This is a genomic window from Streptomyces sp. TP-A0356, assembly GCF_001417775.1.
GTDB lineage: Bacteria > Actinomycetota > Actinomycetes > Streptomycetales > Streptomycetaceae > Streptomyces.
On sequence record NZ_BBZJ01000028.1, the window covers coordinates 55,552 to 284,302 of the forward strand.

General features: G+C 71.5%; 182 protein-coding genes, 6 pseudogenes and 1 riboswitch (1 of these 189 cut by a window edge). Of the genes and pseudogenes, 95 read left to right on the forward strand and 93 right to left on the reverse strand.

The genetic code is table 11. The features are described from left to right. From ASC56_RS29345 to ASC56_RS29375, 7 genes are all read left to right on the forward strand, one after another. On the forward strand, nt 1-351 hold the 3' end of the coding sequence (locus ASC56_RS29345) for an MCE family protein (protein WP_055494597.1). 924 nt of this gene lie to the left of the window's left edge; the window shows 351 of its 1,275 coding nt (coding positions 925-1,275); its start codon lies off the left edge, out of view; the stop codon is at nt 349-351. After that, nucleotides 324-836: a hypothetical protein gene (locus tag ASC56_RS29350; protein WP_055494598.1), complete on the forward strand. Its 513-nt coding sequence runs from the start codon at nt 324-326 to the stop codon at nt 834-836. The genes ASC56_RS29345 and ASC56_RS29350 overlap by 28 nt, the downstream gene beginning before the upstream one ends. Nucleotides 837-886: 50 nt before the next feature. Next, nucleotides 887-1,765, forward strand: coding sequence for a hypothetical protein (locus ASC56_RS29355; RefSeq protein WP_107309375.1), 879 nt, complete (start codon nt 887-889; stop codon nt 1,763-1,765). A gap of 185 nt (nt 1,766-1,950) precedes the next feature. Then, complete coding sequence (locus ASC56_RS29360; protein WP_055494599.1) at nt 1,951-2,781, forward strand: TIM barrel protein; 831 nt, start codon at nt 1,951-1,953, stop codon at nt 2,779-2,781. Between the two features lie 39 nt (nt 2,782-2,820). Continuing rightward, complete coding sequence (locus ASC56_RS29365; protein WP_055494600.1) at nt 2,821-3,723, forward strand: 2-hydroxy-3-oxopropionate reductase; 903 nt, start codon at nt 2,821-2,823, stop codon at nt 3,721-3,723. 195 nt (nt 3,724-3,918) lie between these two features. Beyond that, nucleotides 3,919-5,382, forward strand: coding sequence for a catalase (locus tag ASC56_RS29370; protein ID WP_055494601.1), 1,464 nt, complete (start codon nt 3,919-3,921; stop codon nt 5,380-5,382). Nucleotides 5,383-5,809: 427 nt separating this feature from the next. Then, the gene (locus ASC56_RS29375; protein WP_055494602.1) at nt 5,810-6,046 is read left to right on the forward strand and encodes a hypothetical protein; all 237 of its coding nucleotides are present in this window, start codon (nt 5,810-5,812) and stop codon (nt 6,044-6,046) included. Nucleotides 6,047-6,227: 181 nt separating this feature from the next. Here ASC56_RS29375 and ASC56_RS29380 read toward each other — a convergent pair whose 3' ends face one another. Both ASC56_RS29380 and gcl read right to left on the reverse strand, forming a co-directional pair. Further along, complete coding sequence (locus ASC56_RS29380) at nt 6,228-7,079, reverse strand: alpha/beta fold hydrolase (protein WP_055494603.1); 852 nt, start codon at nt 7,077-7,079, stop codon at nt 6,228-6,230. A gap of 105 nt (nt 7,080-7,184) precedes the next feature. Next, a complete protein-coding gene (gene gcl / locus ASC56_RS29385) occupies nt 7,185-8,969 on the reverse strand; it encodes a glyoxylate carboligase (protein WP_055494604.1) in 1,785 nt (594 codons plus the stop codon). Nucleotides 8,970-9,215: 246 nt separating this feature from the next. On the opposite strand from gcl, the gene ASC56_RS29390 reads away from it, so the two are divergent. After that, entirely contained in the window at nt 9,216-9,974 is a 759-nt protein-coding gene (locus ASC56_RS29390; protein ID WP_055494605.1) for a hypothetical protein, read from the forward strand. A gap of 13 nt (nt 9,975-9,987) precedes the next feature. On the opposite strand, the gene ASC56_RS29395 is transcribed toward ASC56_RS29390, so the two are convergent. Both ASC56_RS29395 and ASC56_RS29400 read right to left on the reverse strand, forming a co-directional pair. Continuing rightward, complete coding sequence (locus ASC56_RS29395; RefSeq protein WP_055494606.1) at nt 9,988-11,601, reverse strand: AMP-binding protein; 1,614 nt, start codon at nt 11,599-11,601, stop codon at nt 9,988-9,990. Then, the gene (locus ASC56_RS29400; protein ID WP_055494607.1) at nt 11,598-13,277 is read right to left on the reverse strand and encodes an AMP-binding protein; all 1,680 of its coding nucleotides are present in this window, start codon (nt 13,275-13,277) and stop codon (nt 11,598-11,600) included. The genes ASC56_RS29395 and ASC56_RS29400 overlap by 4 nt, the downstream gene beginning before the upstream one ends. Before the next feature lie 101 nt (nt 13,278-13,378). Between ASC56_RS29400 and ASC56_RS29405 the strand changes: the two genes are divergently transcribed. The 4 genes from ASC56_RS29405 to ASC56_RS29420 all read left to right on the forward strand — a co-directional run bounded on the left by ASC56_RS29405 (nt 13,379) and on the right by ASC56_RS29420 (nt 19,198). Then, the gene (locus tag ASC56_RS29405) at nt 13,379-14,215 is read left to right on the forward strand and encodes a LuxR C-terminal-related transcriptional regulator (protein ID WP_055494608.1); all 837 of its coding nucleotides are present in this window, start codon (nt 13,379-13,381) and stop codon (nt 14,213-14,215) included. 221 nt (nt 14,216-14,436) lie between these two features. Then, a complete protein-coding gene (locus tag ASC56_RS29410) occupies nt 14,437-17,286 on the forward strand; it encodes a helix-turn-helix transcriptional regulator (RefSeq protein WP_234377107.1) in 2,850 nt (949 codons plus the stop codon). A gap of 215 nt (nt 17,287-17,501) precedes the next feature. Further along, entirely contained in the window at nt 17,502-18,293 is a 792-nt protein-coding gene (locus ASC56_RS29415) for a trypsin-like serine protease (protein WP_055494609.1), read from the forward strand. A gap of 257 nt (nt 18,294-18,550) precedes the next feature. Further along, nucleotides 18,551-19,198 (forward strand): LysE family translocator, encoded by a 648-nt coding sequence (locus ASC56_RS29420; RefSeq protein WP_055494760.1) that lies wholly within the window; start codon nt 18,551-18,553, stop codon nt 19,196-19,198. A gap of 4 nt (nt 19,199-19,202) precedes the next feature. Here the strand turns inward: ASC56_RS29420 and ASC56_RS29425 are convergent, their stop codons facing one another. From ASC56_RS29425 to ASC56_RS29460, 8 genes are all read right to left on the reverse strand, one after another. Further along, nucleotides 19,203-20,339 carry a winged helix DNA-binding domain-containing protein gene (locus tag ASC56_RS29425; RefSeq protein ID WP_055494610.1) on the reverse strand — a complete coding sequence of 379 codons (1,137 nt, stop codon included), beginning with the start codon at nt 20,337-20,339 and terminating at the stop codon, nt 19,203-19,205. 270 nt (nt 20,340-20,609) lie between these two features. Then, entirely contained in the window at nt 20,610-21,455 is an 846-nt protein-coding gene (locus tag ASC56_RS29430; RefSeq protein ID WP_055494611.1) for an RNA polymerase sigma factor SigF, read from the reverse strand. A gap of 207 nt (nt 21,456-21,662) precedes the next feature. Continuing rightward, the gene (locus ASC56_RS29435; RefSeq protein WP_055494612.1) at nt 21,663-22,886 is read right to left on the reverse strand and encodes a cytochrome P450; all 1,224 of its coding nucleotides are present in this window, start codon (nt 22,884-22,886) and stop codon (nt 21,663-21,665) included. Between the two features lie 243 nt (nt 22,887-23,129). Then, a complete protein-coding gene (locus ASC56_RS29440) occupies nt 23,130-24,281 on the reverse strand; it encodes an XdhC/CoxI family protein (RefSeq protein ID WP_055494613.1) in 1,152 nt (383 codons plus the stop codon). Nucleotides 24,282-24,329: 48 nt separating this feature from the next. Beyond that, on the reverse strand, nt 24,330-25,787 hold the full coding sequence (locus tag ASC56_RS29445; RefSeq protein ID WP_055494614.1) for an NCS2 family permease: 1,458 nt from the start codon (nt 25,785-25,787) through the stop codon (nt 24,330-24,332). Nucleotides 25,788-25,945: 158 nt separating this feature from the next. After that, nucleotides 25,946-28,324 carry a xanthine dehydrogenase family protein molybdopterin-binding subunit gene (locus ASC56_RS29450; protein WP_055494615.1) on the reverse strand — a complete coding sequence of 793 codons (2,379 nt, stop codon included), beginning with the start codon at nt 28,322-28,324 and terminating at the stop codon, nt 25,946-25,948. A gap of 2 nt (nt 28,325-28,326) precedes the next feature. Next, entirely contained in the window at nt 28,327-28,899 is a 573-nt protein-coding gene (locus tag ASC56_RS29455) for a (2Fe-2S)-binding protein (RefSeq protein WP_055494616.1), read from the reverse strand. Then, entirely contained in the window at nt 28,899-29,789 is an 891-nt protein-coding gene (locus ASC56_RS29460; protein ID WP_055494617.1) for a xanthine dehydrogenase family protein subunit M, read from the reverse strand. Before ASC56_RS29460 ends, ASC56_RS29455 begins: the two co-directional genes overlap by 1 nt. Nucleotides 29,790-30,231: 442 nt before the next feature. On the opposite strand from ASC56_RS29460, the gene ASC56_RS29465 reads away from it, so the two are divergent. Further along, nucleotides 30,232-31,896: a PucR family transcriptional regulator ligand-binding domain-containing protein gene (locus tag ASC56_RS29465; RefSeq protein WP_055494618.1), complete on the forward strand. Its 1,665-nt coding sequence runs from the start codon at nt 30,232-30,234 to the stop codon at nt 31,894-31,896. 151 nt (nt 31,897-32,047) lie between these two features. Further along, the gene (locus ASC56_RS29470) at nt 32,048-32,836 is read left to right on the forward strand and encodes a hypothetical protein (protein WP_055494619.1); all 789 of its coding nucleotides are present in this window, start codon (nt 32,048-32,050) and stop codon (nt 32,834-32,836) included. A gap of 60 nt (nt 32,837-32,896) precedes the next feature. On the opposite strand, the gene ASC56_RS29475 is transcribed toward ASC56_RS29470, so the two are convergent. After that, the gene (locus ASC56_RS29475; RefSeq protein ID WP_371330310.1) at nt 32,897-33,760 is read right to left on the reverse strand and encodes a GntR family transcriptional regulator; all 864 of its coding nucleotides are present in this window, start codon (nt 33,758-33,760) and stop codon (nt 32,897-32,899) included. Between the two features lie 165 nt (nt 33,761-33,925). Here ASC56_RS29475 and ASC56_RS29480 point away from each other — a divergent pair. Then, nucleotides 33,926-34,600 (forward strand): annotated as a pseudogene (locus ASC56_RS29480) ((2Fe-2S)-binding protein). A 313-nt stretch (nt 34,601-34,913) separates the two neighbouring features. Further along, entirely contained in the window at nt 34,914-35,954 is a 1,041-nt protein-coding gene (locus ASC56_RS29485; RefSeq protein ID WP_055494620.1) for a DUF2637 domain-containing protein, read from the forward strand. Between the two features lie 58 nt (nt 35,955-36,012). On the opposite strand, the gene ASC56_RS29490 is transcribed toward ASC56_RS29485, so the two are convergent. Beyond that, a complete protein-coding gene (locus ASC56_RS29490) occupies nt 36,013-36,495 on the reverse strand; it encodes an ATP-binding protein (RefSeq protein ID WP_079102779.1) in 483 nt (160 codons plus the stop codon). 276 nt (nt 36,496-36,771) lie between these two features. Between ASC56_RS29490 and ASC56_RS29495 the strand changes: the two genes are divergently transcribed. Beyond that, nucleotides 36,772-37,431, forward strand: a complete 660-nt coding sequence (locus tag ASC56_RS29495) for a hypothetical protein (protein ID WP_055494622.1) — start codon at nt 36,772-36,774, stop codon at nt 37,429-37,431. 76 nt (nt 37,432-37,507) lie between these two features. Here ASC56_RS29495 and ASC56_RS29500 read toward each other — a convergent pair whose 3' ends face one another. Continuing rightward, on the reverse strand, nt 37,508-39,250 hold the full coding sequence (locus ASC56_RS29500) for a pyruvate dehydrogenase (RefSeq protein ID WP_055494623.1): 1,743 nt from the start codon (nt 39,248-39,250) through the stop codon (nt 37,508-37,510). A gap of 53 nt (nt 39,251-39,303) precedes the next feature. Then, nucleotides 39,304-41,139, reverse strand: coding sequence for a PP2C family serine/threonine-protein phosphatase (locus tag ASC56_RS29505; RefSeq protein WP_055494624.1), 1,836 nt, complete (start codon nt 41,137-41,139; stop codon nt 39,304-39,306). 433 nt (nt 41,140-41,572) lie between these two features. Here ASC56_RS29505 and ASC56_RS29510 point away from each other — a divergent pair, with 433 nt between their 5' ends. Continuing rightward, complete coding sequence (locus ASC56_RS29510) at nt 41,573-42,553, forward strand: LuxR family transcriptional regulator (RefSeq protein WP_055494625.1); 981 nt, start codon at nt 41,573-41,575, stop codon at nt 42,551-42,553. A 124-nt stretch (nt 42,554-42,677) separates the two neighbouring features. Here ASC56_RS29510 and ASC56_RS29515 read toward each other — a convergent pair whose 3' ends face one another. Next, complete coding sequence (locus tag ASC56_RS29515; RefSeq protein ID WP_055494626.1) at nt 42,678-43,907, reverse strand: SGNH/GDSL hydrolase family protein; 1,230 nt, start codon at nt 43,905-43,907, stop codon at nt 42,678-42,680. A gap of 248 nt (nt 43,908-44,155) precedes the next feature. Between ASC56_RS29515 and ASC56_RS29520 the strand changes: the two genes are divergently transcribed. Further along, nucleotides 44,156-44,536: a PPOX class F420-dependent oxidoreductase gene (locus ASC56_RS29520; protein ID WP_055494627.1), complete on the forward strand. Its 381-nt coding sequence runs from the start codon at nt 44,156-44,158 to the stop codon at nt 44,534-44,536. Here ASC56_RS29520 and ASC56_RS29525 read toward each other — a convergent pair. From ASC56_RS29525 to ASC56_RS29545, 5 genes are all read right to left on the reverse strand, one after another. Continuing rightward, a complete protein-coding gene (locus ASC56_RS29525; RefSeq protein WP_055494628.1) occupies nt 44,533-45,027 on the reverse strand; it encodes a methylated-DNA--[protein]-cysteine S-methyltransferase in 495 nt (164 codons plus the stop codon). The genes ASC56_RS29520 and ASC56_RS29525 overlap by 4 nt on opposite strands. Before the next feature lie 2 nt (nt 45,028-45,029). Further along, nucleotides 45,030-46,529 carry a DNA-3-methyladenine glycosylase 2 family protein gene (locus ASC56_RS29530; RefSeq protein WP_055494629.1) on the reverse strand — a complete coding sequence of 500 codons (1,500 nt, stop codon included), beginning with the start codon at nt 46,527-46,529 and terminating at the stop codon, nt 45,030-45,032. A gap of 34 nt (nt 46,530-46,563) precedes the next feature. Further along, nucleotides 46,564-47,658 carry a ribosome small subunit-dependent GTPase A gene (rsgA, locus tag ASC56_RS29535; protein WP_055494630.1) on the reverse strand — a complete coding sequence of 365 codons (1,095 nt, stop codon included), beginning with the start codon at nt 47,656-47,658 and terminating at the stop codon, nt 46,564-46,566. Nucleotides 47,659-47,982: 324 nt separating this feature from the next. After that, nucleotides 47,983-49,485, reverse strand: a complete 1,503-nt coding sequence (locus tag ASC56_RS29540; RefSeq protein WP_055494631.1) for a cellulose-binding domain-containing protein — start codon at nt 49,483-49,485, stop codon at nt 47,983-47,985. 216 nt (nt 49,486-49,701) lie between these two features. Then, entirely contained in the window at nt 49,702-51,033 is a 1,332-nt protein-coding gene (locus tag ASC56_RS29545) for a radical SAM protein (RefSeq protein WP_055494632.1), read from the reverse strand. Between the two features lie 185 nt (nt 51,034-51,218). On the opposite strand from ASC56_RS29545, the gene ASC56_RS29550 reads away from it, so the two are divergent. The 6 genes and pseudogenes from ASC56_RS29550 to ASC56_RS29575 all read left to right on the forward strand — a co-directional run bounded on the left by ASC56_RS29550 (nt 51,219) and on the right by ASC56_RS29575 (nt 59,215). Beyond that, entirely contained in the window at nt 51,219-52,478 is a 1,260-nt protein-coding gene (locus tag ASC56_RS29550) for an FAD-binding protein (protein WP_055494633.1), read from the forward strand. A 77-nt stretch (nt 52,479-52,555) separates the two neighbouring features. Further along, nucleotides 52,556-53,866, forward strand: a complete 1,311-nt coding sequence (locus tag ASC56_RS29555; protein ID WP_199836093.1) for an ROK family transcriptional regulator — start codon at nt 52,556-52,558, stop codon at nt 53,864-53,866. 5 nt (nt 53,867-53,871) lie between these two features. Next, nucleotides 53,872-54,138: pseudogene (locus ASC56_RS29560) on the forward strand (ABC transporter permease subunit); the annotation flags it as partial. 12 nt (nt 54,139-54,150) lie between these two features. Beyond that, entirely contained in the window at nt 54,151-57,021 is a 2,871-nt protein-coding gene (locus tag ASC56_RS29565) for a glycoside hydrolase family 2 TIM barrel-domain containing protein (RefSeq protein WP_055494635.1), read from the forward strand. A 189-nt stretch (nt 57,022-57,210) separates the two neighbouring features. Beyond that, entirely contained in the window at nt 57,211-57,783 is a 573-nt protein-coding gene (locus ASC56_RS29570; RefSeq protein ID WP_055494636.1) for a TetR/AcrR family transcriptional regulator, read from the forward strand. 436 nt (nt 57,784-58,219) lie between these two features. Further along, nucleotides 58,220-59,215 carry a phosphatidylserine/phosphatidylglycerophosphate/cardiolipin synthase family protein gene (locus ASC56_RS29575; protein WP_055494637.1) on the forward strand — a complete coding sequence of 332 codons (996 nt, stop codon included), beginning with the start codon at nt 58,220-58,222 and terminating at the stop codon, nt 59,213-59,215. A 122-nt stretch (nt 59,216-59,337) separates the two neighbouring features. Here the strand turns inward: ASC56_RS29575 and ASC56_RS40745 are convergent, their stop codons facing one another. Beyond that, nucleotides 59,338-59,502, reverse strand: a complete 165-nt coding sequence (locus ASC56_RS40745) for a hypothetical protein (RefSeq protein WP_159039721.1) — start codon at nt 59,500-59,502, stop codon at nt 59,338-59,340. A 1-nt stretch (nt 59,503) separates the two neighbouring features. After that, nucleotides 59,504-60,076 (reverse strand): annotated as a pseudogene (locus ASC56_RS37310) (family 43 glycosylhydrolase). A 442-nt stretch (nt 60,077-60,518) separates the two neighbouring features. Between ASC56_RS37310 and ASC56_RS29585 the strand changes: the two are divergent. The 3 genes from ASC56_RS29585 (at nt 60,519) to mmuM (ending at nt 68,720) form a co-directional block, all read left to right on the forward strand. After that, nucleotides 60,519-64,799: a HAMP domain-containing protein gene (locus tag ASC56_RS29585; RefSeq protein ID WP_199836094.1), complete on the forward strand. Its 4,281-nt coding sequence runs from the start codon at nt 60,519-60,521 to the stop codon at nt 64,797-64,799. A 463-nt stretch (nt 64,800-65,262) separates the two neighbouring features. Further along, nucleotides 65,263-67,701, forward strand: coding sequence for a SpoIIE family protein phosphatase (locus ASC56_RS29590; protein WP_199836104.1), 2,439 nt, complete (start codon nt 65,263-65,265; stop codon nt 67,699-67,701). Between the two features lie 80 nt (nt 67,702-67,781). Continuing rightward, nucleotides 67,782-68,720, forward strand: coding sequence for a homocysteine S-methyltransferase (gene mmuM / locus ASC56_RS29595; RefSeq protein ID WP_055494640.1), 939 nt, complete (start codon nt 67,782-67,784; stop codon nt 68,718-68,720). 110 nt (nt 68,721-68,830) lie between these two features. On the opposite strand, the gene ASC56_RS29600 is transcribed toward mmuM, so the two are convergent. Then, nucleotides 68,831-70,450: a carboxylesterase/lipase family protein gene (locus ASC56_RS29600; protein WP_199836095.1), complete on the reverse strand. Its 1,620-nt coding sequence runs from the start codon at nt 70,448-70,450 to the stop codon at nt 68,831-68,833. 105 nt (nt 70,451-70,555) lie between these two features. Next, the gene (locus ASC56_RS29605; RefSeq protein WP_055494641.1) at nt 70,556-71,206 is read right to left on the reverse strand and encodes a ThuA domain-containing protein; all 651 of its coding nucleotides are present in this window, start codon (nt 71,204-71,206) and stop codon (nt 70,556-70,558) included. A 152-nt stretch (nt 71,207-71,358) separates the two neighbouring features. Here ASC56_RS29605 and ASC56_RS29610 point away from each other — a divergent pair, with 152 nt between their 5' ends. Then, a complete protein-coding gene (locus tag ASC56_RS29610) occupies nt 71,359-71,754 on the forward strand; it encodes a VOC family protein (RefSeq protein ID WP_055494765.1) in 396 nt (131 codons plus the stop codon). Nucleotides 71,755-71,788: 34 nt separating this feature from the next. On the opposite strand, the gene ASC56_RS29615 is transcribed toward ASC56_RS29610, so the two are convergent. Next, nucleotides 71,789-72,502, reverse strand: a complete 714-nt coding sequence (locus ASC56_RS29615) for a helix-turn-helix transcriptional regulator (RefSeq protein ID WP_055494766.1) — start codon at nt 72,500-72,502, stop codon at nt 71,789-71,791. Between the two features lie 65 nt (nt 72,503-72,567). Further along, complete coding sequence (locus ASC56_RS29620; RefSeq protein ID WP_055494642.1) at nt 72,568-73,752, reverse strand: YihY/virulence factor BrkB family protein; 1,185 nt, start codon at nt 73,750-73,752, stop codon at nt 72,568-72,570. A gap of 122 nt (nt 73,753-73,874) precedes the next feature. On the opposite strand from ASC56_RS29620, the gene ASC56_RS29625 reads away from it, so the two are divergent. The 15 genes from ASC56_RS29625 (at nt 73,875) to ASC56_RS29695 (ending at nt 89,077) form a co-directional block, all read left to right on the forward strand. Next, nucleotides 73,875-75,506, forward strand: a complete 1,632-nt coding sequence (locus tag ASC56_RS29625; RefSeq protein ID WP_055494643.1) for an acyl-CoA dehydrogenase family protein — start codon at nt 73,875-73,877, stop codon at nt 75,504-75,506. A 410-nt stretch (nt 75,507-75,916) separates the two neighbouring features. Beyond that, entirely contained in the window at nt 75,917-77,332 is a 1,416-nt protein-coding gene (locus tag ASC56_RS29630; protein ID WP_234377108.1) for a GAF domain-containing protein, read from the forward strand. A gap of 148 nt (nt 77,333-77,480) precedes the next feature. After that, a complete protein-coding gene (locus ASC56_RS29635) occupies nt 77,481-78,869 on the forward strand; it encodes a hypothetical protein (RefSeq protein WP_055494644.1) in 1,389 nt (462 codons plus the stop codon). A gap of 81 nt (nt 78,870-78,950) precedes the next feature. Further along, nucleotides 78,951-79,523 (forward strand): GNAT family N-acetyltransferase, encoded by a 573-nt coding sequence (locus ASC56_RS29640; RefSeq protein WP_055494645.1) that lies wholly within the window; start codon nt 78,951-78,953, stop codon nt 79,521-79,523. Nucleotides 79,524-79,650: 127 nt separating this feature from the next. After that, complete coding sequence (locus tag ASC56_RS43225; protein WP_309486338.1) at nt 79,651-79,734, forward strand: putative leader peptide; 84 nt, start codon at nt 79,651-79,653, stop codon at nt 79,732-79,734. 122 nt (nt 79,735-79,856) lie between these two features. Further along, nucleotides 79,857-81,548: a nitrite/sulfite reductase gene (locus ASC56_RS29645; RefSeq protein ID WP_055494646.1), complete on the forward strand. Its 1,692-nt coding sequence runs from the start codon at nt 79,857-79,859 to the stop codon at nt 81,546-81,548. Further along, nucleotides 81,545-81,724: a hypothetical protein gene (locus ASC56_RS29650; protein WP_055494647.1), complete on the forward strand. Its 180-nt coding sequence runs from the start codon at nt 81,545-81,547 to the stop codon at nt 81,722-81,724. Before ASC56_RS29645 ends, ASC56_RS29650 begins: the two co-directional genes overlap by 4 nt. Then, nucleotides 81,721-82,431 carry a phosphoadenylyl-sulfate reductase gene (locus tag ASC56_RS29655; protein ID WP_055494648.1) on the forward strand — a complete coding sequence of 237 codons (711 nt, stop codon included), beginning with the start codon at nt 81,721-81,723 and terminating at the stop codon, nt 82,429-82,431. Before ASC56_RS29650 ends, ASC56_RS29655 begins: the two co-directional genes overlap by 4 nt. A 26-nt stretch (nt 82,432-82,457) precedes the next feature. Further along, entirely contained in the window at nt 82,458-82,994 is a 537-nt protein-coding gene (gene cysC / locus ASC56_RS29660; protein ID WP_055494649.1) for an adenylyl-sulfate kinase, read from the forward strand. Next, nucleotides 82,991-83,926, forward strand: coding sequence for a sulfate adenylyltransferase subunit CysD (cysD, locus tag ASC56_RS29665; protein ID WP_055494650.1), 936 nt, complete (start codon nt 82,991-82,993; stop codon nt 83,924-83,926). The genes cysC and cysD overlap by 4 nt, the downstream gene beginning before the upstream one ends. 2 nt (nt 83,927-83,928) lie before the next feature. Further along, the gene (locus ASC56_RS29670; RefSeq protein ID WP_055494651.1) at nt 83,929-85,254 is read left to right on the forward strand and encodes a sulfate adenylyltransferase subunit 1; all 1,326 of its coding nucleotides are present in this window, start codon (nt 83,929-83,931) and stop codon (nt 85,252-85,254) included. Between the two features lie 232 nt (nt 85,255-85,486). Next, a complete protein-coding gene (locus ASC56_RS29680; protein ID WP_055494653.1) occupies nt 85,487-86,635 on the forward strand; it encodes an ABC transporter substrate-binding protein in 1,149 nt (382 codons plus the stop codon). Between the two features lie 35 nt (nt 86,636-86,670). Continuing rightward, complete coding sequence (locus ASC56_RS29685; protein WP_055494654.1) at nt 86,671-87,450, forward strand: ABC transporter ATP-binding protein; 780 nt, start codon at nt 86,671-86,673, stop codon at nt 87,448-87,450. Further along, nucleotides 87,437-88,321 (forward strand): ABC transporter permease, encoded by an 885-nt coding sequence (locus ASC56_RS29690; protein ID WP_055494655.1) that lies wholly within the window; start codon nt 87,437-87,439, stop codon nt 88,319-88,321. Before ASC56_RS29685 ends, ASC56_RS29690 begins: the two co-directional genes overlap by 14 nt. A 6-nt stretch (nt 88,322-88,327) precedes the next feature. Further along, nucleotides 88,328-89,077, forward strand: coding sequence for a sirohydrochlorin chelatase (locus tag ASC56_RS29695; protein ID WP_055494656.1), 750 nt, complete (start codon nt 88,328-88,330; stop codon nt 89,075-89,077). 87 nt (nt 89,078-89,164) lie between these two features. Here ASC56_RS29695 and ASC56_RS29700 read toward each other — a convergent pair whose 3' ends face one another. The 4 genes from ASC56_RS29700 to ASC56_RS29715 all read right to left on the reverse strand — a co-directional run bounded on the left by ASC56_RS29700 (nt 89,165) and on the right by ASC56_RS29715 (nt 92,205). Next, nucleotides 89,165-89,782, reverse strand: coding sequence for a DsbA family protein (locus ASC56_RS29700; protein WP_055494767.1), 618 nt, complete (start codon nt 89,780-89,782; stop codon nt 89,165-89,167). Nucleotides 89,783-89,837: 55 nt separating this feature from the next. After that, complete coding sequence (locus tag ASC56_RS29705) at nt 89,838-90,446, reverse strand: TIGR03086 family metal-binding protein (protein WP_055494657.1); 609 nt, start codon at nt 90,444-90,446, stop codon at nt 89,838-89,840. Between the two features lie 9 nt (nt 90,447-90,455). Further along, nucleotides 90,456-91,514 carry a ketopantoate reductase family protein gene (locus ASC56_RS29710; RefSeq protein ID WP_055494658.1) on the reverse strand — a complete coding sequence of 353 codons (1,059 nt, stop codon included), beginning with the start codon at nt 91,512-91,514 and terminating at the stop codon, nt 90,456-90,458. A gap of 142 nt (nt 91,515-91,656) precedes the next feature. Further along, nucleotides 91,657-92,205: a DUF1697 domain-containing protein gene (locus ASC56_RS29715; protein WP_055494659.1), complete on the reverse strand. Its 549-nt coding sequence runs from the start codon at nt 92,203-92,205 to the stop codon at nt 91,657-91,659. A 280-nt stretch (nt 92,206-92,485) separates the two neighbouring features. On the opposite strand from ASC56_RS29715, the gene ASC56_RS29720 reads away from it, so the two are divergent. Together ASC56_RS29720 and ASC56_RS29725 are read left to right on the forward strand one after the other, a co-directional pair. After that, a complete protein-coding gene (locus ASC56_RS29720) occupies nt 92,486-94,759 on the forward strand; it encodes an MMPL family transporter (RefSeq protein WP_055494660.1) in 2,274 nt (757 codons plus the stop codon). A gap of 141 nt (nt 94,760-94,900) precedes the next feature. Further along, on the forward strand, nt 94,901-95,767 hold the full coding sequence (locus ASC56_RS29725; protein WP_055494661.1) for a phosphotransferase enzyme family protein: 867 nt from the start codon (nt 94,901-94,903) through the stop codon (nt 95,765-95,767). A 36-nt stretch (nt 95,768-95,803) separates the two neighbouring features. Here the strand turns inward: ASC56_RS29725 and ASC56_RS29730 are convergent, their stop codons facing one another. The 3 genes and pseudogenes from ASC56_RS29730 to ASC56_RS38535 form a co-directional block, all read right to left on the reverse strand. After that, nucleotides 95,804-96,526: a 3'-5' exonuclease gene (locus ASC56_RS29730; protein ID WP_055494662.1), complete on the reverse strand. Its 723-nt coding sequence runs from the start codon at nt 96,524-96,526 to the stop codon at nt 95,804-95,806. 100 nt (nt 96,527-96,626) lie between these two features. Continuing rightward, nucleotides 96,627-97,865 carry an SAV2148 family HEPN domain-containing protein gene (locus ASC56_RS29735; protein WP_055494663.1) on the reverse strand — a complete coding sequence of 413 codons (1,239 nt, stop codon included), beginning with the start codon at nt 97,863-97,865 and terminating at the stop codon, nt 96,627-96,629. A gap of 127 nt (nt 97,866-97,992) precedes the next feature. After that, nucleotides 97,993-98,329 (reverse strand): annotated as a pseudogene (locus ASC56_RS38535) (copper amine oxidase); the annotation flags it as partial. A gap of 256 nt (nt 98,330-98,585) precedes the next feature. Here ASC56_RS38535 and glgX point away from each other — a divergent pair. Then, nucleotides 98,586-100,694: a glycogen debranching protein GlgX gene (gene glgX, locus ASC56_RS29740; protein WP_055494664.1), complete on the forward strand. Its 2,109-nt coding sequence runs from the start codon at nt 98,586-98,588 to the stop codon at nt 100,692-100,694. Nucleotides 100,695-100,753: 59 nt separating this feature from the next. Next, nucleotides 100,754-103,123 (forward strand): malto-oligosyltrehalose synthase, encoded by a 2,370-nt coding sequence (treY, locus tag ASC56_RS29745; protein WP_055494665.1) that lies wholly within the window; start codon nt 100,754-100,756, stop codon nt 103,121-103,123. A gap of 85 nt (nt 103,124-103,208) precedes the next feature. Here the strand turns inward: treY and ASC56_RS29750 are convergent, their stop codons facing one another. The 3 genes from ASC56_RS29750 to ASC56_RS29760 all read right to left on the reverse strand — a co-directional run bounded on the left by ASC56_RS29750 (nt 103,209) and on the right by ASC56_RS29760 (nt 105,711). Next, on the reverse strand, nt 103,209-103,652 hold the full coding sequence (locus ASC56_RS29750; RefSeq protein ID WP_055494666.1) for an SSI family serine proteinase inhibitor: 444 nt from the start codon (nt 103,650-103,652) through the stop codon (nt 103,209-103,211). After that, complete coding sequence (locus tag ASC56_RS29755; RefSeq protein ID WP_055494667.1) at nt 103,649-104,974, reverse strand: M14 family zinc carboxypeptidase; 1,326 nt, start codon at nt 104,972-104,974, stop codon at nt 103,649-103,651. Before ASC56_RS29755 ends, ASC56_RS29750 begins: the two co-directional genes overlap by 4 nt. A 185-nt stretch (nt 104,975-105,159) precedes the next feature. Next, the gene (locus tag ASC56_RS29760; protein WP_055494668.1) at nt 105,160-105,711 is read right to left on the reverse strand and encodes a DUF1707 and FHA domain-containing protein; all 552 of its coding nucleotides are present in this window, start codon (nt 105,709-105,711) and stop codon (nt 105,160-105,162) included. 173 nt (nt 105,712-105,884) lie between these two features. Between ASC56_RS29760 and treZ the strand changes: the two genes are divergently transcribed. Next, on the forward strand, nt 105,885-107,630 hold the full coding sequence (treZ, locus tag ASC56_RS29765) for a malto-oligosyltrehalose trehalohydrolase (protein ID WP_055494669.1): 1,746 nt from the start codon (nt 105,885-105,887) through the stop codon (nt 107,628-107,630). Between the two features lie 53 nt (nt 107,631-107,683). Here treZ and ASC56_RS29770 read toward each other — a convergent pair whose 3' ends face one another. The 3 genes from ASC56_RS29770 to ASC56_RS29780 form a co-directional block, all read right to left on the reverse strand. Continuing rightward, nucleotides 107,684-108,607, reverse strand: a complete 924-nt coding sequence (locus ASC56_RS29770; protein ID WP_055494670.1) for an aminoglycoside phosphotransferase family protein — start codon at nt 108,605-108,607, stop codon at nt 107,684-107,686. Between the two features lie 101 nt (nt 108,608-108,708). Beyond that, nucleotides 108,709-109,854 carry an aminopeptidase P family protein gene (locus ASC56_RS29775; RefSeq protein WP_055494671.1) on the reverse strand — a complete coding sequence of 382 codons (1,146 nt, stop codon included), beginning with the start codon at nt 109,852-109,854 and terminating at the stop codon, nt 108,709-108,711. Nucleotides 109,855-110,142: 288 nt separating this feature from the next. Next, complete coding sequence (locus ASC56_RS29780) at nt 110,143-111,024, reverse strand: LysR family transcriptional regulator (protein WP_055494768.1); 882 nt, start codon at nt 111,022-111,024, stop codon at nt 110,143-110,145. A gap of 95 nt (nt 111,025-111,119) precedes the next feature. On the opposite strand from ASC56_RS29780, the gene ASC56_RS29785 reads away from it, so the two are divergent. Further along, nucleotides 111,120-111,857 (forward strand): gamma-glutamyl-gamma-aminobutyrate hydrolase family protein, encoded by a 738-nt coding sequence (locus ASC56_RS29785; protein ID WP_055494672.1) that lies wholly within the window; start codon nt 111,120-111,122, stop codon nt 111,855-111,857. Between the two features lie 38 nt (nt 111,858-111,895). Here ASC56_RS29785 and cyc2 read toward each other — a convergent pair whose 3' ends face one another. The 3 genes from cyc2 to ASC56_RS29800 all read right to left on the reverse strand — a co-directional run bounded on the left by cyc2 (nt 111,896) and on the right by ASC56_RS29800 (nt 115,991). Continuing rightward, nucleotides 111,896-114,067, reverse strand: coding sequence for a germacradienol/geosmin synthase Cyc2 (gene cyc2 / locus ASC56_RS29790; protein ID WP_055494673.1), 2,172 nt, complete (start codon nt 114,065-114,067; stop codon nt 111,896-111,898). A 207-nt stretch (nt 114,068-114,274) separates the two neighbouring features. After that, nucleotides 114,275-115,423 carry a damage-control phosphatase ARMT1 family protein gene (locus ASC56_RS29795; RefSeq protein WP_055494674.1) on the reverse strand — a complete coding sequence of 383 codons (1,149 nt, stop codon included), beginning with the start codon at nt 115,421-115,423 and terminating at the stop codon, nt 114,275-114,277. Continuing rightward, a complete protein-coding gene (locus ASC56_RS29800; protein WP_055494675.1) occupies nt 115,416-115,991 on the reverse strand; it encodes a hypothetical protein in 576 nt (191 codons plus the stop codon). Before ASC56_RS29800 ends, ASC56_RS29795 begins: the two co-directional genes overlap by 8 nt. 206 nt (nt 115,992-116,197) lie before the next feature. Here ASC56_RS29800 and ASC56_RS29805 point away from each other — a divergent pair, with 206 nt between their 5' ends. Then, nucleotides 116,198-117,085 carry a lytic polysaccharide monooxygenase gene (locus ASC56_RS29805; protein WP_055494676.1) on the forward strand — a complete coding sequence of 296 codons (888 nt, stop codon included), beginning with the start codon at nt 116,198-116,200 and terminating at the stop codon, nt 117,083-117,085. A gap of 50 nt (nt 117,086-117,135) precedes the next feature. Here the strand turns inward: ASC56_RS29805 and ASC56_RS29810 are convergent, their stop codons facing one another. Both ASC56_RS29810 and ASC56_RS29815 read right to left on the reverse strand, forming a co-directional pair. Further along, nucleotides 117,136-118,956 carry a hypothetical protein gene (locus tag ASC56_RS29810; protein WP_159039722.1) on the reverse strand — a complete coding sequence of 607 codons (1,821 nt, stop codon included), beginning with the start codon at nt 118,954-118,956 and terminating at the stop codon, nt 117,136-117,138. Nucleotides 118,957-119,320: 364 nt separating this feature from the next. Continuing rightward, the gene (locus ASC56_RS29815; protein ID WP_055494678.1) at nt 119,321-119,986 is read right to left on the reverse strand and encodes a hypothetical protein; all 666 of its coding nucleotides are present in this window, start codon (nt 119,984-119,986) and stop codon (nt 119,321-119,323) included. A gap of 625 nt (nt 119,987-120,611) precedes the next feature. Here ASC56_RS29815 and ASC56_RS29820 point away from each other — a divergent pair. After that, nucleotides 120,612-121,292, forward strand: a complete 681-nt coding sequence (locus tag ASC56_RS29820) for a DUF6230 family protein (RefSeq protein ID WP_055494679.1) — start codon at nt 120,612-120,614, stop codon at nt 121,290-121,292. Continuing rightward, entirely contained in the window at nt 121,289-121,708 is a 420-nt protein-coding gene (locus ASC56_RS29825) for a DUF6114 domain-containing protein (RefSeq protein ID WP_107309377.1), read from the forward strand. The genes ASC56_RS29820 and ASC56_RS29825 overlap by 4 nt, the downstream gene beginning before the upstream one ends. Before the next feature lie 88 nt (nt 121,709-121,796). Here ASC56_RS29825 and ASC56_RS29830 read toward each other — a convergent pair whose 3' ends face one another. The 6 genes from ASC56_RS29830 to ASC56_RS29855 all read right to left on the reverse strand — a co-directional run bounded on the left by ASC56_RS29830 (nt 121,797) and on the right by ASC56_RS29855 (nt 127,519). Next, complete coding sequence (locus ASC56_RS29830; protein WP_055494769.1) at nt 121,797-122,597, reverse strand: VOC family protein; 801 nt, start codon at nt 122,595-122,597, stop codon at nt 121,797-121,799. Between the two features lie 251 nt (nt 122,598-122,848). After that, complete coding sequence (locus ASC56_RS29835; protein WP_063785024.1) at nt 122,849-123,259, reverse strand: hypothetical protein; 411 nt, start codon at nt 123,257-123,259, stop codon at nt 122,849-122,851. A 603-nt stretch (nt 123,260-123,862) separates the two neighbouring features. Beyond that, nucleotides 123,863-124,801: an ABC transporter substrate-binding protein gene (locus ASC56_RS29840; protein ID WP_199836097.1), complete on the reverse strand. Its 939-nt coding sequence runs from the start codon at nt 124,799-124,801 to the stop codon at nt 123,863-123,865. Nucleotides 124,802-125,013: 212 nt separating this feature from the next. Beyond that, a complete protein-coding gene (locus ASC56_RS29845) occupies nt 125,014-125,682 on the reverse strand; it encodes an ABC transporter permease (RefSeq protein ID WP_055494682.1) in 669 nt (222 codons plus the stop codon). Next, nucleotides 125,679-126,392 (reverse strand): ABC transporter permease, encoded by a 714-nt coding sequence (locus tag ASC56_RS29850; protein WP_055494683.1) that lies wholly within the window; start codon nt 126,390-126,392, stop codon nt 125,679-125,681. Before ASC56_RS29850 ends, ASC56_RS29845 begins: the two co-directional genes overlap by 4 nt. Next, nucleotides 126,389-127,519, reverse strand: coding sequence for an ABC transporter ATP-binding protein (locus ASC56_RS29855; RefSeq protein ID WP_055494684.1), 1,131 nt, complete (start codon nt 127,517-127,519; stop codon nt 126,389-126,391). Before ASC56_RS29855 ends, ASC56_RS29850 begins: the two co-directional genes overlap by 4 nt. Nucleotides 127,520-127,832: 313 nt before the next feature. On the opposite strand from ASC56_RS29855, the pseudogene ASC56_RS42210 reads away from it, so the two are divergent. Next, nucleotides 127,833-128,127 (forward strand): annotated as a pseudogene (locus tag ASC56_RS42210) (LuxR C-terminal-related transcriptional regulator); the annotation flags it as partial. Between the two features lie 6 nt (nt 128,128-128,133). On the opposite strand, the gene sbnA reads toward ASC56_RS42210, so the two are convergent. The 9 genes from sbnA to ASC56_RS40750 form a co-directional block, all read right to left on the reverse strand. Continuing rightward, entirely contained in the window at nt 128,134-129,174 is a 1,041-nt protein-coding gene (sbnA, locus tag ASC56_RS29860; RefSeq protein ID WP_055494685.1) for a 2,3-diaminopropionate biosynthesis protein SbnA, read from the reverse strand. A 37-nt stretch (nt 129,175-129,211) separates the two neighbouring features. Then, nucleotides 129,212-130,282 carry a 2,3-diaminopropionate biosynthesis protein SbnB gene (gene sbnB, locus ASC56_RS29865; RefSeq protein ID WP_055494686.1) on the reverse strand — a complete coding sequence of 357 codons (1,071 nt, stop codon included), beginning with the start codon at nt 130,280-130,282 and terminating at the stop codon, nt 129,212-129,214. Then, a complete protein-coding gene (locus tag ASC56_RS29870) occupies nt 130,279-131,283 on the reverse strand; it encodes a TauD/TfdA family dioxygenase (protein WP_055494687.1) in 1,005 nt (334 codons plus the stop codon). The genes sbnB and ASC56_RS29870 overlap by 4 nt, the downstream gene beginning before the upstream one ends. A 26-nt stretch (nt 131,284-131,309) precedes the next feature. After that, nucleotides 131,310-134,567, reverse strand: coding sequence for an amino acid adenylation domain-containing protein (locus tag ASC56_RS29875; RefSeq protein WP_055494770.1), 3,258 nt, complete (start codon nt 134,565-134,567; stop codon nt 131,310-131,312). Further along, nucleotides 134,567-137,173, reverse strand: a complete 2,607-nt coding sequence (locus tag ASC56_RS29880; protein WP_055494688.1) for a Pls/PosA family non-ribosomal peptide synthetase — start codon at nt 137,171-137,173, stop codon at nt 134,567-134,569. Before ASC56_RS29880 ends, ASC56_RS29875 begins: the two co-directional genes overlap by 1 nt. Before the next feature lie 267 nt (nt 137,174-137,440). Beyond that, entirely contained in the window at nt 137,441-137,848 is a 408-nt protein-coding gene (msrB, locus tag ASC56_RS29885) for a peptide-methionine (R)-S-oxide reductase MsrB (protein WP_055494689.1), read from the reverse strand. A 13-nt stretch (nt 137,849-137,861) separates the two neighbouring features. Then, a complete protein-coding gene (gene murC, locus ASC56_RS29890) occupies nt 137,862-139,247 on the reverse strand; it encodes a UDP-N-acetylmuramate--L-alanine ligase (RefSeq protein WP_055494690.1) in 1,386 nt (461 codons plus the stop codon). 205 nt (nt 139,248-139,452) lie between these two features. Continuing rightward, nucleotides 139,453-139,926, reverse strand: coding sequence for an indole-3-glycerol phosphate synthase (locus ASC56_RS29895; RefSeq protein WP_199836098.1), 474 nt, complete (start codon nt 139,924-139,926; stop codon nt 139,453-139,455). A gap of 232 nt (nt 139,927-140,158) precedes the next feature. Then, on the reverse strand, nt 140,159-141,067 hold the full coding sequence (locus ASC56_RS40750; RefSeq protein ID WP_079102792.1) for a pyrimidine reductase family protein: 909 nt from the start codon (nt 141,065-141,067) through the stop codon (nt 140,159-140,161). On the opposite strand from ASC56_RS40750, the gene zapE reads away from it, so the two are divergent. The 5 genes from zapE (at nt 141,066) to ASC56_RS29925 (ending at nt 146,192) form a co-directional block, all read left to right on the forward strand. Beyond that, complete coding sequence (zapE, locus tag ASC56_RS29905; protein ID WP_199836099.1) at nt 141,066-142,205, forward strand: cell division protein ZapE; 1,140 nt, start codon at nt 141,066-141,068, stop codon at nt 142,203-142,205. The two genes, ASC56_RS40750 and zapE, sit on opposite strands and share 2 nt — an antisense overlap. Before the next feature lie 161 nt (nt 142,206-142,366). Next, nucleotides 142,367-142,765: a hypothetical protein gene (locus ASC56_RS29910; protein ID WP_055494692.1), complete on the forward strand. Its 399-nt coding sequence runs from the start codon at nt 142,367-142,369 to the stop codon at nt 142,763-142,765. A gap of 149 nt (nt 142,766-142,914) precedes the next feature. Next, nucleotides 142,915-143,496, forward strand: coding sequence for a carbonic anhydrase (locus tag ASC56_RS29915; protein WP_055494693.1), 582 nt, complete (start codon nt 142,915-142,917; stop codon nt 143,494-143,496). 8 nt (nt 143,497-143,504) lie between these two features. Beyond that, nucleotides 143,505-144,971: a SulP family inorganic anion transporter gene (locus ASC56_RS29920; protein WP_055494773.1), complete on the forward strand. Its 1,467-nt coding sequence runs from the start codon at nt 143,505-143,507 to the stop codon at nt 144,969-144,971. 177 nt (nt 144,972-145,148) lie between these two features. Then, nucleotides 145,149-146,192, forward strand: a complete 1,044-nt coding sequence (locus ASC56_RS29925) for a slipin family protein (protein WP_055494694.1) — start codon at nt 145,149-145,151, stop codon at nt 146,190-146,192. Here ASC56_RS29925 and ASC56_RS43230 read toward each other — a convergent pair. Continuing rightward, nucleotides 146,176-146,448: pseudogene (locus tag ASC56_RS43230) on the reverse strand (hypothetical protein); the annotation flags it as partial. The gene ASC56_RS29925 and the pseudogene ASC56_RS43230 sit on opposite strands and share 17 nt — an antisense overlap. A 123-nt stretch (nt 146,449-146,571) precedes the next feature. Here ASC56_RS43230 and ASC56_RS29930 point away from each other — a divergent pair. From ASC56_RS29930 to ASC56_RS29980, 12 genes are all read left to right on the forward strand, one after another. Next, the gene (locus ASC56_RS29930) at nt 146,572-147,432 is read left to right on the forward strand and encodes a polysaccharide deacetylase family protein (RefSeq protein WP_055494695.1); all 861 of its coding nucleotides are present in this window, start codon (nt 146,572-146,574) and stop codon (nt 147,430-147,432) included. 39 nt (nt 147,433-147,471) lie between these two features. Next, nucleotides 147,472-147,648: a hypothetical protein gene (locus ASC56_RS41315; protein WP_199836100.1), complete on the forward strand. Its 177-nt coding sequence runs from the start codon at nt 147,472-147,474 to the stop codon at nt 147,646-147,648. 403 nt (nt 147,649-148,051) lie between these two features. Beyond that, nucleotides 148,052-149,236 (forward strand): ATP-binding protein, encoded by a 1,185-nt coding sequence (locus tag ASC56_RS29935; protein ID WP_055494696.1) that lies wholly within the window; start codon nt 148,052-148,054, stop codon nt 149,234-149,236. Beyond that, on the forward strand, nt 149,233-149,634 hold the full coding sequence (locus tag ASC56_RS29940) for a roadblock/LC7 domain-containing protein (protein ID WP_055494697.1): 402 nt from the start codon (nt 149,233-149,235) through the stop codon (nt 149,632-149,634). Before ASC56_RS29935 ends, ASC56_RS29940 begins: the two co-directional genes overlap by 4 nt. Then, nucleotides 149,631-150,005 carry a DUF742 domain-containing protein gene (locus ASC56_RS29945; RefSeq protein WP_055494698.1) on the forward strand — a complete coding sequence of 125 codons (375 nt, stop codon included), beginning with the start codon at nt 149,631-149,633 and terminating at the stop codon, nt 150,003-150,005. The genes ASC56_RS29940 and ASC56_RS29945 overlap by 4 nt, the downstream gene beginning before the upstream one ends. Then, complete coding sequence (locus ASC56_RS29950) at nt 149,980-150,570, forward strand: ATP/GTP-binding protein (protein WP_055494699.1); 591 nt, start codon at nt 149,980-149,982, stop codon at nt 150,568-150,570. The genes ASC56_RS29945 and ASC56_RS29950 overlap by 26 nt, the downstream gene beginning before the upstream one ends. Nucleotides 150,571-150,629: 59 nt before the next feature. Beyond that, nucleotides 150,630-152,003, forward strand: coding sequence for a cytochrome P450 (locus ASC56_RS29955; RefSeq protein ID WP_234377109.1), 1,374 nt, complete (start codon nt 150,630-150,632; stop codon nt 152,001-152,003). 102 nt (nt 152,004-152,105) lie between these two features. After that, nucleotides 152,106-153,368 carry a cytochrome P450 gene (locus ASC56_RS29960; RefSeq protein WP_055494701.1) on the forward strand — a complete coding sequence of 421 codons (1,263 nt, stop codon included), beginning with the start codon at nt 152,106-152,108 and terminating at the stop codon, nt 153,366-153,368. Further along, nucleotides 153,365-154,180, forward strand: a complete 816-nt coding sequence (locus ASC56_RS29965) for an enoyl-CoA hydratase/isomerase family protein (RefSeq protein WP_055494702.1) — start codon at nt 153,365-153,367, stop codon at nt 154,178-154,180. Before ASC56_RS29960 ends, ASC56_RS29965 begins: the two co-directional genes overlap by 4 nt. 81 nt (nt 154,181-154,261) lie before the next feature. Continuing rightward, on the forward strand, nt 154,262-155,011 hold the full coding sequence (locus ASC56_RS29970; RefSeq protein WP_055494703.1) for an aminoacyl-tRNA hydrolase: 750 nt from the start codon (nt 154,262-154,264) through the stop codon (nt 155,009-155,011). Between the two features lie 12 nt (nt 155,012-155,023). Next, nucleotides 155,024-155,287 carry a hypothetical protein gene (locus ASC56_RS29975; protein ID WP_055494704.1) on the forward strand — a complete coding sequence of 88 codons (264 nt, stop codon included), beginning with the start codon at nt 155,024-155,026 and terminating at the stop codon, nt 155,285-155,287. Between the two features lie 13 nt (nt 155,288-155,300). Further along, nucleotides 155,301-155,594 carry a hypothetical protein gene (locus tag ASC56_RS29980; RefSeq protein WP_055494705.1) on the forward strand — a complete coding sequence of 98 codons (294 nt, stop codon included), beginning with the start codon at nt 155,301-155,303 and terminating at the stop codon, nt 155,592-155,594. Here ASC56_RS29980 and ASC56_RS29985 read toward each other — a convergent pair. Beyond that, entirely contained in the window at nt 155,557-156,564 is a 1,008-nt protein-coding gene (locus tag ASC56_RS29985; protein WP_063785025.1) for a glycoside hydrolase family 16 protein, read from the reverse strand. The two genes, ASC56_RS29980 and ASC56_RS29985, sit on opposite strands and share 38 nt — an antisense overlap. Nucleotides 156,565-156,867: 303 nt before the next feature. Here ASC56_RS29985 and ASC56_RS29990 point away from each other — a divergent pair, with 303 nt between their 5' ends. The 4 genes from ASC56_RS29990 (at nt 156,868) to ASC56_RS30005 (ending at nt 161,914) form a co-directional block, all read left to right on the forward strand. Continuing rightward, complete coding sequence (locus ASC56_RS29990; protein ID WP_055494706.1) at nt 156,868-157,656, forward strand: DUF4142 domain-containing protein; 789 nt, start codon at nt 156,868-156,870, stop codon at nt 157,654-157,656. A gap of 159 nt (nt 157,657-157,815) precedes the next feature. Beyond that, nucleotides 157,816-159,144: a DUF692 domain-containing protein gene (locus ASC56_RS29995; protein WP_055494707.1), complete on the forward strand. Its 1,329-nt coding sequence runs from the start codon at nt 157,816-157,818 to the stop codon at nt 159,142-159,144. 268 nt (nt 159,145-159,412) lie between these two features. Beyond that, nucleotides 159,413-160,174, forward strand: a complete 762-nt coding sequence (locus ASC56_RS30000) for a DUF4142 domain-containing protein (protein WP_055494708.1) — start codon at nt 159,413-159,415, stop codon at nt 160,172-160,174. Between the two features lie 105 nt (nt 160,175-160,279). Continuing rightward, nucleotides 160,280-161,914, forward strand: a complete 1,635-nt coding sequence (locus tag ASC56_RS30005) for an alpha/beta hydrolase (RefSeq protein WP_079102785.1) — start codon at nt 160,280-160,282, stop codon at nt 161,912-161,914. Between the two features lie 13 nt (nt 161,915-161,927). Here the strand turns inward: ASC56_RS30005 and hemQ are convergent, their stop codons facing one another. Both hemQ and hemG read right to left on the reverse strand, forming a co-directional pair. After that, nucleotides 161,928-162,659 (reverse strand): hydrogen peroxide-dependent heme synthase, encoded by a 732-nt coding sequence (gene hemQ, locus ASC56_RS30010; RefSeq protein ID WP_055494709.1) that lies wholly within the window; start codon nt 162,657-162,659, stop codon nt 161,928-161,930. A 4-nt stretch (nt 162,660-162,663) separates the two neighbouring features. Continuing rightward, complete coding sequence (hemG, locus tag ASC56_RS30015) at nt 162,664-164,121, reverse strand: protoporphyrinogen oxidase (RefSeq protein ID WP_055494710.1); 1,458 nt, start codon at nt 164,119-164,121, stop codon at nt 162,664-162,666. A gap of 159 nt (nt 164,122-164,280) precedes the next feature. Here hemG and ASC56_RS30020 point away from each other — a divergent pair, with 159 nt between their 5' ends. Together ASC56_RS30020 and ASC56_RS30025 are read left to right on the forward strand one after the other, a co-directional pair. Further along, complete coding sequence (locus ASC56_RS30020) at nt 164,281-165,243, forward strand: DUF4349 domain-containing protein (RefSeq protein WP_055494774.1); 963 nt, start codon at nt 164,281-164,283, stop codon at nt 165,241-165,243. 27 nt (nt 165,244-165,270) lie between these two features. Next, nucleotides 165,271-166,671, forward strand: a complete 1,401-nt coding sequence (locus ASC56_RS30025; protein WP_055494711.1) for an FAD-dependent oxidoreductase — start codon at nt 165,271-165,273, stop codon at nt 166,669-166,671. 37 nt (nt 166,672-166,708) lie between these two features. On the opposite strand, the gene ASC56_RS30030 is transcribed toward ASC56_RS30025, so the two are convergent. Next, nucleotides 166,709-167,062, reverse strand: a complete 354-nt coding sequence (locus ASC56_RS30030) for a hypothetical protein (protein ID WP_055494712.1) — start codon at nt 167,060-167,062, stop codon at nt 166,709-166,711. 125 nt (nt 167,063-167,187) lie between these two features. Between ASC56_RS30030 and ASC56_RS30035 the strand changes: the two genes are divergently transcribed. After that, nucleotides 167,188-168,012, forward strand: coding sequence for a rhomboid family intramembrane serine protease (locus ASC56_RS30035; protein ID WP_055494713.1), 825 nt, complete (start codon nt 167,188-167,190; stop codon nt 168,010-168,012). Nucleotides 168,013-168,018: 6 nt separating this feature from the next. On the opposite strand, the gene hemE is transcribed toward ASC56_RS30035, so the two are convergent. Further along, the gene (hemE, locus tag ASC56_RS30040; RefSeq protein WP_055494714.1) at nt 168,019-169,086 is read right to left on the reverse strand and encodes a uroporphyrinogen decarboxylase; all 1,068 of its coding nucleotides are present in this window, start codon (nt 169,084-169,086) and stop codon (nt 168,019-168,021) included. A 323-nt stretch (nt 169,087-169,409) separates the two neighbouring features. On the opposite strand from hemE, the gene ASC56_RS30045 reads away from it, so the two are divergent. The 6 genes from ASC56_RS30045 (at nt 169,410) to ASC56_RS30070 (ending at nt 176,649) form a co-directional block, all read left to right on the forward strand. Then, on the forward strand, nt 169,410-170,036 hold the full coding sequence (locus tag ASC56_RS30045) for a DUF3000 domain-containing protein (protein ID WP_055494715.1): 627 nt from the start codon (nt 169,410-169,412) through the stop codon (nt 170,034-170,036). A 290-nt stretch (nt 170,037-170,326) separates the two neighbouring features. Further along, entirely contained in the window at nt 170,327-170,989 is a 663-nt protein-coding gene (locus ASC56_RS30050) for a response regulator transcription factor (protein ID WP_003993737.1), read from the forward strand. Between the two features lie 213 nt (nt 170,990-171,202). Further along, nucleotides 171,203-172,480 (forward strand): ribonuclease D, encoded by a 1,278-nt coding sequence (locus ASC56_RS30055; protein ID WP_079102786.1) that lies wholly within the window; start codon nt 171,203-171,205, stop codon nt 172,478-172,480. 259 nt (nt 172,481-172,739) lie between these two features. After that, nucleotides 172,740-173,957, forward strand: coding sequence for an acetyl-CoA C-acyltransferase (locus ASC56_RS30060; RefSeq protein ID WP_055494717.1), 1,218 nt, complete (start codon nt 172,740-172,742; stop codon nt 173,955-173,957). Continuing rightward, on the forward strand, nt 173,954-176,083 hold the full coding sequence (locus ASC56_RS30065) for a 3-hydroxyacyl-CoA dehydrogenase NAD-binding domain-containing protein (protein ID WP_055494718.1): 2,130 nt from the start codon (nt 173,954-173,956) through the stop codon (nt 176,081-176,083). The genes ASC56_RS30060 and ASC56_RS30065 overlap by 4 nt, the downstream gene beginning before the upstream one ends. A 164-nt stretch (nt 176,084-176,247) precedes the next feature. Further along, entirely contained in the window at nt 176,248-176,649 is a 402-nt protein-coding gene (locus ASC56_RS30070) for a hypothetical protein (RefSeq protein WP_055494719.1), read from the forward strand. A 228-nt stretch (nt 176,650-176,877) separates the two neighbouring features. Here ASC56_RS30070 and ASC56_RS30075 read toward each other — a convergent pair whose 3' ends face one another. From ASC56_RS30075 to ngcE, 9 genes are all read right to left on the reverse strand, one after another. Beyond that, complete coding sequence (locus ASC56_RS30075) at nt 176,878-178,371, reverse strand: amino acid permease (protein ID WP_055494720.1); 1,494 nt, start codon at nt 178,369-178,371, stop codon at nt 176,878-176,880. Nucleotides 178,372-178,518: 147 nt separating this feature from the next. Beyond that, nucleotides 178,519-180,453, reverse strand: coding sequence for a 1-deoxy-D-xylulose-5-phosphate synthase (gene dxs, locus ASC56_RS30080; RefSeq protein ID WP_055494721.1), 1,935 nt, complete (start codon nt 180,451-180,453; stop codon nt 178,519-178,521). Between the two features lie 276 nt (nt 180,454-180,729). Next, the gene (locus ASC56_RS30085) at nt 180,730-182,022 is read right to left on the reverse strand and encodes a sugar ABC transporter permease (protein WP_055494722.1); all 1,293 of its coding nucleotides are present in this window, start codon (nt 182,020-182,022) and stop codon (nt 180,730-180,732) included. Next, a complete protein-coding gene (locus ASC56_RS30090; RefSeq protein WP_055494723.1) occupies nt 182,019-182,810 on the reverse strand; it encodes an ATP-binding cassette domain-containing protein in 792 nt (263 codons plus the stop codon). The genes ASC56_RS30085 and ASC56_RS30090 overlap by 4 nt, the downstream gene beginning before the upstream one ends. Before the next feature lie 179 nt (nt 182,811-182,989). Further along, nucleotides 182,990-184,093 carry a substrate-binding domain-containing protein gene (locus tag ASC56_RS30095; RefSeq protein ID WP_055494724.1) on the reverse strand — a complete coding sequence of 368 codons (1,104 nt, stop codon included), beginning with the start codon at nt 184,091-184,093 and terminating at the stop codon, nt 182,990-182,992. A gap of 133 nt (nt 184,094-184,226) precedes the next feature. Beyond that, nucleotides 184,227-185,426: an ROK family transcriptional regulator gene (locus ASC56_RS30100; protein ID WP_055494725.1), complete on the reverse strand. Its 1,200-nt coding sequence runs from the start codon at nt 185,424-185,426 to the stop codon at nt 184,227-184,229. Nucleotides 185,427-185,688: 262 nt separating this feature from the next. Next, the gene (locus tag ASC56_RS30105) at nt 185,689-186,612 is read right to left on the reverse strand and encodes a carbohydrate ABC transporter permease (protein ID WP_055494726.1); all 924 of its coding nucleotides are present in this window, start codon (nt 186,610-186,612) and stop codon (nt 185,689-185,691) included. A gap of 2 nt (nt 186,613-186,614) precedes the next feature. Beyond that, nucleotides 186,615-187,541 carry a carbohydrate ABC transporter permease gene (locus ASC56_RS30110; RefSeq protein WP_055494727.1) on the reverse strand — a complete coding sequence of 309 codons (927 nt, stop codon included), beginning with the start codon at nt 187,539-187,541 and terminating at the stop codon, nt 186,615-186,617. A gap of 76 nt (nt 187,542-187,617) precedes the next feature. Further along, the gene (gene ngcE, locus ASC56_RS30115; protein ID WP_055494728.1) at nt 187,618-189,069 is read right to left on the reverse strand and encodes an N-acetylglucosamine/diacetylchitobiose ABC transporter substrate-binding protein; all 1,452 of its coding nucleotides are present in this window, start codon (nt 189,067-189,069) and stop codon (nt 187,618-187,620) included. Between the two features lie 457 nt (nt 189,070-189,526). Here ngcE and ASC56_RS30120 point away from each other — a divergent pair, with 457 nt between their 5' ends. Continuing rightward, nucleotides 189,527-193,330, forward strand: coding sequence for a GH92 family glycosyl hydrolase (locus ASC56_RS30120; RefSeq protein WP_199836101.1), 3,804 nt, complete (start codon nt 189,527-189,529; stop codon nt 193,328-193,330). A 70-nt stretch (nt 193,331-193,400) separates the two neighbouring features. Here the strand turns inward: ASC56_RS30120 and ASC56_RS30125 are convergent, their stop codons facing one another. After that, nucleotides 193,401-196,679 (reverse strand): GH92 family glycosyl hydrolase, encoded by a 3,279-nt coding sequence (locus tag ASC56_RS30125; RefSeq protein ID WP_055494729.1) that lies wholly within the window; start codon nt 196,677-196,679, stop codon nt 193,401-193,403. Nucleotides 196,680-197,257: 578 nt separating this feature from the next. Between ASC56_RS30125 and ASC56_RS30130 the strand changes: the two genes are divergently transcribed. After that, complete coding sequence (locus ASC56_RS30130) at nt 197,258-197,623, forward strand: hypothetical protein (RefSeq protein WP_055494730.1); 366 nt, start codon at nt 197,258-197,260, stop codon at nt 197,621-197,623. A 130-nt stretch (nt 197,624-197,753) separates the two neighbouring features. On the opposite strand, the gene acnA is transcribed toward ASC56_RS30130, so the two are convergent. Then, nucleotides 197,754-200,471, reverse strand: a complete 2,718-nt coding sequence (gene acnA, locus ASC56_RS30135; RefSeq protein ID WP_055494776.1) for an aconitate hydratase AcnA — start codon at nt 200,469-200,471, stop codon at nt 197,754-197,756. Between the two features lie 555 nt (nt 200,472-201,026). Between acnA and ASC56_RS30140 the strand changes: the two genes are divergently transcribed. The 3 genes from ASC56_RS30140 (at nt 201,027) to ASC56_RS30150 (ending at nt 203,283) form a co-directional block, all read left to right on the forward strand. Continuing rightward, entirely contained in the window at nt 201,027-201,407 is a 381-nt protein-coding gene (locus tag ASC56_RS30140) for a DUF2267 domain-containing protein (RefSeq protein ID WP_055494731.1), read from the forward strand. Between the two features lie 93 nt (nt 201,408-201,500). Continuing rightward, nucleotides 201,501-201,689 (forward strand): DUF4236 domain-containing protein, encoded by a 189-nt coding sequence (locus ASC56_RS30145; protein ID WP_055494732.1) that lies wholly within the window; start codon nt 201,501-201,503, stop codon nt 201,687-201,689. A 64-nt stretch (nt 201,690-201,753) separates the two neighbouring features. Further along, on the forward strand, nt 201,754-203,283 hold the full coding sequence (locus tag ASC56_RS30150; protein WP_055494733.1) for a UDP-N-acetylglucosamine 1-carboxyvinyltransferase: 1,530 nt from the start codon (nt 201,754-201,756) through the stop codon (nt 203,281-203,283). Nucleotides 203,284-203,442: 159 nt separating this feature from the next. On the opposite strand, the gene ASC56_RS30155 is transcribed toward ASC56_RS30150, so the two are convergent. Together ASC56_RS30155 and ASC56_RS30160 are read right to left on the reverse strand one after the other, a co-directional pair. Continuing rightward, nucleotides 203,443-203,868 carry a RidA family protein gene (locus ASC56_RS30155; RefSeq protein ID WP_234377111.1) on the reverse strand — a complete coding sequence of 142 codons (426 nt, stop codon included), beginning with the start codon at nt 203,866-203,868 and terminating at the stop codon, nt 203,443-203,445. Further along, nucleotides 203,865-205,037: an acyl-CoA dehydrogenase family protein gene (locus tag ASC56_RS30160; RefSeq protein WP_055494734.1), complete on the reverse strand. Its 1,173-nt coding sequence runs from the start codon at nt 205,035-205,037 to the stop codon at nt 203,865-203,867. Before ASC56_RS30160 ends, ASC56_RS30155 begins: the two co-directional genes overlap by 4 nt. A gap of 135 nt (nt 205,038-205,172) precedes the next feature. On the opposite strand from ASC56_RS30160, the gene ASC56_RS30165 reads away from it, so the two are divergent. Both ASC56_RS30165 and ASC56_RS30170 read left to right on the forward strand, forming a co-directional pair. Continuing rightward, nucleotides 205,173-206,990, forward strand: a complete 1,818-nt coding sequence (locus ASC56_RS30165; RefSeq protein WP_079102787.1) for an AMP-binding protein — start codon at nt 205,173-205,175, stop codon at nt 206,988-206,990. A gap of 15 nt (nt 206,991-207,005) precedes the next feature. Continuing rightward, nucleotides 207,006-207,818 (forward strand): PaaX family transcriptional regulator C-terminal domain-containing protein, encoded by an 813-nt coding sequence (locus tag ASC56_RS30170; RefSeq protein ID WP_055494735.1) that lies wholly within the window; start codon nt 207,006-207,008, stop codon nt 207,816-207,818. 5 nt (nt 207,819-207,823) lie between these two features. Here the strand turns inward: ASC56_RS30170 and ASC56_RS30175 are convergent, their stop codons facing one another. Continuing rightward, nucleotides 207,824-210,127, reverse strand: a complete 2,304-nt coding sequence (locus ASC56_RS30175; protein ID WP_055494778.1) for a bifunctional salicylyl-CoA 5-hydroxylase/oxidoreductase — start codon at nt 210,125-210,127, stop codon at nt 207,824-207,826. A gap of 2 nt (nt 210,128-210,129) precedes the next feature. Then, a complete protein-coding gene (locus ASC56_RS30180; RefSeq protein ID WP_055494736.1) occupies nt 210,130-210,957 on the reverse strand; it encodes an enoyl-CoA hydratase family protein in 828 nt (275 codons plus the stop codon). A 427-nt stretch (nt 210,958-211,384) separates the two neighbouring features. Between ASC56_RS30180 and ASC56_RS30185 the strand changes: the two genes are divergently transcribed. Then, nucleotides 211,385-211,867, forward strand: coding sequence for an ATP-binding protein (locus ASC56_RS30185; RefSeq protein WP_055494737.1), 483 nt, complete (start codon nt 211,385-211,387; stop codon nt 211,865-211,867). Here the strand turns inward: ASC56_RS30185 and ASC56_RS30190 are convergent. From ASC56_RS30190 to ASC56_RS30215, 6 genes are all read right to left on the reverse strand, one after another. Beyond that, the gene (locus tag ASC56_RS30190) at nt 211,827-213,281 is read right to left on the reverse strand and encodes an amino acid permease (RefSeq protein ID WP_055494738.1); all 1,455 of its coding nucleotides are present in this window, start codon (nt 213,279-213,281) and stop codon (nt 211,827-211,829) included. The two genes, ASC56_RS30185 and ASC56_RS30190, sit on opposite strands and share 41 nt — an antisense overlap. A 135-nt stretch (nt 213,282-213,416) precedes the next feature. Further along, nucleotides 213,417-214,424, reverse strand: coding sequence for an ornithine carbamoyltransferase (gene argF / locus ASC56_RS30195; protein ID WP_055494739.1), 1,008 nt, complete (start codon nt 214,422-214,424; stop codon nt 213,417-213,419). A gap of 111 nt (nt 214,425-214,535) precedes the next feature. Beyond that, nucleotides 214,536-215,765, reverse strand: a complete 1,230-nt coding sequence (locus tag ASC56_RS30200; RefSeq protein WP_055494740.1) for an arginine deiminase — start codon at nt 215,763-215,765, stop codon at nt 214,536-214,538. 139 nt (nt 215,766-215,904) lie between these two features. Continuing rightward, nucleotides 215,905-216,381 carry a M55 family metallopeptidase gene (locus tag ASC56_RS30205; protein ID WP_371330312.1) on the reverse strand — a complete coding sequence of 159 codons (477 nt, stop codon included), beginning with the start codon at nt 216,379-216,381 and terminating at the stop codon, nt 215,905-215,907. Nucleotides 216,382-216,385: 4 nt separating this feature from the next. Beyond that, on the reverse strand, nt 216,386-218,944 hold the full coding sequence (locus tag ASC56_RS30210; protein ID WP_055494742.1) for a polynucleotide kinase-phosphatase: 2,559 nt from the start codon (nt 218,942-218,944) through the stop codon (nt 216,386-216,388). Further along, entirely contained in the window at nt 218,941-220,524 is a 1,584-nt protein-coding gene (locus ASC56_RS30215; RefSeq protein WP_079102788.1) for a 3' terminal RNA ribose 2'-O-methyltransferase Hen1, read from the reverse strand. The genes ASC56_RS30210 and ASC56_RS30215 overlap by 4 nt, the downstream gene beginning before the upstream one ends. A 138-nt stretch (nt 220,525-220,662) precedes the next feature. Between ASC56_RS30215 and ASC56_RS30220 the strand changes: the two genes are divergently transcribed. Then, the gene (locus ASC56_RS30220) at nt 220,663-221,586 is read left to right on the forward strand and encodes an LLM class F420-dependent oxidoreductase (protein ID WP_055494743.1); all 924 of its coding nucleotides are present in this window, start codon (nt 220,663-220,665) and stop codon (nt 221,584-221,586) included. A gap of 79 nt (nt 221,587-221,665) precedes the next feature. Here the strand turns inward: ASC56_RS30220 and ASC56_RS30225 are convergent, their stop codons facing one another. The 4 genes from ASC56_RS30225 to ASC56_RS30240 all read right to left on the reverse strand — a co-directional run bounded on the left by ASC56_RS30225 (nt 221,666) and on the right by ASC56_RS30240 (nt 224,406). Continuing rightward, entirely contained in the window at nt 221,666-222,142 is a 477-nt protein-coding gene (locus ASC56_RS30225; RefSeq protein ID WP_055494744.1) for a DUF6099 family protein, read from the reverse strand. A gap of 238 nt (nt 222,143-222,380) precedes the next feature. Further along, nucleotides 222,381-222,734 (reverse strand): nucleotide pyrophosphohydrolase, encoded by a 354-nt coding sequence (locus tag ASC56_RS30230; protein WP_055494745.1) that lies wholly within the window; start codon nt 222,732-222,734, stop codon nt 222,381-222,383. Continuing rightward, entirely contained in the window at nt 222,731-223,900 is a 1,170-nt protein-coding gene (locus ASC56_RS30235; protein WP_055494746.1) for an AAA family ATPase, read from the reverse strand. The genes ASC56_RS30230 and ASC56_RS30235 overlap by 4 nt, the downstream gene beginning before the upstream one ends. Before the next feature lie 89 nt (nt 223,901-223,989). Then, nucleotides 223,990-224,406 (reverse strand): cell division protein SepF, encoded by a 417-nt coding sequence (locus tag ASC56_RS30240; protein WP_079102789.1) that lies wholly within the window; start codon nt 224,404-224,406, stop codon nt 223,990-223,992. Between the two features lie 490 nt (nt 224,407-224,896). On the opposite strand from ASC56_RS30240, the gene ASC56_RS30245 reads away from it, so the two are divergent. After that, nucleotides 224,897-226,507 carry a hypothetical protein gene (locus ASC56_RS30245; RefSeq protein WP_199836102.1) on the forward strand — a complete coding sequence of 537 codons (1,611 nt, stop codon included), beginning with the start codon at nt 224,897-224,899 and terminating at the stop codon, nt 226,505-226,507. Between the two features lie 19 nt (nt 226,508-226,526). On the opposite strand, the gene ASC56_RS30250 is transcribed toward ASC56_RS30245, so the two are convergent. Beyond that, a complete protein-coding gene (locus tag ASC56_RS30250) occupies nt 226,527-226,874 on the reverse strand; it encodes a metalloregulator ArsR/SmtB family transcription factor (protein WP_055494749.1) in 348 nt (115 codons plus the stop codon). A gap of 91 nt (nt 226,875-226,965) precedes the next feature. After that, nucleotides 226,966-227,172, forward strand: a riboswitch (cobalamin riboswitch). Nucleotides 227,173-227,199: 27 nt separating this feature from the next. Between ASC56_RS30250 and ASC56_RS30255 the strand changes: the two genes are divergently transcribed. Beyond that, on the forward strand, nt 227,200-228,288 hold the full coding sequence (locus ASC56_RS30255; protein WP_234377113.1) for a HoxN/HupN/NixA family nickel/cobalt transporter: 1,089 nt from the start codon (nt 227,200-227,202) through the stop codon (nt 228,286-228,288). Nucleotides 228,289-228,751 lie beyond the last annotated feature (463 nt).

The window sequence follows — 228,751 nt, forward strand, 5'->3', positions numbered from 1 at the left end:
ACCCACTTCGGGCTCGTCGTGAACGCGGGCGATCCGCCGCCGTGCACCCAGGGGTACGGGACCCGGCGGCGCGATCCCGCCGACACGAGCACGCGTCCGGCGAACACCGGCGCGCGCTGCACGGCACCGCGCGGCAGCGGCACCTCGGTGCGCGGCGCACAGAACGCCCCCGGCGCGTCGGCCGGTTCGGGTGGCGGCCGGCAGGCCGCGTACGTCGCCCCGTACGACCCGGAGACCGGCTCCGCCACCGGCCCGGACGGAGCGCCCGTCGAGATCGGCTCGACGGGCGGCGAACAGACCGTGTTCGGAAAGGAGTCGTGGCAATGGCTGCTCGTCGGTCCGATGGCATGAACGAGGGGCGCCGCCGGGCGCTGTCCGCGGCGCTGGTCGCCGCGACGCTGCTGACGACGGCGCTGTCGGTGTGGCTGGGTGTGCGGCTGTCCGAGCAGCGCGCGGACGACCTGCGCCGGCAGGACATCCTGGCGGCGGCCCGCCAGTCGGCGCTGAACTTCACCTCCCTCGACTACCGGCACTACGGCCAGGACAGCGGCAACGTGCTGAAGGGCGCCACCGGCGACTTCAAGAAGGAGTTCGCCGCGCAGACCGCGGAGTTGACGAAGCTCGTCGCCAGGAACAAGTCAGTGTCCGAGGGGCAGGTCCTCGAAGCGGGCATCGTGCGCTCCGACGCGCGCTCGGCCCAGGTCCTGGTCGTCGCCGACAGCAAGGTGACGAACACCGCGGTGCCCGAGGGCCAGGCGCGCACCTACCGGCTGCAGCTGGACCTGGTGCGCGAGCAGGGCCGCTGGCTGACCTCCGGCGTCGAGTTCGTGGGCTGACCGCGTCCCGTGGCGCACCACAGGCCCCACAGGCACCACCAGTGAGGAGAATGACCGTGGCGAACCCGACCACCCGAGTCCGCGGCGCGGGATCCCCCGGCCGCCGCACCATGACCGCGGCCGCCCGTGCGGCGGCCAAGCGCGCCGGACGGACGGCGCGCCCGGAGCACGAAGAGCGCCCGGAGCGCGAGGACCTCCTGGAACGCGAGGAACGCGAGGAACGCCAGGGTCGCGAGGACCTCCTGGAACGCGAGGAGCGTGGCGACCGCCCAGTGGAAGGGTCCGCTGGGGCGGCATCCCCGCCGGCCGAGGAGCGGCACTCCGGGCCCACTGTGCTCATCGAGGCTCCGGGCGACGGCTGGGACGACCCACCGGAGCCCACCCAGCAGGAGCCGCAGGAGCCGGAGGTGGCCGCGCCCGCACGGCGGCCCCGATGGAGGCTGCTCACCGCGGCGCTCGGTGTCCTGCTCGTGGCGGGCCTGATCACCGTCGCCGTGCTCGGGTGGCGCTACCAGGAGGGGCAGCGGGCGGAAGGGGCGCGCGCACAGGCCCTCGCGGCCGCGCAGCAGGCGGCGCCGGTGGTGCTGTCGTACGACTACCGGCATCTGGAGCGGGACTTCGCACGGGCCCGCACCTGTCTGACCGGCGCCTTCCGCGACCAGTACCTGAAGACCACCGGGACGGTGGTCGGACCGACCGCGGCGAAGTACCACGGCGTGGTGACGGCGACGGTGGCCGCGCCCCCGGGCGGCGCCCCGGCGGCCTCCGTGGTGTCGGCCGCACCGGACAGGGTCACCGTGCTGCTGTTCGTCAACCAGGTCACCCGGAGCACCCAGGTGACGGGGTCCCGCGTGGACCTCAACCGTGTGCGGATGACGCTGACCCGAACCTCCGCGGGCTGGAAGGTGAGCGCCCTGGACGCGCTCTGAACGGTGCCGGGAGGTCTCCGGCAGCAGCTCCCGACACGTGCCCCCGCGCAGCCCGCGCGGGGGCACTTCTGCGTCCGCGCTCTTGACAGTCACGCCTGACCACAGGCAGTCTTCCATTAAGCAGAAATCAACTTCCGCAATATGGAATTGCGGCCGATCGCCGAGAGGGAAGGGAGCGCGGCCCGATGGGATTCGCAGACCAGCGCTTCACCGTCAACCTGTCGATCCTGTTCACGGAACTCCCGCTGCTGGAGCGCCCCGCGGCCGCCGCCGCGGCGGGCTTCAGCGCGGTCGAGCTGTGGTGGCCCTGGGTCGACTCCCCCACCCCCGAGCGTTCCCGGCTCGACGCCCTGAAGAGGGCGATCGAGGACGCGAGCGTGCGGCTCACGGGCCTCAACTTCTACGCCGGACAGCTCCCCGGCCCGGACCGCGGCGCCCTGTCGGTCCCCGGCGAGGAGTCGGAGAGGTTCCGCGCCAACGTCGAGGTGACCGCGGACTTCGCCCGATCCCTCGGCTGCACGGCACTCAACGCGCTGTACGGCAACCGCGTCGACGGCGTCGACCCGGCCGAGCAGGACGCGCTCGCCCTGGAGAACCTGGTCATCGCGGCCCGCGCGGCCGACCGGATCGGCGCGGTCCTGCTGATCGAGGCGCTGAACAGGCCCGAGTCGCCGCTGTACCCGCTGGTCTCGGCCCCGGCCGCCGTCGGGATCGTCGACGGCGTCAACGAGGCCACCGGGCTCGGCAACGCGCGGTTCCTGATGGACCTGTACCACCTGTCCATGAACGGCGAGGACCTGCCGTCGGTGATCGAGCGGTACACGGCGAAGACCGGTCACGTGCAGATCGCCGACAACCCGGGCCGCGGCGCCCCCGGCACGGGTTCGCTCCCACTGGAGGACCTCCTCGGCCGGCTGCGGAAGGCGGGTTACGAGGGCCGGGTCGGCCTGGAGTACAAGCCGGGCGACCGCCCGAGCGCGGAGGCCTTCGCATGGCTCCCGCGCGAAGCGCGCTGAACTCCCCGACACTGCAGATCAGTCAGAGAGGCACCCCCAATGAGCAACACGCTCCCGACCCGCCCGGCGATCGCCTGGATCGGCCTCGGCATCATGGGCTCCCCCATGTCCGAGAACCTGATCAAGGCGGGTTACGACGTCACCGGCCACACCCTGGAGCAGGAGAAGCTGGACCGCCTGGCCGCCGCCGGGGGGACCGCGGCCGGTTCGATCGCCGAGGCCGTCCGCGACGCCGACGTGATCATCACCATGGTGCCGGCGTCGCCGCAGGTCGAGGCGATCGCGTACGGCCCGGACGGCATCCTGGAGAACGCGAAGTCCGGCGCCCTGCTGATCGACATGTCCTCGATCACCCCGCAGACCTCGATCGACCTGGCCGCAGCCGCCAAGGACAAGGGCATCCGCGTCCTCGACGCCCCCGTCTCCGGCGGTGAGGCCGGTGCCGTCGAGGCAGTGCTGTCGATCATGGTGGGTGGCGAGCAGGCCGACTTCGACGCGGCCAGGCCGCTCTTCGAGGCGCTGGGCAGGACGATCGTGCTGTGCGGTCCGCACGGCTCCGGCCAGACCGTGAAGGCCGCCAACCAGCTGATCGTCGCCGTGAACATCCAGGCGTGCGCCGAGGCCGTGGTCTTCCTGGAGAAGTCGGGCGTCGACCTGACGGCCGCCCTGGACGTCCTGAACGGGGGCCTGGCGGGCTCGACCGTACTGACCCGGAAGAAGGACAACTTCCTCTCCCGCGACTTCAAGCCGGGCTTCCGCATCGATCTGCACCACAAGGACATGGGCATCGTCACCGAGGCGGCCCGTACCGTCGGCGCGGCCCTTCCCGTGGGGGCCGTGGTGGCCCAGCTGGTCGCGAGCCTGCGCGCCCAGGGCGACGGCGGCCTGGACCACTCGGCGCTGCTGAGGGCCGTGGAGCGCCTCTCCGGCGCGTCGGTTTGACGCCAGTACCCCCAAGCACCCGCAAGTACCCCCAGTACCCCGGGCGGCGCCGCCGCCGACACCTGTCCTGTCGCGCCCAGGCGGTGGCGCCGCCCGGAACCGACTTCAACAATCTGTTGACGCTCGGATCGCCCCAATCCTAGGCTCCATCAAGCGGAAGCAGGTTTCCGCTGTCCCTCGTACGGAAGGTCCACGATGTCGAAGCGTGTGCTCACGACTGAGGCCGGCGCCCCGGTCGCCGACAACCAGAACTCCGCGTCCGCCGGCGTCGGCGGCCCGCTCCTGCTCCAGGACCAGCACCTGCTGGAGAAGCTGGCGCGCTTCAACCGTGAGCGCATCCCGGAGCGCGTGGTGCACGCCCGCGGCTCCGGCGCGTACGGCCACTTCGAGGTGACCGACGACGTCACCGGTTTCACCCACGCCGACTTCCTGAGCACCATCGGCAAACGCACCGAGGTGTTCGTGCGCTTCTCCACCGTGGCGGACTCGCTGGGCGGCGCGGACGCGGTACGCGACCCGCGCGGCTTCGCGGTCAAGTTCTATACGGGAGAGGGAAATTACGACCTCGTCGGGAATAACACCCCGGTCTTCTTCATCAAGGACCCGATCAAGTTCCCGGACTTCATCCACTCGCAGAAGCGCGACCCGTTCACCGGCAAGCAGGAGCCGGACAACGTCTGGGACTTCTGGGCGCACTCCCCCGAGGCCACGCACCAGGTGACCTGGCTGATGGGCGACCGCGGCATCCCGGCGTCGTACCGCCACATGAACGGCTACGGCTCACACACCTACCAGTGGACGAACGAGGACGGCGAGGCCTACTTCGTCAAGTACCACTTCAAGACGAACCAGGGCATCCGCAGCCTGTCCACCGAGCAGGCCCAGGAGATCGCGGGCAAGGACCCCAACTCCCACCAGACCGACCTGCTCCAGGCGATCGAGCGCGGGGTGCACCCGTCCTGGACCCTCTACGTCCAGCTCATGCCGGCGGCCGAGGCGGCGGACTACCGCTTCAACCCCTTCGACCTCACCAAGGTCTGGCCGCACAAGGACTACCCGCTGCAGCGCGTGGGCCGCCTGGTCCTCGACCGCAACCCGGACAACGTCTTCGCCGAGGTCGAGCAGGCCGCGTTCTCCCCGAACAACTTCGTCCCGGGCATCGGCCCGTCGCCGGACAAGATGCTCCAGGGCCGCCTGTTCGCCTACGCGGACGCCCACCGCTACCGCCTGGGCGTCAACCACACCCAGCTCGCGGTGAACGCCCCGAAGGCCGTTCCCGGCGGTGCGCACAACTACGGCCGCGACGGCCTCATGGCGGCCAACCCGCAGGGCCGCCACGCCAGGAACTACGAGCCGAACTCCTACGACGGTCCGGTGGAGAGCGGCCGCCCGCTGTCCGCCCCGCTGGCGGTCACCGGGCACACGGGAACCCACGCCGCGCCCCTGCACACCAAGGACGACGACTTCTTCCAGGCGGGCGAGCTCTACCGCCTGATGTCGCGGGAGGAGAAGCAGCGCCTGGTCGCCACCATCGCCGGCGGTCTCGCGCAGGTCTCCCGCGACGACGTCATCGAGAAGAACCTGGCCCACTTCCACGCCGCCGACCCGGACTACGGCAGGCGGGTGGAGGAGGCGGTCCGCGCCCTGCGCGAGGACTGAACCGCCGGACCGCGTCCGCGCCCTGACGGAAGGTCAGGTGCCGGGCGCGCAGCAGCCCGCCGCCGCCGAGCGACCCGGATGAGGGGTGGTCGCCCGGTACGGCGGGCAGGGCGAGGACCGCGGCGGGAGCCCCCTGTTCGAGCGGAGTCGAGAACCAGGGGAGTGCGAGCCAGTGCGGTGGTGAAGGTTCCGGAGCCTTCCTCTCGACCTGAGGGAGGAAGCCCCGGAACCGTCGCACCCGCCGCGGTCCCGTCCCACGCCCACGTCATGAACCCCGTCCGGCGGCGCGAATGTCCTGTCGCGCCCAGCCTCGCGCCGTCGGACGGCCATCACGCGCACACCCCGAGCGCCGGATGCGGACCGTCCAGCATCCGGCGCTCCCGCGTTTCCGGGTGCGCACGCGGCCCCCCGGCAGGAGCCTTGAGGCATGGAACAGTCAACGAAGTATCCGCGCATCGTGGTGCATCCCCCGGCCCTGGACGGCTCGCGGCGGGTCACCTCGGGCGATCAGACCCTCGGGATCGCCAGCCACCTGGACGACGTCATCGAGATCCTGCGCATGGCCGATCTGGACCGGATCGAGGTCGAGCAGAGCGACCTCATCGAGTGGCAGGGCGGCGGCCCCGACGACTGGCCGGGACTGTCGGAGCTGGAGACCGAGTGAGGCCGCTTGCACATGTGTGCGTACGCCGCCTACGCAACCCTCAAATGAACCTCTGAACACCGGCAGGGAGGCTTCAACTCCCCCGGCCCATGGGCACATTCTCGGCAGACGGGGCCCGCCGGCACGGGGGCGGCGGGCCCCGGCACGGGGGCGAGGGTCGGGGCCCGGGCGCAATCGGGGGTCAGCCCGGGCCCAGCGAGCGGGACGTGGGGGCGGTGTCCCCCAGGAACGGCAGGGTGTGCCGCAGGAAGAGGTCCGGGCGCTCGTTGTACGGCTCATGGGCCGTGGGAAGCCGCACGGCGGCCGTGTGGGCGGGCAGGGCCCGTCGCGCGCGGCGGCCGTCCAACGCGGCCGGCACGACCGGGTCGCGGCTGCCCCACAGGAGCAGGATCGGGACGTCCAGGGCCGAGGGGTCCTGCAGGCCGAACTCCGGGGCCGCGAAACCCCGCCACAGCGCGCAGTGGACCAGCAGCCGGTCCGGCTGACGCGGCAGCCGCCGGGCCCGCTCGTACGTCGCCCGCGCGCTCGGCGTGCGCAGGGCGCCCAGATACGCGCGGGCCAGCGGAACCACCAGCCGGCGGGCACGGTCCGGGCGTCCCATCACCTCGTGGCAGAACCAGCGCGTCAGCGCGTTGCGGGGCGTGAAGCCCGCCGGGTCGACCAGGACCAGCGCGGTGACCGACCCCGCGTGGCGGCCCTCGGCCAGGCGGCAGGCCACATAGCCGCCGACACTGTTGCCGAGCAGGGCGAGGCGGTGCACACCGTGGTCGGACGCCAGCGCGTCCAGGACCGCCTCCGCCGCCTCCACCAGCCCTTCCGGGGTGACCCCTTGGGGGTTGGGCGCCGTCGACTCGCCGTAGCCCGGCCAGTCGAGCACGAAGGTGCGGTGGCGGTCCGCGAGGGCGGGCAGGACGGCGTCGTAGTCCCGGCCGTCGCCGGGGTTGGCGTGCAGGAGCAGCAGCGCGGGGGCCTCGGGGGCGCCGTACGCGCGTATTGCGATGTCGCCGAATGGGGTGGGCACGGTGATCCGCATGCGGGGAGCATGCCGGAGTGCGTCCACGCGCGCGAACAGCGCCCTGGGAAACGCGCGAAGAGCGGCCCGTCCCCCCGGACGGGCCGCCCCTGCCGAACGCGGGCGTCAGAGCTTCAGCGTCCTGATCGAGGTCGGGGCATGGCCCGGTTCGGTCGCGATCTCCTCGAACTCGACGACGTTGCCGATGTCGTTGGTCGTCGACATGGAGATGTTGGTGACGCGTTCCAGGACGGCCTCGACGACGACCGGCACCCGGTGCTCCGCGGCGAGCTTCTTGGCCTGCTCGAAGGCGGTGCCCAGTTCGTTGGGGTCGGTGACCCGGATCGCCTTGCAGCCGAGCCCCTCGGCGACCTTCACATGGTCGACGCCGTAGACGCCGAGCTCGGGAGAGTTGATGTTCTCGAACTCCAGCTTGACCTGGAAGTCGATGTCGAACGCCCGCTGCGCCTGGCGGATCAGGCCCAGGTAGGCGTTGTTCACCAGGACGTGGACGTAGGGGATCCGGTGCTGGGCGCCGACGGCCAGTTCCTCGATCATGAACTGGAAGTCGTAGTCGCCGGAGAGGGCGACGACGGACGCCTCCGGGTCGGCCTTGGCGACGCCGAGCGCGGCCGGGACGGTCCAGCCGAGGGGGCCCGCCTGACCGCAGTTGATCCAGTGACGGGGCCTGAAGACGTGCAGCATCTGGGCGCCGGCGATCTGCGAGAGGCCGATGGTGGACACGTACCGGGTCTCGGGGCCGAAGGCCTTGTTCATCTCCTCGTACACGCGCTGCGGCTTGATCGGGATGTCGTCGAAGTGGGTACGGCGCTGGAGACGCGCCTTCTTCTCCTGTGCGGCGGCGGTCCAGTCCGAGCGGTCGGGCAGGCCGCCCGCCGCCTTCGACTCCCTTGCCACCTCGACGAACAGTTCCAGAGCCGCCTTCGCGTCGGAGGCGATGCCGTAGTCGGGGGCGAAGATCCTGCCGATCTGGGTGGGCTCGATGTCGACGTGCACGAACCTGCGGCCCGTCGTGTAGACGTCGAGGCGCCCGGTGTGCCGGTTGGCCCAGCGGTTGCCGATGCCGAGCACGAAGTCGGACTCCAGGAAGGTCGCGTTGCCGTAGCGGTGCGAGGTCTGCAGGCCGACCATGCCGGCGTTCAGCTCGTGGTCGTCGGGGATGACGCCCCAGCCCATCAGAGTGGGGACGACCGGAGTGCCCGTCAGTTCGGCGAATTCCACGAGGAGTTCGGCGGCGTCGGCGTTGATGACACCGCCGCCGGCCACGATCAGCGGGCGCTGGGAGGCGTTGAGGAGGGCGATCGCCTTCTCGGCCTGGGCGCGGGTGGCGGCCGGCTTGTACACCGGCAGCGGATGGTACGTCTCCGGGTCGAACTCGATCTCGGTGAGCTGGACGTCGACCGGCAGGTCGACGAGCACCGGTCCGGGACGGCCCGAGCGCATCAGATGGAAGGCCTGCTGGAAGACGCCGGGAACCTGGGCGGCCTCCAGCACGGTGACCGCCATCTTCGTGACCGGCTTGGCGATCGACGCGATGTCGACGGCCTGGAAGTCCTCCTTGTGGATCACCGCGGTCGGGGCCTGGCCGGTGATGCACAGGATCGGGATCGAGTCTCCGGTCGCGGAGTAGAGCCCGGTGATCATGTCGGTGCCCGCCGGGCCGGAGGTGCCGATGCACACGCCGATGTTGCCGGGCCCCGTTCGGGTGTAGCCCTCCGCCATGTGGGAGGCGCCCTCGACATGGCGGGCGAGGGTGTGGTGGATCCCGCCGGACGCCTTCAGTGCCGCGTAGAAGGGGTTGATCGCCGCGCCCGGGACACCGAACGCGTCGCTGACGCCCTCGCGCTTGAGGATCTCGACTGCCGCGCGGGCAGCGGTCATACGAGCCATTGAGTACTCCTGCTTCGGCTGTCGGACTCGCGCTCCCGTCGCGCCCCGCGGTGAGCACTTCTCTCTTTGCTTCCGCGATACGGAAACTAGATTCTGCTATCTGGAAGCCAGAGTAGGTGGGGTGGTCGAAGGGCGTCAAGAGAGGAGGAACGGGGGTGGCACGCGATGGCCCGAGCGAAGGACAGGCGGGGGTCTGCGGGAGCACGATGGGACCGCTGTCCCCGACGTGATGGGGTGGAGGGGGTCATGTCCGAGAGCGTGGCGGTGCGCTGCCCGGTCTGCCGGCGCGAACATCTCTACGCGGCGCCGTCCTACCCGTGCGTGTGCGGGGCCCCCGTCGTCCCGCCGCTGGACCGGCTGCGCGAACCCTCCGTCGTCACCCACCGCACCTGGGACGACGCGTGGGTCACGGTGGACTGCGAGGTCTGCCGCCGCGCGTGCCAGTGGCCGCACCCGGAGCTGGGCTGCACATGCGGAACGATCCTTCGGATCCCGGTGCAGGGGGCACCGAGCCCCCTGAGCGACGCGGCCCCGGGGGACCCGGACGACGCTCCCGACGTGCCGCCGCCGCTGCCTGTGCGCGACGAGGACCACGGCTCCCCCGGAGCCGACCGGACGTCACCGGGCACGGACTTCCAGCCCGTCACGATCCGCACCACGCGGGACGCCGTCACCGCGGCGGCTCTCTATCTGCGCCGGCTCGGCTACCACGACATACGGCGCGCCGGCCGACGGCCGCCGAACGGGATGGGGCTCGCGGCGCACGGGATCCTGGCACAGGTGGACCCGAGCGTGCGCCCGGCCTCGGTGCGGGACGTGGAGTGTCTGTGGCTCACCGCCATGTCGGAGTCCGCCCGGTCCGTCTACTTCTCGCTCGCGGGCTACGCCGACGACGCCCGCGCCGTCGCGGACCGCCTCGGCGTCCCGCTCTTCGTCCTCGATCTCACCGGCACGCCCCGGCCGGTGAACAGCCCCGCCGACGAACTCGCCGCCGGCCTGGCCTGAACACCCTCTCCCCTCAAGCTCGTTCCGCGTACGTCTCCCGCAGCTCGATCTTCCGCACCTTTCCCGAGACGGTCATCGGGAAGGAGTCGAGGATCCGCAGCCTGCTGGGGATCTTGTAGTGCGCGAGCCGCCCCGCGCAGAAGGCCCGCAGCTCCTCCAGCGTGAGCGGATCGGCAGGATCGAGCGGGATCACGCAGGCGAGGACCTCCTCGCCGTACCGCTCGTGGGGGATGCCGACCACCTGGACGTCGGCGATCTTCGGATGCGCGTACAGGAACTCCTCGATCTCCCGCGGGTAGATGTTCTCGCCCCCACGGATGATCATGTCCTTGATACGGCCGACGATCTCCACGTACCCGTCCTCGCGCATCATCGCCAGGTCGCCGGTGTGCATCCAGCGGCCGGGGTCGACGGCCTCGGCGGTCTTATCGGGCTCGTTCCAGTAGCCGAGCATCACGCTGTAGCCCCGGGTGCACAGCTCGCCCGCCGAGCCGCGCGGCAGGGTCACGCCGGTCGCCGGGTCGACGACCTTGACCTCGATGTGCGGCAGCACCCGGCCGACGGTTCCGGTGCGGTGCTCCAGGTCGTCGTCCATCCGCGTCTGCAGCGAGACCGGCGAGGTCTCCGTCATGCCGTAACAGATGGACACCTCCTCCATGTGCATCTCGGCGACCACGCGCTTCATCACCTCGACCGGGCACGGCGAGCCCGCCATGATGCCGGTCCGCAGGGAGGAGAGGTCGTACGTCGCGAAGTCGGGCAGGTTCAGCTCGGCGATGAACATCGTCGGTACGCCGTACAGGGAGGTACAGCGCTCCTGCTGCACCGCCTCCAGGGTCGCCCTCGGCTCGAAGGACGGGGCGGGGATGACGATGCAGGCGCCATGGGACGTGGCTCCCAGGTTCCCCATGACCATGCCGAAGCAGTGATAGAACGGCACGGGCAGACAGACCCGGTCCTGCTCGCTGTAGCCGACCGTACGGCCCACCCAGTAGCCGTTGTTCAGGATGTTGTGGTGCGAGAGCGTGGCGCCCTTGGGGAACCCGGTGGTGCCGGAGGTGTACTGGATGTTGACCGGGTCGTCGCAGCTCAGTTCGGCGGCCACGGCGGTCAGCCGCTCGGGCGGCACCGAGGCCGCCCCCGCCGTGAGCGCGTCCCAGCTCGGGTCGCCGATGTACACCGTCTCCCGCAACTCCGGGCAGCCGCCGCGAACTTGGTTCACCAGGGTGCGGTAGTCGCTCGTCCTGTGGGCGAGTGAGGCGATCAGGAGCGAGACACCGGCCTGCTTCAGCACGTACTCCAGCTCGTGGGCGCGGTAGGCGGGGTTGATGTTCACCATGATCGCGCCGATCCGCGCGGTGGCGTACTGGGTCAGCACCCATTCGGGGCAGTTGACGGCCCAGATGCCGACCCGGTCGCCCTTGCGCACCCCCTTGGCGAGCAGGCCGAGCGCCACCTCGTCGACGGCGGCGCCGAACTCGACGTAGGTCCAGCGGCGTCCGGAGGGCACGTCCACCAGGGCGTCCCGGTCGGGGTACGCGGCGATCGCGCGGTAGAGGTTGGCGCCGATGGTGTCGCCGAGCAACGGCGTGGTGCTGGTCCCGTGCGTGTACGACAGTCCGGTCACCGGAAGTCCTCCTCGCGGTACTCGTTCTGCGAGCCCGCGGCCGTCGCCTCGCGCAGCTCGATCCGGCGGATCTTGCCGGAGACGGTCTTGGGCAGCGCGCCGAACTCCAGGCGCCGGATGCGCTTGTAGGGGGCGAGGACGTTCCGCGAGTGCTCGAAGAGGACCTTCGCGGTGTCCCGGCCCGGCTCCCAGCCCGCCGCGAGCACGATGTAGGCCTTCGGGACGGCCAGGCGTACCTCGTCCGGCGCGGGTACCACGGCGGCCTCGGCCACCGCCTCGTGTTCGAGCAGCGCGCTCTCCAGCTCGAAGGGGGAGATCTTGTAGTCGGACGCCTTGAAGACGTCGTCAGCGCGCCCGATATAGGTGACATACCCGTCTTCGTCCCGAGAGCCAATGTCCCCGGTCCGGTAGTAGCCGCCCGCCATGGCCTCCGCCGTGCGGTCGGCGTCGCCGTGGTAGCCGGTCATCACACCGACCGGCCGCGCGGACAGGTCGAGCGCGATCTCGCCCTCGCGCACACCCGGCGCCCCGCTCACCGGGTCGAGCAGTTCGACGCGGAAGCCGGGGCTGGGGCGGCCCATCGAGCCGGTCTTCAGTGGCTGGCCTGGGCTGTTGGAGACCTGCACGGCCGTCTCCGTCTGACCGAAGCCGTCCCGGATGGTCACGCCCCAGGCCCGCCGCACCTGCTCGATGACCTCGGGGTTGAGCGGTTCACCTGCGGCGACCGCCTCGCGCGGCGGAGTGCGCAGCTGGGCGAGGTCGGCCTGGATGAGCATCCGCCACACGGTCGGCGGCGCGCAGAAGGTGGTCACGCCCGCACGGTCCATCTCGGCCAGCAGCCGGGGAGCGTCGAAGCGGGTGTAGTTGTGCAGGAAGACGGTCGCCTCCGCGTTCCAGGGGGCGAACAGGTTCGACCAGGCGTGCTTGGCCCAGCCCGGCGAGGAGATGTTCAGGTGCACGTCACCGGGCTTGAGACCGATCCAGTACATCGTCGCCAGATGGCCGATCGGATACGACACGTGGGTGTGCTCGACCAGCTTGGGGCGGGCGGTGGTGCCCGAGGTGAAGTACAGCATCAACGGGTCGTCCGCATGGGTGGGCCCGTCCGGCACGAAGCCCTGGTCGGCCTCGTACGCGTCCTCGTACGTCCGCCAGCCCTCGGGCGCGCCCCCGACCGCGATCCGGGTGTAGTCGCCCGGCACCTCGCCGAACTTGGCGGTGTCCTCGGCGCGCACGACGACGTGCCGGACCCGGCCGCGTCCGACCCGGTCGCGCAGGTCGGCGGGACCGAGCAGCGGGGTGGCCGGGATGACGACCGCGCGCAGCTTCATCGCGGCCAGCGCGGTCTCCCACAGCTCCGGCTGGTTGCCGAGCATGACCAGGATGCGGTCCTCGGCGCGTACACCCCACTCACGCAGCCGGTTGGCGACCCGATCGGAGCGCAGGGCGAGGTCGCCGAAGGACAGACGGGTCTCGCCGCCGTCCTCCTCGACGATGTGCAGCGCGGTACGGTCGTTGCCCCGCGCGATGACGTCGAACCAGTCGAGCGCCCAGTTGAAGCACGCCGGACGCGGCCAGCGGAAGCCCTCGTACGCCGTGGCGTAGTCCTCCCGGTGCTCCAGCAGGAAGTCCCGCGCGGTCCGGAACGCCTCCGTCGCGTCGATGTTCGCCGTCATGTGTCCTCCTCATTGCCGGACAGCCACCTAACATCGTGTAATCCGTGATGCAGGTCTCACCACCCCCGAACGGGGGTGCGCCGCGATGAAGGGGCGGGCACGTGGCAGCTGACGCAGCCGAGGCGGTGGAGGTGCGCGGCGCACTGGTGCGGTTGCGGCGCGCCACGGGGCTGCCGGTCGCCTTCGGCGGCCTCGTGGAGTCCGGGCGGCCGCAGGTACGGATCAGCGAACTCAGCGGCAACGCGACGGCGGCCCTCAGCTCGCTCGCCGTCGTCTCCGGCAACGGCCTGGGCGGCAAGGTGGTCGCGTTGGCCCGGCCGTGCGCGGTCACCGACTACTCGGCGTCCCGGCAGATCAGCCATGAGTACGACGTGGCGGTGGCGATGGAGGGCCTGCGGTCCGTGCTGGCGGTGCCGGTCGTCGTACGCCGTCGGGTGCGCGGTGTGCTCTACGGTGCCCTGCGGACGGCCCAGCCGCTGGGCGACCGCACGCTGAACGCGGCCGTGGAGGCGGCCCGGGACGTGGAGCAGGCACTGGTCGCACGGGACGAGGCACGTGCCCTGCTGACGACCGTACGGGAGCCCGCGGCACCGTCGGGCGCGGCCTGGGAGCAGGTGCGCGAGGCGCATGGCGCGCTGCGGGCGCTGGTCCAGCGGGTCGAGGACCCGGCGCTGCGGGACGAACTCCTCCAGGTGTGCGGGCGGCTGGCGGGCGCGGCCTTGCCCGCCGACCCGGCCCGGACCTCGGATCTGTCCCCGCGGGAGGTGGACGTCCTGGCGTGCGTGGCGGTGGGCTCGACCAACGCGGCGGCGGCGGACCGGCTGGGGCTGCGCCCGGAGACCGTGAAGGGATATCTGCGGTCGGCGATGCGGAAGTTGGGCGCGCACACCAGGTGGGAGGCGGTGGTCGCGGCGCGGCGGGCCGGCGTCCTGCCGTAGGTCCCGCGGGCTCGGTGGCGCCGCAGCGCACGCGGTCCGGGCGGATCAGCACCCTCGCGCCCTCTGTGCACTCCCCCTGATTGTCGCCGCTCCATTCACGCGGCACTCCGGTGAATTCCACTGTGCCGCCACCTCTTTGTTATTTCCCTCACCACCCGTCCGTCCGAATTTCAAAGACCGGATGCCTAACATTGGCCAGGACACGACACACGGAGGGAGCGGTGACCGTGCGACGGGACTTCAAGGAGCCTGCGAGACCCCGCCCCGACCTGGTCATCGGCCGGGAGGAGCTGTTCGCGGGAGCGCGCGAGCAGCTCGTCGGCGGGGGAAGTGTGCTGGTGCACGGCCCGGCCGGAATAGGAAAGTCGACCGTCCTGCGCGCGCTGGCCGCTGAATACGGCGAAGCGGTGCGCACCGTGTTGCGCTGCTCGGCGACCGAGTCCGAATCGCATCTGCCCTTCCTGGCTCTGGCCGACCTGCTCGGTCTCGTCGTGGACGAGGTCGCCGACGGGCTGCCCGCCCCGCAGCGCACCGCCCTGGAGTCCGCGCTCACCGGCCGCGGCGAGTCCACGCTCCAGCGGGACGGACTCGCGTTGCGGCTGGCAGTGCTGTCGACTCTCCGCGCGCTCGCGGCCCGCGGCCCCGTACTGATCGTCGCCGACGACCTCCAGTGGCTGGATCCGGCCAGCGCCGAACTCCTCGGCTTCGCCGCACGACGCCTCGGCGGCACCCCCGTCCAGATGCTGTGCGCGGTCCGCACCCACACCGAGCCGCAGGGCCAGGAGCACGACCGCTATCTGAGGGCGTCCCCGCCGGACACGCTCGCGGTCCGGGTCAGCCCGCTCGCGCGCGAACAGGTCGCCGAGCTCCTCGACCACCGCGGCTACACCGGCCTGCCCCGCTCCACCGTCCGCGACATCCACCGCACCAGCGGCGGCAACCCCCTGTTCGCGCTGGAACTCGGCCGTGCCCTCGCCGAGAGCACGACACCGCCGAGCCCCGGGGAGCCGCTGCCCGTGCCGACCTCGCTGCGCGCCCTGGTGCTCAACCGGCTGGAGGCACTGTCCACCGAGGCGCGCCGCACCCTGCTCGTGGCGAGCGCCGGGGCACGGCCCACGCTGGCCCTGCTGCACGCGGCCGGCCGGGAGAACGCGGACGCGGAGACCGCTCAGGCCGCCGCGCTCGGGCTGCTGGTGACGGAGCGGGACGCGCCGGGCGTACGGTTCGCGCATCCGCTGATATCGGCCGCGCTGTACGCGCAGGCCGGCGCGCAGGAGCGACGGGCCGTGCACGCCGCGCTGTCGTCGGCGGCCTCCGACCCGATCGAGCGAGCGCGGCACCTCGCGCTGGCGACCACCGGTGCGGACCCGCGGGTCGCCGCGCGGCTCGGCGAGGCCGCGGCCGTCGCCCGGGACCGGGGCGCGCCGTCGGTGGCGGCGGGACTCGGGCTGCTCGCGGCCCGGCACACCCCGGCGGACGCGGCCCCAGGTCCGCACGCACGGCGGCTGCAGGCGGCCGAGGACGCGCTGACCGCGGGGGAGACGGACTTCGCCCGGGACATCGCCCATGAGGTGCTGGCGCACGCGAGCGAGCCGGCGGAGCGGGTGCGGGCGTGGATGGTGGTGATCGACGCCGCCGGACACGCCATGGCGGAGGTCGACTCGGTCTTCCCGCAGGCGCTGGCGGACGCGGGCGACGATCCACGGCTGCTCACCCTCGTGCACTACCAGCTCGCCTGGCGGGCGCTGCTCGTGGAGGGCGACTTCGACCGGGCCCGGGAGGAGGGGGCGCTCGCCGCGGACCTCGCGGCCCGGGCGGGTGACCGGCGCAACGAGCTGCTGGCGCTGGCCTTCCAGGCCCAGGCGGAGACGCTGATGGGGCATCCGGACGCGCCCGCGACCATCAAGCGGGCGCTGAAGGAGCCGCAGGACCCGCGGGTGGCGTGCGACCACAACGGTGCGGGAGCCGTTCGGTTCCGCTGGCTGATCATGAGCGACCAGCTGACCGAGGCACGCAAGACGATCAGCGCGCTGCTGCGCGAGGTGCGACGGCGCGGGATGGTCGAGGCCGAGGTGCACTTCCTGCGCGGGCTCGCCGAGACCGAACTGCGGGCCGGGCACTGCGGGCGGGCGCTGGACCTGGCGCGCGACAGCCTCCGGCTGGCCCGGGACACCGGGATCGGAGAGGCCGCGAGCGCCATGCTCACGTCGCTCGCGGAGGCCGCGGGCGGTGAGGTGGACCAGGCGCTGACGCTGGCCCGGGAGGCCGTGGCACGCGCCGAGGAGGACGGCGACGTGCTCTATCTGTCCCGGGCGCTGGCCGCCCTGGGGCACGCCCGGCTGGTCGCCGGGGACGCCGCGGGGACGGTGGGATCGCTGCGCCGGGTACGGGAGTTGGAGGAGGGCCTCGGGATCACCGACCCGGCCCGGGGACGCTGGCAGGGCGACCTCGCCGAGGCGCTGGTGCGCATCGGGGAACCGGCCGAGGCGCAGGACGTCATAGACGCCACACGCACCAGGGCGCTCCGGCTCGGCCGGGAGAGCGTGCTGGCGGTGCTGGACCGGGCGGAGGCGCTGGTTCGGGCGACACGGGGCGAGACCGACGCCGCCGAACGGCAGTTGACGTCGGCCCAGGACCGGCTGGCCGAACTGGGCTACGGCCTGGAGGAGGCGCGGGCGGCGTACGCGCTGGCGGGTCTGCGCGCCGGGCGGCCGGGACCGCGGTCGTACGACGAGGCGGCGGCGGGGAGGCCGGGACCGCGGTCGTACGACGAGGCGGCCCGGCTCTTCCGCCGCTGCCGCGCGATGCCGTGGCTGCGGCAGGTGGAGACGGCCACGGTCACGGGCTTCGCGCAGCCGCCCCTGGCCACGGCGGCCCTCGACACCCTCGCCGCGACGGAGCGGCAGGTCGCCGCCCTCGTCATGGAGGGCGCGACGAACCGGGAGATCGCCGCGCGTCTCTTCATCAGCGTGAAGACGGTGGAGGCGACGCTGACCCGGGTGTACCGCAAGCTCGGCATCCGCTCCCGTGTGGACATCGTGCGGCTGGCGGCCGGGCACCGCTCGGCCTGATCAGGGGTGCGCGACAGCCCGGTCCGCGGGTTTACGCGCGCAGACCGAGGGTTATCCCTGCCCAACTCCCTTAGGGGGTTCCCTCATTGGGAGGGGACCGCCGCTGCTTCTAGCGTAAGGGCGTGCCGCTCGCCCGGGCACCGGGGGTCAGTCCCAGGGCCCCCGCTGCACACCCCGCCCGCGCGCCCCCCACCGGCAACCCCTTGAGGAGACTCATGTTCGGGCTCGACCGCGCCAAGAAGGCCGCCGCTGCCGCCATGGCGACGGCCGCGGCCGCCACCACCGCGCTGTTGTGCGCCCCCAGTGCCGTCGCCGCGCCCCAGCCGATCGTCGGCGGGACGACGACCACGACGACCGCGTACCCGTTCATGATGCAGATCACGGACGCCTCCGGCAGCCAGTTCTGCGGCGGCACCCTGGTCGCCGCCAAGAAGGTCGTCACCGCCGCGCACTGCATGGTCGGCGAGACCACCGGCAGCGTCCGCGTGGTCGGCGGCCGGACCTACCTCAACGGCACGAACGGCACGGTCAGCGGAGTCAGCAGGATCTGGATCGATCCCAGCTACACGGACGCCACCAACGGCGACGACGTGGCCGTGCTGACCCTGTCGACCTCGATGCCGTACACCCCGGCGTCCTACGTCTCGTCCTCCCGGACGAGCGTGTACGCGGCCGGCACCACCGCCCGGATCGTCGGCTGGGGCACCACCTCCGCGAACGGCAGCTCCTCCAACCAGCTGCGGACCGCGACCGTGCCGATCGTGTCCGACACCAGCTGCAAGAGCTCCTACGGCTCCCAATTCGTCCAGAGTGACATGGTGTGCGCCGGATACTCCTCCGGCGGCGTGGACACCTGCCAGGGCGACAGCGGCGGTCCCCTGCTCATCGGGGGCGTCCTGGCAGGCATCACTTCTTGGGGCAACGGCTGCGCCGAGGCCGGTTACCCGGGTGTCCACACCCGGCTGACCACCTTCTCCAGCCTGGTGACCGCTCAGGTCAACTCATAGCCCCGGCGAACTCCTGAGTACGCCTCAGGTAGATACCAGGGGGCGTTGCGGGCCTCCACGAGCGGCCCGCAACGCCCCCTCTCCACTTCGCACGCGCCGCGAGCCGCTCCCCCGAACCGGCCTGGGTCCGGCGGCCCTCGGGGCCGCTCGATCGGGTGGAGTTCCTCCCCGACGGTCACGGAACAGCTCAGCTGCCGCAGTTCCATGGCCCCGACTCCAGGGTCCTGTTTCCATGGACCCCGAGGGGAGTGATGGGCATGGTGTCCACGGACCGTTTCCTGGCCTTCGCCGCGATGTCGCTGCTCGTGATCGTGATCCCGGGCCCGAGCGTGCTGTTCGTCATCGGCCGTGCCCTTGCGCACGGCCGCCGCACGGCCGTGGCGACCGCGCTCGGCAATGTCTTCGGCTCGTATCTGCTGGTGGTGGCGGTCGCGGTCGGGATCGGCTCGCTGGTCGAGCGGTCGGTCACCGTCTACCTGACGGTGAAGCTGGCGGGCGCGGCGTATCTGGTCTTCCTGGGCGTACAGGCGTTCCGGCACCGGAAGGAGCTGAAGGCGTCGGCGATCAGGACGCGGCCGACGGGTCCCGCACGCGGTGACCTGCGCACGGTCCTGGACGGCGTCCTGGTCGGGTTCACCAACCCGAAGGGCGTCGTGTTCTTCGCCGCCGTGCTCCCCCAGTTCGTGGACCACTCCGCGGGCCATGTGCCGCTGCAGATGCTCCTGCTGGGCCTGGTCCCGATCTCCATCAGCCTGGTCACGGACACCGTGTGGGGGCTGACCGCGTCCGCGGCCCGCGCCTGGTTCGCCGGCTCGGACCGCCGGCTGTCGCTGATCGGTGGTGCGGGCGGCTGCACGATGATCGGGCTGGGGGTGACGGTGGCGGTGACGGGGCGGGCCGACTGAGACGTCACCCTCGTACGACGGTCCCGAACCGGATGTCGCAGGCGGTTCCCGGATGCATGACCGCGAGCATCCGTTCTCCTTCCTCGGTCACCTCTTTGCGCCGGCCCGTGGTGAGTGTGCCGAAGGGCTCGATGACGAGCGTGCGCTCCTCCAGCGTCCACACGCCCGCCAGGAAGCCGTCGACGAGGAGCGTGCGGTAGGCCTGGTTGCCCGCCCAGCTACGGCCCTTGAGGTCGGCAGGCACCACGCGGGTGCGGTCGGCGTGCGAGAGAAGCAGGTTGTCGAACTCGGGCAGGAAGCGCGGCGGGGCGGGGGTGTCCGGGTCGGGCCGGGGCGCGTCGGGAAGGTCGAACAGTTCGACGCCGTTCGCATCGCGGAAGGTGACGAGCCGCGGGCGCAGGCGTTCGAAGGTCGCGCGCAGACGGGTCAGACCGGCCCAGGTCTGCATGTCCTTGACGGATGCCGGCCCGAACGCGGCGAGGTAGCGCAGGACGGTGGCGTCCGGGGCGGGGGCCGGCTCCGCGGGGCGGCCGAGCCAGTGCTCGGCGGTGGTGAGCGCGACCTGGCCGCTCCTGCCCCACAGGCCGCGCGGGGTGACCTGCACGAGCGGCAGCAGGCAACGGGCGGCGAGGGCGAGTGCCTGGGGGTCGGCGCCCGGCCACTCGGCGAGCAGCGCCTCACGCAACTGCTTCATGGTGCGCGGTTCCGCCTCGACCAGTTCGCGGGCGAGCGCGGCGAGCCGGTCCAGGTCCACCCCGGCGAGCCCCTTGCGGAAGAGGCCGAGTTCGCGGTCGCGCGCGGGCTGCACCAGCGGGCGCAGGGTGAGGCAGTCCTCGGCGGTGTGGGTGTGGATGGTGGAGCGCATGGTGACGATGCGGACCACCTCCCGGTCGGCCATGAGCCGCGAGAGATCCGTCGGCGCGAAGCCCTCCAGACGGGCGGCGAGCGCGTAGTAGGGAGGCCGGACGTTCTGGGCCTGGAGCCCGAGGAGGTGTCGGACGGCCGCCTTCGCGGACAGCGTCGAGCGGCGCAGCAGGAGCTGACGGTCGAGGGTGGCGCGATTGAGGGCGCGGGGGTTCAGGACGGGGGCCGTCGCCGTCGTCCCGGCCGGCTTCCGTGTCGCGGGGCTCGTCTTCGTCATGCCGTGCACGCTAACCGGGCTTGCGGACAGCCACGGTCCGCAACTGACACCGGCACGGCCGCCGTGGCGAGACCGGCGGGCATGCCGCACGGCCTGATGGCGGGCTTGGCCGGCCCAGCGCTCGCCGGGTCCTTCGGCCTCGCGCCCGGCGACACCCTCCTCCGCTGCACCGACGGACCGGCCGAGGCCCGCACCGGGCCCTGCCCAAGGTGACCGTCCCGCAAGGACCTTCACCGTCCAGGGCAGGGCGTTCCGGGTGTTTCGGGCCGTTCAGTGTGTGGAGAGCATGCCTTCGCGCAGGCGCGCGAGGGTGCGGGAGAGCAGGCGGGAGACATGCATCTGGGAGATGCCGAGGCGTTCGCCGATCTGGGCCTGGGTGAGCTCCTCGACGAACCGCCAGTGGATGATCTGCCGGTCCCGCTCGTCGAGGTCGGCGATCATCGGTGCCAGGGCGTGGAAGTCCTCCACCAGCTCAAGGGCGGCGTCGTCGGTGCCGATGAAGTCGGCCAGCACGGTCTCGCCCTCCTCGCTGCTGTTGATGGCGGCGTCCAGGGACGAGGAGTTGTAGCCGTTGGAGGCCAGCCTGGCCTCGATCACCTCCTCCTCGGACAGGCACATCAGCTCGGCCAGCTCCTTGACCGTGGGCGTACGTCCCAGGCGGCCGCCGAGCTCCTCGGTGGCGCGGGCGAGCTGCACCCGGGCTTCCTGCAGGCGCCGCGGTACATGCACGGCCCAGGAGGTGTCACGGAAGAACCGCTTGATCTCGCCGACGATGTAGGGCACGGCGAACGAGGTGAACTCCACCTCCCGTGAGAGCTCGAACCGGTCGATCGCCTTGATCAGGCCGATCATGCCGACCTGGACGATGTCCTCCATCTCCTCCGGCCCTCGGCTGCGGAACCGCGCAGCCGCGAAGCGGACCAGGGACATGTTCATCTCGATCAGCGTGTTGCGTGCGTACTGGAACTCGGGCGTGCCCTCCTCCAGCACCGTCAACCGGTCGAAGAACTGCTTCGACAGCTCTCGGGCGTCCCTCGGTGCGACCGTGGACGGATCGGCGACCTCCGGCAACTCGGTCACACCCGTGTCCACCTTCGCCATCGCCATGGCCGTCATCGCGTTCCCCTCCCAAAAGTAGCGGGCCACCGTCTCGGCCCCTGTGGGCCGATGACGCGTCTACCCCCACTCCGGACGACCATGCGCGGGAACCCACGAGGTGGCGCTTCTCGGCCAGGGTGAGGGGTCGTCGACGCTCTCAAGGAGCGCCGGCACCGGGCAGGGCCGAGCCCGGCACCGTGTACCGGCCCTGACACCGCACCGGGCTCAGCGCAGCCGCACCGGGATCTCCCGGTAGCCGTACGCGATGAACGACTGGACCTGCTCGACCGGGCCGTCGGGGCTCAGCCCGGGGAAGCGGCCGAAGAGCGCGGGCAGGGCGATCTGGGCCTCCAGGCGGGCCAGCGGGGCGCCGACGCAGTAGTGGACGCCGTGTCCGAAGGCGAGGTGTTCCTTGTCTGCACGGGTGACGTCGAAGCGGCCCGCGCTCTCGCCGTGCCGGAGCGGGTCGAGTCCGGCCGCCAGGTACGTCGCGAAGATGGCGTCGCCACGGGCGATCAGGGTCCCGTCCGGGAGCGTGATGTCCTCGACGGCGTACCGCAGCGGCAGGTTCGCGATCGAAGGGGCCCAGCGCAGGGTCTCCTCGATGACCTCGCTCCAGTCCACTTCGCCCGCGCGGACGCGGGCGAGCTGGTCGGGGTGGCCGAGCAGCGCGTGGACCGCGTTGCCGATCAGATTGACCGTGGTCTCATGACCGGCGCCGATGACCAGCAGAAGCGTGTCGATCAGCTCGATCTCGCTCAGGCGGGAGCCCTCCTCGTCCCGAGCGGCGATGAGGGCGCTTATCATGTCGTCCCCGGGCCGCCGCCGCTTGTCGGCGACCAGTCCGGCGAGCAGCGCGTGCACCTCGTGCCAGGTGGCCATGGCCTGCTCGGGCGTCACGGTGGTGGAGACGTTGGCCTCGATCAGACGCGCCAGGTCGGCCTGCCGGTCCTCGGGGAGCCCGAACATCTCGCAGATCAGCCGCATCGGCAGTGGATGCGCGTAGGCGGCACGTAAGTCGGCCCGGCCGTCGGGCAGTTCGGCCATACGGTCGAGGAGCTCCGTGGCGATCTCCACGATGCGCGGCCGCAGCGCGTCCGTACGGCGTTTGGTGAACGCCGGCGCGACCAGCTTGCGCAGCCGCCGGTGGTCGCTGCCGTAGGCGGTGAACATGTTGCTCACCCCGACCCAGGAGTTGATCCAGGTATCGCGGTACTCGCCGGCGATCCAGGCCGGCCAGTGCAGTCGGGGGTTCTTGGAGACGCGTTCGTCGGCCAGGAGTTGCTTGAGGACGTCGTACCGCGTGGGTGCCCAGGCCCTGATGCCGGCGGGCAGTTCGACGAGGGCGGCGGCTCCCCGCTCGCGCAACAGGGCGGCCTCGCCGTGGAGGTCGGCGCCCGCGGGGTCGATGACGTACGGCTTGTCCTGCACGAGAGCTCCTGTCGTCATGGATCACCACCTGGCTGCGGTGTGGGCGACCCCGGGGCGTCACCAGGCTAGGGCGCCGCGGTGGCGAGGGCGGTGTCGGCCGCCCGATCACCACCCCCGCGAGAGGCGGGGCGGAGCCACGAGCACCGGAGACCGAGCTGCCGGGGGACGCCGGGTTCGTCGAGGTCGCCCGGCTCGTGCGCGCGGCCGATGAGCGGGAGAACACCCCACAGGCGTGTCTCCTCGCCCGCAGGGCCGCCCGACTCAGGCGACCGACCCGATCCGCCCGGCCGTGCGCGGTGTCGCGTCGTGGTGGATCGGGGTGTGGGCACCGGTGAGGGGGACGCCAGTGCCGCCACGACGGCCCGCGACGATCTCCGAGGCGATGGACAGGGCGGTCTCCTCGGGCGTACGGGCGCCGAGGTCGAGGCCGATGGGGGACCTCAGGCGCGCCAGCTCCAACTCGGTGACACCGGCTTCGCGCAGGCGCTCGTTGCGGTCCAGGTGGGTGCGGCGCGAGCCCATCGCGCCGACGTAGGCGACCGGAAGCCTGAGCGCCAGCCGCAGCAGCGGTATGTCGAACTTGGCGTCGTGGGTGAGCACGCACAGCACCGTGCGGCCGTCGACCTCCGTGCGCTCCAGGTATCGGTGCGGCCACTCCACGACGATGTCGTCGGCCTCCGGGAAGCGGGCGCGGGTGGCGAAGACGGGGCGCGCGTCACAGACCGTGACGTGGTGACCGAGGAACTTGCCGATGCGGACCAGCGCGGAGGCGAAGTCGATCGCGCCGAACACGATCATCCGCGGCGGGGGGACGGACGACTCGACCAGGACCGTGAGCGGGGCTCCGCAGCGTGAGCCCCGCTCGCCGATCTCCAGGGTGCCGGTGCGGCCCGCGTCCAGGAAGGCGCCCGCCTCGGCGGCCACCGTGCGGTCCAGTTCGGGGTGGGCGCCGAAGCCGCCCTCGTACCCGCCGTCGGGACGTACGAGCAGTGCCCGGCCCAGCAGTTCGGCCGGCCCCGTCACGATCCGTGCGACCGCCCCGGGTGACCCGGATGCCGCGGCGGCCAGCGCGGACGCGAGCACCGGACGGGCGGGGTCGGCCGCCCGGACCGGGGTGACGAGGATGTCGATCACGCCGCCACAGGTCAGACCGACGGCGAAGGCGTCCTCGTCGCTGTACCCGAAGCGCTCCAGGACGGTTTCGCCGTCCTGGAGTGCCTGTTGGCACAGGTCGTACACGGCTCCCTCCACACAGCCGCCGGAGACCGAGCCGATCGCCGTGCCGTCGGCGTCCACCGCGAGGGCGGCGCCGGGCATGCGGGGGGCGCTGCCGCCGACCGCCACCACGGTGGCGACGGCGAAGTCGCGTCCCTGCTCGACCCACCGGTGCAGCTCGTCGGCGATGTCCAGCATCTCTCGGTCTCCTTAACGGCTGGTGCGGTCAGGACTGTCTAGGGCGCTCTAGTGGGCGCCCAGCCAGCTCTCGATCGGGTTGAGGGCGAAGTAGACCAGGAAGATCACCGCCAGGCCCCACATGAAGGCGCCGATCTCGCGTGCCTTGCCCTGGGCGGCCTTGATGGCGACGTACGAGACGACACCCGCGGCGACACCGGTGGTGATGGTGTACGTGAACGGCATGAGGACCACGGTCAGGAAGACCGGGATCGCGGTGGCGCGGTCGGCCCAGTCCACATGACGGGCGTTCATCAGCATCAGCGCGCCGATGACGACCAGGGCGGCCGAGGCCACCTCCTGGGGGACGATCGCCGTCAGCGGGGTGAAGAACAGGCAGGCCGCGAAGAACAGGCCGGTGACGACGGAGGCGAGCCCGGTGCGCGCGCCCTCGCCCACGCCGGTCGCCGACTCGATGAAGACGGTCTGGCCGGAGCCGCCCGCCACACCGCCGATCGCACCGCCCGCGCCGTCGATGAACAGCGCCTTGGACAGGCCGGGCATCCGGCCCTTGTCGTCGGCGAGCCCGGCCTCGGTGCCGACGCCGATGATGGTGGCCATCGCGTCGAAGAAGCCGGCGAGCACGAGCGTGAAGACGATCATGCCGACGGTCATGACGCCGACCTTGCCCCAACCGCCGAACTCGACGTGTCCGAAGAGCGAGAAGTCGGGCATCGAGACCGCGCTGCCGTGCAGTTCGGGGGCACCGCTCGCCCAGGCGCCGGCCTTGATCACCCCGGCGGCGTTGAGGACCGCGGCGACGACCGTGCCACTGACGATGCCGATCAGGATGGCGCCGGGGACGTCACGGGCCTGGAGCATGAAGATCAGCAGCAGGGTGCCGGCGAAGAGGAGGACGGGCCAGCCGGTGAGCTGTCCCGCGGGGCCGAGGCTGACCGGGGTGGCCTTGCCCTGGTGCACGAAGCCGGACTTGTAGAAGCCGATGAGGGCGATGAACAGGCCTATGCCCATGGTGATCCCGTGCTTGAGCGCCAACGGGATCGCGTTCATGATCATCTCGCGCAGGCCGGTGACGACCAGGAGCATGATGACCACGCCGTACAGCACGCACATGCCCATGGCCTGCGGCCAGGTCATCTGCGGGGCGACCTGGGAGGACAGGACCCCGGAGACGGACAGTCCGGCGGCGAGGGCGAGCGGCACCTTGCCGACGAAACCCATCAGCAGCGTGGTGCAGGCCGCCGCGAACGCGGTGGCGGTGATCAGGGCCTTCTGGCCGAGCGTGTCCCCGGCCGCGTCCTTGCCGGACAGGATCACGGGGTTGAGCAGCAGGATGTACGCCATCGCCATGAAGGTGGTGACGCCGCCGCGCACCTCACGCGCGACCGTGGATTCCCGCTGGGATATGTGGAAGTACCGGTCGAGCCAGGACCGGCCGGCCGGGACGCGGGTTCCCGCACCCGCGTCCTCGGCGACGGATCTGGGCTCCACTGACTGCTGGGTCATGGTGCCATCTCCCAAGGTTCATAGGGGCACCCGCGCTTTGCCTTCGGCGACTTCGCGGGATTTGGGATCTGCACGACCCGGGGGACGGCCCGAGACGAACATCGGGGGGTCCGGGGGACGGAGCCCCCGGAGTGGTTCACCTGCTCAACCCCGGAGGGTCACGTGCCCGTGAGGTGTTCGGGCCGTACCGGCGTCCTGTCGAGCTCCAGGCCCGTGGCGTTGCGGATCGCCGCGAGGACGGCCGGAGTCGAGGACAGGGTGGGGGCCTCGCCGATGCCGCGCAGCCCGTACGGTGCGTGCTCGTCGGCGAGTTCGAGCACGTCGACGGGGATGGTCGGCGTGTCGAGGATGGTGGGGATCAGATAGTCCGTGAAGGAGGGGTTCTTCACCTTCGCCGTCTTCGGGTCGACGACGATCTCCTCCATGACCGCGATGCCCAGGCCCTGGGTGGTACCGCCCTGGATCTGGCCCACGACGGACAGCGGGTTGAGGGCCTTGCCGACGTCCTGGGCGCAGGCCAGTTCGATGACCTTGACCAGGCCCAGCTCGGTGTCGACCTCGACGACGGCGCGGTGCGCGGCGAAGGAGTACTGGACGTGACCGTTGCCCTGGCCGGTGCGCAGGTCGAAGGGTTCGGTCGGCCGGTGCCGCCACTGCGCCTCGACCTCGACGGCCTCGTCACCGAGGACGTCCACCAGGTCGGCGAGCACCTCGCCGGCGTCGGTGACCACCTTGCCGCCCTCCAGGAGCAGCTCGGCGGTGGCCCAGGCGGGGTGGTAGGAGCCGAACGTGCGGCGCCCCACCTCCAGCACCCGCTCACGCACCAGCTCGCACGCGTTCTTCACGGCGCCGCCGGTGACGTACGTCTGGCGCGAGGCCGAGGTCGAACCGGCGCTGCCCACCTGGGTGTCCGCCGGGTGGATCGTCACCTGGGTGACGCCCAGCTCGGTACGGGCGATCTGCGCGTGGACGGTGACACCGCCCTGGCCGACCTCCGCCATGGCCGTGTGCACGGTGGCGACGGGCTCGCCCGCGATGACCTCCATGCGCACCTTGGCGGTGGAGTAGTCGTCGAAGCCCTCGGAGAAGCCGACGTTCTTGATGCCGACGGCGTAACCCACACCCCGTACGACGCCTTCGCCGTGCGTGGTGTTGGACAGACCGCCCGGCAGCTGCCGTACGTCCGCGCCCTCGGAGCTCTCCCACTGGCGCTCCGGCGGCATGGGCATCGCCTTGACCCGGCGCAGGAGTTCGGCGACGGGGGCCGGGGAGTCGACCGGCTGGCCGGTCGGCATGATCGTGCCCTGTTCCATGGCGTTGAGCTGCCGGAAGTCCACGGGGTCCATGCCGAGTTCCTTGGCCACCTTGTCCATCTGCGCCTCGTAGGCGAAGCACGCCTGGACCGCGCCGAAGCCGCGCATGGCGCCGCAGGGCGGGTTGTTGGTGTAGAGGGCGATGGCCTCGATGTCGACGTCGTCCACGACGTACGGGCCGATGCCCAGCGAGGAGGCGTTGCCGACGACCGCCGGGGAGGCGGAGGCGTAGGCGCCGCCGTCCAGGACGATACGGCACGTCACATGGGTCAACTTGCCGTCGTGCGTGGCCCCGTGCTCGTAGTACAGCTTCGCGGGGTGGCGGTGGACATGGCCGAAGAAGGACTCGAAGCGGTTGTAGACGATCTTGACCGGCTTGCCGGTGCGCAGCGCCAGCAGGCAGGCGTGGATCTGCATGGACAGGTCCTCGCGGCCGCCGAACGCGCCACCGACGCCGGCCAGCGTCATCCGCACCTTCTCCGGCGGCAGGCCGAGGACCGGCGCGATCTGCCGCAGGTCGGAGTGGAGCCACTGGGTGGCGACGTAGAGGTCGACGCCGCCGTCCTCCGCGGGGACCGCCAGACCGGACTCCGGGCCGAGGAAGGCCTGGTCCTGCATGCCGAAGTGGTACTCGCCCCTGACGATGACGTCGGCCCGGCGGCGGGCCTCCGCCACGTCGCCGCGGACGATCGGCTGGCGATGGACGATGTTCGGGTGGGGGACGTGGCCGATGTGGTGGTCGGTGCGGTTCTCGTGGACGAGGACCGCGTCCGGGGCGGTCGCGGACGCCTCGTCGGTGACGACCGGGAGTTCCCGGTACTCGACCTTGATCTTGGCGGCGGCGCGCCGCGCGGTCTCCGGGTGGTCGGCGGCGACGATCGCGACCGGCTCGCCGTGGTGGCGCACCTTGCCGTGGGCGAGGACCGGGGTGTCCTGTATCTCCAGGCCGTAGTTCTTCACGTCGGTGGGCAGGTCGTCGTACGTCATGACGGCGTGGACGCCCGGTGTCGCGAGGGCCTCGGCGGTGTCGATGGACACGATCTCGGCGTGCGCGACCGTGGAGCGGAGGATCTGACCCCACAGCATGTCCTCGTGCCACATGTCGGACGAGTACGCGAACTCGCCGGTGACCTTGAGGGTGCCGTCCGGGCGGAGCGTGGACTCGCCGATGCCGCCCCTGGTCTGCGAGCCCTGTGTGATCTTCGTGGGAGCACCGTTGGGCATGCTCAGACCTCCTCGGACTGCCGGGCGGCCGCCAATCGGACCGCGTCCATGATCTTCTCGTAGCCGGTGCATCGGCACAGGTTGCCCGAGAGGGCCTCGCGGATGTCCGCGTCGGTCGGGTTCGGGTTGCGCTCCAGCATCTCGTCGGCCGCGACCAGCAGGCCCGGGGTGCAGAAGCCGCACTGGACGGCGCCGGCATCGATGAACGCCTGCTGGATCGGGGAGAGTTCCACGCCCTCGCCGGTCTGGGAATCGGTGCCCTCGGCCTCCCAGCGCTTGGTCCCGTCGAGGGACGTGCCGCACGCGCCGGTCCCGCAGGAGCGCTGCTTCGCGTAGTCCGCCAGGCCCTCCACGGTGACGACCTCGCGGCCCTCCACCTGGCCTGCGGCGACCAGGCAGGAGCACACCGGCACGCCGTCCAGGCGGACCGTGCAGGAGCCGCATTCGCCCTGCTCGCAGGCGTTCTTGGAGCCCGGGAGGCCCAGGCGCTCACGCAGCACGTACAGCAGGGACTCGCCCTCCCACACGTCGTCGGCTTCCTGGGGACGTCCGTTGACAGTGAAGTTGACGCGCATTACGCGGCTCCCTCCGAGGCGCGGTGGGCGCCGCGGTACGACTCCCAGGTCCAGGTCAGCGTGCGGCGGGCCATGACACCGACCGCGTGCCGGCGGTAGCTCGCGGTGCCCCGGACGTCGTCGATCGGGTTGCAGGCCCCGGAGCACAGGTCGGCGAACTGCTTGGCGACCGAGGGGGTGATGATCTTGCCGTTGTCCCAGAAGCCGCCCTCGTCGAGCGCCGCGTTCAGGAACTCCTCGGCGGCCTTGGCGCGGACGGGGGTGGGCGCGGCCGAGCCGATGCCGGTGCGGACCGTGCGGGTCTCGGGGTGCAGGGCGAGGCCGAAGGCGCACACGGCGATCACCATGGCGTTGCGGGTGCCGACCTTCGAGTACTGCTGGGGGCCGTCGGCCTTCTTGATGTGGACGGCCCGGATCAGCTCGTCGGGGGCGAGGGCGTTGCGCTTGACGCCGGTGTAGAACTCGTCGATCGGGATGCGGCGGGAACCGCGCACGGACTCGGCCTCGACCTCGGCGCCCGCCGCGAGGAGGGCGGGGTGGGCGTCCCCGGCCGGGGAGGCCGTGCCGAGGTTGCCCCCGACGCCGCCGCGGTTGCGGATCTGCGGGGAGGCGACCGTGTGGGAGGCGAGGGCGAGACCCGGCAGCTCGGTCCGCAGATGCTCCATGATCCCGGTGTACGGCACCGAGGCCCCGAGCCGCACGCTGTCCTCGCCGACCTCCCACTCGTAGAGCTCGCCGATGCGCCCCAGGTCCATCAGGTACTCGGGCCGCCGGTGGTCGAAGTTGATCTCGACCATCACATCGGTGCCACCCGCAATCGGCACGGCGGTGGGGTGCTCTGCCTTGGCGGCGAGCGCCTCCTCCCAGCTTGCGGGGCGAAGGAAGTCCATGACCGGCTCTCTTCTTCGTCTCGTGGGTCGTACGGATCGAGCCAGATTCTGGTGCGGCCGGCCCGGCTCGTTCATGTGCTGTTCACGCGGAGTGGAGTCAGTACACCGTCCCGCCCTCTGCCCGGGTCAGTCACCGAAACCATGAAGGAGTTGGCTGGTGAGGGCCCCCATCTTGTAGATTCATATGAACGGAGGCCATCAGTAACCTCGCCGGTTTCCTCTGGAAACACAGCACACGGCCGGGGGACACCGCGAGGTCAGCTTCCAAAGGCCCAGGACAACGCCCTGGGTCCCGCCCTCGGAGGCCGAGAACACCCTCCTGCGGACGCCGTGGGCGCGCTCCGGACGGGGGACGAACCTCCTCTCGGAGTCCGAGGACCCGGCCGCCGGGCCCTCACCCCTGACCGAACATAGATTTCTGGACAAGAACGGCGGCGACGACATGCGGCTGCGCGCACTGCTGAACACCGACGCGCTGGGGTTGCGGCTGCTCGGCGGTGAGGACGAGCTGGACCGCACCGTCCGCGGTGTGATGACCACGGACCTCAAGGACCCCAGCCGCTATCTCTCCGGTGGTGAACTGGTCCTCACGGGCCTGGCCTGGCGGCACGACGCGGCCGACTCCGAGCCCTTCGTCCGCATTCTCGCAGGGGCGGGCGTCGCCGCGCTCGCCGCGGGCGAGGCCGAGCTCGGCGACATCCCGGACGACCTCGTCGTGGCCTGCGCCCGGCACCGCCTGCCGCTGTTCGCCGTCCACGAGTCGGTGGCGTTCGCCACGATCACCGAGCACGTGGTGCGGCAGGTCTCCGGGGAGCGGGCCGGGGACCTGGCGGCCGTCGTGGACCGGCATCGGCGCATGATGACCTCGGGCCCGGCGGGCGGCGGCCCGGACGTGGTCCTGGACCTGCTCGGGTCCGATCTGGACCTGCGCGCCTGGGTCCTCTCCCCCACCGGCCGTCCCATCGCGGGACCGGCGCCGGGACTGCCCGCGGACGTGTGCGCCGGGCTGGCCTCCGGGCATCTGGCGGCGGCGCGCACCGGCCGCCGCGGACCGCACCGGGTGACGGTCGACGCGACCACCTACTCGCTCTTCCCGATCCGCAGCAGCGGCCGTTCGGGCGGCGCCTCGCGGGACGTGCGCGAGACCGTGCTGTCCGACTGGCTGCTCGCCGTCGAGGCGGACGCCGCGGACTGGCCCGAGGAGCGCCTCGACCTGCTCCAGGGCGTCACCCAGCTGATCGCCGTGGAGCGGGACCGGCGGGACGCGGCGCGCACCGTACGGCGGCGGCTGGCCCAGGAGGTCCTGGAGCTGGTGCAGACGGGGGCCGCGCCCGCCGAGATCGCGGCCCGGCTGCGGGTCGCCGCACCCGTGCTGCTGCCCGGCCTCGGGGCGGCCCCGCACTGGCAGGTGGTCGTGGCCCGGGTCGAGTGGGACGGCGGAGAGATCGAGGGCGGCCCGGTCGCCCAGTCGCTCCTGGAGGAGATCCTCGTCGACCCCCTGGCGACCGGTCCGGAGCACTCCGACCGTATCGCCGTGGCCCATACGGGTGACGAGGCCATCGCGCTCGTCCCGCTTCCGGCGGTCTCCTCGGAGCGCGACGGTTTCGAGTCCGGCATCCTGGCCGACGCCCTCCTGGAGGCCGTACGGGACCCGCTGTCCGCCGGGCTCGACGGCGACGGGCGCATCACGCTGGGTGTCAGCGCCGCGGTGCACTCGGCCGAAGGGCTGCGCGGCGCCCTGGAGGAGGCGCGGCACGCCCGCCGGGTCGCCGCCGCGCGCCCCGGGCGGGTCTGCGCGGCCGGCCACCAGGAACTGGCCTCCCACGTGCTGCTGCTGCCGTTCGTCCCGGACGACGTGCGCCGCGCCTTCACGGCCCGGCTCCTGGATCCGCTGCGCGACTACGACCGCAGGCACCGCGCCGAGCTGATCCCGACCCTGGAGGCGTTCCTGGAGTGCGACGGCTCCTGGACCCGCTGCGCCACCCGGCTGCACCTGCACGTCAACACGCTGCGGTACCGCGTCGGGCGTATCGAGCAGTTGACGAGCCGGGACCTCTCGCGGCTGGAGGACAAGCTCGACTTCTTCCTGGCGTTGCGCATGAGCTGAGGTCATGGTGCCGTGGGCACGGCGGCACCACCGGCCGCCGCTGTCCCACGACTTTGTGAAATCCTTCACCCAGCCCCTTGGCCCGGTGCCGCGATTGGTGCTGGAATGCCGCCACCACTCAAAGCTCGATGGCGCGCTCGGGGAGGGCAACGTGGCGCATACCGCCATGTCTGGTACCGGAACGACCGCAGGTGACGATCCACTCCAGACCGCGGTATGGCGGCTGCGCTCGCGCGCCTGCTGGACCGACGCGGCGGCTCTCCTGCAACCGGGGACCGCGCAGGCCTCGCTCCAGCGGGCCTCGCTGCTCGTCGAGCGGTGCCTGTACACGGAGCAGGGCTGGGAGGAGGCCGAGGACGCGCTGCGCACGGCCGAGGCGCAGGCCCACAGCGACGAGGAGCGGGGCGCCGCGGCCTGTGAGCGCGGGCAACTGGCGTACGCCTCCACGCTGCACGGCGTACGGGACCGGGCGGACGAGGCACGCGCCGCGCTCGGCAGGGCCGCCGCGCTGATCCCGCCGGGCGCCGCGGGGCGGGCGCTGCTGGACTTCCGGCGGGGGCTCATCGCCGAGAACCTCGCCCGCTCCCCGCAGGCGGCCCTCGCCGCCCACCGGCGCGCCCACGCGGGCGCGTCCGCGCACGGCGACGCGCTGCTGCTCTCCTTCACCTGGCGCCACCTGGCCGGCCTGGCGCTGCGCGAGGGGGAAGTGGCCGAGGCGCGGCACGGGTTCGCCGAGTCGCTGCGGATCCGCGAGGAACTGGGCTATCTCGTCGGTACGGCTCCGGCGCTGGCGTCGCTCGCGGACACCGAGCCCGAGCCGGAGGCGTCCCGGCTGCGGGCGGAGGCGGGCCGTCTGTTCCGCCTCCTGGGCGGCGTACCGACATGGCTGGCCCGGCAGCTGGCGCCGGTGACACCCGCGCCCGGGCAGGCGGCTTCGTAAGAGCTCCGAACAGAATGGGCGCCCGGCTCTCGGCGTATGCCCGCGGACGCGGGAGGGGGGTCAGACCGCCCCCGCGAAATGCTCCCGCACCAGGGACTGCACCACCGCCAGGTCCTGGGCGACCAGCGCGTCCAGCAGGGCCGTGTGTTCGGCCGCGTCGGCGACCAGGTCGGCGCGGCCGCGGGTGGCGGGGCCGCCGACGAGCGGCCACTGGGCGCGGCGGTGCAAGTCCTCCGCGAGCCGCACCAGCTGCTCGTTGCCCGCGAGGGTGAGCACCGCGCGGTGGAAGGCCCGGTCGGATTCGGTGTACGTCGCCCGGCACCCGGAGGACGCGGCCCGGACGGTCGCGTCGGCCAGCGGGCGCAGTTCCGTCCAGCGTTCGACAGGCACCGTGCGGGCGAGCCGCAGCATCACCGGGACCTCGATCAGTGCCCGGATCTCGGCGAGTTCGGCCAGTTCGCGGGCGCCGCGCACGGCGACGCGGAAGCCCCGGTTGGGCACGACCTCGACGGCTCCCTCCAGGGCGAGCTGCTGCATGGCCTCGCGTACGGGGGTCGCGGACACCCCGAAGCGCTCGCCGAGCGCGGGTCCCGAGTAGACCTCGCCGGGCGTGAGCTCCCCCGCGACCAGGGCGGTGCGCAGGGCGTCGAGGATCTGCCGGCGGACGGAGGCCCGCTGCACGACGGGGCGCCCGCCCTCCGTGACCGCCGGCTCCCCGTCGAGCGGCTCCTGCACCGCGGGCGGGCGTGGGATCGACGGCTCACTGTGGGTGTGCTCACCACGCGTAGAGCCCGCGGCGGAGCCCCGCTCGCGCATCTCGTCCCCCGGCGGCAGCTGCGGCGGCACCCGGGGGGCCTCCGAACCGAAGTCCACGGCCGCCGTCTCGGTGCAGCCCTCAGCGCGGCGGCAACGGGCCTGCTCCACGGGCTCCTCCTCCGGTCCTGGCGGTACTGGGCAGTATGCGGGTCGCTCATGACGGTTGTTACCGCTCGTAAAGCACCTTAGGCACCTTACGCTCCGGTTCACGCACCGATCATCTCGGCTAAGGCAAGCCTGCCCTATGAGCCATGGCTGAACGGCGGTCTCCGCATGCCCCTCCCCGCCTCGCCCCCGTCCGCCGTCGCGGAAGCGTACGCCCGGCTCACCGAGGCGTTCCCGGGACCGACGGTCAGGGAACACCGGTACGCATGGCCGGCCTGTCTGCTGATCACCGTCCCGTGGTTCCTGCGGCGCGGGTGCTGCGGCTCCCCGTGGAGCACGTCGCGTTCCACCGCACCCTCGGGCGGATGGCGGTGCGGATCGCCGCGTTCACCTGCCTGCCCCCCGGGGGATCCGGCGGCCTCCCTGCCCGGCGCCCGGGTCGTGGCGGACGAGGAGGCGTTGCGGAACGAGGCGCGGGCGGCCGTGGCCGAGCACCTGGGTTCCGCTCCTCGCGGGCTTCGGGCCACGTACGCGGCGGCGCGGCCGGGCCCTGTGGGGCATGGCGACGGACGAGGCCGTCGAGGGACTGCGGTACGTCGCCCATCCGCTCGGCGAGGAGCGATGCGCGAGCCGGAGCTGCCGCTGCCGGGCGCCATGAAGCCGTACGCCGGTGCGGCGGCGTTCCGCGAACCGACCGGCCCGGGCGGCGAGTCGCCGCCCACTCGCGACCGGGCGAGCTGCTGCCTGTTCTACCCGCTGCGCCCCGAGGGCGCGTGCGCCACCTGCCCGGGCACCTGCGACGCCGACCGACTCGCCAAGCCGACGGCGGCCACGGGCGGTTGAGGGGGCCTCAGGCACCCCTGCGCCCCGTCCCGCGCCGCATACCGTAAGATCCACCCCGAACAAGGCCCCCACAGGGGTTACAGGCGTTTCACAACTTCCTCACTCGCCGCAGGAACTTTCCGTGGAACCACCCGTACGGGTAGTCTTGTTCGAACTCAACTCCCGCCCCTCAAGCGGCAGTTCGAGCAGAACGCCGCCCTGGGCATCCCCTTGCACTTCCTTGGCGGCCTCTTGCCCCGAAACCCCCTGAGGGCCGGCGGGATTGGGCCACTATGGCGGGCGTTACGCCCTATCCCAATGCAAGGGACCCCAGATGAGACTGACCGACATATCGCTGAACTGGCTGCTTCCGGGCGCCGTACTACTCCTGGGCATGCTGGTGGCGGTGGCGGTGCTCGCGCGCGGCAAGCGGTCCAGGGAGAGCACGGGTGCCGAGGACTCGTGGGAGCGCAGCGAGGAACGCCGCAGGCGCAAGGAGGCAATCTACGGCACGGCCTCCTACGCACTCCTCTTCTGCTGTGCGGCCGTGGCCGCGGCGCTCTCCTTCCACGGCCTGGTGGGCTTCGGCGAGCAGAACCTGAACCTCACCGGCGGATGGCAGTACCTGGTCCCGTTCGGGCTCGACGGCGCGGCGATGTTCTGCTCCGTGCTCGCGGTGCGCGAGGCCAGCCACGGCGACGCGGCGCTCGGCTCCCGGATCCTGGTGTGGACGTTCTCGGCCGCCGCCGCCTGGTTCAACTGGGTGCACGCGCCCAGGGGCCTGGGCCACGCCGGGGCACCGCAGTTCTTCGCGGGCATGTCGCTGTCGGCCGCGGTCCTCTTCGACCGCGCACTCAAGCAGACCCGCCGCGCCGCACTGCGCGAGCAGGGTCTGGTGCCGCGCCCGCTGCCGCAGATCCGCGTCGTCCGCTGGCTGCGGGCGCCCCGCGAGACGTACAAGGCCTGGTCGCTGATGCTTCTGGAGGGCGTGCGCAGCCTGGACGAGGCCGTCGAGGAGGTCCGCGAGGACCGGCGTCACAAGGACCAGAACAAGGCGCGGCGCCGCGAGCAGCAGCGGGTCGAGCGGGCACAGCTCAAGGCGCTCAGCCGCGGCCACCGCTCGCTGACCGGCGGCAACGGCGGACGCCATGTCGAGGTGCAGACCGTGGAGCGCGCGTCCGCTCCGGTCTCCCAGGAGCCTGCCATACCCGCGGCGGAACTGCCCGTGCGTACCCGCCCCTCGCTCCAGCCCGTCCGGAACTCTTCCGCCGACCCGATCACGGTCGACCTCACGGCGGAGGACGACACCATGGCTCTGCCCCGGCTCGACTCCCTGGAGCGCAAGCTCAAGGATCTTGAACAGCAGTTCGGCTGAGACCGGACACCTTCACGGGGAGGGGGCGCGGCACGATGCCGCGCCCCCTCCCCGTGTGTCAGGCCGCTTCCGCGTCCAGTTCGAACCACACCGACTTGCCGACGCCGTGCGTCCGTACGCCCCAGGCGTCCGCGAGGGACTGAACGAGGATCAGACCCCGGCCGTGCGTGCCGTCGTCGGTGTCCGGCATCCGCAGCCTGGGCCTGCGTCCCACGAAATCCCTTACCTCCACGCGGAGCCCACCCGGTGAGACGGTAGCCGTCAGCACCGCGTCGTGGTCCGTGTGGACGAGCGCGTTGGTGACCAGCTCACTGGTGAGCAGTTCGGCTATCTCGGACCGTCCCGGCCTCCCCCAGTGCGTCAGCAGCTCCCGCAGCGCCCTGCGCGCCTCGGGCACCGCCCGTAGATCCGCCCGTCCGAGCCTGCGCCTGAGCTGCGGGCCCCCCGGCCGGAGTGTCGTACCGTCGGTCGTTTCCTCCGCCTTCTTCACCGAGGAGGCCCCGATGACCGCGGGACCGCCTCCTCGTGCTCGCCTCTTCATGACCCCCGCCCGTACGTGGATGCCGAGTCCCCTCCTGCTCCGACACGTTCAGGGGAATCCATGCCCCATTGGGAGTGCGGCAGTCATGTCGAACCGTCAACCACCGAACCATGGGCCCGATCCAGCCCGAATGACGGAACGTCAGGCCACGATCGTTAGGCCAATCGAATTGTTCGTCATATTTTCAGTATGTCCGACATGACACACATCGAGATCATATGTACGTTCAATCACGCATCGGCTAACAGCCGACGTCTCTCAGACAGGAGAACTGATATGGCAACGCGTTCCACCGCTGTTACCGCCGGGCTCGCGGCGGCCGCGGCCCTGGTGGCCACGGGTATCACCTACGCCTCAGCCGCCTCCGAGCCCGCCCAGGCGAGTGCGGTCTCCCCGGCCGCCGTCGCCCCGGCGGCCGGCGGGCCCGCCGTCACCCCCCAGGGCAGCAACGGCAACGGCAACGGCAACAACAACGGCAACAACAACGGCAACAACAACGGCAACTACAACGAGAGCAAGGGCAACGAGGGTCGGGAGCACGAAGGTCGGGAGCACGAGGAGGAGCACCACTTCCGTCGCCACCACGAGGAGGAGGACAGAATCCACGTCAACGAGCGGGACTACGCCGCCGAACCGGGCGGCTGCATCACCGTCGTCAGCGGCCTGGGCGCCAACAGCCTGAACGTCCGCAACGACAGCCACAAGACCGTCGAGGTCTTCAACGGTGCCACCTGCGACAACGGGGCTCCCATCGCCACCGTCGGCCCGCACAGCTCCAGCAACGGGCTCTTCCCCCGCCACGTCCGTGGTGGTGTGAAGGTCAAGCACGGCGTGGTGGGCAGCTTCCGCGTGGTGCGTCACCACGAGTTCGAGGAGCACGAGGAGCACGGTGAGCGCGGTGACCGCGATGAGCGCGGTGACCGCGACCGTAAGTGATCCAGACACCCGCATGACACCTAGAGAACGAGAACCCCGGCCCGCCGGAATCGGGCCGGGGTTCCGGTCTGGGGCGCTAGGGCCGGGGCACGTTGCGCAGGTTGGAGCGGGCCATCTGCAGCATGCGGCCGACGCCTCCGTCCAGCACGATCTTCGAGGCGGAGAGCGCGAAGCCCGTCACCATCTCCGCGCTGATCTTGGGCGGGATGGACAGGGCGTGCGGATCGGTGACGACGTCGACCAGGGCAGGCCCCGGGTGCCGGAAGGCGTCCTTCAGGGCGCCCGCGAGCTGCTTGGGCTTCTCCACCCGGATGCCGTACGCCCCGCACGCGCGGGCCACGGCCGCGAAGTCCGGGTTCTTGGTGGCCGTGCCGTACGAGGGCAGTCCGGCGACCATCATCTCCAGCTCCACCATGCTGAGGGAGGAGTTGTTGAACAGCACCACCTTCACCGGAAGGTCGTACTGCACCAGGGTCAGGAAGTCCCCCATCAGCATGGAGAACCCGCCGTCGCCGGACATCGACACGACCTGCCGTCCACGGTCGACGAACTGGGCGCCGATCGCCATCGGCAGCGCGTTCGCCATCGAGCCGTGGGAGAACGAACCGATGATGCGGCGGCGGCCGTTGGGCGAGATGTAGCGGGCGGCCCATACGTTGCACATCCCGGTGTCGACCGTGAAGACCGCGTCCTCGTCGGCGAGCTCGTCCAGGACCGATGCCACGTACTCGGGGTGGATCGGAACGTGCTTGTCGACCTTGCGCGTGTACGCCTTCACCACGCCTTCCAGCGCGTCGGCGTGTTTCTTCAGCATCCTTTCCAGGAAGCGGCGGTTCTCCTTGGGCCGCACCCGGGGGATGAGACTGTGCAGGGTCTCCTTGACGTCGCCCCACACCGCGAGGTCCAGCTTGGAGCGGCGGCCCAGGTTCTCCGGGCGTATGTCCACCTGGGCGATCGCCACGTCGTCCGGAAGGAAGGCGTTGTACGGGAAGTCGGTGCCCAGCAGGATCAGCAGGTCGCACTCGTGGGTGGCCTCGTATGCGGCGCCGTAGCCGAGCAGGCCGCTCATGCCGACGTCGTACGGGTTGTCGTACTGGATCCACTCCTTGCCCCGCAGGGCGTGCCCCACCGGGGACTTGATCTTCCCTGCCAGCTCCATGACCTCGGCGTGGGCGCCCGCCGTGCCGCTGCCGCAGAAGAGGGTGACCTTCTCCGCCGCGTCGATCATCGCCACGAGCTTGTCGATCTCGGCGTCACCCGGGCGGACGGTGGGTCGCGAGGTGACCAGGGCGGTCTGGGCCGGCTTGTCGGGGGCGGGCTGGTCGGCGATGTCACCCGGGAGCGCGACGACGCTCACCCCGCTTCGGCCTATCGCGTTCTGGATGGCCGTCTGCAGCAGGCGGGGCATCTGCTTCGGGTTGGATATGAGCTCGCAGTAGTGGCTGCACTCGCGGAACAGCTGGTCGGGGTGGGTCTCCTGGAAGTAGCCGAGGCCGATCTCGCTGGAGGGTATGTGCGAGGCGAGGGCGAGCACCGGGGCCATCGAGCGGTGGGCGTCGTACAGGCCGTTGACGAGATGGAGGTGGCCCGGACCGCAGGAGCCCGCGCAGGCGGTCAGCCTCCCGGTTATCTGCGCCTCGGCGCCCGCGGCGAAGGCGGCGGTCTCCTCGTGCCGCACATGCACCCAGTCGATGGCGGAGTTGCGGCGGACGGCGTCCACGATCGGGTTGAGGCTGTCGCCGACCACCCCGTAGAGGCGTTTGACTCCCGCGCGGGCAAGGATGTCGACGAACTGATCGGCGACGTTCTGCTTGGCCATGGATCATGCACCCCTTCGGTCTGCCTGAATCCATCAATCCACAGCCGCCGCGATCACGCCTCCCAAACAGCGGCCGCCGTGCGGTCGTCGGCGTAGCCCTTCACCCTCACCAGGGTGTCCGCGAGGAAGGCGGCCAGACCCGGCGGTTCGCCCCCCGACCAGCGGGCCGTCAGGTGCTCCGCGAGCTCCGGTTCGCCCCGCAGCGGGTCGGCGAGGCCGCTGGAGCACAGCAGCAGCATGTCACCCGGGCGGGCGATGGACGTGCGGAACCGGAAGGGGTCGCGGGGCGGTTCGGGCGCCGGCTCGTAGGGGCTCGGGGGCGTCGTGATGCCCAGGTCCATGGTCAGCCGGTCGCCCTCGGGGGTCTCGGACGGCAACGACCCGAAACCGACCACCGGCTCCCCGGCCGCCTCGGCGACCTGCGGCTCGATGTCCTGCCAGTCGCCGTCCCGCAGCCGGAAGAGCCCTCCTGGGCCCACACCGAAGAAGACACGCGTACGGCAGGCGGGGTCGGCCGGCAGCAGCAGACAGCGCAGCGAGGCGGTGTACTCCTCGGGCCCGACACCCTGCTCGGCCGCGCTGGCGCGGAGCTTGCCGAGGCTGCGGTCGGTGAGCCGGTGCAGACCCGACTTCAGGTCGCCGCGCCGGGCGGCCCGGATGTCCTCGCCGAGGCGGACGTGACTGCGCCCGACGGACCGTCCGATCCAGTGACACGCCTCCGCGGCGGCCCGGTGCGCCCCGGGCGTGGCCCGTGCGCCCGTGGCCACGACGACGAGGACGAGCGCCTGGTCGCCGGTGCCGAAGCGGGCGGTGAGCAGGGCGTCCCGGCGCGGCTCGCCCCGGTAGCGGCCCGAGTCTCCGCGCACCGAGGCCGCGCGCAGGGTGCAGGCCCCGTAGCGCGCCCCGTCCAGCACGGTGTCGGGGACCAGGTCGTCGAGGTCGTCGGGATCCGCGAGCGGGAGGGCGGTCGGCTCGGAGTGGTAGGTGGGGGGTCCGGATCCCACATGGGCGACCGGAGGCGGGGTGCGCGGGACGGTGAGCCGGGGCGGCACGGCAGCTGAGGCTTCAGGGGCCGAGGAGGCCGGTGGTCCGTCGCCGGGCGGCGAGGGCGGGGCGTGGGGAGCGAGCCCCCGCGGGGCGGCCTCGAACGGAGGCACCGGGGGCGGCGAGGGCATCGCGGCCGGGCGGGGCGTCGGGGGATGGGAGGCATCGGCCCCGGGGCGGTCCGTGGGGTGAGCCGGGCGGTCCGTGGGGTGAGCCGCGTCGGGCGGAGGGCGGTCGGGGAGCGGCGGCAGGTCCGCCGGAGGGCGGGGTGCGCCGGCCGGGACGGGGGGCGCGGTGGCGGGCGGGTGGACGGGTGGGAGCGGGGTGGGCGACGGGTCCGCCGCGGCGCCGCTGCGCGGCGGCTCCGCGTGGAAGCCCGGAGGCTTCGGTCCGGGCGGGAAGGTCAGGGGGCCCGACGGCCGGGTGGACGGGGGTTCCCAGGGCGCGGGCCCCCGGGGAGCTCCCTCGGGCCGCAGGTCGCCGGGCCCGGCGGCGGCCCCCGTCTCGGCGCCCGTCTCCGGCCTGAAGGCGTCCGCGTACGCCCCTCCGACCCCTCCGTCCCCTCCGGCCCCTTCGAGAGGAGCGGATCCGCTGCCCTGCGGCGCGCTGCCGACGTCCGGCTCCGCGCCCCGTTGCTCCGGGACGAGCGGCGGGGCCTCGGCGCGGGGCGGCGCCCCGGCTCCCTCCCCGGCGGTCGACCGGCCCACCGTCCCCGACGCTGAGGCGAAGCGGTCGTCGAGGGTGTCGGCCGCGGGGGCCGGACCGGTGTCCCCGGTCGAGTCGTCGTACAACTGCCCCCACCAGTCGTCCTCGTGACCGGTCGGCTTCTCCCCCTGCTGACTCATGCCCCCAATTGTCCACCGCGCGGGGCGTATCGAAACGGGGCATCCGGAAATTCCGGCCAGCCGACCGGCTGCCCGACGGCGTGTCGGACGCCACCTCGAACGGCGATACGAAACCGGCCACGGCGAGGCGGACCGCCGGACGATCCCACCCCCCACAGGGGAACCGCCCGGCGGTGCCGAGGTGACGGAGCCCGGCACGCCTCCGGCGCTCCGTCACGTTCTTATGGGCCGCGTCGGCCCCGACGTCCGCATCCGCGCAGGCCGATCGGGCCCCGGACGGGCATTCCCGGACAGCGTGTGGTGCCTCGGTGGCGTCACCTTGGCAGAGAGACGAGGGGTACGGCGATGATGTGCCGAGGCGGGTTTGCGCCGTGGCCGTTTCCCGCCACGGCCCGCACCATGAGGTCTTGTCTTCGGGGAGGGACAACGGCTGATGCTGGCAGCGATAGGGCTGGACGAGACGCACGAGTCGGCATACCGGGCACTGGTGTCCGTGGGCGCCGCCGACGTGCCCGATCTCGCGCGGCGGCTGACACTCGGCGAGCACGCCACCGAGCGCGCCCTGCGCCGGCTGGAGCGGCACGGACTCGCGGCCCAGTCGTCGGCACGGCCCGGCCGCTGGGTCGCGGCACCGCCCGGGGTGGCGCTCGGCGCGCTGCTCGCCCAGCAGCGGCACGAGTTGGAGAAGGCCGAGCTGGCGGCCGCCCTGCTCGCCGAGGAGTACCGGGCGGCGGCCGCCGAACCCGCGGTGCACGACCTTGTCGAGGTGGTCACCGGCGCGGACGCGGTCACCCAGCGCTTCCTGCAGCTCCAGCTCGGAGCGACCGAGGAGGTGTGCGCCCTGGTCACCGGCCATCCGGTCGTCGTGACCGGCATGGAGAACGACGCGGAGGAACAGGCGGCCAGCCGCGGCGTCCGCTACCGGGTGGTGGTCGAACGGGCGGTGCTCGACCGGCCCGACGGCATCACCGAGCTGACCGCCGCGCTCGACCGCGACGAACAGGTGCGGGTCGCGGACACGGTGCCGACCAAGCTGGTGGTCGCCGACCGGTCGCTCGCCATGGTGCCGCTCACCTCGCACACCGCGGAGCCGGCCGCGCTCGTCGTGCACGCGAGCGGACTCCTGCAGCTGCTGTCCGGTCTCTTCGAGTCGGTGTGGCGGGACGCTCTGCCCCTGCGGCTCGGGGCGTCCGGCGTCATCGAGCAGGGACCCGACGGTCCCGACAGCACCGATCTGGAAGTCCTGTCCCTGTTGCTCGCCGGGCTGACCGACGCGAGCGTCGCCAAACAGCTGGACCTGGGCCTGAGGACCGTACAGCGCCGGGTGAAGCGGCTGATGGAGCTGACCGGTGTGACGACCCGCCTGCAGCTGGGCTGGCACGCGTACGAACGGGGCTGGGTGGCGCGGCACTGACCTGCGCCGCGGCGCCCTGGGTCGGGCGGCTCCGGCGTGCCCGCGGAGCTGTTCACCTGTCTGCCGATCGCCGGGGCGTGGCCGGGCGCGGTGATGTGGGCCCGACGGGTCCGCCAGGCGCCCGTCAGCCGGTGAGTTCCTCCAGGTCGATGGTGTCGGCGAGCGCCTTCATGCCCGCGTCGTTGAAGTGGAGGTGGTCGCCCGGGTCATAGGCCGGCTGAATGCGGTCGGGCCGGCCCGGGTCGCGCACGGCCGCGTCGAAGTCCGCGACCCCGTCGAAGAGTCCACTGCGGATGAGACCGTTGACCTCGTGCCGCAGTCCCTCGCGGGCCGGAGTCCAGCTCGGATGACCGCCGAACGGGGTGAGGGTGGCGCCGATGACGCGGACGCCGTGGGCATGGGCGCGGGCCACGATCAGGCGGTACGCGCGCACGAGGGCGCCCGGGTCGGTCTGCGGTGGAGAGCCCTTCAGGTCGTTGACGCCCTCCAGGACGATCGCCGTGCGTACTCCGGCACGGGAGAGGACGTCGGCGTCGAGGCGGGCCAGGGCGCTCGGGCCCACGCCGTCGCGCAGCAGCCGGTTGCCGGAGATCCCGGCGTTCAGGATGCCGGGCCGCCGGTCCGGGGACAGGGCGCGCAGGCGCAGCGAAAGGAGGTCGGGCCAGCGGCGGTTGGCGCCGTACGAGGATCCGGTGCCGTCGGTGAGGGAGTCGCCGAGCGCGACGACACTGCCCGCGACGGCCTGCCGCAGCACGTCGACACCGGTGACGTAGAACCAGTGGGAGACCCTGGTCGAGTAGGCGGCTCCGCCGGTGTCGGCGGCGCGGTTGCCGTGACTGGCCAGGAAGTTGGCCCCCAGGGCATCACGGTGGTAGGTCGCCGGGCCGGAGTCGGTGGGGGTGTGCACGGTCACGAGGAGGTTGGCGTCGGCCGGGACCCGGAGGCGGACGGGGTCGGTGACGCGGTCCTGCCCCACCGGGACGGTCACGGAGGTCGCACCGGAGAAGGTGGCGGTCCGCAGGGAGCCCGGCACGGCGTCGGGGCCGGGCGCGTTCGGGCGCTGCAACGCCACGGTGACGGCGTCCAGCCGGAGCGGGGCGGTGCCGAGGCGGTTGGAGACGCGGATACGGGCCGCGCCGCCGCCGACGCTGGTGTGCACGACGTTGCGGATCGAGGCACCGGGCAGGGCGGGGGCGGTTCCGGAAGGGGCGGCCTCCCAGGTGCCGGTCCAGTGCGGGGCCGTCTCGGGCCAGGTGGAGGCGCCCGGGAAGGTGGCCGCGGTCGACGCGACGGTGAGCACCAGGACGGCGAGGCAGCGGCGCCGTGCTCCGGTCGCGCGGGCCAGTTGGATCATACGGACGCGCCCTTTCCTCGCCGACGGCCCCGGGCGCGGGGCCGGGAAGCGCTCGATGTCTTCCCGGGACACGCCGACCGCTTAACACCCCGTCACACCGTTGGACGCACGGTGAGCGCCCGGCCGTCGGAGAACGTCCCGGGCCGTCGCGGCCCGGCCGGGCGGGCCAGGCGAGCCGACGGCCCGGGGCCCCGACCTGGTGCGAGGAACCCCTGCGACGCGGGCCCCGGGGGTGCTTGGCTGCCGTCATGACCGAATTCAGCGAGGCCGAGCGCGTGTATCTGCGCTCGCAGCGACTCGGACGACTGGCCACCGTCGATCCGCACGGACAGCCCCAGGCCAACCCGGTCGGCTTCTTCCTCCAGGAGGACGGGACGATCCTGATCGGCGGACTGGCCATGGGCTCCACCAAGAAATGGCGGAACCTGCAGAAGAACCCGAAAGTGGCGCTCGTCGTCGACGACATCGTGAGCCTGAGCCCCTGGCGGGTGCGCGGTGTCGACATCCGCGGGGAGGCCGAACTCCTCACCGGGCCCCATGGGTTGGGCGCACACTTCAGCGAGGAGGTGATCCGCGTCCGGCCGCGGCGGATCCACAGTTGGGGTCTGACCGGTGAGCGAGCGCCCTAGAGCGCACCCTCCATCGTGAGCAGCCGCAGCTTGCGGTCGAGGCCGCCCGCGTAACCGGTGAGGGTGCCGTTCGCGCCGATCACGCGGTGGCAGGGACGGACGATGAGCAGCGGATTGGCGCCGATCGCTCCGCCGATGGCGCGGACGGCGACCCGGGGCGCACCGATCAGTCCCGCGATCGCGCCGTACGTCGTGGTCGCGCCGTACGGCACGGAGTCGAGCGCGGCCCAGACCCGCTCGCGGAACTCGGAGCCGTCCGTGCGCAACTCCAGCCGGAACTCCTTGAGTTCACCGGCGAAGTACGCGACGAGCTGCCGCTCGGCCTCGCGGAAGAGGGTGGGCGTGTGCCGCCACTCCGGCCGGAGGGTGCGTCCGCCCTTCTGGCCGGGCACGGACAGCGAGGTGAGGGCGCCGGACGCGTCGGCGGTGAGCAGAAGCGGGCCGACGGGGCTGTCGAGGGTGGTGTAGTGGACACCGTCGTACTGGGCCATGGTCAGTGGTGTTCCTGTTCTTCCGGAATCGGTTCGCCCGCGGTCCGCAGGTGCTGGAGGGCGTACGAGCGCCACGGGCGCCAGGTGTCGGGGACGTCCGCGCCCGGCGGCGCCACGTCGGGGTCCCCGAGGGCGCGGGTGCGGATGGCGGCGACGGTGCACGGGTCCATGCCCGGCAGGGCGAGCAGCATGTGCTGGACGGCATCACGGTCGGCGCCGGCGTCCAGGCGGAGGGTGCCGTCGGCGAGCGCGCAGGTGAGGGCGGCGAGCGTGGTGTGGGGTCCGGTCTCCTCCGCCGCGGCGAGCGCGGCCGGTTCGGGGAAGAGATGGGTGAGGGTGCCGCACGGGGAGTCGAGTGCCTTCCCGTACCGCTGGACGAGTTCCCCGGCTCGTCCTCGCCCGGCCAGTGCGCGCACGGCGAACTCCTCCGGGTCGGCCGCGCCCGGCGAGCGCAGGCCGGGGCGGGCGGCGACCAGCGGGGCGAGCCGGGGGTCGGCGCCGAGCCGCTCGTCGACGGCGTAGGGATCGGCGTCGAGGTCGAACAGCCGCCGCAGCCGCTGGACGGCGGTGGTCAGGTCGCGGGGGTCGGTGAGACGGAGCCGGGCGTCGAGCCAGCCGCCGGGATGGGCGGCCCGGTGCGAGCGGGCCGGGCCGCGAGGTGCCGGGCCGCCGTGCCGTTCGTCGACGGCGACGACGGCGGTGCCGTAGGGCAGCCGGAGCGTACGGCGGTAGGTACGGCGCCCTCGGGGGCCGTCCACCTCCTCGATGCCGGGGATCGCCTCATGGGCGAGCAGGTCGAAGACGGCGGTGGACTGGTACGGGCCGCGGTGGGCGAGCCGCAGCGGTATCCCGGCGGACGGGGCGGCCACCCGGCGGACGGCCCGTCCGTCGTGGGATCCCGCGGCGCGCAGCTCGCTCGGCGTCGCGGCGTACACCGCCCTGACCGTGTCGTTGAACTGGCGCACGCTGGCGAAGCCGGCCGAGAAGGCGATCTCCGTGACCGGGAGCGCTGTGGTCTGCAGCAGGACGCGCGCGGTGTGGGCGCGCTGGGCGCGGGCGAGCGCGACGGGTCCGGCGCCCACCTCCGCGGTGAGCTGCCGCTGCACCTGGCGGGCGCTGTACCCGAGGCGCAGGGCGAGACCGCCGACGCCCTCGCGGTCGACGACGCCGTCCTTGATCAGACGCATGGCACGCCCCACGACGTCGGCGCGCACGTTCCACTCCGCGGAGCCGGGCACCGCGTCCGGACGGCACCGCCGGCAGGCCCGAAATCCGGCGCTCTGCGCGGCGGCGGCCGTCGGGTAGAACCGAACGTTCCGCCGCTTCGGCGTCACGGCGGGGCAGCTGGGGCGGCAGTAGATCCCGGTGGTCTCGACGGCGAAGAAGAACTCCCCGTCGAACCGGGCGTCCCGGCTGCACACCGCCTGGTACCTGCTGTCCTCGTAGATCACGCCTTCCAGTCTCCGCCGCTCCCGGGGGTGGGGCTGGCGGATTTCGGACATGACGTTGAGCACTCCCGCCGACGGCCCACCACCGTCACCGGCCCCGCTTCGCCTCCATCGCCGCCTTCCCCTGCGCCCCCTTCCGCTTCCACTCCCGTCGCAGCTCCGCCCGCGCCCGTGCATCGGACTTGGCGACGATCCACTGGTTCTCCCTGATCAGCTTCCGGTAGCTGTCCAGGCGTCGCTCGGTCAGCTCGCCTCCCGCGACCGCCCTGAGCACCGCGCACCCCGGTTCCGTGAGGTGTGCGCAGTCGTGGAAACGACAGTGGGCGGCCAGTTCCTCGATCTCGGGGAACGCCTGGCCCACCCCGCTCTCGGCATCCCAGAGCCCGACCCCGCGCAGCCCGGGTGTGTCGATGAGGACACCGCCGTCCGGCATGGCGAGCAGATTGCGCGTGGTCGTGGTGTGCCGGCCCTTGCCGTCCATGTCGCGCGTGGCCTGCACGGTCATGACGTCCTCGCCGAGCAGCGCGTTCGCGAGAGTGGACTTCCCCGCGCCGGACTGCCCGAGCAGCACGGACGTCCCGCCGGACAGGACCGCGGCCAGGACGTCGAGGCCCGCTCCCCGCTGTGAGCTGACCGGCAGCACCGGCACCCCTGGCGCGGTCGTCTCCACGTCCTGGACGAGGTGGGCGAGCGTCACCGGGTCCGGCACCAGGTCGGCCTTGGTGAGCACCACGACCGGCTGCGCCCCGGACTCCCAGGCCAGCGCGAGGAAGCGTTCGACGCGGCCGAGGTCCAGCTCCACGGCGAGGGAGACGGCGACGACGGCGTGGTCGACGTTGGCCGCGAGGATCTGCCCCTGGGACCGCTTGGAGGAGGTGGAACGGACGAAAGCGGTACGGCGTGGCAGATACGTCCGTACGTAGCGGGGGTGGCCCGCGGGTTCGACGGCGACCCAGTCGCCGGTGCACACGACGTGCAGCGGGTCGTGCGGGGTGACGAAGGCGGTGTCGGCGCGCAGCAGCCCGTCGGCGGTGACCACGTCGCACTGGCCGCGGTCGACCCGTACGACCCGGCCGGCGACCAGTCCTTCGGCCTCGTACGGGGCGAACGCGTCCGCCCATGCGTCGTCCCAGCCGTAGGGGACGAGGGCGGAGGAAGCAGGGTACGCGGAGGTGGAAGTCAAGGGAGACCCTTCACAAGGGCGGTCCCGGCGGGCGCGCACGGCGCGTCTTCGGATGAGGTGTCAGCCGGTGACCACGGAGGTGGATGTGATGAATTCCTGAATGCGGGCAGCGCCCGTCGCAAGGACAGCCATCGGTCACACCTCCCGTTCTCCACTCGGCACACGGCGGCAGCAGAGAGCCACCGCGAGAAGCACGCCTCACCTTAGAGACACCCCTGTCCGGACGCCACCGGATTTACCGTCAGCGTGGGGTGTCTCTGCGGAGGATCTGGTCGAGGCCGACCGCGACGACGACGAGGGACCCGGTCTCGACTCTCCCCCGCTTCAGCCCGCCGTCGAGCAGCCGGCTCCGTTCACCGTGAAGGCGCGCGGTCGCGAGTTGCCACCGTGCCAGGAGGCGATGAAGCCGACGGCGAAGGTGCCGTTCGCGGCGACCTTCTTGTTGTAGTCGGCGGCCCTCGCGGTGACCTTGGGGCCGTCCTGGACGTAGGTGCCGTCCCACATCTGGGTGATGTGCTGGCCGTCCTGGAAGGTCCAGCCGATGCGCCAGTCGTCGAGCGCCCTGGTCGAGGTGACGGTGACCGTGGCCTGGAAGCCCTCCGGCCACTCGTCGACCACGTGGTACTTCACTCGGCAGGTCGACGGCCTGTCCTCGGCGGAGTGGGAGGCGGTCGGCGAGTCCTCCACCGGGCTGGTCGACTTGCCCTGCGGTTCCGTGTCGGAGTCCCCCCTGCTCGTCGCGGTCGGGCTTCCCGACCCGGCCGGGCGCGAGGTCGAGGAGGCGCCGTTGGCGCCGTTGGCCGAGGACGAACCGACGTACGTCACGGACGGTGCCGGGGCGACGACCGACCGGCGGTCGGCCGAGTCGGCGCCCGCGGTCTTCTGTCCGCCGGAGTCGCCGAGCTGCATCAGTGGGACCGTCAGCGCCAGCGCGGAGACGACGACGGCCGCGGCGAGGATCCCGGCGCGGCCGATCCGGGGCCGAGTCGCGGCGCCCGCGGCGATGCCCCGGTCCGTGCCCGCGTCCGCACGCCCGCCGGTCAGCCCGGCTTCGGCCGCCCGGCGCCGGCGCTCCAGATAGGCGAGCCCACCCCAGCCGATCACCCCGCTCGCCAGCGCGGCGGGCGTCCCGCCGCCGTGCAGCCGCAGGCACGCCGCGGCCTCCGCGCACTCCATGCAGGTGGCGAGGTGTCGCGAGAGGTCCTCCGGAGTCTCGGCGCCGGGCGAGCGGGTGACCGCGTCGAGGAGCCGGGCGTATCGGCGGCAGACCGCGTCCATGGGCGTGTCGAGGTGGTTGCGCTGGCAAAGGCCCCGGAACAGCGCGCGCACCTGGGCGAGTTCCTCCGCGGCGGCCGTGGGGTCCAGACCGAGTCGGCGGGCCACGTCGGGCAGGGGCAGCGCCTCCACCTCCGCCAGCCACAGCAGCGCCGCGTCCGGCTCCTGCATGTCCTTCAGACCGCGCAGGGCAAGCGGCCGCTGCAGGGGCGGTCCGGTGTACCGTGCGGCCTTGCCGGAGCTGAGCCACAGCCGCAGCTCGGGGGCGAGCCGATGCCCCTTGCCCTCGGCCTCCCACGCCTCGGCGGTGGTGCGGACGGCGGTCAGCAGCAGGGGGATCCGGGGCAGCCGCGGAGTGCGGCGGCCGGTGGCCTTCGCCCGGGCGTCGGCGGCGCGGGCCTCCTGGATGCCGTGGGTGAAGGCCTCGGCGGCCAGTTGCCTGCCGTCGGCCGAACCGGTGGTGCACAGATCGGCGTACGACAGAACCGCGTCCCAGCACTCCGAGAACAGCGCGGCCTCGGCGGCGTCCTGAGGGGTCGGCAGGTCGGGCATCGGGGGCTCCTGCATCAACTGCTTCCGCAAGCAAAGCCAACTCACCTGAGATACAGGGCAGTTGGGGGTCATCTCACGACTGGCCCAGAGCCTTTCACGGTTCCCACACAACTGACAAGCGGCGTATTCAATTGCCGTGACGAGTGGTTGCGCTCTGTTGAGTTGTACGGATCGCGGCCCCACTCCGTCTCACGGCTGGGGCACACGATTTCCCCGTTACGCGTGCGACGGCTCGGTGGCCCCTTCCACGGCGGGGAGGCTGTCCATGAAGGAGCTGACGGAGAACACCGCACGACCGGGGCCGGGCGGCCCGTAGCCGGGCGGCGAGGCGAGACCGAAGTCGTCCATCGTGGCGCGGTAGGCCTCCAGCAGACGGATGTGGTACTCCAGCGGCGCACCCTGCGGGTTGGCCTTGCCGAGCGGGGTCGTCGGCTCCGGGCACCAGGTCGTGAAGCGGGGCGTGATGCCGTGCGACATGAAGAAGCGCAGGCCCTCCGTGGTCGAGGCGATCGCCTCGTCGACCGTGGTGAAGCCGAAGGGCTCGGCCATCTCGACGCCCGCGACGAAGTTGGGGATCACGTTGCGGGCACCGAAGACGTCCGCCGAGTCGAGGATGCGCCGGTGCCACTCGTCACGCCCCACGTACCGCTCCTTGCCGGGGCAGTACAGCTCGAACAGGCGCCGGTCCCACACCTCGTAGTTGGGGTGGTAGATCTGCACGCCGTAGTCCTTGAACCGCCGCACGTCGTCCTTGGGCAGCGCCTGCGCGACGACCTTGCCGATCCAGCGGCCCGGGAAGCGCTCCTCGATGGCCTTGGCGTAGTGCCCGTAGAAGTCGGCCTCGTCACGGCCCGCCACCTTGGACGTGATCGCGCCGCCGGTGAGTGTGTAGGCGGTGGACGCCTTCGCGGTGTCGTACCGGTCGATGATCTCCAGCGCCTCCAGGACCTCCTCGACGTCCTTCACGCCGGTGTAGGGCCGCCCGGCCGCCTTGTGCTGGCGCCAGTTGTGGTTGATGTCGCAGTACTGGCACTCCTCCTTGGCGCCGAAGTACTGGCAGACACGGAAGACGGTGAGGTAGATCAGATAGCCCCACTGGATGGTCGGGGCCACCTCCATCACGGACTTCCCGTTGGAGAGGGTGTGCCGGTAGTACTCGGGCATGGGCGGTACACCGACGTCGGCGATCCGCCGCCCGTCGAGGTAGAGCCCGAGCAGCCCCTCCTCGTCGGCGGCCACGCGGTACGGGGAGGACGGGTTGACCCGTACGGAGACGACCGTCCGCCGCAGGTCGTACGGGCCGCCGGTGAGGATGATCTCCTCGGGCGGGCGCCGCAGCGCCGCCTCGCCCAGCTCGGGCAGGGTGCCGTGGTCGAAGGAGAAGATGAAGTACGACTTCGGTTTGACCTCGCCGTCCTCGTTGTCCGAGAGTGCGGACGCGTCGAAGGCCACACCCCCGCGAAGCAGATCCTCCTTGAAGACGGCTTCCCTCGGTACGTGCGGGAATCGCCCCATCAGATCCTCGACCAGTGCGGTGCGGCTGCCCATCCCGTATCTCCTCCCGGCTCAGGCGTTCGACTCCTCACGGTATGCCCCCGCCCGTACGTCAGCCCTGCCGGGTCCTTCCGCGCCGCGCGATGTGCGCCGCGACACAGAGGCCCGGCGGGCGCGATCGGCGAGGTAGGTTCCCCGGTGGGTTCGTGGCTCTCGACGCCACGGGGAGGGACGACGGGATGACCGAGACCGTGACCAACTGGGCGGGCAACATCACGTACGCCGCCAAGGAGCTGCACCGCCCCCGCTCGCTCGACGCGCTGCGCTCGCTCGTCGCGGACAGCGCGCATGTGCGGGTGCTCGGCAGCGGGCACTCCTTCAACGAGATCGCCGAACCGGGCACCGAAGGAGTTCTGCTCTCGCTGGCCGCGCTGCCGGCCGAGGTGGACGTGGACACGGCCGCCCGCACGGTTCGGGTCGGCGGTGGCGTACGGTACGCCGAACTCGCCCGCGTGGCACACCAGCACGGGCTCGCCCTGCACAACATGGCCTCTCTTCCGCACATTTCGGTGGCGGGCTCGGTGGCGACCGGCACGCACGGCTCGGGCGTCGCCAACGGCTCGCTCGCCTCTGCCGTCCGTGAGGTGGAGCTGGTCACGGCGGACGGGTCGACGCTGCGGATCGCCCGGGGCGAGGGCCGCTTCGACGGCGCCGTGACGGCGCTCGGCGCGCTCGGCGTGGTCACCGCGCTCACCCTCGACCTGGAACCCGCCTTCGCGGTCGAGCAGCATGTGTTCACCGAACTCGCCCTGGACGGGCTGGACTTCGAGGCCGTGTCGGCGACGGCGTACAGCGTGAGCCTGTTCACCGACTGGCGCGCACCGGGTTTCCGGCAGGTGTGGCTGAAGCGGCGCACCGACCAGCCGCTGCCGGGGTTCCCCTGGGCCGCGCCCGCCACCGAGGCGATGCACCCCGTGCCGGGCATGCCCGCGGTCAACTGCACTCCGCAGTTGGGCGTCCCGGGCCCCTGGCACGAGCGGCTTCCGCACTTCCGGGCGGAGTTCACGCCGAGCAGCGGCGCCGAGCTGCAGTCGGAGTATCTGCTGCCGCGGCCGTACGCCCTCGACGCGCTGGGCGCCCTCGACACGGTTCGTACGACGGTGGCGCCCGTACTGCAGACCTGTGAGGTACGGACGGTCGCCGCCGACACGCAGTGGCTGAGCCCCGCGTACGGACGGGACACCGTGGCGCTGCACTTCACCTGGGTCCAGGACACGGCGGCCGTGCTGCCCGTGGTAGGGCGGGTCGAGGAGGTACTCGACGCGTTCGGGGCACGGCCACACTGGGGGAAGGTGTTCACCGTACCGGCGGACGTCCTGCGCGAGCGCTACCCACGACTCGGCGAGTTCGCGGCACTGGCGGCCGAGCTGGATCCGGCGGGGAAGTTCCGGAACGGGTTCGTACGGGACGCCCTGGGCCTCACTGACCGGACTTCATAGACCCCCTTTCCTAAGCCCTTGTAGAAACCCCGTCCAGGCCATAGGCTCACGCCGCGCCGGGGCCGCCAGGCCTCGCCATGGCCTGGGAGGACAGAGGCACCGTGCCGGTGAAGCGCACGTCACGCGACATTCGCACCGCGAACCGTTACGAGGTGCTGCGCCAGATCATCGCCCGCTCGCCCACGTCCCGGCAGGAACTGGCGGCCGCGACCGGGCTGAGCCTGGCCACCGTCGCCACGCTCGTCGGCGAGCTGCTCGACCTCGGCATGCTGACCGAGGTCGGCTTCGAGGACTCGGCCGGCGGCCGGCCCCGCGGTCTGGTCGCCGTCAACGCGTCGGGGGGCGCGTTGATCGGCGTCGACATCGCGGAGACGTACGTCCGTGTCGAGCTGTTCGACCTCGCGCTGAACATGCTCTCCCGCGCCGACGAGGACATGCGCCCCGGCGAGAACCGCCCCGAACAGGTCGTCGCCCATGTGGCCGCGGCCGTCGGCTCGGTGGTCACCCAGGCCGGCGTGGAGGGCGCCCGGGTCATGGGCGTCGGGGTCAGCGTGCCCGGCCAGGTCGACCGCGACCGGGGTGTCTCGGAGTACGCCCCGAACTGGGACTGGCACGACGTGCCGCTGCTCGACCTGCTCGCCGAGCACATCGCCTACCCCCTGCACCTGGACAACCCGCTGCGCGCCTGCGCGGTCGCCGAGCTGTGGTTCGGCGCGGCCCGCGGGCGCGGGGACGCCGTGGTCGTCAATCTGGGCACGGGGGTCGGAGCCGGGCTCGCACTGGGCGGCGGGCTGCACCGCGGTGTCAGCAACAGCGCCGGTGAATGGGGCCATACGACGCTGGTGCTGGACGGGCGGCTGTGCCACTGCGGCAACCACGGCTGTGTGGAGACATACGTCGGGGCGCCCGGCATCATGCTCAATCTGCGGGAGCTCAGCCCGCGCAGCACCCTGCTGCACCCGGAGGACCAGACCGCCACGATCAACGCCCTCGCCCGCGGGGTCGCCGCGCAGGACCCGGTCGCGCTCAAGGTCGTCCAGGACACCGCACGTTACCTCGGCGCCGCGATCGCGGACCTGGTCAACCTGCTCAACCCCGAAGTGGTCGTACTCAGCAGCTGGGTCGCGGCCACGCTCGGCGAGGCGCTGCTGGGCGAGGTGCGCGAGGCCGTCGGCCGGCACGCGCTGAGGCGGCCGTTCGCCGCCACCGAGATCGTCCTGTCCCCCATTCCCACCGACCCGGTGTGCCTCGGAGCCGCGACCTTCGCCCTGGAGGGCGCGCTCCAGTCGGTCAACCACCGGGGCGCGCCGGAGGCGCCCCGCGGAGGACAAGCACAGCCCGCCAAACGCACCACCCCCGCAAGGAGCCGTACCGCACCGCCTTCATGACGGGGCCCTGTTCGCTGAACTTCTTCGCCGCCATCGCCACGATCACCTTCATCAGCGGCTGGAACGCCTTCCTGTGGCCACTCGTCATCGGCCAGGACCCCGGCGCCTGGACCGTCCAGGTGGCGCTGTCCTCGTACATGACCGACCAGACCGTCAACTACCACCTGATCTTCATGGCCACCGCCATCTCGATCCTGCCCCTGGTCCTCGTGTTCCTCTTCCTCCAGCGGTGGCTGGTGCAGGGGGTCGCACAGACCGGCATCAAGGGCTGAGCTAGGAGACCGATGTCTTTCCACACCCCTACGGCCATCGACTACGTCGAGGACGTCGCCCCCGGCAGCGGGGCCCTGCCGCCGCGCGCCTGGTACGCGTCCTCGGACGCTGCATCCCTCTCTCTGAACGGCAGTTGGCGCTTCAGGCTGTCGCCGACGGCCGACGCCGAGGACGACTCGTTCGCCGAGCCCGGATACGACGCGGGGAGCTGGGCGGAGCTCTCGGTCCCCGGTCACTGGGTCCTCCAGGGCAGTGGCCTCTTCGGCTCCCCCATCTACACCAACCACCTCTACCCCTTCCCGGTCGACCCGCCGCGCGTGCCCACCGAGAACCCGACCGGTGACCATCTGCGCGTCTTCGACCTGCCGTCCGACTGGCCGTCGGACGGCGGGGCGGTGCTGCGCTTCGACGGCGTCGAGTCCTGCGCCCGCGTATGGCTCAACGGCACGGACCTCGGCGAGTTCAAGGGCTCACGGCTGCCGCACGAGTTCGCGGTCGGGCATCTGCTCAAGGAGGGCGGCAACGTCCTCGCGGTGCGGGTCCACCAGTGGTCCGCGGGCTCCTATCTGGAGGACCAGGACCAGTGGTGGCTGCCCGGCATCTTCCGGGACGTCACGCTGCTGCACCGCCCGGCGGGCAGCGTCCTCGACTTCTTCGTGCACGCCTCCTACGACCATGTGACCGGCGAAGGCACGCTGAAGGTCGACTCGGACGTGGACGGCCGGGTCATCGTGCCCGCCCTCGACATCGATGCCGCCACCGGCGAGCCCGTGACCGTACCCGTCGAGCCGTGGACCGCGGAGACCCCCAGGCTGTACGACGGCGTGCTGGCCACCGAGGGCGAGCGCGTACCGCTCCGGATCGGCTTCCGCACGGTCGTTGTGGAAGACGGCCTGATCAAGGTCAATGGGAAGCCGGTCCTGTTCAAGGGCGTCAACCGGCACGAGTGGCACCCGCAGAAGGGCCGCGCCCTGGACCTGGAGACCATGCGCGAGGACGTGCTGCTGATGAAGCGGCACAACGTCAACGCGGTGCGCACCTCGCACTACCCGCCGCACCCTGCCTTCCTCGACCTGTGCGACGCATACGGGCTCTGGGTCATCGACGAGTGCGACCTGGAGACCCACGGCTTCGTGGAGCAGGCCTGGCGCGACAACCCGGTCGACGACGACCGCTGGACCCCGGCGCTCCTCGACCGCGCCGCGCGCATGGTCGAGCGGGACAAGAACCACCCCTCGGTGGTCATCTGGTCCCTGGGCAACGAGGCCGGCACCGGCCGCGGCCTGACGGCCATGGCGGAGTGGATCCACGACCGGGACACGGCACGGCTCGTGCACTACGAAGGTGACGTCAACTGCCGTGACACGGACGTGTACTCGCGGATGTACGCCTTCCACGACGAGGTCGAGCGGATCGGCCAGGGCCTGGACGGCGGCCCCCACAGGCGCCGCGAACTCCCTTTCATCCTGTGCGAGTACGGTCACGCCATGGGCAACGGCCCCGGAGGCATCGCCGACTACCAGCGGCTCTTCGAGGCGTACGACCGGCTCCAGGGCGGGTTCGTCTGGGAGTGGATCGACCACGGCGTCAAGGACGCACGGTACGGCTTCGCCTACGGCGGCGACTTCGGTGAGGAGCTGCACGACGGGAACTTCGTCTGCGACGGACTGCTGTTCCCCGACCGGCGGCCGTCACCGGGTCTGGCCGAGTACAAGAAGGTGATCGAGCCGGTCCGGATCGACGGCGACAGCGGGAACGGAACCGTACGGATCCGCAACGCGTACGACTTCGCCGATCTGTCCGCACTCGCCTTCGAATGGTCCTACCAGGTCGACGGCGACACGGCCGAGTCGGGCACGCTGTCGGTGCCGGCGCTCGCGCCGGGCGAGTCGGCGGAGGTCGAACTGCCGCAGCCGCCCGACGTCCGGGGCGGGGAGACGCAGTTGACGGTACGGGCGTTGCTGGCGTCCCAGACCGCGTGGGGGCCGAAGGGCCACCAGGTGGCGTGGGGCCAGATCCAGGTGTCCGGGCGTCCTCCGGTGCGGCTCGGCCGGAGTGAGACCCCCGTCCCCGGCGATGGCCGGATCACGCTCGGCCCCGCATCCTTCGACGCCCGCACGGGTGCGCTGAGGACCATCGGCGGCGTGGAGGTGACCGGCCCACGTCTGGATGTGTGGCGGGCGCCCACCGACAACGACGACGGCGCGGAGTGGCAGACGGACATCCGCTACGGCCTGCTGTGGCGCAAGCTCGGCCTGCACCGCATGCGCCACCGCCTGGACGCGGTGGAGCCGGGCGATGACGCGCTGACCGTACGGGCCCGGGTGGCGCCCGCCGCCCGGGAGGTGGGCCTCGCCACCGTGTACCGCTGGACGTCGGACGGCGAGCGGCTGCGGCTGACGGTGTCCGTGGCGCCGGAGGGCGACTGGACGGTGCCGCTGCCCCGGCTCGGGATCCGGTTCGGACTGTCCGGTTCGGCCGACCGCGTGAGGTGGTTCGGCGGCGGCCCCGGCGAGGCGTACCCGGACACCAGGGCGGCGTCCGAGGTGGGCCGCTGGGAGTCCACGGTCGACCAGCTTCAGACGCCGTACGTGCGCCCGCAGGAGAACGGTGCCCGCGCGGACGTCCGCTGGGCCGAGATCGGCGGCCTCAGGATCGAGGGCGAACCGGAGTTCTGGTTCAGCGCGCGGCGCTGGACGAACGAGCAGCTGGATGCCGCCCGGCACCTCACCGACCTCACGCCCGGCGACACGGTATGGGTCAACCTCGACCACGGCATGCACGGAATCGGCTCGCAGTCGTGCGGTCCGGGCCCGCTGCCGCAGTACTTCCTGCGGGCCGAGCCCGCCGAGTTCTCCTTCGTCTTCTCGGTCATCAGCTGACCGGCTGACCTACACGGTGAGATCGCCCGCCGCCGGCCGACACGGGGGCCGCAAGACGGCGTGCGAGAACTGTCGGCGCCGGGCAGGGCCGAGGGCCTCGATCCGAACGCGTGGCACCGTCCCGCACCCCCGACCACTTGCCTACATGGGCTAGGCTCCCACCTTGGATTCCAAGGTAGGGAGCGCCCCATGGCCCGTGCCGGACTCACCGTCGAGCGGGTCGTCGCGACGGCGGCCGATCTCGCGGACGAGGTCGGCTTCGAGCACGTCACCGTCTCCGCCCTGGCCCGTCGCTTCGGTGTGAAGGACGCCAGCCTGTACTCGCACGTCAAGAACCTGCGGGAACTGCGCACCCGGATCGCCCTGCTGGCGGGCGAGGAGATGATCGAGCACATCGCGGCGGCGGTTGCCGGGCGGGCCGGCAAGGACGCGCTGGTCGCGTTCGCGGGCGCCTACCGGGAGTACGCGCTGCGGCATCCTGGGCGCTACGCGGCGACCCAGATCCGGCTCGACCAGCCCCTCGTCGCCGAGTCCCGCGCCCTGCGCCGCACCGCCGAGATCACCTACGGCATGCTCCGCGCCTACGGCCTGGAGGAACCCGACCTCACCGATGCCGTCCGTCTGCTGCGCAGCACGTTCCACGGCTACTGCGCCCTGGAGGCCGTCGGCGGCTTCGGCGCGCCCCGGGACGTACAGGCGTCCTGGGACAAGGCCGTCGACGCCCTGCATGTGGCTCTTGGGCACTGGCCCCGGGGGCAGTGAGGGTGATGAGTCGGCGTACGACACGCGAGCCCCACCCCGCACGAGGCGGAGTGGGGCTCATGTCCGAGCGCCGGGCAGGCCTTGCACCTGCATCTTCCCGCAGGAAGCGGGACGTCTTTCCTTGGACCACCAACGCACAGCCAGGTGCCGGGAGTTCCGGCGACCAGCTCGTGATCAAGCATAGCGCACTCCCGGCACCGGAATCGAACGTCGGTCGGCCCCTGATCAGTTGACGCAGGGCACCCCTCCGGCTTTCACCGCCACGGTCTCCCCGACCGGCACGGATTCACCGACACGTCATGTCCATGTTCTGAGCACGTCGAACGGATTCCGTCGCGCTCCCTGAGGATCGCCGCGGTACCGCCGTTCCGCCCAGGTCAACGTCCGCCACGACAGTGGCCGATGTTGCGCGCCACGTCGCTCACGGGAGACACGCATGCTCCGTACCGTCGCTCGCCGCGCCGCGCTCGCCTTCGTGGCCTGCGCCACCGCGTCCGTCACCGTCCTGGCCGCCGGGCCCGCGCAGGGGGCGGGCAACTACTCGCTGCTGGTCTTCCCCGACCAGGGCCACACCGCGGTCTACGACTTCATCAACTCCGCCACGCGCTCGGTCGACGTCACCCTGTACGAACTGCGCGACACCACCGCCGTCAACGACCTCGTCAACCGCAAGAAGGCCGGCGTCGCCGTCCGGGTCATCCTCGACGCGGCCCACACCTCGGTGAACGGCTCCGCATACAACACCCTCAAGGCGGCCGGGGTCGGCGTCACCTACTCCTCGTCGGCCTTCGTCTACACACACCAGAAGTCGATCACGGTCGACGGCGCCAAGTCCCTCATCATGACCGGGAACCTGGACTCCACGTATTACACCAACGACCGCGACTACGGGGTCTTCGACGCCGACGCCGCCGATGTCGCGGCGATCGAGCAGGTCTTCAACGCCGACTACGCCAAGACCTCGATCACCCCTTCCGACGGGGACAACCTGGTCTGGTCCCCCACGGACGCCCAGAACCGGCTGCTCGCCCTGATCAACGGCGCCCAGCACACCCTGGACGTCGAGCAGTTGGAGTTCGGTGACACCGCTCTGGTCAACGCCGTCGTCGCCGCCGCGAAGCGCGGTGTGGCCGTGCGGGTCGTCGGCATGAACCCGAGCAGCTACCAGAGCCAGTTCAGGTCGGTGGTCTCCGCCGGCGGCAAGGTGGTCACCTACAACGGCCAGACCGGCCTGTACGTGCACGCCAAGGCGATCGTCGCCGACTACGGCACCGCGACGGCGAAGGTCTTCGCCGGGTCGGAGAACTTCTCGGACAACTCCCTGAACCACAACCGCGAGCTGGGCCTGATCGTCAACGATGTCGATGTCCTGAACGGCATCGAGAAGACCTTCGCCTCCGACTTCGCCGGAGGCACGGTGTTCAGCGGCTGACCCCCGGTCCGGTGGCGGACGGCACAGGCCTGGGGCGCCCCGGTTCCGGTCGGGACGCCCCAGGGGCTTGTGAGCCGGGGGTGCGCCCCGGTGTGCTCACCCCGCGCGGGAGGGGTCCGTGGTCAACGTGAAGGACCCTCCGGTATCAGATCTTCCGCCACCGGGGCGTCGCGCACCAGACCCGCGTACGCCGTCGCGCCATGGACGGACGTATGGGGACCGGCGATGGCGAGGGCGCCGCACAGGGCCCGGCACAGGGCGAGGAGGATCGCGTACGCGCGTCTCATGTCACGCCCCTTCGGTCACGGTGTCGGCGACCGGGACGCCGAAGTCCGGGGTGCCGTCCGGCTTCCAGCCGAACTTCTGGATGCGGGTGTGGCGGTTGGGGTCGTTCAGGGGGTCGCCGGTGATCTGCTTGTACTGGCGGGCGTGATAGACGAGTACGTCGGTGCGGCCGTCCTCGGCGACGGTGAAGCAGTTGTGGCCGGGGCCGTACTGGTGTGTGGTGTCGCTGCTGGTGAAGACGGGCGTCGGGGACTTGGACCAGTTCGCGGGGTCCATGAGGTCGCCGTTCGCGTCGGCGGTCTGTGCGCACCCATGGCGCCGGTCGCGTGCTTGGTCCAGATCACCGATTCGGCGGCCGTGGCGAGGCCGCCGAGGGTGCGCGAGCGACGCAGGATGATCCGGTCGTACTCGGGGACGGTGGCCGTGAAGTAGTGGAAGCCGTCGGTGTGACGGTGGATGTGCGGGTCTGCGCGCTGACGGACGAGCGGGTTCGCATACGGGGGTGCCCGCGGCAAGGGCGCCCTTCGGCATCAGTCTGCGGCTGGGGACCAGGGGCAGGTCGTCGTCACGGCTCATGCGGACTGCCTCTCGGGAGTGGGGACCACCGGGGAGCGTTCGATATTTCGTACGACATCTGTCATTACGAACATCGAGAAGGTAAGGGCCCGCCTCCGGGAGGTCAACGGGTCGGACGAGGCAAGACGGAAGCCGCTCACGGAGGCGGACACGACCGCTCGGGACCAGGAGCCGTCGGGGTGGGGCGAGTTCGGTGCGAACCCCGCTCCGCACCACGCGTGCACGTCGGCAGGCACCCCCGCATCCGCCGGCCAGGGGAGCCATGATCGTTGCGCGACGCTTTGGTTGTCACACGACAACTGAGTTAGTCTGCGACGTATTTTCTCATCCGGCAGATACGTGAACTGCGGAAATGAGGGGAAATGGGCGGCGCTGTCAACCGGCCCGGCGCGGTTCCGAGTGCTCGGCGCGGGGACTCCTGGGGAGCGGAACGAGGATGCGCATGACCAGCAAGACGACCGAGACCGCCGAGCGGGCTCCGGGCGAGCAGGAGCTGCTTCAGCTGCTCGCCGGGCTGACCGCCGTGCGGGACGGCGACTTCGGCACCCGGCTGCCGGCCGATGGGGAGGGCCTGCTCGGCGACATCGCCACCGTCTTCAACGGCATGGTGGACCAACTGTCCGTCTTCACCTCCGAGGTGACGCGCGTGGCGCGTGAGGTGGGCACCGAGGGCACGCTGGGGGGTCAGGCGGAGGTACCGGGGGTCTCCGGCACCTGGGCCGATCTGACCGATTCGGTCAACGCCATGGCGGGCAATCTGACCACCCAGGTCCGCGACATCGCCCAGGTGGCGACGGCGGTGGCCAAGGGCGATCTGTCGCAGAAGATCGACGTGCCCGCGCGCGGCGAGATCCTGCAGCTCAAGGAGACCGTCAATACGATGGTCGACCAGCTCTCCGCCTTCGCCGACGAGGTCACCCGCGTCGCCCGCGAGGTCGGCAGTGAGGGGCGGCTCGGCGGCCAGGCCCAGGTGCCCGGTGTCGGCGGCGTATGGCGCGACCTCACCGACTCCGTCAACTTCATGGCGGGCAACCTCACCGCACAGGTCCGCAACGTCGCCCAGGTGACGACCGCGGTGGCCCAGGGCGACCTCTCCCAGAAGATCACCGTCGACGCCCGGGGCGAGATCCTCGAACTCAAGAACACCATCAACACGATGGTCGACCAGCTCTCCGCCTTCGCCGACGAGGTCACCCGCGTCGCCCGCGAGGTCGGCACCGAAGGGCGGCTCGGCGGCCAGGCGGACGTCAAGGGTGTGAAGGGCACCTGGCGCGACCTCACCGACTCCGTCAACTTCATGGGGGGCAACCTCACCGCACAGGTCCGCAACGTCGCCCAGGTGGCCACCGCGGTGGCCCAGGGCGACCTCTCCCAGAAGATCACCGTCGACGCCCGGGGCGAGATCCTCGAACTCAAGAACACCATCAACACGATGGTCGACCAGCTCTCCGCCTTCGCCGACGAGGTCACCCGCGTGGCGCGGGAGGTCGGCACCGAGGGCAATCTCGGCGGCCAGGCCATCGTCCGGGGCGTCTCGGGGACCTGGAAGGACCTGACGGACAACGTCAATGTGATGGCGTCGAACCTGACCGGCCAGGTCCGCTCGATCGCCCAGGTCGCCACGGCGGTGGCACGCGGTGACCTGTCCCAGAAGATCACGATCGAGGCGAGGGGCGAGGTCGCGGCCCTGGCGGACGTCATCAACACGATGGTCGACACGCTGTCCGCCTTCGCCGACGAGGTCACCCGCGTCGCCCGCGAGGTCGGCACCGAGGGGCGGCTCGGCGGCCAGGCGCACGTGCCGAACGTGGCGGGTACATGGAAGGACCTCACGGACAACGTCAACTCGATGGCCAACAACCTCACCGGCCAGGTGCGCAACATCGCGCTGGTGACGACCGCGGTGGCCAACGGTGACCTGTCGAAGAAGATCGACGTCGACGCCCGCGGCGAGATCCTGGAACTCAAGACCACCATCAACACGATGGTCGACCAGCTCTCGTCGTTCGCCGCCGAGGTCACCCGCGTGGCGCGGGAGGTCGGCAGCGAGGGACGGCTCGGCGGCCAGGCCGAGGTGGAGGGCGTCTCCGGCACCTGGAAGCGGCTGACGGAGAACGTCAACGAACTGGCCGGGAACCTCACCCGGCAGGTCCGCGCGATCGCCGAGGTCGCGAGCGCCGTCGCCGAGGGCGACCTGACCCGCTCGATCACCGTGGAGGCGTCGGGCGAGGTCGCCGAGCTCAAGGACAACATCAACTCCATGGTCGAGTCCCTGCGCGAGACCACGCGGGCCAACCAGGAGCAGGACTGGCTGAAGACCAACCTCGCCCGGATCTCCAGCCTGATGCAGGGCCACCGAGACCTGCCCGTCGTGGCCGAGCTGATCATGGACGAGCTCGCGCCCCTGGTGTCGGCCCAGTACGGCGCCTTCTATCTCGCGGAGGACACCGAGCGCGGGCCCGAGCTGCGGCTGGTGGGCTCGTACGGATACCCCGACGACGACGAGCGGCCCACCCGCATCCCCGTCGGCCGCTCGCTGGTCGGCCAGGCCGCGCGCAACCGCCGCGTCATCAGCGTGGAGGAGCTGCCGCCGGGCTACGTGACGATCTCCTCGGGGCTCGGCCACATGGTGCCGAGCGCCCTGACCGTGCTGCCCATCGTGGTCGAGGACCAGGTCCTCGGCGTCATCGAGCTGGGCTCCGTCACCCGCTTCACCCAGATCCACCAGGACTTCCTGGGCCAGCTGATGCCGACCATCGGCGTCAACCTCAACACCATCGTGGCCAACGCCCGTACGGACGAGCTGCTGGAGGAGTCCCAGCGGCTGACGGCCGAACTGCAGGAGCGCTCCGCCGAGTTGCAGGTCCAGCAGGACGAACTGCAGCGCTCCAACGCCGAGCTGGAGGACAAGGCCTCCCTGCTCGCCTCGCAGAACCGCGACATCGAGGCCAAGAACCTGCAGATCGAGCAGGCGCGGCAGGAACTGGAGACCCGTGCCCAGGAGCTGGCGCTGGCCTCCAAGTACAAGTCCGAGTTCCTGGCGAACATGAGCCACGAGCTGCGCACTCCGCTGAACAGCCTGCTGATCCTGGCCCAGCTCCTGGCGCAGAACCCGTCGCGCAATCTCACCCCGAAGCAGGTCGAGTACGCGGGGATCATCCACTCCGCGGGCTCGGACCTGCTCCAGCTGATCAACGACATCCTCGATCTGTCGAAGGTCGAGGCGGGCAAGATGGACGTCAGCCCCGAGCGGGTCCCGCTGCGGCAGCTGCTGGAGTACGTCGAGGCGACGTTCCGGCCGATGACGACGCAGAAGAGCCTGGAATTCACGGTGACCACGGCCCCGGGCGCCCCGGCCGACCTGCTCACCGACGACTCCCGGCTGCGTCAGATCCTGCGCAACCTGCTGTCGAACGCGGTCAAGTTCACCGAGCAGGGAAGCGTCGAGCTGCGCATCGAACCGGCCGCCGACCGGGAGGCGCCCGAGGGGGTCGTGCGCGGCGGCACCGTCGTGGCCTTCCGCGTGAAGGACACCGGCATCGGCATCCCGCAGCAGCAGCTGGAGACGATCTTCGGCGCGTTCCAGCAGGCGGACGGGACGACGAGCCGCAAGTACGGCGGCACCGGCCTCGGTCTGTCGATCACCCGGGAGATCGCCCATCTGCTCGGCGGCGCCGTCACGGTCGAGAGCACGCCCGGTCAGGGCAGCACGTTCACGCTCTACCTGCCTGTGGCGCGCCCGGACTTCGAGGAGTCGCTGGACGGCGGCGGCCGGCCGGCGGAGCAGCCTCCGGCCGTGATCCGCTCCGAGGTCGTACCGGCACCGCGTGCGGATTCCGTGCCCCTGGCGCTGCCCGGGCAGCGCAGGCGCAGACTGCTGGTCGTCGAGGAGCGCCCGCGTGGTCTGCTGACCCTCGTCGCGGAGAGCGCGGTCGCGGACATCGCGCACGACCACGACGGCGGCGATCCGCGCGGGGCGATCGACATCGTCACCGCCGTCGGGGCGCAGGAGGCGGCGAGCGCGCTGGCCGCCGAACCCTGCCACTGCGTCGTCCTGGATCTCGGCATGCCCGAGGACGAGGCGTCGCGCTTCCTGGGGGCCATGCAGGGCGACTCCGCGCTGGCGAGCGTTCCCGTGCTCGTCCACAGCGGACATCGCGTGGATCTGGCGCAGGAGCAGGACCTGCGGGCCCGCTCGGGAGGCCGGCCGCTGGACTTCCTGTCCAGCCTGGACGAGCTGCGCGAGCACATCGCCCTGCACCTGTCCGCCGAGGAGCCCGGTGACGTGCTGTCCCTGGTGCGCGTGGAGGAGTCGCAGCACTCGGCCGCGCAGCCCGTCGACGACACCTTCCTCGGCCGTACCGTGCTCGTCGTGGACGACGACGCGCGCAACCTCTTCGCGCTCAGCGGGATCCTGGAGCTGCACGGCTTCCGAGTGCTGCACGCGGACAACGGCCGCAAGGGCATCGAGACGCTGCTCGGCCATCCCGACGTCGCGGTGGTCCTGATGGACGTGATGATGCCGGAGATGGACGGCTACACGGCCACGGCCGAGATCCGCAAGATGCCCCAGTACGCGGATCTGCCCATCATCGCCGTCACCGCGAAGGCGATGCCGGGAGACCAGGAGAAGAGCCTCGCGTCGGGTGCGAACGACTATGTCACCAAGCCCGTCGACACCAACGATCTGATCGCCTGCGTCCGACGCTGGCTGCCCGCCTGAGGGGTGGGACACCCGCCGTGCGCACCAGTCGAACCGGCGCCGACCGGCGCCCTCCGTGTGGCGTCCCCGGACGTCCCAGCCGAGGAACAGGCCAACCGTGAGCAACCGCAAGCAACCGCCCGAGCAGCTCGGCGCCGGCGCGACGGGCGCCGAGCGGACCGGCGCGGACCCGGCAGCCACCGAGCCGGTCGGCGTGAATCCGACGGCCGCCGATCCGGACTCCGCGGACCCGGCAGCCGCCGACCCGGACTCCATGGACCCGACGGCCCCCGATCCGGGCTCCATGCATCCGACGGCCCCCGACCCGGACCCCATGGACCCGACGGCCCCCGACCCGGATCCCATGGACCCGACGGCCCCCGACCCGGGCTCCATGCACCCGGCGGCCCCCGACCCGGGCTCCATGCACCCGGCGGCCCCCGACCCGGGCTCCATGCACCCGACGGCCCCCGACCCGGGCTCCATGCACCCGACGGCCCCCGATCCCGGCTCCGTGGACCCGGCGGGCGCCGAGGTCGCCGGTGGTGCGGCGCATCCGACGGCGTCTCGTGTCGGCAGGCTGGCGGCGACCGTGGAGCGGCTGCGCCGCGAGGTGCGGGCGGCCCAGGCCGAGGCGGACGGGCGCGCCCTGATCGAACTCGCCAAGGGCATCCTGGTCGAGCGGCTGAGGTGTGGGCCGGCACAGGCGGCCCGGCAGCTCGCCGAGCTGACCGAGCAGGCAGGCGCGACACCGCTCGAATTCGCCGTCGAGGTGATCAACCAGGCCTCGCGTGACCGGCTCTCGGAGGTGACCACCGCCTTCCTGAACCTCGCGGTGGCTCCCGACGAGAAGGAGGACTCCCCCTCGCCGGCCGGTCCGCCCGACCGCCACTCCTGCGCCGTACGGCTGCGGGCCGCCGAGAGCGGAGCGCTCGCCGCCGACGACACACAGGCCGTCGCCGACTCCCTGCTGGAGCACGCGCTGACCCCGCTCGGCGCGGTCGCCGTGGCCATCTGGGCCGCGGGATCCGACGGCTCCCTCACGCTGGCGGGCAGTGCCGGGTTCTCGTCGGCGGAGGCCGGACGCTGGCGGTACGTCCCCCCGGGCGTGGCGACCGTGGCGCGCCGCGGTCTCGCCGAACGCGCGGGGCAATGGATCGGCTCCCTGTCCGAGACCGGTCTGCCCACCATCGGCCAGCACCACCACCCGGACGGCGGCAGGGTCGCCCTGCCGGCCGGTACCGGCGGGCGCATCCACGGAGTTCTGGAGATCGCCTGGCCGACGCCGCTGGATCCGCAGCCGCCACAGATCGTCCGCCAGGTCGAGGCCCTGGCCGAGCTGTGCGCCCACACACTGGAGACCGACGCGCTCCTGCGCCCCGACGGTGACCATCGGCCCCGGGTCCTTCCGGACGTCGCGGAGCTGATGGACCTGGCCGACGGGCTGCACGACCCGGCCCTGGTGCTCGTACCGCACCTGGACGGCAACGGCGACCTGGTCGACTTCCGCATCCACCACGTCAACAGCCGCTTCCTCGACCCGGCCGGCCGGCCGCGAGGCGTCGTCAACGGCTCCCTGCTGCTGGAGGCGTACCCGATGGCCGCCGCCGAGAGCGAGCTGTTCGACCGGATAGAGCGCGTCTACGCCACGGGCGAACCCTTCCGTGCCCACCGTATGAGGCTCACCGCCCTGGTGGACGACGTACCACTGGCCGCGGTGGCCGACATCAACGTCAGCAGGCACGCCAACAGCCTGCTGCTCATCTGGCGCATCGAGGACGAGACGGCCCGCCTCGCCAGCCTGCTGCAGCACGCCCAGCGCCTCGGCCGCATCGGCGGCTTCGAGGAGAACCTGCTCACCGGCGAGATCACCTGGAACGGCCAGCTGTTCAGCCTCTACGGCAAGCCGCCGTCGAGCACCCCGGTACCGCTGGAGGAGCTGCCCGCCCACGCCCACCCGGACGACGCCGTCGCCATCGGCAGGTTCCTGCGCACCCTGCTCCACCACCGGCGGCCCGCGTCCACGGCCTTCCGGCTGCAGCGCCCCGACGGGGTGACCCGTCACATCCGCGTGGCGGCCGAACCCGTGCTCGACGCCGGTGGCCGGCTGTTCGTCGTACGCGGCGCCTACCAGGACATCTCCGCCCAGCACTGGACGGAGGTCGCGCTCGCCGCCACCCGTGACCAGCTGGCCCACACCGAGCAGCAGGCCACCGAACGCAACCGGCTCACCCTCCAGCTGCAGCACGCCATCATGCCCCCGGCGCAGGCCCCGTTGGAGGCTCCCGGCCTGCAGGTGGCGGTGCGCTACCGGCCCGCGGAGACCGAACAGCTGGTCGGCGGCGACTGGTACGACGCGGTCGTCCTGCCGTCCCGGCTGGTACTGCTGTGCGTGGGCGACGTCGCGGGGCACGGTATCGAGGCGGCCACCAGCATGGTCGTCCTGCGCAACGCGCTGCGGGGACTCGCCGTGACGGGCGCGGGGCCCGGCCAGTTGCTGTCGTGGCTCAACATGGTGGCGCACCATCTGACCGGCTCCGTCACCGCCACCGCGGTCTGCGGCCTGTACGACCCGCGCCACCACACCCTGCGCTGGGCGAGGGCGGGCCATCTGCCGCCCGTCCTGGTGCGGGGCGACGAGGCCGCGCCGCTGCCCCTGGCCAAGGGGATGCTGCTGGGCGCCGTGCCCGAGGCGACGTACGAGGAGCACGAGCTCCAACTCGCCGTGGACGACACGCTGCTGATGTACACGGACGGCCTGATCGAGCGCCGTGACCGTTCCCTGGAGGAGTCCCTCGCCCATCTGCTGACCACCGCGCGCACGGTGCCTCCGACCCTGGACCAGCAGTTGGACCGGCTGCTCACCTACAGCAGGTCGGACACGGACGACGACACCTGCATCGTCGGCATCCGTGTCGCCTAGGGCCCTTCCGACGGCCGGGCACCTGCCCAGGTACTGGACGTCCTCGGGCGTCCAGTACCTGGTTCGACTAGCGTCGTGACATGACCAGCGACACCACTCCCACCCTCGCCGAGGCGCTCGCCGAAGGAACCGTCGTGCTCGACGGCGGTATGTCGAACCAGCTGGAGGCGGCCGGGCACGACCTGAGCGACGAGCTGTGGTCGGCGCGGCTGCTCGCGGAGCGTCCGGAGGCGATCATCGAGGCGCACCTCGCGTACTTCGAGGCGGGCGCCGACGTGGCGATCACGTCCAGCTACCAGGCGACGTTCGAGGGCTTCGCCAAGCGGGGCACGGGTCATGAGCGGGCCGCGCGGCTCCTGGCCCTGAGCGTCGAGCTGGCCCGTGCGGCGGCGACGCGGGCGCGGGCCAGGGGAGTCACGCGGCCCCTGTGGGTGGCCGCGTCCGTCGGTCCCTACGGGGCGATGCTCGCGGACGGTTCGGAGTACCGGGGCCGTTACGGCCTCACGGTCGCCGAGCTGGAGGCCTTCCACCGCCCGCGCCTTGAGGTGCTGGCGGCGGCCGGCCCCGATGTGCTGGCCCTGGAGACGGTGCCCGACGCGGACGAGGCCCAGGCCCTGCTGCGGGCGGTGCGAGGGCTCGGTGTGCCCGCCTGGCTGTCGTACACGGTCTCCGGTGACCGCACGCGCGCCGGGCAGCCGCTGGAGGAGGCGTTCGCGCCGGCCGCCGACGCGGACGAGGTGATCGCGGTGGGCGTGAACTGCTGCGCGCCGGAGGATGTGGACGGCGCGGTCGAGGCCGCCGCCCGGGTGACGGGCAAGCCGGTGGTGGTCTACCCGAACAGCGGCGAGACCTGGGATGCCCGGGCCCGCGCCTGGGACGGCCGCACCACGTTCACCACGGCCCGGGTGAACGGCTGGCGCGACGCCGGGGCACGGCTGATCGGGGGCTGCTGCCGAGTGGGTCCGGCGGCGATCGCATCGATCGCCGGCACGCTGGGGGCGCCTGCGGCATCCGTCTGAACGGTCGGGCCGGTGCACGGGAGCGTCCGCCCGGGCAGTGTGACCGGAGCCCGGCATCCGCCCGCACACGGGAGCCGATGCTCCGCGGTCCGACGGGGCGCCAGGTGGCTTCACCCCGTGTCGGTGCGGCGGGTGCCTCCGGGGCGCCGCAGGCGTCGTACCGCCGACTGTGACAACGCACCGCGCAGGAGGGAGCCGTTCCCGGCGGCCGGTGCGTGGGCCGGCTCGGGCGGGACGGACGCGGCCTCCCACAGCGCCATCTCCGTGTCGCGGGGGCCGTGCACCACCGGGTCCCCGTCGCCGCCGAAGACGCGTACCGGATGCGTGGCGTCCCAGACGGGCCAGCCGGGGTCGCCGTCCACCGCGAAGCGCACCCATGCCGTGTGCATGTCGCGGGCGAGTGCGCGGGGCGCGTCGGGGCCGGCCAGTTTCGCCGACTCCGGCACTCCGGCGCTGTCGAAGACGAAGCCCAGTTCCAGGGCATGGCAGGCACCGAGGCCGGGAACGCCGGAGCGCCAGGCGAACTCGTAGACGTACGAGGGCGCTTGGCCCACGCGGGAGTCGGCGAGCCGGTGCAGCGGATACCGGAGCAGGTGGTCCGTGACCATCTGGCCCACCAGGTCGGAGACGGGGGCGTCCGGGTGGGCCGTCCGGTAGCCGCGGGGCACTTCGGGGCCGCAGTGGCAGCGTGCCATCGCCCCGGCCAGGGCGACCGCGCCCAGCCTGTCGATGCGCTCGACGAGCCCGGTGGGCACGAGCCACAGCCGGTACTCCTCGCTGGTCCACCCCATCAGCAGGGGTACGTCCCGGGCGGCGCCGTCGAGCAGGGCCTCCAGCGGGTCGAGCGGCACGAGGTCGCCGTCGACGACGATCCCGAACGCGGGCCCGCCGAGGATCGGGCTGGCCCGGCGGCCCACCTCCGCCTGGATCTCGGCCAGGAGCGTGCGGTCCACCGCGGCGAACGCGGCCGCCGTCGCCGGCACCTTCAGCCGGGTCGCCATGCGCCGCACCAGGCGCCGCACCCTGTCCCGTTCCGTGGACTCGGGCGGGCCGCTCTGCAGCACCGCCCGGTGGAACAGCCCCCGGGCGCGCGGACTCGCCAGCAGGGCGCCGATGCTGATCGCCCCCGCGGACTCACCGAAGACGGTCACCCGGTCCGGGTCGCCCCCGAACGCGGCGATGGCCTCGTGCACCCACTCCAGCGCGGCGAGCTGGTCACGCAGCCCGGGGTTGGGCGGGGCGTCCGGGAAGAGGCCGTATCCCTCCACGCCCAGGCGGTAGTTGAAGGAGACGAGGAGGACGCCGTCGCGGGCGAAGGAGCTGCCGTCGTAGACGGGCACGGCGGAGGAGCCGCGGGTCAGGGCACCACCGTGGATCCACACCAGGACCGGGAGCCGGGCGCCGGCACCGAGCTCGGGCGTCCACAGGTTGAGGTTGAGGCAGTCCTCCCCGCCCACCACCGGGTCGGAGAGATAGCGGGCGAAGGCCTCCGAGTACGGCGGCTTGGGCGGAGTCGGCCCGAAGGCGCCCGCGTCCCGCACCCCGTCCCAGGGTTCGGGCGGGACGGGCGGGCGGAAGCGGTGCGGGCCGAACGGCGGGGCGGCGAAGGGGATGCCGCGGAAGACGGCGACCCCTCGCTCGTAGCGTCCGCGCACGGCTCCGTAGGGGGTGCGGACCACGGGGTCCGACGCGTCGGCGGGTTTCACGCTCGCCTCGTCCGCACGGTCCATACGGCCCTCTCCTCACCACTGGGGACTGCCCACTCACCGCATCACATCACTACCCCGGCCCGCCCCGGACCCGACGCAGCCGCTGTCGCAGACGGCGGCACCGCGCTACACCTGCCGAGCGGCCCAGCGGATGCCGCCGAGGAGATGGGCGCGGAAGCCGGGGTCCTCGTAGGCCTCGGCGGCGTGCCCGAACGCGGTGTAGAAGACCCGCCCGGCACCTTCCTCACGGCACCACACCAGCGGGTGGTCCTCTCCCATCCCGCCGCCCTCGTAGGAGGATTCGTCCGCGGAGACGAGCACGCGCACCCCTCGGGGGGCGGCCAGGAAGTCGTACCACTCGTCCGTGAACTCCCATACGGCGGGCAGGTGCCCGGTCGCCGGATGGCCGCGGTCCTCGACGAGCGCCCTGCCCGGCTGGTACGCGGGGTGGCGCGCGAACCGGGCCCCCAGCAGCTCGCCGTAGTAGGGCCAGTCGTACTCGGTGCAGGCGGCCGCGTGCACACCCACGAAGCCGCCGCGTTGCGTGTACGCCATCAGTCGGGCGCGCCCCGCGGGGGTCAGGACCTCGCCGCTGGTGGAGTGGAAGACGACCGCCGCGTAGCGGTCGAGATCGGCCTCGAAGGCGTTCGGGTCCTCCGTCGCGTCGACGTCGAAGCCGTGCCCGGCCCCCAGGCCGCGCACGGCGGCGACGGCGGCCGGGATCGAGTCGTGCCGGTAGCCGGTGGTGCGGGTGAACACGAGAACGCGGAAGGCCATGGCGTCGAGCCTAGGGTCACGGCGGGTCGGCCCCCAGGGCAGGACGAAGCCGAAGGTTTCGGACCGGCGGGCCTTCGGGTCTCACGGCCCCGGTCGTGGCCGTGTCCGATTCCTTCAAGACCCGCTGCCCGTCGGCCGCCTACGGTGGCCGTATGACTCCACGATTCGATGTGATCGGCCTCGTCGTGTCCGACCTGGCCGCGTCCCTCGCCTTCTACCGCCGCCTGGGGCTCGTCTTCCCCGAGGGCGCCGAGGAACAGCCGCACGTCGAGACCGGGCTCCCCGGTGGGCTGCGGCTCGCCCTGGACACCGAGGACACCATCCGCTCCTTCCACCCGGGTTGGCGGCCACCGGCGGGCGGCGGGCGGGTCTCGCTCGCCTTCCGCTGCGACTCCCCCGCCGAGGTGGACAGCGTGTACGAGGACCTGGTGGGCGCCGGGTACCACGGCGCGCTCAAGCCGTGGGACGCCGTGTGGGGGATGCGGTACGCCGTCGTGCACGACCCTGACGGCAACGGCGTCGACCTGTTCGCGGACCTGGGTGCCTAGGGCCCTGAGGGATCTCCGCGGCGTGACAAGTGCCCTAGCCGAGCGCCAGTAGCTCACCCAGCGGCATCCCCGCCAGTTCCCGTACGTCCCGGGCGAGATGGGACTGGTCGGCGAAGCCCGCGCGGGCCGCCGTCTGCGCGAACGGCACGCCGGACCGAGCCATCGCGAGCGCCCGTTGCAGACGCAGCACTCGGGCCAGCGTCTTCGGTCCGTAGCCGAAGGCGGTGAGGGAGCGGCGGTGCAGCCGGCGTGCGCCCAGCCCCAGTTCGTCGGCGGTGGCGGCCACCGTACGGCCCGCGTCGAGCGCCGCGACCAGCGCGGCGAACAGCGGGTCGGGGGCCGGTGCCCTCGCGGCCCGTGCCAGCGCGATCTCCTCGAGCGCGGTCGCGGGATCGGCGGCGGCGTCCACACGGCCGGTCAGCCGGCGCACCTCCCCGGCGGGCCACAGGTCGGCCAACTCCACGCGCCGGTTGCGCAGTTCGTACGCCGGAACGCCCAGGAAGGCGGGAGCGGTGCCGGGCTGGAAGCGGATGCCGGCCCAGCGCCTGGGCGGACCGGAGGCGTGGTGTGCGTGGGTGTCGGGACCGGCGACCAGCAGCCGGCCCTCGGTCCACAGCAGGTCCATGCAGCCGTCGGGCAGCACCGGCCACCCGGCGGTGGACGGCGTGTTGGTCCACACGACCGCCCCCGCGAGCCGGGACGCCCGCTCCGCGTACCCGTGAACCGCGAAGCCTCCGCCGACAGCCACGTACGCCAGGCTACGCCGCACCCGGTCACGCCAACGCAGCACCCGGCCGAGGACCGGCCCCCGGCTCAGCCCTGCGTCCCCTGCCCCTTCAGCGGCGGCTGAGGGGCGCTGCGCGCATGCGTGCGCAGTCGGGACGTGACGTCCTCCGGAGGCAGGAAGCGGGACCAGCGCTCCGGGAACTCGGACGGCATGTCCGGGTCGTCGAGGTCGTCGAGGTCGTCCGGGTCGTCGGGGTCGTCGGGGTCGGCCGAGTGGGCCGCGGCGGCGCGGGCCACGTACTGCGCGGCCTGTTCCTGCCGCAGCCGCTCGTTCGCCGCGCGGGCCGCCGCCGTCGCCGCGGCGGGCCACACCCGGTCGATCGCGGCGTTGACGGCCGCGCCCACCAGGACCGCGAAGGCGGACACGCCGATCCACAGCAGCACGGCCACGGGCGCGGCCAGCGAACCGTAGATCGTCGGACCCTCGACGGTGTGCGTCAGGTAGATCCGCAGCAGGAAGCTCCCCAGCACCCACATCGCCAGGGCCACCAGGGCCCCCGGCACGTCTTCCACCCACGGCGAGCGCACCGGCACGGACACGTGGTAGAGGGTGGTGAGGAACACGACCGACAGGATGATGACCACCGGCCAGTACAGGACCTGCACCACCGTCGTCGACCACGGCACGATGTTCACCACCGCGTCCGGCCCCGCCACCATCAGCGGCAGCGCCACCGAGCCGATCAGCAGCGCCACGATGAAGAGCACGAACGCGAGCAGCCGCGTCCTGACGATCCCCCGGGTGCCGTCGAGTCCGTACATCACCGTGATCGTGTCGACGAAGACGTTCACCGCCCGCGACCCCGACCACAGGGCGAACAGGAAGCCGATGGAGATGACGTCGGGGCGGCCGGCCTTCAGCACGTCGTGCAGGATCGGCTGGGCGATCTCCTTGACGCCCCGGTCGGACAGGACCGTGCGGGACGCCACCAGGATGTTGTTCTGCACGCTCTGGATCGTGTCGGTGCCGGTCCAGTGGTCGACGTACCCGAGCAGTCCGATCAGGCACAGCAGCAGCGGCGGCACGGAGAGCAGGGTGAAGAACGCAGCCTCCGCGGCCAGCCCCAGGATCCGGTACTCCATGCACGAGTCGACGATGTCCTTCAGCAGCAGCCAGGCCATCCTGCGCTTGGAGACGTTCCGGTAGAGGGCACGCGCCCGGTGGAGCCGGCCGGACGGTCGCTCGGGGGATTCACTTGCTGCTGACTGCACGCGCTAACGGTATCCGCCGCACGAGCCCGTGCTCATCCCTGGTGGGGCGGGCCCCGCAGGGCGTGCCGCCACGCTCGGCGATACGGGTGACCCACGGCGTACCGCAGGGTAGGTTCGCTCTCATGGCAGCCACGCACACCGTGACCAACCAGGCTCCGCCGCTGGTCGGATATGACGTGTTCACCGCCGACCGTGCCCTCGTGGAGGCCGTCGAGCGGCATCTGGACCCCGCTCTCCTGGACGAGGTCCGTGACGAACTGTCGGGCTTCGGGCGGAGTGCCGGTTCCGCGCAGGTGCAGGAGTGGGGGACCCTGGCCAACGAGCACCCGCCCAAGCTCAGGACCCACGACCGCTACGGCAACCGCATCGACGAGGTCGAGTTCCACCCGGCGTGGCACCGGCTGCTGGGCAAGGGCGTCGCCGCCGGGCTGACCGCGGCCTGGACGCGCCCGGGCGGACATCTGCGGCGCGCTGCCGCGTTCATGGTCTGGACACAGGCCGAGGCGGGCAACGGCTGTCCGCTGTCGATGACCCACGCCGCGGTGCCCGCCCTGCGCACGGACCCCGCGCTCGCCACCGAGTGGGAGCCCCGGCTGACCTCCATGATCTACGACCGGGACCTGCGCCCCGCCGCACAGAAGGCCGGTGTGCTGTTCGGCATGGGGATGACCGAGAAGCAGGGCGGCAGTGACGTACGCGCCAACACGACCACGGCCCGGCCGCTGGCCGAGGACGGGACGTACGAGCTGAAGGGCCACAAGTGGTTCTGCTCGGCGCCCATGTCGGACGGGTTCCTGGTGCTGGCGCAGGCGCCGGACGGGCTGACCTGCTTCCTCCTGCCGCGGGTGCTGGAGGACGGCACGCGGAACGTGTTCATGATCCAGCGGCTGAAGGACAAGCTCGGCAACCGGTCCAACGCCTCCAGCGAGGTCGAGTTCGACGGCACCTGGGCGCGCCGGGTCGGTGACGAGGGGCGCGGGGTGCGCACCATCATCGAGATGGTCGCGGCCACCCGGCTCGACTGCGTGCTCGGCTCGGCGGCGCTGATGCGGCAGGCGGTGGCGCAGGCGATCCACCACTGCGGCCATCGGGAGGCGTTCGGCGGCAGGCTCATCGACAAGCCGCTGATGCGCAACGTGTTGGCCGATCTGGCCCTGGAGTCGGAGGCGGCGACCACGCTGGCCATGCGGCTCGCGGCTGCCTACGACGACGGGAGCGAGCAGGAGCGGGCGTTTCTGCGGCTCGCGGTGCCGGCCGCCAAGTACTGGGTGACCAAGCGGTGCACGCCGATGGTGGCGGAGGCGCTGGAGTGCCTGGGCGGCAACGGCTATGTCGAGGAGTGGGGCATGGCCCGGGTGCTGCGCGAGTCGCCGCTCAACTCCATCTGGGAGGGCGCGGGCAATGTCCAGGCGCTCGACGTGCTGCGCGCGCTCCAGCGGGAACCGGGGGCGCTCAACGCCTACCTCCAGGAGGTCGGCCGGGCGCGGGGCGCCGACCACCGCCTGGACGGCGCCATCAAGAACCTGCTCGCCGAACTCGCCGATCTGGAGGGCATCGAGGCACGGGCACGCCGCGTGGTGGAGCGGATCGCGCTGGTGCTCCAGGGTTCGCTGCTCGTGCGGTACGCGCCGCCGGAGGTCGCCGACGCCTTCTGTGGCTCCCGCCTCGGCGGCGACTGGGGTTCGGCCTTCGGCACCCTGCCGCACAGCCTGGATCTGGCCATGCTGGTGGAGCGGGCCCGGCCGGTCGCCTGACGCCGTTCGGACATACGACACCACGGGCGTCCCGGGCCCGTGGGGCACGCGCGCGAGGCGGGCCGGCAGGCAGCGGGTGCCGCGCAGGGCAGGCGTCGCGGGGGTGGTGCTGCGCCGACACGGCACCACCCCCGCTCTCCCCGCCCCGTTCAAGGAGCGCAGAGGCCGCCGGAGCGGCATTGCACAAGTTTCAATCACCACTTGACCGGCCGCCAGGGTTGCAGGAGGTTGCAACTTGCTGCTCGCTGTTGCCGGATTGCACCCCTCCGTCACGGACAGACGGCAGTATGAGGGCCAGCGTCAGCAGGGGCCGGGCTCTCCTGGCCGAAAACGGCTGACGGTCACCGGCACGTGAGCCGTGGGGGCTGAGGCGCCCCGGAGGGCGAGCGAGCCGAAGGAAGCGACAGGCCTTGGGGGAGGTTCCAGTGGCGCACTCGGCCAAGGACGTCGCGCGGCTCGCCACCTTGGACGCCGCGCGGGCGGCCCGGCTGCTCAGCGAGGTGCGCAGCGCCACCCTGGCGGGACGGCGCGCCCCGGTTCCGCCGCGCCCGGTGATCGAGGCGTCGTGGGGCCGCATGCTGCGCAGCGGCGTCGATCCGGACCATGACTTCCGGGCCGATCTGCTCGGCCGCGACGAGATCGAGCGGCGCCGCCGTGAGTCCCCGCTGCGGCATGTGCTGCCGGTGCTGCGTGAGGGCCTGCTGTCGGTGGCGGACGTGGCGCAGCACATCATGGTCGTCGCCGACGCGGACGGGCGGGTGTTGTGGCGGGAGGGCAGCTCCTCGGTGCTGCGCAAGGCGGACGGGCTGGGGTTCGAACTCGGCGCGGACTGGGGTGAGGCGGTGGTCGGCACCAACGGCGTGGGCACCCCGGCGGTGACCCGGCGCCCCGTGCAGGTCTTCGCGTCCGAGCACTTCGTGCGCTCCCACGCCTCCTGGACGTGCACGGGCGCCCCGGTCACGGACCCGCGCGACGGCCGGCTGATCGGCGTCGTGGACGTCAGCGGGCCGCTGGAGACGATGCATCCGGCGACGCTCGCATGGGTGGGAGCGGTGGCCAAGCTGGCCGAGGCACGGCTGCGCGAGGTGCATCTGGCCTCGCTGGAGCGGCTGCGGGCGGTGGCGGCGCCGCTACTCGCCGGGCTGGGCGAACGGGCGCTGGCCGTGGACCGGGACGGCTGGACGGCGGCGGTGACCGGGATGCCGTACACCGACCGGGTGGCCCTGCCCACCTCGCTCTCGCCCGGCCCGGGTCTGCTTCCGGCGCTGGGTCCCTGCACGGTGGAGCCGCTGCCGGGGGGCTGGCTGATCCGCGTCGCGGACGCGCCCGCGCCGGCGCGCACCACGCGCATCGTCGTGGACGTCGCGCACCCGCGCCGCTGGTGGGTGACGGTGTCGGGCGACACCGGTTCCTGGACCCATGAACTCAGCCCCCGGCACGCCGAGTTGCTCTACCTGCTGGCCCGCCACCGCTCGGGCCGCACGGCCTCGGCCCTGGCGGCCGACGTGTTCGGCGACCCGGCCCGCACGGTCACGGTCCGCGCCGAGATGTCCCGCGTCCGGCGGTACCTGGGGGCCTTCCTGGAACACCGGCCGTATCGTTTTTGCGAGTCGGCGGAGGTGGAACTCCTGCCCCCCACCGACCTGGCCGATCTCCTGCCCCACTCGGTGGCACCGGGGGTGGTGCGGGCGCGGCGTGCGTCCTGGGGCGGCGTCCACGAACAGGAACCGGCCCCCGCTCCGACACCCCGCCCCCAGATGGTCCTCCCACTCGTCCCCCGTCGCGACCACCGCGCCCTACGGCCCCCCGGCCCCCCGGCCCACTAGCCCCCACGGTGGGGATAACCCGCCTTTTCCCGGGTCTTCGGCCGGTGCCGGAACCGTCTGCCGTAGCATCCCTCTCACAGGCCGCCCCACCGCTCCCCCGGTCAACGTCAGGATCACGAGGAGCAGTTGGCCCCCGCCGGGAGGTTGTATGAAGCACCGTGGCAGGCACCGTCGCAGGCGTAGAGGTCGTGCGCTGCGGGCCACGCTGGCCGGGACCGCGCTGGCGCTCACCGCCGCCGCCACGCTGATCAGCACCTCGCAGGCCGCGGGCGGGGACAACCCCGGCGGTCTGTCCCGGGTCACCGCCGTGGCCGAGACCACGAAGCTCCGCCTCCACGAGAACCTCATCGACCGCGGCACCCTGGACACGCTCAGCCGGGCGATGGGCGGCACCGTGCGGGTCCAGGACGTCCTCGCGTCCGCCGACCACACCATGCGCGACCGGTCCGCGTGCGACGCCGCCGAGACGGCCGCGCTGCCGGTGAAACCGGCGGCCACGCGCGCGTACTGCTGGGAGCGCGGCGACGCCACGACCACCGAGTGGCTGCCCCGGTCCGTCACCACCTCGGGGGACGCCGACAACGGCGGCCGCTGGGGCTCCGACCGGGTCGTCCTGTCCGGCTGGACCCACGACGACCGCGGCACCGGCGCCCCGGCCGCCGACCGGGGCCTCGCGAGGATCGCCTTCATCGACGCCAACGACCCGGGCCGTCTCGCCTACCGCTGGATCCTGCTCGTCGCCCCGAGCTCCGGCGGCACCAACTTCGCCGCCGTCCGCAGCGGTCTGTCCGGTATGGTCTGGTACCAGGACAAGCTGTTCGTCACCGCCCGCGACTCCCTGCTGGTCTTCGACCTGCACCGCCTTCTGAAGGCCAACGTGGACAGCACCGCGATCGGCCGGGTGCCGGGCGGCTACGCCGCACACGGCTACCAGTACGTGCTGCCGACGGTCGGTTCCTACCGTCTGTCCGGCGGCAGTTGTTCGGCCGCCGACGACCGCGCGGCCCCCTGCTTCTCCGCCCTCTCGCTGGACCGCACCTCGACCCCGGACAGCCTGGTGGCGAGCGAGTGGTTCCACCCCGGCGACACCGGCCGTCCTGCCCGCGTATGGCGCTACGTGTTCAGCACCGTGCCCGGCCGCGGCGGACTGCTCGCCACGGACGCGCGCGGCGACGTCCGGGCGAGCGAGGCGTACGAGACGGAGGCGTCCGGGGTGCAGGGCGTCCTCTCGCACCGGCGGAGCGGCGCGGCGGAGACCGACTGGTACGTCGACCACGCCCCCACCGTCGACGGCCGACACGGCACGCTCTGGCGGCAGACCACCTCCGGAGCGAAGGCGGCCACGTGCGCGGCCGACGAGACCCAGGCGTGCTGGGGACGGCACACCGCGTCCCTGTCGTACTGGCGGGAGACGGGCGAGCTGTGGACGCTGACGGAGGGCGCCGCGAGCGGCGACGGGGCACGGGCGGCCGGACCGGCGGGGGGCCGGGTGCTGTACGCGGTGCCGCTGAACGCGGTGGACGACGCGCTGGAGTAGCCGCGGCGATCGCGTCCGTGCCCGGCCGACGGCGTCGGGGCACCTTTGTGGTGCCGCGCGGCCCCATGATTCCCTGGCCGCATGACTACCCTCACCGTGACCACCTGGTCCCTGGAGCAGACGTCCCCGACCGACCTGCGCCCCGCGACGGCACCCGAGGGCGATGTCCGTGTCGTCCGCGCGGAGGTGCCGTCGCCCGAGTTCGGCCGCTTCCTGTACGCGTCGGTCGGCGGGGACATCCGCTGGACCGACCGGCTGGGCTGGACGTACGCACGGTGGCGGGAGTACCTGGCCCGGCCGGGGGTGGAGATCTGGGTCGCCCACGACCGGGGCACCCCGGCCGGATACGTGGAGCTCGATCCGGCCGACGAGGGAGTCGTGGAGATCGCCTACTTCGGGCTCATACCCGCCTTCCGTGGCCGGCGGATCGGCGGTCACCTGCTGTCGTACGGCACCGCCCGCGCCTGGGACCTCGCCGACCGATGGCCGGGCCTGACCCCCACCAAGCGGGTGTGGCTGCATACCTGCAGCAAGGACGGCGAACACGCGATGGCCAACTACCAGCGGCGCGGTTTCCAGCTGTTCGAGACCAAGGTCGAGGAGGAGCCGGAGATCGCCACACCGGGCCCCTGGCCTGGGGCTTACCCGGCCTGACCGGCGTTGACAAGTCCCCGTACGGGCCATGTGACCGAGGACACCTCTGTTCCGCATTCCGGGACAAGGATGTCCGCATGATGGACGAAGCTGGACTGTGTCCAGATCGCCGTGACACGCTTCCGTCATGTCTGGAACTGGAATTGCCTTGGTGAGTCGGCGGCACGTCGACCTCGGCCGCATGTCCAGCGCCATCTGTCCGGCGAGCTGAGAGCCTCCAGCCAGCACCGGTTTCCCCGTTTCCGCCCTTGCGCAAGGATGCGCACGTCTCGTCGCGTGCCCGCGTGCGCAGGTCAGAGTCGCTTCCTGACTGTCCCGAAGGACGTATCCACCATGGCTGCCTCCCCGCAGAATCCCGCCACGCCCCGCCGCAGGGTGAGCCGTCACCGTGGCGAGGGTCAGTGGGCCGTGGGCCACTTCACCCCGCTCAACGGCAACGAACAGTTCAAGAAGGACGACGACGGTCTCAATGTGCGGACACGCATTGAGACGATCTACTCCAAGCGGGGCTTCGACTCCATCGACCCCAACGACCTGCGTGGCCGGATGCGCTGGTGGGGCCTGTACACCCAGCGCAAGCCCGGGATCGACGGCGGCAAGACCGCGATCCTGGAGCCGGAGGAGCTGGACGACCGCTACTTCATGATGCGCGTCCGCATCGACGGCGGCCGCCTGACCACAGAGCAGCTGCGCGTCATCGGCGAGATCTCCCAGGAGTTCGCGCGCGGCACCGCCGACATCACGGACCGGCAGAACGTCCAGTACCACTGGATCCGGATCGAGGACGTACCCGAGATCTGGAACCGTCTGGAGGCCGTCGGGCTGTCCACCACCGAGGCCTGCGGTGACACGCCCCGCGTCATCCTCGGCTCGCCCGTCGCCGGCATCGCCGAGGACGAGATCATCGACGGCACCCCGGCCATCGAGGAGATCCACCGCCGGGTCATCGGCAACAAGGCGTACTCGAACCTGCCGCGCAAGTTCAAGACCGCGATCTCCGGCTCGCCGCTGCTGGACGTGGCGCACGAGATCAACGACGTCGCCTTCGTCGGCGTCCACCACCCCGAGCACGGCCCCGGTTTCGACCTGTGGGTCGGCGGCGGCCTGTCCACGAACCCGAAGATCGGGGTCCGGCTCGGCACCTGGGTGCCGCTGGAGGAGGTCCCGGACGTCCACGAGGGCGTCATCTCGATCTTCCGCGACTACGGCTACCGTCGTCTGCGCACCCGCGCCCGGCTGAAGTTCCTGGTCGCCGACTGGGGCGCGGAGAAGTTCCGCCAGGTCCTGGAGGACGAGTACCTGGGACGCAAGCTGGTCGACGGCCCGGCGCCCGCGCAGCCGGTGGAGCGCTGGCGCGACCACGTCGGCGTGCACCGCCAGCAGGACGGCCGCTTCTACGTCGGCTTCGCGCCGCGCGTGGGCCGCGTGGACGGTGCGACGCTCACGAAGATCGCCGAGCTGGCCGAGGCGCACGGCTCGGGCCGGGTGCGTACGACCGTCGAGCAGAAGATGATCGTGCTGGACGTGGCGGAGTCCATGGTCGACTCCCTCGTGGAAGGCCTGGAGGCACTGGACCTCACCGCCAGGCCCTCCCCCTTCCGGCGCGGCACGATGGCCTGCACCGGCATCGAGTACTGCAAGCTCGCCATCGTCGAGACCAAGGCGCGCGGCTCCTCGCTGATCGACGAACTGGAGCGCCGTATCCCGGACTTCGACGAGCCGATCACCATCAACATCAACGGCTGCCCGAACGCCTGCGCCCGTATCCAGGTCGCGGACATCGGTCTCAAGGGCCAGCTGGTCCTCAACGACAAGGGCGAGCAGGTCGAGGGCTTCCAGGTGCACCTGGGCGGCGCGCTCGGCCTGGAGGCCGGCTTCGGCCGCAAGGTCCGCGGCCTGAAGGTCACCTCGCAGGAGCTGCCGGACTACGTCGAGCGCGTCCTCAGGCGGTTCCAGGCGGAGCGCGAAGAGGGCGAGCGGTTCGCCGTCTGGGCCGCCCGGGCCTCCGAGGAGGCCCTGTCGTGAGCGAGCGAGCGGCCCCCTTCTACTGCCCCTACTGTGGCGACGAGGACCTGCGTCCCAGCGAGCAGGGCCACGGAGCGTGGGAATGCGGAGCCTGCAATCGAGCCTTCCAGCTGAAGTTCCTCGGGCTGCTCGCCCGGGGGCTGCAGCGAGCCGACAGCGGAGGGGACGAGATATGACGACCACTCAGGAAGAGCGCAGCACCGACGATCTCAAGGCGCTCGCCGAGCGGGCGGGCCGTGATCTGGAGGACGCCTCCGCGCTGGAGATCCTCCGGTGGGCGGCCGACACGTTCGGCAGGCGCTGGTGTGTGACCTCCTCGATGGAGGACGCGGTGGTCGCCCACCTCGCCTCCCGGGCGATGCCCGGCGTGGACGTGGTGTTCCTGGACACCGGCTACCACTTCCCGGAGACCACCGGCACCCGCGACGCGGTCGAGGCCGTGATGGACGTCAACGTCATCACCCTCACCCCCCGCCGGACGGTCGCCGAACAGGACGCCCGGTACGGCCCCCGCCTGCACGAGCGCGACCCCGACCTGTGCTGCAGGCTCCGCAAGGTCCAGCCCCTGGAAGAGGGCCTGCGGGGCTACGACGCCTGGGCGACCGGACTGCGCCGCGACGAGTCCCCCACCCGGGCCCACACCCCGGTCGTCGGCTGGGACGACAAGCGGCGCAAGGTCAAGATCTCGCCCATCGCCCGCTGGAGCCAGGACGACGTGGACGCCTACGTCGCCGAGCACGGCGTGCTGACCAACCCGCTGCTGATGGACGGCTACGCCTCCGTGGGCTGCGCCCCCTGCACCCGGCGGGTCCTGGCGGGCGAGGACGCGCGGGCCGGCCGCTGGGCGGGGCGCGCGAAGACCGAGTGCGGGCTGCACGGCTGACCATGACACACACTCAGGAGACACACGTGACGACCGGAGCCACCGTCTGGCTCACGGGTCTGCCCAGCGCCGGCAAGACCACCATCGCCCTGGAGCTGGCCGGCCGGCTGCGCGCGGAAGGACACCGCGTCGAGGTCCTCGACGGGGACGAGATCCGCGAGTTCATCTCGGCGGGCCTGGGCTTCAGCCGCGAGGACCGGCACACCAACGTCCAGCGCATCGGCTACCTGGCCGAGCTGCTCGCCCGCAACGGTGTCAAGGCACTCGTCCCGGTGGTCGCGCCGTACACCGACAGCCGCGAGGCGGTGCGCAAGCGGCACGAGGAGAACGGGACCCCGTACGTCGAGGTGCACGTGGCGACCCCGGTCGAGGTGTGCTCGGTACGCGATGTGAAGGGTCTGTACGCCAAGCAGGCCGCGGGCGAGCTGAAGGGGCTCACCGGGGTCGACGACCCGTACGAGGAGCCCGAGGCGCCGGACCTGCGCATCGAGTCGCAGCACCAGACCGTGCCGGAGTCCGCGGCCTCGCTCCACGCCCTGCTCAGCGAGAGGGGATTGGCATGACGACCGTCGCTTCCGTCCAGGAGGACACGGACAGCCCGTACGCCCTCTCGCACCTCGATGCGCTCGAGTCCGAGGCGGTGCACATCTTCCGTGAGGTGGCGGGCGAGTTCGAGCGGCCGGTGATCCTGTTCTCCGGTGGCAAGGACTCCATCGTCATGCTGCACCTCGCGCTGAAGGCGTTCGCCCCCGCGGCGATCCCCTTCTCGCTGCTGCATGTGGACACCGGACACAACTTCCCCGAGGTCCTTGAGTACCGGGACCGCGTGGTGGCCGCACATGGGCTGCGCCTCCATGTGGCCTCGGTCCAGGACTACATCGACCGGGGTGTGCTCAAGGAACGCCCCGACGGCACCCGCAACCCCCTCCAGACCCTTCCGCTCACCGAGAAGATCCAGTCGGAGCGGTTCGACGCCGTGTTCGGCGGCGGGCGCCGCGACGAGGAGAAGGCCCGCGCCAAGGAGCGGGTGTTCTCCCTGCGCGACGAGTTCTCCCAGTGGGACCCGCGCCGCCAGCGGCCCGAGCTGTGGAACCTGTACAACGGCCGGCACGCACCGGGCGAGCACGTCCGTGTCTTCCCCCTGTCCAACTGGACCGAGCTCGACGTCTGGCAGTACATCGCCCGCGAGGGCATCGAGCTGCCGGAGATCTACTTCGCGCACGACCGCGAGGTCTTCCAGCGGGGCGGCATGTGGCTGACCGCCGGCGAGTGGGGCGGGCCGAAGGACGGGGAGAGTGTCGAGAAGCGGCTCGTGCGCTACCGCACGGTCGGCGACATGTCCTGCACCGGCGCCGTCGACTCGGACGCCGTGACCCTCGAGCAGGTGATCGCGGAGATCGCCGCGTCCCGGCTGACCGAGCGGGGCGCGACGCGTGCGGACGACAAGCTGTCCGAGGCCGCCATGGAGGACCGCAAGCGCGAGGGGTACTTCTAGCCATGACCACCACGACGGAGCTCTCCGCCACCACCCTCCTGCGGTTCGCCACCGCCGGTTCGGTCGACGACGGCAAGTCCACGCTCGTCGGACGGCTCCTGCACGACTCCAAGTCGGTCCTGGCGGACCAGCTGGAGGCCGTCGAGCGCGTCTCGGCGAGCCGCGGCCAGGAGGGCCCGGACCTCGCGCTGCTGACGGACGGCCTGCGCGCCGAGCGCGAGCAGGGCATCACCATCGACGTGGCCTACCGCTACTTCGCCACACCGCGCCGCCGGTTCATCCTGGCCGACACGCCCGGCCATGTGCAGTACACCCGCAACATGGTGACGGGTGCCTCCACGGCCGAGCTGACGGTGATCCTGGTCGACGCCCGCAACGGCGTCGTCGAGCAGACCCGCCGCCACGCCGCGATCGCCGCCCTGCTCCGGGTGCCCCACGTGGTCCTCGCCGTCAACAAGATGGACCTGGTCGACCACCAGGAGTCCGTGTTCGCCGCGATCGCCGAGGAGTTCACGGCGTACGCGCTCGAGCTGGGCGTCCCGGAGGTCACGGCGATCCCGATCTCGGCGCTCGCCGGCGACAACGTGGTGGAGCCGTCCGCGAACATGGACTGGTACGGCGGCCCGACCGTCCTGGAGCACCTGGAGACCGTCCCGGTCAGCCACGACCTGGCGCACTGCCACGCCCGGCTGCCCGTGCAGTACGTGATCCGGCCGGGGACCGCCGAGCACCCGGACTACCGGGGCTACGCGGGCCAGATCGCGGCGGGTACCTTCCGCGTCGGCGACCCGGTCACCGTGCTGCCCTCCGGCCGTACGACGAAGATCTCCGGCATCGACCTGCTGGGCAAGCCGGTCTCCGTGGCGTGGACGACGCAGTCGGTGACCGTCCTGCTGGAGGACGACATCGACGTCTCGCGCGGGGACCTGATCGTGCCGAGCAAGGACGCGCCGGCCACCACGCAGGACGTGGAGGCGACCGTCTGCCATGTCGCCGACCAGCCGCTGACCGTCGGCCACCGCGTGCTGCTCAAGCACGGCACCCGCACGGTCAAGGCGATCGTCAAGGACATCCCGTCCCGTCTCACGCTCGACGACCTGTCCCTGCACCCGCACCCGGGACAGCTCGTCGCCAACGACATCGGCCGAGTGAAGATCCGTACCGCCGAGCCGCTGCCGGTCGACTCCTACGCCGACTCGCGCCGCACCGGCTCCTTCATCCTGATCGACCCGGCGGACGGCACCACACTCACCGCGGGCATGGTCGGCGAGTCGTTCGCCTCGCCGGAGCCCGTCAAGGACGAGGCCGACGACGGTTGGGACTTCTGAGCATGAGGACGACCGACTTCTACTCGACGTTCGCGAAGGAGGGCGGCCGCGTCGGCAGCGGCGCCCTCGGGAGCGGGCAGGGCGGAGTGGCGCGATGTGCGGGATGACGTACGCGCACCGCTCGCGCGCCCTGTCCCCCCACCCGACGTCCCGGTTGCGACGAAGACCTGCCGACCTCCCGGCCACGACCTGAAGGAACGTGACCGCCGGGCCAACGAGAGGAACGCCTCCCGTGCCTGCCAACCTTCCCCCTTCTCGGCTTCGCCCGAACGAGGGCGCCCCCGGCTCCCTCCTGCGCCGCGGCCTCGCCGTGGCCGTCGCACTGCCCCTGCTGACGCTCGCCGCCTGCGGCTACGGGTCCCAGGCCAAGGACGACACGTCCAACCAGAACGTCGCCGCCGGGTCCAAGAAGATCGACGGTCTTGACTCCGTGAAGATCGGCTACTTCGGCAACCTCACCCACGCGACCGCGCTCGTCGGCCGTGAACAGGGCATCTTCCAGAAGGAGCTCGGCGCCACCAAGGCCCAGTACGCGACCTTCAACGCCGGCCCCTCCGAGATCGAGGCGCTCAACTCCGGCTCGATCGACATCGGCTGGATCGGCCCGTCCCCGGCGATCAACGGCTACACCAAGTCCGACGGCAAGAACCTGCGGATCGTCGCCGGTTCGGCGTCGGGCGGCGTGAAGCTGGTCGTCGACCCGAAGAAGGTCACGTCCCTCAAGGACGTCAAGGGCAAGAGGATCGCGACGCCTCAGCTCGGCAACACGCAGGACGTGGCGTTCCTCAACTGGATCGCGGACCAGGGCTGGAAGGTCGACTCGCAGAGCGGCAAGGGTGACGTCACCGTCGTCCGCAGCGACAACAAGGTCACCCCGGACGCCTTCAGGACCGGTTCCGTCGACGGCGCCTGGGTGCCCGAGCCGACCGCCTCCAGGCTGGTCGCCGAGGGCGGCAAGGTGCTGCTGGACGAAGCGTCGCTGTGGCCGGACAAGAAGTTCGTGATCACGAACATCATCGTGTCGCAGAACTTCCTCAAGGCGCACCCGAAGGCTGTCGAGGCGGTGCTGAAGGCCTCGGTCGAGACCAACAAGTGGATCAACGCCAATTCCGACGCGGCGAAGGCCGCGGCGAACAAGCAGCTGGCGGCGGACTCCGGCAAGGCGCTGCCGGTGAAGGTCCTGGACCCGGCGTGGAAGTCGATCCAGCTCACCAACGACCCGCTGGCTTCCACCCTGAACACCGAGGCGCAGCACGCGGTCAAGGCGGGTCTGCTGAAGCAGCCCGACCTCAAGGGCATCTACGACCTCACGATCCTCAACAAGGTCCTCAAGGCAGCGGGCGAGAGCACGGTCGACGACGCCGGTCTCGGCGCCGGCTGACCGAACCCACGACGAGTTCCCAGGAGGTGACGACCATGGCCACGACCCTCGCCAAGGCCGACGAGTCGGTCCAGCACGCGGCTCGCCTTGAGCATGTCTCGAAGTCCTTCGCGGGACCGGGAGGGCAGCAGCTCGTCCTGGACGACATCAGCCTCGATGTCGCACCGGGCGAGTTCGTCACCCTCCTGGGGGCCTCGGGCTGCGGCAAGTCCACACTGCTGAACCTGGTGGCGGGCCTGGACAGGCCCAGCGCCGGCTCCATCACGACGGACGGCCGCCCGGCCCTCATGTTCCAGGAGCACGCCCTGTTCCCGTGGCTGACCGCGGGCAAGAACATCGAACTCGCCCTCAGGCTCCGGGGGCTTGCCAAGTCCGAGCGGCGCGGCAAGGCCGAGGAACTGCTCGAACTTGTCCGGCTGAAGGGCGCGTACGGCAAGCGCGTGCACGAGCTGTCCGGCGGTATGCGGCAGCGCGTGGCGCTGGCCCGGGCACTGGCGCAGGAGAGCAGCCTGCTGCTGATGGACGAGCCGTTCGCGGCTCTCGACGCCATCACCCGGGATGTGCTGCACGACGAGCTGACCCGGATCTGGCAGGAGACGGGGCTGTCCGTCCTGTTCGTCACGCACAACGTGCGCGAGGCGGTGCGGCTCGCGCAGCGCGTGGTCCTGCTGTCCTCACGCCCGGGTCGCGTGGCCCGTGAGTGGACGGTCGGCATTCCGCAGCCGCGCCGCATCGAGGACGCGCCGGTGGCGGAACTGTCCATCGAGATCACCGAAGTACTGCGGGGGGAGATCCGGCGCCATGGCCAGCACTGAGACGAAGACGGCGCAGGACGCCGCAAGCGTAGAGGCGGGCCTCGACGCGCTGGAGGCAGCGGCCGTGCGCCGTCCGCCGTTCCGGCAGACATTGGTGAGCAAGATCCTGCCGCCCGTGATCGCGATCGCGGTGGTCCTCGTGGTCTGGCAGGGCCTGATATCGCTCAAGATCGTCACCGATCCCACCAAGCTGCCCGCGCCGTCCGCGGTGTGGCACGCGGTACGGGACGCGTGGCTGAGGGGCGAGTTGCTCGGCTACATCTGGACCAGCGTCTCGCGCGGTCTGCTGGGCTTCCTGTTCGCCCTGGGCATCGGGACCCCGCTGGGTCTGCTGGTGGCCCGGGTGCGGTTCGTGCGCGCGGCGCTGCACCCGATCCTGTCCGGACTGCAGTCGCTGCCGTCGGTGGCCTGGGTGCCGCCGGCCGTGATCTGGCTGGGTCTGAACAACTCGATGATGTACGCGGTGATCCTGCTCGGCGCGGTGCCGTCGATCGCCAACGGGCTGGTTTCCGGGGTCGACCAGGTGCCGCCGCTGTTCCTGCGGGCGGGCCGGACGATGGGGGCGACGGGCCTGAAGGGCACCTGGCACATCGTGCTGCCGGCCGCGCTGCCCGGCTATGTCGCGGGCCTGAAGCAGGGCTGGGCGTTCGCGTGGCGCTCGCTGATGGCCGCGGAGATCATCGCGTCCTTCCCGGACCTCGGTGTCGGCCTCGGCCAGTTGCTGGAGAACGGCCGCAACGCCAGCGACATGGCCATGGTCTTCGAGGCCATCCTGCTCATCCTGATCGTCGGCATCGCCATCGACCTGCTGATCTTCAGCCCGCTGGAGCGGTGGGTGCTGCGCAGCCGCGGTCTCCTCGTCAAGGGCTGATGTCCCATGCCCCAGAAGCCGGTTGACCCCGTCCTGCTCGTCATCGCCCACGGCAGCCGCGATCCGCGGCATGCCGCCACCGTCCACGCCCTCGTGCGGCGGGTGCGGTCGCTGCGGCCCGGGCCCCGGGTGGAGATCGGCTTCCTGGACTTCAACGTGCCGTCCGTGCACGGGGTGCTGGAGTCCCTGGCGGCGGAGGGAGTACGGGACGTGGTGGCCCTCCCCCTCCTGCTGACCCGGGCCTTCCACGCGAAGGCGGACATCCCGGCGGTCCTGCGCGAGGCGCCGCCACGGCTGCGGATCCGGCAGGCGGACGTGCTGGGCCCCTCACCGCTCCTGTGGGCCGCCCTGGAGCGGCGGTTGTACGAGGCGGGGCTGACCCCCGCCGACAAGTCCTCGACCGGGGTCGTGCTGGCCTCGGCGGGGTCCACGGACCCGGAGGCGATCGCAGTGATCGCTGATATCGCGCGGGAGTGGCGGCACACCGGTTGGTGCGCCGTGCGGCCTGCGTTCGCCTCCGCATCCCTTCCCCGCACCGAGGACGCGGTGCGCGAGTTGCGGGCGGCCGGCTGCGCCCGGGTGGCCGTGGCACCGTACGTGCTGGCTCCCGGCTTCCTGCCGGACCGCATCGCGCGGGGCGCCGCCGAAGCGGACGTCCTGGCGGAGGTCCTGGGACCTGCGCCGGAGGTGGCGCGGGTCGTGGTGGAACGCTATGACCAGGCCCGGTTGCCGCTGCTCACGGCGCTCGGTGCGTGACGGTCAGGCCGTGGTGCTCGCCGTCAGCCCCTTTCGCCCACCTGTCGGCTCATTCATCGGAGCAACGTTCCGCTGTCTGGCCATGATTCAGTCGAAGGACAAGCCTCCCGTACGGGTCCGCTTGAGCTCGAAGAAGTCGGGGTGGCTGGCCAGGACCCGGAAGCTGTCGAAGAGTTCGGCCGCCTCGCCGCCGCGCGGGACGGCCCGCAGTACTGGACCGAACCACACCGTTCCATCGACATGGACGGTGGGCGTACCCACATAGCCGCCCGACTCGGGCTCGACGCCGGCCTCGTGGCTGCGGCGCACCGCGTCGTCGTAGGACGGGTCGTGCGCGACAGCGGCGAGGTCGGCCGGGAGGCCGAGTTCGGCGAGCGACTCGGCGATCACGGCGTCGAAGTCCCCCGCCTTGCGCTCGTGGATCCGGGTGCCGAAGGCGGTGTAGAGGTCCCGGAGCACCTTCTCCCCGTGCCGCTCGCCAGCGGCCACCGCGACCCGCACCGGGCCGATCGACTTGTCGACCAACGTCCGGTACCACTGCGGGAGTTCGTTGCCGATGTTGTGCAGGTACAGGCTCATCGCGTGGAAGCGGAGGTCGAGCGGACGCGCGCGCTCGACCTCCAGCAGCCAGCGGGAGGTGATCCAGGCGAAGGGGCACGCCGGGTCGAAGTAGAAGTCGACCCGGATGGGAGAGGTGTTCGGCATGCCGCCCACGCTAGTCACCGAATGGAACACGGTCTTGACCCAATCGGTGACTGTCTCAGTGCTCCACTTCGCCTGCCGCGCCCTGCCGCGGATCACGTCCGCTCGCCGCCAGCGCCCGCTCGAACACAGGTGCGTCGTCCGGGACGGCGATCGGATCGGCGAAGCCGTCGTACTGGCGGTAGAGGTCGCCATGGGTCTCGACCACATCCAGGACCAGCCGGGCCGCGCCCTCCGAGATCCGGTACTCCTGGCCGGTGGCCGTCGCCACGTCCCAGCCGTGGACGGCCATCTCCTTGACGATCACCCGCGCCAGCTCGTCGGCAGGCATCGTCGCCATGCCCAGGTCGACCTCGCCCTCCCAGACGGCGGGGTCGTCCCAGGCGGCCACGGCGCGGTCGAGCTGATCGGCGTACGCCTGCGCCCAGCCGGGGTCCGCGGTGAAGTCACGCGCGGTCAGCTCCTCGGACAGCGGCTTGCGCAGGGCGCGGTGCTCCAGGCCGTGCGAGGTGTAGAGGACCCAGTGGTTCACCAGGGTGCGGACGTCCCAGGGGGGACAGTGGGTGGGTGCGGGCAGTCGCTCCGCCCTGACGCCACGGGCCACCCGGGCGGCTTCGGCGGCGCATTCGACCAGGTAGGGGTGCACGTTCTCGTACGGATCGCTCATGCCTCAACGCTAGGAACGGCCGGGGGGATCCTCTTGAACAAACGCGACGGACCCCTCGGCGGCCGCCACCGCCTCGTCCGCGAGCCGCACCAGCTCCGCGACCGGCAGTGAGCCGGGCGCCCTTCCCTCCCGGGCGAACGCGTTGGCGAGCCGTTGCAGCAGCTCGTTCAGCGGGGTCGGTACGCCGTGCAGACGGCCCAGCAGGACGATCTCGCCGTTGAGGTAGTCGGCCTCGATCGTGCCCGTGCCACGGGTGAGGGACTGCCAGGAGGAACCGCCGCCGCGCTCGGCCCCGTCGAGGGGCACCAGACGGATCCTGCCGCCGCGGACCTCCTTCTGCTCCCGCTCGCTCGTGTACGGGATCCCGGCGGCCCCGAGCACCGCCTCGCCCTCGGCACGCACCCGTGCGTACAGCCGCCGCGCCTCGTCGTCGGCGATCGGTCCACTGACCGCCTCGACGGCGTTGGCGAGGTTGGCCAGCAGCTTGGCGTACTGCCAGCGCGCCACGTCCGGCACGACCGGCGCCTCGAACCGCGCCGTTGCCAGGTCGGCGGCGATCCGGCGGGCGGTCTCGTCGGTGCCGTGCGGATGGCGGCCGATGTGCAGGATGCCGGTGAGCGGGGTGCCGGCCGCGGAGACGACGCCCGGTTCGACGAACGTGGCGGGCAGCCACACACAGACGCCGTACACGCGGCGGAAGTGGCGCAGGGCGAGCCGCTGGCTCTCGACCCCGTTCTGCGCGCAGACCACCGGCAGCCGCTCGCCGGCCGTAGCGCCGCCCGCCACCGCCACCGGCCCCCAGGCCTCCAGCGCGGCCTCGCTGTCCTGTGTCTTGACGGCCAGCACGAGCACGTCGTCCCCGCGCAACGCGCCCAGTGCCTCCGGCCCGTCGACCACAGGCAGCCGGTGGGTGTGCTCGCCGTCCGGGGCGCGGAAGCGCAGTCCTCCCTCCCGCAGCGCCGCGTACTGCGCGCCCCGCGCGACCAGGACCACCTCGTGCCCCGCCCCGGCCAGCCGCGCGCCGATCGCACCGCCGACCGCCCCTGCTCCGATGATGATGTAGCGCATGCCGACGAGCCTCGCACAGCCGCGGGCGACCGCACCGGAGCGGGATCGCGGTCACCCGGATCGGCCCTGCTCCTGGGGGCGCGTGCCTCGGTGGATCACCAGGCCTCGTGGCTGAACGGCGTCCCCCGGTGGAAGGCCGCGCTCAGGCACCGGTCAGCTCCTCCAGTTTGACGACCGTGTTCCAGTTGCGGGTGGTGGCGATCACGCCCCCGCTCAGCCGGGGCCTGGAGAGGTGTTCGGCCAGCTTGGACCGGCCGAGTCCGTCGGGTGCGTAGAGGTAGAGCGCGCGGTCGCCCAGCCGGAACTCCTCCGGCAGGTAAGCGGCCGGGTCGATCTCCGCGAACCGCTCGGCGTCCACGGGCTTCGAGAAGTACGTGACGTGCAGCTGTCTGCCCTCCAGTTCACCGGCCGGGAACGGGCAGGCCTCGCGTACGGCCCTGAGATACGCGTGGTCACGAACGAGCACGTCGACGGGGAAGCCGACGTGCTTCTCGATCGCCTCGGACAGCTCCGCCGCCAAAGACTCCTCGTCGCCGTGGTCGGCCGTGAAGACCGCGTTGCCGCTCTGCAGATAGGTGGCCGCCCCGGTGTGGCCCAGCCCGGTCAGGAGCGTGCGCAGGTCTGCCATGGGCAGCTTCCTGCTGCCGCCCACGTTGATGCCGCGCAGCAGCGCCGCGTACGTCGTCGTCATCCACACACCATAGAGCGGCCGCAGTGCCCGGTGGGGACCGCGGCCACGGCACGCAGACGGCATCCGGCGGCCGCGGACCCTGATCCCGGCCGCCGGGAACCCCGGTAGGTGTAAGGGGTCACGGTCCTCCCAGATGGTGAGGCGATGGAGTCCGTGGGGATGAGCCGGACCGTTCGCGGTTCACCGACGAGCACGACGAGTCGCTCTTACGCCACGCCTACCTTCGAAGCGAACGGTGGCGGCAGGGGGCCGTCACCCGCACAAGAGGGGGCAGCCCGTCATGGGGAATGGAGATACGCGGGTGCGGGGCATCGCCGCCCGGGCCGGCGGCTGGAGCGCCCGGCACCGATGGGCTGCCGTCGGCGTCTGGGTGCTGTTCGTCGTCCTGGCCATGGCCATCGGCTCGGCGGCCGGCCGGGTCGACATCAAGAACAGCCAGGAGCTCAAGGGCGAGACCCGCACGGCCGCCAAGATCATCGAGGACGCCGGGATCAAGCAGCCGGCCGCCGAGACCGTCCTGATCCAGGCCAGGGACGGCCGCACCACCGCCACGGACCCGCGGTTCCGCGCCGCCGTCACCGCGGTCGTACGGGCCGTCGAAGGCACCGGCCGGGTGACGGACGTGACCTCGCCGTACGACACCAGGACCATCTCCCGGGACGGTCACAGTGCCCTCGTGCAGTTCGCCATGCGCGGCGACGCCGACACCGCGGGCAGCCGTGTCGAGCCCGTCCTGAACGCCGTCGCCGGGGTCCAGAAGGAGCATGGGGAACTGCGGATCGAGGAGATCGGCGGCGCCAGCATGCAGAAGACGTTCTCCGACGCGTTCGGCGACGACTTCAAGCAGGCCGAGTACTCCGCGGTGCCGGTGGCGCTCGGCATCCTGCTGATCGCGTTCGGCGCGCTGGTCGCGGCACTGCTGCCGGTCGCGCTGGCGGTCACCGCGATCATGGCCACGATGGGTCTGATGGGCATCGTCAGCCATCTGCAGCCGATGAACGACACCGCCAACTCCGTGATGCTGCTGGTGGGTCTGGCCGTCGGCGTCGACTACTGCCTGTTCTATCTGCGGCGAGAACGCGAGGAGCGGGCGGCCGGGCAGGACCCGGGCACCGCGCTGCGCATCGCGGCCGCGACCAGCGGGCGTGCCGTCATCGTCTCGGGTGTCACCGTGTGCGTCGCGATGGCGGGCATGCTCTTCACCGGTCTCGCCACCTTCGAGGCGATGGGTCTGGCCTCGCTGATGGTCGTGGCGGTCGCCATGGTCGGCTCGGTGACCGTGCTGCCCGCGCTGCTGTCGCTGCTGGGCGAGCGGGTCGAGAAGGGGCGCCTCCCGTTCCTGCACCCGGACAAGAGGCGCGCGCGCAACGCCCGGCGCGGCCGTTCCGCGCAGGAGGGCAGTCGGCTGTGGGGTGCCGTCCTCGAGGTCGTCCTCGCCAAGCCCGCCGTCTCCCTGGTGGTGGCGGCCGGTGCCCTGCTGGCGGTCGCGGCACCCGCGCTGGGCATGAAGACCCAGAACCTCACCCTGGACCAGGAGTTCGGCGACAAGCTGCCCATCGTGGCCACCTACAACCGGGTCAACAACGCCTTCCCCGGAGGCACCGAACCGGCCGCGGTCGTCGTCCGGGCGAAGGACATCAACGCCGCCGACGTGAAGGCCGCCCTCGCCGACTTCCGTACGCGGGCGATCAGTTCGGGCGCCTCGCGCGGACCCGTCGACATCAAGCTGCACGACGCGCAGAACGTGGCCGTGATCTCCGTACCGCTGGTCGGCGGCTCCGACCTGGACAAGGCGGGCAAGAGCCTGGAACTGCTGCGCGACACGGTCCGGCCGGACACGCTCGGCAAGGTCGACGGCGTGCAGGCGCCGATCACCGGGCAGGTCGCGGGCTCGCACGACTTCAACGACCAGCTCGTCGGTTCGGTGGTCCCGGTCTTCGCCTTCGTCGTGGTCTTCGCCTTCCTGCTGATGCTCCTGTCGTTCCGGTCGCTGACCGTGGCGATCACCTCGATCGTGCTGAACCTGCTGTCGGTCGGCGCGGCCTACGGCATCCTGGTCGCCGTCTTCCAGCACGGCTGGGGCGCCTCGCTGGTGGGTGCCCAGGGTGTGGGGGCCATCATCAGCTGGCTGCCGCTGTTCCTGTTCGTCATCCTGTTCGGGCTCTCCATGGACTACCACGTGTTCGTGGTCTCCCGGATCCGTGAGGCGCGTCTGCGGGGCCGCTCGACGAAGGACGCGATCACCCATGGTGTGGTGACCACGGCGGGCGTCGTCACCAGTGCCGCGGTCATCATGGTCGCCGTCTTCGCGATCTTCGGCACGCTGTCCATGCAGTCCATGAAGCAGATGGGCGTGGGCCTCGCCGCCGCGGTGCTCATCGACGCCACGGTCATCCGGGGCGTCCTGCTCCCGGCGGTGATGGCGCTGCTCGGCGAGCACAACTGGTACCTGCCGAAGTGGCTGCACCGCCTGCCCGACCTCACCCACGACGAGTCGGCCCCGGTGGCGACGCCTCCGCCGCCCGCGGTCGAGGCGGAGAGGGCCGGGGTCTGACCTTCCGCCGCGGAAGAGGCACGGGGCCGGGGGCACACCCCGGCCCCGTCGCCGTGTCACACCGCCTACCTGCTCCGACCTGTGCGAATGCGACACTGTGCGGCGGACGGCAGCAACGCGTGAGCACACGGAGGCGCAACGATGGACGAGGCGAGGGCGCGCGACGTACTGGCCGCGGCGGGCGTGCTGCCCGGCGGCCCGGCCGCGGACGCGCGGCTCCTCGCGCTCGGCGAGAACGCGGTGTTCGCCGCCGGTGACCTGGTGGTCAAGGTGGGCCGCGACGCCGAGCTCCTCGATCGCGCCCGGCGGGAGCTGGACATCGCCCTCTGGCTCGCCGAAGCAGGCGTCCCCGCGGTGCGGGCCGCCGACCGCAAGCCGCTGCTGGTGGACGGCCACCCGGTGACGGTGTGGCATCGGCTGCCGGATCCCGTACGCCCCGCCGAACCGCGGGATCTGGCCGAACTGCTGCGGATCGTGCACGCGCTCCCCGCCCCCTCCTTCGCCCTGCCGCCCCGCGAGCTGCTGAGCGGTGTGGAGCGCTGGCTGCGGCTGGCGGGCGACGCGATCGACCCGGCGGACGCCGCGTATCTGCGCGAGCGGCGCGACGGGTTCGCCACCGCGGCTGCCGCGCTGACGCCGCATCTGCCGCCGGGCCCGATCCACGGTGACGCGCTGCCCCGCAATGTGCACATCGGCCCGGACGGCCCGGTCCTGGTCGACCTGGAGACCTTCTCGGCGGACCTGCGCGAGCACGACCTGGTGGTCATGGCCCTCACCCGCGACCGCTACGGGATGGCCGCCGAGGCCTACGGCTCCTTCACCCGGGCCTACGGCTGGGATGTACGCGAGTGGGAGGGCTGCTCCGTGCTGCGCGGGGCGCGCGAGACCGCCAGCTGTGCCTGGGTCGCCCAGCACGCGCCGGGCAACCCCAAGGCGCTCGCCGAGTTCGCGCGACGGGTGGCGTCCCTGCGGGACGGGGACGAGACCGTCCGCTGGTACCCGTTCTGAACCGGCGAAGCCCGGTCCGCTCGGCCTGACACACACTCAGACGGTCTGGCCCGCCCTCTCCCGCAGCGGCCATGTCCCGTCCACCACGGCCTCCGTGTCGCCCTTGCGGCGCAGGAACGCCTGGAGGTCCGCCGCCCAGTCCGCGTACCACTCGATCTGGCGGCGGTGCAGCTCCGCCGGGCCGAGGGCCGCGATCTTGGGGTGGCGGACGGCTATCGCGCCGGTGAGCAGGGCGGCGGCCAGGGCGTCCGCCCCGGCGTCGTGCGCCGCGTCCAGCACGACGCCGTACTCCGCGCAGACCGCTTCCAGATTGCGCTTGCCGCGGCGGTAGCGGTCGGCACGGCGGTCGATCGTGTACGGATCGATGACCGGGGCGGGGTCCGTGCCGCCCAGACGGTCCCGCAGGGACGGCAGTCCATACCGGCGCAACTCGGCGGTCAGCAGCGTCAGGTCGAAGGCCGCGTTGTAGGCGACGACCGGCACGCCCGTCTTCCAGTAGGCCACCAGGACGTCCGCGATGGCGTCGGCGACCCGGTCGGCCGGCCGGCCCTCGGCGGCCGCACGCTCATTGCTGATCCCGTGCACCGCGACCGCGTCCGCCGGAATCTCCACGCCCGGGTCCGCCAGCCACTCACGGCGCCCCAGGGGCTGCCCGTCCCTGACCTCGATCACCGCGCCCGTGACGATGCGCGCCTCGTACGGATCCGTCCCGGTCGTCTCCAGGTCGAAGCCGATCAGCAGCTCTCGGTGCCAGGCCATGGCGGCCCCCCTTCTCGGTGGTGCTTTCCCCCAGTGGTCTCCACCTTCGCATGGGCCACTGACAACCGGAGGAGCGCGTTCCGCTTACCTCTGGGACAGTTCAGGACACCGGCCGCGAATCCGCCCAGGCCATTTCGAACTCCTCGCGGTATGTCGCGAAGAGCCCGCTCTCGTCGGCTTCGTTCGACTTGACGACGCGGTTGCCGTTCCGCAGCACCAGCACCGGCGCCTCCATACCACGGGTGCGGCGCAGATAGGACTGCACGACCGCGATGCCGTCGGATCCGTCCCCGTCCACCAGGTACGCGGTGAAGCGGGGCGTCTCGTCGAAGACCTGGATCTCGAAGGCGCCCGGGTCGCGCAGCTTCGAGCGCACCCGGCGCATGTGCAGGATGTTCGTCTCGACGGCGCGGCTCAGCTCGCCCTTCCTGATGCCGAGTTCCCGCTCGCGCCGCTTGACCGCGCTGGAGGCGGGGTTGAGGAACAGCAGCCGCACCCGGCAGCCCGACTCGGCCAGCCGCACCAGCCGGCGGCCGGAGAAGTTCTGCACGAGCAGGTTGAGGCCGATGCCGATGGCGTCGAGACGGCGGGCACCGCCGAAGATGTCCTCGGCGGGGAACTGCCGCAGCAGCCGCACCCGGTCCGAATGGACGGCGACCACGTCGGCGTAGCGGTCGCCCACCAGGTCCTCGACCGCGTCGACGGGCAGCCGGCGCGCGGAGGGCACGTCACCGCCCGCGCCGAGGATCTCCAGGAGCCGGGCCGAGGCGCGCTCCGCCTGGGCGAGGACGGCCTCCGACAGCGCCCGGTTGCGCGAGACCACGTTCCGGGTCACTTCCAGCTCGTCCAGGGCGAGTTCGACGTCCCGGCGCTCGTCGACGTACGGCTCGAAGCACGGCCAGTGCTGCACCATCAGCTCGCGCAGCTGCGGCAGGGTCAGGAAGCTCAGCACGTTGTCGTCGGCGGGGTCGAGCAGGTACCCCTTGCGGCGGCTGACCTCGCGTACCGCGACCGCGCGCTGCACCCACTCCTGGCCGGCCGGCCCGGCGGCGGCGACCACCCAGTCGTCGCCGTGGACGGGTTCGTAGATGGGGCGGAGAACAGCGGCCACGACCGCGCGCAGCCGCTGTTCGACCAGATTCAGCCAGATGTAGGCCCGCCCCGCCCGCTGGGCGCGCGTACGCACCTCACGCCAGGCATCGGCGTTCCAGTCGAGTTCCGGTCCGATGGATCCCATTTCCATCGGCCGTGCCAGGGACACCGCCCCGGGCGGGACGTCCGCGGAGTTCCCCTCGTGACCCTCGTCACCAGGGGGCAGCTCCAGCCCTCCCGAGCCCACCCGCGCACCGCCTTCCGCTCCCCCGAGCCTCCCCAGGGGCCAGGCCCCAGCCAACGATCAAGGAAGCGTACTCCGGGAGCGCGGCGGGATGCAGCCGGATGGACAGGGTCGCCTCTCAACTTCCCGGTCACGCACGCCCGTTCTGATCGGCGAGGGCAGCCGGAGTGAGCGGATTCATAGCCGTGACGTCGCGCGGGGCGATGGAGAAGCCCTGCCGGTGGACCGGCATGGGCTGCTGGTCCCCGTCGCGCGCGATGTGGTGGAAGGCGACGTCGACCCACACCACCGGGTGGGTGAGGGTCTGTCCGTTGACCCAGGTGCCGACGGACTTGCCCGCTCGGGTGCCGCCGCATGTTCCGTGCGTCGCCCGCGAGTTCCCTGGTGCCCTTCGTGCGGGTGGTCCTGTTGCTCGGCGCCTGGGCGCCCGGGGCGGGCGGGCCGACCTCGGAGTCGTACTGCTCCAGATGGCGGTGCACTGTCTTGCGCACACTTCCCCCTGCTCCCCCTATGGTCCTGGGAGTGGTCTGCCCCTTTGGTTCGCCACACCGCGGCTGCGCCGGTGGCTGTGCATACCGCGGGGCACACTGGTCGGCCGTCAAGAGCTCCGAACAGAATGGGAGTGCGATCAGCTCGCGGCGTCTGGCGCGTGCGATGCACTGTCGGGGAGAACCCGGCTGCAACTCGCCCCCCGGGGCCGGAACAACTGGGAGAGTCATATCCATGCAGGTCTGGCCTGGAGAGGCGTATCCGCTCGGCGCCACGTACGACGGCGCCGGAACCAACTTCGCGGTCTTCTCGGAGGCCGCCGACCGGATCGAGCTGTGTCTTCTGCACGACGACGGCTCGGAGACGGCGGTGGAACTACGGGAGACCGACGCGTTCGTACGGCACGCGTATCTGCCCGGGGTGATGCCGGGGCAGCGGTACGGGTTCAGGGTGCACGGCCCGTACGCGCCCGAGCGGGGGCTGCGCTGCAACTCGGCGAAGCTGCTGCTCGACCCGTACGCGCGCGCCATCAGCGGCACCGTGAAGTGGGGCGAGGAGGTGTACGGCTACCCCTTCGGAGCTCCCGACAAGCGCAACGACCTGGACTCGGCGCCCCACACAATGACGTCCGTGGTGATCAACCCCTACTTCGACTGGGGCGACGACCGCCGACCGCGCACCGAGTACCACCGCACGGTGATCTACGAGGCCCATGTGAAGGGCCTGACGATGCGCCACCCGGCGCTGCCCGAGGAACTGCGCGGCACCTATGCGGCACTGGCCCACCCGGCGATCATCGAGCACCTGACCGAGCTGGGTGTCACCGCACTGGAACTCATGCCCGTACACCAGTTCGTCAATGACCACCGTCTGGCGGACATGGGCCTGAGCAACTACTGGGGCTACAACACGATCGGCTTCTTCGCCCCGCACAACGCGTACGCCTCCTGGGGCGACCGCGGCCAGCAGGTCCTGGAGTTCAAGTCGGCCGTCCGGGCCCTGCACGAGGCCGGTATCGAGGTCATCCTGGACGTCGTCTACAACCACACCGCCGAGGGCAACCACCTCGGCCCGACGCTCTCCTTCAGGGGCCTCGACAACCCCTCGTACTACCGGCTGACGGACGACCCGCGCTACTACATGGACACCACGGGGACCGGTAACTCCCTGCTGATGCGCTCCCCGCACGTCCTGCAACTGATCATGGACTCGTTGCGCTACTGGGTCACCGACATGCACGTGGACGGCTTCCGCTTCGACCTGGCGGCCACGCTGGCACGGCAGTTCCACGAGGTGGACCGGCTGTCGTCGTTCTTCGACCTGGTCCAGCAGGACCCGGTGGTCTCCCAGGTGAAGCTGATCGCCGAGCCGTGGGACGTGGGCGAGGGCGGCTACCAGGTGGGCAACTTCCCGCCGATGTGGACCGAGTGGAACGGCAAGTACCGCGACACCGTACGGGACCTGTGGCGCGGGGAGCCGCGCACGCTGGCCGAGTTCGCCTCCCGGCTGACCGGCTCCTCGGACCTGTACCAGGACGACGGCCGCCGCCCGCTCGCCTCCATCAACTTCGTCACCTGCCACGACGGCTTCACGCTGCACGACCTCGTCTCGTACAACGAGAAGCACAACGAGGACAACGGCGAGGACAACCGCGACGGGGAGAGCCACAACCGGTCCTGGAACTGCGGGGCCGAGGGCGAGACCGACGACCCGGCGGTGCTGGAGCTGCGGGCGCGCCAGATGCGCAACTTCATCGCCACGCTGATGCTCTCCCAGGGTGTGCCGATGCTCAGCCACGGCGACGAGTTCGCGCGGACGCAGCAGGGGAACAACAACGCGTACTGCCAGGACAACGAGCTGTCCTGGGTGCAGTGGCCCGAGGACGGCAGCGATCTGCTGGAGTTCACGCGCGCGATGGTGTGGCTGCGCCGCGACCACCCGGTCTTCCGCCGGCGCCGCTTCTTCCACGGCCGCCCGGTGCAGGGCACGCACGACGAACTGTCCGACATCGCGTGGTTCACGCCTCAGGGCGAGGAGATGGTCCAGCGGGACTGGACGTCGGCGCAGGCGAGCGCGCTGACCGTGTTCCTCAACGGCAACGCGATCTCCGAGCCCGGCCCGCGCGGGGAGCGGATCAACGACGACTCGTTCCTGCTGATGTTCAACGCCTCACCCAGGCCGCTGGAGTTCGTGGTGCCGGTCGACCACGGGCGTCAGTGGCAGGTGGTCGTCGACACGGCCGTCCCTGAGGGGGTGACGCCGGGCACCGGCAACAAGGTCGAGGCCGGGGGCCGGCTGACACTGGTGGACCGGAGCCTGACGGTGCTGCAAAGGCCCGCCTAGGGCGCTTCTGACGGCGCGTCTGTGGCAGGAATCCCGGCGGGGCGGGTACGTAGGTTCTCATGACACCTGAGCGACCCGTCCCGGCGGTGCCCACGGCCACCTACCGGCTCCAGCTGCAGCCGGAGTTCCCGTTCGGCGCGGCGGAGGCGGCCGTGCCGTACCTGGCCGCACTCGGCGTCTCGCATCTGCACCTGTCGCCGGTCCTGGAGGCCGTCCCCGGGTCGAGACACGGCTACGACGTCACCGACCCCACCCGCGTACGGGAGGAGTTGGGCGGCGAGGCCGGGCTGCGCTCCCTGGCGCGCACCGCACGGCGGCACGGGCTGGGCCTGGTCGTGGACATCGTGCCCAACCACATGGCCATGTCCCCGCGACACAACCGCCCCCTGTGGGAGGTGCTGCGCGAGGGTCCGGCGTCGCCGTACGCGCGCTGGTTCGACATCGACTGGGAGGCACAGGGCGGGCAGCTGCTGCTGCCGGTACTGGGGAGCCGGCTCGGCCAGGTGCTGGCGGATCTGAAGGCCGACGGGGACGTGCTGCGCTACCACGACCATGTGTTCCCGCTGCGCGAGGGCACCGGGACGCTGCCGCTGCCGCAGCTGCTCGACGCCCAGTGGTACCGCCCGGTGTGGTGGCGACTGGCCCGTACCGAACTCAACTACCGGCGGTTCTTCAGCATCTCCGAGCTCATCGGGGTGCGCGTGGAGGACCCGGAGGTCTTCGCCGCGACGCACGGCACGCTCCTGCGGCTGCTGGGCGAGGGTGTGATCGACGGCCTGCGCGTGGATCACCCGGACGGCCTGGCCGACCCGGACGCGTATCTGCGCCGTCTGCACGAGGCCACCGGCGGGCGCTGGACGGTCGTCGAGAAGATCCTCGCCGCCGACGAGCACCTGCCCGCCGCCTGGCCGGTCGCGGGCACCACCGGGTACGACGCGCTGCGGCACGTGGACGGGCTCTTCACGGACCCGGCGGCCGCCGCAGAACTGCTCGGCCACTACCGGCGGTTCGCGGCCCCGCCGGGCGACCGCGGCGGCCACTGGACCTCGACCGTGCGGCGCGCCGCGTACACGGTGGTCACGCACGAGCTGGCCACCGAGATGGACCGGCTCACCCGGGTGGCGAGCCGCCTGTGCGCCGCGTCCCCGGACCCCGCCCTCCGTGACCACGCCCCCTGGGCGCTGCGCACCGCGCTGCGGGAACTCCTGGTCCGCCTGGAGGTGTACCGGCCGTACACCTCATCGGACGCCGCCGCGGTGGTCACCGAGGAGGCCGCCGCCGAGGCCCGTGCCACCTTCACGGTGCCCGAGGAGGCGCATGCCGTGACCGTCGTACGGGACCTGTTGCTGGGACGGGCCGGGGACGGGCCCGACCACGCCGAGTTCCGGGCCCGGTTCGCGCAGACCGCGTCGGCGCTGCGCGCCAAGTCCGTCGAGGACACCGCCTTCTACCGCTATGTGCCGCTGCTGTCGGCGAACGAGGTGGGCGGTGAGCCCGGCGCACCGGCCGTCTCCCCGGAGGACTTCCACGGGTATTGCGCGCGCGTCCAGCGCGACTGGCCCGTCACCGGCACCGTGCTGTCGACGCACGACACCAAGCGCAGCGCGGACGTGCGGGCGGCGGTCTCGGTGCTCGGCCAGTGCCCCGACCGCTGGGCCGACGTGCTGGCCGAGGTGACCCGCGCGGGAGACGGCGGACCGGACCCGCACCTGGTCTGGGCGGCCTGGCAGACGTTCTTCGGGCTGGGACAGGCGGCCGAAGAACGCCTATGGGGCGCGCTGCTCAAGCACGTGCGGGAGGCGGGCCTGCACACCACGTGGACCGAACAGGACCCCGCCTACGAGGAGGCGGTGGCGGCCTTCGTCACGGGCGGGCCGTGCGGGGCGCCCGGGCGGCTCGTGACGGAGTTCCGGAAGGCGCTGGCCCCGCACATCCGGGCGAACGTCCTGGGGGCCGCCCTGGTCCATCTGACGATGCCGGGTGTGCCGGACGTCTACCAGGGCACGGAGGGCGAGTACCGGGCGCTGGTGGACCCGGACAACCGGCGGCCGTTCGCGCCGCCGGAGGCGGGGGCGGACACACCGGACACGGCGGCCAAGGTGGAGCTCACCGGGGCCGCGCTGCGGCTGCGCCGACGGCGCCCGGAGGCCTTCGGCGAGTCGGCGACGTACGCACCGCTCGCCGCCGAGGGGCCGGGCGCCGCGCACTGTGTGGCCTTCGTGCGCTCCGGGGAGGTGCTCACGGCGGTGACCCGGCTGTCGCTGCGGCTGGCGGAGGCGGGCGGCTGGCGCGACACGTCCCTCACGCTGCCGCCGGGCCGGTGGGCGGATGTGCTCGCCCCGGAGCGGCGTTTCGAGGGGCACGCGCGCGTGGCGGACCTCTTCGCCCGGCTGCCGGTGGCGCTGCTGGAACGGGCCGACGGGGAGTGACCGGGCTCCGTATCGTGCGCCAGTGGGAGGCAACCGGGAGAAGACCGTCAGGGGGCGTTCGCGAGGCGGGGCGAGGGGGCGCGGCTCAGTGCCGCAGTCCCGGTACCTTCCGGTCCGATTCCCGGTCGGCCAGCGCGAACACCGACCCGGTCCGCGCCGCCAGGTCACATGTGTTCGAGAACGTGCGGCCGTAGTCGACGTGACGGCCTTCCCACTGGCCGCGCGCGGAGACGGTGACGGGCGCGTAGATCATCGGGCAGAAGGCGTCCTTGCGCGGGATGCGGCCGATGTCCCCCCGCGCCGCGTCGAGTTCCGCGCACGCCTGGGCGGCCCGCGCGTGTCCGAGGGGCGGGTTGCACAGCAGCATGGCGCCGCGGATCTCCCTGGAGCGGGTGTCGCCCTGGGTGACGGTCAGATAGAGCCAGTTGCCGGTGGTGACCGGGTGGGGCGCGGCCTGAGCCGGCGTGGTGGTGAGCAGGGCGGCCGCGGCGAGCAGGGCGCCGCGCAGGGCCAGGGTCGTCTTCGTCACTCGGTATGCATCGGCACCGCGGCCCCCGAACTCCAGTCGGAATCACCCGAATGGGAGCGCGCGGGCGCACCCCGCCCGGCGAGTTCGAACGCGGCGAGCACCACACGGGCCTGGTACTCGGCCTGGCGTGCGACCGGGATCCAGCGCGCCCCGTAGCCGTCGTGGTAGTCGGCGCACCACTCGTCGATGAGCCCGTCCAGCTCCGGCAGGACGCCGGACGCCGCGCGCCCGGCGGCCCTGGCGAGCTGGTGCAGCAGTCCGGCGGTGCGCAGCGCGACCCGGCGGCCCGAGATGCCCAGGGCGGTCAGACGGGCGTTGTCGAGCGGCGGCAGCGGCCGCTGCCCGCCGTCGTACCGGTCGGGGTCCCAGGAGTCGGCGAGCCCGGGGCCGACCAGTAAATAGTCGTCGACCGGGGCGAGCATGCGGGCGGCGTCGGACACGGCGGCCAGGTGGGGGCGGATGCGGGCCAGTATGCCCTCCAGGAGGCGGGTGTCGCGCCGCAGCGTCCGGCTGACCGCCCTCAGTTCCATGTGGGCGTCCGGGTGCGGCGAGCCGTCCTCCACGGCCGCCACGCCCCACATGGGCGCCTCCACGACCGCCGTGACGGTGCCGTAGCGGTGCGGGTGGAACCAGGTCGACTCGACCGCGGCCTCCGTGATCGCCGCGGCGAGGTCGCCGCGGCGGGGCGGTGGGATGCGGTAGACCGCGGGCCCGAGGGCCGGCCAGTACAGGGTGTCGTACGGGCCGAGTTCGCGCGGGATGCCGAGCCGGGCCGCGGTCTGGGCGAGCCGCTGGGCCATGCCCGGCAGGTCGCGGGTGAGCTCGACGAAGCCGCCGCCGATGTCGACGCCGTGCAGCGAGCACTGGAAGAAGGGCCGCAGCTCGTCCTGGAGGTCGAGCAGGGCGCGAGTCTCCGGCAGGGCGGCGCGATCCGCGCCGTCGGGCAGCCACTCGGGCTGCTCCCGGAAGCCGGGGCGGAAGAAGTGACGGAAGTAGCGCCCGAGGGTGTAGGGGCCCGACAGCCAGCCCTCGTTGCGGCGGGCGCCGTCGGGGTCGAGGCACAGCAGGAGGTTCCAGGTGGCGTCGGCCCGCTCGCCCAGCCGGGGGTCGGCCAGCGCCCGCTCGGCCAGGCGCAGCGCGGTGACGCCGCCGACCGGCTCGTTGGCGTGGGGTCCGGCGACGACCAGGGCGTGGCGGCTGCCGTGGCCGACCGAGAGCAGCCACAGGGGTGTGCCGCCCCGCGATGTGCCGACGCGGCGCAGCCGGGCGTCGCGCGGACGGCGGGCGACGAGCGCGGCGGCGCGGGCGCCCAGTTCGTCCACGGTCGGGTAGCGGAGGAGCGGCGTCAGGGCACACCTCCGCTCGGTGGTGCCGTCGGTTCACCTGGTGTACACGGTGTACGCACAGTCAGTCACGGCTCGGGGGGTACGTCAACACCGCAAGGCGTCAGGGATGTGGCCCGCGGGGCGGACTCACTCCGACGGTGGAACCGCACCCGGCGGACCGGCTACTCCGCCGCCAGGCGGAACGTCATCGTCCCGAAGCTCACCTGGTCGCCGTCGCGGACGACCGCGGCGCCGATCACGCGCCGGCCGTTGACCGTCGTGCCGTTCGTCGAGCCGAGGTCGCGCAACACCCACAGGCCGCCCTGGCGCCTCAGTTCGGCGTGCACGCGAGAGACCGTCTCATGGCTGAGCCGCAGGCCGCTGGCGGGGTCGCGGCCGATCCGCAGCGCCCAGGGGCTGTCCGGGTGCGGCAGCAGCAGCTTGGGCAGCCGCTCGGCCTGCCAGGCCCGGCGCAGCCGAACGGTGAACCCGGAGACCGCCTCGACGGTCCCGAACACCGCCCGGGACCAGCGTTTTCCGGTGGGCAGATCGGCGGTGAGCGCGGCCAGCTCATGGGGCTGCCGGGCCACCAGCGCGAGCTCCATGCGACGGATGAACGTGTCATGCGACAGGCGCCCCAGAGCGACGCCGTCGCGGAGAACCTTCAGCGCCCTGTCGCGCTCGGCGTCCGAGAGCCGCGCGGGGTAGGTGTGGAACTCGTAGGACGACGTCACGCTGGTGATTGTCGGTCAGTCGGGCGGGAGTGTCCAGAAAACGCGAAGAGGACGGCGGTCGCCGTCAGGGGCGTTCCGCGTGTCAAAAGGGTGGATCCGGAGGCGAATTGATCTCGTTTGACGCACCATGGGACGCGCTACATCACGATGAGCAGACGAGGGGGGAACCGTCCGTGCAGTTCGAGGTGTGGGCACCAGGGGCCGGCCGGGTGACGCTCCACTGCGGCGGCGCCACGCGCGCGTTGGCGCGCGATCCGGAGCGTGTCGGCTGGTGGACGGGGGAAGCGGATGCCGGTGACGGCACGCGGTACGGGTTCGCCGTGGATGACGGACCCGTGCTGCCGGACCCTCGTTCGCGCCGCCAGCCGGACGGGCCGGACGGGCTGAGCGCCGTGGTCGACCACGGACGGTATGCGTGGCGTGCCGCGTGGGCGGGGCGCGAGCTGCCGGGCGCGGTGCTGTACGAGCTGCACACGGGGACGTACACCCGCGAGGGCACGCTGGACGCGGCGGCCGAGCGACTCGGACATCTGGTGGAACTGGGCGTCACACACGTCGAGTTGATGCCGCTGTGCCCGTTCCCGGGGCGGCACGGATGGGGGTACGAGGGTGTCTCCCTGTGGGCGGTGCACGAGCCGTACGGCGGGCCCGAGGCGCTGAAACGGTTCGTCGACCGGGCGCACGAGCTCGGCCTCGGGGTGGTGCTGGACGTCGTCCACAATCATCTCGGTCCCTCGGGGAACCACCTCCCCGCGTTCGGCCCGTACTTCACCGACACGCATCACACGCCCTGGGGCGCGGCCGTGAACCTGGACGCGCCCGGCTCGGACGAGGTGCGCGCCTATCTGATCGGCAGCGCGCTCGCCTGGCTGCGCGACTACCGGCTCGACGGGCTGCGCCTGGACGCGGTGCACGCGCTGTGCGATACACGCGCACTCCACTTCCTGGAGGAGCTGTCGTCGGCGGTGGACGCGCTCGGCGCCGATGTCGGCAGGCCGCTGTTCCTCATCGCCGAGTCGGACCTCGGGGACCCGAGGGTCATCACGCCGCGCACGGAGCACGGCCTCGGCGTGCACGCGCAGTGGAACGACGACTTCCATCACGCGCTGCACGCCGCGCTGACCGGGGAGGCACAGGGCTACTACGAGGACTTCGCCCGCGCCCCCTTCGCGGCCCTCGCCAAGACGCTGACGGGCGGGTTCTTCCACGACGGCACGTACTCGACGTTCCGGGGCCGGCGGCACGGCCGTCCGCTGGACCGCACGCGTGTCTCCGCGCACCGCCTGCTCGGCTACGCCCAGACCCACGACCAGGTCGGCAACCGCGCCCAGGGCGACCGCCTCTCGGCCTCCCTCTCCCCCGGTCTTGCCGCGTGCGCGGCGGCCCTCGTGCTCACCGCGCCGTTCACACCGATGCTGTTCATGGGCGAGGAGTGGGCCGCGGGCACGCCCTGGCAGTTCTTCACCGACCACACCGATCCCGAGCTCGCCGAGGCCGTGCGGCGCGGCAGGCGCCGGGAGTTCGCGGCGCACGGCTGGGCCGAGGAGGACGTGCCCGACCCCCAGGACCCGGCGACCCGTGAACGCTCCTGTCTCGACTGGTCCGAGCCGGAACGCGAGCCCCACGCGCGCGTACTGGCCTGGTACCGGGAGCTGATCGCCCTGCGCCGCGCCCAGCCCGATCTCTCGGATCCCGACCTCGGTGACGTGAAGGTCACCTACGACGAGGACGCGCGCTGGCTCGCCTTCCGCCGTGGGGACGTACGGGTCGTCGTGAACCTCGCCAAGGAGCCGGCGCGGGTCCCCGTCGGTGTGCACGACGCGCGCGTACTGGCCGCGTGGGAGCCCGTGCAGCCACCGGACGAGGACGGGGTGCTGAGCCTGCCGGGCGAGTCGTGCGTGGTGCTGACGCAGGTGTGAGGAGGCGGTCGAGGGAGTCTGCCGACGCCCCGGGCCACCCTGGAGGTCGCCGACTACGGCGTCTCCTCGTCCGGCAGTTCCGTCACTCGCTCCAGCATGATCGCCTCCCATGCCCGCCGCAGCCGGGCACGCAGGATCGGCAGCGGGGTCCGGTCGCGGCCCTCGACTCCGGCGGCGAGGCCGACGAGCGTGTCGCAGCGGGCGAGCCACAGACCGCGCAGGCAGGGGCGGGCGCCGTAGCCGGCGAGGGTGGCGGCGCGCACCGCCGCGGGGGCACCGACGGCGACGGCGAGCGCGGCGATGTCCTCGGCCGGGTCGCCGATGACCGCGTCGTTCCAGCCGAGAACGCCGCGCACGCGCCCGTCGGCGCTGACCACGAGGTGTTCGCCGCCGAGGTCGTGGTGCACCAGGACGGCGGCGCCGGGCTGCGCGCCCAGCTGCCGGGCGGCGGGGGCGGTGAGCTGGGCGAGGCGGGCGGGGTCGAACTCGTCGTCCTCGGCCAGGCGCCCGGCGGCACGCGAGGCGGCCGTGCGCAGCGCCTCCAGGGAGCGCGCCGCGACACGCGGGACGCCCAGTGCCTCGGCCTGGCGCACGGGTACCTCGCGCAACCCCGTGAGCAGCCCCGCGAGGTCCGCCTCGCCGAGCGCCGAGACGCCCAGCTCCTCGCCGGTGGTGCCGGGCAGGCGTGTGTCGAGGGTGTAGCCGAGACCGGCGGCCCACTCCCCGTGCGCCACGCTCGTGGGGACCGCCATCCCGACGCGCGACCGCACCAGGGCGCGCAGCCGCAGCTCGCGGCGCTGGCGGGCGGAGGCGTCGCGGTCGGGGGCCAGCCGCAGCACATGACGTGTACCGACCCACCAGGTGGAGTGCTCCCCGCCCTCGGCGACGGGCGTCACCTCGGGTCCGTCGCCGTCGTGGAGCAGGGAGCGGACCAGTCGGCGTACGGTCTCCGCCGTCGGTGTCGGTGCCTGGGTCATGATCGCGCCGTTGTCGTCTCGGGGGCGTGCTGGGGGCTCCTGGTGCCGGATCGGCCGACCGCCGCCGCCTCGGGGTCACATCGTGGTCGGCCGGACTCCTCTCAGTCGACTATCGCCAGCTCACGCGGCGTGTTGTTGAGCCGGCGCCCGCCGTCCTCCGTCACCGTCACGATGTCCTCGATACGGACCCCGAATCGGCCGGGCAGATAGATGCCGGGCTCCACCGAGAAGCACATGCCCGGGACGAGCGGCTGTTCCTCACCCTCGATCATGTACGGCGGCTCGTGCGTGGTCACGCCGATGCCGTGCCCGGTGCGGTGGATGAAGTACTCGCCGTACCCCGCCTCCGCGATGACCGCGCGGGCCGCCCGGTCCACGTCCTGGCAGGCCGCGCCCGGTGCGACCGCGCGGAAGCCCGCCTCCTGGGCCGCGCGCACCAGATCGTGCACCCTGCGCTCCTCGTCGGTCGGTTCGCCCACGTGGACGGTGCGGGAGGTGTCGGAGCCGTAGCCGTCCTTGAGACCCCCGAAGTCGAGGACGACCATGTCGCCGCGCTCGATGACACGCGCGCCGGCCTCATGGTGCGGGTTGGCCCCGTTGGGGCCCGAGGCGACGATGGTGAAGTCGACCTGCGCGTGCCCGAACCGCCGCAGCAGATCGGCGAGATCCGCGGCGACCTCCCGCTCCCGGCGTCCGGCGAAGGCAACCTTCCGGATCTCCTCGTAGGCCGCGTCCGCCGCCGCGCCCGCGGCCGCCAGCCGGTCGAGTTCCGCGGCGTCCTTGACGGCCCGCAGCATGGGAAGGGCGCGGGTGAGCGCCACATGGTCGACGTCCGGGCGCCGTTCGCGCAGGCCGAGCAGGTGCAGGGCCCAGGCGTTGTCGCTGATGCCGTAGCGGCCGCCGGTCCCGAGCAGGGAGGCGGCCACCTCGTAGGGGTCCTGGCCGTCGGTCCAGTCGCGCAGCGTCAGCGCGGGCGCGCCGGACGCCTCCGCCGCGTCGGGCGCCTCCAGGGTGGGCACGACGAGGACGGGGTCGTATCCGGCCCGCAGCACCAGCAGGGTGAGACGTTCGGTCTCCACCGGCCGGTATCCCGTCAGCCACACCAGATCGGGCCCCGCCGCGATCAGCAGCCCGGCGAGCCCGGCCGCCGCGGCGGCTTCCGCGGCGCGCCGCATCCGGGCCGCGTAGTCCTCGGCGGTGAAGGGGGCGGGGGCGCCTGTGTCGGGCGGCGCGGGCGTGCCGGTCATCCATAACCTCCGTGGGTCCGGATTCTCCCAGGTCTACTACGGCTCTACGGGTCCGCGGGTCCGCGGGTCCGCGGGTCCGCGGGTCCGCGGGTCTACGGGTCTACGGGTCTACGGGTCTACGGGTCTACGGGTCTACGGGTCTACGGGTCTACGGGTCTACGGGTCTACGGGTCTACGGGTCTACGGGTCTACGGGCAGCATCCTGCCCTTCCGCCGGGACGGAGGCGAGCCCATCGCGACCATGACGGCCCGGCGGGTCGAGCGGCACCCCGCCGACGGCACACCGGGTCACCCCGGCGTGCCGCGTACCCGCTCCAGCAGCCGTTCCGCCAGGACCGCAGCGGCTCCCCGCGGGGCGCCGCCGTGCAACAGTTCCGAGCGGTGGACGACGCGTGGCGCCGTGAGCGGGACGGCGACGGTGCCGGGCGGTCCGGTGGCCGCCGAGCGCGGCAGCAGGGTCAGTCCGTGGCCCGCGGCCGCCAGCGCGGTGAGCGTGCGCAGATCGGTGCCCTCGTAGCGCAGTGCCGGTGCGAAGCCCCGGCCGCCGGTCGCGGCGCGGAGCTGAGCGAGCGGCAGGCCCGCGTCCGGGGCGTCGATCCAGCGGGCGTCGGCCAGGTCGCCGAGCCGTAGTCCGGAGCGTCCGGCGAGGGGATGGGTCCGCGGCAGGAGGACGCACACGGGCTCCTCCCCGGCCCCCTCGGTCGTCAGCGGCCCCACATCGGGCAGCGGCAGCGGGTCGCTGGGGGCGGCCAACCCGTCGACGAGACCCAGGTCCGCGCGGCCCGTGGCGACCGCTGCGGGGACCTCGTCCCGGGTGGACACGCGCAGCGTGACGCCCGCGGCGGGCAGTGCGGACAGGACGTGCGCTCCGAGCACGGTCGGCGTCGCCGCGAGCGTCACCCCGAGCGCGGGCGCCGCCGCCATGCGGGCCACGTCGGCCCGGGCCGCCTCCAGGCGCAACAGCAGCGGCCCGGCGTGTTCCAAGAGCCGTTCGCCCACCGTGGTGGGGGCGACCGGACGCCGGGTCAGCAGGGGCGCGCCCAGGTCCTGCTCCAGCGCGGCGATGTGCTGCGACACCGCGGACTGGGTGTAGCCGAGCTCGCGGGCGGCCTCCGAGAAGGAGGCGAGCCGGGCCACGGTGACGTACGTGCGCAGGAGGTGTGGGTCCATGCGGTCCAGCATTCCGCACGGCATCAGCGTCGCTTATCGAGGGTGCAGCAATCATCGTTGGACGCGAACCCGGCCGTGCGCCAAGGATGGCCGGCATGACAGCACACGCCCCGCACACCGCGCGGCTCGCCCTGGTCGGCGACCACTCCCCCAACGTCGTCTCGCACACCCGCATCCCCCTCCTGCTCGCGACGCTCGCCGAGCGCGACCGGCTCGTCCTCGACGCCTACTGGATCTCGTCCGAGGACGCCGAGGACGAGGGCGCGGTCCGTGGCTTCGACGCGGTGTGGGTGGTGCCGGGCAGCCCCTACCGCAGCGAGGCCGGCGTGCTCGCCGCGATCCGCACCGCCCGGGAGGAGGGCATCCCCTTCCTCGGCACCTGCGGAGGGTTCCAGCACGCGCTGCTGGAGTACGCCCGCGGCGTCTGCGGTCTGCAGCGGGTGGCGCACGCCGAGAACGACCCCGAGGCCGACGACTTCCTCATCGAACCGCTCGCCTGCTCCCTGGTGGGCCACGAGGCGGCGGTCCGGATCGAGCCGGACTCGCTGGCGCAGTCGGTGACCGGCTCCGAGCGGACCGTCGAACGGTACTTCTGCGCGTACGGACCCTCCCGGCACCTCGATACCCTGCGGGCGCACGGACTGCGGTTCAGCGGCCACGACGAGGACGGCCAGGTACGCATCGCCGAACTCCCCGGCCATCCCTTCTTCCTGGCCACCCTCTTCCAGCCGGAGCTGGCGGGCGACGGCTCGCGCCCGCACCCGATCGTGCGGGCACTGGCACGGGCCGCGGTGGGGCACGCGGCCGACCGGGAGCGGGTGCGCCCGGTCTGACCCGCGCCGGAGCCGGTGGTACCCGGCCCGGCGTGCGGTCAGCGTGCCACCGGTTCCGCCCACCGGGTGAGGGCCGGCGGCAGGTCCGGTACGAAACCGTGGGCGCGCCGGGCCAGGTCGGCCGCGCCGTAGCGACGGCAGTCGCGGTGCCACTTCAGGATGCCGGACATGTAGTTCTGCAGGTCCACGACATAGCCGTCCATGGTCTTGCGCGCCTGTTCCGAGAGCTTGAAGTCGTCGTAGAGGACGGGCAGTTCATGTGCGGCCACATGCTGGAACTGCTGCATGCGCTGCGTCATCAGGTCGTGGACGACGCGCAGGGCGGTCGGGTAGTCGCAGCCGAAGAAGTTCTGTACGACGAGGAGGGCGTTGTGGATCTCGCCCTCGTACTGGATCTCCTTCTGGTACGAGAACACGTCGTTGATCAGCATCGCGTAGTCGATGCCCGCGTTCTCCAGTGAGCGGACCGTGCCGCTCCGGTACACCTCGGCCGGGACCTCGGGGCCGTGGCCCATGCGGCACAGGTTCTTGGTGAGGTCGGCACCGAAGGTGGCGCGGCGCATCTCCAGGTAGTCGACGGGGTCGGGGATGCGGTTGAGGAGCTGGTTGGCCAGCTCCCACAGCCAGCTCTCGGTCATCGTGTCCACGGCGGCGCGCAGGGTGCGCCGCTGGTCCGCAGTCATGCCGGCCGTGGTACGGGTCCACAGGTCGATCAGCCCGCGCTCCATGCCGTTGACGGGGACGGGGAGTTCACCGCCGTCGACCGGCATGCAGGACGACAGCCGCCCGGTGCACACTCTGGCCGCCGCGAGGTCGCGCCGCTGACCGAAGACGAGCGGATAGTAGTCGTCGCCGTAGGTGCCCCAGGCCAGCCACTGGGAGCTGAGGTCCAGCGCCTCCTGTGTGGCGTCCGGGTCCAGACCGGCCGCGCAGAGCGGGAGGTCGTACGCCACGAGCTTGTCCTCGTCCCAGACGCCCTCCTGGAGCATGCCCGTCCGGTGCATCCAGGGGGTGAGACGGCGGCGGGCGCCGTCCAGGTGGGGGCTGAGCTCCACCTCGTAGGGCATCTGGAAGTCGGGGATCAGTGAGGGTCCCACGTGCTGGAAGGGGACATGGGTGTACGCGCGCAGGCGCTCGGCCCCGGCGTCGGCCAGCAGCCCGCGCACATCGGCGGCGAACGTGCCGACGCCGGAGAGCCCGAAGGGCCGGCCCGTGGAACGCGCGCCCTCGTTCATGTAGCGGCTGGACCTCATGTGCCATTCGTGGCCGCCGGACTGCCAGTCCTGCAGGCCCCGCGCGTACGCGGCGACGGCGGCGACCTCGTCCTGGGTGAGGCCCTTGTCCACGGCCAGCGCGGGCACTTCGGTGAGCGCGGTGTGCTCGAACTGGTGCAGCCGGGAGGTGAGGATGTCGTTGACGGTGTCGGCCGCCCGCTGCGTGTCGCAGCCGAAGAAGGTCTCCAGGACGAGGACGCCGTTGCTGAGTTCGCCCTCCTCCTCGACCTCGCGCTGGTAGGAGAAGAGGTCGTTGCGCAGGTGGACGGCGTCGGAGAACGTCTCCATGAGCACGCGCAGCGGCCGGGACGCGGCCACGGAGGCGGGCACCTCGGCGGTCGCGAACTCGACGAGCCCCGCGGACCAGGGGGCGCCGCCCACCTTGCGGCGCATCTCGATGTACTCGACGGGGTTGGCGATCCGCCCTTCGCCGATGTTGGACAGCTCCCACAGCGACTCGTTGAGCAGGTGCTCGGTGGCGACGGCGAACCGTCTGCGCCAGTCCAGGGACATCGACGGCACCGTGCGCGCCCACAGGTCGGCGAGCCCGGCCTCCACGGGGTTCTCCGGCTCCGGTACGGGGGTCGCGAGGTCCGGCGGCATGAACAGGGGCAGCCGGTCCAGGTAGGCCTTGCCGCCCTCGCGGTCCTGGGTGCGCTTGAAGGTCTCCAGGAAGTGGTCGTCGAAGAAGAACACCCACACGTACCAGTCGGTGACGAGGCAGAGGGCCGGGCCGTCGCAGTCGGGGTGTGTGTACGCGCAGAGCAGCCCGTAGTCGTGCGCGTCGAGGTCGGACTGTTCCCAGACACCGGACCCCTCCAGCATGCCCATGGCGCGCGCCCATTCGGTGGAGTGGGCCCGCGCCTCGTCGACACACGGGTTCAGCCGTGCGGGGTACGGCATGTAGAAGTGAGGAAGTCGGAACGGCTGCGTCATGGCCGGGCACTACCCGTGGCTCCGCCGGGGCATCCGCGGGACAGGCCATGATCACACCATCGCGTGAATCGGGGGCGCGGGGCCGACGATGTCCGTCCCGGGGACCGGCGGGATGTGGGGCGCCCCGGCTCGCCGCACCGCCCGGAAGACTCGTCCCCGACTTCATCAACGGCATCAAGTCGCTGCCGCTGCACCTGAGGTGACCGCTCAGGGCCGCACCTGGATGAGGGCGTGCGCGCCGCTCGTGCGCCACCGCTGCCCCTCGGCGGCGATCAGCGCGGCCTCCGTGTCCGCGTCCAGCCCCACGATCACGTCGGACTTCAGGGTGCGCAGCGCCGCGACCGGGCCGGGGAAGCAGGCCGTGACGTCCGCGAACGGTGTCGTGGGCGGGTACAGCCGGTCACCCACGAGACGGCGGTAGTTGAGGTCCCCCTTGAAGATCGTCAGGTCCGCCGCGGTGAACTCCGTGCGCAGGTCCTCCGGCATGTCCGCGTACGGAAGCGGCGTACAGGAGAAGGGGTGCGCCCGGACCGTGAGGCGGCCGTCGGTCATCGCCGCCCACAGGCGCTCGCCCGCGCCGGCCGCGGCACCCTTCGCGCCGGTCAGCCGCCGCACCGCGTCCACGACATCGGCCGTCGTGGCGTCGGAGATGTAGTAGGGGTACGCCTTCACATGCAGCAGGGCCCGCCGGGCCCGACCGTGGTGCAGCAGATGGTCGAGCAGCAGCAGGTCCGGGATCAGCTCCCGGCCCGCGTTGTCGGCGACCAGGCAGACGGTGTCCACGGGCAGCAGTGACCAGAGCACTTCGCTGTCGTCCGCGACGAGTTGGGAGACCGCCGCGGTGGCGCCGGGTGCGGAGAGACGGAAGCCGAGGTCCGCGCGGTTGCCCCAGAGCGAGCCGTGGAGCAGCGCCCGCGCCTGCTCATCGACCGGCTGCTCCGTCAGCCGGTCGAGCGCCACCAGCTCCTCGTCCGTCTCCGGGGAGTCGAGTTCGGCCAGCTTGAAGGGGCGGAAGGGGTCGATGCCCCGCCATGCGCCGGGGCCGAAGTAGCCGACGGCCTGGAGGAGATGGCGGTAGAAGTAGCTCTCGGACCAGAGGAAGGGGACCTCGAACCAGGAGCGGCCGAGGTACTCCCGGGCGCCCCATTCCGCCCACTGCTCGTCGTCCTCCGTGCCGAGCGGTTCGATGACGCCCTCGGTGGCGCTGGTCAGCAGCGCGTCGAGCGCGTGCCGCTGCTCAGGGGCGTACGGAAAGGCGTCCCGCACCGCGCGGAGGAGCGCGGGATGCCGTGCGGCGAGCACGCCGTGCGGGAAGGTGCCCGGTTCGTCGGCGAGGATGACGGGGGCGTCAGGCATGGTCTTGGGTTCCTCCAGGGCCGGTCAGGATCCCGGGGGGCAGGTCCACGTCCTTGAACTGCTCCTCGAGCTGCTTCCCGTGGCCGGCCTCGGTCCACATGAACTTCTTGAACTGCTCCGGCGTCAGCAGACCCTGCCACGGAGTGCCACCGGGGCAGAACACCGACGCGCATCCGCAGCAGTAGTACGCCGATCGCCACAGCGCGTCGGTGCGGGACTCCCCCGCCTCCACGACGGCCCGCTCGCGGCCCTCGCCGCGCACCACGACGATCGTGCCGACGAACAGCAGTACGGCGAGCAGGGATCCGCCGATCGTGTAGAGCGGCTTGTGGTTGTCGAGGCCGCTGTAGGCGAGGGCGACGCCCATGCCGGCCATCACCATGCCCTCGACGAAGTGCAGGCATCGGTCGAAGCCCGACGGCGCGCCCGGCGACTGCGCCAGCCGGTCGGCCAGGCCGTCGCGTATCGACGCGTGGTCGGCGCAGATCTCCGGGACCGCCCGCACCCCGGCCGAGCCGCAGCCCGGACATATCACCTCAACTGCCCTTGGGGCGCCCTCGGTTGCCATGAGCCTACGCTAACGGGCGGCCGACACCGCATGTCATCGCCGGGCGACTGGGCGACTGGGCGACTGGGCGACTGGGCGACTGGGCGACCTTCGCCGGCGGCTTCCTTCCGGCCGCCCTCGCGCCGGACCGCGGCGGTGAACGCGCGCCGCCGTTCTCCCGTACTCCCCGACACGACCCGTCGGACCGATGTGCCTGGAGACTCCGGATGACCGCACACCGCACCGCCGCCGTGGCCGCCGTCGCCATGGCGGTCACGCTGCTGCCGGCGATCCCGGCCCTCGCCCACGGCGCGCCCACGGATCCGGTCAGCCGGGTGGTCGCGTGCTCGCCCGAGGGCGGCAGTCATACCCGGACCGTGGCCTGCAGGGCGGCGATCGCGGCCAACGGCGCGCCGTTCACGGCCTGGGACAACCTGCGGGTGGCGGACGTGAACGGCAGGGACCGGCAGCTCATCCCGGACGGTCGGCTGTGCAGTGGAGGGCTCCCCGCCTACCGGGGCCTCGACCTGGCACGCTCCGACTGGCCGTCGACCCGGCTCGCACCGGGTGCGGCACTGACGATGACGTACGGCTCGACGATCCCGCACACGGGCACGTTCAAGCTGTTCCTGACGAAACAGGGGTACGACCCCACGAAGCCGCTGACCTGGTCCGATCTGCCGACGCAGCCGTTCGCCCAGGTCACGGACCCGCCGCTGACGAACGGCGCGTACCGGATCGGGGCCAGGCTCCCCGCGGACCGGTCCGGCCACCACGTGCTCTACACGATCTGGCAGAACTCCAGCACCACGGACACGTACTACTCGTGCTCGGACGTGGTGTTCCCGGCGTCCGGCACGTCCCGCGGTTCCGGGACCGCCAAGGGCGGCGGGGCTTCGTACACGCCTGTGCCGTCACCGTCGTCGAGCGGCGCGTCGCCGAGCGGTTCCCCGGCGGCCGGTGACTCGGCGACCACCGTACCCGGCACCCCGGCGGCGGCCACCGCGCCCCGCGCCGAGGGCGGCCCGTCGGTGCCGCTGCTGGCGGGCTGTGCCGCGGCGGTCGTCGTGGGCGCCGGGGGTGTCGCGCTGGCCGTGCGCCGCCGCCGCGGCTGAGAGGACCGCTCCGGCTCCGCCGGGCCCCGGAAGCGGTCGTCGGCAGCGGTTCAACGGTGTTGGGGCCCCGTCGGCTCCGGGGCTCCGGACGACGCAGACGGGGTGCGACCGGGCGCGGGGCCGCGGGTGACGCGGCGAGCGGTCGCGGCACCCCACAGCAGGGCGATCAGGGTCGCGGTGTGTACGGGAGTGAGGGCACCGAAGATGCCACGCCTTCGCCCGACGAGGGCGATCAGCGTGCCGAGCGCGGCCCCCGCCAGGGCCAGCTGGACGGAGCGTGCGGAGACGGTCCGGGCCGCGGTCACCGCGCGCAGGATGCGCCATGCGTCCGACAGACCGTCACCGCAGACCAGGTCGGCTGACCAGGAGGCCTGGGCACCCGGGGCGTCGTGCATCGCGATCGCGATGTCCGCGGCCGCCAGCGCCTCGGCGTCCTCGCCCGAGACCACCAGTACGCCCTCGCCGTGGTTCTGCAGCTCGCGTACTCGGTCCTCGAGGCGTTCGCCGGCGCCGACGACCTGGTCGGCCAGGGACACCAGCTCAGGAACGCTCTCGTTGTGTGTGAGCACGACGCGCGCCCCGGTGGAGCGTGCCGCCGCCAGGACCGGCACGGCCAATGGATCCAGCCCGCCCTTCGGCTCCTGCCGCCGGTTCGCCAGCACGGCCGAGTCGATCACGACGGCGGAGATCCGGTCGAGAAGGCGCAGTGCCGACGGGTCGAGAGGTACGACGCCACGCCTGGCCAGCTCGCGCCCGACCGTCGCGGCGAAGCCCTCCCTCCCGTAGCGGGCGGCCCTGGGGACGGCGGCCAGCAGCGCCTCCCCCGCCCGCCTCGGACTGCCCGTCAGCGCGAACACCGAGGCCGCGACGAGCGGGGCGAACGGTGCCAGCTGTGCCTCCCACCGCTCGATCGGGCCGGGCGGACGCGCCCTGGCCCGCATGTGCCGCGCCGGCCGGCTGTGCGGAACGCAGTGCGGGCCGGGGCACAGGTCCCTCTCGCGCCGCTCCCACACCTGACGCCGGGCGCGGATCTCCCCGAGCAGCAGCATCCGGGTGACCACGTCGACGGCGGGCATGGCGATGCCGTCACCCAGCCCGTTGACGGTGGCGCTGAGCAACGAGAGCAGCAGATCGGTCTGCACCGGCCCGATCCGCCGTACCAGGGGTCGCCGCAGCTCGCGCTCCAGCTCCAGCGCGGCCACCGCCGCGGGCACCGCGCGGGGCAGGGACGGCAGATGGAAGAACCTCTGGGCGACTCCCGCGGCCACCGCGGCGCAGTCGACCAGCAACTCGGTCACCACGGCCGCGACCGGTGCGTCGTCGCCCGGAGTGACCGGCTGCGCCCAGGGGAAGTCCGAGTCGTGCACGCCGTGGGCTTCCTCCACCGCCCTGACCGCGTCCAGCAGCCGGTCGACACTGACGCTGCCCTCGTCGAAGGCCAGGAGGACCTGGCCGGTCACGGCGTTGACCTCGGCCCATTGCACCCCGCTCAGTCGGCGCAGGGAGCTGGTCACCCCTTGGACCAGCCCCTCCCGCGTGCGGCCACCGAGCTCAAGGCCCCGTACCTCGATATGCGCACGGCCGTGACCGGACCAGATACGGCGGATGTGCCGCCGCGCATGGAGATCGACCAGAGCACGCCCCGCCCGAACGGCCCGGCTGGGCGTCGCCGCGGCGGTCCAGGCCCCGCACCGGGCAGCCGACACCGCGACACGCCCAGCGCTTCCGGCGGCCCGCATACCGACCCTCGTCACGCCGGTCGTCGCCCCGCCGACCGTCCTGACCGCTGCCGCCCCCGCGCGCCCGGCGGTACGAGCACCTGCTCTGCCCAGGGCCTCCGCCCCGGTGAGCCCGGCACGGGTCACGGCCATCAGGGCCCCTCGCGCCTGGCCGACGGGCGCTGTCCGGGTCAGGTTCCGACCCGGCAGGGCGGAAATGGACGCCATGCTTCCAGCCACCCCGAACGGGTACCCGCGAAGCTCGGCCGACACCTCGATCGCGGGAAGCGCCACGTCAAAGCGCCGGAGACGGTCGGCGCCGGTTCCCGCGCGGTCGCCCCCGTGACCGGAGTGGCCCGCCGATCGGGCGTCTCCTCGCCGCCGCCTTCGCCGGACCAGTCCCGGCCCGGCGTCGGCGGCCGCGGCCCCGGCGGTGGGCACGGCACGGGCGTTCCGGGGCCTGGACACCGACTCGTCCAGGCGCACGGCACGGACCCATGAAGGCCGTCGGGCGGCCTCAGTTGACGTGGACCACCGGGTTCCCCGACTGGCTGGTGTCGGTGACCGGGGCGTACTTCGCCGTGAAGTAGCCGTTGGCGAAGCACAGGGACGAGCCGGAGGACTTCGTGAACTGCTGGTTGGTGAAGGTGATGCTGTTGTCGGTGTTGCCGGCCGTCCCGGTCAGGCTCGGGGCCCGGTAGACACAGGTGATCGTGCCGAGCAGGGTGCGCAGCTTGACGGTGGTCTGGATGGTGGAGCCGGCGGCCGGGGTGACGGTGATCGTGCCGTCGGAGGCGACGGTGGTGGTGTAGGGCAGGTTGTCGACGGTGATGCCGGTGACGCCCAGGACGCCGACGACGTTGCTGGTGCAGCCGGCGCTGTCGAAGGTGTGGCCGGTGAGCGACTCGGTCGCCGTGCCGGGTGCGGCGGGGTTGGCGGTGACGGTGGCGGTGAACGTGGACGAGGTGCAGGAGACGCCGCTGGTGCCGGTGCTGCTGGAGTAGAGCGTGGCCGCGGTGCCGCTTGCGAGCGACGCGTTGAGGACGTCGCCGACGGCGACGGCGGTCCCGCCCGCGCTGCCCGTGGTGAGGACGGTGCCGTCCGCGGAGGCGGGGGAGGCCGTGGCGACCGCGAGGGCCGCGACGGCGCCGGCGACGACGAGCAGGGATCGGGTCGTACGCATCGGGGTGCCTCTTCTCCGAAGTGGGGGGCTGTGCGGGTGGGTGTGCCGCTGCCGGCCCGTGACGCCTTCTCCGTACGTGACGGGCCGGCAGCGACCGCCGGATCACCGGGGGGATCACGGACAGGGGAAGGCGACCGTGCCGGTGTCGCGAGGGTGATGGATCGCGGTCGCACGTGAAGGATCCGTGCATCGCACCGCGCGCGGAGGTGTCACGAACGCCCCGGGAGGACGGGGCCGGGAGAGTGACGTGCGCCGTGCGAAGGATCCGGCGCCACGGATCCATGGAGAGAACAGTGGATGTTGTAGACCTGATGCGTCGTCAACGTCAAGACATTGGGGCGGAGTTGGTGAGTCGGGGCGGGAGCTGCGCAGGTCGGCCCGTGGTGTCGGTGAGAACCTTCGGCACCCGGCGGGCACAGGCGCCACACAATCGACACCTCTCTGCCACAACTGTCTTGACCGTCGACTGTAACCCCCGGTAACTTCCTCGACGGCCACTGCCGCGCCACGAGAAAGCCCTTGCACGCGCCGGGAGGTGTGAGGAGGCGTACGCGGCAGCCCCTGTCCGCGCCAGGACAACGTGCCGGCGAAGCCCCATTCGCATCGACCATGCCCAGGAGCAGACATGGCCTCGTCCTCGGACGCCACGGCGTCCACCGGTTCCACGCCCGAACATCCGGAAAGCGGTTCCGCCGCCGAGGGGTCGTCCGAGAGACCCGGACGGGTCCGCCTGCGCCGCGCCGCGGTGATGGCGGTGCCTGCCACCGCGATCGCCGCGGGTCTCGCGATCATGACCGCCCAGGGAGCGCTGGGCGTGCAGTTCGCGATCTCCGGTATGCCGTTCACGGTCACCGCCACGGACCTGACCGGCACCGGGTTCGAGCAGTTCGGCAACCTCGACAACATGGCGGACGGCAGCCCGAACGCCGGCGACACCGGCGGTCAGGTGCTGGTCGTCACCTCCGCCATCAAGAACGCGACGCTCACCAAGCTGTGCCAGAGCGTCGACCTCGGCGGGACGAACCTGCTCATCACCGCGGGCGGCGGCAAGGACAAGGTGATCGCCAGTGATCTGACCACCGACTCGACCGTCCTGTCCGGCGATGCCGACTTCACCAAGATGGAGATCGGCAACGACGCCAGCACGCTGAACAAGGCCGGGGTGCAGGGCAACAAGGGCGTCTTCAGCCAGCAGGCCGACACGGTCCACATCGCCAATCTGCGGCAGACCAACTACGCCACCACGGCGGGGGTGTTCAAGCTGCCAGGGCTCAAGCTCGGCTTCAGCGACTCGGGTTGCCCGTGACGGGCCGGCCGAGGCGCGCCTTCCGGCGGTGGCGGGCGAGGAGACCCTTCTGGGGCGGACTGCTGCTGACGCTGGGCGGGGCGGAGATCCTCCTCACCGAGAAGGCGTCCCTCAAGGTGGTCCTGCACATCGGCATGCAGGGTCTGGCCGGGTACCTGCTGCCGTCGGTGATGCTGCTGTGCGGTCTGCTGACCCTCTTCAACCCGGCCCAGCGCCTGTTCTACTCGAGCATCGGCGTGATGCTCTCCCTGGGCACCTGGCTCACGTCCAACCTGGGCGGCTTCATGATCGGGCTGCTGCTGGGCGTGACCGGGAGCTGCCTGACGTTCGGCTGGCTGCCGGACCAGGAGCCGCGGGCCGGCATCCTGCGCCGTCGCCGTGCCCCGTCCCCCACCGCCGACTCGGCCGCGTCCTGACCCCCCGGCCCCTCGGCGAGCGGGCTCCGGCGCCCCGACCCCCCACCACCACCGGGGCTCCCGACGGATCCCGCTCGCCGAGGCCCCCTCAGGGCTCCCGCTTGGCGGTCACCGTGAAGCGCGCACCGTCCGGGTCGGCCAGCATCGCCTCCTCGGCGCCCTCCTCCCACTGCACGACGGAGCCGCCGTGCTCGCGAGCGGCCCGGACACAGGCGTCGACGTCGGCGACCGTGAAGTTGACCTGCCAGTGCGGGCGGATCGTGGGGTCGGGCGCCGACTCGACCGCCCCCGAGTGGATCCGTGCCACCACCACTCCACCACTGCGCAGGATGACCTCGTCGCCCTCGTAGTGCACCTCGACGGAGCCGGGGCGCGCGGAGGCCCAGTCGAGGACCTCACCGTAGAAGATGGCGGCGTCGAAGGCGTCGCGCGTGTGCAGCCGGATGAAGGTGGGGGCGGCCTCGCGCCACCGCTCCCAGCCCGTCATGAGCGGGCCCTCCCAGACGCCGAAGACGGCTCCGTCGCGATCCGCGAGCAGCGCCGTCCGGCCGGGCGGGAGGGCGATCGGCCCGACGGCCGCGGTGCCGCCGCGCTCCCGGCAGCGGGCCACGACCTCGTCGGCGCTGGCGACCGCGAAGTACGGGGTCCAGGCGACGGCCATCTGCCACATCGAGGCGACGGCGGCGATCCCGGCGACCGGCACCCCGTCCGCCAGGGCCACCCGGAACCGGTCGCCGAGGCTGTTCGGCCGCCACTCCCAGCCGAGCACGGCCCGGTAGAACTCCTCCGCGGTCTCCAGGTCGCGCGTGGTCAGACTGACCCAGCACGGTGCGCCGAACACCGAGTCATCGGGGACCTCTCCCCTGCTGCGCCTCTCGTCCTTGACCATCACCACACCGCCCGGTTCCGAGGGGGAGGCAGCGGGCACCTCCCCCGTCGTTCGCTCAGGGCATCCGGGTACCCCGATCGTGCCCCTGCAAGGATGCGCCACCGGACGCCGGGCGTCATCCGGAGAGCGACTCGCCGGGCCTCAGGCGCCGACGCCCGGCGACCAGTGCGGGGCGCTGCCGGCCAGGCGGCAGGCGAGGAAGTACAGCGGGATGGGTGGCGTGTACGGTGAGTCACCGTCGGGGCGGTGGATCAGGGACGGACGGGGCGCGGGCCGCTCCAGGAGGGGTCCGCGCGACACACGTCCGGCTCCGGGCCCCCGTACCGCCCCACGCACGCGTCGACCGCGTAGCTCGTCGAGGACGGCCAGACGACGCCGATGTGGGACCCCGACGGGACGATCCACCACCAGCGGAGGTCGTCGGCGAACACGCAGCCGACGCGGGGCAGACAGTTCATGATCCGTACGCCGTGCTCCCGGGGGATGCCCACGGCGTCGTATCCGAGGGTGGGGGTCAGTTCTTCCGGGAGAGCCAGGCGCTGGGCGGGCTCCGGCGCGAGGAACGCGGTCGGGTGCGGCAGCGGGTCGAAGAGGTGGCACCAGGCGCCGGACGGATCGCACGGGAGGTCGATCGGATGCGGCCACGGACGGAGGGGTCGCACCGGGCGCCGGAGGGATGGCACGGGAGGTCGATCGGATGCGGCCACGGATCGGAGAGGTGGCACCGGGCGCCGAACGGATCGCACGGGAGGTCGATCGGATGCGGCCACGGATCGGAGAGGTGGCACCGGGCGCCGGACGGATCGCACGGGAGGTCGATCGGATGCGGCCACGGATCGGAGAGGTGGCACCGGGCGTCGGACGGATCGCACGGGAGGTCGATCGGATGCGGCCACGGATCGGAGGGGTGGTATCCGGGACGAGGACATCGCGATGTACGGAGCGATCGCCCGCAAGCCGTGAGGTAGGTGACACCCGGTGTGCACGGCGGCCGGACTTCTTGCTGAGCCGGCCGAGGTGTAGGTCGACCCCGCGTCCCGAGGGGGCGCGGGGAACCGCCACCGGCCACGGGCATCCCGCACCCGGCCAACCGCGGTCCCCCGACGGCGAGGGACGGCGATGGGGCGGGGTGCAGACGCAACGCCCTTGCCGGCCGTCGGCGAGCCGGACCACCCCGGCGACGTCCAGGCCCGTGCCGTCCAGTCGACACGGGCGCCCGTGGCCCCCGGGGGCGGGGACACCCGGCGGTCCCCACGCCGCGGGCGTCAGTCCAGGCCGGCCGACTTCAGCCAGGCCTTGGCGACGTCGAGCGGGTCCTTGTTGTCGAGCTGCACCTGGCCGTCCAGGTCCAGCAGGGCCGCCGTGTCGAGCTTCGCCGAGACCGTGTTGAGCGCGTCGACGCCCTTCTTGGACAGCCCCGACCTGTAGACCAGCGGCTGCACGTTCTCGAAGCCGAAGAGGTTCTTCGGGTCCTGCAGGACCACGAACTTCTCCTTGGAGATGCTCGGGTCCGTGGTGAAGATGTCGGCGGCCTGCACGGTGTTCTTCTTCAGCGCCGCCTGGGTCAGCGGACCGCCCGCGTCCAACGCCTTGAAGGACTTGAACTCCAGACCGTAGACCGTCTTCAGACCCACCAGGCCCTGCTGCCGGGTCTGGAACTCCGGCGAGGCACCGATGACCAGGTCCTTGGCGATGTCCTTGAGGTCCGCGATACCGGACTTCTCGGTGAGGTTGTACTTCTTCGCGGTGGCCGCGTCCAGGGTGATGGAGTCCTTGTCCTGCGCGGGCGCCGGGTCCAGCAGCGTCAGCTTGGAGTCGAGCTTGGCGTTGATGGCGGCCGTCGTGGCGGTGACCGTCTTCGGGGCGGCGTTCTTGTCGAGGTAGGCCAGCAGCGCGCCGTTGTACTCGGGCAGGACCGTGATGGAGCCGTTCTTCAGCAGGCCGTAGGTGGTCTCCCGGCTGCCGATGTTGGGCTTGTAGGTGACCTTGACGCCCTTGGCCTTGAGCGCCTCGCCGTAGATGTCGGCGAGCAGGATGCTCTCGGTGAAGTTGTTGGAGCCTACGACGACGCTGTCGCCGCTCGCCTTGTCGTTCGAGAGCGGGTTGTCGGACTTGGTGCCGGAGGACGAGGAACACCCCGCGAGCAGTGCGGCCGTGGCGGCGAGCGCGACGGCGGCCGCGCCGGGGAGTCTCCTGCTGGACATGCTGGTGTTCGTGGTAGAAGTCACGATTCCCGTTCCGGGCTCGGAGGATGAGGCAGGGCGTGGCGCAGCTGTGCGGGGTGCGGGCACCGCACCTCACTGATCCAATCCAGCTCGTTCTCGGTCAGTCAAGAGCATTCTGGTCACCGATTGGCCTCGATGCACGACTGGTTGAGGAGGCGGTCGTCTCGAAGGGGGCCAGTTGTCCGCTCCTGTCAGGCGCTTCTGCGCACCCCCGGGGACACGGCGGCCCGGGCCACCGCCCAGAACAGCGTGAGCGTCGCCAGCGCCAGTACGGCCACCAGCGTGGCACCGCCCACGACCTTCTCGTAGTCGCGCTGGTAGAGCCCGTCGACGATGTACCGGCCGAGGCCGCCGAGGCTGACGTACGCGGCGATGGTGGCCGTCGAGACGATCTGGATGGCCGCCGAGCGCAGCCCACTCAGGATCAGCGGCAGCGCGACGGGCACCTCGACCTGGAAGAGGATCTTCGGCTCGCTCATGCCCATGCCCCGCGCGGCGTCCACCGGGGAGGGGTCGACGGACCGGACGGCCTCGTACGTCGTCACCAGGATCGGCGGGACGGCGAGCACGACCAGCGGGATCATCACGGGCAGCAGCCCTAGCCCGAGCAGCACGAACATCAGCACCAGCAGACCGAAGCTGGGCAGTGCCCGGGCGGCGGTGGCGATGAAGGCGAGGGCGTTGCCGCCGCGTCCGGTGTGGCCGGTGAGCAGGCCCACCGGCAACCCGATGGCGGCGGCGACGCCGAGCGCCATCAGCGAGTACTGGACGTGCTCCCACGCCCGCGTGGGAATGCCGTCGTAGCCGTGCCAGTGGGCGCTGTCGCTGAAGAAGGCGCTGACGAAGTTCAGTACGTTCACCTGGCCGCGTCCTCCAGGGCGAGTGTCGTCGGTTCGGGTCGCGCCGTGGCCTCGGTCTTCCGCCTGCGCGTGGCGCGCGGCATCCAGGGCGTCAGCAGGACGCGTGCGAGAACCAGCGCGGCGTCCACGAGGATCGCCAGGACGGCCGTGGTGATCACTGAGTTCACCGCCAGCATCGGCCGGTGGTAGAACATCGCGTCGGCGAGCAGATTGCCGAGCGCGCCCTGATTGCCGATGAGGGTGCCGACGCTGACCAGGCTGAGGCTGGACACGGTCGCCACCCTGAGGCCCGCGAGGATGGCGGGCACGGCGATCGGCAACTGCACCTGGACGTAGCGGCGCAGGGGCCCGAACCCCATGGCGGTGGCCGCGTCCAGCGTCTCCTGCGACACCGAACGGATGCCGTCCACGATCGCCGGGACCAGCACCACCAGGCTGTAGACGGTCAGCGGGATCATCACGGTGATCTCGCTCAGGCCGGTGTAGTCGATGAGGACGACGAAGAACGCCAGCGACGGGATCGCGTACAGGATCGTCGTCACGCCCAGCACCGGCGGGTACAGCCAGCGGAAGCGCACGCACAGCTGGGCCACCGGCAGGGCCACCACCAGGCCGGCCAGGACCGGCAGCAGGGCCTCCCGCAGGTGCAGCCCGACGAGGCCGAGCCAGGTGTTCTGGAGGTCGCTCGGGAGGTGGAAGAACCCGTTCATCCGGCGACCTTCTCGTCCCGGTGGCCCTCGGCGTGGGCACGGCGGATCGCCTCGCCGATGGTCTGCTGCGAGACGACGCCCACCGCCCGGCCGGTGCCGTCCACGGCGACGGCCCAGCCGGTGGGCGAGAGTACGGCACCGTCGAGCGCGGCGCGCAGCGAGTCCTTGCCGTACTCGAACGGCCGCCCGTACGGCAGCAGTCGCTCCGCCGTGATCTCCCCGGCGGTCAGCTCCCCGGGCTCGCTCCAGCCGAGCGGTTTGCCGTCGATGCCGGTGACGAGCAGGTACGGCACCTCGGGCGTGGCGCGGGAGGCGATCTGCTCGGCGGAGGAGTCGACGGCGACGATCGGGGTCTTCGTCAGCTCCAGCGTCTCGGAGGTGAAGAACGACAGCCTCCGGATGCCGCGGTCGGCGCCGAGGAAGTCCTCCACGAACGCGTCGGCGGGGGAGGTGAGCAGCTCGGCGGGCGGCGCGAACTGGGCGAGTCTGCCGCCGGTCCGCAGGACGGCGACCATCGTGCCGAGCCGGATCGCCTCGTCGATGTCATGGGTGACGAATACGATGGTCTTGCCCAACTCGTCCTGGATCCTGAGCAGTTCCTCCTGCAGGCCCTTGCGCACGATGGGGTCGACGGCGGAGAACGGCTCGTCCATCAGCAGCACCGGCGGATCGGCTGCGAGCGCCCGCGCCACGCCGACGCGCTGCTGCTGTCCACCGGAGAGCTGGTACGGGTACCGCTTGGCGAGCGACGCGTCGAGGCCGACCCTCTCCATCAGTTCCCGGGCCCGGGTGCGGGCCCGGTCCTTGCTCCAGCCGAGCAGCCGGGGCACGGTCGCGATGTTGTCGAGGATGGTGCGGTGCTGGAAGAGTCCGGCGTTCTGGATGACGTAACCCATGGACCGGCGCAGCGAGTTCACCGGTTGCCGGCCGATGTCGACGCCGTCGAGGGTGATCGTGCCCTCGCTCGGCTCGACCATGCGGTTGATCATGCGGAGGGTCGTCGTCTTGCCGCATCCCGAGGGGCCCACGAGAACGGTGATCGAGCGGTCCGGTATCTCCAGCGACAGCCGGTCGACCGCCACCGTGCCGTCCGGATACCGCTTCGTGAGTGAATCTATCCGTATCAAAGCGCCGAATGCCCTTCGGGTGTGGCAGGAGCGGCCCGATCCCGGCCGTGTCGCAGGGGCCGCTGCCGGGAGAGTCTAGACGGCATGTGTTGCGGCTTCGTGGCGGATGACGTGCCCGAATCTCGGTGTGCCGCTGGGGCGGCCGGATGGAGGGGTCACCGCCCCAGGGAGAACCGCCCTACGCGCGTTGCCGTTCGACGGGCCGAAGAACTCGTTCTCGGCGATGGCGACCTGCTTGTCGTGGGACAAGGAGCGGCGGAGATCCGTCAGTCCGAAGGGCCCTGACGGCTGGGCCCATCCGTCCGCGGTCCCGGCCGAGGAGGCCCTGCGCGGGGGCGGCGCCCGCCGGACCGCGGGCGCCCGCACCGGACCGGCGGCGCTCACCGGCAGCGACCCGGATCGCCGCCCTCGCCGCCCTCGCCGCGGCCGGCCGTACCAACACGGGGATCGCCGAACTCCCGCACCTCGCGCGGCGCACCGTCGAGACCCACCGGGCCGGCACCTACCGCAGACTCGGCGTCCGTCGCCGCGCCGAACGCCCCGGGGCGCTCGGCCCGATTCCCGTCCCCGGGAACGGAGAAGTCGCCCCCGGCGGCGGCCCGGGGTGACCGTGCCTACGCCGTGCCCTCCTGTGGCTTCGGCCGTCGGCCGGGCGTGCGTGGCAGGGGCTCGGCTCCCCGGGGCCCGGTGGTGACCTCTTCGGAGTCGAGGAGGTCATCGCCGTACAGGCCCTGCAGCCAGTTGGCCTGGTAGATGGTGTCGAGGTATCGCTCGCCGAGGTCCGGTGCGATGGCCACCGCGGTCAGGCCTCGCGTGTCGTGCCGGGCCAGCCAGTCCATCGCGCCGCTGACCACCGTCCCGGTGGAGCCGCCGAACAGGAAGCCGCGTCGGGCCAGCCGGTGGCAGGCACGGATGGTGTCCACCTCCTCGACCCGGATCACCTCGTCCACGTAGGACTCGTCGAGCAGCGGCGGGCGCATGCTCATGCCCAGGCCCGGAATCATCCGGCGGCCCGGCTTGCCGCCGAAGCTCACCGAGCCCACGCTGTCGACCGCGATGATCCGCACCGGCCGGCGACGCTCCCGGAAGTAGCGCGCGCAGCCCATCAGGGTCCCGGTGGTGCCCGCCCCGACGAACAGCACGTCCAGGCGTGGGAACTCCTGGGCGATCTCCGGTGCCGTCGTGCGGTAGTGCGCCCGCCAGTTGCCCGGATTGGTGTACTGACTGAGCCACACGTACCGGTCGTCGGAGGCGCACAGCGCCCGGACGTAGTCGAGTCGCCTGCCGAGGAAGCCGCCGTTGGCGTCCAGGTCGGCGATGATGTGCACCTCGCTGCCCAGCGCCTCCATCAGCAGTCTGGTCGACAGGTTGCAACGGGAGTCGGTCACACACAGGAACCGGTATCCCTTGCTCGCGGCGATCATGCTGAGCGCCACGCCCAGGTTGCCCGACGAGGACTCGACCAGGATGGAGTCCGGTGTCAGGACGCCCTCCCGCTCGGCGGTCTCGACCATCTCGTTCGCGGCCTTCAGCTTGATCGAGCCGGCGAAGTTGAAGCCCTCGCACTTCAGGTAGAGGGAGCGCCCGAATATCGATCGGAGGTCGATGTAGAGCCGGCCTTCGTTGAAAGCGTGGGGAGCGGAGATGACGGGCACACTGGCCTCCTGATGCCAGAGCTGAGGAAGAAGGCCTTCAGCCGTAGCGGCGCAGGTCGTGGAAGAAGTCGTCGATGAGCTGGAGGTGCCCGGCCCGGGCCACTTCGTCGTAGACGTACTTGCCGACGGCGAGGTCCAGCACGCCGAGTCCGAAGGGCGAGAAGATCACCGGCCGGTCGGTCGGCGGGGTCACCCGTCCGGTCATGACGTCGTCGAGGGTGCCGTCGAGGAAGTCGCGGTTGCCGGTGAGCTGTTCGGCCAGATGGGGTGAGGTGTCGGCTTTGAGACAGTGCTCGACGTCGTCGACGATGTTGGCCGATGCGAGCAGGATCTGGGGGGCCAGGTCGCGCAGGGACACGTGCAGCACCAGGGGGTGGTGCGTGAACCAGTCGGGGTCGGTGACATGGGGTGTGCCGGCGACGGTGGCGAACACCACCAGGTCGCTGGAGCGGATGAGTTCCTCGGCGCTGTCGTGGACCGTGATCCCTCCGCCGGCGCCGGCCTGCCGCAGGTAACCGCTGAAGCCGGCGGTGCTGTCGGCGGAGACGTCGTGCACGCCGACGGTGTCGAACGTCCATCCGGTGCCGGTCAGGAAGGTGTGGATGTAGCGGGCGATCAGGCCCGTGCCGAAGAATCCGATACGGGTGGGGCGGGGGCGGTTGCGGCTGAGCCAGTCGGCCGCCAGCGCGGCGGATGCCGCGGTTCTGGTGGCGCTGATGATGGAACTCTCCAGGCAGGCGAACGGGTAGCCGGTGTCGTGGTCGTTGAGGATGAGGACCGCGGAGGCCCGGGGCAGGCCGGCTGTCACGTTGACGGGGAAGCTGGAGATCCATTTCAGTCCGTCCACGTTGACGGACCCGCCGATGGAGGCCGGCAGCGCGATGATCCGTGCCGTGGGGCGGTCGGAGAAGCGCAGGAAGTACGACGGCGGGTTGACCGAGTCTCCCGCTCCGTGCAGCCGGTAGGTGGCTTCGACCAACTCCACGAGCTGCGTCTCGCGCCCCTTGAGGGCTTGCTGTACCTGGGCTCCGGAGATCACCGCGAAGGTCGGCGCCGGACCCGGGTGGGACGGGACCGACTCGGTCGCGGAGGACAGCAGGGATGTCATCGTCGGCTCGCCTCCGGGGTCGCGCAGAAGCCGGCCGGACGCTGGGGCTCGGCCATGGCGACCAGCACCTGACGCTCTCCCGTGAAGGCCTCTCTGCTGTGTGCGGTGCGGATGTTGTCGACCAGCATCATGTCGCCGGCCTGCCAGGGCTCGCGCCGGGTGTGGGCCTCGTAGGTGCTGTTGAGCAACTGGACGATGTCCTCGCCGATGGGAGTGCCGTCCCCGAAGCGGGTGTTGAAGGGCAGTCCGTCCTCGCCGTAGACGTCCACCAGGTACTCGCGCACCTCTGGGTCCATCGTCCACTCGTTGAGGAAGGCGATCTGGTTGAACCAGCAGCGGCGGCCGGTGAGCGGGTGGCGCACCACGGCGCCGCGGAGCTGCCGGGTGCGCAGGGACCCGTCGGGCTGCCAGGCGAAGTCGATGGCGTGGTCGCGGCAGTAGCGCTCGACGGCGGCGCGGTCGTCGGTGCCGAACGACTCGGCCAGGGAGGCACCGATCTCGTCGTTGTAGCTGCGGGTGAGCAGCCAGCCCTCACGTTCGAACCGATCGCTCAGCTCCGCGGGCAGCGCCTTGAGCACGTGTTCGGCGTCGGCCACCCCGGTCGCACCGCCCTCGCTGGGCGCGCTCAGGCACGCGAACAGCATCAGGCCGGGAACCTCCAGCGCGTAGCTCAGTTCATGGTGCATGCACATCGGCTGGTTGGCCGGCCAGGCCGAGGAGGAGTAGAGCCCCGGGCCGTGGGGCTGCCGGGGCGCGAAGGCCTCCCTCTCGGTCATCAGACCGCCGGCCAGCCCCGCGAAGACGGCACCGGCCTGGTCCGCCTGCCGGAGCCCCAGGCCACGGACGAGCACCACACCGTGCTCGGCGACCTGCGCACGCAGCGCATCGCGGTGCTCGGCCGCCCAGCCCACCGCATCACCGGGGGTCTCGACATGCAGGATCGGGGGTTTGCCCGGCCTCAGTTCCACCTCGGGCGGTGGTGCCAGGGATGAGGACGACATCTCGGTTCCTTTCGGCTCGTACGGGCTCATGAGGAGGCCAGCAGTTCGGCGGCGCCCAGGACGGCCCGTGCCGCCGCGGCCGGGCGGGTACGGGGGAAGTAGTGGCCGCCGTCGGCCAGCTCGTGCAGATCCACGTGTTCGGCCAGGAGCTGCCAGTCCCGGTACCGGTCGGGGAACTCCGCCGTGTGCGGGTCGTCGGCGGCGACGACCACGGTGACCGGCGCGGACAGCTTCACCGTCGGCGGGGTCTCCAGGGCGTCGACGAAGTAGCGGTGGGCGGACACGCAGTCGTGCCGGTAGGCGGCACCGACGTGCTCGGCGTGCCGCTCGTTCAGCTCACCGAGTTCGGTGTAGGCGCCGTCCGCGGTCAGCCTCGCGGCGATCTCCGCGTCGCTCTGCCCGGTCAGCTCGGCGATGGCGGCCCGTCGGCCGGAGGCGGTGCCGAGCAACTGGGCGCCGAGGAACACCCGTGGGACGTCCACCCCGCGCTCCTGCAGCCGCCTCGCCGTCCGCACGGCCGGTGCGGTGCCCGAGGAGTGACCCCACAGCATGACTTTGGGCAGGCCGCGCGCGAGGATCTCCTCGACGACCCGCTCCGTCACCTGTGCCAGCGGTGCGAACGGCTCGCTGCGGGCGGCCAGGTCGTGACCGGGCAGGTCGACGGCGTACACCGCGGGCCCACTGCCCGCCAGCGCGCCCGCCAGCGGCTGGAAGTTGACGGCGTTTCCGCCTGCGTAGGGAAAGCACACCAGGGCGCATTCCGGCACTTGGTCCGGTTCCCACAGCGGCTGAAGCAGCTCCTGGTGCTGCGGAGCCGTGCTGTCGAGGAGTGCGGCGAGGTCCGCGAGCACCGGATGGCGGGTGATGTCCTTGAGGGACACCGCGCGGTCCAGGGCGAGGGTGAGTCTCACCGCCGCCAGTGAGGTGCCACCGGAGTCGAAGAAGTGGTCCAGTCGGCCGATCCGGTGCTCGGGCAGGCCCAGCAGCTCGGCCCAGGCGGCCGCCAGCTTCCGCTCGGTGGGGGTACGCGGGCCGCGGTGCCGCCCGGTGTCGCCTTCGGCAACCGGCGCGGTCTGCTCGGCCAGCGCGGTCAGGGCCTTCCTGTCGATCTTGCCGTTGGCGGTCAGCGGGAGGCTGTGCTGCCAGTGAAAGGCCGTCGGGACCATGTAGTCGGGCAGCACGGCGCCCAGTGCCCGGCGCAGCGCGTCCGCCGACTGGCGCCGGCCGGTGTGGAAGGCGACCAGGTGCGCACCGCGGCCGGGCCGCTCGGCGACGACCACCGCGCCGTCCCGTACCCCGGGCGCCCGCAGCAGGGTGTTCTCGATCTCACCGATCTCGATACGGAAGCCGCGGATCTTGACCTGGTTGTCCCGGCGGCCGAGGAACTCCAGCTTCCCGTCGGGGTGCCAGCGCCCCCAGTCGCCCCCCAGGTAGAGCCGCTCACCCGGCCGGTACGGGTCCTGCCGATACGCCTCACGGGTGCGTTCGGGATCGTTGACGTACCCCCGCCCCACGCAGACGCCGGAGAACGCGATCAGCCCCGGGGCGCCCAGCGGCACCAGCGACAGTTGCTCGTCGACGACGTACACGTGCACGTTGTTGACCGCACGCCCCAACAGCACCCGCTCCGGCACCCGGTCCATGACCTCGTGATTGGTGTCGTCCGAGGTCTCGGTCAGTCCGTAGGCGTTGACCAGCTTGATCCCCGGCTGCACCGCGAACCAGCGCTGGACCAGCTCCCGCTTCAACGCCTCGCCGGTGACCGACACACACCTCAGGTCCGGCAACGCGCGGGGACGCCGCTCCAGACACGACACCACCACCTCCAGGTAGGAGGGAACGACCTGCACGACACCGGCCCGGCCGCGGACGAGCGTGTCGAGGAACCGCTCCACATCCACGATCACCTCCTGCCCGACCAGCAGCGTCCGCCCGTCCACCAGCAGCGCGGCCAGCAGTTGCCACAGCGAGATGTCGAAGCACTGCGGGGCGGTCTGCGCCACCACCCGTCCCGAACCGATCCCCAGGTCGTCGATCTTGGCGTAGAGGTGGTTGAGCATGCCCGCGTGCTCGCACATCGCCCCTTTGGGCTCGCCGGTGGAGCCGGAGGTGAAGTAGATGTAGGCCAGCTGATCGGCCGTCACCGTCACCCCGACGTCGCTGTCGGCATGCTGCTGCGCGTACGCCGCCTCGACGAGCAGCCTCTCGACCCCCGGTAGTGTGGCCAGGGCCTGATCGAGGGTGTCGGTGCTGCCCGACTCGGTCAGCACCAGCCGGCACCCGGCACGCGACAGCGTCGCCGCGATCCGGCCCGCCGGAAAGTGCGGCTCGATGGGCAGGTACACGCCCCCGGCCTTGAACACCGCGAGCACCGCGGCAAGCCAGTCGAGCGACCGTTCGGTGACCACCCCCACCACCTCTTCCCGGCCCAGGTCCCGCGCCAGCAGCGCCCGGGCCAGCCGGTTGGCGCGCGCGTTGAGCTCCCCGTACGTCCACGCGCGATCGCCGTGCACCGCCGCCACCGATTCCGGATGTGCCCGCACCCGCTGCTCGAACAGCTCGTGCACCCGCCCCTCCGGCAGCGCCCGGGACGGCCCGGCCAGCCCCTCCAGCTGATGGCGCATCTCCTCGGCCGACAGCAGACTCCGGCGCGCATGGGCGGCGTCGGCATCGGCCGCCATCAACCCCAGCGCGGTGAGGTGGTAGCCGGCGATCCGGGCCGCGCACTCCGCGTCCAGCACCTGCGTGCGGTACCGCAGCCGCACCTCCAGCCGCTCGCCCCGGTCGCACCAGCCCACCCCGAGCACCGCGTCGTCGACCAGCCCGCCCTCGGCTCCCGACGGCTCGAACACGACTTCGTACGACGGTCCCGCCACCCCCAGTTCCCGCCGCAGCCGATCCACCGGGAACTCCCGGTGCGCCAGCAACTCCTCCTCGGCGCGGTGGACGCTCGCCACCAGCGCGCGCCACGACCCGGGGGCGACGGTCAGCCGGCACGGCAGCGGGCCGCCCGCCACCCCGGCGGTGTAACCCGTCACCACCTCCTGGTCACCCGACAGGGCGCTCAGCACCTTGGCGTGCGCGGCCAGCAGCACCGAGCGCACCGGAACCCCCGACTCCGCCGCCAGCGCGCGCACCACGCGCACCACGTCGTCCGGCACCACCGCCCGGTGCTCCGCCACACCCGCCACCGGCTCCCGGGCCCACCGTGGGACCGCGGTGAAACCGCCGGCGGACAGCACTCCGCCCCAGAACTCCCGGTCCGCTTCCACGTGCGCTCCCATCAGATGGCCTTCCCGCTCGCCGTCGCCGCGGCGCCGTTCGCCGGAGACGTATCCGCTGCCGATGCCGAGCCGCTGCCGCGGGCCCGGACGGGGGCATCCCGCAGCTCCGCGGCGGGATTGCCTCCCCACCGGGCGTCCGGGGGGACTTCCTCGCCCTTCATGAGGAAGCAGTCGGGTGCCAGCACGGCACCCTCGCCCACCGTCACGCCGTAGTGCACGAACGCGCCGACCCCGAGGGTGCAGCCGGCCCCGAGGACCGTGCGGTCGGACTTGAAGGTGCCGTCCTCCTGCGAGTGGCACTGGACCTTGCACCCGGCATTGAGCGTGCAGTCGTCCCCGATGGAGGTGAGTGTCCGCTCCGTCACATAGCAGCCGTCGTCGAAGACCCTTCTGCCGATACGCACGCCCAGCAGCCGCCAGACCACGTTCTTGAAGGGGGTGCCGTTCAGCACGTTGAGGTAGTCGGTCGGCACCTTCCACAGGCGCTCGTGCCACCAGAAGTACGGGTCGTAGATGGAGCAGAGCCGGGGGCGCAGCGCACGGAACGACGTGATGCAGCGCTCCACCAGGACGAAGTAGAGGACGGTGAACACGAGGGTGAGCGCCAGGTACCCGGCGATCACCACATGGCCGAGCACCCCGTACAGGCCGACGGAGACGAGACCGAATGTCGTGAGCACGAAGGTGTGCAGCCACCGCACGAGCAGGAACAGGAGCATGGAGCGGATGTTGTAGCGGTTCTTCGCGGCGAGGTTGCGGCGCAGCCGGTCGCCGGTCCTGAGATGGTCGAACCGCGAATCGCGCTCCACGGACCGGGGAATCTCGAAAGACGGCGAGCCGAGCAGCCCGACGCCCTCACGGATCTCACCGTCGAGGGGGACCATGACCTTCGTCGCGAGCAGACAGTTGTCGCCCGTCCTTCCGCCCACGGGATAGGCGATGTTGTTGCCGAGGAAGTTGCGCGGCCCGATCGACACCCGGGACACCCGGAAGGACGTGCTGGAGAAGTCCGCGTTGATGAGGGAGAGCCCGTCGGCCACCATCGTGCCGGGGCCGACGGAGACCAGATCCGGGGTCTCGTGCTGCACTTCGGTGCCGAAGTTCGACCCGGTCTGCTCGGCAAGGGACACGTCGTATCCGAGGCCGCGAAGGTAGTGGACGATGTAGGAGCTGTCGCCGAAGAGCCAGGCGAAGAACTTACGGTTCGTCATGCCGGCCACCGCCCGGTGCGCCGCGTAGTGGAAGCCGTAGAGCGGATAGACCGTGTCGGGCTTGACGGCCAGACGCACAAGGCGCGGAACGGTGAAGAGCACGGCGAGTCCCACGACGACGAAGCCGAAGAACAGCACCAGGGACAGCACCAGCGCGTCGCCGAGGAACTCCCATGAGAGGACTCCCACCGTTTCCGGGTTCAGCCGCCTGCCGAGCGCCGGGACCTCGGTGAAGAGCATGTACGCACCGCCGACGGTCAGCGGGATGTAGAGGAGGAACAGCTGGAGCAGGGTGAGGAGTCCGAAGCCGGCCCGGCGCAGCGTGCCGCACCGGGCCGGAGCGACCCTCACATGGTCGATCTCCGTGGGCTGTGCCGGGGACCCGTGCCGGCGCTCGCCGTCCGGGATCGTCTGGCCGCGGTACAGGCAGGAGGTGTGACCGAGCTGAGCTCCGTCGCCCATCGACGTGTCGATGTCGAGCACGGTCTTCTCGCCGATGTACACGTCCCGGCCGAGCGTGATCCGGCCGGTCTGGATACGCCCGGCGTGCGCCCGGTAGCAGAGGAAGTGCGAGTCCTTGCGGATCACCGTGCCGGCGCCGATGGTCAGCAGGTCGGGGCAGACCGGGACGGACCGGGAGAGGATCGTGACTCCCTTGCCGATGCGCGCGCCGAGCGCCCGCAGGTACAGCACATACAGCGGATTGCCGACGAGGAAGATCATCGGGTTGGCGTGGAGCAGTACCTTGACGATCCAGAAGCGCAGATAGGTCAGCCCCCACACGGGGAACTCGCGGGGCCTCCAGCGGCCGATGAGGATCCACTTGGCCATGATCGGAAACGTGCACAGGGCGATGAATCCGATACCGCCGAACAGCAGCGAACGCAGATAGATGACGGCAAGACCGGATCCGGCGTCCACCCATTCGTATCCTCGGGCGGCGGCAAGTCCGGTGACCAGGGAATATCCCAGGAAGACCAGCAATTGCAGCGTTCCGCAGAGGACGTAATCCAGTGTGCTCGCCCGCGTCACGGGAGCGGGCGGCGCCGGCGGCGGCGCGGGGACCGGTGACGCGGCGGGAGCGGGAGCGGTGTCCGCCAGAGCCGCTGCCAGGCTTCGGACCGTGGGGTGCTGATAGATGTCCTTCATGGACACGGACGGCAGACCTGGCCGCTTCCTGACCCGCGCGCAGAACTGGGCCATCACCAAGGAATTGGCGCCGAGGTCGGCGAAGAAGTGGCTGTCGACGGAAACATGTTCGACGCCCACGACGTCGGCCAGTACGCCGGCCAGGGTCCCCTCGGTGTCGGACGTGGCCGGGTCGGCGCTGCGGCGCCCGGCGATCACGGGTTCGCCCGGCCCGGAGATCAGGACCTCGGCAGACTCGTCCACCATTCGAACTCCTTGCGGAAAGCCGACCTATTGACTGATCACCAAACCGTGCGCTTCAGTTTCGATCGGCCGCCGACGGGCTGCCACTCGGATTCGATCACGAGAACGCGGCGGTATCGCTCAACGAGCGGTGTTTCCCGGCCCGTTACACCGCCAGGTCGAGCGACAAGTCACCCATACGGAGTTCACCCCGGAAAGGCGAAGGCCGTCCACGGCATGGCGAAGGGGCCGGTCCGAATGGACCGGCCCCTGCCCGGGGAGGAGCCCGGGTCACTCCGTCTCAGGCACCAGCCGCAGCGAGATCGAGTTGATGCAGTACCGCTGGTCCGTCGGCGTCGGATAGCCCTCGCCCTCGAAGACGTGCCCCAGGTGCGAGCCGCAGCGGGCGCAACGCACCTCCGTGCGGACCATCCCGTGCGAGCGGTCCTCCAGCAGCTCCACCGCGTCGCTGTCCTTGGGGTCGTAGAAGGACGGCCAGCCGCAGTGGGACTCGAACTTCGTGTCCGAGGTGAAGAGTTCGGCGCCGCAGGCGCGACAGGAGTAGACGCCCTTGGTCTTGGTGTTCGTGTACTCACCCATGAAGGCGGGCTCGGTGCCGGCCTGGCGCAGGACCGCGTACTCGGAAGGGGTCAACTCCGCGCGCCACTGCTCGTCCGGCTTGTCGACGTCATACGCCATGAGTGTCAGCCCCTTACTTCGACAGACGGTCCAGGATCCGTGGGCCCAGGTCCGTGACGTCACCCGCGCCCATGGTGAGAACAAGATCCCCCGGCCTGGCCATTCCCGCCACGACGTCGGGGACCTCCGCCTTGTCGTGCACCGCCTGCACGTCCGCGTCGGCCGCCCGCGCAGCCTCGATGATCAGCTCGCTCGTCACGCCCGGGATCGGGTCCTCGCGGGCCGGGTAGATGTCCAGGACCACCGACGTGTCCGCCAGGGCCAGTGCCTCGCCCATCTCCTTGCCGAGCTCCTGCGTGCGGGAGAAGAGGTGGGGCTGGAAGACCACCAGGATGCGGCCCCGGGCTCCGGCCCGCATCGCCTCCAGGTCCGCGGTCATCTCCGTGGGGTGGTGCGCGTACGAGTCGATGACCTGGACACCGGCCTCCTCGCCCTTCAGCTGCAGGCGGCGCTTCACTCCCCGGTACGCCCCCAGGGCCCGGGCCAGCTCCGCCGTCGGTACGCCGAGAGCCACGCCCGCCGCCAGCACGGCCACCGCGTTGTGCGCGTAGTGGCGGCCGGGGACGGAGACCGTGAAGGTCAGCTCCGAGCCGTCCAGGACCACCGTCACCTGGCTCTTCAGGCCCTGCGGAACGACCGAGAGGATGCGGACGTCGGCGTCCTGCGACTCGCCGTACGTCACGGTCCGCACCGAACCGTCCAGGCGCCGCGTCAGCTCGCGCGCGCCCTCGTGGTCCGCCGCGATCACCAGCGTGCCACCGGGGACGATCCGGCCCGCGAAGGTCTGGAAGGACTCGTAGATCTCCTCGATGGAGGCGTAGTTCGCGTGGTGGTCCAGCTCGACGTTGAGGACGATGGCGACCTCGGGGGCGTACTTGTGGAAGCTGCGGTCGCTTTCGTCGGCCTCGGCGACGAAGATCCCGCCCTCGCCGTGCAGGGCGTTGGAGCCGGGCCCGTCCAGGTCGCCACCGATCGCGTACGAGGGGTCCAGGCCCAGCTCGGACAGGGACACCGCCAGCATCGACGTCGTGGTCGTCTTGCCGTGGGTGCCGGCGACCGCGATCGGACGCAGTCCGTCCATCAGGCGGGCGAGGGCGTCCGAGCGGTGGATCACCGGGATGCCCAGCCCCGCCGCGCGCGCCAGCTCCGGGTTGTCCGCCCGGATCGCGGAGGAGACGACGACGCAGGTGGCGTCGTCGGCGAGGTGCTCGGCCGCGTGGCCGATGTGCACCGTCGCGCCCAGCGCGCGCAGGGCCTCGGCGGTCGGCGAGTCCTTCGCGTCGCTGCCCGCCACCTTGGCGCCGCGCTGGGCGAGGATCTTCGCGATGCCCGACATTCCGGCGCCGCCGATGCCGATGAAGTGAGGTCGGTCCATGGCGGTGGGGAGGCCGGGTGCCATGCGTGTCTCCTGGGTGCTGGTACGGCGGGTGTCAGCGGCCCAGCCTATGCTGTGCCGCGCGCGGGACCCCGTAAGGGCCGTAAGAGCTGGGCCGTGCCAGTATGCGGCCGCGCCGTGTGCGCGATGCGTCACGGTCCGCCCGCGGTGGAGCACGCCGAAAGCCCAGGAGTGCCCGGCGCTCCTCGGTCCGCCCCGGCGGCAGCGTCTACGCCTTGCTGTGCGAGAACAGCTTCAGCACCGGCACCCCCACCTTGTGCCGGGCCCGGGACGCCCAGTCTCGGTGGAAGAACTCCTCCACGTAGTGGGGGTCGGTCAGCACGATCACCTCGTCGGCGCCGACCTCCTCCACCAGGGCCTTGAGCGCGTCCAGCGGATGGTCCTCGATGAGACGGCCCTCCGCCTCGCTGCCCGCCGCGTGCAGCGCGGACAGGGACACCTCCAGTGCCTGCCGTCCGAGTGCCGCGGCGTCCTTGCCCTCCGGGACGTCCCGTTCGTGCGCCGCCTCGTCCAGCTCGCCCAGGGCGATGTCGTCGATGGCCCGCAGCAGGCGGTCCGCCTGGTCGCCGCGGGGCTGGAGCAGGACGTGGAAGGAGACCGGCTCGTCACCGTGCAGGGTGGTGACGAACTCCACGTCGGCGGACGTGAGGGCCTTCTCGATCATCAGTACGCTCGTGAACACGACGGGGCGCCCCTTCTCCTTCGAGCCCTGCGAGGACCCCGTGGGGCCTCTCTCCTGCGCGGGCCGTCCAGACCCCGCGGAAACCATCCTGCCCCGTGATCGCAGGTCTACGGGTCTTGGCGTGCCCCCCGGGGACCGTGCCCCTCGAAGTCTGAACGGAATGGGTGATTCCGCAAGCGCGGTCTCAGGTCCCACCGCAACCGCGGTCTCAGGTCCCACCGCAACCGCGGTCTCAGGTCCTTCGGTAGCGGCCGAAGAGGAACCCCTCCTCCTCCAGCAGGGACACGAGCGAGAACCGCCGGGGCACCGTCACCGAGGGGCCCCCGGCGATCCGCTGCGCATCACCAGCCGTGAGCATCGGGGAGACCGTCAGGCACAGCTCGTCCAGGACCCCGGCCGCGATCAGCTGGCCCAGCAGACGCGGGCCGCCCTCGGTCAGCAGCCGGGTCATGCCGAGATCCGCGAGGGCGCGTACGGCGCGGGCCGGGTCCACGCCCATGCCGTCCCCGGCGATCACCACGCGGGCCCCCGCCTTCTCCGCGGCGGCCACCCGGTCCGGCGCCGCCGCGGCTCCGGTCAGCACCAGCGTGGGCACCAGGGGCGAGGTGAACAGCGGCCACGAGAAGTCCAGCTCCAGGCTCGCGCTCACCACGGCGATCGCGGGCGCGGGGCCCTGCCCGGCCGCCTTGCGCAGCCCCGCGAAGGCCTCCCGCTCGCGGGCCGGGCGATAGCCCTCCTGCCGTACCGTTTCAGCACCGACGATCACGACGTCCGCGAGCCCCCGCAGCGTGCCGAAGATCCGCATGTCGGCGGCGCCGGAGATGGGCTGGGAGCGCCCCTCGTGCTGGGCGGCCCCGTCCAGCGTGGAGACCATGTTGGCCCGCAGCCAGGGCTCCCGGCCGCCAGGTCCGGGCTCGGGGTAGGCGTACGCCGCGGCCAGCTCCTCCAGCGTCCATTCGCGGTCCGCGGCACCGCCGGCCGGCAGGGCGACCGGGCCGCCGACCGGCGCGCCGTCCGCCCCGGCGCCCGGCGCCCGGCGGGCACCCGTATCCGCCCCGGCGCCCGGGGCCTCCCCGGTATCCGGGGCGGGGCCACCCGGCTCGGCCACTGTCTGGTCGGTCACAGGGAACAGGCGTCGCATGTCGTGCAGTGTGGCACGGCCTTTAGAGTGGGGAACCGTGTCGTCCTCCACCGCCGCCTCCGGAATCGATCGGATAGTCGAAGCGGCCCCGCAGTCCCTGTGCGCCCGCGAGCCGCACGTCCCCGCCGACCGGCTCGTGGCCGAGATGGTGCCACCGCCACGCTTCGACTCCGTCCGCTTCGCGACGTACATCCCGGACCCGAACCAGCCCAGCCAGCGCGAGGCCGTACGCGTCCTGGATGACTTCGCCGCGGGCCTCGGCGGCGCGCACGCCGTCTCCGGCAGGCGCTCGTTCTTCGGCTTCGGGAAGGCGAAGGCCGCCAAGGCCCCCGCCGGCCCCCGCGGTGTCTATCTCGACGGCGGCTACGGCGTCGGCAAGACCCACCTGCTCGCCTCCCTGTGGCACGCCACCCCGGCCGCGCCCGCACTGAAGGCCTTCGGCACCTTCGTGGAGCTGACGAACCTGGTGGGCGCGCTCGGCTTCCAGCAGACGGTCCAGACGCTCTCCGGCCACCGCCTCCTGTGCATCGACGAGTTCGAGCTCGACGACCCCGGCGACACGGTCCTCGTCTCCACCCTGCTCGGCAAGCTCGTCGACGCGGGCGTCGCGCTCGCCGCCACCTCCAACACCCTGCCGGGCAAGCTCGGCGAGGGCCGCTTCGCGTCCGCCGACTTCCTGCGCGAGATCCAGGGCCTGTCCGCCCACTTCCGCACGCTGCGCATCGACGGCGAGGACTACCGTCACCGCGGCCTGCCCGAGGCCCCGGCTCCGTACAGCGACGAGCAGGTGACGAAGGCGGCGTACGCCACCGAAGGCGCCTCGCTCGACGACTTCCCCCATCTGCTGGAACACCTCGCCCGCGTCCACCCCAGCCGGTACGGCGCCCTGACCGACGGAGTGAAGGCCCTGTGCCTGACCGACGTCCGGCCGGTGCCGGACCAGTCGACGGCGCTGCGGCTGGTCGTGCTCGCGGACCGGCTCTACGACCGCGAGGTGCCGGTGCTCGCCTCCGGGCAGCCGTTCGACAAGCTGTTCAGCGAGGAGATGCTGCGGGGCGGATACCGCAAGAAGTACTTCCGCGCCATCTCCCGCCTCACCGCCCTCGCTCGTGACGCCAAGGGCCTGGTCGAGGCGTAGCAGAACCAAACAGACGTGCGTCAACGACAGGCATCAGCCATTCCGACCTCGGTTTTTGGGCTGTTCTTTACCTGAAACGTGAAGTTAACCCTGCAAACAGGTCAGCCGGGATAACGTGGTCGTCGAGGACACGACGGACGCACACAACGGGGAGGGGGCGCATGGTGCGAGGTACGCCGGTCCGCTACATGCTCACGATCCTCTCCGCCGTTCTGCTGGCCATGCAGCTCTTCACGCCCACCGCGTCCTTCGCGTCCGCGCACCACACCCATGTGACCGACGCCGGTTCCCCGGAGGCGGTCCCGAGCAAGCGCGCGGACGAGGCGGACGAGGTCGTCACCTGCGGCGGCCTCGCACACCCGGCGAGCCCCACCGGCCCGCTGCGCACCCGTGACCGCCACCGGGCGGGCACGGAATCCCTTCCGGAGCCCCCCGCGCCCGTGCTGTCGGCACACGACGTCACGGCGGCGCAGCCGCCGACCGCCGGCCCCGCCTCGCTGCGCATATCCAGATCGTCCACCGCTCATGCCCCCGCGGCACTTCAGGTGTTCCGCTGCTGAGCTGCTCACTGGGTACCGACTGACACCGGCCTCCCCTCACCACGCCACGTTGGCCGAGCGCGTCGACGTGGGGTCCTGTCGCCGTACCCGCATCTGCCACGTTCTCGTACACCGACGCGCCATCCAGGGCGCGCCAGGAGGAACTGACAATGCAGCCCCTCATCGATCACGCCCGTGCGCACGGACAGCGCCCCGAGGAGTTCGCCCGGCTGGCCGAGGGCCAGTCACCGCAGGTCCTGTTCATCACCTGCTCCGACTCCCGGGTCGTGCCCGCCCTGATCACCGGAGCCCGGCCCGGTGAGCTCTTCGAACTGCGCACCGCGGGCAACATCGTGCCCCCCTACGTCTGCGAGCACCCCACCAGCGAGGCGGCCACCATCGAGTACGCCGTGGGGGTGCTCGGCGTCAGCGACATCGTCGTGTGCGGCCACTCCCACTGCGGAGCCGTCGGCGCGCTGGTGCGCGGCGACGACCTGACCGCCGTGCCGGCCGTGCGCGACTGGCTCGCGCACGCCGCGCCCGAACCACGCACCTCCGACGCGGACGACCCGACGGTCGCGGGGGCCGTGCAGAACCACGTGCTCGCGCAGTTGCTGCGCCTGCGCTCCTACCCGTGCGTCGAGCAGCGCCTGGCGGCGGGCCGGCTGCGGGTGCACGGCTGGTACTACGAAGTGCACACCGGAGCCGTCCGCGAACACCGCGCGGACACCGACACGTTCGAAGCGCTGTGAGCGCCGCCATGGCCGGTCTGAAGAGGTTTCCTCACCTCAAGGAGGACTTCGCCGCCTCCCTGGTCGTCTTCCTGGTCGCGCTCCCGCTGTGCGTCGGCGTGGCCGTCGCCTCCGGCGTGCCCGCCGAACTCGGCCTGATCACCGGCATCGTGGGCGGCATCGTCACCGGGACGATGCGCGGCAGCAGCCTCCAGGTCTCCGGACCGGCGGCCGGGCTGACCGTGCTGGTCTTCGAGGCGGTGCGGGAGTTCGGACTGCCCGTGCTCGGAGTGATCGTGCTCCTCACCGGTGTGCTGCAAGTGCTCATGGGCGCACTGAAGCTGGGGCGTTGGTTCCGGGCCATCTCCGTCTCCGTCGTGGAGGGCATGCTGGCCGGCATCGGACTCGTCCTGATCGCCGGGCAGTTGTACTCCGTGGTCGGGGGCAAGGCCCCGGCCTCGGGCCTGGAGAAGATAGCCGGGCTGCCCGGGGCGCTCGCCGACGCCGCCTCGAGCACCCGTGCGCTGACCTCGCTGGCGCTCGGCGCGGGCACCATCGTCGTCCTCGTGCTGTGGAAGCGCGTGCCGCGCGTGGTGCGGACGGTCCCCGGACCGCTCGCGGCGGTCGGCCTCGCCACGGTCGTCGCCGTGGCCCTCGGCCTGCCGGTGGCCACGGTCGAGGTACACGGGCTGCTGGGCTCGATCCAGCCGCCGCCGCTGGACGCCTTCGCCGAACTGGCGGGCGCGGGCGTGCTCGGCACGATCGTCGCGTTCACGCTGATCGCCTCCGCCGAGTCGCTGTTCAGCGCCGCCGCCGTCGACCGGCTGCACGACGGTCCGCGCACCGCGTACAACAAGGAACTGATGGCGCAGGGCACGGGCAACGCGATCTGCGGGCTGCTGGGCGCCTTGCCGATGACCGCGGTGATCGTGCGCAGCGCGGCCAACGTCCAGGCGGGCGCCAGGACCAAGGCGTCCCGGGTGCTGCACGGCGTGTGGCTGCTGCTGTTCGCGGCGCTGCTGCCCTCCGTGCTGGCGTACATCCCGATCCCGGCCCTCGCCGGCATCCTGGTCTACTCGGGTGCCAAGCTCGTCTCCCTGCGGGAGATCGTCCTTCTGTGGCGCGAGCACCGGGGCGAGGCGCTGATCCTCGTGGTCACGGCCGTGTCGATCGTGGCGGTCAGCATGTTCGAGGGCGTGCTCATCGGCCTCGCGCTGGCCGTCGTGAAGACCGCGTGGGAGGCCTCGCACGTCAGGCTGGAGGTCATCGACAAGGGCGCGGGGCCGGTGCAGGTGTATCTGTCGGGCAACGCGACCTTCCTGCGGCTGCCGAAGATCCTGGACAGCCTGGAGGCGCTGCCGCAGGACCGGCCGGTCGAACTGGACCTGTCCGGGCTGCACCACCGGGACCACGCGTGTCGTAGGGCTCTGGAGAACTGGGCGCAGCGGCACAGCGCGGCCGGCACGGAGCCGGTACGGGTGACGTCCGTCCGCTGACGTCGTGGAGCCGCTCGGCTCCCGATGCGCGAAGGCCCGTCGGTGCCGCCCCGACGGGCCTTCGCTGCGCGTGCTCCCACCACGTCGGCTGTCTCTCGCTCCGGGGCTCCGGCCGAATTATCGTGGCAAGTGCAGATACTCCACAGATGTTCCGGGCCTCTCCACGAGGGGGTTGTCATGCTCCAGGAGCTGGTGGGTGCCTTGGTGGCGGCAGGTGCCGCCGGGCTCGTGTACCTCGCCGCGGCGGCACGGGTCGTCAAGCAGTACGAGCGCGGGGTGGTCTTCCGCTTCGGACGGCTCCTCGGGCCCCCCAGGACGCCCGGTTTCACCGTGATCATTCCGATGGTGGACCGGCTGCAGAAGGTCAACATGCAGATCGTGACGCTGCCCGTCCCCGCGCAGGAGGGGATCACACGGGACAACGTCACCGTGCGCGTGGACGCCGTCGTCTACTTCAAGGTGATCGACGCGGCGAACGCGCTCATCCAGGTCGAGGACTACCGGTTCGCGGTCTCGCAGATGGCGCAGACCTCACTGCGCTCGATCATCGGCAAGAGCGACCTGGACGACCTGCTGTCCAACCGGGAGAAGCTCAACCAGGGGCTTGAGCTGATGATCGACAGCCCGGCCGTGGGCTGGGGCGTGCAGATCGACCGGGTCGAGATCAAGGACGTGTCGCTGCCGGACGCGATGAAGCGGTCGATGGCCCGTCAGGCGGAGGCGGACCGCGAGCGCCGGGCGCGCATCATCAACGCGGACGCCGAACTCCAGGCCTCCAAGAAGCTGGCCCAGGCCGCCGGGGTGATGTCAGAACAGCCGGCCGCGCTCCAGCTGCGGCTGCTGCAGACCGTGGTGGCGGTGGCGGCCGAGAAGAACTCCACGCTCGTGCTGCCGTTCCCGGTGGAGCTGCTGCGGTTCCTGGAGCGGGCGGCACCCCAGGAGGGGGCGGGGACCCACGACGCGGAGCGGTCGTCCCTCGCCGCGGCCGGGCAACCGCCGTCCGCCTCGGCCGAGAGCACGCCGGCCCCCGCGCGCGGGACGGCTTCCGGGCCACCCGAGGAGCAGGTCCCCGCGCCGACCCCCGAACCCGCCTCCGAGGCGTTCTCCGAGCCGGAGCTCGCAGCCGCTCCCGCGCCCGCGCCGCCGCCCCCGCCGCCACCCGCGGACGTACCGCCGTCGTCCTTGAAGATCACTCCCGCGTCTGTCACCCACGACGACTGATCCGCCCGCGCCCGCCGCGCCGCCCAAGCAGCGCCCGCGCCAGCGGCGGGCCCGCCGGGTCGCCCGCCGGAGCACCGATCTCTGGGACGAGTGACCGCGCCACCGGCCGACGCCCCGGGGTGAGGTCGGTGGGCCGCCGCCCGGGGGCGAGTGCGTTGCCCCGGAAGCCCTCCCCGGCGAGCGTCTGGGCGTACAGGACGGTGAGGGCGTTGAGAGCGGTCCTCGACGACCGGTAGGCGGCGGAGCGAGGGCTTCCGTAATCACCAGCCGGGCCGCGGGACATCGTGGCGGCGGCCGGGTGGGTGACTTCCTGGTCCCTCCGACCCGGCACGCCCCCATAGCGGTCTATTCACCCCATTTCCCCCGTTACGTTCGTACGGTGATCCCTCTTGTACGACGTATCGCCGCCGTCTGCGCCCTCGGCGCCGCGCTCGCCGCCTGCGGAGCCCCCCGCACCTCCCAGCACCCCGCGCCCTCCCCCGTGCACCCCTCCGCGCACCCCTCCGCGTCGCCCTCTGCGGCCACACCCGCGCCCACCCTCGCGCGCGGGCCCGGAGGACTGACGCCCGTCTTCACGAAGGGCCCGAACCGCGGGAAGACCGTCGCCCTCACCTTCGACGCGGACATGACGGCGGACCAGGGGCCCCGGGCGGCCGCGGGCCAGCGCTTCGACAACCCCGGGCTGATCGACACGCTGCGGGAGCTGAACGTGCCGGCGACCGTGTTCATGACGGGCCGGTGGGCCGACGAGTACCCCGAGGAGGCCCAGGACATCGGCCGGGACCCGCTGTTCGAGGTCGCCAACCACTCCTACAGCCACTACTCCTTCACCGGAAGCTGCTACGGGCTGCCGGTCCTGCCCGAGAAGCGGATGCGCTCGGACGTGGAGCGCGCCTTCACGGCGATCCGCAAGGCGGGGGTACCCCGTCCGATGCCGTACTTCCGTTTCCCGGGCGGCTGCTACGACGAGAGCGCCCTGCGCGCGATCAGCCCGCTCGGCGTCACCGCGATCCAGTGGGACGTGGTGAGCGGGGACGCGTTCTCGTCGGACGCGGACGCGATCGTGCGGCAGGTGGAGGAGGGAGTGCGGCCCGGTTCCGTGGTGGTCATGCACTGCACGCGCAGCGCGGCGCCCGCGACCGAGCAGGCGATCCGGGCGATCGTTCCCGACCTGCGCAAGCAGGGCTACCGGTTCGTCAAGGTCTCCCAGATGATCGAGGCGTCGGCCGGGCGACGGTAGGACCGGGGCGTCCCGCCACCGGCGGCCTACGCTGGGGGCATGAGCGATTACTGCGGTACGGAGACGGCGGACCGGGCGCCGGAAGCGGGCGGTCCGCCGTTCGCCGAGTGCGTGCTGTGCCGGGAGCCGACGGAGTACCCGGAGTCGTACAAGGGGATCACGCTCTGCCCGGTCTGCGAGTGGCAGGAGGCGCAGCGCACGGCCTGTTCCGGCTGAGCGGCCCGAGACGCGACCGGACCGCTCAGGGCGCGCGACGCGCGGCGAGGGCACAGGCCACGGCCGCCAGGACCACAGGCGTTCCGTCGACCGGCGGCCGAGCCGATGTGAGCACCCTTGGCCTGAAACGCTCACTCGCGAAGAGGACGGCCGTCAAGGAGTCGTTACGGTGTCAAGTCGGCACCAAGTCAAGGGCGTTGACAGTCCCCCGGCTGATAAGATCATCAAACTTTCAGTAGGCTGGCGCCGCGTCATGCACGCGTCACGGGGGACAGTCTCAGGCTCCATCGCGAAGGAGTGTCGTTGGTCCGCCGATGAATTCACGGCACCGCCAGGGCCGTGACAGCGGCCACGGTCCCAGCGGACGGTAACTGCTCCCGCGAGGCGACTTGAAGAGAGTCTCATGACGTCATTGATCAGAGATCCGCTGCTGTGGATCTTGCTAGTGGTAGTGCTCGCTGCGGTTGTCGCAGGGATGCGCGTCCGGAGGACCAACATGGCACTCCGGAAACAGAACGACGACCTGCGTACCAGCCGGGACGGACTCCATGGGGAGTGCCAGCGGCTCCACATGGAATACGCGGCACTCCGTTCCCAGCAGGCCCACGCCCTGGAGGAGGTGCGGCGCGACGCGGAAGCGGAGACGAAGGACGTCCTGAAGTCCTGGATGCGGACGCTGCAGGTGCTCGCCGACGAGCAGCAGCGCTCGATCAGCGACCTGGCCCAGCTGAAGTACGGTGACGATCCGCAGATCCTCGCCGACCTGATGACGATCGACCACACCAACGGCCAGTTCGGCCGGCGGGCCCAGGGCATCGCGGCCCTGTGCGGCGGCTGGCTCGGCCGCCGCGAGACCACCGCGTCGGTGTACGACGTGGCACGGAGCGCCCAGGGCCGTATCAAGCACTTCGACCGGGTGCAGATCCACACCCAGGTCAATGTCTCCGTCACCAGTACGGCCGTCGAGCCCGTGGCGGTCGTCCTCGCGGAACTGCTGGACAACGCCACCAACTACAGCGCGCCCGGCACCCCCGTGGAGATCAACATCCAGGCCGTGCCGACCGGAATCTGCCTCATCATCGACGACGCCGGTCTCGGCATGAGCCAGGAGGAGAAGGACCGCGCCGCCGCACTGCTGAACCCGGAGACATCCGTCTCCATCACGAGCCTCGGCAACCCGCCCCGGGTCGGATTCGCCGTGGCGGGGGTGCTCGCCACCCGCTACGGCTTCAAGGTCTCCGTCGACTCCGTCTCGCCGTACGGCGGCGTACGCGCGGTCATCCTCCTGCCGGAGAGCCTCTTGACCAACGACGCCCCCGAACCGGCGGCCGACGCCGCGCTCTTCGCAGACACCGACCACCCGGCGACGAGACCACGCCCCGCGGCGACGCCGGTGCAGATCGTCGGCACGACGCCCGGCGGCCTCCCCAAGCGCCGGCGCCGTCCGGCGGTCTCGGTCGTGCCGGAGCCGGCCGCGACGGAGCCGGAGCACGACGGCGAGGTGACGGCGTCGCGTATCGGAGCCTTCGCGCGCGGAACGCTCCTCGGGCGCAACACGACCACCACGGAAGGATCTCAAGACCAGTGAAGCCCGACCTGTCGTGGGTGCTGAACGACGTGCTGCAGGTGCGCGGCGCCCGCCATGCGATTCTCGTCTCGGCGGACGGACTGCTCCTGGAGCGCTCCAGCGGAATCCCTCAGGACGACGCCGAGACCAACGCGGCCGCGATGAGCTCGATGCAGTCCCTCAGCCGGGCCGTCGCCGGCTTCGTGGCGAGCGGCAAGGGAGTCTGGAAGCAGACGCTCATGGAGTACGACGGCGGCTGGATCTTCCTGATCGCCGCGGGCAGCGGGGCCTATCTGGCGGTGTCGGCGGCACTGGACGTCGACATGGAGGTCATGTCGATCCGCATGCAGCAACAGGTGAAGGCCCTGGGCAACGCGATGAGCACACCCCCGCGCCAGAGCGCTGGTGCCGACGTATGACCGCGCACGGCGAGGAAGCTCCGGTCTCCAGCGAACTCGTCCGCTCCTACGTCATCACCGGCGGCCGGCGGCTGCCCTCGGCCGACGACCTGTCTCTGCACACCCTGGTCACCCTGGCCCCCGACCGGGAACTGCCGCTCGGGGCCAGTCCGGAGGTACGCCGTATCTGGGACCTGTGCGCCGGCGGCTACCTGGCCGTGGCCGAGGTCGCCGCCCACCTGGGGCTGCCGGTGGGTGTGGCCCGCCTCCTGCTGACCGACTTAGCAGAGCAGGGACACCTGCTGCGCCGCGCCGCCCCACCCCCCGCCCAGGCCGTCGACAGAGCCCTCATCGAAAAGGTGCTGCATGGACTCCAAACCCGTTTCGCCTGAGACCCTCTACGTCTCGGGCGCGGTGACCACCACCGCAAAGATCCTCGTGGTGGGGCACTTCGCCGTGGGCAAGACGACGTTCATCGGCTCACTGTCGGAGATCACCCCGCTGCGCACCGAGGAGAAGATGACCCAGGCGTCCACCCACGTGGACGACCTGCAAGGCGTACCGGACAAGGTGACGACCACCGTCGCGCTGGACTTCGGGCGGCTCACCCTCAGCGACGAGCTCGTGCTGTACCTCTTCGGCACGCCCGGCCAGCAGAGGTTCATGCAGCTGTGGGAGGACATGGCCCGTGGCGCGCTGGGCGCGCTGATCCTCGTCGACCCCGCACGCCTGGCCGACTCGTTCCCGGTCATCGACCTCGTCGAGAAGTACGGCCTCGAGTACGCCATCGCCGTCAACTCCTTCGCGCCCGAGGGCGAGTTCGGGGAGACCGAGATTCGCGAGGCGCTCGATCTCCTCCCCCACACGCCCGTCTCGTACTGCGACGCCCGCAGACGGGAGTCGTCGGCCAAGGCGCTGATCACCCTCGTCCAGCATCTGCTCACCCGTACGGCCTGACCCCGGCCGCAGTCGCACCCCCGCCCCGACCGCGAGGCCGGGAAGACAAAGGAAGACCCATGGAACTTCAGCAACCGGCCGCCACCCGGGGCGTCCCTGCGGGATGCCCCATGCACACCCAGGACTTCGCCGCCGACCCGCACGGCACGTACGACCGGCTGCGCGCCTTCGGGCCCGCGGGCCCCGTCGAACTCGCCCCCGGCGTCGACGCCACCCTGATCACCGACTACCAGGCCGCGCTGAAAGTGCTGCAGAACACCACGGACTTCAGCCGGGACCCCCGCCGGTGGAAGGCGCTCAACGAGGGCCGGATAGCCCTGGACAACCCGGTGCTGCCGATGATGGCGTACCGGCCCAACTGCCTGTTCACCGACGGCGCCGTCCACCTGCGGCTGCGCAAGGCGGTCACCGACAGCCTCGAACGGCTCAACATCGGCCGGATCCGCCGCGATGTGGAGCCCATCGCCGCCTTCCTGATCGACCAGTTCAGCGAACGCGGGCGTGCGGACCTCCTCAACGACTACGCGAAGCTCCTGCCGCTGCTGCTGTTCAACCGGCTCTTCGGCTGCCCGGCCGACATCGGCGACCGGCTCACCGGCTCGATGTCCGCCATGTTCGACGGCAAGGACGCCCTGCGGGCCAACGCGGAACTCACCGCGTGTCTCATGGAGTTGATCACAATCAAGCGCCGTGAGCCCGGCGAGGACGTCACCTCCTGGCTCATCCAGCACCCGGCCGGTCTGAACGACGAGGAACTCAAGGACCAGCTCGTCATGCTGATGGGCGCCGGTGTCGAACCCGAGCGCAACCTCATCGGAAGCGCCCTGCTCCTGCTGCTGACGTCCCGCTCGACGGCCCGTGGCGCCGGCATGCTCACGGAGGAGGCCCTGGACCACGTCCTGTGGAACAACCCGCCCATCGCCAACTACGCCACCCACTACCCCCTGTACGACATCGATCTCGGTGGCGTCCACGTCGACGCCAACACCCCCCTGGTCGTCAGCTTCGCCGCCGCCAACAGCGACCCCTCCCTCAAGGACGCCCGCCAGGCGCGCAGCAAGGGCGCCCATCTCGCCTGGGGCGCCGGCCCGCACGCCTGCCCCGCCAAGTCGCCGTCCCAGGTCATCGCCCTCACCGCGATCGAGGCGCTCCTCAACGCGCTGCCGGACCTCACCCTCGCGGTCCCGGAGGAGGAGCTGCAGTGGCGACCCGGCCCCTTCCACCGCGCCCTGGCGGCGCTGCCCGTGCGCTTCACCCCGACGCCCGGCACCCGGGTGGCCGCATTCCACGCCCCGGCCGCCCCCGCGCCCCAGTCAGCCAGGTCACAGACGGCCGAACCGCCCCGCGTGCCCGCCGCACCCGCGCCGCGCACCGAGGCCAAGCCGGCCAGGAAGGGGTTCTGGAGCAGCGTCATCGATCTGTTCCGCGTATGAGGAACGGAATGTGACAGGGGCAACACACTCTGGCGCATGACCGCGGGTGGGGGACGGGTAGATCCCGCAAGTAACGGTAACGCCCAGCCAAAGGAGCTCCGCGTGACCGCTGTTGACGATTCCGGCGGCATATCCAGTGACCGCCGTGCCGTCATCTCAGTCCTCCGGCGCCTGCGTTCCCTCGAAGGACAGTCCAACCCTCACCCCCTCTGGGAAGAGCTGCGCTCCATGGGCGACGTCGTCCCCGCCCCCTGGGGCGGATACTTCGTCACCGGTTTCGAGGCATGCAGCCAGGTCCTGCGCGGCAGGAACTGGCTCGTGCCCGACATCGCCTGGCAGGAACGCCGGCTCGACCCCGAGCGCTGGCAGGCCCCCGCCACCCGGGAGATGAGCCACACCCTCGCCCGGCTCAACGCCCCGACCCACACCGCCCAACGGCGCAGCCTCGGCAACCTCTTCGACCGCCAGACCCTCGAAGAGCTGCAGCCCGGCATCGAGGACCATGTCACCCGGCTCCTCGACGCCCTGGACGAGCGGTTGCGCGCCCAGGGCGAGGCCGACTTCGTCGCCACCGTCAGCGAGCAACTGCCCATCCGGGCGATCGGGCAATGGCTCGGTATCGCCGAGGAGCACCACGCGCACATCCTGGACATCACCCACCGCCAGGTCCACGCCCAGGAGTTGCTGCCCACCAGAAGCGAACTCGCGATCTCCGCCGAGGCCACGGTCCAGCTGCGGACGTTCTTCACGGAACTCCTCCGGGAGCGCCGTGCCCGGCCCGGCGACGATGTCCTCTCCGGCTGGATCCGTCACTGGGACACCCGGCTGGACGACGAGAGGGAGGTCGCCGACCGGGTCCTGTACTACCTCGCGATGTTCATCACCATCGCCTCGCTGGAGACCACCGCGACCCTGCTCTCCGTCGCCGTCTGGCTCCTCCTGGAGGATCCGGACCGGTGGAACTGGCTGCGCCGGCACCCCGAGCACGTCGACGACGCCATCGACGAGGCGCTGCGCTACGACCCGCCCATCCACCTCAACACCCGCGTCGCCGCCGACGACACCGTCCTGGCGGGCGTACCGATCGCCAAGGACGTGATGGTCCACGTCCTGTACGGCGCCGCCAACCACGACCCCCGCCGCAACGAGAACCCCCACAGCTTCGACATCCTGCGCAACGGCACCCACCTCACGTTCGGCGGGGGCGCCCACTACTGCCTCGGCGCGGCCCTCGCGCGCCTGGAGGCCCGCACCCTGCTGACGCAGCTGCTGAAACGATTTCCGGCTCTCAAGCCCCTCGCCGCCCCCACCTACGCCCCCCGCATGGTCTTCCGGCGCGTGACCTCCCTGAAAGTGACGACATGACCGCCCTGCCTCTCCTGGCCACCGAAACCAGCCAGCCCCTCAAGGCACTGCGGATCGACCGGCAGGGCCCCATCCTGTTTATCGAGCTGAACACCCCGGACCAGGGCAACGCCGTCACGGAGACACTCCTCGACGAACTCCTCGCCGTCCTCGACGCACGGGACCCAGACATCCGGGTGGTCGTGCTCTCCGGCGCCGGGGCGGACTTCTGCCTCGGGGGTGACCGCTCCGAGTTCGCCGAGCACCTGGCCGAGGACCCCACCGGCGCGGGCATCCGTGTCTCCGGGACCAAGGCCCGCCGCGTCTGCGAAGCCCTGACCGACAACCCGGCCGTCACCATCGCCCGGGTCCAGGGCCGGGCCATCGGCGCCGGACTGGCCCTCGCCCTCGCCTGCGATCTGCGGGTCGGGGCCGACACGGCGACATTCCGGCTGCCCGAACTCGCCCTCGGCCTTCCCACCGCGTGGGGTGGCCTGCTGCCCCGGCTCCTCGCCGAGGTCGGCGCGGCGCAGGTCCGGGAGCTCATCCTGACCAGCCGCGCCTTCTCCGCACGGGAGGCCCAGGACCTGTCCGTCCTGCAGAACGTCGTCCCCGAACAAGAGCTCGACGCGGCTGTCATGGCCTGGGCCAAACCGGTTCTGCGCCGCTCCCCCGCCGCCCTGCGCGTGACCAAGGCGCTGCTCAACGCCCACGCCGCGGCCACCCGCCTCGCCGACGCGACCGCCCTCGACTCCGAACTGATGGCCTCCGTGCTCGCCGCGGCCGAGTACGACAGAGCGCCGGAGAACCGGCGAACCGGCCATCTGGTCTGACACCGTCCGCCCGCACCGCCCACCTCCGGATCAGGTGCATGCCAGGAAGGTGCCCTCGTCCTGCCTGGCAGACTGGACGTCGTGAGCAGTGACCAGACCCCCGCCGCGTCCGCGGGGTCGCCGCACGGCGGCCAGGACAGCCCCTTCCGCTCCGAGCCCACCGCGCGCGACGAGGCGCCGCAGTTCGTGCTGCCGCTCGTCGTGCGCATCGAACGGGCGGCCCCTCCGGCGCGCACGGACGCGCTGGAGACGGCGGCCCGCGCCGTGCTCCGGATCCTGGGCGACGAGCGTTCGGGGGGAGAGGGAGAGTGGGCTCGGGCGATGCGGGACTGGCAGGACGCCCGGATCCGCAAGGTGGTGCGGCGGGCGCGCGGCACGGAGTGGCGGCGGGCCGAGGCGCTGGCCGGCATCACCGTCATGGGCAAGTCGGCGGAGGTCCGCGTCTTCCCTCCCGTCCCGCTGGACGGCTGGCCCAAGGACCTGGCCCGGCTGCAGGTGTCGGGCACGGACCTCGACGACCCGGAACCGCCGGTCGAGGCCGATCCGGCGACCCCCGTACTGTGGCTGAACCCGGACCTGGAGATGTCGGCGGGCAAGGCCATGGCCCAGGCGGGCCATGGCGCGCACCTGGCCTGGTGGGCCCTGCCGGACGAGGAGCGCGCCTCCTGGCGGGACGCGGGCTTCCCCCTCGCCGTCCGCACGGCGGCCGCGTCCCGCTGGAGCGAACTCACCACCTCCGGCCTCCCCCTGGTGAGGGACGCGGGCTTCACGGAGATCGCCCCGGGCAGCTGCACGGTGGTGGCGGACCACCCGGCACTGCGGCGGCACTGAGAGCTCCGAACAATGGGCGCCCTGCTCGCGGCGTCTGGTGCCGCGGCGGCCGCCGTGCGGTCGCGCGGCGCGTCGACGGGCGGCTTGTCCTCGCCGACCGAGGAGCCCGGCTTCCGCAGGGGCCCCGCGTTCGCCCGCACGTCCCCGGCGAGCACGGCCTTCCCGATGACGAAGAGGCTGCCGTCCTCCGGTTCGATGACGTCCGGACAGCCGTCGGCCCCGGTGGACGCCCGCTCGGGGGGTCCGTCCGACGCGGCGCATGTGACTCCGGCGTGACACGATCGGCGCTATGGGCACCGAGACGGACTGGGTGTACCGGGTGGACGAGCCGCACGGCTCCCAAGGCTGGCACCCCTACGGCGACCACCCCGGACGGTGGCGCGGGACGATCACGAGCGACGACCCGGCCGAAAACGCCCAGTACGCCGCCGCCCTGGTCGTCTGCGACCTGATGACCGAGTGGGACCGGCGAGGCTCCCACGACGTCAAGCACGTCAGGGTGCTCGTCTGGGAGGGCCGGGAGGGCAGCGACGCGGACGCCGTCTTCACGGTGGAGATCCAGCCCGAGATCCACGGTGAGTGAGCGGCGGGTGTCCGATCCGCCGCTTGTGATCTTCGCCCCGGCCACGAGATCTGGGTCCCGTGTACGTGTAGGCGGTCACCCAGGTGATGTCCATCTGTGCCCAGGAGCCGGGCGCCGCGTAGGCCCCGTACAGGGCGCTCTCGTTCTGCAGGACCCAGCTCAGCGGGCGTGAGGCGACGCCGCGGGTGTCGCTCAGGTACAGATGACCGTCCAGGTAGTAGCGCGCGTGGCCGGGGGTCCACTCCAGGCTGACCGTGTGCCAGTCGGTGAAGGGCTTGCCGGTGTCGGCGTAGCCCTGGTCCCGGCCGTCGCAGGGGTGGTGGAAGACGTGGACGGTGTCGACCCAGTTCTGTTCGTACATGTCCATCTCGCAGCCGCCGCCGTACAGCAGCCAGGCGCTCTTGTAGCCGGGCGCGGCCTTCACGACCCGGACACGGGCGCTGTACTTCCCGTACGCCTGCTGCATCACCTTGCGCGGCACCACGGCCGCCACATGGAGGTCGCCTCCCGACATCGGCCGGTACATACGGATGTGCATACGGCCGTCGCCGCCCGCGGCGGGCCCCACCCACACCGTGTCGTCGGCGCGGTGCTCGCCGCCGAGCACGCGGGTGTCGCCGTCGGAGTGGTTGCGTGGGTTGGCGGTGTCGTACCAGCCGCGCGGGTAGGCCCACCAGTCGGCGCGGTAGCGGCCGGTGAGGCCGCCGCAGTAGGCACTGCGGGTGTCGGCGTGGTGGTCGCAGTCGCTGAAGGAGCCCAGCGGCACCACGTCCCCGTCGAAGTCATCGGCGAAGACCTGGTGGAAGAGGCCGCAGTCGCCGCGCGGCATCACGGTGCCGCTGGTGTGGCAGGCGTCCTCGGACGGCGTCAGGGCGTCCGCCCGCGGTGGCGGGAAGGCCAGCACGAGGGCGAGGGCGGCGAGGACGAGGGCGATGACACCGCGTGGGCGGTGCCGGCGGTGTCGGCTCATCTCCTGCTCCTGACTCAGGGGCCGCGACCGGTGCGGCGATCTCCGGGACCCCGGGACCGGGCGAGGAGGGACGGGGCCTGCAACAGGTCTTCCTGGAGGCCGCGCGCGTGAGTTCCGCCGCCCGGGTGATCTCGTCCGGATGCGCCGTCGCATCTTCCGGCCCAGGGCTCGGAACAGGGCGTTTTACCGAAGTGTCAACAGGCCTTGCCCAGTCTTTGAACGCCGCGACGTCCTCGTACGTACCTCCCGGCACTGGCCAAGCACCCATCCCCAACGACCAGTTGGTTTCCCCCGGAGGCTCCCTTGCGGCGCATCAACGGTACGGCCCTCCTCATCGCAGCCCTCGCCACCACCGTCGGCGCGCTCGCGTTCCCCGTCTGGTCATACGCCGACCGCTCAGGCACCGGACAGGCGAACGTCGCCGCCGGCACGGTGGCCACCAAATGGGGGCCGCTCACCGCGGCGGACCGCGATCTGATCGTCCGCGTACGGCTGGCCGGGCTGTGGGAGCTCCCGGCCGGACAGCAGGCGATCGAGCGGGCACCGACCCAGGCGATCAAGGAGGCCGGCGACCACCTCATCGTCGGCCACACCGACCTCGACAAGCGCGTACGCATCATCGCGGCCCAGCTCGGCGTCGAGCTGCCCAACCAGCCGAACGAGCAGCAACAGGGCTGGCTGCGGGAGTTGACCGCGGCGAGCGGACAGGAGTACCGGTACAAGTTCGCGAACCTGCTGCGCGCCGCGCACGGCAAGATCTTCCCGGCGATCGGCGCCGTCCGGAACACCACGCGGAACACGCTGGTGCGGCAGCTCGCCTCGGACGCCAACCAGACCGTGCTCGACCACATCACGGTGCTGGAGAAGACCGGCAACGTCGACTTCGACGCCATCGCCAACGACGCGGTGGCCGGTACGACCGCCAGCCCGACCGGTCCCCCGCCCCCCGTCCCCGGCGCCGTCGCGCCCTCCGCGCCCGCCGCGGTGCCGAGCGGCACCCCCCGGATCAGCTCCAGCCCGTCGCCGGGCGATCCGGGCACGGTCAGCACCGGCCGACCGGATCCCGTCGACTCGGAGAACGTGCTGCGGTAGCGCGGCATTGCGGAGTCCGGAACCTCAAATGTTGCTCTGAACGTCCCCGGGAAGGGGTTCGGCCCCGGGGACGCGGGCCATGACTCCGTCACACCGGCAGCGGAGGTCCGCCGCCGGGGGGCGGGCGGCGGTTCCGGGGCCGTGGTGAAGGAGGGGACGATGAGGCGACTGGGTACGGGCATCGGATGGCGGCCGGAGATCGCCGACGCCGTGGAGCGCATGCCGGGCGTCGACTGGGTCGAGACCGTGGCCGAGAACGTGTGCCCCGGGCATCTCCCCGAGTCGCTGCTGCGCCTGCGCGAGCGCGGCGTCACCGTCGTCCCGCACGGCGTCTCGCTCGGCCTCGGTGGCGCGGACCGGCCCGACGAGGCACGGCTGACCGCCCTCGCGGAGCGTGCGCAGGCCCTGGGTTCGCCGCTGGTCACCGAGCACATCGCATTCGTACGGGCGGGCGGGCCGCTGACCGCCTCACCGCTGCTGGAGGCGGGCCATCTGCTGCCGGTTCCGCGCACCCGCGACGCGCTGGACGTGCTGTGCGAGAACATACGCATCGCACAGGACGCGCTGCCCGTGCCGCTCGCCGTGGAGAACATCGCGGCACTGATCTCCTGGCCGGGCGAGGAGATGACCGAGGGGCAGTTCCTGTACGAGCTGGCCGACCGCACCGGCGTACGACTGCTGATCGATGTCGCGAACCTGCACACCAACCATGTCAACCGGGGCGAGGACCCGGCCAGGGCGCTGGACGAGCTGCCCGTCGAGGCCATCGCGTACGTCCATGTCGCGGGCGGCTTCGAGCGCGACGGCGTCTGGCACGACAGCCACGCCCACCCGGTGCCGCAGCCGGTCCTCGACATCCTGGCCGACCTCGCGTCCCGCACCACGCCCCCCGGCGTCCTGCTGGAGCGCGACGAGGACTTCCCCGAACCGGCCGAACTGGAACGGGAGCTGACGGCCGTCCGGGAGACGGTGGAGAAGGCGTCGGCGGGCTGCGGTGGCCGGCCCCCGGCCCCACCGCCGACGGAGCCGGGGCAGCCCGCGGTCGTGGCGGATGGCAGCGGTGGTGCGGGGGAAGCGGCTCGGCAGCGGGTCGCTCTGGCACAGGTCGCGCTGCTCTCCGCCCTCGTCGCCGGTACACCCGCGCCCGAGGGCTTCGACCGGGTACGGCTCGGGGTGCAGACGCGGGCCCTCGCCGCCAAGCGGGCCGGTGTCGTGGCCAAGGTCGCGCCCGACCTGCCGGAGATCCTCGGGGAGACGTATCGGCCCGCCTTCCTCGCCTACGCGCACGGTCGTCCGATGACCGGCGGCTACCGGCGCGACGCCCTCGACTTCGCCGAGCACCTGCTGCTCGCCGGGCGGCCCGAGGACGCCGAGACGCGGCGCCGCCTGCGCGACTGGTGGCTGGAGCGGTCGGGGCCGACCCCGCAGTCCCGGCGCCCGGCGGCCCGGCTGGCCCGGGCCACGCGCCGGGTACTGCTGCGGCACTGACCCGAGCGCCTCATACCACCCGCAGGCGGGCGCCGGGGCCATGTCCGCACAGTGTGCCGCGGTTAACACAGGGGTCACATCGCGCACACACGGCGAGCTGTTTGCCACACTTCACCGCGGAATGCCCTCCCCTGCACCCACGGCATTGATGCGCTATGCCCGCTTTCCAACTGTTTCCCCTCCTACGGCGGTTGGCGTCGACAGCGCAGTAATATGCCAACCCGCACCCGAAGCGCACTAGCGTGCGGTGCCGCAAGCAGGAGGCACCATGCGATCCAGACCAGTCCGAGGCCGCGGAGTTCTCAGCGGCACCGGGCTCATCATCACCTTGCTCGCGGCGACCCTCGCCGCCCTGGTCTTCCCGGTCTGGTCCTACGCGGACCGCTCCGGCACCGGTCTGGACACCCTGAACGCCCAGACGCTGTCGACGAGTTACGGCCCGCTCTCCGCACTGGACCGGGACTTCGTCACCAAGGTCAGGCTGGCCGGACTGTGGGAGCTGCCGGCCGGACAGCAGGCCGAGCAGAAGGGCACCACCCAGGCGGTGCGCACCGCGGGCGAGCACCTGGTCCTGGGTCACACCTTCCTGGACGCCCGTGTCCGTGACGTGGCCGCGCGGCTCGGCCTCGCCCTGCCCGACCAGCCCAACGCCCAGCAGCGGCAGTGGCTCGCGACCCTGAACGCGGACCAGGGCGAGCAATACGACCGCGACTTCGCCAACCTCCTGCGCCGCGCGCACGGCAAGGTCTTCGCCGTGGTGGCCCAGGTCCGCGCCACCACCCGCAACTCGCTCGTGCGCGGCCTCGCCGACGACGCCAACGCCACCGTCCTGGACCACATCAAGATCCTGGAGGCCACCGGCTACGTCGACTTCGACTGGCTGGCCCAGGACGCGGCCACCGCGAGCCCGCCCCCGCTCACCTACTCCCCGGCCCCGGCGGGCCCCACCGCCCACCCGGGTACCCCGGTCCCGGTGACCCCGTCGGCGACGTACACACTGCCGCCGGCGGCATCCAGCCCACCCCCGTAGTACCGCACGCGCCCACAGGACGCGACACCCGCCGTCGGTGCTTTACTTCTCCCGCCATCAAACGAAACATCCCTTTTGTCGCCACCGTGCACGAAGGGATTCGCCATGCGAGCTGTCGCGCTCCACTCCGCCGCCGGGGCCCTGCTCCTGACGGGTCTCGTCGCCGTTCCGGCGGACGGCGCCGCCGCACGGCCCGGCGACGCCGAGCTCCGCGGCACCGCCGTGGCCGCCCAGCGCGCCGCGGCCGCCGGGATCCACTTCGGCCGGTGCCCCGAGGAACACGACACGGGACGCGGCCTCCAGTGCGGGACGGTCAGCGTCCCCCTGGACTACGCGCACCCCGACGGCAAGCGGATCAGGCTGACCGTCAGCCGCAGCAGGGCGACCGGCGAGGGCAGGGCCGTACGGCAGGGCGCCCTGGTCTACAACCCCGGCGGGCCCGGTGCCTCCGGCACGGACTTCCCACGCGTCGGCCACCTCCCGCAGTGGCGGCGGATCGCGGCGGCGTACGACCTCGTCGGCTACGACCCGCGTGGGGTGGGCCGCTCGGCGCCGCTGATCTGCCAGGACCCCCAACGCGCCCTGAGGGGTCCGTCGCAGTCGCCCACGGAGCCCTCCCCTTCGTACAAGAGGGAGCGCATCGCCGAGGCGCGGGCGTACGCGCGCGGCTGCGCCCGGAACGCGGGCAGCGCCCTGCGGCACTACAACTCCCTCAACAACGCGCGCGACCTGGAGGTGCTGCGCGCCGCCCTCGGCGAGCGGAAGCTGACGTTCATGGGGGCGTCGTACGGGACGTACTTCGGCGCGCTCTACGCGACGCTGTTCCCCTCGCACGTACGGCGGATGGTGTTCGACTCGGCGGTGAATCCCGCCTCGGAACGGATCTGGTACCGGAACAACCTGGACCAGTCGGCCGCCTTCGAGAACCGGTGGGCGGATTTCCGCGCGTGGACGGCCCGGCACGACGACGTCTACGGGCTCGGCACCACCGCCGGCGCGGTGCTGCACAGCTATGAGAGGGCGCGGGCACGGCTCGCCGCCGAGCCCGCGGGCGACACGGTGGGGCCCGGGCAGCTCCAGCGCGCGTTCCTGCAGGCGGGGTACTACGACGACTACTGGCCGCAGCTGGCGCTCGCCCTGTCGGCGTATCTGAAGGGCGACCCGAAGCCGCTGGTGGAAGCGGCGGCGCCGCATCCCGAGCAGGCCGCCGAGGCGGAGAACGGCAACGCCGTCTACACCGCCGTGGAGTGCAACGACGCCCCCTGGCCGACGGACTGGAAGGTGTGGGACCGCGACAACACGGCCCTGGCGCGGGTGGCGCCCTTCGAGACCTGGGACAACGTGTGGGCCAACCTGCCGTGCGCGTACTGGCCGGTCCCCCGGCAGCGGCCGCTCGACGTGCGCACGGCCCCGGGCGCGCTGCCGCCGACGCTGATCCTGGCGGCCCAGCGGGACGCGGCGACGCCGTACGAGGGCGCCCGGGAGCTGAACCGCCGACTGTCCGGCTCGGTGCTGGTGACCGAGCGGGACGCGGGCCGGCACGGCATCGGCGGCGGCCCCAACAGCTGTGTGAACGGCTATCTCGACACATATCTACTGGACGGCAGGCTGCCGGAGCGGAGCGCGTCCTGCGCCCCGCATCCGCAACCCCGGCCGCACAGGCCGCACGCTCCGGCCGGGGCGACGGGCACCGGTGCGGCCGGGGACCCCGGCGCCGCGAAGGACCGGCAGGCGCCGTGAGCCGCCGGGCCGGTCAGGCGAGACCGGCGATGAGCTCCGCGACCGACTTGCGGCGTCCGGTGTAGAACGGAACCTCCTCGCGGACGTGCATCCGCGCCTCCGAGGCCCGCAGGTGGCGCATCAGGTCGACGATGCGGTACAGCTCGTCGGCCTCGAAGGCGAGGATCCACTCGTAGTCACCGAGGGAGAACGAGGCGACGGTGTTGGCCCGCACGTCCGGGAAGCCACGGGCCATCTTGCCGTGGTCGGCGAGCATACGGCGGCGGTCCTCGTCCGGCAGCAGGTACCAGTCGTAGGAGCGCACGAAGGGGTAGACGCTCACGTAGTTCCGGGGCGTCTCGTCGGCGAGGAACGCCGGGATGTGCGAGCGGTTGAACTCGGCCGGGCGGTGCAGCGCCATGTTCGACCAGACCGGCTCCAGCGCGCGGCCCAGCCTGGTGCGGCGGAAGAGGTTGTACGCCTCCTGCAGCTGGTCGCTGGTCTCGGCGTGCCACCAGATCATGAGGTCGGCGTCGGCGCGCAGCCCGGAGACGTCGTACGTGCCGCGGACCGTCACGTCCTTGGCGGCGAGCTGGTCGAACAGCTCCTGGACCTCGTCGGCGTAACCGGCGCGGTCCTCGGGCAGCGCGTCCTTCAGCCTGAAGACGGACCACAGCGTGTAGCGGATGACCTCGTTGAGGTCCTTGGCCAGCTTGCCCTTGTTCGGGATCCTGCCGGACTCGGTGGTGGGGGCGTCGTCACTCATGTGCCTATTCTCCCGCTCCGCCGTGCAGGCTCTGCACCGGGTGGGCGATGAGCTCCTGCACACCGCGCAGGTCACCGCCGAGCTGGTCGACGGCGGCGTAGGCGCCGGCGATGCACGCCGGGATGCCGACGCCGTCGTACGCCGCACCGCACACGGCAAGACCCGGGACCTTGGCGACGTGCTCGCGGATGCGGGCCACGCGGGCGTGGTGGCCGACCGGGTACTGGGGCAGGCCGTCGGTCCAGCGGGTGACGCGGGTCTCCACCGGCGCGGCGTCCAGGCCCGTCGCCTCGCGCAGGTCGTGCCGCGAGACGGCCACGAGGTCGGCGTCCTCCCGGTCCAGGACCTCCGTCTCGCCGTACCGCCCGAGGGACGTCCGCAGGACGGCCACGTCCGGGTCCTGGTCGGCGATCCAGCCCCACTTCTGCGAGGCGAAGGTCGAGGCCTTGATCGTGCGCCCGTCGACCGGGGGCACGAGGAAGCCGCTGCCTTCGGGGAGGGCGATGTCGGCGCGCCGGAAGGCGAGGGTGACGAGGGCCATGGAGGCGTACTCGACGGTGCGCAGTTCGGCGGCGGCCCCGGGGGACGCGCCGCGCAGCAGGCGGGCGGCCTCCTGGGCGGGGGCCGCGACGACCACCGCGTCGGCCTCGACCACCTGGTCCTCGATCAGGACCTCCCATCCCCCGGGAGCGCGGCGCAGTCCGTTGACGGTGGTCCTCGGCAGGATCTCGCCGCCCCGCGCCCGCACCGACTCCGCGACGGCGAGCGGGAGTTGGCCGATGCCGCCCTCGATGCCCATGAACACCGGGCCCGACTGCGGCGCCGAGGCCGCCTTCGCCTGGATCTCGCGGACCGCCTCCGTCAGCGAGGCGTGCGCCCGGGCGGCCAGGAAGAGCTGCGGGACCGCCGAGCGCATCGAGATGCGGTACGCGTCGCCCGCGTACACCCCGCCGAGCAACGGCTCGACCAGACGGTCGACGACCTCGCGGCCGAGGCGCGCCGCCACGTACTCCCCCACCGCCACGTCGTCGCCGACCTGCGTGCGCGGCACGTCCGCGTCGCGCTCGATGCGGCGCAGGCCCTCGTCGGACAGGACGCCGGACAGTGCGGACGCGGAGCCGGGGACGCCCATGACGTGCCCCTTGGGCATCGGACGCAGGGCGCCGCGCGTCCAGATCGAGGCGGTCGCCGTGGCCGGCGGCCGGAGCCGGTCCGCGAGGCCGACCTCACGGGCGAGCGCCACCGCCTCGGGCCGCCGCGCCAGCATCGACTCGGCGCCGAGGTCGACCCGTACGCCCGCGATCTCGCCGGGCAGCAGCTTGCCGCCGACCCGGTCCGACGCCTCCAGCACGGTCACGCGCGCTCCCCGGTCCAGCAGCCGGTGGGCGGCGGCCAGTCCCGCGATCCCGCCTCCGATGACCACGACATGCCCTGCCTCCGCGCGGGCCTCCCATGCGCTCATGTCCCCAGCCTCTCAGACCCCGCTGACGCTCCCGCGGGTGCCCGGTGTCCCGGCCGAGCCCGGGCCGTGACCTCATCGGAACCGGATCCGGCGAGCGTTGCGTACCGGTCCGGCGTCGAAGGAGCGTCCGTCACGACGACCCTCGGGGGGTACGACAGCATGCGCATGGCACACTCCGCACGGCCGGTCCAGGTGCTGGCCGCCACACTGCTCACCGGCGCGCTCGCACTCGCGGGCTGCAGCGCCGGCCACCGGAGCACCGCCGGTGACAGCGGTGCCAGGGCCGCCGCGCCCGCCCAGCGGCAGGGCGCCGCCGCCGGCGCCACGGGCGGCGCTGCCACGGGCCGCGCCGCCGCGCCCGCGCTGACCGCGAACGACATCATCCGTACGGCGTCCCTGACCGTGCAGGTCGAGGACGTACCCAAGGCGCTCGGCGAGGCGCGCACGACCGCCGAGAACGCGGGTGGGTTCGTCGGCGACGAGAGCACCAGCCGCGACAGCGAGGGCCATGAGCGCACCCGGCTCGTCCTGCGCGTGCCCGTGGAGAAGTACGACGAGGTGCTCGCCGCGCTGCAGGGCGCCGGGCGGCTCGTCGACCGCACCGCGAAGGCCGAGGACGTCACCGACCAGGTGGTCGACGTCGACAGCCGCATCGGGTCGCAGCGGGCCAGCGTGGCACGGGTGCGCGCCCTCATGGACAAGGCGGCCGATCTCAGTGACGTCGTCACCCTGGAAGGGGAGTTGAGTTCGCGTGAGGCGGAGCTGGAGGCGTTGCTCGCCCGGCAGGCGTCCCTGAAGGACCGCGCCCGCCTGGCCACCATCACGCTGTCGCTGTCCCCGACACCGGTGCGGAAGGCGGCCGGGGAGGACCGGCCGGGATTCACGGACGCGCTGGCGGGCGGCTGGCACGTCTTCGTGACGCTGCTGCGGTGGCTCGCCCTGGCGTTGGGCGCGGCACTCCCCTTCGCGGTGCTCGCGGCGCTGCTGGTGCTGGTGTGGGTGCGGCTGGTGCGCACCCGGCTGCCGCGGGGTACGGCCGCGGTGCCGGCGCCGACCGCACCGGGCCCGCTCCCGGGGGCCCGCACGGCGCCCGAGCACGAGGCGCGGGGCGAGCGGGACTGAAATGCCCGTCCCCCGTAGCGTGTTCGTATGAGCATGAGCCGTACGAGCCGTTCGCAGGAACGCCTGGTCGTGATCGGTGGCGACGCGGCGGGCATGTCCGCCGCGTCGCAGGCGCGCCGTCTCAAGGGCCCCGACGAGCTGGAGATCGTGGCGTTCGAACGTGGCCACTTCTCCTCCTTCTCCGCGTGTGGCATCCCGTACTGGGTGGGAGGTGACGTCGCCACCCGCGACGAGCTCATCGCCCGTACGCCGCAGGAGCACCGGGCGCGCGGAATCGACCTGCGGATGCGGACGGAGGTCATGGAGATCGACGTCGCACGCGGCCGCGTGCGCGCTCGGCACGTCGACTCCGGCGCCGAGGCGTGGACCTCCTACGACCGGCTCGTGATCGCGACCGGCGCCCGCCCGATCCGTCCCGACCTGCCCGGAGCCGACGCGCCGGGAGTGCACGGGGTGCAGACCCTGGACGACGGCCAGGAGCTGCTGGACACGCTGAGCGCCACTCGGGGCCGCCGCGCGGTGGTCGTCGGCGCCGGCTACATCGGTGTGGAGATGGCCGAGGCGATGATCAACCGCGGCTACGAGGTCACCGTCGTCAACCGCGGCAGCGAACCCATGGCCACGCTCGACCCGGACATGGGCCGGCTCGTGCACCGGGCCATGGAGGGCCTGGGCATCACCATGGTGAACGACGCCGAGGTCACCAAGATCCTCACGGGCGAAGACGGCCGGGTCCGGGCGGTCGGGACGCAGGACGCCGAGTACCCGGCGGACGTGGTGGTGCTCGGCATCGGCGTACGACCGGAGACCGACCTCGCGCGGGCCGCCGGGCTGCCCGTCGGTGACCACGGGGGGCTGCTGACCGATCTCGCGATGCGCGTGCGCGGTCACGAGAACATCTGGGCCGGCGGCGACTGCGTCGAGGTCCTCGATCTGGTCTCCGGACGCGAACGGCACATCGCGCTGGGCACGCACGCCAACAAGCACGGGCAGGTGATCGGCACCAACGTGGGCGGCGGCTACGCCACGTTCCCGGGTGTCGTGGGCACCGCGGTGAGCAAGGTCTGCAACCTGGAGATCGCCCGTACGGGGCTGCGCGAGAAGGACGCGCGCCGGGCGGGGCTCCGGTACGAGACGGTCACCATCGAGTCGACCAGCCGCGCGGGCTACTACCCGAACGCCGCGCCCATGACGGTGAAGATGCTCGCCGAACGCCGCACCGGCCGACTGCTCGGCGTCCAGATCGTCGGCCGTGAGGGCGCGGCCAAGAGGGTCGACATCGCTGCCGTGGCACTGACCGCGGGTATGACGGTCGAGGAGATGACGTCCCTGGACCTGGGCTACGCACCCCCCTTCTCACCGGTGTGGGACCCCATCCTGGTGGCGGCTCGCAAGGCGACCGCGGCGGTACGGAGGAACGCCGGGTGAGCGGGAGCGACCCCCAGCAGCTCCCACGGCGCCCCGGTCAGGCCGTTTCGTGCTGCCCGTTCATTCCGTTGATCCGCTCGATGGCCTGACGGGCCTGCTCGGCCGGCGGCCGGGACGGCAGGGACGACACGGACGCGCTGGACGGCATGGCGGTCTGCGGCGGCGTGGGCGGCGGCACGGCCGGCGGCTTCGCGTGGGCGGCCGGCCGCGCGGAGCGCAACCGGTGGCTGACGGCCTCGTCGAGGGTCACGGGACGCTGCATCTGGGAAGCCAGCCGGCCGGCCTCCTGGCCGAGCCGGGCAACGTCCTCCCAGGGCAGGTGGATCACGAGGGCGAGTTCGGCCTCACCGTCGGGCAGGGCGTGGATCGGAGGAGTAACTCGGTCGTTCATCGCCTGTTCCTCACGTCGTCCCCGCGACACGCCTTCCCCGCACCGCGGGCGGTTGAGGGGTCATACGCACACGCGGACCGCCGCGTTCACCGATTCGCCCCGCCCATCCAGGGCACTACTTCCTTGTGGTCATCCCCGTGCATGACGTGAACCCGGTGCGCCGTACGCCCTATGTGACGTACGCGCTGATCGCGGCCAACGTCGTCGTGTTCCTGCTCACCCCGGGCATAGCCGGCTCGGTGGCCGGCCAGAGCGACCTGTCCCAGCTGTGTCACCTCCAGGCCTTCCTGGAGCACTACGCGGCGGTACCGCGCGAGTTGGTCCATGACCAGCTGCCGCGGCTCGTTCCCACCGGGGACGTCGGCATCGGCCCGAACGGCCCGGGCTGTGTGGTGGCCCCGCCGACCTATCACAAGTCGCCGCCGCTGTCGATCCTGACCGCGATGTTCCTGCACGGCAGCTGGCTGCACCTGCTGGGCAACATGCTGTTCCTGCTGATCTTCGGCAACAACATCGAGGACCGCCTGGGCCACCTCCGCTTCGCCCTGTTCTATCTGGCGTGCGGGTACGCGGCCGCGTACGGCTTCGCGTACCTCAACGACACCTCGGGTGCCCCGCTGATCGGCGCGTCGGGGGCCATCGCGGGGGTGCTGGGCGCGTATCTGGTCCTCTATCCCAGGGCCAGGGTCTGGGTGCTGGTCCCGTTCCTGATCTTCCTGCCGCTGCGGCTGCCCGCGTGGATCGTGCTCGGCTTCTGGTTCGCGCTGCAGGCGATCTACTCGTCCGGGAACGGTGTCTCGTCGGCCGGGACGGTGGCGTACGCGGCCCATGTGTTCGGCTTCGTCGTGGGCATGATCCTGGCCTGGCCGCTGCGTCCGGGGACCCCGCCGCCGCCGGAACCGCGCGGCCTGCTCTGGGGCAGGCAGGCGCGGGCCCGGCACGGTTGGTGAAGGCGCTCAGCGTGCCGTCTGTGTGTGGACGTACTCCACGAGGCGGGTGAGGCTGTCCGGGTCGGTGGACGGCATCACGCCGTGGCCGAGGTTGAAGACGTGTCCTTCGAGACCGGCGGCGGCGTCGAGCACCTCGCGGGTCTTGGCCTCGACGGCCTCCCTGGGGGCGAAGAGGATCGCCGGGTCCAGGTTGCCCTGGAGGGCCTTGCCGGGGCCGACGCGGCGGGCGGCCTCGTCGAGCGGAACGCGCCAGTCGACGCCGACGACATCCGCGCCGGCCTCGCCCATCAGGCCGAGGAGCTCCCCGGTGCCGACACCGAAGTGGATACGGGGGACGCCGTATCCCTCGACGGCCCAGAAGACCTTGGCCGAGGCGGGCAGCACCGAGCGGCGGTAGTCGGCGGGGGCGAGGGCGCCGGCCCACGAGTCGAAGAGCTGGACCGCCGAGGCGCCCGCCTCGATCTGGACCTTCAGGAAGGCGGCCGTGATGTCCGCGAGCCGGTCCACCAGGTCCGCCCACAGCCGCGGGTCGCCGTACATGAGCGCCTTGGTGTGCTCGTACGTACGGGACGGGCCGCCCTCGATGAGGTAGCTCGCCAGCGTGAAGGGCGCGCCCGCGAATCCGATCAGCGGGGTCTCGCCCAGCTCGGCGGTGAGCAGCGTGATGGCCTCCGTGACGTACGAGACGTCCTCGGGGGTCAGGTCGCGCAGCTGGGCCAGGTCCGCGCGGGAGCGGATCGGGTGCTCGACGACGGGGCCGACGCCGGGCTTGATGTCGAGGTCGACACCGATGGCCTTGAGGGGGACGACGATGTCGCTGAAGTAGATCGCCGCGTCCACGCCGTGTCGGCGGACCGGCTGCAGCGTGATCTCGGTGACCAGCTCGGGCCGCATGCAGGACTCGAGCATGGGGATGCCCTCGCGTACCTTGCGGTACTCGGGCAGGGAGCGTCCGGCCTGCCGCATGAACCACACCGGTGCGTGCGGAACGGGCTCGCGCCTGCACGCCTTGAGGAAGGCGCTGTCGTACGTCGCTGTCGGCTGGCCCGTCGCGGGGCGGTCATTGACACTCACGCCAAAGAGTCTCGCACGCCGTACGGACGGCCGGTCCCGGGGGCGACGCCGCCCCCGGCAGGTTCGCGGGGCTGCGCCATCGAGCGGCCCCGCCGCGTGGGCGCGGCCCGCCGGGGACGCCCCTCGGCGGCCGTACCACCGCGCTCCCGCGGCGCTACGGCTCACGGCCGCCGCACCCACGGACACGCCCGAAGTCAAACCCCGCCGTTCCCGGCCAAACCGCCGGGGGCCACGGGTGTCTCTCCCTGCGAACGCGCTTTCCTCCCCTTAATCTTCCCCGCATGGCTGCGGCTCAGGGACGACCGACGGACGGCGCTGGCGGAATGGACGACGCAGAGGAGGGGGAACGCGATGCGAGGGAGACTGCTCCGTTGCCGTTCCGCGCCGCGGTCGACGCGCTGAGGACCGCGCGGCTGCGGCCGGAGATCGAGATCGAGCCGACACGCCCCCCGCAGCGGCTCGCCCCGCACGCGTACGCCCTGGAGGCGGCGGTCGTCCAGGACGACGAGGACCTCGCCGACGGACGCCTCGTCCTGCTGCACGACCCGGCCGGGCACGACGCCTGGCAGGGCACCTTCCGTCTGGTCACGCTGGTGCGCGCGGAACTCGAACCGGAGATGGCCTCGGATCCCCTGCTGCCCGAGGTGTGCTGGTCCTGGCTGACGGGCGCCCTCCAGTCCCGCGGGCTGTCGTACGGCGAGCCGAGCGGCACCGTCACACGCGCGAGCTCCCACTACTTCGGCGGGCTCGCCTCACGGCCGGCCGCCTCCCAGATCGAGATCCGCGCCTCCTGGACACCCCGGGAGGGCCTGGGCGGCGTCCCGGACACGGCTGCCCATCTGGCCTCCTGGTGCGACCTGCTGTCCCAGGTGGCGGGCCTGCCCCCGGCGGGCCCGGGCGACTCCTCGGTGGTGTCGCTGCCGCAGCGCCGGGGGCCGCAGTCCCGCTGACGCCGCCATACCTCCCGCGGCACGACCCACGTCAGTCCACGGTTGACGCTTCTTGCCATCTCTTTGTCGATACGGCCACTTTCGACCCCTTATCGACAACGGAGCGAACCGACTCGATCTTCGGCTGATCGCTCGCGCGTCCGAATTGCACGGATTGTTACTCACCAAATCGTGATCATTCTCTAAAGGAGCACGAGTTTGATGCCGAAGACGACTGTGACCTTGAAAGCACGGTTCATCCCGGCTTCATCCCCGGCCGGCCCCGTCCCGCACCCCCTCCAGGAGGCCTGGTGTCCGTTCTCCTCGAGCAGCCCGCAAGCCTGGTCGCCTATCGCCCGAACAAGCCGACCGCCATGGTCGTCGTGGCCGACCCACGCGTCCGTTCCACCGTCACCCGCCATCTGTGGGCCCTCGGAGTGCGCGACGTCATCGAGGCGTCGTCGATCGCGGAGGCCCGACCCCGTATCGGCAACCCGCGCGACATCTGCGTCGCCGACGTCCACCTCCCCGACGGTTCCGGCCTGACCCTCTTGTCCGAGACCCGCGCCGCCGGCTGGCCCAACGGTCTCGCCCTGTCCGCCGCCGACGACATCGGCGCGGTCCGCAACGCCCTGGCGGGCGGTGTCAAGGGCTATGTCGTCACCGGCACGCGCACCAACGTCGGGCTCCCCACCCGACCCGGTGCCGCCCCCATCGGCGCCGCCGCCGCGCGTCTGCACCGCCGCCCCCCGGGTGCCCCGAGCCACCCGGGCGGCTATCGCGAGCTGTCGGGCCGCGAGGTGGAGGTGCTGCGCCTGGTAGCCGAGGGCCAGTCGAACAAGGCGATCGGCGTCTCCATGGGACTGTCCGCGCTGACCGTCAAGAGCCACCTCGCCCGCATCGCCCGCAAGCTGGGCACCGGCGACCGCGCCGGGATGGTGGCGGTCGCCCTGCGCACCGGCATCATCCACTGACCCGATCCCGCCGCCATGATCCCCGTCCGCATCGAGCCGCCGCCGACCCTTGCCAGGGTCTCCCCCACCCCGGGGCGCCCGCCGTTCCGCGTGGAATCGCGGACACCGCATTCCGCCGCCGCGTATGACACATGACCGGATTGCATCCCTCCACCGCCCGTCGACGGAACGTTCCGTCGGCGGGCGTAGTCCATACACAGATACCCTTGACAGGTGACCGACGCCCAAGAGACCGCAGCAGACAGTCCACTGCGAACCACCGGAGGCGCCCCTCCGGACGACCTCGAAGCGGCGCCGATCCCCTTGCTCGAACCGCGAGACGGCATTCCGCCCGTGATCACCGACGAGGCCTCGCTCGCCCAGGTGATCGCCGCCTTCGCCGGTGGCACCGGCCCCGTCGCCGTCGACGCCGAACGCGCGTCCGGCTACCGGTACGGCCAGCGTGCCTACCTGGTGCAGATGCGCCGCGAGGGTGCCGGCACCGCACTGATCGACCCCGTGGCCTGCCCCGACCTCTCGGGCCTGGGCGAGGCGCTCTCGGGAGTGGAGTGGGTGCTGCACGCCGCCACCCAGGACCTGCCGTGCCTGCGGGACATAGGCATGGTGCCGGTCCGCCTGTTCGACACCGAGCTGGCCGGGCGCATCGCCGGGTTCCCCCGGGTGGGGCTCGGCGCCATGGTGGAGAGCGTCCTGGGCTTCGTCCTGGAGAAGGGGCACTCCGCGGTCGACTGGTCGACGCGGCCCCTGCCCGAGCCCTGGCTGCGCTACGCCGCCCTCGACGTCGAGCTGCTCGTCGACCTGCGGGACGCCCTGGAGAAGGAGCTGGACCGGCAGGGCAAGCTGGAGTGGGCCCAGCAGGAGTTCAAGGCGATCGCCTCCGCGCCGCCGGCCGAGCCGCGCAAGGACCCCTGGCGCCGTACGTCCGGGATGCACAAGGTGCGCCGCCGTCGGCAGATGGCGGCCGTCCGGGAGCTGTGGCAGACCCGGGACCGTGTCGCGCAGCGCCGGGACGTCTCGCCGGGCAAGGTGCTCGGGGACGCGGCGATCGTCGAGGCCGCGCTGGCGCTGCCGCCGAACGTGCACGCCCTGGCGTCGCTGAGCGGCTTCGGGCACCGGATGGGCCGACGCCAGCTGGAGCAGTGGCAGGCCGCGATCGACCGGGCCAGGTCGCTGCCCGAGGCGGAGCTGCCGCAGCCGGGCCAGCCGGTGGCGGGGCCCCCGCCCCCGCGGGCATGGGCCGACAAGGACCCGGCGGCCGCGGCACGGCTGTCGGCGGCACGGGTCGCGGTGTCGACGCTGGCCGAGCAGCTGAACATGCCGCAGGAGAACCTGATCGCCCCGGACACCGTGCGGCGGCTGTGCTGGGAGCCGCCGAAGCCGGTGGACGGCGACTCGGTCGCCGCCGCCCTCGCCGGGTACGGCGCGCGGCCCTGGCAGATCGATCAGGTGACGCCGGTGTTGGTGACGGCGCTGTCCGTGAACGGTGCGTAGCCGCCGTAGGTGTTCTGCCGTACGGCGGCGGATGGCTGGTGGCCGGTCGTGCGCTTCCGCGCGCCCCTTTGGGGGCGCGGACGCGGGACAGCGACGTCGAGATCAGGCCAAGATCTTCGAAGGGCATGCACCGAAGGTGTGACCTTCACCGCTTGGGCCCTCGGGACTGGGCAGCTTGGTTACCCACAAGTAGCATGGTGCTGAGCGCGCGCTCAGCGCGTCGCAGCAGTGCCATCCCGCACCCTGGAGGAGAGCCATCGTGCCTCGTACCGTCAGGGACGTCGTCTTCGTCGACGGCGTCCGTACCCCGTTCGGCAAGGCGGGCCCGAAGGGCATCTACCACGAGACCCGTGCCGACGACCTCGTCGTGAAGGCGATCCGGGAGCTGCTGCGCCGCAACCCGGGTCTGGACCCCAAGAAGATCGACGAGGTCGCCATTGCCGCGACCACCCAGATCGGCGACCAGGGCCTGACCCTCGGACGTACGGCGGGAATCCTCGCCGGTCTCCCCCAGTCGGTCCCGGGCTACTCGATCGACCGCATGTGCGCGGGCGCGCTGACCGCCGTGACGACCACGGCGGGCTCCATCGCGTTCGGCGCGTACGACGCCGTCATCGCCGGTGGTGTCGAGCACATGGGCCGCCACCCGATGGGCGAGGGCGTGGACCCGAACCCGCGGTTCGTGAGCGAGAAGCTGGTCGACGAGTCCGCCCTGTTCATGGGCATGACCGCGGAGAACCTGCACGACCGCTACCCGCAGATCACCAAGCTGCGCGCCGACGAGTACGCCGTGCGCTCGCAGGAGAAGGCCGCCAAGGCCTACGCCAACGGCAAGATCCAGCAGGACCTGGTGCCGATCTCCGTGCGCCGGACCAACCCCGAGGGCGGCGAGACCGGCTGGGGCCTGGTCACCGCCGACGAGCCGATGCGCCCGGGCACCACGCTGGAGAACCTGGCCAACCTGAAGACGCCGTTCCGCGTCCACGGCCGGGTCACCGCCGGCAACGCGGCCGGTCTGAACGACGGCGCCACGGCCTCGATCATCGCGTCCGAGGACTTCGCCCGCGAGCACGACCTGCCGGTGAAGATGCGTCTCGTCTCGTACGCCTTCGCGGGCGTCGAGCCGGAGGTCATGGGCTACGGCCCGATCCCGGCGACGGAGAAGGCCCTCGCCAAGGCGGGTCTGTCCATCTCCGACATCGGCCTGTTCGAGATCAACGAGGCCTTCGCCGTCCAGGTCCTGGCCTTCCTCGACCACTACGGCATCGCGGACGACGACGAGCGCGTCAACCAGTACGGCGGCGCCATCGCCTACGGCCACCCGTTGGCCTCCTCGGGTGTCCGTCTGATGACGCAGCTCGCCCGGCAGTTCGAGGAGCACCCGCAGGTCCGCTACGGCCTGACCACCATGTGCGTCGGCTTCGGCATGGGCGCGACGGTCATCTGGGAGAACCCGCACTTCGAGGGGGACAAGTGAGCACCACCGCTGAGCTGTTGAAGGGTGCGGCCGAGCTGTTCCCGGACGAGGTCGTCACCCAGGCGCACGTACGCCACCTCGACCTGCCGTCGGGCGCGGGCCGTTTCGCCCTGATCACGCTGGACAACGGCTTCGACCACACCAAGCCGACCACCTTCGGCCCGGCTTCGCTGGCAAACCTCAACACGGCGATCGACCAGGTCGAGAAGGAGGCCGCGGCCGGCGAGATCGTCGGTGTCGGCATCACCGGCAAGCCCTTCATCTTCGCGGTCGGCGCCGACCTCAAGGGCGTCGAGCTGCTGAAGAAGCACGAGGAAGCGCTGGCCATCGGCAAGGGCGGCCACGAGGTCTTCAAGCGCCTGGCGTCGCTGGCGGTCCCGACCTTCGCGTACTACAACGGCGCGGCGATGGGCGGCGGCGTCGAGGTCGGCCTGCACTGCAGCTACCGCACGGTGTCCGCGGCCCTCCCGGCGTTCTCCCTCCCCGAGGTGTTCCTGGGCCTGGTCCCGGGCTGGGGCGGCTGCACGCTGCTGCCGAACCTGATCGGCGCCGACAGGGCCGTCTCGGTCATCGTCGAGAACTCCCTCAACCAGAACAAGCAGCTCAAGGGCGCCCAGGTCTACGAACTGGGCATCGCCGACGCCCTCTTCGAGGGGGCCGACTTCCTCGAGCAGTCGCTGATCTGGACGGCGTCCGTCCTCAAGGGCGAGATCGTCGTCGACCGCCCGGTGGTCGACCGCGGCGAGGCCTGGGACCAGGCCGTCGAGCGCGGCCGCTTCATCGCCGACGGCAAGGTGCACGGCGCGGCTCCGGCCGCCTACCGCGCCCTCGACATCATCGCCGCGGCGAAGAACGGCGACCTGCAGCAGGGCTACGACGCCGAGGACCAGGCCCTCGCGGACCTGATCATGGGCGGCGAACTGCGCGCGGGCATCTACGCGTTCAACCTCGTCCAGAAGCGCGGCAAGCGCCCCGCGGGTGCCCCGGACAAGAGCCTGGCGCGCCCGGTGACGAAGGTCGGCGTGGTCGGCGCCGGCCTGATGGCCAGCCAGCTCGCCCTGCTCTTCCTGCGCCGCCTGGAGGTTCCGGTCGTCCTCACGGACATCGACCAGGAGCGCGTCGACAAGGGTGTGGGCTACGTCCACGCCGAGATCGACAAGCTGCTCGGCAAGGGCCGTATCAACCAGGACAAGGCCAACCGCCTCAAGGCGCTGGTCACCGGTGTCCTGGACAAGGCCGAGGGCTTCGCGGACGCGGACTTCGTCATCGAGGCCGTGTTCGAGGAGATCGGCGTCAAGCAGCAGGTGTTCGCCGAGGTCGAGGCGGTCGCCCCGGCGCACGCGATCCTCGCCACCAACACCTCCTCCCTCTCGGTCACCGAGATGGCGTCGAAGCTGAAGCACCCCGAGCGGGTCGTCGGCTTCCACTTCTTCAACCCGGTCGCGGTGCTGCCGCTGCTCGAGATCGTCCGCGGTGAGAAGACCGACGAGGCGTCGCTGGCCACGGCGTTCGCCGTCGCCAAGAAGCTGAAGAAGACGGCGGTGCTGGTGAAGGACGCCCCGGCGTTCGTCGTCAACCGCATCCTCACCCGCTTCATGGGCGAGATCCAGAACGTCATCGACGAGGGCACCCCGGTCGAGGTCGCCGAGAAGGCGATCGAGCCGCTGGGCCTGCCGATGTCCCCGCTGGTGCTCCTTGAGCTGGTCGGCCCGGCGATCGGCCTGCACGTCTCCGAGACGCTGCACGGCGCCTTCCCGGACCGCTTCAAGGTCTCTGCGAACCTCAAGGCGGTCGTCGAGGCGGGCAAGCGCGGCTTCTACGTCTACGACAGCGGCAAGCCGGAGCTGGACCCGGAGGTCGCCGCGCTCCTGAGGCAGGGCGACACGGTCCTGACCGAGGAGCAGGTTCGCGCCCGCGTCCTGGACGCGGTCGCCCAGGAGATCGGCCTGATGCTCGACGAGGGCGTCGTCGCGGAGGCCCAGGACATCGACCTCTGCCTGATCACGGGCGCCGGCTGGCCCTTCCACCTGGGCGGCATCACGCCGTACCTGGACCGCGAGGGTGTCTCCGAGCGTGTGAACGGCAAGAAGTTCCTGGCCCCGGGCGTGGCCGGCGTCCCGGCGTAGGCCTCGTAGGACCCGAAGGTGCCCGGCTCACCCTCCGGTGGGCCGGGCACCGGCGTGTGCGTGCCGGTTCAGACCACCGTGACCGGACGCTGGGCGAGCCGAGCCTGACGGCGCCCGGCGCCGTCATCCCGGGGCGGGCCCCGGGCTCGTGCCACCCTTGGTCCATGGACCAGGACGCCCCGCCCCTAGTGATCGTCGACGCCGCGAACGTGGTCGGGTCCGTGCCCGACGGGTGGTGGCGGGACCGGCGGGGCGCCACCGAGCGCCTGCGGGACCGGCTCGTGCGGGTGGCCGAGGAGGGGCTGCCGGGTCATGCGGGCCCGTTGGAGGTGGTCCTCGTGGTCGAGGGCGCGGCACGCGGGGTGGAGTCCCTGCCCGGCGTACGGGTGGAGGCGGCGCCCGGCAGCGGTGACGACCGCATCGTCGAGCTGGTCGCCGAGGCCGGGGACCGTCCCGTGGTGGTCGTCACGGCGGACCGTGAGCTGCGGCGCCGGGTGCGGGAACTGGGCGCCGAGGTCACGGGCCCACGCACCGTACGCGACGACCTGCCGCCGGATCGCGCCTAGTGCTGTGGCCGGAAAGGTGTGCCGGGAAGCTCGCGGCGTCCGGTGCGGTGCATCGCAAGGCGGAGCGTCGCCCGCGTACTGGATGTACTCGGGCGATGCGACAACGCGGCGAGGTGCCGTGCCGGGCGTCGCGAGCCGGTGAACCTTTCCGGTCGCAGCACTAGGGACCCTTCTGACGGATCTCCGCGGCGTCGCCCCGGGGACGGCATTGGCTCCTCCGCGGCCGTGTCACCTCGTCGCGCGTGGCTGCTCCTCGCGGCCCACACGGCTGTGCGAGCGTCCGTAGAGGAAGTACACGACGAAGCCGATGGCCAGCCAGATGGCGAACCGCAGCCAGGTCTCGGCGGGCAGGTTCACCATCAGCCACAACGAGGCGCACACGGACAGGATCGGCACCACCGGGACGAACGGGGTACGGAAGGCGCGGTGCAGATCGGGGCGGCTCCGGCGCAGGATGACGACACCGATCGCGACGACGATGAAGGCGAAGAGCGTGCCGATGTTGACCAGTTCGGCGAGTGCGCTGAGGCTGGTGAAGCCCGCGACGACGGCGATGACCACACCGAGCAGGATGGTGGGCCGGTGGGGGGTCCTGAAGCGCGGGTGGACGCTGGAGAAGAAGCGGGGAAGCAGTCCGTCACGGCTCATCGCGAAGAACACCCGGGTCTGGCCGAGCAGCAGGATCAGGCACACCGTCGTCAGGCCGATGGCGGCGCCGAAGCTGATCACGCCCGCGTACCAGGGGTGCCCGACGGCCTTGAACGCGTCGGCGAGCGGGGCGTCCACGGACAGGTCCGAGTACTTCTCCATGCCCGTCACGACGATCGACACGGCGACGTACAGCGTGGTGCAGATGAAGAGGGAGCCGAGGATGCCGCGCGGCATGTCGCGCTGCGGGTTCCTGGTCTCCTCGGCCGTGGTCGCCACGATGTCGAACCCGATGAAGGCGAAGAAGACGACGGACGCGGCGGTGAAGATCCCCATCACGCCGTAGTTGGACGGCGCCCAGCCGGCCATCAGCTGGATGAGCGGGGCCTTGAGACTGCTGCCCGCCTGCACCAGTTGCGCCTTCGGGATGAACGGCTTGTAGTTCTCGCTCCTGACGAAGAAGGCACCCGCGATGATCACGATCAGCACCACGGCCACCTTGATGGCGACGACCAGCCGGGTCACCCGGGCCGAGAGCCTCATACCGAGGACGAGGATGCCGGTGAGCACGAGCACGAGCGCGGCGGCGAGGATGTCGAAGCCGAACCCGTGCGCCCCTTCCCGGCTGCCCAGATAGGCGGGCAGGTGCCAGCCGGCGGTGTCCAGCAGCGAGCCGACGTACCCGGACCAGCCGACGGCGACCACCGCCGTGCCGAGCGCGAACTCCAGGACCAGGTCCCAGCCGATGATCCAGGCGGGCAGCTCGCCGAGCGTGGCGTACGCGAACGTGTACGCCGATCCCGCGACCGGGACCGTGGAGGCGAACTCGGCGTAGCAGAGCGCGGCGAGCGCGCAGACGACGCCGGCGACGACGAAGGAGACGGCGACGGCGGGGCCCGCGTTCTCCTTGGCGACCTTGCCGGTCAGCACGAAGATGCCGGTGCCGATGATGACACCGACGCCGAACACGGTCAGATCCAGGGCGGAGAGGGTCTTCTTGAGCGCGTGCTCCGGTTCCTCGGTGTCCCGGATCGACTGTTCGACGTTCTTCGTCCGGAAGAGGGTTCTGCTCACGGGCCTGCCTCCCACGCTTGTCGTCCCCGACATGATCGAGAGGGTGCCTAGTCCGTGTGCCCCGGAACGGGTGGATTCACGCAGATGGGCCGGTCGCACCACCGTAAAGGACGGGGGCAACCGGCCCAGGCGGACCATCCGGTCGCATCAGTCGCGTGCGGGCTCCACCGAGTCCACGGCGTGCGTGGCGCTCGTACGGGCGAACCGGCCGTCGAGCTTGGCGACGAGCCCGGTGACCTGGCGGGCGATGTCCGGCGCGGTCAGCCCGATCTCCGCCAGGACCTCCTTGCGGGAGGCGTGGTCGAGGAAGCGGGGCGGGATGCCGAAGTCGCGCAGCGGTACGTCCACGCCCGCGTCGCGCAGGGCCTGGGCGATCGCCGAACCGACACCGCCGACGCGGGAGTTGTCCTCGACGGTGACGACCACGCGGTGCCGCTCGGCGAGCGGGGCGAGCGCCTCGTCGACCGGCTTGACCCAGCGCGGGTCGACGACGGTGGTGGAGATGCCCTGCTTGTCGAGGAGCCCGGCGATCTCCAGGCACATGGGCGCGAGCGCGCCCACGGACACCAGCAGCACGTCCGGTACGGCGGCGTCCGCCTTGCGCAGGACGTCCATGCCGCCGACCGTGCCGACGGCGGGGACGGCAGGTCCGACGACACCCTTGGAGTAGCGCAGCACCGTCGGCGCGTCGTCGACGTCGACGGCCTCGCGCAGCTGGGCGCGCAGCTGTTCGGCGTCGCGCGGGGCGGCGATCCTCAGGCCCGGCACGACCTGGAGCATCGACATGTCCCACATGCCGTTGTGCGAGGCGCCGTCGTCACCGGTGACGCCCGCCCGGTCGAGCACGAAGGTCACCCCGCACCTGTGCAGTGCCACGTCCATGAGGACCTGGTCGAAGGCGCGGTTGAGGAAGGTGGCGTACACCGCGAAGACGGGGTGCACTCCGCCGGTGGCGAGGCCGGCCGCGGAGACCGCGCCGTGCTGCTCGGCGATGCCGACGTCGTAGATGCGGTCCGGGAAGGCGTCGGCGAACTTCTTCAGGCCCACCGGCTGCAGCATCGCCGCGGTGATGGCGACGACGTCCTTGCGCTCACGGCCGAGCTTCACCATCTCGTCGCCGAAGACGGAGGTCCAGCTGGCGGCGGCCGCCTTGATGGGCAGTCCGGTGTCGGGGTGGATGGGACCGATGCCGTGGAAGCGGTCGGCCTCGTCCTGCTCGGCGGGCTTGTAGCCGCGGCCCTTCTCGGTGAGGCAGTGCACGATGACCGGCCCGCCGAACCGCTTGGCGCGGGACAGCGCGGACTCCAGGGCCTCGATGTTGTGGCCGTCGATCGGACCGACGTACTTCAGGCCCAGGTCCTCGAACATGCCCTGCGGGGCGATGAAGTCCTTCAGGCCCTTCTTGGCGCCGTGCAGGGTCTCGTAGAGGGGCTTGCCGACGACGGGCGTGCGCTCCAGCAGGTCCTTGCCGCGGGCCAGGAAGCGCTCGTAGCCGTCCGTGGTGCGCAGGGTGGCCAGATGGTTCGCGAGACCGCCGATCGTGGGGGCGTAGGAGCGCTCGTTGTCGTTGACGACGATGACCAGCGGGCGGTCCTTGGCGTCCGCGATGTTGTTGAGCGCCTCCCAGGCCATGCCGCCGGTGAGCGCGCCGTCACCGATGACGGCGACGACGCGGCTGTCGCGTTCGAGGAGCTGGTTGGCCTTGGCCAGGCCGTCTGCCCAGCCGAGGACCGTGGAGGCGTGCGAGTTCTCGATGATGTCGTGCTCGGACTCGGCGCGCGAAGGGTAACCGGACAGACCGCCCTTGCTGCGCAGCCCGGAGAAGTCCTGACGGCCGGTGAGCAGCTTGTGGACGTAGGCCTGGTGGCCGGTGTCGAAGAGAACCTTGTCCCTGGGCGAGTCGAAGACACGGTGCAGGGCGATGGTGAGCTCGACCACACCGAGGTTGGGGCCGAGGTGGCCGCCGGTCTTGGACACGGCGTCGACGAGGAAGGTCCGGATCTCCTCTGCCAGCTGGTCCAGCTGCTCCAGGCTGAGCCGGTCCAGATCGCGCGGTCCCCTGATGCGGGTCAGCAGCGGCACCCGTGCCTCCTTGCAGTAGAGCTGTGTCGAGCTTGCCGGGCCCGTCGAGTCTAATGTTCCGTCTGTGCGGATCATGGACGGCCCTCGTCTTCGGCACGAGACTCTCGGCCGCACACGACTGTGCCCGGCACCGCCATTGGTACCGGGCACAGGTCAGGGGGTCGGGCCTGCCCCGTCAGGGGCTCGGCCCGTCAGGAGCGCGAGGAACTGCGCGAGCAGCCACGGACGACCGCGGCCGACGAACTCCGCACCCCCACGGCGCTCCCGGCGGAGCGCTTACGCGCGACCCGCCGTCTTCTGCGTCTTGCGCGTCACCGCGTCGATGACGACCGTGGCGAGCAGCACACCACCGGTGATCATGTACTGAACCGGCGAGGCGATGCCCTCCAGGGCGAGCCCGTACTGGATCGACACGATCACCAGCACACCGAGCAGCGCGTTCCACGTACGGCCGCGCCCACCGAACAGCGACGTACCACCGATCACCGCCGCCGCGATCGCGTTCATCAGCAGGTCACCGGCACCGGCACCCTGGTTGGCGGAGGCGATCTTCGAGGCGATGAACAGACCGCCGATCGCGGCGAACGTGCCGGAGATCGCGAAGACCGAGATCCGGACCATGTCCACGTTGATACCGGCACGCCGGGACGCCTCGACGCTGCCACCGAGGGCGAAGATCTTCCGGCCGTACGCCGTGCGGCGCAGCACGAAGTCGGTGACCAGCAGCACGCCGATGAAGATCACCACGGCCAGCGGCAGACCCTTGTACTGGTTGTAGACGGCCGCGACGACCAAGGTGAGGATCGCCAGCAGCACGGTGCGCAGGATGGTCTCGCTCAGTGGCCGGGACGGCACACCGGCGGCCTCGCGCCGCTTGTTGCCGAAGTAGGCGCTGAGGAAGTACAGCACCGTCACCGCGACGGCGAGCCCGTAGGCGGCGGCCACGTCGGAGAAGTAGTAGCTGGTCAGCTTGGCCACGAGGCCGTCGCTGTTCAGGTTGATCGTGCCGTTGTCGCCCAGGATCTTGAGCATGAAGCCGTTCCAGAACAGCAGACCGGCCAGGGTGACCGCGAACGCCGGCACACCGATCTTCGCGAAGAAGAAGCCATGGATCGCGCCCGCGACCGTACCCGTGAGGATGGCGAGCACGAAGGCCAGCCACTCGCTCATACCGTTGGTGACGTTCAGGACGGCGAAGGTGGCGCCCGCGACACCGGAGACCGAACCCACCGACAGGTCGATCTCACCGAGCAGCAGCACGAAGACGATACCGACGGCGATCATGCCCGTGCCGACCATGGCGACGGAGATGTCGGAGAGGTTGCCCGCCGTGAGGAAGTTGGAGTTCAGGCTCTGGAAGATGATCCAGATCACGGCCAGACCGATGACGACCGGGAGGGAGCCCAGGTCGCCGGCCTTCATCTTGCGCTTGAACTCCGTGATGTAGCCGGCGAAGCCCTGTTCGCGCACCAGCAGCCGGGGGTCGACGGCGGTGACCGCCTGGGAGGCCGCTTCGGGGTTCTCCACGACGTGGTCCTCGGGAGGCGTGGAGGTCTTGTCGATGCTCACTTCTTGATCTCCCCATTGGTGCGCGCCGCACGACGGGTCACGGCGTTTTCCGTGGCGCCGGTGATGGCGGAGATGATCTCTTCCTGCGAGGTCGACTTGACCTCGAAGACGCCGTTGTTGCGTCCCAGACGCAGCACCGCCACCTTGTCGGCGACGGCCTTCACATCGGCCATGTTGTGGCTGATGAGGATCACGGCGTGACCGCGCTCCCGCAGCCGCTCCACGAGGTCGAGGACCTGCGCGGTCTGCTCGACGCCGAGGGCGGCGGTGGGCTCGTCGAGGATGACCAGCTTGGGCTCGCCGAGCATGGAGCGGGCGATGGCCACGGTCTGGCGCTGACCGCCGGAGAGCGAGGCGATCGGGATACGGACGCTGGGAATGCGGATCGACAGCGTGTCGAGCAGTTCGCGCGAGCGCCGCTCCATCTCGACCTCGTCCAGGATGCCGCGCTTGCGGAGCTCCCGGCCCAGGTAGAGGTTGCCGACGACGTCGATGTTGTCGCACAGCGCCAGGTCCTGATAGACCGTCGCGATGCCCAGGCTCTGGGCGTCGTGCGGCTTGTTGATCTGAACCGCCTTGCCTTCCCACTCGATGACGCCCTCATCGATGGGGTGCACGCCGGCGATCGTCTTGACCAGCGTGGATTTTCCGGCGCCGTTGTCGCCGACCAGGGCGACCACCTCACCGGCGTGGACCTCAAGCTCTACGTCGGTGAGCGCCTGAACGGCACCGAACCGCTTGGAGACCCCGCGCAACGCCAGCACGGGCGTAGCGGACACGTGAATCATCTCCTTCGCCGCCTGACCCGGCGGGAGGTTGTGCAGAAGTTTGGGGGGATGTTCCGTCCGGCACCCCGCGACGAGCTTGCGGGGCTGGTGAACGCGGGGCGCCGGCGGAGCCTTTGCGTGCCAGTCCCGTACGGAGATTCAAGGACGAATTCCCGTACGGCGAAAGGACTTGGGGTCGCTTACTTCAGACCGATCTTGTCGCAGGCCGACTTGTACTGCGCGGTGCAGATGTCGGAGATCGTGTAGATGCCGTCCTTGATGACGGTGTCCTTGATGTTGTCCTTGGTCAGGGAGACGACCGGAACGAGGACGGAGGGCACCTGCTTGGTGGTCGGGCTGTCGACCTTGTCCTTGGCTATCGAGTCGAGCGACTTGCCCTGGGCGAGCGCGACGGCCATCTCCGCGGCCACGTCGGCCTCCTGCGGGTACGGCTTGTAGACGCTCATGTACTGCTCACCCGTGACGATGCGCTGCACACCCGCGAGTTCGGCGTCCTGGCCGGTGACCGGGATGTTGGTGATGCCGGCGGCCTTGAGGGCGGTGATGATACCGCCGGCCATGCCGTCGTTGGCGGAGTACACACCGACGATGTTCTGCTTGCCGAGAGCCGAGATGGCGCCTTCCATGTTGGCGTTGGCGTTCTCCGGCTTCCACTCCTTGGTGTCGTACTCCTTGCCGATGTCCACCTTGCCGTTGAGGACCTGGTGGGCGCCCGCCTTGAACTGGGCGGCGTTCGGGTCGGTGACGGAACCGTTCATCATGACGATCTTGCCGGACTTGGCCTTGGAGCCGAGGGCCTTGAGGAGGGCCTCGCCCTGGACCTTGCCGACCGTCGTGTTGTCGAACGAGGTGTAGGCGCTGATCGAGCCCTGCGCGAGGCGGTCGTAGGCGACGACCGGGATGCCGGCCCCCTTGGCCTTCTCCACCGAGCTCTTGATGGCCGCAGCGTCGACCGCGTCCACGATGAGGACGTCCACCTTGTTGGTGATCATCGTGTCGACCTGCTGGTTCTGGGTGCTCGGGTCCTGCTTGGCGTTGGCGTAGACGACCTCGCCCTTGCCGTTCGTGAGCTCCTTGACCTTCTTCTCGATCAAGGGGCGGTCGAACTTCTCGTACCGGGCGGTCTGGTTCTCGGGGAGAAGCAGACCGACCTTGATGGCGTCGCCCTTCTTGGCGCCGCCCGAGGACGAGGACGAGCTGTTGCCGGACTGCTTGGCACTGCCACAAGCGGCCAGCGAGACGGCCATCGCACCAGCGGCAACGGCAACGGCGGCACGACGCATACGCGTGTTCAATTCAGAAACCTCCCTGACGAGGCCGCGTCGTTGCGGCCGAGGTGGCTGGAAGTCAACTCGGCCGCACGTTCAACGTCAAGAAGTAAATCCTTAACGAGATGGCAACGGTGCCATCCGTTCTCTAAGTGAAGGCAGGGGTTACCGCGGGAAGCGTGCCATCCAAAAGGGTTGAATCGCCCATCTCGCTGAGCGCGAGAGCCAGCGCTCCGAGCACTTCCGCACGACCGCCGAGCGCCCCTGGCAACACCGAGAGCTGACGTGCCGCGCTGGGGATCGCGTACCGGCCGACCGACTCCCTGATGGGCCCCAGGACCAGCTCCCCGGCCTCGGCGAGATCACCACCGAGGACCACTCGGCTCGGGTTCAGCAGATTGCAGAGATTGGCGACCCCACTGCCGACGTGGCGGCCGACGTCGGCGATCACCCGGCGGCAGCCCGGATCACCGTCCCGCGCCAGCCTGACCACGCCTTCCATGGTCAGATCGGTGCCGTGGCTGGACTCGAGCAGCGGTAGTACGTACCGCGCCGCCGCGAACGTCTCCAGACAGCCCCGGTTGCCGCAGCGGCAGACGGGGCCGGATTCATCAAGGGTGATGTGCCCGATTTCTCCCGCAGTGCCGCCGGGCCCTCGGTAGATCTTGCCGTCGATCACCAGTCCGGCGCCGACACCGCTCGCGACCTTGATGTACGCCAGGTCCTTGACCCCCCGGCCGCTGCCCCAGACCAGCTCGCCGAGGGCGCCGAGGTTGGCGTCGTTGTCCACGTGCACCGGCACGCCGAGCCGCCCCCGCAGCTCCTCGGCGGGTCTGGCGCCGGTCCAGCCCGGCAGGATGGAGGTGGAGCCGAGCGTGCCCGACTCGACGTCGATGGGGCCGGGGACGCCGAGGCCCACACCCGCGACCTTGGAGCGGTCCACGCCGGTCGCCTCGATCAGCCTGCTGACCAGCTGTTCCGCCCGGTCGAAGCCCTGCGCGGCGGAGGCGTCCACATCCAGCGGCTCGGACTCCTCGGCGAGCACCTGATGGGCGAGGTTTCCGACCGCGACGCGCAAATGGGTGTGGCCGAAGTCGACACCGATGACGATGCCGGCGTCACCGCTGAGGGAGACGCTGCGGGCCCTGCGGCCACCCGCCGATGTGGGCGTGACCTCGACGGTTCCGCCGTCCTTGAGCTCCCGCACGATGTTGGAGACGGTTGCCGCGGACAGGCCGGTCGTCCTCGCGATCTCCGCCTGCGTGAGCGACCCGGCGAGGCGCACCGCACGGACGACGCGCTCCAGATTTGCTCGGTGCAGCGACGACTGCGACCCCGGAGTCTCCATCGACTCATCCACTCCTGCCCTCAGCACGGCGGCCACGATGCCGCCCGTGTGACCCGGGTCACAACAGCGGGGCCCGGGTCACTTACAAGTTGTGAACTCCAAGCTCCGCTGAACGGGTTACCGCAGTCAAGACCTTGACGGAAATCGGGGAAGATCGAAGCCGCCGGGGCATGGACACGCCGACGCCGCCCTGCGTTCACGGAGAGGACGCCGGCGGGCCGGGTTGTACGCCGCGTACGGTTGCCTCGGCATGCCGTCGTCGCTACTTCAGGGCCCCCGCGGTCAGTCCCTGCACCACCTGCCGCTGGAAGACGATGTACGCCGCCAGCACCGGCAGCATCGCCATCACCAGGCCCGCGAAGAGTCCGGACCAGTCACCCTTGTAGCCCTGGCTGGCGGCCAGCTGGACCAGGCCCTGGGTGAGGACGCGCTTGTCGGGGTCGGTGTTCAGGACCGTCGGGAGCATGTACTGGTTCCACTGGCCCAGGAAGTTGAAGATCCCCACGCTGATCAGGCCCGGCTTCGCCATCGGGAGCATGATCTGGAAGAACGTGCGGGTGTGCGAGGCTCCGTCCACGAACGCGGCCTCGGCCACCGATGTGGGCAGCGTGCGGAAGAACGCGGTCAGGAAGAAGACCGTGAAGGGCAGCGAGTAGGCGATGTAGACGAGGATCAGTCCGTGGATCGTGTTCAGCAGGCCCATGTTGTTCACGACATAGAACAGCGGGACCAGCGCCAACATGATCGGGAAGCTCATGCCGCCGATGAACAGGTAGTAGATGAACCGGTTGCCCGGGAAGTCGAAGCGGGCCAGGACGTACGCCGCCATCGAGCCGAGCACCAGCGTGCCGATGAGCGAACCGCCCACCACCAGAACGGTGTTGAGGAAGTAGTCGCTCATGTTGGCGTCGGTCCAGGCCCGCGCCCAGTTCTCGAAGTGCAGCTTGTCCGGCAGCGACCAGGGCGAGCTGAAGATGGAGCTGTCGTCCTTGAAGGACGTCATCACGGCCCACAGCAGCGGCATGACCACCATGAAGGCCCACAGGACGAGCATGCCGTGCGAGAAGACGTTGAGGACGGTGCCCTCCTGCTTCCGCCGGGACGGCCCGGCGGGAGGGGCGTCGGTCTTGGTGGCGGCGGCGCCGGACTCGGCCGGGATCGGGGCGGGGGTCTCGGTCGTCTTCATGATCAGAACTCCAGCCGCTCGCGCCGGCCCAGCCGCATCACGGTCGCCGCGAACAGCAGCGTCACGACGAGCAGGGCGACACCGATGGTGGTTGCGTAGGCGGCCTGACCGTCACGGAAGGCCTTCTGGTAGACGTACAGCACCATGACGGTGGTCGAGTAGTCGGGGCCGCCCGGCCCGGTCGTCATGATCTGTACGACCGCGAACGACTCGGCGCCCAGGGCGAGGATGCCCATGTACACCCAGCCGGACTGCACGGTGTCCCACAGCAGCGGCAGGGTGATCCGGAAGAACGTGGTGGCGCGGCCCGCCCCGTCGAGGAGCGCCGCCTCGTACAGGTCCCCCGGGATGGAGGCCATGCCCGCGGAGAAGAGGACCACGAAGAAGCCGACCGTGGACCAGACGAGGACCGCCATCACGCACCACAGGGCGAGGTTCGGGTCGCCCAGCCACAGCGGCTGGACGCTGCCGAGCCCGATCCCGCGCAGCAGCGAGTTGACCGCGCCGCTGTCCGGGTTGTACGCGAAGGCGAACAACAGGGCGACGATGGCGATCGACAGCACCTGCGGGAAGAAGTAGACGATCTTGTAGAAGGACGAGCCGCGGACTCCCGAGACCACCGGGCCGCCCCTCCGCCGCCGTCCGCCCACATTGATCATGAAGGCGAAGAACAGGGCCAGGCTGATCGTCACCAGCGGCAGCAGCAGCGCGAACAGCAGGCTGTGCCACAGCGACTTCCAGAAGATGTCGTCGTGGAACATCCTCGTGTAGTTGTCGGTGCCCACCATCTTGAATTCGGGGCTCAGGCCGGTCCAGTCCGTGAACGAGTAGTAGATGGACTGGATGAACGGCCATACGACGAAGAGCGCGTACAGCCCGAGGGGGACCGCGAGGAACCCCACGATGAACCGGTACTTGCCGTGCTGCATTGCTACCGACCCCGATCTCGCTGCCCGGCCGCCGGTCCGGGTTCGGCCGGCGGCCGCCGCCGCTGGTGACGGATCCTCACTGGTGCTTGTAGTGCTTGATCGACGTGTCCTTGGCCGCCTCGTCGGCGAAGCCCTGGATCTTCTTGATGGCCTCGGCCGGGGTGAGGCGGCCGGCCATCATCTCGCCGAGTCCGGCCACACCGATCTTCTCCTTCTGGAGCTGCACGTACCAGTCCTGCAGGCGCGGGTTCAGGACGTTGTTGCCGGCCTTCTCCAGCGCGGCCACACCGGACTTGAGGCCCGGCGTCAGGCTGATACCGGTGGTGCCGCCGTTCAACGCCGTCAGCGACTTGACCTTGGTGGTGAAGTTCTTCGAGGAGGCCTCGCTGAGCATGATGCGCAGCTGCTCCATACCGCCCGCCGGGTTCTTCGCCTTGGCCGGGACGACGAAGGGCTCGCCGCCGGAGGCCCAGATGGTGCCGAAGGGCAGCTTGTCGGAGGAGTCGATGCCGGTGGGCGCGGAGACGGCCAGGTTGAAGTCGCCCGGAATGACGTTCGCGGACTCGTTCTCCACCCAGGAGCCGTTCGGGATGAACAGCGCCTTGCCCTTCGCCCAGGCGGTCTGCGACTGGATGTGGTCGAGGCCGGGCGTGCCCTGGAGGATGTAGCCCTTCTTGTAGAGCTCGTAGTACGCCTCGAAACAGGTCTTGACGGCCGGGTGCTTCCAGGCGTTCGGCTCCAGGTTGTCGATGGCGTCGAGGACCTGGCGGCCGCCGACCTTGCCGATCATCGGGTACAGCGAGAAGGGGATGTAGTACGGGTACTTGCCCGCGTACGTCCACCCCGCGATGCCCTTCTTCTTGGCCGCCTCACAGACCTTGAGCATCTCGTCCCAGGTCTCCGGGTACTTCTCGCCGAGCGAGTCGAGGAGCTTCTGCGAGTACCAGACGCCGTACACGGTGTAGGCGTAGTACATGATCCAGACGGGGCTGCCGTCGAACTGGCCCATCTCCACGATGCCCGGGCGCAGCGTGTCGCGGACCTTCTTGTTCGGGTCGTCGTAGGAGGGGGCGTCGAGGAGCGGGGTGAGGTCGGCGAGCTGGCTCTTGCCGACGAGGACGCCCATGTCCATCTGCTCGGCGCCGGAGTTGTCGATGAGGTCCGGCGGATTGCCCTGGTTGAAGCGGGGCTGCAAGGTGGACTGGATCTTCTGGGTGGCGGAGAACTTCACCTTCACCTTCGGGAAGTCCCTCTCGTAGACCTTCACCGCGTCCTGGGCGTACTCCTTGCCGAAGCCGCCGTCGAAGAGCACGAACTCCATCTGCGCCGTGTCGTTCACACCCAGCGGGTTCTTCGCGGTCTTCTTGCCCGCCTTGGCCTTCTCCCCGCCGCCGCCCCCGCTGCTGGCGCACGCGGACAGGAAGCTCATCGTGGGGACGGCGATCAGGCCGAGGGCTGCGGACCGCCTGATCAGATCGCGGCGGCCGACGCCTTCGGGGGTGGTGTTCTCGCCGGAAGTGGATCCCATGCTCAAGTCCTCGCCTTCTCCAGGACTCAGGCGGTGAACCGGATCCTCCCCGGCACCGCGATGATGGTGAAGCTGGGGTCGTGCACGAGGGATTCAGTGGGACGGCACGGCAGTCGGTCGTGCCCGCAACGGTCCGCGCCTCCCGATTCCCTTGTCGTGCCCGTGCACTGCTGCTGTACGGCAAGGTGACAGCTGCCCGGACGCCGACAGGTATAGTCCACTTTCCGCCAGCGGAGCAAGATCGAATGCAAGGTTGTCGGTTTGCTTTTCCGAGTTGAGACCTCGCGGAAATACGGAATGCATACGGGCCGCCGGAGCGGTCCATCGGCCGCATTGGGCCCGAATGCCACACCCAACACCCTTGACATCACTGACCACTTGACCACCTACTGGTTCCTTGCGCAGCGAAGTTGACAACGTTGTCCATATTTTCACAGCGCAGGGAGGGTGCTCGCGTATGCAGCACAGATCTCGGCACAGATGGGCTCCTAGGGCGGTCGTGGCAACGGCCGCCTTCGCGTTGCTGGTGGCCGCCCAGGGCGCGGCGGTGGCACTGCCCGCCCAACCGTCCTCCGGCGACCGGGAGTTCGCGTCCTCGTTCGAAGCGGGTGATCCGGCGCCGACATGGCTGAACACGGTGGACACGGCGGCCGACGGGTCGAAGCGGGCGTCCGGCGTGGACGGAGGGTATACAACCGGTATTCCGGGCAATGTGACCGACGAGGTCACCGATGTACGGGCCAGCGGGGAGAACACGGCCGGCGGTGAGGTCAAGGAGAACCTGATCGACGGCGACCCGGGCAGCAAGTGGCTCACGTTCGCCCAGACGGGCTGGGTGGAGTTCGACTTCGACGCGCCGGTCAAGGTACTGACGTACGCGCTGACGTCGGCCAACGACTACGCGGAGCGGGACCCGGCCGACTGGACCCTCCAGGGATCCACGGACGGCAAGGACTGGAAGACGCTCGACACACGCACCGGCGCGTCGTTCGACCAGCGCTTCCAGACGAAATCGTTCGACCTCGCCGGTCCGGCGGAGTACCAGCACTTCCGGCTCGACATCACCAAGAACCAGGGCGCGGACATCCTGCAACTCGCCGACGTCCAGTTCTCCACGGGCAACAGCACCGACCCCACGCCCAAGGACATGCGCACGCTCGTGGACCGCGGGCCGATGGGCTCCCCCACCGCCAAGGCGGGCGCGGGCTTCACGGGCCGCCGGGCCCTGCGGTACGCGGGGACGCACACCGCGGCCGAGCGGGCGTACTCGTACAACAAGGTCTTCGACGTCAACGTGGACGTCCGGCGGGACACCCAGCTGTCCTACCGGATCTTCCCGTCGATGGCGGACGGGGTCCGGGACTACGACGCCACGAACGTCTCGGTCGACCTGGACTTCACCGACGGCACCCATCTCAGCGACCTCGGGGCGCTCGACCAGCACGGATTCCCGCTGACCCCACAGGGGCAGGGCGCGTCCAAGTCCCTGTACGTCAACCAGTGGAACAACGTGGTCTCGCGGATCGGATCGGTCGCGGCCGGCAGGACCGTGGACCGGATCGTGGTGGCGTACGACTCGCCGAAGGGCCCGGCGAAGTTCCGGGGCTGGCTGGACGACATCGCGCTGAAGACCGTCCCGCCGGACAGGCCCAAGGCGCACCCGTCCGACTACGCGCTGACGACCCGGGGCACGAACTCCAGCGGCTCCTTCTCCCGGGGCAACGACTTCCCGGCGACGGCCCTGCCGCACGGCTTCAACTTCTGGACGCCGGAGACCAACGCCGGCTCCTTGAGCTGGCTCTACGACTACGCACGGGCCAACAACGCGGACAACCTGCCCACGATCCAGGCGTTCAGCGCGAGCCATGAGCCGAGTCCATGGATGGGTGACCGGCAGACGTTCGAGGTGATGCCGTCGGCCGCCTCCGGCACCCCGGACACCGGCCGCACCGCGCGGGCGCTGGCGTTCCGGCACGAGAACGAGGTCGCGCGCCCCTATTACTACGGCGTGACCTTCGAGAACGGCCTCAAGGCGGAGATGACGCCGACGGACCACGCGGCGGTGCTGCGGTTCACCTATCCCGGCGACGACGCGAGCGTGCTCTTCGACAATGTGACCGAGCAGGCCGGACTGACCCTCGACAAGGACAACGGGATCGTCACCGGCTTCTCGGACGTGAAATCGGGACTGTCGACGGGCGCGACGCGACTGTTCGTGTACGGCGTGTTCGACGCCCCCGCGACGGACGGAGCGGCTTCGGGAGTGAAGGGGTACCTGCGCTTCAAGCCGGGCGCGGACCACACGGTGACCCTCCGCCTCGCCACCTCGCTGATCAGCATCGACCAGGCGAAGGACAATCTGCGCCAGGAGATCCCCGAGGGGACGTCGTTCGACGAGGTGCGCACGCACGCCCAGCGGACCTGGGACAGGCTGCTCGGCAGGATCGAGGTCGAGGGTGCGACGAACGACCAGCTGACGACGCTGTACTCCTCGCTGTACCGGCTCTACCTGTACCCCAACTCGGGCTTCGAGAAGGTGGGTTCGTCCTACCAGTACGCCTCCCCGTTCTCCCCGATGACGAGCCAGGACACTCCCACGCACACCGGGGCGAAGATCGTCGACGGCAAGGTGTACGTCAACAACGGCTTCTGGGACACCTACCGGACGACCTGGCCGGCGTACTCCTTCCTGACCCCGAACGAGGCGGGCCAGCTGGTCGACGGTTTCGTACAGCAGTACAAGGACGGCGGCTGGACCTCCCGGTGGTCCTCGCCCGGCTACGCCGACCTGATGACCGGCACCTCGTCGGACGTGGCGTTCGCCGACGCCTACGTGAAGGGGGTGAAGTTCGACGCTCAGGCCGCCTATGACGCGGCGGTGAAGAACGCCACGGTCCTACCGCCCTCGTCCGGGGTCGGCCGCAAGGGCATGACGAACTCGCCGTTCCTCGGCTACACGACCACCGGCACGAGAGAGGGCCTGTCGTGGGCGATGGAGGGCTACGTCAACGACTACGGCATCGCCCGGATGGGCCAGGCGCTGTACGAGAAGACCGGCAAGAAGCGCTACCAGGAGGAGTCGCAGTACTTCCTCAACCGCGCCCAGGACTACGTCGACCTCTTCGACAAGAGGATCGGCTTCTTCCAGGGCCGTGACGGGCAGGGCAACTGGCGGCTGGATCCGTCGAAGTACGACCCACGCGTGTGGGGCTACGACTACACGGAGACGAACGGCTGGGGCTTCGCCTTCACGGTCCCGCAGGACAGCCGGGGCCTGGCGAACCTGTACGGTGGGCGCGCCAAGCTGGCCGACAAGCTGGACGAGTACTTCGCGACCCCCGAGACCGCCTCACCGCAGTTCGCCGGCTCCTACGGAGGTGTCATCCACGAGATGACCGAGGCCCGTGACGTCCGGATGGGCATGTACGGGCACTCCAACCAGCCCTCGCACCACGTGCTCTACATGTACGACGCGGCGGGCCGGCCCTGGCAGGCGCAGGCGAGGATCCGTGAGGTCCTCTCCCGTCTCTTCACCGGCAGCGAGATCGGCCAGGGCTACCTCGGTGACGAGGACAACGGCGAGCAGTCGGCCTGGTACGTGTTCTCGGCGCTCGGCTTCTACCCGCTGGTGATGGGCAGCGGCGAGTACGCCATCGGATCACCGCTGTTCAAGAAGGCCACCGTGCACCTGGACAACGGCAGGGAACTGGTCGTCAGGGCACCGGAGAACAGCGCGAGGAACGTGTACGTCCAGGGCCTGCGGGTCAACGGCCGTAGCTGGACGTCGACGTCGCTGCCGCATGCGCTGCTCTCCCGGGGCGGTGTGCTGGACTTCGACATGGGTCCCCGGCCGTCGGCCTGGGGCACCGGAAAGGACGCGGCGCCGGTGTCGATCACGCGCGACGACCAGGTGCCGTCGCCGCGTGCGGACGTGCTCAAGGGCGACGGTCCGCTCTTCGACGACACCTCGGCGACGGAGGCGACCGTGACGAGCGTGGACCTTCCGGTCACGGGGAGCACCACGGCGGTGCAGTACACCCTGACGTCCCCTGCGGACCACACCAAGGCGCCCACGGGCTGGACCCTGCAGGCCTCCCAGGACGGCACGCAGTGGACGACCCTGGACGAGCGGTCGGGCGAGGCCTTCACCTGGGACCGGCAGACGAGGGCGTTCTCGATCCCGCATCCCGGCTCGTACGCGCACTACCGCCTGGTCCCGAGCTCCGAGTCGACCCTCGCGGAGGTGGAGCTGCTGGCCTGAGGCCCCCAACGGGACAAGGGGCGGGCGCGGAGGTCCCTCCGCGCCCGCCCTCCTGTGCCCGGGCGGTGGTTCAGCCCACCGCGAGTGCGAACACATGCAGGTCCGCGTCGTCCGGGAGTGTCACACTCCTGATCGTCCTGCCGGACGGGGCGTCGTAGGGCTTGGTGGCGAACACATAGGTCGCCACCGGGTCCTTGTCGGCGCCCGCGACATTGCGGTACGCCGTCTTCGCGAGGACCTCGTTGCCGTACTGGACCGCGCCGGAACCGCCGCCGATCGTCCAGTCGGTGAAGGAGAGGTCGATGGTGTCCGTCGTGCCGTCGGTGTAGGTCACGGTCGCCTTGGTCCGCTGGTTGCCGTTGACCGCGCTGCCGACGAAGCTCAGCCTGGCTGCGGGTACGGGGAGTTCGATGGTCCCCCGGTTCGCCGAGACGTTGTCGGGGCGGCCCGGCGGGGAGTTCGGCCAGGTGAAGGACAGGCCGAAGGCGCTGCCCTGCCCGCCCGCCGTCAGGCCGGCGTCCGCCAGGGCCTGGCGCGAGTAGCTCCAGCCTCCGCCGTCGTAGTCGGCCTCGTCGTGGTCTCCCTGGTCGTCCGAGACGCCCGTGTTGTTGTACGCGGCCAGCAGCGTGCCGGGGACCGCGACCGTCAGCGCCACCGGTTGGACGTACGAGGTGCCGGCCGAGGTCACGGTGACCTTCACGTCGTAGAAGCCCTGCCGGGCCGTCGGGTCGGCGGTCAGGGTGATCTCCTGGGCGCCGTCCTCGACCGTTCCCTCGGCGGGACTCGCCGTCACCCCGGCCGGAGTGACGACCGAGAACCGCACCTCGGGGCCCGTACCGCCACTGAGGGCCAGCGCGCGGACGCCGAGCTTGGTGCTGCCGCCCGGCGCGAGGCTCGCGGTGGTCGGGCCGACGCCGATCTGGTACGGCTGCTCCCCCTCCCGGAAGGAGGGCGGCGCGTCGGCCGGGTCCGTGCCCCAGGCGCGGTCGGGGGTGTCCGAGAGGGTGTAGTCCAGGCGGCCGCCGTCCCGGACGAAGGAGGCGGGCAGCCAAGGACGGTCGCTGCTGCGGCCGTCGACCCTCAGCGACCGCACGTACGGGGACTCCTTGCCGGCGCCCTCGGCCCGGATCTCGATGTCGTTGCCCCGGGGGCGGGCGATCGTCACGCGCGGGAACAGCGGTGAGGCCAGCACGAGTTCGGCCCGGGACGGCACCTGCGGATACATGCCGAGCGCCGAGAAGACGTACCAGGACGACATCGCGCCGAGGTCGTCGTTGCCGGGGATGCCCTCCGGCTTCGTGGACCAGAGCCTGGTCATCGCCGCACGCACGGTCTCCTGGGTCCGGTACGGCGCGCCCGCGTAGTCGTAGAGATACGGCACGTTGATCGACGGCTCGTTGTCCAGCTCCGACTTGTCGCCGCCGTTGCCGGTGAACGCCCAGCTGCCGTCGGCGTTGTGGAAGAAGGCGTCGAGGCGGGAGATCGCCTTGCCCCTGCCGCCCATCGCGGCGAACAGCCCGGCCGGGTTGTGCTGGACCATCCAGGTGTACTGCGCCGCCGTCCCCTCCACGAAGCCGTTGCCGGTCGCCGGGGTGAAGCCGGTGACCCAGCTGCCGTCCGCCTTGCGGTTGGCGATGTATCCGCCACTCGGATCGGCCGCGAGGTTGAAGTTGTTCTGCCACCACTGGGAGCGGCGCGCGAAGTCCGCCGCGGTGTCCTTCCTCCCTGCGGCCGTGGCGAGTTGGGAGAGCGCGAAGTCCGCCGTCGACATCTCCAGCGTCTCGGCCGCGCCGCCCCACGCGTTGGACACCGAGGGCATGTAGTGGTGCTCCAGGTACTTGTCCAGGGACGGGCGCTGGCCGACCGACAGCACCGGCTTGCCCGCGGCGGACAGGTCCTGGGCGGTGGGAACCGTCGCCGCCTTCACCAGCGAGTCCAGCGCGCCGCGCAGGTCGAAGTGCGTGCCGCCGAAGGCGCGGATGCCGGCGAGGGCGGTCGGCGACGGGTCGCCGTTCATGACGTGGGTGCCGCTCGCGCCGTGCAGCCAGCGGTCCCAGACACCCCCGTTCTGCCGGGCGAGTTCGTACAGCGACTGCGCTATGTCGGCGCCGGTGTCCGGGCTGAGCAGGGTCAGCAACTGCACCTGGTCACGGTAGACGTCCCAGCCGGAGAAGGTGCCGTACTGGGCCTCGTGGCCCCGGCTGACCCGGTGCACCCCGGCGTCGCTGCCGCGATAGCGGCCGTCGGTGTCGCTGATGACGTTCGGGTGCAGGAGGGCGTGGTAGAGGGCGGTGTAGAAGGTGGTGCGGTCCTCGTCCGTGCCGCCGCCGACCCGGATCGCGGCCAACCGGTCGCGCCAGGCGCGCCGGGCGGCCTCCCGGACGGACTCGAAGGAGCGTCCGCCGGGGTTCTCGGCCCGGAGATTGGCCCGCGCGCCGGCCTGGCTGACGTACGAGATGCCGACCTTGACGTTCACGGGACCCGAGCCCGGCGCGAACTGCACGTATCCGCCCGCTCCCTTGCCCGCGACGGGCCTGCCGCCGTGCGCGAAGCCGCCGGTGCCCCCGCTCGCCTGCGCGGATCCCGGGCTCACCTTGTCGTCCTGCCAGGTGCCGGTCGCTGTGAAGTCGCGGTCGAAGCGGGCCGTGAAGTAGAGGGTGTAGTAGCTGCGCTGTCCCTCCGGGTCGAGGTAGCCGCAGAAGTCGCCGGAGGTGACCGAGCCGGAGACCGTGCGGGTCGCCGGGTCGATCGTGACCGACGAATCGGCCGATCCCACTTCGGAGTTGGCGGTGCGGATCAGCAGGGAGGCCGGCTTGTCCGCGGGGAAGGTGAAGCGGCCCGAGCCCGTGCGCGCGGTCGCCGTCAGGTCTGCCGTGACACCGGAGGACAGGCCCACCTTGTAGTGGCCGGGCTCGGCGGTCTCGTCGGCGTGCGCGAAGTCGGCGGCGTAGACCGCGTCCTTGGTGTCGCTCGCGGGAGAGGAGGTGACCTCGCCCGCGTACGGGAAGAACGGGATGTCGCCGCCGCCGCCCGCGCACCCGGTGCCCGACATATGGGTGAGGCTGAAGCCGCGGACGCGGGTGGCGTCGTACTGGTAGCCGCCGGGCGCGGCCGTTCTCGTCGCGTCGCCCCGGGTGTTCTCGGGGCTCCAGGAGAGCATGCCGAACGGGACGACGGCGCCCGGGAAGACATTGCCGCCGTTCCTGGTGCCGATGAGCGGGTCGACGTACGCGGTCGGGTCCCGGACCAGGTCGGAACCGGGGGGAGCGGCACCCGCGGCGAGCGCGGGCGTGGCGCCGCCGACCGCCAGGGCGGCGGCGAGCAGCAGGGACGTCGGACGGAAACGCATGACGCGGCCCCTCCTCCTTCGGACGGGTCGCGCACCACAGGTCGCACAAGCCGCAGGGACAGTAACGTGTGCCACCCGTACCGGGGAAGACCGCCCGCGGGACCGGGCGCGGCACGCGCTCTTTCAGCCGAAGGGCCGCCAGGGGTTGTCAGCCGTACGGGCGAACGGCCTTGACATCGTTGTCCATCCGCGGAGTACAGTCATGTACAGACCACACCGACAACGTTGTCGCCTCCACCGGTCGTCACAAGCCACGCTCCCCAGGCACTCCGCATCACCCGAGCTCGGACCCTCGATCCCGGTCCGGCCCCCTCCCCCCGGGCCGGACCACCATGCGGACCGGGTGGCGCGCACACCGGCCACCCGGTCCGCCCCATGCCTGACGCGTGAGGTACGCACCGTGACGCGTGAGGTACGCACCGTGCGGTACCGGACGCGGCGCCCCTGAGACGACTTCGGCATCTCGGGACATCACTCGTCGGAGCGGAGTTGGCCGCCTTCGGCGGCGCGCGGGGCAACCCGGGTGCTCTCGTGGCCATCTACCTGTACGAACGCGATGACCTGGGAGAGGGCAGGCTGTGCACGGTTCCGGCACGGACGGTTACCACGAGGGGGGCACCGCCGCTTCCTGGTGGGCGCCCGCGGCGGCGAACCTCCTGATCGGGATGGTCGCGATCCTCCCGGCCCTGTGCATACGACGGCTTCTGGCCAAACTTGCGCTGCTCCACTGCGCCGGGAGCTTCGGCTGCCTCGGACAGCTACCGGGCCACGCGGTCGGCATGACGCTCGGCGCGGTGCTGGGCGGCGGCTTCGTCCTCGGGATGGTGCTGGTGGTGGACGTTCTCATGCCCTGGCAGGAGGGCAGGCCGCTGCACCGGTGGCTCGGCATGACGACCCTCGTCCCTGCGCCCTTCGCGATCGCTCAGGTCGCCGGCTGGATCTAGGATCTGGGTCCTGTGTTCAGCCTGAGTCTTGGCGATGTTCTGGGGTTCTCGGGCGCGGTTCGAGGACGAACGCGCAAGGGCCGCACCCCCTCCGCCGGGGGTGCGGCCCTCAACTGCTCGGCCGGACTGCTTACTTGCGGATCAGGCTGCGCAGCACGTACTGCATGATGCCGCCGTTGCGGTAGTAGTCGGCCTCACCGGGGGTGTCGATGCGGACGACCGCGTCGAACTCGACACCGGTGTCGGTGGTGACCTTGACCGTGCGCGGCGTGGTGCCCTCGTTGAGCTCGGTGACCCCGGAGATGGAGAAGGTCTCCTCACCGGTCAGGCCGAGGGCCTCGGCGTTCTGACCCTCCGGGAACTGCAGCGGCAGGACGCCCATGCCGATGAGGTTGGAGCGGTGGATGCGCTCGTACGACTCGGCGATGACGGCCTTGACGCCGAGCAGCGCCGTGCCCTTCGCGGCCCAGTCGCGGGACGAACCGGAGCCGTACTCCTTGCCGGCCAGGACGACGAGCGGGATGTCCTGCGCGATGTAGTTGCGGGAGGCGTCGTAGATGAAGGAGACCGGCGCGCCTTCCTGGGTGAAGTCGCGGGTGTAGCCGCCCTCGGTGCCCGGCGCGATCTGGTTGCGCAGCCGGATGTTGGCGAACGTACCGCGGATCATGACTTCGTGGTTGCCACGGCGGGAGCCGTAGGAGTTGAAGTCGGCGCGCTTGACGCCGTGCTCCGTGAGGTACTTGCCCGCCGGGGTGTCGGCCTTGATCGCACCGGCCGGGGAGATGTGGTCGGTGGTGACCGAGTCGCCCAGCTTGGCGAGCACGCGGGCGCCGGTGATGTCGGTGACGGGCGCCGGCTCGTGGGCCATGCCCTCGAAGTACGGGGGCTTGCGGACGTACGTCGACTCCGGGTCCCACTCGAAGGTGTTGCCGGTCGGGATGGGCAGGGACTGCCACTGGGCGTCGCCCGCGAAGACGTCCTGATAGGACTTGTTGAACATGTCCTCGCCGATGGCGTTCGCCACGACGTCGTTGACCTCGGCCTCGGACGGCCAGATGTCCTTCAGGTAGACCGGGTTGCCGTCCTGGTCGGTGCCCAGGGCGTCACGCGTGATGTCCACCTTCATGGAGCCGGCGATGGCGTACGCGACGACCAGCGGCGGGGAGGCCAGGTAGTTCATCTTGACGTCGGGGTTGATACGGCCCTCGAAGTTCCGGTTGCCGGAGAGGACCGAGGTGACCGCGAGGTCGTGGTCGTTGACGGCCTTGGAGACCTCCTCCGGCAGCGGGCCGGAGTTGCCGATGCAGGTGGTGCAGCCGTAACCGACCAGGTTGAAGCCGACCTTGTCGAGGTACGGGGTGAGCCCCGCCTTCTCGAAGTAGTCGGTCACGACCTTCGAACCCGGGGCGAGGGTGGTCTTGACCCACGGCTTGCGGGTCAGGCCCTTCTCCACGGCCTTCTTCGCGACGAGCGCGGCGGCGACCATGACGTACGGGTTCGAGGTGTTGGTGCAGGAGGTGATGGCCGCGACCGTCACCGCACCGTGGTCGAGGGTGTAGGTCGTGCCGTCGGGGGCGGTGACCCGGACCGGGTTGGTCGGGAAGCCGTTGGGGTGCAGGGCCGGGGCGTCGGAGGCCGGGAAGGACTCGATGCCCGCCTCGTCCACGACGTCCACGTAGTTGCGGACGTCCTGCTTGAACTGCTCGGCGGCGTTGGCGAGGACGATGCGGTCCTGCGGGCGCTTCGGGCCGGCGATCGAGGGAACGACCGTCGACAGGTCCAGCTCGAGCTTCTCGGAGAAGTCCGGCTCGGCCTTCGGGTCCAGCCAGAGGCCCTGCTCCTTGGCGTACGCCTCGACGAGCGCGACCTGCTGGTCGGAACGGCCGGTCAGGCGCAGGTAGTTCAGGGTCTCGTCGTCGATCGGGAAGATCGCGGCGGTGGAGCCGAACTCCGGCGACATGTTGCCGATGGTGGCGCGGTTGGCAAGGCTCGTGGCCGCCACACCCTCGCCGTAGAACTCGACGAACTTGCCGACGACGCCGTGCTTGCGGAGCATCTCGGTGATGGTCAGCACCAGGTCGGTGGCGGTGGTGCCGGTGGGCAGTTCGCCGGTGAGCTTGAAGCCGACCACGCGCGGGATCAGCATGGAGACCGGCTGGCCGAGCATGGCGGCCTCGGCCTCGATGCCGCCGACGCCCCAGCCGAGGACGCCGAGGCCGTTGACCATCGTGGTGTGGGAGTCGGTGCCGACGAGGGTGTCGGGGTATGCCTGGCCGCCTCGGACCATGACCGTACGGGCCAGGTGCTCGATGTTCACCTGGTGGACGATGCCGGTGCCCGGCGGGACGACCTTGAACTCGTCGAAGGCGGTCTGGCCCCAGCGCAGGAACTGGTAGCGCTCCTTGTTGCGGCCGTACTCCAGCTCGACGTTCACCTTGAAGGCGTCGTTCGTGCCGAACTTGTCGGCGATGACGGAGTGGTCGATGACCAGCTCGGCCGGGGCCAGCGGGTTGATCTTCGCCGGGTCGCCGCCGAGCTCCTTGACGGCCTCGCGCATGGTGGCGAGGTCCACGACACAGGGCACGCCGGTGAAGTCCTGCATGATCACACGGGCCGGCGTGAACTGGATCTCCTCGCTGGGCTGCGCCTGGGAGTCCCAGTTGCCGAGGGCGCGGATGTGGTCGGCGGTGATGTTCGCGCCGTCCTCGGTGCGGAGCAGGTTCTCCAGCAGGACCTTGAGGCTGTACGGAAGGCGGGCCGAGCCCTCCACCTTGTCCAGCCGGAAGATCTCGTACGACTCGTCGCCCACCTGCAGCGTGCTGCGGGCGTCGAAGCTGTTCGCCGACACGACAGTCTCCTTCATTGATGTGCGCGTACCACCGCAATCCTGCCGCCACGACGGCTCGGCCGATCCGCTGAGGTAAGGCTAATTTAGGTGGCCCTTACCGGTGCGGCGACTGCGGGGCGCCTCGGCAGATATCTCGATGTCGAGATAACTCTAGTACATGGGGGCGCACTGGTCATGCCCGGGCCGGACCCACCCCGCACCCAGGAACCGCGGGAGCCCGGCGGCGCGCGGGGCAGCGCGGGCCACCCTTGACGCGCGCGGCAGGGCGGGACACCCGTGTGCGCACGGCAGCGCGGGACACCCGTGGTGCGCCCGGCAGCGCGGGACACCCGGGATGCACGCGGCACCGCAGGACACCCGGGATGCACGCGGCAGCGCGGGACACCCGCGTTGCGCCCGGCACCGCAGGACACCTGCGACCCGCACGGCAGCGCAGGACACCCGTGGTGCCGCGCACGTCGGGCGCCGTGCCCGCGCGGGGGGCGCGGGCGCGTGACAGGCTGGTCGGGAGAGCCGCGGCCTTCCGGACGGCAAGGCAGCAAAGGAGTACGGCGCATGGAAGAGAAGGAATTTTTCCTGGCGGTGTCCGAGCGCACGGGCCTGACGCGGCAGGAGGCGGCGGACCTCACTCGGGCCACACTCGAGACGCTCGCCCACCGGCTGAGCGCGGGCGAGGCCCGGGACCTGGCACTGGAGCTGCCGGACGGGCTGAAGGAGTCCGTTCGCCGAGGGACCACGGACCACGTCGAGCGCTTCGACTACTACGAGACGGTACGTCGCGTGGCCGAACGCAACATGCTGAAGGAGGAGGAGGCCGACCGGGGCATCCGCGCCGTACTGGCGGTCCTCCGCGACGCCATCAGCGAGACGGGGTTCCACCATCTGATGTCGCAGCTCGGCGCCGACTTCTCCCAGGCTGCCGAGTCCCCCGCCTGAGCACCCTCCCCCGTGCACGGATCCGGCAGGGCCGCCATCAGTCGGCCGAGCCGGGGTATCCGACGTGAGCGAGCACAGGAAGGGAGACACCGCATGCCGCTCACGTTCCGCAAGACCTTCCGGATCCTGCCCGGGGTGCGCCTGAACGTCAACAAGCACTCCTGGTCCATCACCACCGGAGGCAGCCACGGGCCGCGCCACACACGCAGCAGCACCGGACGGCGTACGACTTCGATGGATCTGCCCGGACCCTTCGGGTGGCGTCGCACCAAGCGTCATTGACGGCATATCACCCAAACAGACCCCCCAGGAGGCGCCATCTCATATCTGAGATAGCCTCAGCCTCATGTCAGACGACTACCTCGTACGTATCGGCAGGCTCATCCGTGACGCCCGGCAGCATCGCGGCTGGACTCAGGCGCAGCTTGCCGAGGCACTCGGCACCAGTCAAAGCGCCGTGAATCGCATCGAGCGCGGCAACCAGAACCTCAGCCTTGAGATGATTGCCCGCATCGGCGAAGCCCTGGACAGCGAGATCGTGTCCCTGGGCTACGCCGGTCCCATGCACCTGCGGGTGGTCGGCGGTCGTCGGCTCTCCGGCGCCATCGACGTGAAGACGAGCAAGAACGCCTGCGTGGCCCTGCTGTGCGCCTCGCTGCTCAACAAGGGGCGCACGGTGCTGCGCCGGGTCGCCCGCATCGAGGAGGTGTACCGGCTTCTGGAGGTGCTCGGATCGATCGGCGTCCGGACCCGGTGGATCAACGACGGGGTCGATCTGGAGATCGTGCCGCCCGCGGACCTCGACCTGGACGCCATCGACGCCACGGCAGCCCGCCGTACGCGCTCCATCATCATGTTCCTCGGTCCCCTGCTGCACCGCACGGACCGCTTCCGGCTCCCGTACGCGGGCGGCTGCGACCTCGGTACCCGCACCATCGAACCGCACATGATCGCGCTGCGCCGGTTCGGGCTCGACATCACCGCCACCGAGGGGCACTACCACGCCGTGGTGGACCGCTCCGTCTCCCCCGGCCGGCCGATCGTGCTGACCGAGCGCGGCGACACCGTGACCGAGAACGCGCTGCTCGCCGCCGCCCGCCACGACGGCGTCACGGTCATCCGCAACGCCTCCTCCAACTACATGGTCCAGGACCTGTGCTTCTTCCTGGAGGCGCTCGGCATCGCGGTCGAGGGCATCGGCACCACCACGCTCACCGTGCACGGCGTGCCGAACATCGACGTCGACGTGGACTACTCGCCCTCCGAGGACCCGGTCGAGGCGATGAGCCTGCTGGCCGCGGCGGTGGTCACCGAGTCCGAGCTGACGGTGCGCCGGGTGCCGATCGAGTTCCTGGAGATCGAACTCGCGGTGCTGGAGGAGATGGGACTCGATCACGACCGGACGCCCGAGTACGTCGCCGACAACGGCCGTACGCGGCTGGTGGACCTGACCGTGCGGCCGTCCAAGCTGGAGGCGCCGATCGACAAGATCCACCCGATGCCGTTCCCGGGCCTGAACATCGACAACGTCCCGTTCTTCGCGGCCATCGCCGCCTCCGCGCAGGGCAAGACGCTGATCCACGACTGGGTGTACGACAACCGGGCCATCTATCTGACGGACCTCAACCGCCTCGGCGGCCGCCTCCAGTTGCTGGATCCGCACCGGGTGCTGGTCGAGGGCCCGACCCGCTGGCGCGCGGCCGAGATGATGTGCCCGCCGGCGCTGCGGCCCGCCGTGGTCGTCCTGCTGGCGATGATGGCGGCCGAGGGAACGTCCGTGCTGCGCAACGTGTACGTCATCAACCGCGGCTACGAGGAACTGGCCGAGCGCCTCAACTCGGTCGGGGCGCAGATCGAGACATTCCGGAACATCTGATGAACAGCGCCAATCGGTAGAGAACGGACGCCCTGCCTTCCCGGCGTTACGGGGAAGGCAGGGCGCCAGGCGCGCCCACTGCTCACGGAGACGGTGACCTGATCGGGCAGGAAGCCGTCAGGGCAGCGGCCTGGCCAGGGTCGCGGGGTACCCTTCGGCTCACGGAAGCACGGCGAAGCCGTCCAGTTCCACGAGGGCCTCCTCGTCCCACAGGCGGATGGCCCCGATCACCGCCATCGCCGGGTAGTCGCGGCCCGCCAGCCGGCGCCAGATGCGCCCCAGTTCGGGGGCGTGGGCGCGGTAGTCGGCGACATCGGTGGCGTAGACGGTGACGCGGGCGAGGTCGGCCGGCGTGCCGCCGGCGGCACGCAGTGCGCCCAGCAGATTGGTGAGGGCCCGCTCGAACTGCTCGGGCAGGGAGTCGCCGGCCACCTTGCCGTCCGTGTCGAGGGCGGTCTGGCCCGCCAGGAACACCACCCGGGACCCACTGGCGACGACGGCGTGCGAGAAGCCCGCGGGCGGGGAGAGGGTGGGCGGGTTGATACGCGACAGGGCGGGCGGGGTGGTGGTGCGCTCGGTGGTCACGGGGCCTCCACGGTGGCGTACAGCTCCTTGGCGATGATGCCGCGCTGGACCTCGCTCGCGCCCTCGTAGATCCGGGGTGCCCGCACCTCGCGGTAGAGGTGTTCGAGAAGGTGGCCGCGGCGCAGGGCGCGCGCGCCGTGCAGCTGGACGGCCGCGTCGACGACGTACTGCGCGGTCTCGGTGGCGAGCAGTTTGGCCATGGCGGCACGTCGCGGGACGTCCGGGGCGCCTGCGTCGTGGGCCGACGCCGCGGCGTAGACCATGAGGCGGGCCGCCTCGGTGCGCAGGGCCATCTCGGCGACCTGGTGGGAGACGGTCTGAAGGTCCTTCAGCGTGCCCCCGAAGGCCTCCCGCCCGGCGGTGTGTGCCAGTGTCGCGTCGAGGGCCGCCTGTGCCATGCCGACCGCGAAGGCGCCCACGCTGGGACGGAAGAGGTTGAGGGTGCCCATGGCGACCCGGAAGCCGCGGTCGGGCTCTCCGAGGACGTCGTCGGCGGTCACGGGCACGGCCTCGAAGGTGAGCGCACCGATGGGATGCGGCGAGAGCATGTCGAGCGGGGTGCCGGTCAGGCCGGGGCGGTCGGCGGGCACGAGGAACGCGGTCACCCCGCGGGCGCCGGCGCCGGGGGTGGTGCGCGCGAAGACGGTGTAGCAGTCGGCCTCAGGGGCGTTGGAGATCCAGCACTTGTCACCGGTGAGCCGCCAGCGCCGGGACGATTCGCGCTCGGCGAGCGGTGCGGGGTCCTCGCCGGCCGCCGTGCCGTCCGGCTGCGCGCGCAGGGCCAGGGCGCCCGCGTCCGACCCCGCGTCCGGCTCCGTCAGGGCGAAGGCCGCCACCGTGGTACCGGCGCGGACGCCGGGGAGCCAGCGCGCGCGCTGGGCGTGCGTACCGTATGCGTGCACCGGATGCGCGCCCAGGCCCTGCAGGGCGAGCGCGGTCTCCGCCTCCGTACAGGCGTGGGCCAGGGCCTCCCGCATCAGGCACAGGTCGAGCGCGCCCGAGGTGAACAGCCGGTCGAGCAGCCCGAGTCGGCCGAGTTCGGCGACGAGTGCCCGGTTGACCCGGCCGGGCTCGCCCTTCTCCGCGATCGGGCGCAGCTGTCGCTCGGCCAGCGTGCGCAGCTCCGCGCGCCAGGCGATCTGTACCGGATCGAGCGAGAATGCGGTCATTGCCGGTCCCCTCTCCCTGACGGTGTATCGGGACTGAGTGGGCTGCTCGCCCGACCGTATCGCGGACCGTTGACTGTCGTCATCAACACGATACGCTCGATGCGCGAGCCCACCACGACAAGGGGGCGAACCGCCATGGACCCGACGGACGCCACGAGCTCCACGGACGCCGCGGAAGCGGGAGACGCCACGGAGGCGCCGGACGCCGAGAAGACCACGGTCACCGCACCTCCCACGGCGTCACCTCCCCCGACCGGCCCGGAGGCGGCCCACCCGCGGCCCGCGTCCACCCCATACACGGACACCGGCGCCCGCGACGGTCTCACGCCCGGCGCACCCACCGCACACCAGGACACATTCGCCCGCGACCACCTCCCGCCCCGCGAGCAGTGGCCCCGGCTCCACTTCGACCTGCCCGAGCTGCGCTACCCCGAACGGCTGAACGCCGCCGCGGAACTTCTCTCGCACACCGCTCCCGGACGCCCTGCCTTCCGCACGGCCGACGGCGGCGTCTGGACGTACGGACAACTGCGCGCCCGTGTCGACCGGATCGCGCACGCGCTCACCTCCCGCCTCGGTGTCGTCCCCGGCAACCGCGTCCTGCTGCGCGGCCCCACCACGCCCTGGCTGGCCGCCTGCTGGCTCGCGGTGCTGAAGGCGGGCGCGATCGCCGTCACCGTGCTCGCCCAGCAGCGTCCGCACGAGCTGCGCACGATGTGCGAGATCGCCCGGGTCGGCCACGCCCTGTGCGACGTCCGTGCGGTCGAGGACCTGGCGAAGGCCGGCGTCCCCGGGCTGCGCATCACCACCTACGGCGGCGAGTCCCCCGACGACCTGCTGCGCCTGCCGGTGCCCGAGCAGCCGTACGCTCCCGTGGACACGGCGGCCGACGACGTGGCGCTGATCGCCTTCACCTCGGGCACCACGGGTCGCCCGAAGGGGTGTCTGCACTTCCACCGAGACGTGCTCGCCATCGCGGACACCTTCGCCAAGCATGTGCTCAGGCCGCGTCCCGACGACGTCTTCGCGGGCAGTCCCCCGCTCGGCTTCACCTTCGGGCTCGGCGGTCTCGTCGTCTTCCCGCTGCGGGCCGGCGCCAGCGCCCTGCTGCTCGAACAGGCGGGTGCCACTCAGCTGTTGCCGGCCATCGCGGAGCACCGCGTCTCCGTGCTGTTCACCGCGCCGACGGCCTACCGCGCGATGCTCGACGAGCTGGACGGTTACGACACCACATCGCTGCGGCGCTGTGTGTCGGCCGGCGAGAACCTGGCCGCCGCGACCTGGCGGGCCTGGCACGAGCGCACCGGGGTGCGCGTCATCAACGGCATCGGCGCCACCGAGCTGCTGCACATCTTCATCTCCGCCGCGGACGAGCGGATCCGCCCGGGAACCACGGGAGTTCCGGTACCGGGGTGGCACGCGCGCGTGCAGGACGCCGACGGGAGGCCCGTGCCCGACGGCGAGCCCGGCCTGCTCGCGGTGCGCGGCCCGGTCGGCTGCCGCTATCTCGCCGACCCCCGGCAGCGGGAGTACGTCCGGGACGGCTGGAACGTCACCGGAGACACCTACGTCCGCGAACCCGACGGCTACTTCCGCTATGTCGCGCGCGCGGACGACATGATCGTCTCGGCCGGGTACAATATCGCCGGGCCGGAGGTGGAGGAGGCCCTGCTGCGCCACCCGGACGTGGTGGAGACGGCGGTCGTGGGGCGGTCCGACGAGGCGCGCGGTCAGGTGGTGGTGGCGTACGCAGTCCTCCGGGCGGGCGCGCGCCGCGACCCGGAGGCGTTGCGCGACTTCCTGAAGTCGGAGCTGGCGCCGTACAAGTGCCCGCGTGAGATCGTCTTCCTGGACGAGCTGCCGCGCACGGCGACGGGCAAGCTCCAGCGCTTCCGGCTGCGGGCGCACCCCTCCGACGCCAACTCGGTGGCCGCCAGAGGTGATCATGAGTGACGCCGACGATCTAAAGTGATCAACGTGTCCGATCAGCACGCTCCCCGGTCCCTCATCGTGACGTTCTACGGCGCCTACGGCCGCTTCGCCCCCGGCCCAGTGCCGGTGGCCGAGCTGATCAGGCTGCTCGCCGCGGTCGGCGTGGACGCGCCCTCCGTACGGTCGTCGGTGTCCCGGCTCAAGCGGCGCGGACTGCTCGTACCGGCGCGCACGGCGGCCGGCGCGGCGGGGTACGCGCTGTCGCCCGACGCCCGGCAGCTGCTCGACGACGGTGACCGGCGCGTGTACGCGACGACGCCCCCGGAGGACGAGGGCTGGGTGCTCGCGGTCTTCTCGGTGCCGGAGTCGGAGCGGCAGAAGCGGCATCTGCTGCGCTCCCGGCTGGCCGGCCTGGGCTTCGGCGCCGCGGCCCCCGGGGTGTGGGTCGCCCCGGCACGCCTGTACGAGGAGACCCGGCACACCCTGGAGCGGCTGCGTCTCGACCCGTACGTGGACTTCTTCCGCGGTGAGCACCTCGGTTTCGCGCCGACCGCGCAGGCGGTCGCGCGCTGGTGGGACCTGGCCTCGATCGCCAAGCAGCACGAGGTGTTCCTGGGCCGCCACGCACCCGTGCTGCACGAATGGGAGGCCCGCGAGGACACCCCGCCGCAGGAGGCGTACCACGACTATCTGCTCGCCCTGGACTCCTGGCGCCATCTGCCCTACGTCGACCCCGGACTGCCGGCGGAACTGCTCCCGTCCGAGTGGCCGGGTGCCCGCTCGGCCGAGGTCTTCCGTGCGCTGCACGAGCGGCTGCGGGACGCCGGCGCGGTCTTCGCGGTCGTGTGAGAGCGTCAACTCCCCAGCGTCAGGCGGGGTTTCGGGGCGTCCGTGCGGCCCGTCCGCGGTCGCCTGCTGCCCGCCCGGTACGGGGCGGCCCACACCGCGCCCGGTCCGCTGTAGTCCTGCTCGGCCGCCGCGTGCAGCGTCCAGTGCGGGTCGTACAGATGCGGCCGGGCCAGGGCGCACAGATCCGTGCGCCCGGCCAGGATCAGCGAGTTGACGTCGTCCCAGGAGGAGATGGCACCCACGGCGATCACCGGGACGCCGGTCTCGTGGCGGATCCGGTCGGCGTACGGCGTCTGGTAGGAGCGTCCGTACGCCGGCCGCTCGTCGGCCACCACCTGCCCGGTCGACACGTCGATCGCGTCGGCGCCGTGCGCGGCGAAGGCCCGGGCGATCTCGACGGCCTCCTCGGCCGTGGTGCCGCCGTCGGCCCAGTCGGTCGCGGAGATCCGTACGGTCATGGGCCGCTCCTCGGGCCACACGGACCGCACGGCGTCGAAGACCTCCAGCGGGAAGCGGAGCCGTTTGGCGAGCGTGCCGCCGTAGGCGTCCGTCCGGCGGTTGGTGAGCGGCGAGAGGAAGCCGGAGAGCAGATAGCCGTGGGCACAGTGGAGTTCGAGCAGATCGAAGCCGCTGCGGGCGGCGTGCCCGGCGGTGACGGTGAACTGCTCGCGTAGATCGGTCAGTTGGGCGCGGGACAGCTCGCGGGGTGTCTGGCTCCCCGGCCTGTAGGGGATCGGGGAGGCGGCCACCAGGCGCCAGTTGCCCTCCTCCAGCGGCTCGTCCATGCCCTCCCACATCAACTTGGTGGAGCCCTTGCGGCCGCTGTGGCCGAGCTGCACGCCGATCGCGGTGTCCGGCGCCCGGGTGTGCACGAAGTCGGTGATCCGCCGCCATGCCGTCGCCTGCCGCCCGGTGTAGAGCCCGGCGCATCCCGGGGTGATCCGGCCCTCCGCGCTCACGCACACCATCTCGGTCATCACCAGACCGGCTCCGCCGAGCGCCCGTGCGCCCAGGTGGACGAGGTGGAAGTCGCCCGGGACGCCGTCCACGGCCGAGTACATGTCCATCGGTGAGACCACGACCCGGTTGCGCAGGGTCAGTCCGCGCAGCCGGAAGGGGGTGAACATCGGGGGTGTGCCGGGCGGGCAGCCGAACTCCCGCTCCACCGCCTCGGTGAAGCGCGCGTCGCGCAGCCGCAGGTTGTCGTGGGTGACCCGGCGGCTGCGGGTGAGCAGGTTGAACGCGAACTGCCGGGTGGGCTGGTCGAGGTAGAGCCCGAGGTTCTCGAACCACTCCAGGCTGGCGCGGGCCGCGCGCTGGGTGGACGCGACGACGGGACGCCGCTCCTCCTCGTAGGCGGTCAGCGCCGCGGGCAGTGAGACGTGCTCCTCCAGACACGCGACCAGCGCCAGCGCGTCCTCCACCGCCAGCTTCGTGCCGGAACCGATCGAGAAGTGCGCGGTGTGGGCGGCGTCCCCGAGGAGGACCAGGTTGCCGTGGGACCAGCGCTCGTTGACGACGGTGCGGAAGGTGGTCCAGGCGGAGTTGTTGGAGCTCAGGGACCGGCCGCGGAGCGCGTCCGTGAAGGTCTTGGCGCAGTGCTCGATCGTCTCGGCGGTCTCCAGCTCCGCGAAGCCGGCCGCCCGCCACACCTCCTCCCGCATCTCCACGATCACCGTGGAGGCATCGGCCGCATAGGGGTAGCCGTGCAGTTGCATCACGCCGTGCTCGGTCTCGGCGATCTCGAAGCGGAAGGCGTCGAAGGCGAAGTCGGCGGCGAGCCAGATGTAACGGCAGCGGTGCTCCTCGACCGAGGGCCGGAACACCTCGGCGTACGCCTCGCGCGTGCCGCTGTGCACCCCGTCGGCGGCGATGACCAGGTCGTAGCCCTTCACGAGCCGGGACGGATGCGGTGCCTCGGCGCGGAAGCGCAGGTCGACACCGAGCGAGCGGCAGCGTTCGTGCAGGATCTCCAGCAGCCTGCGCCTGCCGAGCGCGGCGAAGCCGTGGCCGCCCGAGGTGTGGCGCACGCCCCGGTGCACGATGTCGATGTCGTCCCAGCGCACGAACTCGTCCTTCAGTGCCGCGTAGACCGCGGGGTCGGCGTGCTCGATGCCGCCGAGGGTCTCGTCGGACAGGACGACGCCGAAGCCGAAGGTGTCGTCGGGGGCGTTGCGCTCCCAGACGGTCACCTCGCGAGCCGGATCGAGACGCTTGAGCAGGGCCGCGGCGTACAGCCCGCCGGGGCCGCCACCGATGACGGCGACCCGCAACGGCCGCCGGGCCGGCACCCCGTACCCCGCAATCATGGTCACCTCCCCCGCCACTTCGGCGGCCGCTTCTCCGTGAAGGCGGCGTGGAACTCGGCGTAGTCCTCGCCGTTCATCAGCAGCGCCTGCGTCGAGGCGTCCAGCTCGACGGATGCGGCGAGCGGCATGTCCAGCTCGGCGGTCAGCAGCGCCTTCGTCTGGGCGAGGGCGAGGGCGGGGCCGTCGGCGAGCCGGCGGGCCAGCGCCTGGGCGGCCTCGTCGGCGCGCCCCTCCTCGGTCAGCTCGCTGATCAGCCCGATGCGCTCGGCCTCGGGCGCCCGCACCGGCTCGCCCAGCATGAGCAGCCGGGTGGCGTGCCCGAGCCCGACGACCCTCGGCAGCAGATAGGCGGCGCCCATGTCACCGCCGGAGAGCCCGACCCTGGTGAAGAGGAACGCGAAGCGGGCGGAGGGGTCCGCCACCCGGAAGTCCGCGGCCAGCGCCAGGACCGCGCCGGCGCCGGCGGCCACGCCGTGCACCGCCGCGATCACCGGGAACGGGCACTCCCGCAGGGCCCGTACGACCTGCCCGGTCATCCGGTTGAAGTCGAGCAGTTGGGCGGTGTCCATGGAGAGGGTGGCGCCGATGATCTCGTCGACGTCGCCGCCCGAGCAGAAGCCGCGCCCCTCGCCGGCCAGCACCAGGGCCCTGACGGACCTCTCGCGGGACAGCTCGGCCAGCAGGTCGCGCAGGTCGGCGTAGGCGCCGAAGGTGAGCGCGTTGAGCTTCTCGGGGCGGGCCAGGGTGACCGTGGCGACCCCGTCGGTATGGACGCACCTCAGATGACGCCAGTCTGAGGTGCGGGCGGCGGAGCCGGTGAAGGGACTCATGACGTGCGGCCTCCTCGGGCGGGGGCGGCTGTCTGCCGTGCTGCTCTGTGACGAAGTTATCATTCATCCGTGACTGTCGTCATGAGTGCGCGATAGACCAATGGCCGCGGGCCCCGGCGTGGCACACCGGGGCGGTCGTGGGGGGCACACAGGGAGCGGTCGTGTGCGGCACACCGGGAGCGGTCGTGTGCGGCGCACAGCGGCGGCCGTGGGGAGCGCACAGGGAGCGGTCGTGGGGGGGCGCACGCCCGGCGCCGTGTGACAGCCGACCGGCGTCGCGTCACACCTTCTCGACAGCGCGGTAACGAGGGGCGCTGACCTGCGAGGCGGGGCGTCGTCAGGGGTAGGCAGCCCGGTAGCCGGTACCGGGGCCGAGGGAGCTCCCGGGCGAAACCCGCCGACCGTCCCTGCCGAGGAGCGCCGTACCATGCCCCTTGTTGAAAGCAGGACAGCCTGCGCCACGAACGGACCCGCCTTGTACGAACCCCCCGCACCCGCCTCCTGGCGCATCGCGCTGCCACACACGGCCGCCGCCGTCCCCGTCGCCCGTGCACTGGTCCGTACGGCGCTGGCGGCACTGGAGCACCCTGCCGACAGCGACACCGCCGAACTGCTCACCGCGGAGCTGGTCGCGAACGCCGTGGAGCACGCCGCGGGCAGGGGACCGATAGAGCTGGTGGTCGAGCTGTTGCCGACGGGCTGCAAGGTCGAGGTGCACGACCCCGACCCAGCGCCGCCCGGCCGTCTGACCCACCCGGCCGTGGAGGCCCCGGACCCCTGGCAGGAGCACGGGCGGGGCCTCCTGCTGATCCGCAGCCTCAGCTCGTCGTGCGGCCACCGCCCCACCGCGTCCGGCAAGGCGGTGTGGTTCAGACTGCCTGTGGTTCCGCGGCAACGGCGTCCGGCGTGACGGCCCCGCGCACCAGCCTGGAGCGCCGGCGCCCGTAGAGCGCGTACACCAGGCACCCGGCCGCCAGGAAGGCCGCGAACTGCACCCAGGTCGTCCAGCCCGTCTCGTACATCAGGTACAGGCAGAAGCCGACGCCGAGCAGCGGCACCACGGGGTGGAGCGGCACGCGGAAGGAGCGCGCGAGGCCGGGTTCACGGCGGCGCAGGGCGATCACCGCGACGTTGACGACGGCCATCGTGGCCAGTGTGCCGATGGTGCACAGGTTGACCACCGCGTCCAGCGGCGCGAAGGCCGCCGGGACCGCGAAGACGACCGCCACGATCAGGGTGCCGGTGACCGGCGTCGAGGTCTTCGGCGAGACACGCTCGAAGACGCGCGGGACGAGGCCGTCGCGGGCCATCGACATCAGGATGCGGGTCTGTCCGTACATCACCGCGAGCACCACCGAGGCGATGGCGACGACCGCGCCGAAGGCGATGACACCGCCGCCGATCGTGGAGCCGGTGACCTGGTCGACGACGTACGAGAGCGCCGCGGGCCGGCCGCCGACCCCGGGGCCGCCGAGGGCACCGATGGCCGCGAGAGCGACCGCGCAGTACAGCAGGGTCACCAGGCCCATGCAGACGAGGATCGCGATCGGGACGTTCCGGCGGGGGTTCCTGGCCTCCTCACCGGCGGTGGTGATCGCGTCGAAGCCGATGTACGAGAAGAAGGCCGCCGTGGTGCCGGCGCCGATGCCGCCGAGCCCGGCCGGTGCGAACGGGGTCAGGTTGCCGTGCTTGAAGGCGGTGAAGCCGACGGCGCAGAACGCGACGAGGATGCCGAGCTTGAGCACGGCCATGGCGGCGGTGGCCCGGGCGCTCTCCCGCACGCCGCGCACGAGGAGGACGGAGGCCAGGGCGATGACGATCACGGCGGGGAGGTTGATCACCCCGCCGTCACCCGGCCCGGCGGAGAGCACGGCGGGCAGCTGCCATCCGGTGAGGCTGAGGAGCAGCTCGTTGACGTACTGGCTCCAGCCGACCGCGACGGCCGACACGGACACGCCGTACTCCAGCAGCAGACACCAGCCGACGAGGAACGCCGTGCCCTCGCCGAGGCCCGCGTAGGCGAAGGAGTACGAGGACCCGGATACCGGGATCGCGCCGCCCAGCTCGGCGAACGCGAACGCGGTGAAGACACAGGTCAGCGCGGCGAGCATGAAGGAGACGACGACCGCGGGCCCGGCCTGGGCGACCGAGTCGGAGAGACCGACGAAGATGCCGGTGCCGACGATCGCGCCGATGCCGAAGCAGACGAGTTGGAACAGGCCCATATGGCGCTTGAGGCCATGGCCTGCGAGATCGGCGCCGGCCTCGGCGACGAGCAGCTCGGGGGACTTGATACGGAAGGGGTTGGCGGGGCTGCCGGGCATATGGGTGGTGCTCTTTCGGTGGTGCGGGTGCGACCGGGTCAGTCGCGCGACGAGCCGCGGAAGGGGTCGTTCCGGGTCGGCGAGGATCGTACGGGAAGGTGTCCGGGTCCCGCTGTGGGCGCGGGCACGTCCGGGTCAGGCGAGGGTGGCGACGAGGACCGCCTTGATCGTGTGCATGCGGTTCTCCGCCTCGTCGAACACGACGGAGTGCGCCGACTCGAACACCTCGTCGGTGACCTCCAGCTCGGACAGTCCGTGCCGCGCGTGGATCTCGCGGCCGACGTCGGTGCCGAGGTCGTGGAAGGCCGGCAGGCAGTGCAGGAACTTCACGCCGTCGTTGCCGGTGGCGCGCAGCACGTCCATGGTGACGGCGTACGGGCCGAGCAGCGCTATGCGCTCGTCCCAGACCTCCTTGGGCTCGCCCATCGACACCCAGACGTCGGTGGCGATGAAGTCGGCGCCGCGCACGCCCTCCTTCACGTCGTCGGTGAGCGTGAGCCGGGCACCGGACGCGTGGGCGAGCTGCTGGGCCACCTCGACGATGGTGTCGTCGGGCCACAGCAGCCTGGGGGCGACGATCCGGACGTCCATGCCGAGCAGGGCGCCGGTGACGAGGTAGGAGTTGCCCATGTTGTAGCGGGCGTCACCGAGGTAGGCGAAGGCGATGTCGGTGAGCGGCTTGTCACTGTGCTCGGTCATGGTGAGCACGTCGGCGAGCATCTGGGTGGGGTGCCACTCGTCGGTGAGGCCGTTGTAGACGGGGACCCCGGCGTGCGCGGCCAGCTCCTCGACGACGCCCTGGCCGTGCCCCCGGTACTCAATGGCATCGAACATCCGTCCGAGCACGCGGGCGGTGTCCTTGACGGACTCCTTGTGTCCGATCTGCGAGCCCACCGGATCCAGGTACGTGGTGTGCGCGCCCTGGTCGGCGGCGGCCACCTCGAAGGCACAGCGGGTGCGCGTCGAGGTCTTCTCGAAGACCAGAGCGATGTTCCTGCCCGTCAGATACCGCGTCTCGGCCCCGGCCTTCTTGGCCGCCTTGAGCTCGGCCGCCAGCTCGATCAGAGCACGGAACTCCTCCGCGGAGAAGTCCAGCTCCTTGAGGAAGTGGCGTCCGGCGAGGGCGGTCGGAACTGTCGCCATGGGGCGCTCCAGGGGGTGCGAGAGGACGGGGACGAACAGGGGGACGACTGGAAGTCTATACGACGCCTCACATTTCTATGCGGAAGGTCCGCCCGGAGTGCCCCGACGGCATCACATGAACACCGCATCCCTCTCCACCGGACAGCTCATGCACCGCGGCCCACCCCGGCCCCGGCCCAGCTCGCTCCCCGGGATCTCGATCACTTCGATGCCCTGTTTGCGCAGGTGCGTATTGGTCGTGGAATTCCTCTCGTACGCGATCACGACACCCGGCTCGACCGCGAGGACGTTGCACCCGTCGTCCCACTGCTCCCGCTCGGCCGCGTGCACGTCCTGTGTGGCGGTCAGCACCCGGATCTCGCTCAGGCCGAGCGCCGCGGCGATCGCGCGGTGCATGTGCTCCGGCGGATGGTCGGTGACCTTCAGCTCCTTCTCCCCGGCGCCCGGCTCGATGGTGTACGAGCGGAGCATGCCCAGTCCCGCGTACTGGGTGAAGGTGTCGCCGTCGACCATGGTCATCACGGTGTCCAGGTGCATGAGGGCGCGGCTCTTGGGCATGTCGAGCGCGACGATGGTCCGGGCCGACCCGGCGGCGAAGAGCTTGTACGCGAGCATCTCGACGGCCTGGGGCGTGGTCCGCTCGCTCATGCCGAGGAGCACGGCGCCGTTGCCGATGACCAGTACGTCGCCGCCCTCCATGGTGGACGGGTACTCGGCCTGTCCCTTCGACCAGACGTGGAACGCCTCGTCGCGGAAGAGCGGATGGTGCCGGTAGATCGCCTCGAAGTGCACGGTCTCGCGCTGCCGTGCGGGCCAGCGCATGGCGTTGATGGAGACCCCGTCGTAGATCCAGGCGGAGGTGTCGCGGGTGAAGAGGTGGTTGGGCAGGGGCCCGAGCAGGAAGTCGTCGAGATCCATCACATGGAACCGGACGGAGGTCGGCTCCGGGTAGGCCTCCAGGAACTCCCGCTTGGTCATACCGCCCACCAGCGCCTCGGTGAGCGCGTCGGCGGGCAGGGCATCGAAGGCGGCGCGGAGGTGGTCGGTGGCGAGTGGCCCGTACTCCTTCTCGTTGAAGACCCGGTCCAGCACGAGGGATCTGGCCGCCGGGATCTCCAGGGTCTCGGTCAGCAGTTCACCGAAGAGATGGACGACGACCCCGCGGTCGCGCAGCACATCGGCGAACCCGTCGTGCTCCGCGCGCGCCCGGCGCACCCAGAGCACGTCGTCGAAGAGGAGCGCGTCCTTGTTGGTGGGCGTGAGCCGTTTGAGCTCAAGATCCGGCCGGTGCAGGATGACGCGGCGCAGCCGCCCGGCTTCGGAGTCGACGTGGAATCCCATGCCTCCATACTGACCATTCGGGCACGCGTTCACCCGTCGTTCGCCGCGAACCGGATGGTCTGATTTCGTCGCCCTGATGACAAGCAAGAGGGCGAGCTCAGGGCCCCGGCGTCCGGTCAACAGTACGGCGGCCGGCCGGTCAGGGAGGCCGCGACCCGCATCCAGGCACCGAAGAGCCGGTGCGGAGCGGGGAGCGGGCCTTCCGCCCGGACGGTACGGCTGTCGGTGGCCGTGACCCCGGGAATGCCCGGGAGCGTGGCGGGCACCGATGCCGCTGCCGGCGCACGGCAAGGCTGGACGGGCCGGCGGGTGCCGCGGTCCCCCGCCGCGGTGCGGCGAGGGCGGCGGTGACCGCCTGCTCGATCCCTTCCCGCGCCTCGGAGCCGGGCCGCAGTTCCGCCGCGAAGCGGTCCCGTGCGTACTTCACCGCGACGGTGGTGATCGAGTCGTCCCATGCGGCGGCCTCCGCGCAGGCGGTGTCATCACCGGTGAGCGCCACGACGCGCCGCGGGTCGTCCGGTCTCCCCCGTCGGCCGGCCGTCCAGCCACGCCGCGCGCGGTTCCGCTCATGGGGACCCGGGCAGTGCGCCACGGGCCCCCACGCCGCGGACGGCACCCCGTCACAGACGGGGATCCACCGGCTCCGACTCCAGGGACAACACCCCGAACACCGCCTCGTGCACCCGCCACAGCGGTTCGCCCTCCGCGAGTCGGTCCAGGGACTCGAGGCCGAGCGCGTACTCCCGTATCGCCAGCGAGCGCTTGTGGCCGAGGAACCTCTGGCGGAGCCGGGCGAGGTTGTCGGGGCGTGTGTACTCGGGACCGTAGATGATCCTCAGGTACTCGCGGCCCCGGCACTTGATGCCGGGCTGGACCAGACGGCCCCGCTCGTCGCGCACCACCGCGCCGAGCGGCTTGACCACCATGCCCTCGCCGCCGCGCCCCGTCATCTCCAGCCACCAGTCGACACCGGCCCGTACGGACTCGGCGTCGCCCGTGTCCACGAACAGGCGCCGTGTCGTCTGCAGCAGCCCGCTCGCGTCGTGTTCCACGAGCCGGTCGATCAGGGCGAGCTGCTCGTCATGAGGCACGGCTGCAAGGCCCCGGCCGCGCACCGCCAGGATCTGGAAGGGCGCCAGACGGACGCCCCCCAGGCCGTCCGTCGTCCAGCAGTAGCGGCGGTACGCCGCGGTGAACGCGGCCGCGTCCGACGCCCGTTCCCGCTGGCGTGCCAGCAGTGCGGTGACGTCGACGCCCCGCGCCGCCGCGCCCTCCAGCGCGGCCAGCGCCCCCGGGAACACCGCCCCGGACGCCGCGCCCACCGCCGCGTACTGACCCCGCAGCAGCCCCGACGCCTTCAGCGACCACGGCATCAGCTCGGCGTCGAGCAGCAGCCAGTCGGTCTCCAGCTCCTCCCACAGGCCCGCGGCGCCGATCGCCGACCGCACCCGGCCGAGGATCTCCTCGGTCACCGACTCGTCGTCGAAGAACGGGCGGCCGGTGCGCGTGTACAGCGACCCCGTGGGACCCTCGACCCCGAACCGCTCGCGCGCCGCCTGCGCGTCCCGGCACACCAGTGCCACCGCCCGCGACCCCATGTGCTTCTCCTCGCACACGACCCGCCCGACCCCGTCCGCCGCGTACTGCGCGAAGGCCTCGGCCGGGTGCTCCAGGTAGCCGTCGACGCGCGAGGTCGCCGTCGGCGCCATGGTCGGCGGCAGATACGGCAGCAGCCGCGGGTCCACCGCGAAGCGGCTCATGACCTCCAGGGCCGCCGCGGCGTTCTCCTCGCGGACCGTGATGCGGCCGGCGTGCCGGGTCTCCACCACCCTGCGGCCGTGGACGTCGGCGAGGTCCAGGGGCCGGCCGTCGTGCCCGCCCGGCGCCTCCGTCACCAGCGGCCTGGCCGGCTCGTACCAGACCCGCTCGGCCGGTACGTCGACCAGCTCCCGCTCCGGCCAGCGCAGCGCGGTCAGCCTGCCGCCGAAGACGGCGCCCGTGTCCAGGCAGATCGTGTTGTTCAGCCAGGTGGCCTGCGGAACCGGAGTGTGACCGTAGACGACGGCCGCCCGGCCCCGGTAGTCCTCCGCCCATGGGTAGCGCACCGGCAGGCCGAACTCGTCCGTCTCCCCGGTCGTGTCGCCGTACAGCGCGTGCGAGCGCACCCGGCCGGAGGTCCGGCCGTGGTACTTCTCGGGCAGTCCGGCGTGGCAGACGACCAGCCGGCCGCCGTCCAGGACGTAGTGGCTGACGAGGCCGTCGATGAACTCCCTTACCCGCTGCCTGAACTCCTCGCTCTCGCCCTCCATCTGCTCGATGGTCTCGACGAGTCCGTGGGTGTGCTGGACCTTGCGGCCCTTGAGGTGACGCCCGTACTTGTTCTCGTGGTTGCCCGCCACGCACAGCGCGTCGCCGGATGCCACCATCGACATCACACGGCGCAGCACGCCCGGGCTGTCCGGGCCGCGGTCGACCAGGTCACCGACGAACACCGCCGTACGGCCCTCCGGGTGCACGCCGTCGGTGTATCCCAACTTCCTGAGCAGCGCCTCCAGTTCGGACGAGCAGCCATGGATGTCGCCGATGATGTCGAAGGGGCCGGTGAGGTGGGTCAGGTCGTTGAAGCGCTTCTCGGTGACGACCGTCGCGTTCTCGGCCTCCTCCACGCCCCGCAGCACGTGCACCTTGCGGAAGCCCTCGCGCTCCAGGTGCCTCAGGGAGCGGCGCAGTTCCCGAGTGTGGCGCTGGATCACCCGGCGCGGCATGTCCGCCCGGTCGGTGCGGGCCGCGTTGCGCTCGGCGCACACCTCCTCCGGCACGTCGAACACGATGGCGATGGGCAGCACGTCGTACTGCTTCGCCAGGTCGATCAGCTGACGGCGGGCGTCCTGCTGCACGCTGGTCGCGTCGACGACGGTACGGCGGCCGGCCGCCAGGCGCTTGCCGGCGATGTAGTGCAGGACGTCGAAGGCGTCCGTGGTGGCGCTCTGGTCGTTCTCGTCGTCGGACACCAGGCCACGGCAGAAGTCGGAGGAGATGACCTCGGTGGGCTTGAAGTGCCTGCGGGCGAAGGTGGACTTGCCCGATCCGGAGGCGCCGATCAGGACCACGAGGGAGAGGTCGGTGACGGGCAGGGTGCGCGCCTTCACCGCCCTGGTCACGCTCTGGGTCTCCGTCATGCCGCCCTCACCTCCTTCTTCCCGTTCTCGCGGTTCGCGCTCTCGCGGTTCGCGTTCTCGCCGTCCGCGTTCTCGCCGTCCGCGTTCGCGTTGTCGTCGTTCTGGTCCCGGTCGTTCTCGTCCCGGTCGTTCTCGTTCACGGTCTTCGTCGTGAACACCGCCATCTGCGTGGGCGGGCCCACCTCCGGGTCGTCCGGTCCGACCGGCCTGAAGTCCACGTCGTAGCCGTGGCGTTCGGCCACCGCCCGGGCCCAGGTGCGGAACTCGTCCCGCGTCCACTCGAAGCGGTGGTCGCCGTGCCGTACGTGCCCGGCCGGGAGGGTCTCCCAGCGGACGTTGTACTCGACGTTCGGGGTCGTCACGAGGACCGTCCGGGGGCGGGCCGAGCCGAACACCGCGTACTCCAGGGCGGGCAGCCGGGGCAGGTCCAGGTGCTCGATGACCTCGCTGAGCACGGCGGCGTCGTACCCCTTGAGCCGGTTGTCGGTGTACACGAGTGAGCCCTGGAAGAGCGTGACCCGGGAGGCCTGCCGCTCCCCCATGCTGTCCAGTCTCAGCCGCCGGGACGCGATGGTCAGCGCCCGCATCGAGACGTCCACGCCCACGATCTCGGTGAACCGCGCGTCCTTCAGCAGCGCCTGCACCAACTGGCCCTGGCCGCAGCCGAGGTCGAGGACGCGGGCGGCGGCGGACTCCTTGAGCGCCGCGACGACGGCGTCCCTGCGCTGCACGGCGAGCGGGGTCGGCTTCTCCTCCGTACCGGTCTCCGCCCCGACGGCGTTGTCGATCTCCTCGACGTCGCTGTCGTCCGCCTCCGCGAGCCGCACCAGTTCCAGCCGCTCCATCGCCTGTCGCGTCAGCGACCAGCGGCGCGACAGATAGCGGCTGGTGATGAGCTTCTGCTCGGGGTGGTCGGGCAGCCATCCCTCACCGGCCCGCAGCAGCTTGTCGACCTCGTCGGAGGAGACCCAGTAGTGCTTGGCGTCGTCGAGGACGGGCAGCAGGACGTACAGGTGGCGCAGGGCCGACGCCAGCCTCAGCGCCTCGGACTCCAGGACCAGTCGCACGTATCGTGAGTCGCCCCACTCCGGGAACTCGGCGTCCAGCGTGACCGGTTCGGCGGTGACCGTCCAGCCGAGCGGTTCGAAGAGACGGCGTACGAGGTCCGGGCCGCCCCGGGCGGGCAGCGCCGGCACCTCGATGCGCAGCGGCAGCGGCTGCTCGGCGCGTTCGGGCAGCGCGTTGCACACGCCTCGCATCGCGCTGGAGAAGACGCTGCTCAGCGCTACGGCGAGCAGTGAGGATGCGGCGTACGGGCGGTCGTTGACGTACTGCGCGAGTGCCGCGTCGGGGGCGCCGCCCCGACCCTTGCCCTTGCCGCGCCGGACCAGTGCCACCGTATCGACCTCCAGCAGCAGCGCCGCCGTGCAGCGCCCGGCGTCCGCCTCGGGGTAGAGGACGTGCGCGGTGCCGTAGGAGGTGGAGAACGCCTGCGCCTTGCCCGGATGCTTGTGCAGCAGGAAGCCGAGATCGGTCGCGGGACGCTCCGTGGTGCCGGTGGTACTGATCGTCAGGAACATGCCCTGAGTCTCCTGGCCTCGGGGCTCCCGCGGCCACCGGGTTTCCCACCCCGGGCCACAGCTCACCTCGCGGGCACGTCACTTGCTCCGTCGGGGCGTGTTGCCTGCCGCACCAGGGCGGACATGCATGATGGATGCATGGATCTTCGAGTCTTCACAGAACCGCAGCAGGGTGCCACCTACGAGACGCTGCTCCGCGTCGCCAGGACCGCCGAGGACCTGGGCTACGGGGCCTTCTTCCGTTCCGATCACTACTTGCACATGGGCAACGTGGACGGCCTTCCGGGTCCCACGGACGCTTGGATCACGCTCGCCGGGCTCGCCCGGGAGACGAGCCGGATCCGGCTCGGCACGCTGATGACGGCGGGAACCTTTCGCTTGCCGGGGGTCCTCGCCATCCAGGTCGCCCAGGTGGACCAGATGTCCGGGGGACGGGTCGAACTCGGGCTCGGCTCCGGGTGGTACGAGGAGGAGCACAAGGCATACGGCATCCCGTTCCCGAAGGAGAAGTTCGGGCGGCTGGAGGAACAGCTCGCCGTCGTGACGGGCCTGTGGAACACGCCCGTCGGCGAGCGGTTCACCTTCGACGGGAAGTACTACCAGCTCCAGGACTCCCCGGCGCTGCCCAAGCCTGCCCAGTCGAAGGTGCCCGTCCTCATCGGCGGGCACGGAGCGAAGCGCACCCCGGAGCTCGCGGCCCGGTACGCCGACGAGTTCAATAGTCCGTTCGCATCCATCGCGGACACGGAAGCGCAGTTCGCGCGCGTCCGCGCCGCCGCCGAAGAGCACGGCCGCAAGGGTGATGACCTCGTGTACTCCAACGCCCTCGTGGCCTGCGTGGGGGCGACGGACGCCGAGGTGCGGCGTCGGGCCGACGCCATCGGGCGTGAGGTGGACGAGCTGAAGGCGAACGGTCTTGCGGGGTCCCCCGCGGAGGTCGTGGAGAAGCTGGGGCAGTACCGGGCCGTCGGGTCGCAGCGGGTCTACCTCCAGATGCTGGACCTGGACGATCTGGACCAACTGGAACTGATCGCCGCGGAGGTCATGCCGCAACTGGCCTAGGTCGCGAGAGAGGAGCCGGCCGTCGCGGAACGGGCCCGGGGCCGAGTGGGACGAAGAGTGCGGGTGAGCGGCTGGGACGTCAGCCCGGCGCCCGGTGCCGCTCCCGTATCTCGCCGTCCCGGGCCGCCAGTCTGCGCAGCATCTCTCTGACCCGGTCCCTCGACTCGTCCGCCGCGTCGATGGCCTCCATGCACTGCCAGTACGTGCCCTCGTCGTCGGCCGCGCTCGCGACCGCGACGAGGGCCATGCCCAGCTCCACCAGGAGGGTGCCGAGGTCGAGGAGCGCCCTGCGGGCGTCACCCAGCTCCGTCAGCTGGGCGGCACGCAGGTCGGCCACGTCGATGGACGGGGTGTCCAGGACGCCGCAGCCCCGGCCCGCCAGCTCCGTCAACCCCAGTGCCTCGCCCCGCAGTTCGGGCGGACCCGAGACCGCCAGCCGACTGCCGATGGCCTGCGCCAGGGCGTACGCCTGCCACGCCTCCCTCATGATTCTCGGCCCGTCCTCGCTCGCCGCCAGGGCACGCCTGCTCGTCAGGATGAGCCGCACCGCATCCATGCGCTGCCCCCGCTCTGTCCGACGCGCTCCCGCACGTCTGCCCGAACTCCGTTGTTCACTACCCAGAGTGAATGCTCGCGGGACGAAAAGCCAGAGGTAGCCCGAAATCTGTGGACACCAAGGGAGGCGGGGACAACTCCGCAACTCCGGAGAGTGACGATCGGTTCTCTGGACTCCGGCCGCGAGTTCTCTGGATTCCGGCCGCGGACCCGGTTCCCGACCGCGGGGCGGCACGGTCTCATTCCACGCCGGGCGCCGGGAACCTCTCCTCGTTGCGGTCGATCTTCGCGTCCAGCGCCGCGAGCGCGTCGATGTCCAGGACCTCGCACAGCTGGAGGAGATACGCGAACACGTCCGCGACCTCGTCGGTCACCCGGCGGGCCGTGTCCGGGTCGTCCATCACCCGCGCCGACTCCTCGGGCGTCAACCACTGGAAGATCTCGACCAGTTCGGACGCTTCCACGCTGAGCGCGGCCGCCAGGTTCTTGGGAGTGTGGTACGGCTGCCAGTTGCGCGCCGCGGCGAAGTCGGCGAGCCGGCGCTGCAGTCCCGCCACGTCCAGGTCCTTGTGCCGCCCGGGTTCCTCTGTCACGGCCTCAGGTCTACCACCGTCACACCCTCCACCTCCGCCACCCGGGACGCCTCGCTCACCGCGCCCACCAGTCTGATGTGGCCCCGCTCGCACACCCGTGCCGCCAGCTGGAGCAGTTCCCGAGCCTGCCGCCGGTCCATACCGCGGTCGAAGCCGTCCGCGAGCACGGTGAGCGTCTGCAGTGCCGCGGGCACCTCTCCCACCGGGTCGACCTCCAGGACGCCCGGGCCGGTCAGGAGCACGAGGGCCAGCGCCACGTAGCGCAGTTCACCGTCGCCCAGCAGTTCCAGCGGCGTCCGCCGTCCTTCGCCCCGGTCGAGCAGCGCGCGGACCGTGCCGTCGCCGAGCGGCTCCGCCAGCAGGTCCACGACCCGCCCCGCGCACCCGGCGCCGACCGCCGTGGCCAGCAGCGCATGCCGCCGGACGCACTCCGCGCGGGTACGCCACAGCACTTCCGCGAGGTTGCCGCAGTCGCGGAGCAGTCGGCCCGTGCCCAGCGGCACGGGTGCGCGCATCGAGCCGGGGCTCGGGTCGCAGACGAAGACCGAGCGCAGGGCGACCACCATCTGCTCGGCCGCGGCCAGCACCCGGCGCTGGCCGTCCGTCCTGCCTGCCACGCGCAGCGGCAGCAGGGCGGTGCCGAGGCGGTCGTCCGGGAGCGGCCCCCGGGTCACCGGAGCGGAGCCCGCCGTGTGCCAGGCCGCCTGCACCATCGAACGGCTCGGATCGCGCAGTGCCGTCTCCAGCAGGACCAGTCCCCCGGACGTCAACCGCTCGCCCACGATGCGCAGTTCGGGCTCGGCCTGGACGGCCACGTCGAGCCGGACGGGCCCCTCCGGGCCGTCCGCGGTGCAGCCGATGCGGAACCCGCGCCGCCGCTGGGCGTCGGGCCGCGCCCGCTCGGGCACGCAGGCCACCGGGGCCGGGAACGCCTCCCCCAGTTCCGCGCCGCCCCCGAGCCGCGCCAGCGCCTCGTACGCCTGCAGCGCCCGCGACTTGCCCGAGCCGCTCGGCCCCGCGAAGAGCGTCAGCGGCCCCAGACTGAACCCGGCCCGCCGATGTCCGGCGAACGCGGACAGCCGCAGCTCGGTGACGCACGGCCGGTCGGGGCGCGGGGCCGCGTGGGCGGACGGGCCGGGCAGGGACAGCACAGGGGACACGGTCATACCGGGGACCGTAGGACCACACCGCCGGGGCGAACCGTTCCGCCCCCGCGCCCTTCCCACGATCGGGCGATGGGGGGTCCAGGGCTGACTCAGACGCCCGGAGCCCCGGCCCCCTCCATGAGTCCCTGCACCTCGGTCCCCCGCGGGGTAAGCAGGAACACATTGCGGTCGACCCGGTGCATCCCGCTCGCGAGGCCGAAGACCACCCCGGTGCTGAAGTCCAGCACCCGCTTGGCCACCTCGGTCTCCGCGCTCGTGAGGTCGAGCAGTACGGGCACGCCCGCCATCAGCGTCTCGGCGACCTCCCGCGCGTCCGCGAACACATTGACCCGCAGGACCACGAAGCGGCGGCGTGCCTCGGTCGGGGCCTCGGGTGTCGACCGGTGGTCGACCGCGGACGGCCAGGCGTCCCGGCCGCGCAACGGAACGACCTGAGCGAGCCCTTCCCACTGTTCATCGGTGACATCGTGGCTGTTCACCGGCCCTCCCCGCTGGCTCGCACTCATCGTCTGCACCGGCCAATTCTTACGCATGGTCACCCGTTCGGCCGAACAGCGACACGGTCCGCGACGTTCCCGGCGGCCACTTCGGCCGAACCGCATCCCTCGCGTACCACCGTCGTACCGGCCTCACACCGCCCGCGCGCCTCCGGCGCAGCGCGTGTGACGCCTCAAGACCGCGACACGTGACATCGGCGTAACGGGCATTCCGTACGGTCGTCGACATGACCCCGAGCCCGGAACGCCCCGGCGACGTCCGCGAGACGACAGGAGTGACCAACAGGCGAATTCCGGCCGACCGCACCACCACCACGCACAGACTTCATTTACCTCACTGACACCGGAGTCTTCACTTCCAGGGGGGGTGGCGTTCATGATGTCCCGTTACGTTCCGGTGGTGCAGTTGGCAGAAGTGAGGCCGTCGACAAGAGGCCGATGGGCGCGCCCGGTCGTGGCGCCGGACGAGCCGGACCAGACTCCCGCACAGTGGCATCGCATGCTGACGCTGCTCGCGGACATCAGCCTGTTCATCGGCACGCGGGGGGTGTGGTCGTCCGCCGCCAGTCACCAACTGCTGGTCGCCGGGATCATCTCCGCGTGCTACGCGACGATCCTCGTCACCGGCGTCCTGACGCTGGTCGTGCGGCGCAGCCGCTCGCTGGCCCGGCTGGACCTGGTCGTCCTGGCGACGGCGGTCACGCTGGCGTACTGCGCGGTCTCCGTGGCGCACGACTTCAGCGACGAGTCGGTCCTCACCACGCAGGCCGCCCACCAGTTGTTGGACGGCCACGCGATGTACGGGCAGCCGTGGCCCTGGCTGTTCGGGGGAAACATCGCCTACACGGCGACGGTGACCGGCGGCTACGACTTCAGCTACGGCTACCCGCCGCTGCTGGCCATGCTGACCGCGCCGCTGCTGTGGCTCGGCCGCGGCGCGCTGCCGACCACCCTGGTCACCACCACCGCGATCGCCACGGGCGCGATCGTCATGTGGAAGATGCTGCCCGTGCCGTGGCGCTCGGCGGCCACCATGGTCTGCCTGGGCTTCGGCATGATCCCCACATACGCCCGCCTCGGCTACCCGGCCGTCCTCGCGCTGGCCTTCCTGATCCCCGTCGTGATGCGCTGGACGCGCATGGGCACGGGCGGCCCGGCCGACTGGGCGCGGGCCGCCTGTCTGGGCGCCGCCTGCGCGTCCCAGCAGTTGCCGTGGTTCCTGACGCCGTTCCTGCTCGCCGGGGTATACGCGCTGCGGCGCGGCGAGTTGGGGGCGCGCGGGGCCGCGGTCGCCGTGGGGCGCATCGCCGGCACAGCGGCCGGCACCTGGCTGCTCATCAACGCGTACTTCATCGTCACGGAGCCACGCACCTGGATCGCCGGGGTCGCGCTGCCGATCATCCAGGGCGCGGTGATCCACGGCCAGGGCCTGGTCGACATCTCCCTCTACTTCACCGACGGCAGCGACCGCCTGGCCTGGTACTCGCATGCGAGCATGCTGCTCGCGGCCGGTCTGCTGGCGATGTTCGTGCTGTTCGTGCGCCGACTGGGCCCGGCCGCGACCGTGCTGCCCTGGTGCGCGTTCTTCCTCGCGACCCGCTCGCAGGACGGCTACTACCTGCTGATGACCCCGCTGTGGGTGGCGGCCGCCGCCACCGTGCCGCCCAGCGCGTTCGCCACCGCCTGGCAGCCCCGGCTGCTGCACGGGCGGCGGACGGCCCGTATGGTGCTCGCCGGGGCCCTGCTGGCCCCGTCCCTGGTGGCCGCGACGGTGGCGGCGACCGGCGGGCCACCGCTGCGCATGGAGGCCGTCGGCGCCTCCCGGACGACCCTGACGGTCAAGACGCTCACGGTCCGGGTGAGCAACACCGGCGGCTCGCCTCTGGAGCCGCACTTCATGGTGACCACCGGCCAGAGCATGAGCCGCTACTGGAAGGTGCTCAGCGGCCCCTCGACCGTCGCCGCGCACGCGACGGCCACCTACCGGCTCCAGCCGCCGGACGGCGCCTGGGGACTGCCGAAGAACGGCACCCGCATCCGGCTGCGCGCCTTCACCCCGTCGCCGGTGACCCTGTCGAGCCAGGACATCCAGGTGCCGAGCGGGAACTAGCGCGAGCGGTGACGGGCTGTCACGTCACCTGCTTCAGCACCTCCAGGACCACCGGGTCGACCACCCGGTAGCGGACGATTCGCCCCTCCTTCTCCCCGGCGACCACCTCGGCCGTCCGCAGCAGCCGCAGCGCCTGCGAGACGGCCGGGTCGTTCATGCCGGTCGCCACCGCCAGGTCGGAGACCGCGAGCGGCCCCGCCCGGTGCAGTGCGAGCAGCAGGGCGAGCCGGCCGGGGTCGGCGAGCAGCGAGAAGCGGTCGGCCCAGGCGCGTACGGCCCCTGGTTCGCCGATGGCTTCGATGGCCTCGCAGACCCGATGGCCGTCGATGGTGCGCCTGTCGGCACGGTCGGCGGGGACGAGATGCATGCGTGCATTCTCCCAGGCACCCGCGTGTGATCTTCGATACCCCTGGACATCTGCGCAACTGTGCAGTCTTGCAGGGATTCCCGGGGCCGCCCTAAGGTTGGGCCGCCGTGGTGTTCGGGAAGACCGGTGAAAGCCCCCAGGGGCTCAGGCCGGAGCGGCCCTCGCCACTGTGATCGGGGAGTTCCCGCTCCGTACCGCCCCTTCGGGGCGGCGCCACTGGTCGCACGTTGACCGGGAAGGCAGGAGCGGGCGCGGTGATCCGTCAGCCAGGAGACCGGCCACGGCATCTCACGAAGTGATCCACGAGGTGCTGGAGCGTGACCGAATGACCCTGCCCGACCCTGCCTCCTTCCAGTGGCGGCGCGAGGACACCCTGCGGACCGCCGGACTGCTGGCGGTGATCGCGGCCCTGCACGTGGTCGCGTTCGGGGTGCTGTTCCTGCTGGTGGTGCCGGAGCACTACGAAGTCGGGTCCAAGGCGTTCGGCATCGGGCTGGGCGTCACCGCGTACACGCTGGGCATGCGGCACGCCTTCGACGCCGACCACATCGCCGCGATCGACAACACCACCCGCAAGCTGATGGCGGACGGCAAGCGCCCGGTGTCGGTGGGGTTCTGGTTCGCGCTGGGGCACTCCAGCGTGGTCGTGGTGCTCGCGGCGCTCATCGCCGGAGGCACCCAGCTGGCCGGGCGCATCATGAACGAGAACTCCAGCACCCACCAGGTCCTGGGCGTCCTGGGGACGACGGTCTCGGGCACCTTCCTCTACGTCATCGCCGCGCTCAACCTGGTGGCGCTCATGGGCATCCTGCGGGTCTTCCGGGCGATGCGGGCGGGTACGTACGACGAGAAGGAGCTCGAACAGCACCTTGATTCCCGTGGGTTCATGAACCGTGTCCTCGGCCGCTTCACCAAGTCCATCAGCCGGCCCGGTCAGATGTTCCCGCTCGGCTTCCTGTTCGGTCTGGGCTTCGACACCGCGACCGAGGTGACGCTGATGGTGATGGCGGGCAGCGGGGCGGCGGCCGGGCTGCCCTGGTACGCGATCCTGTGCCTGCCGTTGCTGTTCGCGGCCGGAATGAGCCTGTTCGACACGCTCGACGGCACGTTCATGAACTTCGCCTACCAGTGGGCGTTCTCCAACCCGGTGCGCAAGGTGTTCTACAACCTCACGATCACGGGTCTGTCGATCGCGGTGGCCTTCCTGATCGGCACCATCGAACTGGTCGGCGTCCTGCACGACAAGCTGGACCTGCGGGACGCGCTGACGGGCTGGATCGCCGGGCTCGACCTCGACAACGTGGGGTTCGTCATCGTCGGTCTGTTCGTGGTCGTATGGGCCGCCGCCCTCGCGTACTGGCGGCTGGCCAGGATCGAGGAGCGATGGACTCCCCGCCCCGCCGACGGGAGTTGACACACCGGGCTCACACGGTATTTCCATGAGTCCATCGAAGTTAGGCGGGAAGGCGATCACACCGGGCGAGCCCCCAGCCATCTACTGCCGCATCTCGCACGCCAGGGACGAGGATCAGACGTGAGTCGACCGGCAGGAACGCATCTGCCGGGAAGTCGCCGAACGGCTTCAGCTCCGTGTATCGAGGTGGCCCACGGGGGCCGCCGTCAGTACGGCTACTCCTGCGCCTGTCTCTTGCGCGGGGCTACTCCGCCGAGTCAGAAGATCCGGCATTACGGCTCACCACTGCGGGAGGACGGACGCGACCGGGCCCTGCCCCTTCGATCTCGGTGCAGGGCCCGGTCGCGTGCGAGCCGCGAAGCCGATGGCTTCAGAGAAGTCGCCGTCCCATCTTCGCTGACCGCCGATTGTGGCCCTTGGTGTCCCACCACTCCTCTAGTGCCGCATCAAGCAACGTTCGTCC

Bases quoted from the DNA above. Each gene is read 5' to 3' on its own strand.
- ASC56_RS29350 (WP_055494598.1), top strand. From the start codon at position 324: ATGGCTGCTCGTCGGTCCGATGGCATGAACGAGGGGCGCCGCCGGGCG.
- ASC56_RS29355 (WP_107309375.1), top strand. From the start codon at position 887: ATGACCGTGGCGAACCCGACCACCCGAGTCCGCGGCGCGGGATCCCCC.
- ASC56_RS29360 (WP_055494599.1), top strand. From the start codon at position 1,951: ATGGGATTCGCAGACCAGCGCTTCACCGTCAACCTGTCGATCCTGTTC.
- ASC56_RS29365 (WP_055494600.1), top strand. From the start codon at position 2,821: ATGAGCAACACGCTCCCGACCCGCCCGGCGATCGCCTGGATCGGCCTC.
- ASC56_RS29370 (WP_055494601.1), top strand. From the start codon at position 3,919: ATGTCGAAGCGTGTGCTCACGACTGAGGCCGGCGCCCCGGTCGCCGAC.
- ASC56_RS29375 (WP_055494602.1), top strand. From the start codon at position 5,810: ATGGAACAGTCAACGAAGTATCCGCGCATCGTGGTGCATCCCCCGGCC.
- ASC56_RS29380 (WP_055494603.1), bottom strand. From the start codon at position 7,079: ATGCGGATCACCGTGCCCACCCCATTCGGCGACATCGCAATACGCGCG.
- gcl (WP_055494604.1), bottom strand. From the start codon at position 8,969: ATGGCTCGTATGACCGCTGCCCGCGCGGCAGTCGAGATCCTCAAGCGC.
- ASC56_RS29390 (WP_055494605.1), top strand. From the start codon at position 9,216: ATGTCCGAGAGCGTGGCGGTGCGCTGCCCGGTCTGCCGGCGCGAACAT.
- ASC56_RS29400 (WP_055494607.1), bottom strand. From the start codon at position 13,277: ATGACGGCGAACATCGACGCGACGGAGGCGTTCCGGACCGCGCGGGAC.
- ASC56_RS29415 (WP_055494609.1), top strand. From the start codon at position 17,502: ATGTTCGGGCTCGACCGCGCCAAGAAGGCCGCCGCTGCCGCCATGGCG.
- ASC56_RS29420 (WP_055494760.1), top strand. From the start codon at position 18,551: ATGGTGTCCACGGACCGTTTCCTGGCCTTCGCCGCGATGTCGCTGCTC.
- ASC56_RS29425 (WP_055494610.1), bottom strand. From the start codon at position 20,339: ATGACGAAGACGAGCCCCGCGACACGGAAGCCGGCCGGGACGACGGCG.
- ASC56_RS29430 (WP_055494611.1), bottom strand. From the start codon at position 21,455: ATGACGGCCATGGCGATGGCGAAGGTGGACACGGGTGTGACCGAGTTG.
- ASC56_RS29435 (WP_055494612.1), bottom strand. From the start codon at position 22,886: ATGACGACAGGAGCTCTCGTGCAGGACAAGCCGTACGTCATCGACCCC.
- ASC56_RS29440 (WP_055494613.1), bottom strand. From the start codon at position 24,281: ATGCTGGACATCGCCGACGAGCTGCACCGGTGGGTCGAGCAGGGACGC.
- ASC56_RS29445 (WP_055494614.1), bottom strand. From the start codon at position 25,787: ATGACCCAGCAGTCAGTGGAGCCCAGATCCGTCGCCGAGGACGCGGGT.
- ASC56_RS29450 (WP_055494615.1), bottom strand. From the start codon at position 28,324: ATGCCCAACGGTGCTCCCACGAAGATCACACAGGGCTCGCAGACCAGG.
- ASC56_RS29455 (WP_055494616.1), bottom strand. From the start codon at position 28,899: ATGCGCGTCAACTTCACTGTCAACGGACGTCCCCAGGAAGCCGACGAC.
- ASC56_RS29460 (WP_055494617.1), bottom strand. From the start codon at position 29,789: ATGGACTTCCTTCGCCCCGCAAGCTGGGAGGAGGCGCTCGCCGCCAAG.
- ASC56_RS29465 (WP_055494618.1), top strand. From the start codon at position 30,232: ATGCGGCTGCGCGCACTGCTGAACACCGACGCGCTGGGGTTGCGGCTG.
- ASC56_RS29485 (WP_055494620.1), top strand. From the start codon at position 34,914: ATGAGACTGACCGACATATCGCTGAACTGGCTGCTTCCGGGCGCCGTA.
- ASC56_RS29490 (WP_079102779.1), bottom strand. From the start codon at position 36,495: ATGAAGAGGCGAGCACGAGGAGGCGGTCCCGCGGTCATCGGGGCCTCC.
- ASC56_RS29495 (WP_055494622.1), top strand. From the start codon at position 36,772: ATGGCAACGCGTTCCACCGCTGTTACCGCCGGGCTCGCGGCGGCCGCG.
- ASC56_RS29500 (WP_055494623.1), bottom strand. From the start codon at position 39,250: ATGGCCAAGCAGAACGTCGCCGATCAGTTCGTCGACATCCTTGCCCGC.
- ASC56_RS29505 (WP_055494624.1), bottom strand. From the start codon at position 41,139: ATGAGTCAGCAGGGGGAGAAGCCGACCGGTCACGAGGACGACTGGTGG.
- ASC56_RS29510 (WP_055494625.1), top strand. From the start codon at position 41,573: ATGCTGGCAGCGATAGGGCTGGACGAGACGCACGAGTCGGCATACCGG.
- ASC56_RS29515 (WP_055494626.1), bottom strand. From the start codon at position 43,907: ATGATCCAACTGGCCCGCGCGACCGGAGCACGGCGCCGCTGCCTCGCC.
- ASC56_RS29520 (WP_055494627.1), top strand. From the start codon at position 44,156: ATGACCGAATTCAGCGAGGCCGAGCGCGTGTATCTGCGCTCGCAGCGA.
- ASC56_RS29525 (WP_055494628.1), bottom strand. From the start codon at position 45,027: ATGGCCCAGTACGACGGTGTCCACTACACCACCCTCGACAGCCCCGTC.
- ASC56_RS29530 (WP_055494629.1), bottom strand. From the start codon at position 46,529: ATGTCCGAAATCCGCCAGCCCCACCCCCGGGAGCGGCGGAGACTGGAA.
- ASC56_RS29540 (WP_055494631.1), bottom strand. From the start codon at position 49,485: ATGCCCGACCTGCCGACCCCTCAGGACGCCGCCGAGGCCGCGCTGTTC.
- ASC56_RS29545 (WP_055494632.1), bottom strand. From the start codon at position 51,033: ATGGGCAGCCGCACCGCACTGGTCGAGGATCTGATGGGGCGATTCCCG.
- ASC56_RS29550 (WP_055494633.1), top strand. From the start codon at position 51,219: ATGACCGAGACCGTGACCAACTGGGCGGGCAACATCACGTACGCCGCC.
- ASC56_RS29555 (WP_199836093.1), top strand. From the start codon at position 52,556: ATGGCCTGGGAGGACAGAGGCACCGTGCCGGTGAAGCGCACGTCACGC.
- ASC56_RS29565 (WP_055494635.1), top strand. From the start codon at position 54,151: ATGTCTTTCCACACCCCTACGGCCATCGACTACGTCGAGGACGTCGCC.
- ASC56_RS29570 (WP_055494636.1), top strand. From the start codon at position 57,211: ATGGCCCGTGCCGGACTCACCGTCGAGCGGGTCGTCGCGACGGCGGCC.
- ASC56_RS29575 (WP_055494637.1), top strand. From the start codon at position 58,220: ATGCTCCGTACCGTCGCTCGCCGCGCCGCGCTCGCCTTCGTGGCCTGC.
- ASC56_RS40745 (WP_159039721.1), bottom strand. From the start codon at position 59,502: ATGAGACGCGCGTACGCGATCCTCCTCGCCCTGTGCCGGGCCCTGTGC.
- ASC56_RS29585 (WP_199836094.1), top strand. From the start codon at position 60,519: ATGACCAGCAAGACGACCGAGACCGCCGAGCGGGCTCCGGGCGAGCAG.
- ASC56_RS29590 (WP_199836104.1), top strand. From the start codon at position 65,263: ATGCACCCGACGGCCCCCGATCCCGGCTCCGTGGACCCGGCGGGCGCC.
- mmuM (WP_055494640.1), top strand. From the start codon at position 67,782: ATGACCAGCGACACCACTCCCACCCTCGCCGAGGCGCTCGCCGAAGGA.
- ASC56_RS29600 (WP_199836095.1), bottom strand. From the start codon at position 70,450: ATGGACCGTGCGGACGAGGCGAGCGTGAAACCCGCCGACGCGTCGGAC.
- ASC56_RS29605 (WP_055494641.1), bottom strand. From the start codon at position 71,206: ATGGCCTTCCGCGTTCTCGTGTTCACCCGCACCACCGGCTACCGGCAC.
- ASC56_RS29610 (WP_055494765.1), top strand. From the start codon at position 71,359: ATGACTCCACGATTCGATGTGATCGGCCTCGTCGTGTCCGACCTGGCC.
- ASC56_RS29625 (WP_055494643.1), top strand. From the start codon at position 73,875: ATGGCAGCCACGCACACCGTGACCAACCAGGCTCCGCCGCTGGTCGGA.
- ASC56_RS29635 (WP_055494644.1), top strand. From the start codon at position 77,481: ATGAAGCACCGTGGCAGGCACCGTCGCAGGCGTAGAGGTCGTGCGCTG.
- ASC56_RS29640 (WP_055494645.1), top strand. From the start codon at position 78,951: ATGACTACCCTCACCGTGACCACCTGGTCCCTGGAGCAGACGTCCCCG.
- ASC56_RS43225 (WP_309486338.1), top strand. From the start codon at position 79,651: ATGTCTGGAACTGGAATTGCCTTGGTGAGTCGGCGGCACGTCGACCTC.
- ASC56_RS29645 (WP_055494646.1), top strand. From the start codon at position 79,857: ATGGCTGCCTCCCCGCAGAATCCCGCCACGCCCCGCCGCAGGGTGAGC.
- ASC56_RS29655 (WP_055494648.1), top strand. From the start codon at position 81,721: ATGACGACCACTCAGGAAGAGCGCAGCACCGACGATCTCAAGGCGCTC.
- cysD (WP_055494650.1), top strand. From the start codon at position 82,991: ATGACGACCGTCGCTTCCGTCCAGGAGGACACGGACAGCCCGTACGCC.
- ASC56_RS29670 (WP_055494651.1), top strand. From the start codon at position 83,929: ATGACCACCACGACGGAGCTCTCCGCCACCACCCTCCTGCGGTTCGCC.
- ASC56_RS29685 (WP_055494654.1), top strand. From the start codon at position 86,671: ATGGCCACGACCCTCGCCAAGGCCGACGAGTCGGTCCAGCACGCGGCT.
- ASC56_RS29690 (WP_055494655.1), top strand. From the start codon at position 87,437: ATGGCCAGCACTGAGACGAAGACGGCGCAGGACGCCGCAAGCGTAGAG.
- ASC56_RS29695 (WP_055494656.1), top strand. From the start codon at position 88,328: ATGCCCCAGAAGCCGGTTGACCCCGTCCTGCTCGTCATCGCCCACGGC.
- ASC56_RS29700 (WP_055494767.1), bottom strand. From the start codon at position 89,782: ATGCCGAACACCTCTCCCATCCGGGTCGACTTCTACTTCGACCCGGCG.
- ASC56_RS29705 (WP_055494657.1), bottom strand. From the start codon at position 90,446: ATGAGCGATCCGTACGAGAACGTGCACCCCTACCTGGTCGAATGCGCC.
- ASC56_RS29710 (WP_055494658.1), bottom strand. From the start codon at position 91,514: ATGCGCTACATCATCATCGGAGCAGGGGCGGTCGGCGGTGCGATCGGC.
- ASC56_RS29715 (WP_055494659.1), bottom strand. From the start codon at position 92,205: ATGACGACGACGTACGCGGCGCTGCTGCGCGGCATCAACGTGGGCGGC.
- ASC56_RS29720 (WP_055494660.1), top strand. From the start codon at position 92,486: ATGGGGAATGGAGATACGCGGGTGCGGGGCATCGCCGCCCGGGCCGGC.
- ASC56_RS29725 (WP_055494661.1), top strand. From the start codon at position 94,901: ATGGACGAGGCGAGGGCGCGCGACGTACTGGCCGCGGCGGGCGTGCTG.
- ASC56_RS29730 (WP_055494662.1), bottom strand. From the start codon at position 96,526: ATGGCCTGGCACCGAGAGCTGCTGATCGGCTTCGACCTGGAGACGACC.
- glgX (WP_055494664.1), top strand. From the start codon at position 98,586: ATGCAGGTCTGGCCTGGAGAGGCGTATCCGCTCGGCGCCACGTACGAC.
- treY (WP_055494665.1), top strand. From the start codon at position 100,754: ATGACACCTGAGCGACCCGTCCCGGCGGTGCCCACGGCCACCTACCGG.
- ASC56_RS29770 (WP_055494670.1), bottom strand. From the start codon at position 108,607: ATGACCCAGGCACCGACACCGACGGCGGAGACCGTACGCCGACTGGTC.
- ASC56_RS29775 (WP_055494671.1), bottom strand. From the start codon at position 109,854: ATGACCGGCACGCCCGCGCCGCCCGACACAGGCGCCCCCGCCCCCTTC.
- ASC56_RS29780 (WP_055494768.1), bottom strand. From the start codon at position 111,024: ATGGACCCACACCTCCTGCGCACGTACGTCACCGTGGCCCGGCTCGCC.
- ASC56_RS29785 (WP_055494672.1), top strand. From the start codon at position 111,120: ATGACAGCACACGCCCCGCACACCGCGCGGCTCGCCCTGGTCGGCGAC.
- cyc2 (WP_055494673.1), bottom strand. From the start codon at position 114,067: ATGACGCAGCCGTTCCGACTTCCTCACTTCTACATGCCGTACCCCGCA.
- ASC56_RS29795 (WP_055494674.1), bottom strand. From the start codon at position 115,423: ATGCCTGACGCCCCCGTCATCCTCGCCGACGAACCGGGCACCTTCCCG.
- ASC56_RS29800 (WP_055494675.1), bottom strand. From the start codon at position 115,991: ATGGCAACCGAGGGCGCCCCAAGGGCAGTTGAGGTGATATGTCCGGGC.
- ASC56_RS29805 (WP_055494676.1), top strand. From the start codon at position 116,198: ATGACCGCACACCGCACCGCCGCCGTGGCCGCCGTCGCCATGGCGGTC.
- ASC56_RS29810 (WP_159039722.1), bottom strand. From the start codon at position 118,956: ATGGCCGTGACCCGTGCCGGGCTCACCGGGGCGGAGGCCCTGGGCAGA.
- ASC56_RS29815 (WP_055494678.1), bottom strand. From the start codon at position 119,986: ATGCGTACGACCCGATCCCTGCTCGTCGTCGCCGGCGCCGTCGCGGCC.
- ASC56_RS29820 (WP_055494679.1), top strand. From the start codon at position 120,612: ATGGCCTCGTCCTCGGACGCCACGGCGTCCACCGGTTCCACGCCCGAA.
- ASC56_RS29830 (WP_055494769.1), bottom strand. From the start codon at position 122,597: ATGGTCAAGGACGAGAGGCGCAGCAGGGGAGAGGTCCCCGATGACTCG.
- ASC56_RS29840 (WP_199836097.1), bottom strand. From the start codon at position 124,801: ATGTCCAGCAGGAGACTCCCCGGCGCGGCCGCCGTCGCGCTCGCCGCC.
- ASC56_RS29850 (WP_055494683.1), bottom strand. From the start codon at position 126,392: ATGAACGGGTTCTTCCACCTCCCGAGCGACCTCCAGAACACCTGGCTC.
- sbnB (WP_055494686.1), bottom strand. From the start codon at position 130,282: ATGACATCCCTGCTGTCCTCCGCGACCGAGTCGGTCCCGTCCCACCCG.
- ASC56_RS29870 (WP_055494687.1), bottom strand. From the start codon at position 131,283: ATGTCGTCCTCATCCCTGGCACCACCGCCCGAGGTGGAACTGAGGCCG.
- ASC56_RS29875 (WP_055494770.1), bottom strand. From the start codon at position 134,567: ATGGGAGCGCACGTGGAAGCGGACCGGGAGTTCTGGGGCGGAGTGCTG.
- ASC56_RS29880 (WP_055494688.1), bottom strand. From the start codon at position 137,173: ATGGTGGACGAGTCTGCCGAGGTCCTGATCTCCGGGCCGGGCGAACCC.
- msrB (WP_055494689.1), bottom strand. From the start codon at position 137,848: ATGGCGTATGACGTCGACAAGCCGGACGAGCAGTGGCGCGCGGAGTTG.
- murC (WP_055494690.1), bottom strand. From the start codon at position 139,247: ATGGCACCCGGCCTCCCCACCGCCATGGACCGACCTCACTTCATCGGC.
- zapE (WP_199836099.1), top strand. From the start codon at position 141,066: ATGTCGTGCAGTGTGGCACGGCCTTTAGAGTGGGGAACCGTGTCGTCC.
- ASC56_RS40750 (WP_079102792.1), bottom strand. From the start codon at position 141,067: ATGCGACGCCTGTTCCCTGTGACCGACCAGACAGTGGCCGAGCCGGGT.
- ASC56_RS29910 (WP_055494692.1), top strand. From the start codon at position 142,367: ATGGTGCGAGGTACGCCGGTCCGCTACATGCTCACGATCCTCTCCGCC.
- ASC56_RS29915 (WP_055494693.1), top strand. From the start codon at position 142,915: ATGCAGCCCCTCATCGATCACGCCCGTGCGCACGGACAGCGCCCCGAG.
- ASC56_RS29920 (WP_055494773.1), top strand. From the start codon at position 143,505: ATGGCCGGTCTGAAGAGGTTTCCTCACCTCAAGGAGGACTTCGCCGCC.
- ASC56_RS29925 (WP_055494694.1), top strand. From the start codon at position 145,149: ATGCTCCAGGAGCTGGTGGGTGCCTTGGTGGCGGCAGGTGCCGCCGGG.
- ASC56_RS41315 (WP_199836100.1), top strand. From the start codon at position 147,472: ATGAGCGATTACTGCGGTACGGAGACGGCGGACCGGGCGCCGGAAGCG.
- ASC56_RS29935 (WP_055494696.1), top strand. From the start codon at position 148,052: ATGACGTCATTGATCAGAGATCCGCTGCTGTGGATCTTGCTAGTGGTA.
- ASC56_RS29945 (WP_055494698.1), top strand. From the start codon at position 149,631: ATGACCGCGCACGGCGAGGAAGCTCCGGTCTCCAGCGAACTCGTCCGC.
- ASC56_RS29950 (WP_055494699.1), top strand. From the start codon at position 149,980: ATGGACTCCAAACCCGTTTCGCCTGAGACCCTCTACGTCTCGGGCGCG.
- ASC56_RS29955 (WP_234377109.1), top strand. From the start codon at position 150,630: ATGGAACTTCAGCAACCGGCCGCCACCCGGGGCGTCCCTGCGGGATGC.
- ASC56_RS29965 (WP_055494702.1), top strand. From the start codon at position 153,365: ATGACCGCCCTGCCTCTCCTGGCCACCGAAACCAGCCAGCCCCTCAAG.
- ASC56_RS29975 (WP_055494704.1), top strand. From the start codon at position 155,024: ATGGGCGCCCTGCTCGCGGCGTCTGGTGCCGCGGCGGCCGCCGTGCGG.
- ASC56_RS29980 (WP_055494705.1), top strand. From the start codon at position 155,301: ATGGGCACCGAGACGGACTGGGTGTACCGGGTGGACGAGCCGCACGGC.
- ASC56_RS29985 (WP_063785025.1), bottom strand. From the start codon at position 156,564: ATGAGCCGACACCGCCGGCACCGCCCACGCGGTGTCATCGCCCTCGTC.
- ASC56_RS29995 (WP_055494707.1), top strand. From the start codon at position 157,816: ATGAGGCGACTGGGTACGGGCATCGGATGGCGGCCGGAGATCGCCGAC.
- ASC56_RS30000 (WP_055494708.1), top strand. From the start codon at position 159,413: ATGCGATCCAGACCAGTCCGAGGCCGCGGAGTTCTCAGCGGCACCGGG.
- ASC56_RS30005 (WP_079102785.1), top strand. From the start codon at position 160,280: ATGCGAGCTGTCGCGCTCCACTCCGCCGCCGGGGCCCTGCTCCTGACG.
- hemQ (WP_055494709.1), bottom strand. From the start codon at position 162,659: ATGAGTGACGACGCCCCCACCACCGAGTCCGGCAGGATCCCGAACAAG.
- hemG (WP_055494710.1), bottom strand. From the start codon at position 164,121: ATGAGCGCATGGGAGGCCCGCGCGGAGGCAGGGCATGTCGTGGTCATC.
- ASC56_RS30020 (WP_055494774.1), top strand. From the start codon at position 164,281: ATGCGCATGGCACACTCCGCACGGCCGGTCCAGGTGCTGGCCGCCACA.
- ASC56_RS30025 (WP_055494711.1), top strand. From the start codon at position 165,271: ATGAGCATGAGCCGTACGAGCCGTTCGCAGGAACGCCTGGTCGTGATC.
- ASC56_RS30030 (WP_055494712.1), bottom strand. From the start codon at position 167,062: ATGAACGACCGAGTTACTCCTCCGATCCACGCCCTGCCCGACGGTGAG.
- ASC56_RS30045 (WP_055494715.1), top strand. From the start codon at position 169,410: ATGGACGACGCAGAGGAGGGGGAACGCGATGCGAGGGAGACTGCTCCG.
- ASC56_RS30070 (WP_055494719.1), top strand. From the start codon at position 176,248: ATGGACCAGGACGCCCCGCCCCTAGTGATCGTCGACGCCGCGAACGTG.
- ASC56_RS30090 (WP_055494723.1), bottom strand. From the start codon at position 182,810: ATGATTCACGTGTCCGCTACGCCCGTGCTGGCGTTGCGCGGGGTCTCC.
- ASC56_RS30095 (WP_055494724.1), bottom strand. From the start codon at position 184,093: ATGCGTCGTGCCGCCGTTGCCGTTGCCGCTGGTGCGATGGCCGTCTCG.
- ASC56_RS30100 (WP_055494725.1), bottom strand. From the start codon at position 185,426: ATGGAGACTCCGGGGTCGCAGTCGTCGCTGCACCGAGCAAATCTGGAG.
- ASC56_RS30105 (WP_055494726.1), bottom strand. From the start codon at position 186,612: ATGAAGACGACCGAGACCCCCGCCCCGATCCCGGCCGAGTCCGGCGCC.
- ASC56_RS30110 (WP_055494727.1), bottom strand. From the start codon at position 187,541: ATGCAGCACGGCAAGTACCGGTTCATCGTGGGGTTCCTCGCGGTCCCC.
- ngcE (WP_055494728.1), bottom strand. From the start codon at position 189,069: ATGGGATCCACTTCCGGCGAGAACACCACCCCCGAAGGCGTCGGCCGC.
- ASC56_RS30120 (WP_199836101.1), top strand. From the start codon at position 189,527: ATGCAGCACAGATCTCGGCACAGATGGGCTCCTAGGGCGGTCGTGGCA.
- ASC56_RS30125 (WP_055494729.1), bottom strand. From the start codon at position 196,679: ATGCGTTTCCGTCCGACGTCCCTGCTGCTCGCCGCCGCCCTGGCGGTC.
- ASC56_RS30140 (WP_055494731.1), top strand. From the start codon at position 201,027: ATGGAAGAGAAGGAATTTTTCCTGGCGGTGTCCGAGCGCACGGGCCTG.
- ASC56_RS30145 (WP_055494732.1), top strand. From the start codon at position 201,501: ATGCCGCTCACGTTCCGCAAGACCTTCCGGATCCTGCCCGGGGTGCGC.
- ASC56_RS30150 (WP_055494733.1), top strand. From the start codon at position 201,754: ATGTCAGACGACTACCTCGTACGTATCGGCAGGCTCATCCGTGACGCC.
- ASC56_RS30160 (WP_055494734.1), bottom strand. From the start codon at position 205,037: ATGACCGCATTCTCGCTCGATCCGGTACAGATCGCCTGGCGCGCGGAG.
- ASC56_RS30165 (WP_079102787.1), top strand. From the start codon at position 205,173: ATGGACCCGACGGACGCCACGAGCTCCACGGACGCCGCGGAAGCGGGA.
- ASC56_RS30175 (WP_055494778.1), bottom strand. From the start codon at position 210,127: ATGATTGCGGGGTACGGGGTGCCGGCCCGGCGGCCGTTGCGGGTCGCC.
- ASC56_RS30180 (WP_055494736.1), bottom strand. From the start codon at position 210,957: ATGAGTCCCTTCACCGGCTCCGCCGCCCGCACCTCAGACTGGCGTCAT.
- ASC56_RS30185 (WP_055494737.1), top strand. From the start codon at position 211,385: ATGCCCCTTGTTGAAAGCAGGACAGCCTGCGCCACGAACGGACCCGCC.
- ASC56_RS30190 (WP_055494738.1), bottom strand. From the start codon at position 213,281: ATGCCCGGCAGCCCCGCCAACCCCTTCCGTATCAAGTCCCCCGAGCTG.
- argF (WP_055494739.1), bottom strand. From the start codon at position 214,424: ATGGCGACAGTTCCGACCGCCCTCGCCGGACGCCACTTCCTCAAGGAG.
- ASC56_RS30200 (WP_055494740.1), bottom strand. From the start codon at position 215,765: ATGGGATTCCACGTCGACTCCGAAGCCGGGCGGCTGCGCCGCGTCATC.
- ASC56_RS30210 (WP_055494742.1), bottom strand. From the start codon at position 218,944: ATGACGGAGACCCAGAGCGTGACCAGGGCGGTGAAGGCGCGCACCCTG.
- ASC56_RS30215 (WP_079102788.1), bottom strand. From the start codon at position 220,524: ATGTTCCTGACGATCAGTACCACCGGCACCACGGAGCGTCCCGCGACC.
- ASC56_RS30220 (WP_055494743.1), top strand. From the start codon at position 220,663: ATGGATCTTCGAGTCTTCACAGAACCGCAGCAGGGTGCCACCTACGAG.
- ASC56_RS30225 (WP_055494744.1), bottom strand. From the start codon at position 222,142: ATGGATGCGGTGCGGCTCATCCTGACGAGCAGGCGTGCCCTGGCGGCG.
- ASC56_RS30235 (WP_055494746.1), bottom strand. From the start codon at position 223,900: ATGACCGTGTCCCCTGTGCTGTCCCTGCCCGGCCCGTCCGCCCACGCG.
- ASC56_RS30240 (WP_079102789.1), bottom strand. From the start codon at position 224,406: ATGAGTGCGAGCCAGCGGGGAGGGCCGGTGAACAGCCACGATGTCACC.
- ASC56_RS30245 (WP_199836102.1), top strand. From the start codon at position 224,897: ATGCTGACGCTGCTCGCGGACATCAGCCTGTTCATCGGCACGCGGGGG.
- ASC56_RS30250 (WP_055494749.1), bottom strand. From the start codon at position 226,874: ATGCATCTCGTCCCCGCCGACCGTGCCGACAGGCGCACCATCGACGGC.
- ASC56_RS30255 (WP_234377113.1), top strand. From the start codon at position 227,200: ATGACCCTGCCCGACCCTGCCTCCTTCCAGTGGCGGCGCGAGGACACC.